General features: G+C 68.3%; 198 protein-coding genes, 17 pseudogenes and 1 CRISPR repeat array. Of the genes and pseudogenes, 103 read left to right on the forward strand and 112 right to left on the reverse strand.

All coding sequences use genetic code 11. From position 1 onward, the window contains the following. Positions 1-246 (reverse strand): hypothetical protein (locus tag N8I84_RS41125; RefSeq protein ID WP_263235082.1); only part of this gene is annotated, 246 nt, incomplete at its 3' end. Between the two features lie 686 nt (positions 247-932). Here N8I84_RS41125 and N8I84_RS41130 point away from each other — a divergent pair. The 4 genes from N8I84_RS41130 (at position 933) to tpg (ending at position 4,063) form a co-directional block, all read left to right on the forward strand. After that, positions 933-1,901: a DEAD/DEAH box helicase family protein gene (locus N8I84_RS41130; protein ID WP_263235083.1), complete on the forward strand. Its 969-nt coding sequence runs from the start codon at positions 933-935 to the stop codon at positions 1,899-1,901. Continuing rightward, the gene (locus tag N8I84_RS41135) at positions 1,793-2,287 is read left to right on the forward strand and encodes a helicase-related protein (RefSeq protein ID WP_263235084.1); all 495 of its coding nucleotides are present in this window, start codon (positions 1,793-1,795) and stop codon (positions 2,285-2,287) included. Before N8I84_RS41130 ends, N8I84_RS41135 begins: the two co-directional genes overlap by 109 nt. 47 nt (positions 2,288-2,334) lie before the next feature. Next, the gene (locus N8I84_RS41140; RefSeq protein ID WP_390899098.1) at positions 2,335-3,357 is read left to right on the forward strand and encodes a helicase associated domain-containing protein; all 1,023 of its coding nucleotides are present in this window, start codon (positions 2,335-2,337) and stop codon (positions 3,355-3,357) included. Positions 3,358-3,505: 148 nt separating this feature from the next. Beyond that, a complete protein-coding gene (gene tpg, locus N8I84_RS41145) occupies positions 3,506-4,063 on the forward strand; it encodes a telomere-protecting terminal protein Tpg (protein WP_263234604.1) in 558 nt (185 codons plus the stop codon). Between the two features lie 32 nt (positions 4,064-4,095). Here tpg and N8I84_RS41150 read toward each other — a convergent pair whose 3' ends face one another. From N8I84_RS41150 to N8I84_RS41170, 4 genes and pseudogenes are all read right to left on the reverse strand, one after another. Next, entirely contained in the window at positions 4,096-4,578 is a 483-nt protein-coding gene (locus N8I84_RS41150; RefSeq protein ID WP_263235085.1) for a hypothetical protein, read from the reverse strand. A gap of 639 nt (positions 4,579-5,217) precedes the next feature. Continuing rightward, positions 5,218-5,961, reverse strand: coding sequence for an ATP-binding protein (locus N8I84_RS41155; protein ID WP_263234602.1), 744 nt, complete (start codon positions 5,959-5,961; stop codon positions 5,218-5,220). Further along, positions 5,958-7,564: pseudogene (locus N8I84_RS41160) on the reverse strand (Mu transposase C-terminal domain-containing protein). Before N8I84_RS41160 ends, N8I84_RS41155 begins: the two are co-directional and overlap by 4 nt. A gap of 164 nt (positions 7,565-7,728) precedes the next feature. After that, positions 7,729-8,949 (reverse strand): ATP-binding protein, encoded by a 1,221-nt coding sequence (locus N8I84_RS41170; protein ID WP_263235087.1) that lies wholly within the window; start codon positions 8,947-8,949, stop codon positions 7,729-7,731. Between the two features lie 518 nt (positions 8,950-9,467). On the opposite strand from N8I84_RS41170, the gene N8I84_RS41175 reads away from it, so the two are divergent. Further along, positions 9,468-10,673 carry an IS256 family transposase gene (locus tag N8I84_RS41175; RefSeq protein ID WP_263235046.1) on the forward strand — a complete coding sequence of 402 codons (1,206 nt, stop codon included), beginning with the start codon at positions 9,468-9,470 and terminating at the stop codon, positions 10,671-10,673. A gap of 227 nt (positions 10,674-10,900) precedes the next feature. Continuing rightward, a complete protein-coding gene (locus N8I84_RS41180) occupies positions 10,901-14,122 on the forward strand; it encodes a Helicase associated domain protein (protein ID WP_263235088.1) in 3,222 nt (1,073 codons plus the stop codon). Between the two features lie 111 nt (positions 14,123-14,233). On the opposite strand, the gene N8I84_RS41185 is transcribed toward N8I84_RS41180, so the two are convergent. Beyond that, positions 14,234-14,971 carry a TIGR02391 family protein gene (locus N8I84_RS41185; protein WP_263235089.1) on the reverse strand — a complete coding sequence of 246 codons (738 nt, stop codon included), beginning with the start codon at positions 14,969-14,971 and terminating at the stop codon, positions 14,234-14,236. A 185-nt stretch (positions 14,972-15,156) separates the two neighbouring features. On the opposite strand from N8I84_RS41185, the gene N8I84_RS41190 reads away from it, so the two are divergent. The 7 genes from N8I84_RS41190 to N8I84_RS41220 all read left to right on the forward strand — a co-directional run bounded on the left by N8I84_RS41190 (position 15,157) and on the right by N8I84_RS41220 (position 22,351). Beyond that, positions 15,157-15,987, forward strand: coding sequence for a TnsA-like heteromeric transposase endonuclease subunit (locus N8I84_RS41190; RefSeq protein ID WP_263235090.1), 831 nt, complete (start codon positions 15,157-15,159; stop codon positions 15,985-15,987). A 5-nt stretch (positions 15,988-15,992) separates the two neighbouring features. Next, positions 15,993-18,149 carry a Mu transposase C-terminal domain-containing protein gene (locus N8I84_RS41195; RefSeq protein WP_263235091.1) on the forward strand — a complete coding sequence of 719 codons (2,157 nt, stop codon included), beginning with the start codon at positions 15,993-15,995 and terminating at the stop codon, positions 18,147-18,149. A 116-nt stretch (positions 18,150-18,265) separates the two neighbouring features. Further along, positions 18,266-19,240: an ATP-binding protein gene (locus N8I84_RS41200; RefSeq protein ID WP_263235465.1), complete on the forward strand. Its 975-nt coding sequence runs from the start codon at positions 18,266-18,268 to the stop codon at positions 19,238-19,240. Then, positions 19,237-19,974 (forward strand): TniQ family protein, encoded by a 738-nt coding sequence (locus N8I84_RS41205; RefSeq protein WP_263235092.1) that lies wholly within the window; start codon positions 19,237-19,239, stop codon positions 19,972-19,974. Before N8I84_RS41200 ends, N8I84_RS41205 begins: the two co-directional genes overlap by 4 nt. 328 nt (positions 19,975-20,302) lie before the next feature. Further along, on the forward strand, positions 20,303-20,497 hold the full coding sequence (locus N8I84_RS41210; protein ID WP_263235093.1) for a hypothetical protein: 195 nt from the start codon (positions 20,303-20,305) through the stop codon (positions 20,495-20,497). A gap of 82 nt (positions 20,498-20,579) precedes the next feature. Continuing rightward, positions 20,580-21,395 carry a hypothetical protein gene (locus N8I84_RS41215; protein WP_263235094.1) on the forward strand — a complete coding sequence of 272 codons (816 nt, stop codon included), beginning with the start codon at positions 20,580-20,582 and terminating at the stop codon, positions 21,393-21,395. 386 nt (positions 21,396-21,781) lie between these two features. Then, a complete protein-coding gene (locus N8I84_RS41220; protein WP_390899088.1) occupies positions 21,782-22,351 on the forward strand; it encodes a helicase associated domain-containing protein in 570 nt (189 codons plus the stop codon). A 47-nt stretch (positions 22,352-22,398) separates the two neighbouring features. On the opposite strand, the gene N8I84_RS41225 is transcribed toward N8I84_RS41220, so the two are convergent. Together N8I84_RS41225 and N8I84_RS41230 are read right to left on the reverse strand one after the other, a co-directional pair. Further along, complete coding sequence (locus N8I84_RS41225) at positions 22,399-23,025, reverse strand: hypothetical protein (RefSeq protein WP_263235095.1); 627 nt, start codon at positions 23,023-23,025, stop codon at positions 22,399-22,401. 150 nt (positions 23,026-23,175) lie between these two features. Then, positions 23,176-23,880: a hypothetical protein gene (locus N8I84_RS41230; RefSeq protein ID WP_263235096.1), complete on the reverse strand. Its 705-nt coding sequence runs from the start codon at positions 23,878-23,880 to the stop codon at positions 23,176-23,178. A 548-nt stretch (positions 23,881-24,428) separates the two neighbouring features. Here N8I84_RS41230 and N8I84_RS41235 point away from each other — a divergent pair. Then, positions 24,429-24,578, forward strand: a pseudogene (locus N8I84_RS41235) (ATP-binding protein); the annotation flags it as partial. Between the two features lie 6 nt (positions 24,579-24,584). Here the strand turns inward: N8I84_RS41235 and N8I84_RS41240 are convergent. From N8I84_RS41240 to N8I84_RS41255, 4 genes are all read right to left on the reverse strand, one after another. Then, on the reverse strand, positions 24,585-25,433 hold the full coding sequence (locus N8I84_RS41240; RefSeq protein WP_263235097.1) for a hypothetical protein: 849 nt from the start codon (positions 25,431-25,433) through the stop codon (positions 24,585-24,587). A 431-nt stretch (positions 25,434-25,864) separates the two neighbouring features. Next, on the reverse strand, positions 25,865-26,470 hold the full coding sequence (locus N8I84_RS41245; protein ID WP_263235098.1) for a hypothetical protein: 606 nt from the start codon (positions 26,468-26,470) through the stop codon (positions 25,865-25,867). Between the two features lie 454 nt (positions 26,471-26,924). Continuing rightward, positions 26,925-27,758 carry a helix-turn-helix domain-containing protein gene (locus N8I84_RS41250; RefSeq protein ID WP_263235099.1) on the reverse strand — a complete coding sequence of 278 codons (834 nt, stop codon included), beginning with the start codon at positions 27,756-27,758 and terminating at the stop codon, positions 26,925-26,927. A gap of 3 nt (positions 27,759-27,761) precedes the next feature. Then, complete coding sequence (locus N8I84_RS41255; protein WP_263235100.1) at positions 27,762-28,061, reverse strand: hypothetical protein; 300 nt, start codon at positions 28,059-28,061, stop codon at positions 27,762-27,764. 882 nt (positions 28,062-28,943) lie between these two features. Here N8I84_RS41255 and N8I84_RS41260 point away from each other — a divergent pair. Together N8I84_RS41260 and N8I84_RS41265 are read left to right on the forward strand one after the other, a co-directional pair. Next, a complete protein-coding gene (locus N8I84_RS41260; protein ID WP_263235101.1) occupies positions 28,944-29,150 on the forward strand; it encodes a hypothetical protein in 207 nt (68 codons plus the stop codon). 422 nt (positions 29,151-29,572) lie between these two features. Then, positions 29,573-30,371, forward strand: a protein-coding gene (locus N8I84_RS41265) for an IS5 family transposase (RefSeq protein ID WP_263235467.1) whose coding sequence is annotated in 2 segments (ribosomal slippage) — positions 29,573-29,913 and positions 29,912-30,371 — 801 coding nt in all. Because the reading frame shifts where the segments join, the coding sequence is not laid out codon by codon here. Here N8I84_RS41265 and N8I84_RS41270 read toward each other — a convergent pair. The 6 genes from N8I84_RS41270 to N8I84_RS41295 all read right to left on the reverse strand — a co-directional run bounded on the left by N8I84_RS41270 (position 30,343) and on the right by N8I84_RS41295 (position 34,996). Beyond that, positions 30,343-30,678, reverse strand: a complete 336-nt coding sequence (locus tag N8I84_RS41270; protein ID WP_263228084.1) for an ankyrin repeat domain-containing protein — start codon at positions 30,676-30,678, stop codon at positions 30,343-30,345. The genes N8I84_RS41265 and N8I84_RS41270 overlap by 29 nt on opposite strands. An 87-nt stretch (positions 30,679-30,765) precedes the next feature. Beyond that, positions 30,766-31,574, reverse strand: a protein-coding gene (locus N8I84_RS41275) for an IS5 family transposase (RefSeq protein WP_263235102.1) whose coding sequence is annotated in 2 segments (ribosomal slippage) — positions 30,766-31,224 and positions 31,227-31,574 — 807 coding nt in all. Because the reading frame shifts where the segments join, the coding sequence is not laid out codon by codon here. Between the two features lie 203 nt (positions 31,575-31,777). Next, positions 31,778-31,978, reverse strand: a complete 201-nt coding sequence (locus N8I84_RS41280) for a hypothetical protein (RefSeq protein ID WP_263235103.1) — start codon at positions 31,976-31,978, stop codon at positions 31,778-31,780. Between the two features lie 372 nt (positions 31,979-32,350). Next, positions 32,351-32,698, reverse strand: a complete 348-nt coding sequence (locus N8I84_RS41285; protein ID WP_263235104.1) for a hypothetical protein — start codon at positions 32,696-32,698, stop codon at positions 32,351-32,353. A 572-nt stretch (positions 32,699-33,270) separates the two neighbouring features. Continuing rightward, entirely contained in the window at positions 33,271-33,900 is a 630-nt protein-coding gene (locus tag N8I84_RS41290) for an RNA polymerase sigma factor (protein ID WP_263235106.1), read from the reverse strand. A gap of 73 nt (positions 33,901-33,973) precedes the next feature. Continuing rightward, positions 33,974-34,996: a site-specific integrase gene (locus N8I84_RS41295; RefSeq protein ID WP_263235108.1), complete on the reverse strand. Its 1,023-nt coding sequence runs from the start codon at positions 34,994-34,996 to the stop codon at positions 33,974-33,976. Positions 34,997-35,408: 412 nt separating this feature from the next. On the opposite strand from N8I84_RS41295, the gene N8I84_RS41300 reads away from it, so the two are divergent. The 3 genes and pseudogenes from N8I84_RS41300 to N8I84_RS43355 form a co-directional block, all read left to right on the forward strand. Then, positions 35,409-36,209, forward strand: coding sequence for a sigma-70 RNA polymerase sigma factor region 4 domain-containing protein (locus N8I84_RS41300; RefSeq protein ID WP_263235110.1), 801 nt, complete (start codon positions 35,409-35,411; stop codon positions 36,207-36,209). Between the two features lie 116 nt (positions 36,210-36,325). Then, complete coding sequence (locus N8I84_RS41305) at positions 36,326-36,550, forward strand: hypothetical protein (protein ID WP_263235111.1); 225 nt, start codon at positions 36,326-36,328, stop codon at positions 36,548-36,550. Between the two features lie 647 nt (positions 36,551-37,197). Continuing rightward, a pseudogene (locus tag N8I84_RS43355) lies at positions 37,198-37,386 on the forward strand (transposase); the annotation flags it as partial. Here the strand turns inward: N8I84_RS43355 and N8I84_RS41310 are convergent. After that, positions 37,351-38,136 carry a class I SAM-dependent methyltransferase gene (locus tag N8I84_RS41310; protein WP_263235113.1) on the reverse strand — a complete coding sequence of 262 codons (786 nt, stop codon included), beginning with the start codon at positions 38,134-38,136 and terminating at the stop codon, positions 37,351-37,353. The pseudogene N8I84_RS43355 and the gene N8I84_RS41310 overlap by 36 nt on opposite strands. 349 nt (positions 38,137-38,485) lie before the next feature. Beyond that, positions 38,486-39,031 (reverse strand): HAD domain-containing protein, encoded by a 546-nt coding sequence (locus N8I84_RS41315; RefSeq protein ID WP_263235115.1) that lies wholly within the window; start codon positions 39,029-39,031, stop codon positions 38,486-38,488. Positions 39,032-39,182: 151 nt separating this feature from the next. Here N8I84_RS41315 and N8I84_RS41320 point away from each other — a divergent pair, with 151 nt between their 5' ends. Continuing rightward, positions 39,183-39,599 (forward strand): DUF4259 domain-containing protein, encoded by a 417-nt coding sequence (locus tag N8I84_RS41320; protein WP_263235117.1) that lies wholly within the window; start codon positions 39,183-39,185, stop codon positions 39,597-39,599. A gap of 183 nt (positions 39,600-39,782) precedes the next feature. Then, on the forward strand, positions 39,783-40,223 hold the full coding sequence (locus N8I84_RS41325) for a lamin tail domain-containing protein (protein ID WP_313884364.1): 441 nt from the start codon (positions 39,783-39,785) through the stop codon (positions 40,221-40,223). Positions 40,224-40,581: 358 nt separating this feature from the next. On the opposite strand, the gene N8I84_RS41330 is transcribed toward N8I84_RS41325, so the two are convergent. Continuing rightward, entirely contained in the window at positions 40,582-41,229 is a 648-nt protein-coding gene (locus N8I84_RS41330; RefSeq protein ID WP_263235120.1) for an HAD-IA family hydrolase, read from the reverse strand. Positions 41,230-41,575: 346 nt separating this feature from the next. Further along, a pseudogene (locus tag N8I84_RS41335) lies at positions 41,576-41,872 on the reverse strand (transposase); the annotation flags it as partial. 296 nt (positions 41,873-42,168) lie between these two features. Between N8I84_RS41335 and N8I84_RS41340 the strand changes: the two are divergent. After that, positions 42,169-43,209, forward strand: coding sequence for a M20/M25/M40 family metallo-hydrolase (locus N8I84_RS41340; protein ID WP_263235122.1), 1,041 nt, complete (start codon positions 42,169-42,171; stop codon positions 43,207-43,209). An 89-nt stretch (positions 43,210-43,298) separates the two neighbouring features. Here the strand turns inward: N8I84_RS41340 and N8I84_RS41345 are convergent, their stop codons facing one another. The 12 genes from N8I84_RS41345 to N8I84_RS41400 form a co-directional block, all read right to left on the reverse strand. Continuing rightward, positions 43,299-43,472 (reverse strand): acyl-CoA carboxylase epsilon subunit, encoded by a 174-nt coding sequence (locus tag N8I84_RS41345; RefSeq protein ID WP_390899089.1) that lies wholly within the window; start codon positions 43,470-43,472, stop codon positions 43,299-43,301. Next, complete coding sequence (locus N8I84_RS41350) at positions 43,457-44,164, reverse strand: 4'-phosphopantetheinyl transferase family protein (protein ID WP_263235125.1); 708 nt, start codon at positions 44,162-44,164, stop codon at positions 43,457-43,459. The genes N8I84_RS41345 and N8I84_RS41350 overlap by 16 nt, the downstream gene beginning before the upstream one ends. A gap of 56 nt (positions 44,165-44,220) precedes the next feature. After that, positions 44,221-45,042 (reverse strand): thioesterase II family protein, encoded by an 822-nt coding sequence (locus N8I84_RS41355; RefSeq protein ID WP_263235127.1) that lies wholly within the window; start codon positions 45,040-45,042, stop codon positions 44,221-44,223. Then, on the reverse strand, positions 45,039-46,319 hold the full coding sequence (locus N8I84_RS41360) for an alpha-hydroxy-acid oxidizing protein (RefSeq protein ID WP_263235129.1): 1,281 nt from the start codon (positions 46,317-46,319) through the stop codon (positions 45,039-45,041). The genes N8I84_RS41355 and N8I84_RS41360 overlap by 4 nt, the downstream gene beginning before the upstream one ends. Further along, complete coding sequence (locus tag N8I84_RS41365; protein ID WP_263235131.1) at positions 46,316-47,131, reverse strand: thioesterase II family protein; 816 nt, start codon at positions 47,129-47,131, stop codon at positions 46,316-46,318. The genes N8I84_RS41360 and N8I84_RS41365 overlap by 4 nt, the downstream gene beginning before the upstream one ends. Next, the gene (locus N8I84_RS43460; protein ID WP_263235132.1) at positions 47,128-53,676 is read right to left on the reverse strand and encodes a type I polyketide synthase; all 6,549 of its coding nucleotides are present in this window, start codon (positions 53,674-53,676) and stop codon (positions 47,128-47,130) included. The genes N8I84_RS41365 and N8I84_RS43460 overlap by 4 nt, the downstream gene beginning before the upstream one ends. A 33-nt stretch (positions 53,677-53,709) precedes the next feature. Continuing rightward, positions 53,710-67,350 (reverse strand): type I polyketide synthase, encoded by a 13,641-nt coding sequence (locus N8I84_RS41375; protein ID WP_390899090.1) that lies wholly within the window; start codon positions 67,348-67,350, stop codon positions 53,710-53,712. Positions 67,351-67,410: 60 nt separating this feature from the next. After that, complete coding sequence (locus N8I84_RS41380; protein ID WP_263235134.1) at positions 67,411-68,529, reverse strand: cytochrome P450; 1,119 nt, start codon at positions 68,527-68,529, stop codon at positions 67,411-67,413. Positions 68,530-68,603: 74 nt separating this feature from the next. Next, entirely contained in the window at positions 68,604-69,767 is a 1,164-nt protein-coding gene (locus N8I84_RS41385; protein ID WP_263235135.1) for a pyridoxal phosphate-dependent aminotransferase, read from the reverse strand. Positions 69,768-69,875: 108 nt separating this feature from the next. After that, a complete protein-coding gene (locus N8I84_RS41390) occupies positions 69,876-70,484 on the reverse strand; it encodes an LOG family protein (RefSeq protein WP_263235137.1) in 609 nt (202 codons plus the stop codon). Positions 70,485-70,965: 481 nt separating this feature from the next. Further along, a complete protein-coding gene (locus N8I84_RS41395) occupies positions 70,966-73,833 on the reverse strand; it encodes an AfsR/SARP family transcriptional regulator (protein ID WP_263235139.1) in 2,868 nt (955 codons plus the stop codon). A 560-nt stretch (positions 73,834-74,393) separates the two neighbouring features. Continuing rightward, positions 74,394-75,920, reverse strand: coding sequence for an amino acid adenylation domain-containing protein (locus N8I84_RS41400; RefSeq protein ID WP_263235141.1), 1,527 nt, complete (start codon positions 75,918-75,920; stop codon positions 74,394-74,396). Between the two features lie 435 nt (positions 75,921-76,355). Between N8I84_RS41400 and N8I84_RS41405 the strand changes: the two genes are divergently transcribed. Beyond that, entirely contained in the window at positions 76,356-76,712 is a 357-nt protein-coding gene (locus N8I84_RS41405; protein ID WP_263235142.1) for a hypothetical protein, read from the forward strand. A gap of 479 nt (positions 76,713-77,191) precedes the next feature. On the opposite strand, the gene N8I84_RS41410 is transcribed toward N8I84_RS41405, so the two are convergent. The 7 genes from N8I84_RS41410 to N8I84_RS41440 all read right to left on the reverse strand — a co-directional run bounded on the left by N8I84_RS41410 (position 77,192) and on the right by N8I84_RS41440 (position 99,608). Continuing rightward, on the reverse strand, positions 77,192-77,794 hold the full coding sequence (locus N8I84_RS41410) for an LOG family protein (protein ID WP_263235143.1): 603 nt from the start codon (positions 77,792-77,794) through the stop codon (positions 77,192-77,194). A gap of 2 nt (positions 77,795-77,796) precedes the next feature. Beyond that, positions 77,797-86,532, reverse strand: coding sequence for a non-ribosomal peptide synthetase (locus tag N8I84_RS41415; protein WP_263235144.1), 8,736 nt, complete (start codon positions 86,530-86,532; stop codon positions 77,797-77,799). Then, the gene (locus tag N8I84_RS41420; protein ID WP_263235146.1) at positions 86,532-97,070 is read right to left on the reverse strand and encodes a non-ribosomal peptide synthetase; all 10,539 of its coding nucleotides are present in this window, start codon (positions 97,068-97,070) and stop codon (positions 86,532-86,534) included. Before N8I84_RS41420 ends, N8I84_RS41415 begins: the two co-directional genes overlap by 1 nt. Positions 97,071-97,137: 67 nt before the next feature. Beyond that, positions 97,138-97,362, reverse strand: a complete 225-nt coding sequence (locus N8I84_RS41425) for an MbtH family protein (RefSeq protein ID WP_263235468.1) — start codon at positions 97,360-97,362, stop codon at positions 97,138-97,140. Between the two features lie 39 nt (positions 97,363-97,401). Further along, complete coding sequence (locus N8I84_RS41430) at positions 97,402-97,743, reverse strand: phosphopantetheine-binding protein (RefSeq protein ID WP_263235148.1); 342 nt, start codon at positions 97,741-97,743, stop codon at positions 97,402-97,404. A gap of 78 nt (positions 97,744-97,821) precedes the next feature. Beyond that, complete coding sequence (locus N8I84_RS41435; RefSeq protein WP_263235149.1) at positions 97,822-99,048, reverse strand: MFS transporter; 1,227 nt, start codon at positions 99,046-99,048, stop codon at positions 97,822-97,824. Next, on the reverse strand, positions 99,045-99,608 hold the full coding sequence (locus N8I84_RS41440; RefSeq protein WP_263235150.1) for a winged helix-turn-helix domain-containing protein: 564 nt from the start codon (positions 99,606-99,608) through the stop codon (positions 99,045-99,047). The genes N8I84_RS41435 and N8I84_RS41440 overlap by 4 nt, the downstream gene beginning before the upstream one ends. Before the next feature lie 810 nt (positions 99,609-100,418). On the opposite strand from N8I84_RS41440, the gene N8I84_RS41445 reads away from it, so the two are divergent. Beyond that, on the forward strand, positions 100,419-101,699 hold the full coding sequence (locus N8I84_RS41445) for an IS701 family transposase (RefSeq protein ID WP_263235152.1): 1,281 nt from the start codon (positions 100,419-100,421) through the stop codon (positions 101,697-101,699). A 237-nt stretch (positions 101,700-101,936) separates the two neighbouring features. On the opposite strand, the gene N8I84_RS41450 is transcribed toward N8I84_RS41445, so the two are convergent. Beyond that, complete coding sequence (locus N8I84_RS41450) at positions 101,937-103,025, reverse strand: helix-turn-helix domain-containing protein (RefSeq protein ID WP_263235154.1); 1,089 nt, start codon at positions 103,023-103,025, stop codon at positions 101,937-101,939. 550 nt (positions 103,026-103,575) lie between these two features. Here N8I84_RS41450 and N8I84_RS41455 point away from each other — a divergent pair. The 9 genes and pseudogenes from N8I84_RS41455 (at position 103,576) to N8I84_RS41495 (ending at position 109,966) form a co-directional block, all read left to right on the forward strand. Then, entirely contained in the window at positions 103,576-104,175 is a 600-nt protein-coding gene (locus N8I84_RS41455) for a hypothetical protein (protein WP_263235156.1), read from the forward strand. Beyond that, on the forward strand, positions 104,172-104,729 hold the full coding sequence (locus N8I84_RS41460) for a toxin (protein ID WP_263235157.1): 558 nt from the start codon (positions 104,172-104,174) through the stop codon (positions 104,727-104,729). Before N8I84_RS41455 ends, N8I84_RS41460 begins: the two co-directional genes overlap by 4 nt. After that, entirely contained in the window at positions 104,729-105,907 is a 1,179-nt protein-coding gene (locus N8I84_RS41465) for an MAB_1171c family putative transporter (RefSeq protein ID WP_263235158.1), read from the forward strand. The genes N8I84_RS41460 and N8I84_RS41465 overlap by 1 nt, the downstream gene beginning before the upstream one ends. A gap of 6 nt (positions 105,908-105,913) precedes the next feature. Further along, complete coding sequence (locus N8I84_RS41470; protein ID WP_263235160.1) at positions 105,914-107,332, forward strand: FAD-dependent oxidoreductase; 1,419 nt, start codon at positions 105,914-105,916, stop codon at positions 107,330-107,332. Positions 107,333-107,456: 124 nt separating this feature from the next. Beyond that, a complete protein-coding gene (locus tag N8I84_RS41475) occupies positions 107,457-108,710 on the forward strand; it encodes a hypothetical protein (RefSeq protein ID WP_263235162.1) in 1,254 nt (417 codons plus the stop codon). A 30-nt stretch (positions 108,711-108,740) separates the two neighbouring features. Then, positions 108,741-109,127, forward strand: a pseudogene (locus N8I84_RS41480) (ATP-binding protein); the annotation flags it as partial. A 1-nt stretch (position 109,128) separates the two neighbouring features. Continuing rightward, positions 109,129-109,398, forward strand: a complete 270-nt coding sequence (locus tag N8I84_RS41485; protein ID WP_263235501.1) for a hypothetical protein — start codon at positions 109,129-109,131, stop codon at positions 109,396-109,398. A 10-nt stretch (positions 109,399-109,408) separates the two neighbouring features. After that, positions 109,409-109,561: a hypothetical protein gene (locus N8I84_RS41490; RefSeq protein ID WP_263235502.1), complete on the forward strand. Its 153-nt coding sequence runs from the start codon at positions 109,409-109,411 to the stop codon at positions 109,559-109,561. Positions 109,562-109,585: 24 nt separating this feature from the next. Beyond that, positions 109,586-109,966 (forward strand): MBL fold metallo-hydrolase, encoded by a 381-nt coding sequence (locus tag N8I84_RS41495; RefSeq protein ID WP_313884365.1) that lies wholly within the window; start codon positions 109,586-109,588, stop codon positions 109,964-109,966. Between the two features lie 121 nt (positions 109,967-110,087). Here the strand turns inward: N8I84_RS41495 and N8I84_RS41500 are convergent, their stop codons facing one another. From N8I84_RS41500 to N8I84_RS41545, 10 genes are all read right to left on the reverse strand, one after another. Then, entirely contained in the window at positions 110,088-110,399 is a 312-nt protein-coding gene (locus N8I84_RS41500; RefSeq protein WP_263235164.1) for a replication initiation protein, RepL2, read from the reverse strand. Then, positions 110,396-110,848, reverse strand: coding sequence for a MarR family transcriptional regulator (locus tag N8I84_RS41505; protein WP_263235165.1), 453 nt, complete (start codon positions 110,846-110,848; stop codon positions 110,396-110,398). The genes N8I84_RS41500 and N8I84_RS41505 overlap by 4 nt, the downstream gene beginning before the upstream one ends. Before the next feature lie 1,282 nt (positions 110,849-112,130). After that, complete coding sequence (locus N8I84_RS41510) at positions 112,131-112,796, reverse strand: hypothetical protein (protein WP_263235166.1); 666 nt, start codon at positions 112,794-112,796, stop codon at positions 112,131-112,133. Then, entirely contained in the window at positions 112,796-113,320 is a 525-nt protein-coding gene (locus N8I84_RS41515; protein WP_263235167.1) for a DUF2199 domain-containing protein, read from the reverse strand. Before N8I84_RS41515 ends, N8I84_RS41510 begins: the two co-directional genes overlap by 1 nt. Before the next feature lie 22 nt (positions 113,321-113,342). Next, the gene (locus N8I84_RS41520; RefSeq protein WP_263235168.1) at positions 113,343-114,476 is read right to left on the reverse strand and encodes an IS630 family transposase; all 1,134 of its coding nucleotides are present in this window, start codon (positions 114,474-114,476) and stop codon (positions 113,343-113,345) included. Positions 114,477-114,524: 48 nt separating this feature from the next. Further along, positions 114,525-114,791 carry a hypothetical protein gene (locus N8I84_RS41525; RefSeq protein ID WP_263235170.1) on the reverse strand — a complete coding sequence of 89 codons (267 nt, stop codon included), beginning with the start codon at positions 114,789-114,791 and terminating at the stop codon, positions 114,525-114,527. A gap of 423 nt (positions 114,792-115,214) precedes the next feature. Further along, a complete protein-coding gene (locus N8I84_RS41530; protein WP_263235172.1) occupies positions 115,215-115,556 on the reverse strand; it encodes a hypothetical protein in 342 nt (113 codons plus the stop codon). 18 nt (positions 115,557-115,574) lie between these two features. Beyond that, on the reverse strand, positions 115,575-115,847 hold the full coding sequence (locus N8I84_RS41535) for a hypothetical protein (RefSeq protein ID WP_263235173.1): 273 nt from the start codon (positions 115,845-115,847) through the stop codon (positions 115,575-115,577). Beyond that, positions 115,847-116,080, reverse strand: a complete 234-nt coding sequence (locus N8I84_RS41540) for a hypothetical protein (RefSeq protein WP_263235175.1) — start codon at positions 116,078-116,080, stop codon at positions 115,847-115,849. The genes N8I84_RS41535 and N8I84_RS41540 overlap by 1 nt, the downstream gene beginning before the upstream one ends. 388 nt (positions 116,081-116,468) lie before the next feature. Next, on the reverse strand, positions 116,469-116,945 hold the full coding sequence (locus N8I84_RS41545; protein ID WP_390899091.1) for an NUDIX hydrolase: 477 nt from the start codon (positions 116,943-116,945) through the stop codon (positions 116,469-116,471). A 403-nt stretch (positions 116,946-117,348) separates the two neighbouring features. Here N8I84_RS41545 and N8I84_RS41550 point away from each other — a divergent pair, with 403 nt between their 5' ends. Together N8I84_RS41550 and N8I84_RS41555 are read left to right on the forward strand one after the other, a co-directional pair. After that, positions 117,349-118,293: a HEAT repeat domain-containing protein gene (locus tag N8I84_RS41550; RefSeq protein ID WP_263235177.1), complete on the forward strand. Its 945-nt coding sequence runs from the start codon at positions 117,349-117,351 to the stop codon at positions 118,291-118,293. Further along, positions 118,293-118,676 (forward strand): hypothetical protein, encoded by a 384-nt coding sequence (locus tag N8I84_RS41555; protein WP_263235178.1) that lies wholly within the window; start codon positions 118,293-118,295, stop codon positions 118,674-118,676. Before N8I84_RS41550 ends, N8I84_RS41555 begins: the two co-directional genes overlap by 1 nt. A 164-nt stretch (positions 118,677-118,840) precedes the next feature. Here N8I84_RS41555 and N8I84_RS41560 read toward each other — a convergent pair whose 3' ends face one another. Further along, positions 118,841-119,350, reverse strand: a complete 510-nt coding sequence (locus N8I84_RS41560; RefSeq protein ID WP_263235180.1) for a PIN domain-containing protein — start codon at positions 119,348-119,350, stop codon at positions 118,841-118,843. Between the two features lie 209 nt (positions 119,351-119,559). On the opposite strand from N8I84_RS41560, the gene N8I84_RS41565 reads away from it, so the two are divergent. Then, positions 119,560-119,859: a hypothetical protein gene (locus N8I84_RS41565; protein ID WP_263235182.1), complete on the forward strand. Its 300-nt coding sequence runs from the start codon at positions 119,560-119,562 to the stop codon at positions 119,857-119,859. 181 nt (positions 119,860-120,040) lie between these two features. Here the strand turns inward: N8I84_RS41565 and N8I84_RS41570 are convergent. Beyond that, a pseudogene (locus N8I84_RS41570) lies at positions 120,041-120,223 on the reverse strand (IS5/IS1182 family transposase); the annotation flags it as partial. 555 nt (positions 120,224-120,778) lie between these two features. Here N8I84_RS41570 and N8I84_RS41575 point away from each other — a divergent pair. Further along, the gene (locus N8I84_RS41575; protein WP_263235183.1) at positions 120,779-121,576 is read left to right on the forward strand and encodes a DUF4145 domain-containing protein; all 798 of its coding nucleotides are present in this window, start codon (positions 120,779-120,781) and stop codon (positions 121,574-121,576) included. 12 nt (positions 121,577-121,588) lie between these two features. On the opposite strand, the gene N8I84_RS41580 is transcribed toward N8I84_RS41575, so the two are convergent. Further along, the gene (locus N8I84_RS41580; RefSeq protein ID WP_263235185.1) at positions 121,589-122,347 is read right to left on the reverse strand and encodes a hypothetical protein; all 759 of its coding nucleotides are present in this window, start codon (positions 122,345-122,347) and stop codon (positions 121,589-121,591) included. Between N8I84_RS41580 and N8I84_RS41585 the strand changes: the two genes are divergently transcribed. Together N8I84_RS41585 and N8I84_RS41590 are read left to right on the forward strand one after the other, a co-directional pair. Further along, positions 122,336-123,061, forward strand: coding sequence for an XRE family transcriptional regulator (locus N8I84_RS41585; RefSeq protein ID WP_263235186.1), 726 nt, complete (start codon positions 122,336-122,338; stop codon positions 123,059-123,061). The genes N8I84_RS41580 and N8I84_RS41585 overlap by 12 nt on opposite strands. A gap of 164 nt (positions 123,062-123,225) precedes the next feature. Next, positions 123,226-123,990 carry a hypothetical protein gene (locus N8I84_RS41590; RefSeq protein ID WP_263235188.1) on the forward strand — a complete coding sequence of 255 codons (765 nt, stop codon included), beginning with the start codon at positions 123,226-123,228 and terminating at the stop codon, positions 123,988-123,990. Between the two features lie 108 nt (positions 123,991-124,098). Here the strand turns inward: N8I84_RS41590 and N8I84_RS41595 are convergent, their stop codons facing one another. Beyond that, the gene (locus tag N8I84_RS41595; RefSeq protein WP_263235190.1) at positions 124,099-124,827 is read right to left on the reverse strand and encodes a prepilin peptidase; all 729 of its coding nucleotides are present in this window, start codon (positions 124,825-124,827) and stop codon (positions 124,099-124,101) included. Positions 124,828-124,982: 155 nt separating this feature from the next. Here N8I84_RS41595 and N8I84_RS41600 point away from each other — a divergent pair, with 155 nt between their 5' ends. Together N8I84_RS41600 and N8I84_RS41605 are read left to right on the forward strand one after the other, a co-directional pair. After that, on the forward strand, positions 124,983-125,789 hold the full coding sequence (locus N8I84_RS41600; protein WP_263235192.1) for a hypothetical protein: 807 nt from the start codon (positions 124,983-124,985) through the stop codon (positions 125,787-125,789). 123 nt (positions 125,790-125,912) lie between these two features. Then, on the forward strand, positions 125,913-126,098 hold the full coding sequence (locus tag N8I84_RS41605) for a hypothetical protein (protein WP_263235193.1): 186 nt from the start codon (positions 125,913-125,915) through the stop codon (positions 126,096-126,098). Between the two features lie 45 nt (positions 126,099-126,143). Here the strand turns inward: N8I84_RS41605 and N8I84_RS41610 are convergent, their stop codons facing one another. The 3 genes from N8I84_RS41610 to N8I84_RS41620 form a co-directional block, all read right to left on the reverse strand. Then, entirely contained in the window at positions 126,144-126,518 is a 375-nt protein-coding gene (locus tag N8I84_RS41610; protein ID WP_263235194.1) for a fic family toxin-antitoxin system, toxin component, read from the reverse strand. A gap of 16 nt (positions 126,519-126,534) precedes the next feature. After that, entirely contained in the window at positions 126,535-126,768 is a 234-nt protein-coding gene (locus N8I84_RS41615) for a hypothetical protein (RefSeq protein ID WP_263235195.1), read from the reverse strand. Positions 126,769-126,964: 196 nt separating this feature from the next. Further along, entirely contained in the window at positions 126,965-127,792 is an 828-nt protein-coding gene (locus N8I84_RS41620) for an SCO6745 family protein (RefSeq protein WP_263235474.1), read from the reverse strand. Positions 127,793-128,449: 657 nt separating this feature from the next. On the opposite strand from N8I84_RS41620, the gene N8I84_RS41625 reads away from it, so the two are divergent. From N8I84_RS41625 to N8I84_RS41640, 4 genes and pseudogenes are all read left to right on the forward strand, one after another. Next, positions 128,450-129,556 carry a hypothetical protein gene (locus N8I84_RS41625; protein WP_263235196.1) on the forward strand — a complete coding sequence of 369 codons (1,107 nt, stop codon included), beginning with the start codon at positions 128,450-128,452 and terminating at the stop codon, positions 129,554-129,556. Between the two features lie 951 nt (positions 129,557-130,507). Beyond that, on the forward strand, positions 130,508-133,204 hold the full coding sequence (locus N8I84_RS41630; RefSeq protein ID WP_263235477.1) for a DUF6185 family protein: 2,697 nt from the start codon (positions 130,508-130,510) through the stop codon (positions 133,202-133,204). Positions 133,205-133,367: 163 nt separating this feature from the next. Beyond that, entirely contained in the window at positions 133,368-133,880 is a 513-nt protein-coding gene (locus N8I84_RS41635) for a hypothetical protein (protein ID WP_263235197.1), read from the forward strand. 6 nt (positions 133,881-133,886) lie between these two features. Beyond that, positions 133,887-134,755, forward strand: a pseudogene (locus tag N8I84_RS41640) (IS5 family transposase). 360 nt (positions 134,756-135,115) lie between these two features. Here the strand turns inward: N8I84_RS41640 and N8I84_RS41645 are convergent. Beyond that, positions 135,116-135,787, reverse strand: a complete 672-nt coding sequence (locus N8I84_RS41645; protein ID WP_263235198.1) for a hypothetical protein — start codon at positions 135,785-135,787, stop codon at positions 135,116-135,118. Positions 135,788-136,412: 625 nt separating this feature from the next. On the opposite strand from N8I84_RS41645, the gene N8I84_RS41650 reads away from it, so the two are divergent. Further along, positions 136,413-136,874 carry a hypothetical protein gene (locus tag N8I84_RS41650; protein ID WP_263235200.1) on the forward strand — a complete coding sequence of 154 codons (462 nt, stop codon included), beginning with the start codon at positions 136,413-136,415 and terminating at the stop codon, positions 136,872-136,874. Positions 136,875-137,065: 191 nt separating this feature from the next. Here N8I84_RS41650 and N8I84_RS41655 read toward each other — a convergent pair whose 3' ends face one another. Continuing rightward, complete coding sequence (locus tag N8I84_RS41655) at positions 137,066-138,262, reverse strand: FG-GAP-like repeat-containing protein (protein ID WP_263235202.1); 1,197 nt, start codon at positions 138,260-138,262, stop codon at positions 137,066-137,068. Between the two features lie 197 nt (positions 138,263-138,459). Between N8I84_RS41655 and N8I84_RS41660 the strand changes: the two genes are divergently transcribed. Continuing rightward, a protein-coding gene (locus N8I84_RS41660; protein ID WP_263234646.1) for an IS5 family transposase occupies positions 138,460-139,259 on the forward strand; the annotation gives its coding sequence in 2 pieces (ribosomal slippage) (positions 138,460-138,799 and positions 138,799-139,259; 801 coding nt in all). Here N8I84_RS41660 and N8I84_RS41665 read toward each other — a convergent pair. From N8I84_RS41665 to N8I84_RS41685, 5 genes and pseudogenes are all read right to left on the reverse strand, one after another. Then, a complete protein-coding gene (locus tag N8I84_RS41665; protein WP_263228084.1) occupies positions 139,231-139,566 on the reverse strand; it encodes an ankyrin repeat domain-containing protein in 336 nt (111 codons plus the stop codon). The genes N8I84_RS41660 and N8I84_RS41665 overlap by 29 nt on opposite strands. Positions 139,567-139,574: 8 nt before the next feature. Beyond that, positions 139,575-140,015: a thiol-disulfide oxidoreductase DCC family protein gene (locus N8I84_RS41670; RefSeq protein ID WP_390899092.1), complete on the reverse strand. Its 441-nt coding sequence runs from the start codon at positions 140,013-140,015 to the stop codon at positions 139,575-139,577. Beyond that, complete coding sequence (locus tag N8I84_RS41675) at positions 140,012-140,419, reverse strand: hypothetical protein (RefSeq protein WP_263227373.1); 408 nt, start codon at positions 140,417-140,419, stop codon at positions 140,012-140,014. Before N8I84_RS41675 ends, N8I84_RS41670 begins: the two co-directional genes overlap by 4 nt. Before the next feature lie 286 nt (positions 140,420-140,705). Further along, positions 140,706-140,813, reverse strand: a pseudogene (locus N8I84_RS41680) (IS5/IS1182 family transposase); the annotation flags it as partial. Positions 140,814-140,892: 79 nt separating this feature from the next. Next, positions 140,893-141,126, reverse strand: a complete 234-nt coding sequence (locus tag N8I84_RS41685; protein WP_263235204.1) for a TIGR02391 family protein — start codon at positions 141,124-141,126, stop codon at positions 140,893-140,895. 376 nt (positions 141,127-141,502) lie between these two features. Between N8I84_RS41685 and N8I84_RS41690 the strand changes: the two genes are divergently transcribed. Both N8I84_RS41690 and N8I84_RS41695 read left to right on the forward strand, forming a co-directional pair. Then, a complete protein-coding gene (locus N8I84_RS41690) occupies positions 141,503-141,724 on the forward strand; it encodes a hypothetical protein (protein ID WP_263235205.1) in 222 nt (73 codons plus the stop codon). 79 nt (positions 141,725-141,803) lie between these two features. Next, a complete protein-coding gene (locus N8I84_RS41695) occupies positions 141,804-142,253 on the forward strand; it encodes a DUF3761 domain-containing protein (protein ID WP_263235206.1) in 450 nt (149 codons plus the stop codon). Positions 142,254-142,565: 312 nt separating this feature from the next. On the opposite strand, the gene N8I84_RS41700 is transcribed toward N8I84_RS41695, so the two are convergent. The 3 genes from N8I84_RS41700 to N8I84_RS41710 all read right to left on the reverse strand — a co-directional run bounded on the left by N8I84_RS41700 (position 142,566) and on the right by N8I84_RS41710 (position 144,995). After that, on the reverse strand, positions 142,566-143,324 hold the full coding sequence (locus N8I84_RS41700) for a hypothetical protein (RefSeq protein ID WP_263235207.1): 759 nt from the start codon (positions 143,322-143,324) through the stop codon (positions 142,566-142,568). Between the two features lie 203 nt (positions 143,325-143,527). Continuing rightward, on the reverse strand, positions 143,528-144,244 hold the full coding sequence (locus N8I84_RS41705; RefSeq protein ID WP_263235208.1) for a DUF4145 domain-containing protein: 717 nt from the start codon (positions 144,242-144,244) through the stop codon (positions 143,528-143,530). A 211-nt stretch (positions 144,245-144,455) separates the two neighbouring features. Next, complete coding sequence (locus tag N8I84_RS41710; RefSeq protein WP_263235209.1) at positions 144,456-144,995, reverse strand: hypothetical protein; 540 nt, start codon at positions 144,993-144,995, stop codon at positions 144,456-144,458. A gap of 254 nt (positions 144,996-145,249) precedes the next feature. Between N8I84_RS41710 and N8I84_RS41715 the strand changes: the two genes are divergently transcribed. Beyond that, positions 145,250-145,963 (forward strand): hypothetical protein, encoded by a 714-nt coding sequence (locus N8I84_RS41715; protein ID WP_263235211.1) that lies wholly within the window; start codon positions 145,250-145,252, stop codon positions 145,961-145,963. Positions 145,964-146,295: 332 nt separating this feature from the next. Here N8I84_RS41715 and N8I84_RS41720 read toward each other — a convergent pair whose 3' ends face one another. Further along, positions 146,296-146,433, reverse strand: coding sequence for a hypothetical protein (locus N8I84_RS41720; protein ID WP_263235504.1), 138 nt, complete (start codon positions 146,431-146,433; stop codon positions 146,296-146,298). On the opposite strand from N8I84_RS41720, the pseudogene N8I84_RS41725 reads away from it, so the two are divergent. The 3 genes and pseudogenes from N8I84_RS41725 to N8I84_RS41735 form a co-directional block, all read left to right on the forward strand. Continuing rightward, a pseudogene (locus tag N8I84_RS41725) lies at positions 146,405-146,659 on the forward strand (DUF6879 family protein); the annotation flags it as partial. The gene N8I84_RS41720 and the pseudogene N8I84_RS41725 sit on opposite strands and share 29 nt — an antisense overlap. A gap of 12 nt (positions 146,660-146,671) precedes the next feature. Then, positions 146,672-147,522, forward strand: a pseudogene (locus N8I84_RS41730) (helix-turn-helix domain-containing protein). A gap of 446 nt (positions 147,523-147,968) precedes the next feature. After that, complete coding sequence (locus tag N8I84_RS41735) at positions 147,969-148,601, forward strand: hypothetical protein (RefSeq protein WP_263235213.1); 633 nt, start codon at positions 147,969-147,971, stop codon at positions 148,599-148,601. Between the two features lie 642 nt (positions 148,602-149,243). On the opposite strand, the gene N8I84_RS41740 is transcribed toward N8I84_RS41735, so the two are convergent. Further along, the gene (locus N8I84_RS41740; RefSeq protein WP_263235214.1) at positions 149,244-149,618 is read right to left on the reverse strand and encodes a PIN domain-containing protein; all 375 of its coding nucleotides are present in this window, start codon (positions 149,616-149,618) and stop codon (positions 149,244-149,246) included. After that, on the reverse strand, positions 149,615-149,869 hold the full coding sequence (locus N8I84_RS41745) for a hypothetical protein (RefSeq protein ID WP_263235215.1): 255 nt from the start codon (positions 149,867-149,869) through the stop codon (positions 149,615-149,617). The genes N8I84_RS41740 and N8I84_RS41745 overlap by 4 nt, the downstream gene beginning before the upstream one ends. Positions 149,870-150,119: 250 nt before the next feature. Between N8I84_RS41745 and N8I84_RS41750 the strand changes: the two genes are divergently transcribed. After that, entirely contained in the window at positions 150,120-150,683 is a 564-nt protein-coding gene (locus N8I84_RS41750; protein WP_263235217.1) for a DinB family protein, read from the forward strand. Positions 150,684-151,686: 1,003 nt separating this feature from the next. On the opposite strand, the gene N8I84_RS43370 is transcribed toward N8I84_RS41750, so the two are convergent. From N8I84_RS43370 to N8I84_RS41780, 7 genes are all read right to left on the reverse strand, one after another. Next, the gene (locus tag N8I84_RS43370) at positions 151,687-152,115 is read right to left on the reverse strand and encodes a DUF6300 family protein (protein WP_390899093.1); all 429 of its coding nucleotides are present in this window, start codon (positions 152,113-152,115) and stop codon (positions 151,687-151,689) included. After that, the gene (dnaE, locus tag N8I84_RS41755; RefSeq protein ID WP_263235219.1) at positions 152,097-155,699 is read right to left on the reverse strand and encodes a DNA polymerase III subunit alpha; all 3,603 of its coding nucleotides are present in this window, start codon (positions 155,697-155,699) and stop codon (positions 152,097-152,099) included. The genes N8I84_RS43370 and dnaE overlap by 19 nt, the downstream gene beginning before the upstream one ends. 2,478 nt (positions 155,700-158,177) lie before the next feature. Further along, the gene (locus N8I84_RS41760) at positions 158,178-158,888 is read right to left on the reverse strand and encodes a type I-E CRISPR-associated protein Cas6/Cse3/CasE (RefSeq protein WP_263235220.1); all 711 of its coding nucleotides are present in this window, start codon (positions 158,886-158,888) and stop codon (positions 158,178-158,180) included. After that, positions 158,885-159,745, reverse strand: a complete 861-nt coding sequence (gene cas5e, locus N8I84_RS41765; protein WP_263235222.1) for a type I-E CRISPR-associated protein Cas5/CasD — start codon at positions 159,743-159,745, stop codon at positions 158,885-158,887. Before cas5e ends, N8I84_RS41760 begins: the two co-directional genes overlap by 4 nt. Beyond that, positions 159,742-161,103 (reverse strand): type I-E CRISPR-associated protein Cas7/Cse4/CasC, encoded by a 1,362-nt coding sequence (locus N8I84_RS41770; protein WP_263235224.1) that lies wholly within the window; start codon positions 161,101-161,103, stop codon positions 159,742-159,744. The genes cas5e and N8I84_RS41770 overlap by 4 nt, the downstream gene beginning before the upstream one ends. Beyond that, positions 161,100-161,702 (reverse strand): type I-E CRISPR-associated protein Cse2/CasB, encoded by a 603-nt coding sequence (gene casB / locus N8I84_RS41775; RefSeq protein WP_263235225.1) that lies wholly within the window; start codon positions 161,700-161,702, stop codon positions 161,100-161,102. The genes N8I84_RS41770 and casB overlap by 4 nt, the downstream gene beginning before the upstream one ends. Further along, a complete protein-coding gene (locus N8I84_RS41780) occupies positions 161,699-163,222 on the reverse strand; it encodes a type I-E CRISPR-associated protein Cse1/CasA (protein ID WP_263235226.1) in 1,524 nt (507 codons plus the stop codon). Before N8I84_RS41780 ends, casB begins: the two co-directional genes overlap by 4 nt. 89 nt (positions 163,223-163,311) lie before the next feature. On the opposite strand from N8I84_RS41780, the gene N8I84_RS41785 reads away from it, so the two are divergent. After that, on the forward strand, positions 163,312-166,257 hold the full coding sequence (locus N8I84_RS41785; RefSeq protein ID WP_263235227.1) for a CRISPR-associated endonuclease Cas3'': 2,946 nt from the start codon (positions 163,312-163,314) through the stop codon (positions 166,255-166,257). Positions 166,258-166,403: 146 nt separating this feature from the next. Then, positions 166,404-166,856: a CRISPR direct-repeat array (repeat unit 29 nt; unit sequence CTGCTCCCCGCATCCGCGGGGATGGTCCC). 80 nt (positions 166,857-166,936) lie between these two features. Here N8I84_RS41785 and N8I84_RS41790 read toward each other — a convergent pair. Beyond that, the gene (locus N8I84_RS41790) at positions 166,937-167,239 is read right to left on the reverse strand and encodes a nuclear transport factor 2 family protein (RefSeq protein ID WP_263235229.1); all 303 of its coding nucleotides are present in this window, start codon (positions 167,237-167,239) and stop codon (positions 166,937-166,939) included. 63 nt (positions 167,240-167,302) lie between these two features. Then, positions 167,303-167,833: a hypothetical protein gene (locus N8I84_RS41795; RefSeq protein ID WP_263235231.1), complete on the reverse strand. Its 531-nt coding sequence runs from the start codon at positions 167,831-167,833 to the stop codon at positions 167,303-167,305. A 424-nt stretch (positions 167,834-168,257) separates the two neighbouring features. On the opposite strand from N8I84_RS41795, the gene N8I84_RS41800 reads away from it, so the two are divergent. Next, on the forward strand, positions 168,258-169,031 hold the full coding sequence (locus N8I84_RS41800) for an 8-oxoguanine DNA glycosylase OGG fold protein (protein ID WP_263235232.1): 774 nt from the start codon (positions 168,258-168,260) through the stop codon (positions 169,029-169,031). Positions 169,032-170,277: 1,246 nt separating this feature from the next. On the opposite strand, the gene N8I84_RS41805 is transcribed toward N8I84_RS41800, so the two are convergent. Then, positions 170,278-172,050 carry a hypothetical protein gene (locus tag N8I84_RS41805; RefSeq protein ID WP_263235234.1) on the reverse strand — a complete coding sequence of 591 codons (1,773 nt, stop codon included), beginning with the start codon at positions 172,048-172,050 and terminating at the stop codon, positions 170,278-170,280. Positions 172,051-173,195: 1,145 nt separating this feature from the next. On the opposite strand from N8I84_RS41805, the gene N8I84_RS41810 reads away from it, so the two are divergent. After that, positions 173,196-173,846 carry an HAD family hydrolase gene (locus N8I84_RS41810; protein WP_263235235.1) on the forward strand — a complete coding sequence of 217 codons (651 nt, stop codon included), beginning with the start codon at positions 173,196-173,198 and terminating at the stop codon, positions 173,844-173,846. A 4-nt stretch (positions 173,847-173,850) separates the two neighbouring features. Further along, positions 173,851-174,690, forward strand: a complete 840-nt coding sequence (locus N8I84_RS41815) for an NAD(P)-dependent oxidoreductase (RefSeq protein ID WP_263235236.1) — start codon at positions 173,851-173,853, stop codon at positions 174,688-174,690. A 7-nt stretch (positions 174,691-174,697) separates the two neighbouring features. Here N8I84_RS41815 and N8I84_RS41820 read toward each other — a convergent pair whose 3' ends face one another. From N8I84_RS41820 to N8I84_RS41835, 4 genes are all read right to left on the reverse strand, one after another. After that, positions 174,698-175,267 (reverse strand): chloramphenicol phosphotransferase CPT family protein, encoded by a 570-nt coding sequence (locus N8I84_RS41820; protein WP_263235237.1) that lies wholly within the window; start codon positions 175,265-175,267, stop codon positions 174,698-174,700. Then, the gene (locus N8I84_RS41825; RefSeq protein WP_263235239.1) at positions 175,264-176,301 is read right to left on the reverse strand and encodes an AAA family ATPase; all 1,038 of its coding nucleotides are present in this window, start codon (positions 176,299-176,301) and stop codon (positions 175,264-175,266) included. The genes N8I84_RS41820 and N8I84_RS41825 overlap by 4 nt, the downstream gene beginning before the upstream one ends. A 180-nt stretch (positions 176,302-176,481) precedes the next feature. Next, positions 176,482-177,192: an AAA family ATPase gene (locus tag N8I84_RS41830; protein WP_263235240.1), complete on the reverse strand. Its 711-nt coding sequence runs from the start codon at positions 177,190-177,192 to the stop codon at positions 176,482-176,484. Next, entirely contained in the window at positions 177,189-177,947 is a 759-nt protein-coding gene (locus tag N8I84_RS41835; RefSeq protein WP_263235241.1) for a GntR family transcriptional regulator, read from the reverse strand. The genes N8I84_RS41830 and N8I84_RS41835 overlap by 4 nt, the downstream gene beginning before the upstream one ends. A 336-nt stretch (positions 177,948-178,283) precedes the next feature. Between N8I84_RS41835 and N8I84_RS41840 the strand changes: the two genes are divergently transcribed. The 13 genes from N8I84_RS41840 to N8I84_RS41900 all read left to right on the forward strand — a co-directional run bounded on the left by N8I84_RS41840 (position 178,284) and on the right by N8I84_RS41900 (position 189,682). Continuing rightward, positions 178,284-179,108 (forward strand): hypothetical protein, encoded by an 825-nt coding sequence (locus N8I84_RS41840; protein ID WP_263235243.1) that lies wholly within the window; start codon positions 178,284-178,286, stop codon positions 179,106-179,108. 176 nt (positions 179,109-179,284) lie between these two features. Continuing rightward, positions 179,285-179,710, forward strand: coding sequence for a hypothetical protein (locus N8I84_RS41845; RefSeq protein ID WP_263235244.1), 426 nt, complete (start codon positions 179,285-179,287; stop codon positions 179,708-179,710). Next, positions 179,710-179,964: a WhiB family transcriptional regulator gene (locus tag N8I84_RS41850; protein ID WP_263235246.1), complete on the forward strand. Its 255-nt coding sequence runs from the start codon at positions 179,710-179,712 to the stop codon at positions 179,962-179,964. Before N8I84_RS41845 ends, N8I84_RS41850 begins: the two co-directional genes overlap by 1 nt. Before the next feature lie 93 nt (positions 179,965-180,057). Next, complete coding sequence (locus tag N8I84_RS41855) at positions 180,058-180,231, forward strand: hypothetical protein (protein WP_263235248.1); 174 nt, start codon at positions 180,058-180,060, stop codon at positions 180,229-180,231. A 190-nt stretch (positions 180,232-180,421) separates the two neighbouring features. Continuing rightward, on the forward strand, positions 180,422-180,679 hold the full coding sequence (locus N8I84_RS41860) for a DUF5999 family protein (protein ID WP_263235480.1): 258 nt from the start codon (positions 180,422-180,424) through the stop codon (positions 180,677-180,679). A 329-nt stretch (positions 180,680-181,008) separates the two neighbouring features. Then, positions 181,009-182,691 carry a DUF2637 domain-containing protein gene (locus N8I84_RS41865; RefSeq protein ID WP_263235250.1) on the forward strand — a complete coding sequence of 561 codons (1,683 nt, stop codon included), beginning with the start codon at positions 181,009-181,011 and terminating at the stop codon, positions 182,689-182,691. 147 nt (positions 182,692-182,838) lie between these two features. After that, complete coding sequence (locus N8I84_RS41870; protein WP_263235252.1) at positions 182,839-183,348, forward strand: hypothetical protein; 510 nt, start codon at positions 182,839-182,841, stop codon at positions 183,346-183,348. After that, on the forward strand, positions 183,348-183,566 hold the full coding sequence (locus N8I84_RS41875) for a hypothetical protein (RefSeq protein WP_263235254.1): 219 nt from the start codon (positions 183,348-183,350) through the stop codon (positions 183,564-183,566). Before N8I84_RS41870 ends, N8I84_RS41875 begins: the two co-directional genes overlap by 1 nt. 1,185 nt (positions 183,567-184,751) lie before the next feature. Then, positions 184,752-185,783, forward strand: coding sequence for a hypothetical protein (locus N8I84_RS41880; protein WP_263235255.1), 1,032 nt, complete (start codon positions 184,752-184,754; stop codon positions 185,781-185,783). 21 nt (positions 185,784-185,804) lie between these two features. Then, on the forward strand, positions 185,805-186,209 hold the full coding sequence (locus N8I84_RS41885) for a hypothetical protein (RefSeq protein WP_263235257.1): 405 nt from the start codon (positions 185,805-185,807) through the stop codon (positions 186,207-186,209). A gap of 116 nt (positions 186,210-186,325) precedes the next feature. Beyond that, complete coding sequence (locus N8I84_RS41890; protein WP_263235482.1) at positions 186,326-188,794, forward strand: DNA translocase FtsK; 2,469 nt, start codon at positions 186,326-186,328, stop codon at positions 188,792-188,794. Positions 188,795-188,901: 107 nt separating this feature from the next. Further along, positions 188,902-189,090, forward strand: coding sequence for a hypothetical protein (locus tag N8I84_RS41895; RefSeq protein ID WP_263235258.1), 189 nt, complete (start codon positions 188,902-188,904; stop codon positions 189,088-189,090). 22 nt (positions 189,091-189,112) lie between these two features. Next, positions 189,113-189,682: a DUF6197 family protein gene (locus tag N8I84_RS41900; protein WP_263235259.1), complete on the forward strand. Its 570-nt coding sequence runs from the start codon at positions 189,113-189,115 to the stop codon at positions 189,680-189,682. Positions 189,683-189,695: 13 nt separating this feature from the next. On the opposite strand, the gene N8I84_RS41905 is transcribed toward N8I84_RS41900, so the two are convergent. The 3 genes and pseudogenes from N8I84_RS41905 to N8I84_RS41915 form a co-directional block, all read right to left on the reverse strand. Then, positions 189,696-189,914 (reverse strand): hypothetical protein, encoded by a 219-nt coding sequence (locus tag N8I84_RS41905; RefSeq protein ID WP_263235261.1) that lies wholly within the window; start codon positions 189,912-189,914, stop codon positions 189,696-189,698. Between the two features lie 188 nt (positions 189,915-190,102). Continuing rightward, a complete protein-coding gene (locus N8I84_RS41910) occupies positions 190,103-190,705 on the reverse strand; it encodes an AAA family ATPase (protein WP_263235262.1) in 603 nt (200 codons plus the stop codon). Positions 190,706-190,827: 122 nt separating this feature from the next. After that, positions 190,828-190,956, reverse strand: a pseudogene (locus N8I84_RS41915) (ATP-binding protein); the annotation flags it as partial. Positions 190,957-190,961: 5 nt separating this feature from the next. On the opposite strand from N8I84_RS41915, the gene N8I84_RS41920 reads away from it, so the two are divergent. From N8I84_RS41920 to N8I84_RS41975, 12 genes and pseudogenes are all read left to right on the forward strand, one after another. Beyond that, positions 190,962-191,411, forward strand: a complete 450-nt coding sequence (locus tag N8I84_RS41920; RefSeq protein ID WP_263235263.1) for a hypothetical protein — start codon at positions 190,962-190,964, stop codon at positions 191,409-191,411. A 498-nt stretch (positions 191,412-191,909) separates the two neighbouring features. Next, positions 191,910-192,290, forward strand: a complete 381-nt coding sequence (locus N8I84_RS41925; RefSeq protein ID WP_263235264.1) for a nuclear transport factor 2 family protein — start codon at positions 191,910-191,912, stop codon at positions 192,288-192,290. Beyond that, positions 192,290-192,703, forward strand: a complete 414-nt coding sequence (locus N8I84_RS41930) for a nuclear transport factor 2 family protein (protein ID WP_263235265.1) — start codon at positions 192,290-192,292, stop codon at positions 192,701-192,703. Before N8I84_RS41925 ends, N8I84_RS41930 begins: the two co-directional genes overlap by 1 nt. 119 nt (positions 192,704-192,822) lie before the next feature. Further along, positions 192,823-193,512, forward strand: a complete 690-nt coding sequence (locus N8I84_RS41935) for a DsbA family oxidoreductase (protein WP_263235266.1) — start codon at positions 192,823-192,825, stop codon at positions 193,510-193,512. Between the two features lie 170 nt (positions 193,513-193,682). After that, a pseudogene (locus N8I84_RS41940) lies at positions 193,683-194,417 on the forward strand (AAA family ATPase); the annotation flags it as partial. Continuing rightward, positions 194,414-194,614: a hypothetical protein gene (locus N8I84_RS41945; protein ID WP_263235268.1), complete on the forward strand. Its 201-nt coding sequence runs from the start codon at positions 194,414-194,416 to the stop codon at positions 194,612-194,614. The pseudogene N8I84_RS41940 and the gene N8I84_RS41945, both read left to right, overlap by 4 nt. A 13-nt stretch (positions 194,615-194,627) precedes the next feature. Further along, complete coding sequence (locus tag N8I84_RS41950) at positions 194,628-194,933, forward strand: hypothetical protein (protein ID WP_263235269.1); 306 nt, start codon at positions 194,628-194,630, stop codon at positions 194,931-194,933. Between the two features lie 95 nt (positions 194,934-195,028). Beyond that, the gene (locus tag N8I84_RS41955; protein WP_390899094.1) at positions 195,029-195,346 is read left to right on the forward strand and encodes a hypothetical protein; all 318 of its coding nucleotides are present in this window, start codon (positions 195,029-195,031) and stop codon (positions 195,344-195,346) included. Between the two features lie 103 nt (positions 195,347-195,449). Then, entirely contained in the window at positions 195,450-195,878 is a 429-nt protein-coding gene (locus N8I84_RS41960) for an ASCH domain-containing protein (RefSeq protein ID WP_263235270.1), read from the forward strand. Beyond that, positions 195,875-196,153, forward strand: a complete 279-nt coding sequence (locus N8I84_RS41965; RefSeq protein ID WP_263235271.1) for a hypothetical protein — start codon at positions 195,875-195,877, stop codon at positions 196,151-196,153. Before N8I84_RS41960 ends, N8I84_RS41965 begins: the two co-directional genes overlap by 4 nt. Positions 196,154-196,174: 21 nt before the next feature. After that, positions 196,175-196,348 (forward strand): hypothetical protein, encoded by a 174-nt coding sequence (locus tag N8I84_RS41970; protein ID WP_263235272.1) that lies wholly within the window; start codon positions 196,175-196,177, stop codon positions 196,346-196,348. An 11-nt stretch (positions 196,349-196,359) separates the two neighbouring features. After that, a complete protein-coding gene (locus N8I84_RS41975; RefSeq protein ID WP_263235273.1) occupies positions 196,360-197,259 on the forward strand; it encodes an Lsr2 family protein in 900 nt (299 codons plus the stop codon). A 20-nt stretch (positions 197,260-197,279) separates the two neighbouring features. Here N8I84_RS41975 and N8I84_RS41980 read toward each other — a convergent pair whose 3' ends face one another. Both N8I84_RS41980 and N8I84_RS41985 read right to left on the reverse strand, forming a co-directional pair. Then, entirely contained in the window at positions 197,280-197,741 is a 462-nt protein-coding gene (locus N8I84_RS41980; protein ID WP_263235274.1) for a GNAT family N-acetyltransferase, read from the reverse strand. A gap of 96 nt (positions 197,742-197,837) precedes the next feature. Further along, positions 197,838-199,031 (reverse strand): IS110 family RNA-guided transposase, encoded by a 1,194-nt coding sequence (locus N8I84_RS41985; protein WP_263235276.1) that lies wholly within the window; start codon positions 199,029-199,031, stop codon positions 197,838-197,840. A 236-nt stretch (positions 199,032-199,267) separates the two neighbouring features. Between N8I84_RS41985 and N8I84_RS41990 the strand changes: the two genes are divergently transcribed. Further along, on the forward strand, positions 199,268-200,011 hold the full coding sequence (locus N8I84_RS41990; RefSeq protein WP_263235277.1) for a hypothetical protein: 744 nt from the start codon (positions 199,268-199,270) through the stop codon (positions 200,009-200,011). 461 nt (positions 200,012-200,472) lie between these two features. Here N8I84_RS41990 and N8I84_RS41995 read toward each other — a convergent pair whose 3' ends face one another. Then, positions 200,473-201,207: an alpha/beta hydrolase gene (locus tag N8I84_RS41995; RefSeq protein WP_263235278.1), complete on the reverse strand. Its 735-nt coding sequence runs from the start codon at positions 201,205-201,207 to the stop codon at positions 200,473-200,475. A 58-nt stretch (positions 201,208-201,265) separates the two neighbouring features. Between N8I84_RS41995 and N8I84_RS42000 the strand changes: the two genes are divergently transcribed. Beyond that, the gene (locus N8I84_RS42000; RefSeq protein ID WP_263235279.1) at positions 201,266-201,874 is read left to right on the forward strand and encodes a hypothetical protein; all 609 of its coding nucleotides are present in this window, start codon (positions 201,266-201,268) and stop codon (positions 201,872-201,874) included. Between the two features lie 424 nt (positions 201,875-202,298). On the opposite strand, the gene N8I84_RS42005 is transcribed toward N8I84_RS42000, so the two are convergent. The 3 genes from N8I84_RS42005 to N8I84_RS42015 all read right to left on the reverse strand — a co-directional run bounded on the left by N8I84_RS42005 (position 202,299) and on the right by N8I84_RS42015 (position 204,860). After that, entirely contained in the window at positions 202,299-202,784 is a 486-nt protein-coding gene (locus N8I84_RS42005) for a YrhB domain-containing protein (RefSeq protein ID WP_313884366.1), read from the reverse strand. Between the two features lie 192 nt (positions 202,785-202,976). Then, positions 202,977-204,233 carry an MFS transporter gene (locus N8I84_RS42010; protein WP_263235280.1) on the reverse strand — a complete coding sequence of 419 codons (1,257 nt, stop codon included), beginning with the start codon at positions 204,231-204,233 and terminating at the stop codon, positions 202,977-202,979. 33 nt (positions 204,234-204,266) lie between these two features. Further along, complete coding sequence (locus tag N8I84_RS42015) at positions 204,267-204,860, reverse strand: ArsR/SmtB family transcription factor (protein WP_263235281.1); 594 nt, start codon at positions 204,858-204,860, stop codon at positions 204,267-204,269. Between the two features lie 633 nt (positions 204,861-205,493). Between N8I84_RS42015 and N8I84_RS42020 the strand changes: the two genes are divergently transcribed. Further along, positions 205,494-205,883 (forward strand): NUDIX hydrolase, encoded by a 390-nt coding sequence (locus N8I84_RS42020; protein WP_263235282.1) that lies wholly within the window; start codon positions 205,494-205,496, stop codon positions 205,881-205,883. A gap of 257 nt (positions 205,884-206,140) precedes the next feature. On the opposite strand, the gene N8I84_RS42025 is transcribed toward N8I84_RS42020, so the two are convergent. After that, positions 206,141-206,488, reverse strand: coding sequence for a VOC family protein (locus N8I84_RS42025; protein ID WP_263235283.1), 348 nt, complete (start codon positions 206,486-206,488; stop codon positions 206,141-206,143). 117 nt (positions 206,489-206,605) lie between these two features. Here N8I84_RS42025 and N8I84_RS42030 point away from each other — a divergent pair. Next, positions 206,606-207,484: pseudogene (locus tag N8I84_RS42030) on the forward strand (IS5 family transposase). A 91-nt stretch (positions 207,485-207,575) separates the two neighbouring features. On the opposite strand, the gene N8I84_RS42035 reads toward N8I84_RS42030, so the two are convergent. The 3 genes from N8I84_RS42035 to N8I84_RS42045 are packed head-to-tail and all read right to left on the reverse strand — an operon-like array spanning position 207,576 to position 209,272. Then, positions 207,576-208,316: a TetR/AcrR family transcriptional regulator gene (locus N8I84_RS42035; protein WP_263235284.1), complete on the reverse strand. Its 741-nt coding sequence runs from the start codon at positions 208,314-208,316 to the stop codon at positions 207,576-207,578. Between the two features lie 33 nt (positions 208,317-208,349). After that, positions 208,350-208,868, reverse strand: coding sequence for a thiol-disulfide oxidoreductase DCC family protein (locus tag N8I84_RS42040; RefSeq protein WP_390899095.1), 519 nt, complete (start codon positions 208,866-208,868; stop codon positions 208,350-208,352). Next, positions 208,865-209,272 (reverse strand): hypothetical protein, encoded by a 408-nt coding sequence (locus tag N8I84_RS42045; RefSeq protein WP_263235285.1) that lies wholly within the window; start codon positions 209,270-209,272, stop codon positions 208,865-208,867. The genes N8I84_RS42040 and N8I84_RS42045 overlap by 4 nt, the downstream gene beginning before the upstream one ends. Before the next feature lie 420 nt (positions 209,273-209,692). Between N8I84_RS42045 and N8I84_RS42050 the strand changes: the two genes are divergently transcribed. The 4 genes from N8I84_RS42050 to N8I84_RS42065 all read left to right on the forward strand — a co-directional run bounded on the left by N8I84_RS42050 (position 209,693) and on the right by N8I84_RS42065 (position 212,231). Beyond that, a complete protein-coding gene (locus tag N8I84_RS42050; protein ID WP_263235286.1) occupies positions 209,693-210,433 on the forward strand; it encodes a DUF6879 family protein in 741 nt (246 codons plus the stop codon). After that, a complete protein-coding gene (locus tag N8I84_RS42055; protein ID WP_263235287.1) occupies positions 210,430-211,278 on the forward strand; it encodes a helix-turn-helix domain-containing protein in 849 nt (282 codons plus the stop codon). Before N8I84_RS42050 ends, N8I84_RS42055 begins: the two co-directional genes overlap by 4 nt. 87 nt (positions 211,279-211,365) lie before the next feature. After that, positions 211,366-211,827: a hypothetical protein gene (locus N8I84_RS42060; protein WP_263235288.1), complete on the forward strand. Its 462-nt coding sequence runs from the start codon at positions 211,366-211,368 to the stop codon at positions 211,825-211,827. Next, positions 211,824-212,231: a hypothetical protein gene (locus N8I84_RS42065; protein WP_263235289.1), complete on the forward strand. Its 408-nt coding sequence runs from the start codon at positions 211,824-211,826 to the stop codon at positions 212,229-212,231. The genes N8I84_RS42060 and N8I84_RS42065 overlap by 4 nt, the downstream gene beginning before the upstream one ends. A 180-nt stretch (positions 212,232-212,411) precedes the next feature. On the opposite strand, the gene N8I84_RS42070 is transcribed toward N8I84_RS42065, so the two are convergent. The 3 genes from N8I84_RS42070 to N8I84_RS42080 all read right to left on the reverse strand — a co-directional run bounded on the left by N8I84_RS42070 (position 212,412) and on the right by N8I84_RS42080 (position 214,735). Next, a complete protein-coding gene (locus N8I84_RS42070) occupies positions 212,412-212,756 on the reverse strand; it encodes a hypothetical protein (RefSeq protein WP_263235291.1) in 345 nt (114 codons plus the stop codon). 354 nt (positions 212,757-213,110) lie between these two features. Continuing rightward, positions 213,111-213,443, reverse strand: a complete 333-nt coding sequence (locus N8I84_RS42075; RefSeq protein WP_263235293.1) for a hypothetical protein — start codon at positions 213,441-213,443, stop codon at positions 213,111-213,113. 329 nt (positions 213,444-213,772) lie between these two features. Next, positions 213,773-214,735 carry a PIN domain-containing protein gene (locus N8I84_RS42080; protein ID WP_263235295.1) on the reverse strand — a complete coding sequence of 321 codons (963 nt, stop codon included), beginning with the start codon at positions 214,733-214,735 and terminating at the stop codon, positions 213,773-213,775. 94 nt (positions 214,736-214,829) lie between these two features. On the opposite strand from N8I84_RS42080, the gene N8I84_RS42085 reads away from it, so the two are divergent. Together N8I84_RS42085 and N8I84_RS42090 are read left to right on the forward strand one after the other, a co-directional pair. Beyond that, complete coding sequence (locus tag N8I84_RS42085; protein ID WP_263235297.1) at positions 214,830-215,171, forward strand: hypothetical protein; 342 nt, start codon at positions 214,830-214,832, stop codon at positions 215,169-215,171. Positions 215,172-215,366: 195 nt separating this feature from the next. Next, complete coding sequence (locus N8I84_RS42090; protein ID WP_263235300.1) at positions 215,367-215,621, forward strand: hypothetical protein; 255 nt, start codon at positions 215,367-215,369, stop codon at positions 215,619-215,621. A 45-nt stretch (positions 215,622-215,666) separates the two neighbouring features. On the opposite strand, the gene N8I84_RS42095 is transcribed toward N8I84_RS42090, so the two are convergent. The 8 genes from N8I84_RS42095 to N8I84_RS42130 form a co-directional block, all read right to left on the reverse strand. Continuing rightward, entirely contained in the window at positions 215,667-215,978 is a 312-nt protein-coding gene (locus tag N8I84_RS42095) for a 5-carboxymethyl-2-hydroxymuconate Delta-isomerase (protein ID WP_263235303.1), read from the reverse strand. Between the two features lie 125 nt (positions 215,979-216,103). Then, positions 216,104-216,346, reverse strand: a complete 243-nt coding sequence (locus N8I84_RS42100; protein WP_263235306.1) for a hypothetical protein — start codon at positions 216,344-216,346, stop codon at positions 216,104-216,106. 112 nt (positions 216,347-216,458) lie between these two features. Next, the gene (locus N8I84_RS42105; protein ID WP_263235309.1) at positions 216,459-216,743 is read right to left on the reverse strand and encodes a hypothetical protein; all 285 of its coding nucleotides are present in this window, start codon (positions 216,741-216,743) and stop codon (positions 216,459-216,461) included. Positions 216,744-216,862: 119 nt separating this feature from the next. Next, on the reverse strand, positions 216,863-217,018 hold the full coding sequence (locus N8I84_RS42110) for a hypothetical protein (RefSeq protein ID WP_263235312.1): 156 nt from the start codon (positions 217,016-217,018) through the stop codon (positions 216,863-216,865). A gap of 148 nt (positions 217,019-217,166) precedes the next feature. Continuing rightward, positions 217,167-217,766, reverse strand: a complete 600-nt coding sequence (locus N8I84_RS42115) for a hypothetical protein (protein ID WP_263235315.1) — start codon at positions 217,764-217,766, stop codon at positions 217,167-217,169. A 92-nt stretch (positions 217,767-217,858) separates the two neighbouring features. After that, positions 217,859-218,665 carry a NucA/NucB deoxyribonuclease domain-containing protein gene (locus N8I84_RS42120; RefSeq protein ID WP_263235317.1) on the reverse strand — a complete coding sequence of 269 codons (807 nt, stop codon included), beginning with the start codon at positions 218,663-218,665 and terminating at the stop codon, positions 217,859-217,861. A gap of 419 nt (positions 218,666-219,084) precedes the next feature. Then, on the reverse strand, positions 219,085-219,411 hold the full coding sequence (locus tag N8I84_RS42125; RefSeq protein ID WP_263235319.1) for a hypothetical protein: 327 nt from the start codon (positions 219,409-219,411) through the stop codon (positions 219,085-219,087). Continuing rightward, entirely contained in the window at positions 219,408-219,587 is a 180-nt protein-coding gene (locus tag N8I84_RS42130) for a hypothetical protein (RefSeq protein WP_263235321.1), read from the reverse strand. Before N8I84_RS42130 ends, N8I84_RS42125 begins: the two co-directional genes overlap by 4 nt. A 680-nt stretch (positions 219,588-220,267) precedes the next feature. On the opposite strand from N8I84_RS42130, the gene N8I84_RS42135 reads away from it, so the two are divergent. Next, positions 220,268-221,086 (forward strand): hypothetical protein, encoded by an 819-nt coding sequence (locus tag N8I84_RS42135; protein ID WP_263235324.1) that lies wholly within the window; start codon positions 220,268-220,270, stop codon positions 221,084-221,086. 326 nt (positions 221,087-221,412) lie between these two features. On the opposite strand, the gene N8I84_RS42140 is transcribed toward N8I84_RS42135, so the two are convergent. Beyond that, positions 221,413-221,877, reverse strand: a complete 465-nt coding sequence (locus tag N8I84_RS42140; RefSeq protein WP_263235326.1) for a DUF6188 family protein — start codon at positions 221,875-221,877, stop codon at positions 221,413-221,415. 46 nt (positions 221,878-221,923) lie between these two features. Here N8I84_RS42140 and N8I84_RS42145 point away from each other — a divergent pair, with 46 nt between their 5' ends. The 7 genes and pseudogenes from N8I84_RS42145 (at position 221,924) to N8I84_RS42175 (ending at position 227,552) form a co-directional block, all read left to right on the forward strand. Then, entirely contained in the window at positions 221,924-222,187 is a 264-nt protein-coding gene (locus tag N8I84_RS42145) for a hypothetical protein (protein WP_263235329.1), read from the forward strand. A 252-nt stretch (positions 222,188-222,439) separates the two neighbouring features. After that, positions 222,440-222,855 (forward strand): annotated as a pseudogene (locus N8I84_RS42150) (DUF5958 family protein). A gap of 94 nt (positions 222,856-222,949) precedes the next feature. Beyond that, positions 222,950-223,130, forward strand: a pseudogene (locus tag N8I84_RS43465) (IS701 family transposase); the annotation flags it as partial. A 354-nt stretch (positions 223,131-223,484) separates the two neighbouring features. Then, complete coding sequence (pyrF, locus tag N8I84_RS42160; RefSeq protein ID WP_263235331.1) at positions 223,485-224,252, forward strand: orotidine-5'-phosphate decarboxylase; 768 nt, start codon at positions 223,485-223,487, stop codon at positions 224,250-224,252. Between the two features lie 745 nt (positions 224,253-224,997). Next, positions 224,998-225,162, forward strand: a pseudogene (locus N8I84_RS42165) (GNAT family N-acetyltransferase); the annotation flags it as partial. Between the two features lie 107 nt (positions 225,163-225,269). Continuing rightward, positions 225,270-226,547, forward strand: coding sequence for an IS701 family transposase (locus N8I84_RS42170; RefSeq protein ID WP_263235333.1), 1,278 nt, complete (start codon positions 225,270-225,272; stop codon positions 226,545-226,547). Positions 226,548-226,907: 360 nt separating this feature from the next. Then, positions 226,908-227,552 (forward strand): dihydrofolate reductase family protein, encoded by a 645-nt coding sequence (locus N8I84_RS42175; RefSeq protein ID WP_263235336.1) that lies wholly within the window; start codon positions 226,908-226,910, stop codon positions 227,550-227,552. A 19-nt stretch (positions 227,553-227,571) separates the two neighbouring features. On the opposite strand, the pseudogene N8I84_RS42180 reads toward N8I84_RS42175, so the two are convergent. Next, positions 227,572-227,841, reverse strand: a pseudogene (locus N8I84_RS42180) (IS630 family transposase); the annotation flags it as partial. Positions 227,842-228,152: 311 nt separating this feature from the next. On the opposite strand from N8I84_RS42180, the gene N8I84_RS42185 reads away from it, so the two are divergent. Continuing rightward, on the forward strand, positions 228,153-229,418 hold the full coding sequence (locus tag N8I84_RS42185; RefSeq protein WP_263235338.1) for a ParA family protein: 1,266 nt from the start codon (positions 228,153-228,155) through the stop codon (positions 229,416-229,418). After that, a complete protein-coding gene (locus tag N8I84_RS42190) occupies positions 229,415-230,566 on the forward strand; it encodes a ParB/RepB/Spo0J family partition protein (protein WP_263235339.1) in 1,152 nt (383 codons plus the stop codon). The genes N8I84_RS42185 and N8I84_RS42190 overlap by 4 nt, the downstream gene beginning before the upstream one ends. Positions 230,567-230,686: the final 120 nt, after the last annotated feature.

Genomic DNA, 230,686 nt, shown 5'->3' on the forward strand with positions numbered 1-230,686 from the left:
ATGCGCGGGCCGACCTGTCGGGGGGACCGCGAGACGCCGCAGGGACAGGCTGGCGATGGCGAGGAGACCGGTAAAGACGGCCAAGAGGAGGACGGACACCCACATCTGCCGGCTCCCGGGCGCCTGCCAGCCGGTCCAGGCCGCAGAGCCCGCCCACAGCAGGACACCCACGGCGTAGAAGGAGCGGACGCGATGCAGCTGCCGCACGGCCCGCAGGAACTGGATACGTTCAACCTTCGGTGCCATGCGGAGCCGTGTACCCCAGGGCGCGCTGTTCAGCAGTCGGGGTTTTTCGCTTCTGCCGTACTGCTCACCCTTGTTTTTGCTGCTGAGTGGGCCTTCGAAGTCGCGGCGTACTGCTGCACCTTGGTTCTTCTGGTCAGCCCCGCACTGTCAGGGAGGTCCAGGACGGCGCCGCAGTGCTTGCAGAGTTTCCCATCTTCTGGCGTATGCGGGCGTGCCGCAGGCCTTGCAGAACCGGTTGCCTTTGTTGTCATCAGTCTTCTGCGCCATGGCTCTCCCCGGCAGGCTGGGCTGTGATTGGACAGTGATGAATGCGGAGTACCCGCGGCTTCCGTGTCGATTCTCCAGGACATCTGCTTCATTTTTTAGTCTGCGATAGACTCTGGAATCAGACGGCTCCAGAGGTTCTGGGAATCTGTGACCCGCTGCACGGGGGTCATCTTGTCCCGCATCGGAGGTGTGGATCCGGTGTCTCGGTGGGCAATTTGGGCGAATATCCGTTGGCGACAGGCCAGTTGCTCGCGCCTTGGTGTGTGAGAGCTGTCGTCCGGCTCGCAGGAGAGAGTAGAGCGAATGGCTATGAAGGTACTTCGTCCTCATCAGCGAGAAGCCGTGGGCGCAGTGCTCCGGGCGCTCGAATTCCCTGCAAGATCCACTGTGCCTGAGCGGGGCTCCGCACTCAGGTGATCATGGCAACCGGAACGGGCAAGACACTCGTGGCCACCCACAGCGCTGAGGAGCTCCGTGCGGGGCGCGTGCTGGTGCTCGTTCCCTCCCTGGATCTGCTTGCCCAGACCGAGGCCGCGTGGCGCGAGGGAGGCCGCACGGGCCCGATGGTCGGGGTGTCCTCGCTGCGGGGTGAGGAGGTGTCCTTCCCCAACACCACGGACGTGGGCGAGCTGGTCGACTGGGTGAGGCCGTTCGACAAGGTCACGGTGTTCGCCACGTACGCCTCGCTGGGGCTGGGCACGCTGGAGCGGGCCCACAAGGCCGGCCTGCCGGGCTGGGACCTGATCGTGGTCGATGAGGCGCACCGGTGTTCGGGCCGGATCGGGAAGCCGTGGGCGGTCGTCCACGACAACACCCGCATCCCGTCCCTGCGCCGCCTGTACATGACGGCCACGCCCCGGCTGTGGCAGTTGGACGGGGACTCCGAGCAGGGCGCGCCGGGCGAGCTGGTGGCGAGCATGGAGGACGACCCGGAGGGGCCGTTCGGCGCCAGGTGTTTCACCCTGACGCTGTCGGAGGCGATCGACCGGGGAATCTGCGCGCCCTATCAGGTGGTGTGCGTGGACATCACCGACACCCAGCTCCAGGCCGCCCAGTTGCTGGGGGCTGCGGGCCGCTCGGATGAGGTGCGTGGGGCGCGGCTCGCGGCGCTGCAGACGGCGCTGGTGAAGGCGTCGGCCGAGGAAGGGTTCCGCAGGACGCTGGTCTTCCACCACGTCGTCAAGGAGGCCGAGGCGTTCGCAGCCGCCTTCCCGATGTGGCCGCGCAGCTGCATGCCGCCGACCCTGAGCTGTACCCGAAGACGATCTGGGCCAACTGGTTGTGCGGCGATCACAAGCCGAACCACCGGCGGCGGGTTCTTGCGGAGTTCGCGGCCGGGATCGCCACGGATGGCACGGTCGTGGAGAAGGGGTTCCTGGGGTCGGTGAAGGTGCTGGGCGAGGGCGTCGACACCAAGAACTGTGACTCCGTCTACTGGGCCGACGTGCGCGGTTCCATGCCTGACCTCGTCCAGGCCGTGGGCCGGGCGCTGCGGATGCAGCCCGGCGAGGGCAAGGTCGCATCCCTCGTGGTGCCGGTCCTGCTCGGGCCCGGCGAGACGGTGGACAACATGCTGACCTCGCGGGCGTTCGGGGGGTTGGCGAAGCTGCTGGAAGCGCTCAGGGCGCATGACGCCCGAGTGGTGGAGGCTCTGGCGCAGCAGCAGGCTCAGAGCCGTGTCAGGGGCGTTCAAAGCCGCAGCGGGGGTCAGGAGGGCCGAGGCGAGGGGGAGAGGAAGGGTCTGGGCCGTCGGCTCCGGCCCGGCATCTGCTGAAGTTCTCCACGCCGCGTGACCCCGCGCAGCTGGCGGCGTTCATCAAACTGCGGGTCCTCAACCCTGAGCATGAGCACTGGCGGCGCGGCATCGAGGCCGCCGTCATCTACAACCGGCTCCACGGCGGCCTGAAGGTCCCGTTCACGTACCGCGTGCCCGGCGGCGACGACCAGGAGGCCAAGGTCGAGGGGTGGCCGGCCGCGCTCGCCGGGTTCCCCCTCGGGCAATGGATCGCCGACGCAAGAAGGTTCTATGCCCGCGGCGATATGGACGAGGACCGCGTCCAGCAGTTGGAGAAGCTGGGCATGGTGTGGTCGCACTTCGACGTCGCATGGGAAGAGGGCCTGGCCGCCGCGCGCGGGTGGGCTGCGGAAAACGGGCATCTCCTGGCACCGCTGGACGCCACCTACCAGGGCTACCGGGTAGGCATCTGGCTGAAGAACGCCAGGGCCGCGGCCCGGAAGGCTGCCGAGATCGAGCAGCGGCGTGCCGAGGGACTGCCGGTGGAGTCGGTAGCCGGCGCGCTGTCGGAGGAGCGGCGCGAGCAGTTGGAGGAGATCGACCCGTCGTGGTGCCCGGCCTGGCCGGTGGAGTGGCAGCGCGCCTTCCATCTGGTCCGGCTGCACCTGGAGGCCGGCGGCGAGCTGCCCATGTCGCCGGGTGGGATCGTGCACCAGGGCGAGGATCTGGGCCGGTGGGTGCGCTCGGTCCGGCTGGGCTGGGACGAGCTCACAGCCGTGCAGCAGTGGATGTGTGAGCACATCCTCGGCATCGAGCCCGCCACCGAGGACGAGAAACCACAGCCGCGCCGTACGCAGGCCGACAAATGGGCGATGAACTACGCGGCCGCCAAGCAGTTCTACGAGCGCGAGGGACACCTTCGGGTGCCGAGGAAGCACGTCGAGACGATCGTCCTCAGCGGTGGCGATGGAGACGGCGGTAGGGGCGAGGACCAGAAGGAACGGCAGCTCCGGCTTGGTGCATGGATCGGGAACCAGCGCAGTAGGGCCGCCACGCTGTCACCGGAACGCGTGGAGCAGTTGTCCGCGATCGGGATGCGCTGGGCGTAATTGACGGCGGTGGGGCGTGCGTAGCCGATGACAGCTGGTGCTGTCATCGGCTACGCCGGAACCGGTAGTCAGGGGCGGACGGTGTGGGAGAACTGACGCCACGGGCTGCAGGGGCTGGCCCTGTCGGCTGGCCGCTGGGGAGGCGGACATGGGGCAGATCGAGCAGGGGCTGGAGCAGGCGTTGCGCACCCGGCCCGTTCCCTCGAGCACCGAGGCCCGTCTGCGGTTTCTGCTGGCGACGCACAAGGGTTCCACCCGGAAGGTGGCCGTCGTGCTGGGGGTGTCGCAGCGCACCGTGCAGCGGTGGGTGACGAAGAGGCCCGGAGCGCGACGTCCGCCGGGTTCGCTGCATGTCCGGGCGATCGAGGAAGCGGTCCTGGCGCGGTGGCAGCCCCGTGTACGGGCCCGTCGGCGTGCACAAGCCGAAGCTAACGGGTTCGTCTTCCACACCAGGGCGCGATTCGGGTTCGCCGCGCCAGCAGGGTCGTCGGACGATCCGCGGGTGCGGTGGATCACCCAGGACCTGTCAGGAGAGGTCGCCCGGGAGCTGTTCGCCGCCCGGGACGCCGGCGCAGGCGAGCAGCAGCAGACGGTGATCCTGGCCCGGGCGCTGGGACACGCCTACTTTCGCGATCGGGGCCGCCGGGCCCACGGTCTGCATGTCTCTTTCAGCGACGTCGAGTTCGCTGACTTCTCGATCGGCTGAGCCTGCCCCGTCGCGTAACCGCGTCAGGGTGTTCAGCGTCGCGAGGGCCTGACGCGCCTGGCTGGCATCGCTTCGTACCTCTCGGCTTCCTGCCGCTCGCGCCAGTCCCATTCCATACGGCCGGCCGGGCCTTTGCGGCGGGCCGCGGGCGGCTGAGGCGGGCGCAGCCTGGCCGTCTCGGCCACGCGCAGCAGGTGTGCGCGGTCTCCTGGCGTGGCGAGCAGTTCCTCGTCCTCGCCGGATAGGAGCCGGGCGAAGCAGGCCGCGGCCCGCGGGAAGATGCCCGCCCACGGCGGTACGGGGTAGGCGGCGCAGCCGTCGGTGTAACGGGCGCGGTCGTGCAGGGCGGGCGTGGCTGCGGCGTCGTCGTAGTCGCGGGGGCGGGCGGTGGCAAGTTGTTGCAGAGAGGCGCCGGTGAACAGAGCAGCGGTGAGGGTCGCGGCCAGGCTGGGATGTGCGGTCGCTGTGTGAAGCCGGTGGGCGACTCGCTGGGCGGTGGGCGCGGTGAGAGGCACGGGTGGTGGGCGGTGCCGCCAGGCGATCGGCGGTGGCGTGCACGGGTCGGCGCAGGGGCGGGGGCTGTCGTAGGAGACGAGGCGTTCCAGTGCCGGCAGGGTGAGCCACCGGCTGGCGGCGCGGCGGGCTCGTCTGGGGGCGGGGTTCGGCGATAGGCGTGCCGTAGTAGTGGCGGCGGGCGGCCGCGAAGTCGGCGGTGACGGAGTAGTCGACCGTCCGCAGGGCCTGATGCAGAGCGGCGGGAAGGTGAGGGCGGTGGCAGACCAGGGTCAGGTGGATACCAGCGAAGGCATGTAGCTGCAGGAGGCGCATCGTGCGGCGGGCAGTGAGGCGGTGAGCGCGCAGGACGGTCAGCCTGGTGACGGGCAGGGCGGTCAGCCAGGCAGTGGCGGCTTCCCAGGCGGGCTGACGACCGCCGGGAAAGCGGCCCGGGAGCAGGGGCGGTTTACCCAGGGCGACGAGAAGGTCGTGGGCGAGGCCGGTTTCGCTGGTGGTGCCCGGGCCGGGGTGCAGGGTGATCCGGCCGGACGGCGGATGGTGGGCGGCCAGAGCGGTGTGCGTGTGCAGCACGTCGTCATGACGGTCGAGAACCACGGTGACGGACGGCAGCGGCGGAGCAGGAGGCATGGACGGTGTGGTCAGGCGAGGCGGCTGAAGGCCCAGCGCAGCAGCTCCTGGTCGACGCGGGCACGTCCCGTACGGGCCAGTGCGGTACGGGTGTGGGCGGTCAGCTGGGCCCGGGCGCGGAAGTTGCCGTGCGCGGCGTGCTGATCGGCGAAGGCGATGTCCTCGGGGTCGGCGTCAGCCCAGACCGGGTGGAACAGCGGGATCACCTCCAGGACCTCGTCGGGTGTGAGGCGCGTGAACTGCTGCCAGATGAAGATGCGGGAGGAGAGCATCGGTTCGCGGCGCAGCACGGTGTGGCAGCCCGCGCCACCGACGAAAATGATGGCGAGCTGGGTTGAGGGTTCGTCCCAGAGGTAGCGGAAGTATTCGAACGCCTCCCCGCCTGGCCACTGGGCCTCGTCGACGAGGAAGGTACGGGAGCGTTCGGCCAGGGCCGTCTTCAGCAGACGGTCGAACTCGCTGGGGTGACGCGGTGGCTCCCCGGCCAGGTCGAGCGCGGTGAACAGTTCGTAGCGCACCGCGCGGGCCGTGGGACGGGCACGGAAGGTGATCTTTCGGACGTCCTCACCGGGTTCGAGTCCGCGCAAGCAGGTATTGACGGCGAGGGTCTTGCCGAAGCCGGCGCCGCCATGGATGCACATCATCGCGCGGGCAGCGACCGTGTCGGTGATGTTCTCCCGGGCAGTGAGCAGGGCGCGGGTGGTGACCACGGAGGCGTCGGGCAGGTCGACGTACTGGTAGGTGGCCGCGGTCACGAGGCGTCTCCGTCTTCAGCGGTGGTGGAGGGTACGGCCCGTCCGGCCGGGCCGTCGGGGACTGCAGGGGCGGAGTCACGGCCTGGCGGGAGCGGGGCGGGGCGGGCCGGCGCGGCCAGAGAGGGCGGGGTGCGCCAGTCGGCCGGGGGTGCGGCGTGCGGGATGACGTCCGGCATCGCGAGCTGCGCGAGGTCGGATTCAGCAGGCTGGGCGAGTTCGGCCTCGACCTGCGCGGTGGTCAGCGCGCCGAGCCGCCGAGGGGGCTCGGCCTGGGTAGCGGCGGCATAGCGCTCGCGCTGCGAGGCCTCCAGGTCCTTCTTCAGGCGGCGCGCACGGGCGGCCCGCGTTTTCCGTACGGCACTGACCTGTTCCTCGGTGGCCTGATCGGCCAGGTCCGCGGGACCGAGGTAGCGGCCAGTGGCGGCGTGGTAGACCTCGATGCGGTGGTCGTGGTGGGGCATGAAGCGGATCCGGACCTGGATACCGGCCTGGCCGGTCATCCACGGCCCCACGTAGTCGCGTCTCCTGAAACGGATGCCGCGGGTGGTCAGCATGCGAGTACCGGCGTCCTCCAGGGTGAACGTCCACAGATCCGCGGCCGGCACGTCCCGCAGCGGGGTGGGATCGTCCTGCCACGCCTGAAGCGGAGTCTTGCCCCGCAACGGCGCCGGGCGGTGCTCGGTGTTCCACCAGAGCGTCCAGGCCAGAAGCTGGGTGGTGAAGTCCTCGAAGCCCAGCAGCACTTCGTCCTTCGGACGGAAGGAGCGTTTGCCGGGGCACGGCTGGCGGGCGTAGCCGGGCAGCGCGGCCAGGAACATGCTCTCCACCGCACGGTTCAGGCCCTCCACGGTGCCCTTGAGGTGGGGGGTGTAGGCGGGCAGGTCCTCCACCGTCACGTCCAGGAGATCGAACGCTGCGGTCACCGTCCGGGACAGGAAGTCCTTGCCACGGTCCACCCGTACCTTCTCGGGCACGCCGCCGAACGGGCCGTAGGGGTCCTCGCGCAGCACGGCGGAGCGCAGCGCAGCGAGTACCGACTCCCGCGACGGATGCCCGGGCGTGACGGCAACGCCGGTGATCGCGTTGGTGGCGCAGTCGGTGAACCAGGTGATCCACGGCCTGCGGGCATGGCCGTCGACGTCGACCAGCACCGCCGCCTGGACGTGGTCGGTCTCCCACACCTGGTTCCGCCAGCCCCGCAGCCGGGCCAGGAACACATCATGCTTGCGCGCCGCCCGCTCCCCACCTGCAAGCCCGGCCCGCTCCCCGGCGTCAGATCACGGCGGATCGCCCGGTGCAGCGTCGTCAGCGACGGTGCCTCCACGGGCGGGGACTGACGGGCAGCACGCACGACCAGCTCGCGGTGGACCGCCCGCACGTTCCCCTTCCACAGCGCCAACAGGCTCCGGACTTCGGGCGTGATCGTGAACCTCGCATCGACTCGGGAGCGTGCGCCGGGGTAGGCGGCTGCGGTCTCATCGCTCTGAGCGGCGGCCAGCCAGCGCCACACCGTGCGCTCCGACACCCCCAGCGCGTCTGCAGCCACTCGTACGTGTCCTGCTGTCAGCTTCTTCCCTGCCCGTAGTGCGAGCAGCCGCCGCACAGCCGGACCACGCAGTGCCGTCCTCGACGCCACAGGCAGTCCGCCGCCTGCGCGGACCGCGTCATCGTCCTCCATGTCAGCTCCCCTCACGCGGGTAGGACGTCGTCTGTTGCCAGGTGCCGGGACCGTACGATCGCCCTCCCGCCCGTGCAGAAGCGCTCCGGTCACAGCGGCGGCGCGACCCGCTTAAACAGTCGCCTCAACAAACCCCGGTCGACGGATGCGTCAGCAGTGGTGAGCAGCGCGTTCTGCAGGTGCGCAGTCAAAGCGGCCCACGTGCGGAACGTGCCGTGCGCGCACGACTGGTCGATCCACGTCAGATCCGGGGACGGGACGGTGCGCCACAGCGGATGGAAGCCAGTCACCACGGGCGCCACTTCCGCTGCGTCCAGGCGCGGAACCTCCTGCCACGCGACCACTCGCGACGCCAGCTGCGGCAGCCGGGACAGCGCCCGCTCGCTGCCCGCCCCGCACAACACCAGCGTGATCCGCGTGCCGGGGTGGTCCCACAGGCTCTGCAGGTACTCCAGGCACGGCGCGGGCAGGCGCTGCGCCTCATCGACCACCAGCACCCGCGCCTCACCCAAAGCTTCCGCGACCGCGGCGTCGGCCAGCGCCGACGTGTGCGGGAAGCGGCCCGGCAGCGCCAGAGCGTCGAACACCGCCCGCCTCATGCCGGCCACCGACGGGCGCACCGGTACCGGTACCCACGTCACCTTCCAGCCCGGGGGCACTTCGCCAAGCGCCATCCGCACAGCGACGGTCTTGCCCCGGCCCGGGTCACCGAACACACACACCGCGCCCTGGGTCGCCATCGCCTGCCCGACCGCCTCGGCCACCGCCCGCACCGACGACGTCCGCACCAACTGCGCGCCCGCCGGCAACGCCACACCCGCCAGCGCGCCGCTCTCCCCCACCGGCAAGCCGCTGGTCGCCTCTGGCCCGAGACGCGGTGGCGCAGACGTCTTCACCGCGCCGCCCCCATGCGGCCCGGCCAGGGCGAGGTCAGCCAGGGCCTGCCGCGTTTGCTGCTCATCCCGCTCCCGCCGCACCACCGCGCGGTCCGGCAACACCCTGCCGGCCTCCAAATCCTGGCGCACCACCCGGTACAACGACGCCAGCGAGGGCACCTGGCCCCCGGCCTCCTTCATATGCCGGTGCAGCGCCGCCACGTTCCCGCCCGCCTGCGCCAGCACCTCCCACGCCTGGTCAGAGACCTCCAGCCGGGCCCGCGGCCTGCGCTCCATGCGGCCCTCGGCCCGCGCCGCCTCCAGCCAGCGCCACACCGTGCGCACATTCACTCCGCCGACCTGGGCGCCCGCACGCACATGCGCCGTCGTCAACGCCCCGGCCGCATCAAGCTCCAGCAGCCGCGCAACCAGCACCGGCCTGGACACCCTCAGCCCCGCCGTGACCTCACCCCACGCGCCCGGCTCCCCCACCGCACACCCTTCCGCCCACGGAAACCGTCACCGACCACCGTGCCGCCGTGCAGTCCTCGGAAGGATCAGAAGTGCCGTTCCCAAGACAGCGGAGCGGAGCGGGGTGTACCGCCCCATGACAGCCGCGACGGCACCACACACCGCCCCACGGCAGCGACCCCGCCCATCCTCAGCACCCCACCAGCGAAAACACCCAGTTCTGACGTCCCGTCACTGACACCCACCCACCGACACCAAACCGGAACATCGCAGCTGGGCGTATGGGCCTCGAACACCCGCGCGAGGCGAGGCAATCTCGCCCAGGAGCAACTGGACGGGGAGTGTAAATCTAACGGCGGATCCGACGATCATGGGAGCGACGTCAAGTGACTGACACCGCCGTGGAGTTGGAGACCGTGGAGCCTGTCGAGAGTGCCCAGTCGGGGCAGCCTGCGTCCGTGTCCGACGAGCAACTGGTCGCGATGCTGGTGGAGCGGGCCCGGTCGGAGGGGCTGCAGCTGACCGGGCAGGGTGGGCTGCTGCAGCAGCTGACCAAGCGGGTCTTGGAATCTGCCCTGGAAGGCGAGATCACCGATCACCTCGGTTATGAGAAGCATGATCCGGCAGGGAAGAACAACGGCAACAGCCGTAACGGCACCCGTGCCAAGACGGTGCTGACCGACGTCGGGCCGGTCGAGGTGAAGGTGCCGCGTGATACCGCCGGCAGCTTCGAGCCGCAGATCGTCAAAAAGCGGCAGCGGCGCCTGACCGGCGTCGATGAGATGGTGCTCTCTTTGTCCGCGAAGGGCCTTACCCACGGGGAGATATCGGCTCACCTCGCCGAGGTGTACGGCGCCGAGGTGTCCAAGCAGACCGTCTCCACCATCACCGACAAAGTGATGGAGGGCATGGCCGAGTGGCAGAACCGGCCGCTCGACCGCGTCTATCCGGTCCTGTTCGTGGACGCCATCAACGTCAAGATCAGGGACGGGAAGGTCGCGAACCGTCCGGTCTACGTCGTGATGGCGGTGACCGTGGACGGCACCCGCGACATCCTCGGCATCTGGGCCGGCGATGGCGGCGAGGGCGCCAAGTACTGGCTGCACGTGTTCACCGAGCTGAAGAACCGCGGCCTGGACGACGTGCTGATGCTGGTCTGCGACGGGCTCAAGGGCCTTCCCGAGGCCGTGGAGACCGTCTGGCCTCGCACGATTGTCCAGACGTGCGTGGTTCACCTGCTGCGGAACTCGTTCCGCTACGCCGCCCGTCAGGACTGGGACAAGGTCGCAGGGGCCCTCAAACCCATCTACACCGCACCCAGCGAGGACGCGGCCACCGAGCGGTTCCTGGAGTTCCAGGAGTCCTGGGGCCGGAAGTATCCGGCGATCGTGAAGCTGTGGTCGGACGCCTGGGCTGAGTTCGTGCCCTTCCTCTCCTTCGACGTCGAGATCCGCAAGGTCATCTGCAGCACGAACGCGATCGAGAGCGTCAACGCCCGCATCCGCAGGTCCGTCCGCGCTCGCGGACACTTCCCCAACGAAGCCGCCGCTCTCAAGTGCATCTACATGGCGCTGATGAGCCTGGACCCGACGGGGAAGGGCCGCAAGCGGTGGACCATGCGCTGGAAAGCACCCCTGAACGCGTTCCAGATCGCTTTCGAGGGCCGCCTGACTCCGAGCAACAACTGACCATCAACAACCAAGATCAGCCGTTAAATTGACACACCCACTGGACGCGCTCCGGGAGCTAGGCATGGAGTGGGCGTAGGAGCCCGGGGTTTGCAGCTTTCCGCCGAGCCGTGGCTGGTGGCCCATAACGAGTGAGGCCGATTGACGGTTATGGGAGTTGCAGATCAACAGACCAGGCGTGGTATGGGCGGGGGAATCGGAAGTTGGCGCCGTTAGGGGCGGGGGCGATGCCCCTGGCAGGTGGGGTGTGGCGGGTGGCACCGCTGCAAGGTGAGATGACGCAGTCGTTTCTGAGCCGGGTGGCTGCACGCTATGGCGTAAGGCTCAGGGATCTGCTGGCGGCAATCGCTGAGGTAGGCGGGCTGTCGAACATCACCGGTCAGACGCGGTTGGACAGTGAGGTGTATCTGAACCGGCAGGCTCGGGATCGGGTGTCCCAGCTGTGCCGAGTTCCGGAGCGTCATCTGCGGTGGGCGCTGCCTGCCTGGGCACAGGAGGAGCCTCGAAAGCGGTTCGCCGCAGGTCCAGCAGCGCAGTTTCATCACACTGCGGAGAAGGTTGTGCCCTGGGGGCCGGCGTGTCCTGAGTGCGCGGCGCGATCAGCCGGGCGCGCCGAGGGCGCGCGCTTGTACCTGGAGCCGCAGCAGCGGGTGTGCGCGTTGCACCGTCGGTGGCTGATGCAGGTGCCGGGCACGGCCGGCCGGGCGGTGAGGTTGCCGGCCGGGGGCGAGCAGTGGGTGCAGGCCCAGCGTCGTCATGCGAGGTTGCTGCGTCATTCCTCGGTGGCTGTGGAGGCGTTCGAGGTGGCTGCAGCGGTGACTGCCTCGTGGTGGTGGCAGGCGTGGCCGTTGGAACATGTGTGGCCCTCTCGGCTACGGAGCCTTGGCAGTGGACGGATCGATCCGGAGGTGTGGTGGGTCCTGGCGCGGGAGCTGGTGACGTACCCGGAGACGGTCGCGCTCGCCACGCTGCTGGCCGATGACGGGTTCCGGCAGCGGCTGATCGCCGACGCCCGGGGACATGCTCCGTACCGGCTGGCTGATCTGCCGGTGCTCCTCTCGGCGGTTGCGCGCTGCGTGGGGCGCCCCTGGTACAGGGAGCAGCTGGCGAGCGAGGTGTCGGGGCCTTTGTTCGCGTGGGCGTATCAGTGCGTGCGGCCGCCGCGTCGCATCGGGCACGGAGAGCAGGCGATGTGGGCGGTCGCTCCGGCGCACCGTTTGCGCCCGCTGGTTGACGAGCTCGCCGCGCGGATGTCCGTCAGGGCCGACGGGCAGAAGGCGGAGGGCAAAAGACGGCGGGGACTTAACCGCCAGTCGGATGAGTCCTTCACGGTCGGCCTGGCGCATGCGGGCCAGTACGTGCGCGAACACGGGAACCTTGCTGTTCAGAAGGACACCATGGTGGGGTCCTTCCGTTTTGGGGAATGGCTGCACAATGTGCAGACCAGGGCCTGGGCTCTGTCGCCGGATCGTGTCCGGGCGCTGATGGCCTTGGACCCTTGGTGGAACGTCCCCCGGTCGGTGCAGTGGCAGCGCTCGTACTACCGGGCACGCGATCACGCCGCCGTGGACGGTCCGCCGGATGCGGCCGCAGGGTTTGCCGGGACCGCCGTGCTGAACGGTGAGTGGCTGTATCTGCAGTGCACCCACTACGACGCTCTCCACCCCGAGCAGCAGCGTCTGCTGGCGGACATCGGCATCACAGCCGAAGCAGCCCGTACCGCCCGGCCGCGGCGGGCCAGCATGCGGGCGCGTTTCGAGACAGGATTGGAGCATGCCCGGGCCTACGCCGCCGAGCATGGCCACCTGGCGGTCTCCGGCAAGGGGGCGGTGCACGAGGGGTATCCGCTGGGGTGCTGGCTGGTGGCCCAGCGCAGTAAGGCGCACCGGGCTGCAAGGCCCACCGAGCGCTCCCGAGCGCTTGCTGCCGTGGACCCGTGGTGGAACCCGCCCTGGCCGCTGTCATGGCAGAGATCCTTCGCGCAGGTCCGTCGGCTGGTGCAGGACGGACACGCACTGGATGCGCAGCGTGGCTTTCCGGGCCTCGAAGCGGAGCTCGCACTGTGGTTGTCGCACCAGTGCGCCGTGTACGGGAGTCTGCAGCGTGATCAGCAGTGCCTGCTGACCGGTATCGGCATCACGGCTGAAGAAGCCGGCAAAGTCCCCATGACGGCAGAGGAGGCCAAGGCCGCCAGCCAGGCCGCAGCACGGCTGGGTGGCTCGGCCGGCCTGGCCAGCGCCCGGTCCTTCGCCGCGGCACGCGGGCACCTGGCGGTGCCCTTCGACTATGTGCATGAGGATTATCCGCTGGGCCGCTGGCTGGTAGCACAGCGCAGCAAGGAACGCCGCCACCTGCGGGCGACGGGAACCGCGTGGCCGCCCGGGCTGCACCTGACGGAGCTGGACCCCTGGTGGAATCCGCCCTGGCCCTTCCCGTGGCAGCGCCACTACCAGCTGGCCCGCACGCTATGGCAGGAGGGCAGGCTGCTCCTGCCCGGCCAGCACGCCCCGCCCGGCGACCGGGACGAGGATGAAGATCCGCTGATGGTGTGGTTGCGCCGGCAGTGCGCCCGGCACAATGTCCTGCACCCCGAACAGCAGAACCTCCTCGCCGGCATTGGGATCACCGCCGCCACCGCCCGCACCGTCACCGCGTCCCTCACCACTCCCACCCCAGGGGAGATCGGGCTGGCCCATGCCCTCAGCTACGCGGCCGAACACGGGAACCTGGCCGTGACCGACCGCACCCGCCACAACGGCCACCCCCTAGGAAGCTGGCTCCTGCGCCAGCGCCAACGCGCCGCCGACGGGCGCATCGAGCCCTCCCGGATCACCGCGCTCAACGCCCTTGACCCCCACTGGAACCCGCCCTGGCCCCTCGCCTGGCAACGCGCCTACCACCGGGCCCGCACCGCCACCGACAGCAGCACCCTGACCAGCACCGAACGCCGCTGGATCAGGACACAAGCACAGCTATGGGACAGCCTCCACCCCGCCCAGCAGCAACTCCTCGCCCACCTCAGCACCACCGGGCCTGCCGCCATACCCACGCAGGCCCGCACAACTGCGCGCCGCTACCCGACGGGTGGGGGCCTGCCCCACGCCCGCGCCTACGCCACCCTGAACGGGCACCTCGCGGTATCCATCCACACCCACCAGGACGGTTTTCCCCTGGGACGCTGGCTCGTGCAGCAGCGCCGCAAAGCCCGCTCAGGCCAGCTGTCCGCCCACACCCTGCAAGAACTGATCATCCTCGACCCATGGTGGAACCCACCCTGGCCCTTCACCTGGCAACGGAACTACCAGCTGGCCCGTGCCGCCCACGCCACAGGCCAGCCTGGCCCGGAGGGCTTGCGGCGCTGGGCGGACCGGCAGATCACCCAGTGGGACCGGCTCCACCCGCATCAGCAGGCGCTGCTGACCACCGCCCGCATCACTACTGCTCCGTGACACTGACAGGGAGAGCACTCGACGCGTGTGAAGGTCCGGGGGCCGGTCGTCGGCGTAGCGGCGCTCGCCTCTGGGCAGGGACCCCGCTCCCGGGGGGCACAGTTTGGCTGTTCAACTGGCCTTCACCACTGCAGCGCTGTCCACCCATCTCGCCAAGATGCTGAAGGCGGCAAGCTGCTCCAGAGCCTCGTTCTCTTCCAGTTCCTCATCCTCTTCGTGGGCGATGGGGTTGCGGATGGCCGCGTAGACGCCCCGCGCAAAGTTTCCGGCACCGTCGTGGCGATTTTTGAACGTATCGCCTCCGTCGTTTTCGCACAGGCGCAGGCGCGGGTGCCCTGGAGTGGGTGGGTTGGTGGAGAAAGCGTCGGAGAGGAGCTTGGCCTCGGAAGCGTCCCGCCGTTCGAGCTTCGCCTGGGCTTGGGCATTAACCGCCCTGGCAGCAGCGCCGACCGCTTCACGGAAGTGGCCGCTGCTCCACAAGCCTTGCACGCTGCCCCAGACCCATGAGTGCAGTGTGGATGCGTCAAGCTGGGGTGCGCCGCTGCCGAGGTTCTCCTGTAGCTCCTGCTCAGCTTCCAGGAGGGCGATCGCGCGGTGCGCTGCCTCGCGATGGCGCCACATCGGTTGCCTCTTGGCCTCTTCCCACTCTGCGGATCGCCAGTCAGGGAGCACACGGTCCAAGATCTGCTCCACGATCTGGGCCGCAGCTTGTACTTCAGCCTTTGAGCGATCGAACTTGTAGCCCCAGAAACCAATGGTGTTTGGGGCGTCTGGCACGTACGTCACCTTGGCGGTAACGAGGAAGGCCCTCAGCTTTTCGATCGCCCATTCTTTGTTCATCTGTGTCATGGCCCGATGCTGCCGCATGCCACCGACATCGCCTCACCTGCACCGAGACTCGGCCTGCGTCAAGGGAGGTGCACCGGTGTCCTGGCGGGATGGACGCGCCGGCATGGCGGAGCGCCGTTCACCCATTCGGGTGACGGATTCGGATCACGGCGTTCAACAGCCTTGCACGCGCTTGGGTGTTGGGGATGGAGGGGCACGGGCACAGCAAGCTGGTGCGGCAGGCTGCCGCAGGGGGCAGCAGTGCGGGAGTCGAGGCCGCCTTCGCCACTGTTGCCGGGCATGTGACGCAGTTGCCGTGGGACCAGGCGGCGGTGTCGGTGCAGTTCGAGGACCTGGCGCCGGTATCCGCGTTTCCGGTCGTGCCGGGCCGCCGGTGGGGGCCGGGCTGGTGGTGGTCGGCGACCACCGGACGGCATGTGGTGCACGGTTCGGCAGCGATGCGCACCCAGTTGATGGTCCTGGACCGGGACCGGGAAGTGACCGGCCTGTCCGCCCGCCCGGTACGGCTGCTGTGGCGTGATCCCGACGGGCGGGTGCGGTCGTGGGTGCCTCAGCTGTTCGCCCGGTACGCCGACGGCACTGGCCTGTTCGCCGACTGTCCCTCCAGCCCGGCCGCCGGCGGGGACAGGGCGCAGCGGGCGCGGATGGTCCTGGAGGCGGCATGCGCGCGCGTGGGCTGGTCGTACCAGCGCCTCGAGCCACCTCCACCGGTGGTGGCGGCGAACCTGCGGTGGCTGGCCGGCTACCGCCAGCCCCGTTATCAGGGCCCGCCCCAGCTGAGGGCCGCGCTGGCTGACGCGTTCGCCGTGCCCCGGCCATTGGCCGACGGGGCGGCATCGGTGGGTGATCCACTGCAGGTACTGCCAGCCCTCTATCACGCGCTGTGGTCCGGGTGCCTTGCGACGCGGCTCGATGAGCCGCTGCATGAGCGGGCGCTGATTTGCGCTGAGGCAGAACGTGGTGAAGGCGTCGAAAGGCGGCTTAGCAGCGTCGGCGGCGATCCGGAGAGAGGTTGAGCCCAGTGGGCGGTACACACGGTAAGAGCCGGCGGCCGGTGGTGGAGGTCGGCGCGCACGTCGTCTACCGGGGGCAGACCTGGCAGGTCGCTGCGTTGCAGGGCCAGCGGGTCTACCTGTTGCAGGAGGACGGCACTGAAGAAGCCTTGCTGTTGGGGCGGTTGTTCGCCGATCCCGGCTTCGAAGTGGTGGGCGCGCAGGCGCCGGCCACGGTGCCGCAGTGGGGGCTGTTTGAGACCGTTCCGCTGGCGGCCCAGCAGCGGGCGCTTGCGTGGCTGCCCCACATCCGGGAGGTTGAGACCGGGTGGCCGCACCCTGAGGGCAGCCGCGAGGGGCAGGCGATGCGGCCGGAGTACGACCCGGAGCGGTGGACCCTGGCGCAGCGGGATGCGGCCAAGGCGAAGGAGCTGACCGCGCTCGGCTTCACCCGGGTGACCCGCACGACGGTCGAGCGGATGCGGCACGCCTACCGCAAGCAGGGCTTGTGGGGGCTGGTCGACAAGCGCACGGTGCCGACACGCGGCCGTCATCCGACGGGGTATGCCGACGAGCGGGTCGTGGCCGCGGTGCTGGAGGCGCTGCGGCGTCAGCGGGGCCGGTCGAAGGGGACGGTGAAGGGACTGCAGGTGCTGGTCGGGCAGATCCTGGAGGACACGCACGGGCGCGGGGTGGTGGAGATGCCGTCGCGGTCGTCGTTCTACCGGCTGGTGAACGCTCTCGCCGACCCGGCCGAGCGTCCGGGACGTCCCGCACGCACCGCCACCGCACCCGCCCGCGCCTCGTCGGCGCCGGTGGTGCTGCGGCCCGGGGAACAGGTGCAGATCGACACCACCCGCCTGGACATCATGGCCGTCCTGGAGGACGGCAGCCTGGGGCGGCCGGAGCTGACCGTCGCCGTCGACGTCGCCACCCGCTCCGTCCTGGCCGCCGTCCTGCGCCCGCACAGCACCAAAGCCGTCGACGCCGCCCTGCTGCTGGCGGAAATGGCCGTCCCCCATCCCGCCCGTCCCACCTGGCCCAAGTCACTGCATCTGTCGCGGGCCGAGGTGCCCTACGAACGGATGCTGTCGCTGGACGAACGGCTGGAGGGCGCGGCCGCCCGCCCGGTGGTCGTGCCCGAGACGATCGTCGTCGACCGCGGCAAGATCTACCTCTCGCAGGGCTTCGTCGCCGCCTGCGAGACGCTCGGGGTGAGCGTGCAGCCCGCCCCTCCGAGGCGACCGCAGGCCAAGGCTGTGGTGGAGCGGACCTTCGGCGCGATCAACGACCTGTTCTGCCAGCACGTCGCCGGCCACACCGGCTCCAACCCCCAGCGCCGCGGCTTGGCGACGGCGGCCGAGGCGCGGTGGACGATCCCGCAGCTGCAGGACTTCCTCGACGAATGGATCACCTGCGGCTGGCAGAACCGGCCCCACGACGGACTTCGCCACCCCGTCCTTCCCAAAACCGCCCTCACACCGAACCAGATGTGGGCCGCTCTGATCACCATCAGCGGCTACGTGCCCGTCCCGCTGACCGGGGCCGACTACCTCGAGCTGCTGCCGGTGCGATGGCAGCCCATCACCGAACGCGGCATCCGCCTCGACTACCGCACCTACAACCACGAAGTCCTCGACCCCCACCGCGGCCAGCGATCCGGTGTCGCCAGCAAAGACAGCAAGTGGGAGGTCCACCACAACCCCCACGACGCCCGCCAGATCTGGGTCCGCCTCACCGACGGAAAGCTCCACGAAATCCCGTGGATCCACCGCGACCACGTCCACCAGCCCTTCAACGACGCCCTCTGGCGCCATATCCAGACCGAGGTCGAACAACGCGGGGACCGCGAGACGCACGAAGCCGACCTCGCCGACGCCCTCGACCAGCTCCTGCGCCGCACCCGCCACCCCGCCGGGACCGAGCACAACACCCGCCGCCGCAGAACCCCCCGCTCCGCAAGTACGGCAGCACAGCTGCCCGATCTGCCGGGCCAGCGGCGCCTCCTCGACACGGAGACCGCACCGGCCCCGGCACCGGACTGGAGCGAGAGCCTGGACGACCTCATCACCGTTGATGCGGCGGCCGACACGGACACGAGCGACCCGCAGGGGGCGGGCGTGCTGGCTGCCGAGGCAGGCGGATACGGGCTGTGGGACGCCGAAGCGGAGGCCGAGCAATGGTGAACACCTCACCGGGCACGGGCAATGCGCCGGCGGGCAGGTCCCCGTCGGCAGTGGACCGGCCTCCCGGTGCCGCGGCAAGCACCGCCGGCGACGCCGCTGATGCGCAGCAGCAGTCGGTGACCACCTGGGACGGTTTCCAAGCCTTCGCCACCACCCCCGTGGCAGCCCCTCCCCCGCCCGGCGCGCCGCCCCGCAGCCTCGCCGAACGCCTCGCCTACCACTCGCGGTTCGTCACCGTGCGCACCCCGGCCATCGACACCCTCGCCAAAAACGTGCGTACCCTGATGATCCTCGGCCGCCACCAGACGGTCACCGCACGGCCGTCCCTGATCGTCACGGGCCCCGCCGGCGCGGGGAAAACCACCGCGCTGCTCCAGGTCGGACGCGCCTGCCACCTCGCCCACACCCGCCGCCACGGCCCCACGGCAGCAGCCGGGCAGGTGCCCGTCGCCTACGTCCTGGTCCCGCCCGCCGCCAGCGCCAAGACACTGGCCACCGAGTTCGCCCGCTACCTCGGCATCCCCATCGCCGCCGGCATGTCCCAGGCTCAGATCACCAACGCCGTCTGCCACACCTACACCACCGCCCGGGTGCAACTGGTGATGATCGACGAGGTCCACCGGCTCAACCCCCGCACCACCACCGGCGCCCAGACCGCGGACCTGCTCAAAGACCTCACCGAACGCATCGGCGCCACCTTCGTCTACGCCGGCATCGACGTCACCGCCACACCCCTGTTCACCGGAGTACGCGGCGCGCAGCTCGCCGGACGCGCCTCCCTCATCGACTGCGCCGCCTTCCCCGCCCGCCTCGGCGACCAAGAGCCCTTCCGCGACCTCGTCAAAGCCATGGAGAGCGCACTCGACCTGCGCCACCACCGGCCCGGAACCCTCCCCCAGCTGGCCCCCTACCTCCATGAGCGAACCGCCGGCCGCATCGGCAGCCTCGCCCGCCTCATCCGCCAGGCCGCCATCACCGCCCTCATCGACGGCACCGAACGCATCACCAAAACCACCCTCGAAGCAGTCCGCCTCGACCACCTCGCCGAACAGCACTACCGACCCCGAAACCGCAGTACCAGCACCCCTTGACCCGGACAGACGTCACGGCCCGGGATACGGCCGCAGCCGTCCCCGCGCAGCGCAGTGTCGTCACCGCACGCACATGGCTGCAGATCCCGTCAGCCGCGCCGGGCGTGCTCCACGTACGGCCGCTGACCGGCGAAGCGACCGCCTCATACGTGCAACGGCTTGCCAGCGCCTATCAGCTGACGCCTCCCCAGCTCCTCGACGGCGTCGGCATCACCCTCCACGGTCACGGCACCCTGCCGGCAGCCGAACTCCACCTCAATCACAACGCGGCCCGGCACCTCGCCGCCCTGGCCCGCACCCCACTCCCCCACCTAACACGCGCCCTACCCCACCTCGCCCTGCTGGGCAACGCCCACGACACCCAGGCGGCCGCGTCCTGGAAGCGGATGGAGGCCGGGCAGCAGCCCGTCCGCGCCTGCACTCTGTGCATCCGCCACCGCAGTCACGGCACCACCGACACCGCCTGGGTTCATCGGCCGCCGCACCGGCTGATGTGCCCACGCCACCAGCAAGCCGCCCCCGACCCGCGGCTCACCTCTCCTGGCCAGACCTGGACTGCGCCCGAACTCGCCGCCCTCCACCACGCCCACCAGCGCCTTCTACGCCACCCCCGCGCCAGCACCGCCTGGGCCGCGGCGCGCGCCATCACCACACGCTGGTATGACCACCAGCAACACCTCACCCACCGCTGGCACCCCGCATCAACCAGCTCTGGGCGACCAACCCCCACCTGACCAGTACAGGCAGCGCCTCCCCCGCACTCCTGACCCGCGACCTGGTGATCTATCCGAAAACCGTTGCCCTCGCCCGCGCACTCGCCACCCTGCCCACCGGCCACATCGCACCACCAACGACGCCTCAGCCTCATCGCCCACCGGCTCGGTCTCACCCGCCTGACGCTCAGCGCAAACGACCCACTCCGCGTCTTCCTCACCCACACGCGCCACTGACCAGCACACGAGCAGGCCAGGGCGGTGCCCCCACCCCGCCCACCATTCCCTTACCGCTGTCCTGTGTTTTGCGATACAATACTGTGGACGACGTCAAGGGAAAGAGGTACGGTTGGGTAAGGAAGAACGAGACCTGGCACGGAGAGCCGAAGAGCAGGGCTTCGAGGTCAGGCGCACAAGCAGGGGCCACTACCTGGTCACGAAGGACGGCCGGCCGGTGACGACCATCTCCGGCACATCGTCTGACCACCGCGCCCTGAAGAACGCGAAGGCTCAGCTCAAGAGGGCCGGGTTCGTCGACAAGTAGCAAGTCAGGGGAAGGTCCGCCGGGAGGCACCCCGGCGGACCGCAACACCCCCCACGGAACTCAGGAAGGAGTTGTCACCAGCATGCCTCAGGCGTGGAGCATCGAAGTCGAGTTGGGCGTAAGCAACGTCAGCGATGACACCGTTGAGGAGCTGCACGAGCACCTGGCCGACCACAGCCCCGCCGTCGGCACCGCGCCCAGCGGAAACCTCTCGGTACGGATCTTCATCGAGGCCAGCACCGCACGGCAGGCCATGGACGCGGCACTCAGGGAAGTCACCGCTGCAGCCAAGCAGACCGGCATCAACCACACCGTCACCGGCATCGAGCTGGTCACCGAGGAGGAACTGGACCGCAGGCTCGAGGAACCCTCCGTGCCCGAACTCGTCGGAGTCTCCGAGATCGCAGCGATGTTCGGTGTCGGCAGGCAGCGCGCTGCACAGGTCGTGCAGCGTGAGGACTTCCCGCCCGCCGTGGCTTACCTCAAAGCCGGACCGGTGTTCGTGAAGTGGCAGGTCGAAGCTTTCGAAAAGCGGTGGGACCGCCGCGGTGGAAGGCCCGCCAAGCCGATCGAGCTCACGGAACTGGATCGTGAGGTACTGACAGCGCTGACCGCCACCCACCGCGAGATCGAAAACTCAGGACGCGCGACTGGGAAACTTGCGCGGAGAGGACACCCCGGCGCAGGCGAAGTCCTTGCAGGCTGGGCATTCGCCGCCCTCAGGCCGGGACGGTTGTGCGCAGCGTTCCCCGCCAGCGACCGGGCTGCCAGGGCCACGCTTGCACGGCTGGCCAAGGCGCGACTGGTGTCCCTGGAGACAGAATCAACCCACGACGACGAAGTCGTGGTCGAACTCGAACTGACAACAAAGGGCGAGCGGGTAGCCGCCACCCAGTAGTACCCATCCCTTGAACGTCGTCAGGAAGGCCCCCGCAACGCGGGGGCCTTCTGTCGTCATGCCTAGATGTCAGCCCCGGACTGGCCTGCAACACAAGCGCCAGACACCCGCCTCACCACCGCATCAACGCGTCCACGACGAAACCTATAGACGCACCACTACACCCACCAAAAAATCAAGATCCTTCCCACACAACTACAGGACCACAGGCCAACCATCCGAACAACCAAACCGAACACACCACCAGGCCACGCCATCACACCCCGAACCCGACCACTCCCCCAGCCCCGACTCCCAACCAAAAGACGGGACACCAGACCAGGACGACCAAATCCCCTGAAGATCACCGCTCCGTCACACAGCGGCATGCCCAGGGCCTGCCCGTTTTGTCGGCGGCCGGGGCGCTGCCGGAGGAGCGGCGCGAGCAACTGGAGGACATCGACCCGTCGTGGTGCCCGGCCTGGCCGGTGGAATGGCAGCGCGCCTTCCACCTCACCCGGCAGCACCCGGACGCCGGCGGCGAGCTGCCCATGTCGCCGGGCGTCGTCGTGCACCAGGGCGAAGACCTCGGCCGGTGGGTACGCTCCGTCCGCCTCGGCTGGGACAAACTCACCACCGTGCAGCAGTGGATGTGCGAACACATCCTCGGCATCCAACCCGCCACCGAGGACGAGAAACCCAAGCCACGCCGTACGCAGGCGGATAAGTGGGCGATGAACTACGCGGCCGCCAAACAGTACTACCAGCGTGAAGGGCACCTCCGCGTACCCCGCAAACACATCGAACGAATCATCGTCGCCAGCGGAGACGACGGCCGCGACGGCGACAACGGCGCGAACCAGGAAGAACGGCAAATCCGGCTCGGGGCATGGATCAGCAACCAACGCAGCAGGGCCGCCACGCTGTCGCCGGAGCGGATCGAGCAGCTCTCCGCCATCGGAATGCGCTGGTCGTAGCCGTGCAGGGTGTCCTGTCCGGCCCCGCTGTCATCCTGGGAAACGAGTTATCGGCCACGGACTTGCCGGACCCATGTGCCGCTGTATATGTCCCAGCAGATCACAACACTCCGCCCTCGCGAATCAGGAGCCGCCAGGGCTTCGAGGTCCGCTGCAGCGAGAGCCTCCAGCGCTTTGTTCGGCAGGCCTGATGGAACGTCGAAACTCAGGCCGGTCTCGTCCTCGTGGATGGTGATCGAGGGAAGGCGCCGGTACTGCCGCCGCCCCATCAGCGAGGCAAGGCGGGTACGGGCCTCCTCAAAGGCCCGGCTGCCGGCAGCTGCGGCGATGGATTGAATGAAAGGGACGAGGGTGGCCGTTGCCACCGCCACCAGGAGCTCGCTCTGGCCCCCTACATCGGCTCCTGGCGGGATGCGACGCATCGCTGCCTCATGATCGACCTGCGCTAAGAGAGGATGCCTCAAGACCTCACTCCAGCGTGTTTGGTAGACCGCTGCGTACAGGCGAACGAGGTCTTCCTGGGCGTTCTGGGCGCTCTTGTCGGCGAGAATCTCATCCAGTCTTCGAGTCAGTGTGGCCTTGTCGATCCAGTAGTCACGGAGATACAACTCGTCGATGAGAGCATCTGTGCCGGTCTGCGTCATAAACCCTCCCGCTTCGTGACGATCAGCCATCAGGATTGTCGTACCTGATTCACCGTCGACGCGGAGGTTCACGAGGAAGCATCACTACGGCGGTCCTGGATCCTGATCAGAAGCAGCAGCATCCCCGGCCGGCCGCGTAGTGCGCGTCCCACTCGTCCACCGCGACTACCGTGCGCATGATCACGCCCCCAGCTCTGCGGCGGTCGCCGCGACATCGCGCGCAGCCCGGCGCACCGCGGCCGGATACCCCAGCTGCTCGGCCGCCTGATCGAACGACAGCCCCGGGTCCGCCTCCATGAGAGCCGCGATACGCTCTCCGCGGAGCTGGGAGAGCACCCGCTGGGCCGTGGCCGCAGCGACCCCGAGCGCGCCGCGTACGTCGGCGATCGTGACCGCCGGCGAGGCGTCCAGGAGCTCCGCTACCCTCGCGCGCAGTTCACCTCGCGGAACCGCGTTCGTCCTCCCCTTCGGCCGACCGGCCGCGCTCTGCTTCCCCGGGCGCGCGTCCCGGAAGGCGCGGACAGCGCTGCGAGGCCAGTGTTCCACCCCGCAGACGTCCACTACATGCCGCGTGAGCCGGGGGTCCGTCTTGTACCCGTCCCAGGTTCGAGGAGTCACGCCCAGCTCCGCCGCGGCCTCCTGCCGGTCCAGAAGCACCTCGGGGCCGTCCATGGCCGGCAGTGCCGGAACGGGCTCACCGGCGAGGTAGGCGGCCGTCTGCCCGCCGTCCCACAACAGCACCCGAGCTCCATCGGAGCTGATCGGCGCGGGAAACCCCTCCGTGGCGTACGGCTTCTTGTTCCGGAACGTCCCCATGGCCATACCCATGTCCTGGGCCAGCAGCTCCCGCGTCCGCACCAAATGCCTACGGCTCGGATGGATCATCGACCTCTTCCCTTCGACGCTGCTTCGGGGAGCCCGGCCGGCGCGGGAAGGCCACGCGCACAGCAGACAGACCCGAGCGAGCCGCTACTCCGCGACGGGGTCCAACGAAAAAGATACTGCACTTACGTCAAGATCGGTGGTGGTACACCTACACATGAGAGCGAACAGCGCGATCAGGAAAAGGGGCGTCCCGCGCATGAACGAGACGCCCCGCCTCCTCACGCAACCCCTCCGCGGCCCGTCGTCCCGCCTACTCAGGCTCCGCCCCCGTGCGGGACATCGCGCCGTGGGTGTGCCCGGTCTTTCTAGGCGACGACCCTGTACCTGCCCGGCTTCACCGGAATCGCGAAGCCCGACTCTTCCCCAACTCGGGGAGCCGCCTCCCCCAGGATCCTGGTCAATTCGCCTACCTGGACTGCGACTGCCTCCTCCAACATGACCTTGTACCAGGCGTCGAGCCACTGCTTGTACTGCGGACTCCTCCCCACGGTGGAGGTGGTCCGCCGAGGGTGGGTGCTATGGATGCCTTTGTCCAAGCAGGAGCGGCGTTCACGGGCTGGTCCAAGACCTTCACCGACCCACGTCTTTGCGCGGCGATCGTGGACCGGCTCACCTTCAACGCCACCCTGATCGAGACCGGCACCGAGTCCTACCGTCTTGCCCGCACCAAGGCGAACAGGACCAGCACGGCCAAATAGCCCGGTTCATGCGGCAGTACGGGCATCTGCTGGTGCGAGGACGGCACACGCCTCCCGGCTCAAAGCGCCAAGTCCGATCACGGCCTCGGCCACCTCGGATCCCATCTCCAGCTGACGCCACAGCTCCTGCAGTGCCCCGGAGATGTCCCCGCTACCCGTGAACCGCCGCTGCGCGATGTCCAGGTCGCGCAGCCAGCCGTCCAGATAGGGGTCGGCAGTCAGCCGGGATACGTACTCATCGATGTGAGCGGCCAGATGCGCGCTCAGCCAGACCCCGCCAGTCTCCAGCAGCCTGCTGCGCACGGTCGTGTTCAAAAACGACCAGTGCGCCGCCACTTCCGCCACCGCCGGCACAGCCGCGCTGCCCGGACGCACCGCAGCACGGAACTCCTCCAAGGCGCGTTCCAGCGTCCCGTCCGTGAGCTGCCGCCGGAGCTCAACGAGAGCGCCGTCGTCCCGGCTGGGCTCCCAGCCCTTGAGCGCTGCCTGCGCAGTCCGCTCCACCGCGAGCAGCCCGGCGGCCGCGTCTTCAAGACGAGCCGCAGGCCCGGGGACCAGCCGGGGCACGGATGCGGCAAAATCACCGGCCACCCGCATGGCCAGACGCCGCCCGGCGCGTGCTTCCACCGCCTCGGCCTGCACCATGGCGACCCGGTTGAGGATCACCAGGGCCAGTGGGACGCCGAACAAGGCGGCCGTCACGGACGAGAAGACATTGGTGAGGAACGCCTTGTCCGCCCAAAATCCCGCGTGATCTCCCCACCAGCCCAGGCCGAGCAGCACCGCGCCAACCACCCACAGCGCCACGCACCCGGCACGCAGCCCGCGCGGCGTCTCTTCCCAGATCCCCCGCACCCGCCCCGCCCCTCCCCGAACGGCTTGATCACCAGCTCCCAGACGCTACACCGCCCAACTCGGCGTCAAGCTAGTGGTCCCAAACCAAGCCGCCCTCCGGAGCCACCTCATAACGCCTGATCTTCACCAATCATCCCAGAACTGGGGCCAGTTGGGGTCGCCTCGGTGGGTCCGCTCAACGCCGCCCTAGCCACTTCGACGCGACTCCGGGCGTCGCACGCCCGTTCGGGGAGGCGATGTACGCGACTTCGGGAGGCACCCGCTCCCGGGAGCGGGGCAGTCGGCAACGGCACGGCCACGGTCAGCTACCTTCGCCCGTAGCCAGCGCCTTTGTCCTCAGCCCGTGCGGAGCCGCACACGCCCGACGGAGCTCGCCACGCACATGGCGCACCGGCCGGTACCCGCGGCCGGGACTGCGGCTTTGATCCGACCTAGTTGAGGTTGTCGCCGGTTAGCGCGTCTCCGGCGACGGGAGCGTGAACGGCGGCGCGCAGCGCGCCGATGGGCGGGTCGCTGATCGAGACGAACAGCCTGTACGGCGGTTGCCCGATGACGGTGTTGTGGGCATCGATCGGTCCGGAGAGCCCCTTCTCGACTTGCCGGGCGTCGATGCCGGGGCACACGGCCGCCAGCGGCAGGGTCAGGTCGGCGGTCACCTCGTCGCCGGAGCGGACGGCCAGCCGATGGTCGGGGCCCGTTGTTGCGCCGTGCAGGCTCACCGGCAGCCCGTGCGCACCGGCGACGAGCCCGTGCGGTCCCTCGATCTCCACAGCCACCCCCTGCGCCCCGATCGGCTGCGCCAGACTGAGCGCTTGCGACGTACCGGGGCCCAGCCCGAACGAGATCGAGAACGTCCACTGGTGTCGGTACGGTCCGGTCTTGCTCGGGAGACCGTCCCCGCCCCCGTAGGACAGCAGGGCCAACTGCGGGCCTGGCACCCGACGGCCGCTCAACGCGGCGGCAGCCGCGGCGTGCGCGCCGGGCGGAACCGGGAAGAAGTGGTAGCCCTTGGCCCCGCAGTGGTCCCCGTCTGACATCCCACCGCCCGGCAACGGCACACTGTGCAGCGAACCGGTGCCCATTGACCCCGGGGGGAGCCCGTCCGGCTCGCCCAAAGCTCCCCGCCGCGCCTGCGCTGGACTCCCCCATGACCACCAGAGCACAAGGAGGACACCGATCGCGGCGCCCACGATCCACGGCACGACTCTGCGCACCTGCCGATTCATCCCGTCCTCCTCCCGCTCACGGCCGCCGCGGAGGCTATCGCACGGGAGTGCGCGTATCGTGCGGGAGGGTACGTCAGGCCATCGGGAAAACCTTTCGCGCTGCTGCCCATCGTCGTGAACATCCGGAGAGCGCTGACGGCCGTAGTGCCTCCCGAACTGCTGTCGAAGTGCTGCTCCTTGCCGCATACGAAGCCACTGGCGCGTTCCCGGAATCGGAGCCCCGCACGGCCGAAGCCGGGCGGGGCCTTTGAGGGCTATCTGGCGATCAGCTGATCTTGGTGGACACTGCCCCCATGGAGATCAGCCTCAGGTGATCCAGGTCCGCGATCTCGTAGTACCGGTTTTTCCTCTTCCCAGGGGTCGATGACCTGAGAGCCCCCTCTTGCCGCAGGGTGGCAAGAGCCTTCTCCACCGTTGCCCGGCCTAGTCCGAGGCAATCAGCGATATCAGTCTGGCTCGGTCCTTCGATCGCCAGCTTCCGTTGGGGGGTGACAACGCGCCTCCCGTCCTCGGCCTTAACGACCACGGGCCTGGGGGTGGCCAGGTAGTCGAGAAGTGCGGCGACGCGTAGAAGGGGAGCATCGGTGCTGGCCCCGTACACGGCCTCCATGACCTGTTGCTGCTCGAAGGTCATTCGGAGCAGGGCCATTCCCAGAGTGGGCTCCCGAGCGAGCACGTCGTGGAGCACCCCCCCAGGAACGGATAGAGCGGTGAACGCGCCGCGGGTCACGAGCTGGGGGTTCTCAAGAACTCCGGTGCCCTCCCGCCACACATGGCTGGTTCCGAAGAAGGCTCGCCCCCTCCACAAGCGAGGCGTCCCCTGGAGGGCTTGCACCACCACGCATCCACGGAGGAGGAAGATGCACCTCATGCTCCTGCGAGACACCGCGCTGGAGAGCACGGTGTCCTTCTCCGAGGAGATGCCTTCGTGGAGTCTGCAGACTTCGGAAAGGGCATCGAGGACCCGGGGGTGCAGGCGGTACGGATCGAAGAAGCGGCCCACGGTGCGCCGGACCCGGCTCCTCCTCGCCCCGAGGAGGTTCTCGTGGTCCGGCGGCTCGTGGTTGGTCATGCCGCTGACGATGTCGGTGGTGGACATGGCCTACTTCCCCGCGCTGGACTCAGTCGATCCGTTGGCCAGGGCCGGCGGTGAGGTCACCGGCAGCGAGGGTGTACCTTCAGGGCCGTTCGGTGATCCCGGGGCGACAGTCGAGGTGTTCGGGGAGACCGGTTGCTCGACGATGGCTCGGACGACGGGGGTGAGAGCTCCCACCAGGGCAGCCAGGGCGCCAATCACAGCAGCGACCCGAACGGGCTTGCTCTTCAGGTGGTAGATGGCGTAGCACGCGGCAGCGAGCACGATCATGAAGATCAGCACTACCGCGATGTTCTCCTCGAACATCGACTTCCCCTAAGGGGTGAAGGCGGTAGGGCTTCGGCTCCTGCCGAAGCCCTCCGCAACTGGAAACGGGTCGTTCGCTGTGCTCCGCCGATAACCTGGAGGGGCTTGGTGAGGGCCCCTCTACCGGCTTAACGGCAAATCCTACCGGTAACGATGTGGACCACTCAAACTTCCCTTGAACCACAGACATTTCACTGTCCATCACAAAGGGAGGGCCGCAACGACCAGCCCCTTGGAGCCCCAAGTGGAAGTAATGACTCCCTAGGTGACGACGTCTGAATTTCCACGCCGCAACGCGCTGTCGAGATGGGCCGTGAGCAGGGCGGATACGCAAGAAGCCCCGTCCTCCCGGACGGGGCCCTCACTGCTCGGTGTCCCTGGGGAACCACCCCCTGGATCATCCCGAGATTGCTGATCTTGACCCGTTTCCAAAGTCGAGCCAGCTCGTGCAGTAGATACTGCCCTTGCGATAGCCCACAGAATCCCTACAGTGATGGATTCTACCTCGCAGTCCCATCCATTTCCCTCCGTGGAGGGATTTCGGTGCCACTAAAGCCGCTTAATCGCAGGGGATTTGATGAATCTACCCTCTCCAGAGGGGTTCTTGGTAAGCGGCCTTTCCCGTCGATGTAGGGGTTCTCCGAGCCTCATCCCAGGAGTGTGACCACTTGGTCACAGTTCCGGCTGGTGACCAACGCTGTCGTGTGGGCTACCCGGGGGCGGCGCCGCGCTTGCGGCGTCCTTGGTGGCCCCGGGCTTCTCTGCGAGCCTTCGGTGCCGTCCGACGAGGGGCACACCCGCGCCCCCCGACCTTGCCCGCCTTTGCTCGGCAGGGCCCGGGCGGAAGAACACGGCGGGCATGCATGCTTCCTCCGGTTCGGTGTGGCGGTCCAGGAGGAAGCCCCGCTCACCAATGTCGAGGTGGCCGAGTTCGGTGTGCTTATCGAGATCGAGAGCGACACGGTCGCAGTGTCCTCCACCGACCGCTACCGCTTCCTGGAGCTGGAGAAGGTCATCGAGTTCATCCGGCGCTGCCTGGTGGAGTGCATCGCGACCCCAAGTTCGCCGACGAGCATGACAAGAAGCTGAACGCCATGAACGTGTACGACGACATGGAGCCCATGGAGTCCGCCTGACCTGCCGCCCTTCGGAAGTTCACGCGCTCGGTGAAGGCCATCGACGCCCTCACCGACAAGGGGCAGGCGGAGAGTCCCGCACTTCCCACCTGGTGCACACAGATCTGGTGGTCACCCCCACCGTGGGCAGATCAAGGCAGCTCGGGTACGTGCGCAGCGGGGTCATCGACGTGTTCCTCGCCTACGCCAGGAGCATGCAGAGCAACCAACGCCCCTACCCAGAGAAACCTGACGGCCGGCCCGACGGTCCAGACGAAGCACGTGCCGCACGTGCCTTTACGACCGGGGCGCGGGGCACGAACGTCCCGTTGTCAGTGGCGAGGCTTAGACGTCATCTCAATTGGTGGCATCGGTAGGCTGTGGGTCGTGGTGAGGATTGTTGAGCGGCTGGTGCCGGACGAATTGTGGGAGTTGTTCCAGCGGGTGGTGCCTGACGCCCCTTCGCGGCCTCAGGGCGGTGGCCGCCGCCGGCATGGCGACCGTGAAGTGCTGGCCGCGATCGTGTTCGTGGCCACGTCGGGCTGCACGTGGCAGCAGTTGCCCGCTGCGTCGTTCGGTCCGTCGGGGGCGACGGCTCACCGCCGTTTTGCCGAGTGGACGCAGGCCAGGGTGTGGGCCAAGCTCCACCGCCTGGTCCTCGACGAGCTCGGCTCCCGCGGCGAGTTGGACTGGTCCCGCTGCGCGATCGACTCGGTGAACATGCGGGCCCTGAAAAGGGGACCTGACAGGCCCGAATCCTGTTGATCGGGGCAAGTACGGATCGAAGATCCATTTGATCACCGAGCGGACGGGTCTGCCCCTGTCCGTCGGAATCTCCGGGGCGAACCTGCACGACAGCCAGGCACTGATTCCCCTGGTGAAGGGCATACCACCGATCCGCTCCCGCCGCGGGCGGCGGCGACGCAGGCCGGACAAGCTCCACGCAGACAAGGGCTACGACTATCCTCACCTGCGGCGATGGTTACGAGAGCGCGGCATCAAGCACCGCATCGCCCGCAAGGGGATCGAGACCTCGCAGCGACTCGGCCGCCACCGCTGGACCATCGAGCGCACCATGTCCTGGCTCGCCGGCTGCCGCCGCCTCCACCGCCGCTATGAGCGTAAGGCCGAGCACTTCCTCGCCTTCACGAGCATCGCCTGCACCCTCATCTGTTATCGGCGGCTTGTCTGCTGATGTGGGCCTGCAGCAGTTTCACGGCCAGGTCGTGGCCGTGGTGATTGGCCATGTCCATGGGGGTGCGGCCGTCTGGGTCTGCGAGCTCCGGATCAGCCCCGAAGGCAAGCAGCACGGCCGTGGTGTGCACAGTCAACGGCTGCCCGCTCTGCAGAGAGCCATCACCCTCGACATCGATCGCGTGCGTCAGCAGCGTCATGTTGCTGAAGACCTCATCGGGATCGGAACCAGCGGCCAGCAACCGGGCCAAGGCCTCAGCATCCTCCTGCTCGACCGCGTGATGCGCGGGTGTCCAGTGGTCGCTCACGACGACATTCAACCGTCCCCACGGCACGCCTGCCAGCAACTATCTACGCCATCAGCCACCAATTGAGATGACGTCTTAGACGTCGTTTCAGTTGGTGAGTCGGCGGTAGCTGATGAGGGCTGCGGCGATGCCGACGAAGGCGAGGAAGTGTTCGGCCTTGCGCTCGTAGCGGCGGTGCAGGCGTCGGCAGCCGGCGAGCCAGGACACCGTCCTTTCGACGACCCAGCGGTGCCGACCCAGCCGCTGTGAGGACTCGATGCCTTTGCGGGCGATGCGGTGGCGGATGCCGCGCTTGCGGAGCCGTCGGCGCAGGTGGTCGTAGTCGTAGCCCTTGTCGGCGTGGAGCTTGGCCGGTCGCCGGCGGCGTGGTCCGCGCCGGGAGCGGATCGGTGGGATTCCCCGGACCAGCGGTTTCAGGCCGAGGCTGTCGTGCATGTTGGCGCCGGAGATGCCCAGCGACAGAGGCAGACCGTTCCGGTCCGTGATCAGGTGGATCTTCGATCCGTTCTTGCCGCGGTCGGTCGGATTCGGTCCGGTCAGTGGCCCCCTTTTGCGGCCCTGAGACTGACGGAGTCGATGGCGCACCGCGACCAGTCCAGATCGCCTCTGGCGCCGAGCTCGTCCAGGAGAACACGGTGCAGCCGGGCCCAGACCCGGTCCTGGCTCCACTGGGCGAAGCGTCGGTAGACCGTCGGCCAGGCCGGCCCGAACACCGGGGGCAACTGCCGCCAGGTGCACCCCGAGGTGGCCACGAAGATGATCGCCGCCAGGCATTCACGGTCACCCGCCCGCCGTCGGCCGCCGCCCTGCGGACGTATGACCTCCGTCGGCGGAACCACCCGCCGGAACAGCGTCCATAACTCATCCGGCACCAACCGCTCAATCAGATCCGTCATGCACGGCTCAACGAACGATCACGCCAAAGGAAACGACGTCTAAGTCCGGCGCCGAACCGACGGTCCGTCATGTCCCGTTTCATCGCGTCGGGTAAGGAGAGGTCATCCGACGCGACCACCCCGTGGGGCCGGTTGTCCGCGACCCGCAGGCCCCGGGGCGCGTCGGCGTGGCCATCCGCCGACGGGCCCCGATGCGGCGGGGCTCACCCCTGCGGCGGGGTGCCGGGCAGCAAGTAGGTCAGCACCCCCATGCCGAGGGCGGCTATGCCGAGGAAGGCGGCGCCGCCGGTGCCCACGGCCGAGCGCACCGTGGCGCCGAGGGCGAAGACGACGATCCCGCTCACCATGGCGCTCACCGTGGCCATCAGCAGCACGACGGTGACGCCCATGATCTTGATGCTCAAGGAGTTCCCTTCCGGATCGGAAGGGGTGGCCGATGTCCGATGCCCTCGCGGCAGCCGAGCCCGACCACCCCTGACGACGTACGAACAGGTGTGATCAACACGAGCGCGGCCGACTCACACTCGAAGGGCGCTGGCTGCCTGCTGTCGTCGCTCCGTACGGACCTGTACGGCTGCCCTCTGACCCACAGGAAAAGCTCCTGGCGCAATCCCCTTGACGTCGGCGGGGAATCCACCATGGAGTATACGTCCCGGAACTGACACCCGGCGGTTTCCCCGAGGTCCCCGGTGGCGACAGGGATCCGCCGCCGGGCACGACCCAGGGGCCGCATGCCGCCCTACGGCATGCGGCCCCTGGTACCTGGTCCGTCGGCGCTATCGGCGCCGGACGGCGGCCGTGCCCCAGGCCGCCCCGGCGACGGTGAACAGCGTGAGCGCGGCGGCGAGGTTGCCCATCACGAGGAACACCAGGGCGATGCCGAAGGCGACAACGCCGGCGAGGGTGATGGTGTAGCCCAGCACGCGCAACGCGGTGCCGGTGATGGTCTCGGTGATCTCACGGCGGCGCTGGTGGCGGCGCCGGCGGGTGATCTGCCGGACGCGGCCGCGGGCGGCCTTCGTCTCGTCCTTCTTCTTCGCGAACTCGCCCTTGGCGGCGTCGAGGATCGCGTCCAGGTCGTCCTCGAAGGTCTCGACCTTGGGGCTGGGCGTGGCGGAGGCCATGGGGAGCTCCTGGTGTTCGGGGGTGCCTGCGCCAGATACGACGAGGGCCGGGACCCGACTGTGAAAGGCCAGGTCCCGGCCCCCATTCCCCCTACGCCATCTCGTTCGCGGGACAGTTAGCTGCTGTGGGTCTATCTCCTCCTGGTGGTCGTCGTGAGGCTGGCCGGGTGGCCGTTACGCCCTCTTGGGGCTGGAGACCTTCAGTATTCGGGGGGCCCGACGGACACCTGCTCCTGCGAGGTCGTCACCGTCGACGGCGGTCACGCTCGGGTCGTCCCAGATCGGCGCGGGCGTCCGTGCGTCCTCTATGCGACGGAGAAGGCCTGCGTATGCGCCTATCAGGATGGCGAAGAGTGCGCGAATGGGATCGAGCAGTTGCTGGGACACTATGTGTTCTCCTCTGCTGGTCACTGGACGTTGGTCATGGGCCTTGTGCCGTGGGATGGTTTGCCGACCACCCAGCGGGGCCTCATGCCAGGGGCATCGCTCGATGTCCCCTCTCGGGTCGACGGTTCGTCCGAGCGGCTCGGACCGGGACGGACCAGCCGTCGACCCTGGGGGGGATACCTGCTCTACCGCTGTTCGTGCAGAAGATCGCGCAGACGTTGCTTCACCTCCTCCTTGTCGAGGGCCTTCTGGGCCGCTGAGAGCTCCTTGCGGGCGAGCGCGTGGCTGATGCCCAGCAGCTCGCCGATCTCCGGGGAATTGAGCTTCGTGACGTGGCGCAGCACGTAGGCCATGTGCTGGCGCTCGGTCAGGACCTCGGCCATGACCTTGCGGACGAGGAGGTAGCGCTCGCTTGCGACCACCGCATCGTCGTCGTGCACGGTCTCGGCGGGGGCGCCGTGCCGGACGAGCGCTTCGGCCTCAGCCTTGGAGCGGCGCAGTTGGTCGATGGCGCAGTTGATGCAGGTGCGCGCGATATAGCCGTCGATGTCCTTGATGGTGCGCGGGTCGTTCTTCTCGATGAACGCCGTTATTCGCACGGAGGCCTGTCCGTAGAGGTCCTCGACGAAGTGTTCCGGCGCCTTCTTCCTGATGACGCCGTACCAGTGGGCACGGCGATCGTGGAGGCGCCGCAGCACCTCGGCCTTGGCCTCGTCCCTGGTCTGCTCGCGCTTGCGGGTGATCGCTTGGCGCAGGCTGGGAATCTTGCTCCGCCTCGCCGGGAACGAGCCCGAACTCTCAACCGACTGGGTCACCGTCTGTTTCTCCTTGTCTCCCTGCGACTGCCGGCGTCACGCCTTTGTGCCCGGGCTGGTGCCCCGCCGACGCCTACGTCGACGTAGCAGCGACGCGAAGTGTGAATCCGCAGGTCACCTGCTGGCGGCACGTCAGGAAGGCGCAGTGCAGCCGGGGCGCTCCTCGTTTCGCCGGCCGCAGGAGTCCGCTCCGCCCGGCGGGCGAGCGGCGATCTCGCAGCTCGGTGGGGGCGGTCAGGTGGGCGCGGGCAGCGGCCCGGGTCACCGCGTCCCCGATGCCCTCGCCGGTGATCCGGCCGGTGGGGTCGCCGATCGGCTGGCCGTTGCGGCGCATCGGGTGGACGATGCGGCCGTGCCGGTCGATGCGCAGGAACAGCGGGGCGGCCGCCTGGCGGCCGTGGTCGAGCAGGCACTGGCGCCAGGCCCGGAGCGCGCGGACGGGGCAGGTGGCCGGGTTGGAGCCGTACGGCACCCCCAGCGGACCGGTGTGGTTGACCTTCGGGCGCCAGACCTCGACGGCCAGGCCCTCCTCGACCTCCTCGAGGTCGGCCCAGTCCAGCAGCCGCAGTTCGGAGCGGTGCGCGGCCAGGGCGAAGCCGAGCAGCAGGGCGGCCACATCCCGGCGGCCGATCGCCGCGGTGGTGTCGGTGGCGGCGACCATCTTGCGGGGCACGGGCGGGGTGGCGGCGGCCGCCCGGCGGGGCCGGCGGCGGGGGTCCTTGCTCTTCTTGCGCTCGGTCTCGTGGCCTTTGAGCACGCGGCGGGCGCCGGTGGTGGAGGGCTTGGGCAGTTCGGCGGCGGCGTGCGCGACGGCGATGGAGGCCAGCGCCCGGTCCATGGTGGCCGGGCTCTTGTCCTGGCCCTTCAGGTGGGTCATGTACTCGGTGAGGGTGTCGCCAGTCGCAGGCAGGGCCTGGCGGCCGGTGCTCGCGCACCAGGCGGTGAACCGGGCCCAGTCGCCAGCGTATCCGCGGCGGGTCTCGGCGGGGATGCCCTCCTCGACCGCGGCGCGGGCCTCCGCCGACAGCCCACCCGTCCGGCTCGCCGGGACGACGGCGGAGACGGCGGTCTCCACGGTGGTGGGCACGGTCTCCACCGGCGGCGGCTCCCGCGCGCGGCGAACGGATCGGGCGGCCGCCGGCCATGGCAGAGGAAGAAGCCTGCTCCCCCCCCCCCTCCCCCGCGCCCCGCGCCCCGCGCCCGCCTGACGCTGCGCCACCTCCCGCGGGGTCCCGCCCTTGTACGAGTAGAAGGTGATGACCGCCCCGGGCCGTCAGCCCTGCTGATCATCGTCGATCAGTCCTGCTCGCACGGGGGCGCATCCGAGCCCCCACGCGCCGTCCGTCGGCCGCCGCGCTCCCGCTCCGCGATGGAATCTCCAACATTGCCGTGACCTGCGCAAACAACATTGCCGCCCGGAATTATCGGCAATCTTGTGGGATGAATTGATGCTCCCGCCATAGAGCAGCGCGATAAAACTTTCAGTGCGAGAGTAGGTATATACCTCAATGCAAGATCAAATTGCGCTGCCCGACGAGACGCAGCAGCCCGGCAGCGCCCCGGCGACCAAGCGCGTCAAGCGCAGGAACGTCGAGCAACTGGCCGCCGATCGCGCCCTGTACGAACGCCTGCGAGAGCAGAAGTTCGTGGGCAACGAGATGGAACTGCTGCGTCAGGACCTGTGGGTCTACGGCTGGAAGGTCCTGCGCGCGTGGATGAGCGACGGCACGCTCGTGGAGAAGTGCGGCGAGCGGAACATCCCCATCCCCGCGCGCTGGGACGAGATCGAGACCCTGAAACGGCATCGCGACTCCCGTGACGAGGTCGCCCACGACGCCGTCCAGAACGCCGTGAAGACCTTCACCGAGGACATCCTCCCGGCCGGCCACTGGGACCCCGACAAGGGCGCCTGCATGCGCACCTACTTCACCGTGGCCTGCATGTTCGCCTTCCGTGACACGTTCAAGAAGTGGGCCAGCAGGCACCGCCGCCACCTCGCCATGACCGCGAACGCGGTCCTCGACGGCGACCGCCTCGGGCGGGACCTCCCGCCAGACGAGTCCGTGATCTACCGGTGGACCGTCCAGCGGATCCTCCAGGACGCCAAATGGGAGGCCCGCGCGATCTGCAGCCTCATCTACCAGCAGAAGTTGACCCAGAAGGAGATCGCCGACGAGCTGGGCATGACGTCCCGGGCCGTCGAGGGACACATGCGCCGGCTGCGTACGCACGCCAAGACTCTGGTCGCCCGCGGAGAGATCGATGCCCTATACGGCCGCATCGCCACGGCGAAGGCGAGCGGTCGATGAACAACAACAGGACCAGCCAAGACTCCGACCCGCATTCCCCGGTGCAGAGGCCGTTCTCGGCACGAGGGAACGGCGCGGGTCGACGCGTCACAGGAGGGGTGGTCGGCGCGGGAACCATGGTTACAGCCCTCAAGATGGCGGACGCCCCCTGGTGGGTGGTGGCCATCGCGTTGGCCCTCGGTATCGCGGTGTCCGCCCTGCTCATGTTGGCCCAGTCCCTCATGCCCGACGAGTCCGAGCACAAGCGCGACGTGCTGCTGGCATGGATGCGCCACCGCGAGCGTCAGGCCCGCGGCCGCGTACCGAATCAACGCCGGCGCACGGCTCGGTCACGCCAGTGACTGCCGGCGCGGCGGAACTCGTCCGTCCTCCCCGCACGCCTTCCCCATGTCTGAGGCGGGCGTGCGGGGAGGACGAGGCCATCCGCCGGGCCGGCAGGCGGCACTGTTACCGGTATACGCGAGGACCCCAGTGCGGCGCTCTGGGGTCCGGAGACGTGAGCGATGGCGACCATGCGCATGCGCAGCGTGCAACAACCGATCCGCAACCGCGTCAAACGCTGACCACCGGCCCGGGCAGACCTGCGACGCGTGCGCCGATTGCTGGTCCGGCTGACACTGTGTCGGCGAGAGCGGCGGCTACCGGCAACTCCACGACACCAGGCTCCGACCGTAGTGAGGCCCGCGCATTGGGACGCAGAGCCGTCGAGGGCGACTCGTGCCGCATCAGACAACGTTCGCCTCGTTGTGACGCGCCGTCCGGGTACAGGACCGGACGACGCGCGTCGGCAATGCTGTCCTGGTGGCTGAACGGGTGCGGGTGCGGGAGATCGACGACGATGAGGGCCGGAGGCTGCTGCGGATCATCCGCCGGGGTACCGGGTCGGTGGTGACCTGGCGGCGCGCCCAGATGGTGCTGCTGTCCGCGCAGGGTATGCCTGTCGACAAGATCGCGACGGTGACGTTCGCCAGCCCGGACGGGGTCCGCGACGAACTCCTCATGGCTGAACCGGATCGAAGCCCAGTTCACCGCCCTGCGCTACTTCACGCTCGACGGCACCAACCACGCCAGCCACAAGGTGCAGGGCAGCATGATCCGCCGCTACATCATCTGGCGGAACAAACACGCCCAGGACGAGCGCCTACGCGCGGTCGTGAACAGGGCGAACGTCGCCTGAGGCGGCCGCACCCCGGCGGAACAAGGCGGTCCATAGGAACGTCACACCGAACAGTGCTGACTCAGGGGGCTCCTCCCGCATCCGGCGCAGTTCCACCTCCACCAGGTCGGAGAAGATCCAGCGCAGCGATTCGGGGGTGTAGGCGAGGCCGCCCTGCAACTCGCGTTTACGGTAAAGGTCCGTATCCGTGAGTTCCGACCCCATTCCCCCCTCGCCGGCGGCGAAGCTGGTGAGGGCGAGGTGGCCGCCAGGAGCGAGGACCCGGTCGAGGAGGGCCAGGTAGCTGATCCGGCGGTGCGGCGGCAGGTGGTGGAAGCACCCTGAGTCGACGACCAGGTCGTACGGGCCGCTCAACTCGGCAGCGGGAAGCGCGAAAGCGTCGCCGCACAGGAAGCGGACGTCGACTCCAGCCTCCTGAGCCCGGTCCTCGCCCCAGGCGACTGCCATCGGGGAGAGGTCGACGGCGTCCACCTGGAAGCCGCGCGCAGCGAGGTAGAGCGCGTTGCGGCCTGGGCCGCATCCCAGGTCCAGGGCCCGGCCGGGAGCGATCAGGCCCTGGTCAAGGTAGGCGGCCAGGTTCTCGTCCGGCTTCGACACGAAGAACGGGACCGGCCTTGACCGGTCGGCATAGAAGCGGTCCCAGAAGTCCTTACCGTCGCCCGTTGCCAAGCGGCCGGCCTCGGATTCAGATGCGAAGAGCCCGTCCAAGAGCGCGAGAACGTCCTCGACGGTGCGTACGGTCCGGTCCATCCGGCCCCCCTTTCGACCGATGTCGATCATAGGGGCGAGGAAGACAAAAGACCAGGTCAGACGGTGTATAGCGATGGCTGGAACGGGCTGCTGCAGGGCTCCGGAAGCCACCGGCGAACAACCCACTCCAGACCCCGACTCCGCGTCCGCCCAGCCTGTCGTCTGAGGCCAGAATGGGGCCATCCTCGGCTACTGCTGGGAAACCATTTCGACGAGGGGCCTCCGAAATTAGGGCTCAGCAGGAACTCAACCTGCTCACGCCGGCGCGCCGATGACAGGCCAAGGCCAGTGCTCAGGTGCATCAGCCTTCGCCATCTCGTCACCACGGCCTTCAGCGAACTCTGGAACGTCACAACGATGAGCCGGTCCCAGGAACGCGGCTCGGTATAACCGCACGGAGCCAACCGGCGAGTGCGCAGAAGTCGGCGTCTACGAGGCCCTTGGCCGGGTCGACGCGATGAAGAAGCGACGGCCCAGGATGTTGGGCAGCGACCCAGAAGCGGTCCATGCCGCTGATCTCGTCGTCGACCCAGATGAACGGTCGGCCATTGGCCCACTCGACGAGGCGGCGGGTCTTCCAGTGCAGGCCGCGCGGACTGCCCTCGGCGCAGGCGTCCGGCCACTCCACGACGGGCAGCTTCGGCAGTCCGATGCGTGGGGCGACGACCTCGTTTGCCTCCTCCATCCAGGTCGAGGCCCACACGAGATGACAGCCCAGGGCCATAAGGCGCGGCCCAAGACCGGCATCAAGCCGCCCAAGCAGCGGGTTCCCCTCATCGAGAGACACCTCCGAGCCGGAAGCAGGACCCTGCAGGCGACTGGATGACGACCCGAACGGAATGAGCGGGCCGTCCACGTCGAGGAAGAGGATGGGGCGCTCCGCTGCGCTTGTCACGCCCGCACAATAACCCGGTATGGCGGAGCACTGACCCCCTCTGCCGTCGGCTTCGCACTGCTCCGCAAGCGGGTCCTCCTCGCCCAACGACCGATGTCAGTGACTCCAGGCAATCTGCCTTCGTCCAAGACAGCCATACCAGGAGCCATGCATGGGAACGTGGGGGACCGGCCCGTTCGACAGCGATGTCGCCGCAGACTTCGTCGACGAACTTGAGGGGCTCACCCACCTGCAGCTCATCAACGTGCTTGAGCGGGCATTCCAGCGAGTCGCCAGCTCGGGAGCACGCGTCGATGGCGGAGACGGCGCCGAAGCCATCGCCGCTGGTGCGGTCGTCGCCAGCACTCTCCAGGACAGTCCCATCGTGATCGACTCCGATGAGGGTCCGAGGGAACCGCTGCTCAAACTGCCGGCATCGTTCCGTGCGTCGGCCGGACTGGCACTGAACCGGGTACTCCAGGACGGGGCAGAAGTGGCGATGCGCTGGGTCGACAGTGCCGACGCCGACCGGTGGCGCCAGGGTGTGCAACAGATCCTCCAGGCACTCAAAGCACCCACTGATCACTAGTCGGGACGGGGTCACGGAAAGGGGAGCCAGAACCACGACTCGTGAAGGAAACCACCCCGCCGAATCGTGAGCCGCATCCCCGGAGCTCCAAGTGCCTGTAGGGGCCGTTGTGCTGTAGTTTGTCGCCTGGCCGCGCGCCAGGGGGGTGCCCGGCTTGTTCATTGGGGGGATCCGATGACTCGTATGCGTACCGTTCTGCCTGTCCTGGTGGCCGCCGGGTGCGCCGCCGTGGTGCTGCCGTCCCAGGCGCAGGCGGCGAGCGCTATCCAGATCTACAAGATCTACTACAACAGCCCCGGCGCCGACCGCGGCGGCAACACCAGCCTCAACGCCGAGTACGTCGAGGTGAAGAACACCGGCCGTTCCGCGATCGAGCTGCGGGGCTACAAGGTCAAGGACGCGTCCAATCACTGGTACACCTTCCCGGCGTACAAGATCGGCGCGGGAAAGACCGTGAAGGTCCACACCGGCAAGGGCACCACGAGCGCCGGCAACCTGTACCAGGGACGCTCCTGGTACGTGTGGAACAACGACAAGGACACCGCCACCCTGTACAAGTCGGGCGGGGCCTTCGCCGACTCGTGCTCATACAACAACAGCCGCGTCGACTACAAGATGTGCTGACCGGCCGCCAGTGATGGAAGCACCCTCGCTGCCTGCCTCTTTCGGGCATCGAGGGCTTGCACACCTGTACGGCCCGCTCAGTGGGCCGTGACCAGAAGCCGCTGCCTTTCCTCCAGCTCCCGCAGCAGGCCGACGGCTCCGCTCTGTGGATGTCTGGCTTTGTCACTGAGGGTGGGAGTTGTTCCGACGTGACTGTGGGAGTCTGCTGTGTCGGCTTGTTTCGACGTCTGCAGGGGTCTTGCTGTGGGAGCGTGGAATCATCCAGACCGGCACCGAGTCCTACCGACTCGCCCACACCCGCGCACAACCCGAACGGGCCAGCTGACCTGGGCTGGGCAAGCCCAGACCGTTGGTAGTTCTAGGCCAGAGAGCCGGTTGACAACAGTCCGGCCGCCTGCAGATAGGCGGCCGTGTCCGTGTGGGTGTCGAAGAACAGATCCGCAGGACGCAGGCCGTGCCGGTCATGCGTCGAGGTGAACCCGGCGACCCGGCACCCCGCTGCCTTCCCTGCAGCCACCCCGGCCGGCGCGTCCTCCACGACCAGACACGCCGACGGATCCAGGCCGAGAGCGGCGGCCGCCTTCAGATAGCACTCGGGCGCAGGCTTGGCCTGCACCACATCGCCCCCATAGACCTGAACCCGCGGCAGGGGAAGGCCAGCCGCCGCGAACCTGGCATGCACGGATCCCCGGTCGCCCGAGGTCACGATGGCCCAAGCATCCACGGGCAGTCCCAACAACAACTCGACGGCGCCGTCGACTGCCGGAAAGGCATCCTGTTGCTGATCCAGGAGCTGGTCGAGTACCAAGCGCTCCTGGGACGGATCCAGTTCCGGCGCTGCCAGCCTCACCGTGTCTTCCGGACGCCGACCAAAGGTCAACGGCCAAACCGCATCGGCGTCCAGGCCCCGCAGCCGCGCCCAGGCCTCCCACACACGCCGATGCGCCTCAGTCGAGTCGAGCAGGACCCCGTCCACGTCAAACAGCACCGCACCGAGCGTCATCATTCCTCCCCCTCGAACACCTCGGCTGAGGATCGTCCAAGGCCGGACGACCCGCGCAGTGACATCCAATCTCATCGACATCGATCACGACGACTGGCCCGGATGACTCCCCAACTCGTATCGGAACGACATCCACGGCCAGTGACACAACCATGCCCCTCCGGGGACCACCTCCGGGTCGCCGCCGCCTACCCCCGCGGCTCCCTCCACGAGCGCTTTGCCGCCAGTCCCGCAGGGAGGAGGCAGCAGGCTCGGTGACGGGCTCTCCCACCACGGTCCGCGTAACAGTCCGATGCGACTGCTACCGTTCCGACCTGCGGAGATTATGAGGATGAGCCCTCAAATGAGGGAGGCCTGCGTCGTCCAACCGGTGCAGGACCGCCTCGTGCAGACGGCCCCAGACCCCGGCTCTGGACCAGATCAGGAACCGTCGGTGGGCGGTGGACTTCGAGACGCCGAAGCAGGGTGGCAGGAACCGCCAGGCACAGCCGCTGACCTGCACGTAGATGGTGGCCGCGAACAGCGTCTCATCAGGCGTGTTCGCTGTTCCGCCGTCCTGCGGCCGTGTTCGTTGCTCCGGGATCAGCGGCTTCGCGATCTCCCATAAGCCGTCCGGCACGATCCAACTCCACGTTCCCCGCCCCATACCGGGTCAACGTCCACCTCACCACGTAGGACACGGTCTAAGAATCGCCTCACGATACGCAGTCGATAGCCGGATCGGGAGACTCGATCCGCGAAACGGAGGACGGTTTCACTTCCCCTCATGATCGCCAACCCTGGCACGGGTGGGCAGAAAGGTCGGACGTCGTGGCAACGCTGAACGTATCCGGCAGACGGCTTTTGGACACCCTGGACCGCCTAGCCACGTTCGGGGGGCGCCCTGATGGCGGCGTGGACCGCGTGGCAGGTTCCGCCGCGGATCTGGAGGCCCGCCGTTGGATGGCGGAGCACCTTGGCTCACGTGGCCTCGAATCGTGGAGCGATGAGGTCGGCAACCTCTTCGGTCACGTTCCCGGGGCGCACGGTCGGCGGCTCCTCGTCGGATCGCACACCGACACGGTCCCCGCTGGCGGCAGGCTCGACGGCGCGTACGGCGTGATGGCCGCGATGGAGGTGCTGACGACCTTGCACGAGCACGGGCACCCTGCCGCTCGGTTCCTGGAGATCGTGAGCTTCTGGGACGAGGAGGGCGCCCAGCCCATGTCCTCGGGCGGCATGGTCGGCTCCACGGCCCTGTGCGGAAGCCCTTACCTCGCCGCGATTGACTCCTACCTCGAGCTGCACATCGAGCAGGGCCCCCGGATGGAGCAGGCTGGCTACGAGCTGAGCGTGGTCAACGGCATCGTCGGCGTGGACCGGCACCTCATACGTGTGGTGGGCGAGCCCAACCATGCCGGGACCACTCCGTTCCCGCTGCGCAGGGATGCTGGCCGGGCACTCGTGCGGACCGCGGCCGTGTTCCAGGACCTGCTGCGCTCCGTCCGCGACACGGTAGTGGGAAACATTGGAGCCCTCTCGCTCGAGCCCGGTGCTCCCAACGTCGTGCCGGGCGCCGCACAGATGGTGCTGGAGATCCGCGCACCACACGAGTGGTCGCTGAGCAGGTGTGCCGATCTGGTCATCGACTGCGCAACGGGCTTCGCCCGGGAGGAAGGGTGCACGGTGGAGCACCGGATGCTGTCACACAAGCCGGTGGTCGATTTCGACGAAGGCATGCGGGCCCTGCTGGAGAAGGTGACCGTGGACGCAGGCCGTCCCGCTGGCTCCCTGTACAGCTACGCGGGCCACGATGCGGGGGTGATGAGTGCACATGTTCCGACCGCCATGCTCTTCGTCCCGAGCAGCCGTGGCGTCAGCCACTCTCCTCGCGAGTCCACCCCCGAGCCTCTGCTGGTGCAGGGTGCCCAGGTCCTTCTCGAGGCTGTCGTCGCGCACGTCGAGAGTCGGTTCGAGGGTGATGCCGCGGGCTCGATGGCGTAAGACACCCGTCGGGTGGCGTCCGGCCACGCGTTGAGGTCGTGCCCCGGTTCTCGGGGAGGAACCTGAACGCATGCGCGGCGGTGCGGTATTCAGCGCTGCCAGCTGTGCGGCGCCATGAAGCGCTGCGCGCGCTCGGGGCGGCGCCAGGCGGCCGGCCGCCGCAGCGATGCCGCCTGCACCGGGGCGGCCGTCCGGGCGAGCAGCACCACCGCGAGCGCGGCCACCTCCTCGGGCAGGACACGGCCCTTCACGATCCGGAGCACGTTCGTGGACCCCTCAGAAGCCATGCGGGCAGCCCTGCGTTCCTCATGTTCCGAGGCGGAGGATCTGACGTGCCCCCGCCGAGCACCCGCCGTGCTGCGGTCGGCACGGAGGTCGCCGTGATGATCAGCCCGTCGCGTACCAGCCAGCCACCCTCCAACGCCGGGTGGCGGGCTCCGCCGGGCGTCGGCGCGGGCACACGCAGCGTCGCGGTGAAGGAGCCGCCCCCGATGTCGATCCGGGCCTCTATGTCGCCGAAGTCGAGGACGCGGCGGGTCAGCGGATACCAGGCCTTGTACACGCTCTCTTTCAGACTGAACAGAACCCGGTCCCAGGCCACGTCAGGGCGGCTAGCGCGTGCCTCGGGCAGCCAGGACCGCTCCGCGGAGACGGTGACGAGCGCGAGCAGCCCGTCCGGGAGCGGTGCGTTGGGTTCCGCGTCCACACCGACGGCCTGCATGTCGTGCGCGCGTGCCACTGCCGCGGCACGGTAGCCCGTGCAGTGGGTCATGCTGCCCACAACGCCGGCGGGCCAGATGGGCGCTCCTTGGGGGCCCGGAAGCAGCGGGGCGGGCGGCATACCGATGTCCGCCAGCGCGCTCCTGGCGCACATCCGTACGGTCGCGAACTCCTTCCGTCGCGCCTCGACGGCACTGCTGACAAGTCGCTCCTCTTCAGGGAAGAGCTGCGTCACGCGGGCGTCTTCGAATGCCTCGCGCACGGATACGGAGGGCGGTAGCAGTTGTCCGATCACAGGTGCGTACCCGAGTTCATACCGCGCCTCCCCGAGACCCCTCCGTGTCCCGCTTCGAAGCTGTACAGGTCCCGCCCTAAGGCGGCGACCACTTCGTTGTGGCCGGGCTGGAGGTAGAAGTGGCCGCCCGGGAAAACGCGCGTAGCGAACACGGACGCCGTGTGGCCGCCCCAGAGGGTGAGGTCGTGGCGGGACACGTGCGGGTCGGCGTCCCCTCCGTAGGCGGTGATCGGGCATCGCAGTAGTGTGCCGGGATCGCACCGGTACGTCTCAACCGCTCGGTAATCCGACCGGACGGGTGGAATCACGACCGCGAGCATCTCCTCGTCCGCAAAGAGCGCAGGGTCCGTTCCGGACAGTTCGGCCATCGCCGCGACGATGCCGGCGTCGTCCCTGCGGTGCACTCCCTGGTCCCGCCGGACCGACGGTGCCGTCCGCCCCGAGGCGATCAGTCCCATGGGATCCGCGCGACCCGGATCGCGCTCCAGGCGGAGGGCAGTCTCGAAGGCCACGACCGAGCCCATGCTGTGGCCGAACAAGGCCAACGGCCGCTCACGCCATGGCAGCAAGGCACCGGCAACGTGGTCCGCGAGCTCCCTGATGTCGTCAACAACCGGCTCGTCCATGCGGTCCTGGCGGCCCGGGTACTGGACGATCAGCACCTCCGCGACGCGGGATAGCTCGGCGGAAAGCCGAAAGAACGAGGCGGCAGAACCGCCAGCGTGCGGAAAGCACACCACGGCCGGGCCGTCGCCGGAGGGGTCGTGGTACCGGCGGATCCAGCCGCTGTGCTCGTGCCTGCCTGCGGGGCGGGTCATATCAGGCTCACCTCGTTCGTCGTTTCCGGATGCAGGGACGGCGCCGCAGCACCGGTCCCACCGAGCGGACCGGAAACGGGGAGGACTCCCGGCAGGGCGAGGACCTCGCGCGTGAGATCGCCAACCGAGGCGCATCCCGTGAGAGCCAGGGTGAGGTCCACTTCGGCGAGCAAGCAGCGCAGGACGTGGGCCACGCCGTCGCGTCCGCCGAGCCCCAGTCCGTAAAGGAAGGGGCGCCCGTAAAGCACTACGTCCGCGCCGAGAGCGAGAGCCTTAACGAGGTCGCTGCCGGTGCGCACGCCGGAGTCGAAGAGCACGGGGACGGACCTCCCCACGGCGGCGCGAACGGCTGGCAGTGCGTCCAAGGCCGCCACAGCGCCGTCCAGTTGGCGTCCGCCGTGGTTCGAGACGACCACCCCGTCCGCACCCAGGTCGAGCGCGCGGCGGGCGTCGTCGGGGTGCAAAATGCCCTTGAGGAGTATGGGCAGCGAGGTCAGCTCGCGCAGCCACGGCAGGTGGTCCCAGTTCAGGACCGGGTTGGCGAAGACCTGCGCCCAGTGCGCAGCCACGGACCGGCTGTCGGCGCCGACAGGCAGACCGGCCCGGAAGGCCGGGTCGCTGGTGAAGTTGGCGATGCCGGCTCCGTTGAGGAAGGGCAGATAGCCGTGGTCGAGATCCGCGGGGCGGTATCCAAATGTAGGCGCGTCGATGGTAAGGACGAGCGCGGTGTAGCCGCTCGCCTCCGCGCGCCGCACGAGTGACTCGGCCACGGCCCGGTCCGCCGGCCAGTACAGCTGGAACCAGCGCGGCATGGGAGCGCCGTCTGCCGGTGCGTCGCTGCCCGGTTCGGCGGCAGCCGCGACGTCCTCCATGCTGTACGACGAGCCGGTCGACAGGACGAACGGGACGCCGACGTCCCGCGCTCCCTGAGCCGAGGCCAGCTCGCCATCTGCGTGGACTACGGTCTGCGCGGCCACCGGAGCCAGCAACACGGGCACCGGAAGGCGCTGCCCGAGCAACGGCACCGACAGGTCGCGACGGGCAGTACCCCGCAGCATGCGGGGCAGCAGCAGCCAGCGTTTGAAGGCTTCCCGGTTGGCCCGGCCGGTCGCGCCGGTGCCGGCATCGCCAGCCGCGTATCCGTAGGCGGCCGGTGTCAGAACGGCACGGGCCGCCTCGCCCAGGGCCGTCAGGTCCGTCGGCAGTGGCGGGGTCTGCCCGCGGGCCCCCGCCAGGTAGATCTCACGCACCAGGTTGCTGCGGGGTGTCTCCGTCATATCTCCCCCATGAGTCTGCCGTTCGGACGGCAGACCGCGTCCGCCGGGGGGCGTGAGTCGGCGGTCAGGGCCCGGTCCTCTCGGATCCGTCGCGCGAGCCGACGGGCGGGGCCGGGCTGTTCGGAGGTCAGGGAGAAGTGGCCGCCAGGCAGTCCCTCGACGTCCAGTCCACCCGTCGTGTGACGCGCCCAGCCCTCCATCTGGCCAGGAGTGTTCTTCGGGTCCTCTGCGGCGAGCAGCACCGTGATGGGGGCCTCCAGGGCTGCGCCGGGTGGGCACCGGTAACGGCGCAGGGCGCGGTGGTCGGCGCGCAGCAGCCGAAGCATCTCGCGGACCGTCTCCGGGTCCTGGAGGAGCGCATCGGGGACGCCGCCCAGACGCCGCAGTTCCCCGACGATCTCGCGGTCCCCGCAGTTGTCCAGGTCGCGTTCCTCCCAGTCCTGGGAGGGCGGCCGGGCAGCTGACGCGAAGAGCCGCGCGACCGCGCCGGGGCGACCCATCCGGCGGGCCGTCTCGAAAGCGGTCAGCGCGCCCATGCTGTGCCCCAGAAGGAACAGGGGCTGATCGCTGTGTGCGGCGAGCGCCCGGACGGCCTCCTCAGCGAGCGCGGCGATGTCCTCGGCGAACGGATCGGCGCGCCGGTCCTGCCGGCCCGGATACTGGAACGCAACCAGCTCAATGTCTTCGGGCAACGCAGCGGACAACGCGGCGAACGCGGATGCGGCGCCGCCGGCGTGAGGGAAGCACACCAAGCGTGCGAGGCTGTGCGGTCGCGGATGGAAGACGCGCGCTGCGCTGCGAGTCGGGTTCATGAAGTTTCACCTTCGGTCGGAGTGCGCAGTGCGGCCAGCAGGTCCTCGAGACGGGCCCGGGCTATGTCGCGCATGCCGGCGTCGAGGTGGTGGGCGGCGACCGCGGACTCGAGGCGGGTGAGGCCCTCGAGGATGGCTTCGATGCCCTGTATTCGTTCCGCGTCCGTCGGTTCTGGTTCGCCGAGCTGGCCGCGCAGATGGTGGACGAGTTCGACTGGCGTCGGATAGTCGTAGATGAAGGTGGCGGGGAGCCGGATGCCGGTGGCCTTGGCCAGGCGGTTGCGCAGTTCCACCGCGGTGAGCGAGTCGAAGCCGATCCGGTCGAAGACTCCGTGCGGATCGACCATGGCGGACGAGGCATGCCCGAGGACCACTGCGATCTCGTGGCACACGGTCTCGACGAGATCGTCGCCGCTTCCGCTGTCGCCGTTCCTCGGGCCGTCCGGCGAGGGGGAGGCGGGCGTGCCGAGCACGGCGGCCGGACCAGAGGAGTTTCGGGGGGTTTCCGTCAGAAGGCTCTTGAGCAGCGAGGACGCCGGAGCGGCGGTGGACAGGGCGTCGAGGCTCCACTGCGCGGCGACGGCCACGGGCGCGTTACGGTACATCGCGGCGTCCAGGAGTTCCAGGCCGCGCTTCGCGGAGAGCGGGGCCACTCCGGTGCGTGCCATACGAGCCATGTCCGCCTCGTTCAGGGCCCTTCCCATGCCCAACGTGCCCTCCCACAGGCCCCAGACGAGGGATACCCCGGGCCGCCCGGTCGCGCGCCGGTGTTCGACGAGCGCGTCGAGGAAGGCGTTGCCGGCTGCGTACGCGGTCTGCCCGGCGGAACCGATGGTCCCGGCCAGGGAGGAGAAGACGACGAACGCCGACAGCCCGAGGGGCTCAGTGAGTTCATGGAGGTGAAGTGTCGCGTCGACCTTCGGCCGCAGGGTGCGGTCGAGCTTTTCGGGGGTCATGGCCTCGAAGACGCCGTCATCGAGCACACCCGCCGCGTGCACGACTCCGCCGAGGCGCACACCGTCACCCGTCAATCCGTCCAGTACGGCGGCCAGCGCTTCCCGGTCAGCCGCGTCACACGCCACGGTGCGAACATCGGCGCCGAGATCACGCAGGTCGGCCACGGCTTGAGCGGCCTCGGTCGTCGGGCCCGGAAGCTGGCGCCCCATCAGGACCAGTTGGCGCACTCCGTGCTCAGTGACCAGGTGCCGAGCGACGAGCGGGCCCAAGCCGCCGAAACCTCCGGTGATCAGCACGGCGCGCGAGGTGTCCCAGGGCCCGTCGCCGCCCGTGAACTCAAGGACAACCTTGCCAATGTGGCGGGCTTCGCTCAAGTGACGGAACGCCTCGGGCGCACGCCGGACGTCCCAGGCCGACACCGGCGGAGGCATGATGGCGCCCCGCTCGAAGAGGGCGAGCAGCGTGCCGAGCATCTGCCGGATCCGGTCGGGGCCCGGGTCCCGTACGTCGAATGCCCGGTACACGACGCCGGGGTGCGTCCGGGCCACCACGGCGGCGTCGCGCCGATCGGTCTTGCCCATCTCCAGGAAGCGGCCGCCGCGCTGCAGCAACCGCAGGGAAGCGTCGGCGTACTCGCCCGCGAGGGAGTTGAGTACCACGTCGACGCCCCGGCCTCCGGTGCTCTCGCGGAAGCGGTGCTCGAACTCCAGCGTGCGCGAGGACGCGATGCGGTCCTCCGCTAGTCCCATGGCACGCAGCACGTTCCATTTGCCGGGTCCCGCGGTGGCGTACGCCTCGGCGCCTAGGTGGCGAGCGAGCTGCAGTGCTGCGGTGCCGACGCCGCCCGTGCCCGCGTGCACGAGGACCGACTCCCCTTGTCGCAGGCCTGCCAGGTCGACGAGCCCGTAGTAGGCGGTCAGGTAGGCGACGGGGACCGCAGCGGCTTGGGGAAAGGTCCAACCCTGCGGGATGCGGCAGATCAGCCGATGATCGGTCACCGAGACCGGACCGACACCCGAGAAGAGGCCCATCACCCGGTCGCCCGGCTTGAAGTCCGTCACGCCGGGGCCGACACCGAGGACGACACCAGAGCCCTCGCCGCCCTGGCCGGGATCTGCGGCGGACGGGTCGACCGACGGGGGGATCACACCGAGGGACAGCAGTACGTCTCGGAAGTTCAGCCCGGCGGCGTGCATCTGTACTCTGACCTGCCCGTGGGTCAGCGGGGCGGCGGCCTCGGGCCAGGGAGCCAGGGCCAGATCCGTCAGCGAACCCCGGGCGACGTAGTCGAGTCGCCAGTGCGTCTGGTCCGTGGGCGGGCGCAGGACGGTGTCCGGTTCCTGTGCGGTGAGCACGGGCCGGTACGCCGTTCCACCGCGCAGGGCGAGTTGGGGCTCGGCGAGGGCCAGTGCGGCCGAGAGGACACGGCGGGACTCGGGAGCGTCGTCGGAATCGATCAGGACGAAGGTTCCCGGATGCTCGGTTTGTGCGGCGCGCAGCAGTCCCCACACGGCACTGCCGACGAGGGCGGCGGGAGCGGCCGCCGGCTGTTCGCCGCCCACCGTCATGGCGCCTCCGGTGAGGACCACGAGCTGGGTACCGGCGGGCCGCCCCCCGGTGGTGACCAGTTGCGCGGTGCTCAGGACGTGACCGAGGACATCGCGGACGGATTCGGCGTCCGACCGGCCGTCCCTGGCCGAAGACGGCGGGGAGGGCATTAGAACGAGCTCGGGAGCGGTTTCAGAGGCGAGGGCGGCGGCAAGGGCTGCATGGTCTCGGAAGACGGGCGGGGCACTGCCTTCGGCGTCCAGCTCTCCGTACGGTCCGGTTCCGTAGGCGTCGAACACGGCCCACCGGGGCCGGGCGCTGGTGCTCGGCGGGAGGGCGACCGGCTCCCACGACGGGACATACAGGCCGTCGCCGACCTCCATAGGGCCGGCCGGGGCGGCGACCGGACGCAGTGCCAGCGACCCCACCGAGGCCACTGGCTGTCCCGCCGCGTCCGCCACGTCGACCGCGACGGCATGCGCTCCGGCGGGGGCGAGCCGCACCCTCAGGCGTGTACCGGCCGGTCCGTGGAATCGCACCCGGGACCAGGTGTAGGGGACGAGGGCCGTGGAGGTGTCCTTGATCAGTCCACCAAGTGCGACGGGGTGCAGTGCCGCGTCGAACAGCGCCGGGTGCACGAGGTAGCGGCCAGGGCGCTGGGCGAACACTTCCGACGACTCGACCTCGGCGAACACCTCCTGCCCGCGGCGCCAAAGCGCACGCACGCCCCGGAAGGCCGGTCCGTAGTCGAGTCCCGAGGCGGCGAGGTCGGCGTACAGGCGGTCGGGTTCCAGGGCTACGGGCTCGGCACCCTGGGGCGGCCAGACGTCGAGTGCGGCCGGGCGCTCGGGCGTTGGGCCGACGAGCGTGCCGTGGGCGTGGCGGAGCCAGCCGCCTGCGACACCCGCCATGCGCGCGTGAACGGTGACAGACCTGCGGCCGGCGTTCTCGGCGGAGACGAAGACATGCAATTCCGTGTCCGAATCATCGGGAACCACGAGCGGCGCCTCCAGAACGAGCTCCTCCAGGGTGTTGCTGCCCGCTTCCCGGGCAGCCATCGCCACCAGCTCCCACAGCGCCGTGCCAGGTAGCACGACGTCTCCCGCGACACGGTGGTGGGGGAGCCACGGCTGCTCCCCGACGGACAGCCGTCCCGTCAGCAAGATCCCCTCAGGGTTGGCGAGTTCGATGCGCGAGGTGAGCACCGGGTGGTCGATGGGCGTGGATCCGGTGGCGCCGGTCCGGACCGGCCCAGGCTCGGCGAGCCAGTAGTGGCCGCGCTGGAAGGGGTACGTCGGCAGTGCGGTGCGCCGGGCACCGCGGCCGACGAATACGGCCGTCCAGTCGACGTCGGTGCCGCACACATCCAGGCGGGAGAGGGAGCTCAGCAGTTCCTCCGGCTCGGGCTGCCGTCCCCTCAGGGTGGGGACCACCGTGGGGATGGGCCCCAGGACTCGCGGCCCGTCGGCGTTCTCGGCGAGACAGTCGGCGGCGTGTGACGTGAGCGCACCCCGCGGACCCAGTTCGAGGAAGCGAGTGCACCCCAGGTCCGCCAGGCTGTGCACGCCCTCCTGGAAGCGGACCGTGTGGCGCGCGTGACGCACCCAGTAGTCGGGGGACTCCAGTTCTCCGGGCCGGGCGGGCTTCCCCGTCAGGTCGGAAACGACGGTGAGGCGAGGTGCGTGGAACTCCGACCGCTGTACGGCGCTGCGGAACTCCGCGAGCGCCGGCTCCATCAGCGGGGAGTGGAACGCGTGGTGAACGCGCAGCCAGCTCGCCCTGCCGCCCCTCTCCTCGAAGGCCGCCACCACGGCCGCAAGGGCTTCTCGGTCGCCCGAGAGCACGGTCGCGGCGGGGCCGTTGACGGCGGCCAGCGCGATCCGGTCCTCGTGGCCGGCCAGCAGCGCGGTCGCTTCTTCCTCCCCGGCGTTCAGGGCGGCCATGGCGCCGCCCGACGGCAGTTGCTGCATGATCCGGCCCCGCGCGGCGACGAGCGCGGCAGCATCGTCGAGCGACAAAACGCCCGCGACGTGCACGGCTGCCAGGGCTCCGACGGAGTGACCGAATACCGCGTCGGGATGGACGCCCCACGAGTCCAAGAGGTGGGCCAGGGCCACCTCCCCTGCAAACAAGGTGGGCTGGGCGTATTCGGTACGTTCCAGCAGACCGGCTTCGGAGGAGCCCTCGGGGGCGAAGGCCACGTTCCGCAGTGGGTGGTTGAGGTGCGGTCCGAGCGCGTCGCACACCTCGTCGAAGGCGATGGCGTAGGTGGGAAAGGCCTCGTACAGCTCCCGGCCGGATCCGGGACGCTGGGAGCCCTGACCCGCGAAGAGAAATGCAGTCCGGCCTGCGGTCGCCGTGCCGCGCACCGCCTGCAGGACGGTGTCACCGGCGGAGAGTCCGCGCAGCCCTTCGAGTACGCCGTCTCGGTCGCGCCCCAGAAGAACGGCCCGGTGCACCAGGCGAGTCCGGGTAGTAGCCAGCGAGAAGCCCAAATCCAGGATGTCGGCGGAGGGGTTTGTGGCCATGTGATGGTGGAGGGCGTCGGCCTGTGCCCGCAGCGCCGGTTCGGTGGCCGCAGACAGAAGTACCGGGACCACCGGGAGCGCAGGCGCCTGCGGACCTGCCGGAACGGCCGGGCGGGCGGACCGTGAGGCCTGTTCCAGGATCAGGTGTGCGTTGGTGCCGCTGATACCGAAGGCCGACACCGCTGCTCTGCGGGGCCGGTCGAGCTCCGGCCAAACGGTCGCCTCCGTCAGCAGGGACACGGCCCCGCTGGACCAGTCGACACGGGAGGTGGGACGGTCGGCGTGGAGGGTCCGGGGCAGCACGCCGTGATGCATCGCCAGGGTCATCTTGATCACGCCGCCGACGCCGGCGGCGGCCTGTGCGTGTCCGATGTTGGACTTGAGCGACCCGAGGTGGAGCGGGCGGTTCGGTGCGTGCGCAGTGCCATACACAGCCAGGAGGGCGCGCGCCTCAATCGGGTCGCCCAGGGCAGTGCCCGTGCCGTGCGCCTCGACTGCGTCGACTTCGGACGGGTGAAGTCCGGCGGCGTCCAGTGCCTCTTTGATCAGCCGTTCCTGGGCCGGGCCGCTGGGCGAGGTGAGGCCGTTGCTCGCACCGTCCTGGTTGACGGCGGATCCCCGGATGACGGCGAGGACGTCGTGGTTGTGGCGCACTGCATCGGAGAGCCGTTCGACCAGCAGAAGTCCGACGCCCTCCGACCACGCCGTGCCGTCCGCCGCGTCGGAGAAGGACTTGCACCGGCCGTCGGCGGCGAGTCCGCGCTGCCGGCTGAACTCGACGAAAGGCATGGGTGTCGCCATCACCGTCGCGCCGCCCGCCAGGGCGAGTGTGCATTCGCCGCGGCGGATCGAGGCGCAGGCGAGGTGCAGCGCCACCAGTGACGACGAGCAGGCCGTGTCCACCGTGACGGCCGGTCCCTCGAAGCCGAAAGTGTAAGAGATCCGGCCGGAGGCGACGCTGCCAGCGCTGCCAGTGCTCAGATAGCCCTCGTAGTCCTGGGGGGCGGATGAGAGGCGGGACGCGTAGTCGTCGTACATCGTCCCGACAAAGACACCGGTCCGGCTGCCGTGCAGGGTTCGTGGGTCCAGACCGGCCTGCTCGAACGCCTCCCAGGCCACTTCCAGGAGCAGCCGCTGCTGGGGGTCGATTGCGTGGGCCTCTCGGGGTGAGATCCCGAAGAACTCCGGGTCGAACCGGGCCGCATCGTGGAGGAAGCCGCCTTCGGTCGCGTACGAGGTTCCTGGTGTGTCAGGGTCCGGGTCGAAGAGGCCCGTCAGATCCCATCCGCGGTCACTGGGAAACGGGCCCACCGCATCGGTCTCCTCGGTGAGCAACCGCCAAAGGTCCTGCGGCGAGTTGACCCCGCCCGGGTACCGGCAGGCCATGCCGACGATCGCGATCGGCTCGTACCAAGCTTCCTCAAGTCGGGTGTTGACGCCCTTGAGCCGCTCGTTCTCCTTCAGAGCTGCCCGCAGCGCCTCGACCAGCTGTTCGTTACTTGTGGACGCCATCATGTCTCTCCGTACTTCGCTGATCGGGACGGACTAGGACGGGCTGTCACCCAGTGCCAGGCGCACCAACTCGTCGGCAGTCATGGCGTCCAGGGCGCGGAATGGGCCGGATTCCGGCTCCGGGGCGCGGCCGGCCGACTGATCCGTCGAGGACCCTGCGGTCTCCTCACCGAACAGCGCGGTCCGAAGCATGTCAGCCAGCGCGCCGGGGGTGGGATGGTCGAAGACCAGCGTGGGCGGCAGTGCGAGTCCCGTGACGGCAGCCAGGTGGTTGCGCAGTTCGAGCGCCATCAGCGAGTCGAACCCGAGGTCCTGGAACGGGCGGTCCGCCGTGACCTGGTCCTGGCCGCGGTGGCCGAGGACGGACGCGGCGGCGTCCGAGACTGCTGTGACGAGCAGGTGCTGGCGCTCGCCGGAAGGTGCGGCGGCCAGTGCGCTCCGCAGGTCGGAGCCGTGGTCGCGCGGGACTCCGGTTGCAGCCAGCCGCGGCTGGACCAGGTCGCGCAGCACCGCGGGCGCGGTGTCCGGGTCCAGGGCGCGGAGGTCGAGTCGTACGGCGGCGGGCGCCGCGGTGCCTGCGGCGACCGCGGCGTCGAAGAGAGCGAGCCCGGCGCGGTCCGGGAGGGGCTGCACTCCGGAGCGGGACAGGCGCTCCAGCTCTGCGGTACCGAGTCCCGCCGCCATTCCGCTGTCTGTTTCCCACAGTCCCCATGCAAGGGATACGGCCGCTCGCCCCGCGGCCCGGCGTGCCTGGGCCAGGCCGTCGAGGAAGGTGTTGGCTGCGGCATAGTTCGCCTGCCCGGCCATGCCCATTAGGCCGGCGACCGATGAGAAGAGCACGAACGCGGTGAGGTTTAGATCCCGGGTCAGTTCGTCCAGGTGGACGGCGGCATTCACCTTAGGCCGGAGGACGCGGTCGAACCGTTCCGGGGTAAGCACCCCCAGAATGCCGTCGTCCACGACGCCGGCTGCGTGCACCACCGCCGACAGCGGGTGGTCACCGGGCACATCGGCAAGGAGCCGGGCCAGGTCGTCGCGGTCCGCGACGTCGCAGGCGGCTACGGCGACGTGCGCACCGGTTGCGTTCAGCTCGGCGACGAACTCCTCGGCGCCGGGCGTGCGCAACCCCCGGCGGCTTATCAGCAGGAACCGCCTGACGCCGTGCTCCCTCGCGAGGTGGCGGACAACGAGGCGGCCCAGGCTACCCAGGCCACCGGTGATCAGGACGTGGCTGCTCGCGTCGAACGGTACGGCGGTGCCTTCGGCCGGACGGGCCCGGCGCAGCCTCGGTACTGACGCCCTGCCAGCCCGGATGGCGAGCTGCGGCTCGTCCGACGCCAGGGCCCGAACGAGGGCGCGCAGGGAGTCGGGCTGCCCGTCCCAGTCGACGAGGGTGAACCGGCCGGGGTGTTCGGCTTGGGCGGAGCGGATCAATCCCCACACAGGGGTCTGTGCAAGGTCAGGGTGTTCTCCTTCCCCGGCCGCCACGCCTCCGGCGGTCAGCAGTACGAGCCGGGAACGGCTAAGCCGCTCGTCGGCAGTCCAAGCCTGCGCGAGTGCGAGTGTCTCGCGTGCGGCACGGGCCGCTGCCGCGGGGACGGCCTCGTCGATGCCAGCGTTCGCTCCTCCCGGTCCCTCCGTGATGACTAGCGACGGCACCGGGGCACCGGCCGCGACGGAGCGCACGAGACTGTCGAGGTCCGGGTGGAGGGCGACGGCCTGGCCACCGGCCCGGACCGCCTCGGCGATGTGCCGGGCCCGGTCCCCCAGTACGGCCCAGGTTCCCGCTGCCAGGTCCTCGCCCGTCGGACGCCACTGCGGCCACTCGAGCGTGAAGAGATCCTCGTGCAGCGCCATGGTGTGCCGGGGGATGTCACGCAGCACCACGGTGTCGACCGCGAGAACCGGTGCGCCCCTCTCGTCGGAGAGAGTCAGCCCGTAGGTGTCGCTTTCCCGGTGGCGCAGGTGGACGCGAAGGCGGTCTGCTGCGGTCTGGTACAGCGTCACGCCGCTCCAGGCGAAGGGTACGACGGTCCTGGAGGCATCGGCGGAACCGACGGCGAGGATCGTGTGGAGAGCGGCGTCTAGAACTGCGGGATGCAGCAGGAAGGCCGGGGCGTTCACCGGCTCGACAGCAGACACCGGTACGACGTCCGCGTACAGGTCAGACCCGTCGCGCCACACGGCCTCCAGACTTTGGAATGCTGGTCCGTAGCCGTAACCCTGCTCGCTGAGCCGGGGGTACAGTCCGTCGATCGCCACTGCGGCGGCGCCGCTGGGCGGCCAGGAGGACAGACCGGTGGACTGTGACGTCCGAGCGGGTGGAGCCGGAGGTACTGGGCCTCCTGCATCCAGCAGGCCCACGGCATGGCGGGCCCACTCCCCCGCCCGGCCGTCTGCGGGGCGAGAGTACAGGGCGAGGGGCGAGCGGCCAGTACCGTCCGGAGGGCTGACGAAGACCTGAACGTCGACGGCGTCGTGGAGGTGGAGAGGATTCTCCAGGGTCAGCTCCGACACACGCTCCGCGCCCGTAAACCGTGCCGCGTACAGCGCGAGTTCCACGAGGACGGCTCCGGGCACCAGCGGGACACCCAGGACGGTGTGTTCGGTGAGCCAGGGGTGCGTCTCGGGTGCGAGGCGGCCGGTGAACACCCGGCCCTGTCCGCCCGCCAGGTCGACCGTGGAATCCAGGACGGGATGCCCGGAGGAGTCAGGGGCTACGGGCGAGGGGGCTTCCAGGAGCCAGTGGCTCGTCCGCTGGAAGGGGTAGGTGGGTAGGGGCACGGCCCGGCCGCCGGGGAAGACCGCGGACCAGTCGACGTGAGCACCGGTGACGTGGGACCGAGCCAGCGCCTGCGCGACCGTGTCCGCTGCCGCGTGACCCCGACGCAGCAGGGGCACGACAGCCTGCGGCCCGTCGTCACGGTCCTCCAGCCCGGACCGGACCATGGCACTGAGCACGCCGTCGGGGCCGAGTTCCAGGAACAACCCGACTCCGTCGCTGACCAGGAAGCGCACTCCGTCCCAGAAGCGGACCGGCTCACGCAGCTGCCGCACCCAGTACTCCGGATCGGTCAGTTCACCGCTGTCGATGAGCTTGCCGGTCAGGTTGGAGACGATCGGGACGGCGGGGGCGGAGAACGCCACGCGGGCGGCCACGGCGCGAAACTCGTCGAGGATGCCGTCCATGTGCGGAGAGTGGAAGGCGTGACTGACGCGCAGCCTCGTGACGCGTCGACCAAGGCCTCGCATGGTCTTCTCAACGGCGGCCACGGCCTGCTCGTCGCCGGAGACGACGATCGACCGCGGCCCGTTGTACGCGGCGACGACCACGCGCCCGTCGTGTGCCGCGAGCACGGGCCGCAGTTCTTCCTCCGGTGCCTGGACGGCGGCCATGGCCCCTCCGCCCCGGGCCGACTGCATGAGCCGGCCGCGGGCGGCGACGAGGGCGCAGGCATCGTCGAGGGAGAGGACGCCTGCGACATGGGCGGCGGTGAGTTCGCCGACGGAGTGGCCCAGCAGGTAGTCGGGGACGAGTCCGTAGTGCTCCAGGAGCCGGAACAGCCCGACTTCCAAGGCGAACAGGGCCGGCTGGGTGTAGCGGGTCCGGTCGATCAGGGACCCAAGAGGTGACTCGTCCGAGGCAAGGAGCAGTTCCTTCAGAGACACGTCCAGGTGGGGGTCCATCCGTCGGCAGACGTCATCGAGGGCGGCGGCGAACGCCGGGGACACGGCGTGGAGCTCACGCCCCATGCCGAGGTACTGGCTGCCCTGGCCCGTGAAGAGATAGGCCGTCCTGCACGGTACGGTCGCCGTCCCCGACACCACGGCGTCCGAGGCAGTTCCGTCAGCCAGTGCCTGCAGGGCGTCGAGCAGATCGCCGCGGTCGGAGGCGAGGACGACGGCCCGGTCCGTGAGGGCAGAGCGGGTCATGGCGAGGGAGTGTGCGATGTCGTGGCTGGTGTACTCGGGGTGTGCTGCGGCGAACGCGCGCAGCCGCTCCGCCTGGTCCCGCAGGGCCGTGGCACCGCGGGCGGAGAGCAGCCAGGGGACGGTTCCGGTGGGGGTGGGTTGTTCCGGCGCGGGGAATGTGGGTGCCTGTTCGAGGATGACATGGGCGTTGGTGCCACTGATCCCGAAGGACGACACCCCCGCACGCCGCGGGCGCTCCCGCTCCGGCCACACCACCGCCTCGGTCAGCAACGACACCTCACCCGCCGACCAGTCCACATGCGACGACGGCTCATCCACGTGCAACGTCCGGGGCAGCACACCATGGCGCATCGCCATCACCATCTTGATGATCCCGCCCACACCCGCAGCAGCCTGCGCATGACCGATGTTCGACTTCAACGACCCCAGAAACAAAGGCCCACCAGAACGCCCCTGCCCATATGTCGCCAACAACGCCTGCGCCTCGATCGGATCACCCAACCGAGTCCCGGTCCCATGCGCCTCCACCACATCCACATCGCCCGCAGACAACCCCGCCACTGCCAGCGCACGACGGATCACCCGCTCCTGCGACGGACCATTCGGCGCCGTCAACCCATTACTCGCACCGTCCTGATTCACCGCGGAACCACGCACTACCGCCAGCACCTCATGCCCACGACGCCGCGCAGCCGACAACCGCTCCAGCACCAGCACACCCACACCCTCGGCCCACGCAGTCCCGTCCGCAGACTCCGCAAACGCCTTGCACCGCCCGTCCACCGACAACGCCCGCTGACGGCTGAACTCCACGAATGTGTCGGGGCTGGCCATGACCGTGACGCCACCGGCGAACGCGATGTCGCACTCCCCCGCGCGCAACGCCTGCACCGCAAGGTGCACCGCCACCAACGACGAAGAACACGCCGTATCCACCGTCATCGAGGGACCCTCAAGACCGAACGTGTACGACACCCGCCCCGAAACCACACTCGGAGCGTTGCCCAGAAAGCGGTACGCCTCGGTGCTCCCCGGGGCGGTGCGCAGCCGGGAGGTGTAGTCGCTGTACATCACGCCGCTGAAGACACCAGTCTGCGTGCCACGCAGTGTGTCGGGGGCAATCCCGGCGCTTTCGGCGGCCTCCCAAGTGGCCTCCAGCATCAGCCGCTGCTGCGGGTCCATGGCCACGGCCTCCCGCGGACTGATCCCGAAAAACTCGGCATCGAATCGGTCCGCGTCATAGAGGAAGCCCCCGTGCCGGGTGTAGGAGGTACCGGGGTGGTCCGGGTCCTCGTCGTACAGCGCCCCGACCTCCCATCCGCGGTTCTCGGGGAAGGGGCCGATGGCGTCCGTGCCAGTGTGGACGAGCTGCCACAGGTCCTGTGGTGTCCGCACGTCTCCCGGGTAGCGGCAGGCCATGCCGACGATGACGATCGGGTCGTCGTCCGGTGTATCGTCGGCCGCCGGCTGCCCGGTTGGGGAGCCGGTCGGGTCCGTCGTGCCCGAGAGTCGGATGGCCTCCCTCATCAGGTGGCTGGCGAGGGCCGATGGTGTGGGGTGATCGAAGACGGTGGTGGCCGCCAGCCGGATGCCGGTCGCGGTCGTCAGTCGGCCGCGCAGCTCGAGGGCGGCCAGCGAATCCATGCCGAGGTCCTTGAACGCCGCGCCGGAGTCCACGGCTTCGGGCCCGTCCAGTGCGAGAACCCCGACAAGGGTCTCCCGCACAAGGTCTTCCACAGCCCTGCGGCGTTCAGGTTCCGTCCGCGCCGCCATCCGTGAGGACCAAGTGCCGGTCTCGTCGGCGGTGGAGACGTGTGCGGGTAAGCGCCGCCGGCTGGGCCGGACGACCGTGCGCAGCAGTGCGGGGACCGTGCTGCCGGGGGCGCGCAACCCGATCCAGTCCAGCTCGGCCAGTACCAGGAGCGTGTCGGGCGTGGAGAGTGCGGCGTCCAACAACTGGAGGCCGCGCTCCACGGACAGAGGGGCGATGCCTTGCCGGGCCCACCGTGCCCGGTCTGCTGCGGTCAGCGGCCCAGCCATCGTGGCGGCCGATCCCCACAGGCCCCACGCGAGCGATGTGGCGGGCAGGCCGTGTGCGGCCCGGTGCAGTGCCAGGGCGTCCATGAAGCCATTGGCCGCCGCGTAGTTGGCCTGCCCCGGATTGCCCAGGAGGCCCGAAACAGAGGAGAAGAGCACGAATGCCGACAGCTCCGCATCCGCGGTGAGTTCGTGCAGGAGCCAGGCCGCGTCGGCCTTCGGCCGCAACACCTCGTCGACGTCGCCGGGCGTAAGGTTCTCAAGCGTCGAGTCGGCCAGGACCCCGGCTGCGTGGAACACAGCGGTGAGCGGGTGCTGTGCGGGCACGGATGCAAGCAGCTCCGTGAGGGCGGCGCGGTCCGCTACGTCACAGGCGGTGAAGGTGACCTCGGCTCCCGCCTCTGTCAGAGCAGCGACGAGTTCCGGGGCCCCGTCGGCCATGAGGCCCCGCCGGCTCGTCAGGAGCAGATGCCGGACTCCGTGCCGGGCGACCAGGTGGTGGGCGACGATTCCGCCAAGGCCACCGGCGGCACCGGTAATGAGGACGGTGCCGCCCTGGTCGAGTCGGCCGGGCAGTGACGCCTCGGACCGACGGGAGACCGGAACCGGGGCGAGGCGGGGGGCGTACGCCTTGCCACCCCGCAGGGCGAGCTCGCGTTCGCCGGCGGCCAGGGCTGCGGCGAGTGTGCTCGCCGAGAACTTGCTCTCCCCTTCGTCACCACCAGGCAGGGTGTCCGGCCTTTCGACGTCCAGAAGGACGAAGCGGCCCGGGTGCTCACTCTCGGCCGCGCGCAGCAGGGCCCGCACGGCTGCACCGGGAAGATCTCGTACGTCCTCGTCGGCCACTGCCGCGGCGCCTCGCGTCAACAGCAGGAACCGAGTGGTCGCCAGGCGCTCGTCGGCGAGAAGCCGCTGGGTCAGGACCAGGGTGGCCTGTACTGCACTGCGCGCCGCCGCGGCCGCGTCGGCGCCCGAGTCGGCCTCAGTGATGGAGGGCAGGACGAGCACGTCGGGGCTCGGCCCGCCTGCGCTGAGGGCGGCTTCCAGCGCGTCGGCATCCGGGTACCGGACCAGGGTCACGCCCGGCGCCGCCAGTGCCGTGTGCCAACCGTCGGCGTCGGCCCCGACGAGGCCCCAGTGCCCTTGGGGGACCGGCAAAACGTCGGCGTCGGCGGCCGGAACGTGCTGCCAATCGAGGCGGTGCAGCCCTTCGTCGTGCGCCGCGCTGTCCTGCCCTGCGATCAGGCCGGCATCGGCCGGGCGCAGCGCCACGCTCACGGCGGAGACGACCGGGTGGCCGTGGGGGTCGGTGGCGGTGAGCTGGACACCGGTGGCGCCAGCAGGCGTCCAGTGGACGCGCAGCGACGTCGCACCGGTGGCGTGCAAGGTGAGGCCATCGAAGGAGAACGGGAGCCGCAGGCTCCCGCCGCCTGTCCCGGTGTCGAGGTCGGCGACGAGCAGGGCGTGCAGGGCTGCGTCGAGAAGGGCCGGGTGGACGCCGAACCGGCTGGCGTCCACGCGGTGATCCCCGGGCAGGGAGACTTCGGCGTACCGATCATCGCCGAGTTCCCACACCCTGACGAGTCCCTGGAACGCCGGACCGTACGCATAGCCCACGTCGGCCAGCCGCTCGTAGGCGCCGTCGAGGTTCACCGGCTGCGCGCCCCGGGGCGGCCATGCGCGGCCGGTCATGAAGGTGTCGGCACCGCCTTCCACAAGCCTGGCGAGCATGCCCGACGCATGCCGAGTCCACGGCTCGCCATGGGCGTTCGCATTATCCGGCTCGGGGCGCGAGTGGACCGTGACGGGCCTTTCCCCGGAGGAGTCGGCAGGGCCCACGCTCACCTGGAGCCGCACGGCCGTCCCTTCGGGTACGGCGAGGGGCGCCTCGAGGACGAGTTCGCGGAGCCTGTCACAGCCGAAGCGGTCGCCGGCGGCCAGGGCGAGTTCCGCCATCACGGTACCGGGCAGCAGTACCGTACCCGCGATGACGTGGTCGGCGAGCCAGGGGTGGGTGCGGCGGGAGATACGACCGGTGAACAGCATGCCGTCGCCTTCGGCCAGTCCGGTCACGGCGCCGAGCAGCGGGTGGCCCGGGTCGTCGAGCCCGAGGCCGGTCGTGTCCCCCATAGTCTCTGGGTTGTCAAGCCAGTAGCGGCGCCCCTGAAAGGCGTACGTGGGCAGGGAGACCCGACGAGCTCCAGGGCAAAGGCGCCCGAGGTCCGGAGTGGGACCGTGCACGGCGGCGTGGGCGAGAGCCGTCGACAGGGTGTGCGCTTCCGGGTACCCGCCGCGCAGGACCGCGACGGGTGCGGCGATTTGGTCGCCCGTCCCTTCGAGGCACGTCCGGGCCATGGCCGACAGGACCGGGTCAGGGCCCAGCTCCAGGTAGGACGTTACGCCGACGCGGCGCAGGGTGCGGATGCCGTCGGCGAACCTGACCGTGTGCCGAAGGTGCTCGGCCCAGTATTCGGCGGACGCCAACTCCTCGGCCGACGCGATCTGCCCGGTGCGGTTGGAGACCAGGGGGATCCGCGGAGCGGAGTACGCCAGGCTGGCCGCCACCTGCCGGAACTCGTCGAGGATGCTGTCCATATGGGACGAATGGAAGGCGTGGCTGACCTGAAGGCGGGTAGTCCTACGGCCTTTCTCCCGCCAGGAGGCGGCCAGCTCGAGCACTAGGTGCTCGTCCCCCGACACCACGACGGAGGCGGGCCCGTTGACGGCCGCCACGGCCAGGCGACCGGCCGCGGCCGCCACGGCCTGCCGCACCTCCGACTCGCCGGCTTCCACGGCGATCATCGCGCCGCCGTCAGGTGCCGACTGCATGAGCCGGCCGCGGGCGGCGACGAGGGCGCAGGCATCGTCGAGGGAGAGGACGCCTGCGACATGGGCGGCGGTGAGTTCGCCGACGGAGTGGCCCAGCAGGTAGTCGGGGACGAGTCCGTAGTGCTCCAGGAGCCGGAACAGCCCGACTTCCAAGGCGAACAGGGCCGCCTGCGTGAACTCGGTCTGGTCCAGGAAGGCGGTGTCCTGCACATCAGTGAAGAGCACCTCCTTCACTGGGTGTGGCAGGAGCGGGTCGAGGCGTCGGCAGACAGCGTCGAACGCGTCCGCGAATACCTGGTACTCCTCGTACAGTTCGCTCCCCATGTTCAGGCGCTGGCTGCCCTGCCCGCTGAATAGAAAGGCGGTCTTGCCAGCTTGGGTCCCGGCGGCAGGGCCGTGGATCACGTGTCCAGATGGGCGGCCGTCGGCCAGTGCCCCGAGAGCATTGAGCATGGTGCCACGGTCCGCTCCGACGACCGCTGCCGAACGGGTATGCACCGTGGGCGCCGTGGCTAGGGAGTGTGCGATGTCCTGGCTGGTGTACTCGGGGTGTGCCGCGGCGAACGCGCGCAGCCGCTCCGCCTGGGCCCGCAACGCACCCTCCGTCCGCGCGCGGATCAGCCAGGGGGCAGCAGGCGCGGATGCGAGCCGCTCCGGCAGAGGTTCGGTGGGGGTGGGTTGTTCCGGCGCGGGGAATGTGGGTGCCTGTTCGAGGATGACATGGGCGTTGGTGCCACTGATCCCGAAGGACGACACCCCCGCACGCCGCGGGCGCTCCCGCTCCGGCCACACCACCGCCTCGGTCAGCAACGACACCTCACCCGCCGACCAGTCCACATGCGACGACGGCTCATCCACGTGCAACGTCCGGGGCAGCACACCATGGCGCATCGCCATCACCATCTTGATGATCCCGCCCACACCCGCAGCAGCCTGCGCATGACCGATGTTCGACTTCAACGACCCCAGAAACAAAGGCCCACCAGAACGCCCCTGCCCATATGTCGCCAACAACGCCTGCGCCTCGATCGGATCACCCAACCGAGTCCCGGTCCCATGCGCCTCCACCACATCCACATCGCCCGCAGACAACCCCGCCACTGCCAGCGCACGACGGATCACCCGCTCCTGCGACGGACCATTCGGCGCCGTCAACCCATTACTCGCACCGTCCTGATTCACCGCGGAACCACGCACTACCGCCAGCACCTCATGCCCACGACGCCGCGCAGCCGACAACCGCTCCAGCACCAGCACACCCACACCCTCGGCCCACGCAGTCCCGTCCGCAGACTCCGCAAACGCCTTGCACCGCCCGTCCACCGACAACGCCCGCTGACGGCTGAACTCCACGAACATGCCCGGGCTGGCCATGACCGTGACGCCACCGGCGAACGCGATGTCGCACTCCCCCGCGCGCAACGCCTGCACCGCAAGGTGCACCGCCACCAACGACGAAGAACACGCCGTATCCACCGTCATCGAGGGACCCTCAAGACCGAACGTGTACGACACCCGCCCCGAAACCACACTCGGAGCGGTACCGGTCAACAGATAGCCTCCAGCCACCTGGTCCGCCTCGTGCAGGCGCTGTCCATAGTCCTGGGCTGTCGCCCCGATGAACACGCCTGCGTTCTTCCCTCGCAGGGTGGCCGGGTCGATTCCCGAGCGCTCGAGCGCTTCCCAGGCGGTCTCAAGGACGACCCGCTGCTGCGGGTCCATGGCCACGGCCTCCCGCGGACTGATCCCGAAAAACTCGGCATCGAACCGGTCCGCATCGTGCAAAAAACCGCCCGCCCTGGCGTAGACCGGTCCGTCCCCTCCGTGTTCCGTACCGCTCGGCGTGTCAAGGCGCCACCCGCGGTTGTCGGGGAACGGCGATATTGCGTCCCGCCCGTCGCGAACCAGGTCCCACAGGTCCTCCGGCGAGCCCACACCACCGGGGAAGCGGCATGCCATAGAGACAATCACGATCGGGTCGTCGTCGGGGGCTTCCGGTGCCACCTCATTCTGCTCGGCGCCGGATGTGGAGACGGTGGCGGAGGCCGAACTGGCGGCGTCCACAGCGAGCAGGACGGCCAGGCGATCGGCCAGACGGTGCGGCGACGGGTAGTCGTAGGGGAGGCTCGCCGGGAGCCTCATGCCCGTGGCCGTGTGCAGGCGATCGCAGAGTTCCACGGTGGTCACGGAGTCGAACCCGAGGTCCTTAAAGGACAGCGCGGTATCCAGGACGCCGTCCGATGAGTGCCCGAGGACCACGGCCGCCTCCCGCAGGACGAGGTCCAACAGCCCGGCCGACCCCGAAGCCGGTTCCGCAGCCTCCGCCGCCACCTGCACCATCTCCTGCTCAGCGACGTGCGGCGGTGGGGCCGGACGTCCCAACGCATCCGACTCGCGCGTCGAGACACCATCTCCCACCCAGTGACGGCTGCGCTGGAACGCGTACGTGGGCAGGTCCACCAGCGGAGCATCGGGAGAGAACACCGGGCGCCAGTCGACCGCGGCACCGCTCGTGTGCAGTTCGGCCAGCGACCGGAGGAAGCTCTCCGGCCCGTCGTCGTCACCGCACGGCGATGCCACCACCACTGCGTCCGAGCCTGACAACTCCGCCAGGGTCTGCCGGATGGCCATGGTCAGCACGGGGCGGAGGCCGATCTCGACGAAGGCATCGTGATCAGCTAGGGCCCGCACGGCCGGAGTAAGGGCCACAGACTCGCTGGGGTCGCGGTACCAGTACTCGACGTCCAGGTCTGCGGGGGCGATCGGCTGGCCCGTCGCAGTTGAGTGGAACGGGACAGTGGCGGGCAGGGGGGCAATCGGAGCCGGCTCGGCGGGCAGCTCCTCACGGCTCGCGGTCCCGCCGGACTGGGTGACGATGCGAGCCGCGTCTTCCAGGGACAGGGCACCGCACACGTGGGCCGCGGCCAGTTCGCCCTGGGCATGCCCGACGACGGCCGACGGTTCGACACCGAAGGACCGCCAGACTTCGGCGAGCGCGACCATGACGGTGAAATGGGTGGGCTGCGCCACGCCGTCCCGGTCCAGCGGTGGTGCCCCAGGAGCGCCTCGCAGCACGTCCTCCACGGACCAGTCGACATACGAGGCGAAGGCCTCGGAGCACGCCTTGACCTTGGCCCGGAACGCGTCGGAGGCGTCGAGCAGCCCAGCTGCCCCGACGGGCAATTCCGTTGCCTGGTCTGGGAACACGAAGACGATACGGTCACGGGGCCGCGTCCTGCCGACCAGCGCCCGTGCGTCTCGGGCGGCGCCGATCCCTCGCAGCCCTTCGCTGAAATCGGCCAGGCTGGTTCCCAAAAGAACGGACCGGTACCGGAAGGCGGTGCGGGACACGGCCAGGGAACGCCCGATGTCCCGCACCGTGCACGGCGCGCCGTCCGTGGCAGCGGCCTGCCGGTCTTCCCACGGCAGGTCCGTGAGGTGTCGCAGCAGCCTGTCCGCCTGGGCATTCAGGGCTGCGGCGGTGTGGCCGGAGACGGGCCACGGCACCAGTCGGCTACGGAAAGCAGGTCGCGCGGCCTCTGCGCTGCGCAGGCGCTCCTGCCCGGGCGGCGGACCGGCGACAATCATGTGGCAGTTAGTGCCTCCGACGCTAAACGACGACACGCCAGCCAGCCGCGCGCCGTCCCCGGCGGGCCAGGCTCCCAGCCGGTCCTGTACCCGGAGGTTCAGCTCCGGGAGCGGGATCAGCGCGTTCGGCACAGAGTAGTTCAGGCTCGGCGGAAGCTGACCGTGGGTAAGAGCCAGGACCACTTTGAGCAGTCCGGTGATGCCAGCAGCCGCCCCGAGGTGCCCCACGTTCGTCTTCGCGGAGCCGACCAGGAGCGGCCGGTCCGCGGAGCGGTCCGAGCCGTACACCGCACCCAGGGCGGCGGCCTCGACCGGGTCCCCGACAGTAGTGCCCGTGCCGTGCAGCTCGACGTACTGCACGTCGTCGGGGACCGTGCCTGCCCGGTTGTGGGCGAGCCGGATCACGTCACGCTGGGCCTGCTCGTGCGGAACGGTCAGTCCTTCCCCGCCGCCGTCGTTGTTGACCGCGCTGCCCATCAGCAAGGCGTGAATTCGGTCACCGTCGGCTAATGCCTTCGACAGGCTCTTCAGCACCACCACGGCGCCGCCCTCGCCCCGTACGTATCCGTTGGCGCGGGCATCGAAGGTGAAGCAGCGTCCGTCGGGTGACAGTCCGCCGAACCTCTCGGTCACGGCAGCGCTTTCTGAGGCGAGGTGGAGTTCAACGCCGCCAGCGAGCGCGACGTCGGCCTCCCCGGTCCGCAGGCTCTGACAGGCCATGTGGACGGCCACCAGCGAGGAAGCCTGACCGGCGTCGACGGTGAGGCTCGGACCTCGCAGACCGAGCACGTACGAGAGGCGCTGGGCGATCAGGCCCCGCGACAGGCCGGTGAACGAGTGATGGGAGGCGGCCGAGACAGGGCCGGCGTGGTGGACGAGGTCGGCGTAGTCCCCTGTCATCGATCCGATGAACACGGCGACGTCGGCACCGCGCAGGGACGCCGGGACTATCCCGGCCCTCTCCATCGCCTCCCAGCCAAGCTCCAGCACTAGCCGCTGCTGAGGATCCATCATGGCGGCCTCACGCGGGGAGATACTGAAGAACCCCGGATCGAAGCGGTCGACTCCGGTGAGGAAGCCGCCCCGAGCCGCGGCGCCGAGCGGTCCGCCTGATGTCAGCGCGGCAAGGCGCTCGGCTGGGGCATCGGTAACGGCATCGCCGCCGCTTGCGAGCAACGCCCAGTAGGCGTCCGGGTCCTCGGAGCCCGGAAGGCGGCAGGACAGACCGACAACGGCCACCGGTTCGCCGCGACGAACTGCTCGGCATGCGGCTTTCTCCACGGACATGCGGTACCTCACTCGCACTTCAGGGTTGTCGTACGGGCACGGGCAGCCGGCGCGACACGGCTACCACTCGACCAGCAGCCGTGACAGGCCGCGAGTAACCAGACCGTCCTTCCAGACCACTGCGTCGCGTCCGGTGGCCAGTTGCAGAGCAGGAAAACGGCCGAGGAGTCGTTCGAGGACGATCTGCACCTGAAGCCTGGCGAGGGGAGCGCCGAGGCACCTGTGAACGCCGTGGCCGAAGGTGAGGTGGACGGCGTCGCGGCCATCGGCCGAAAGACTTTCCGGCTCTGCGAACACCGTTCCGTCACGGTTGCCATGGAGCAGCGAGACCATGACGCCCTCTCCCGGCTGCACGGTGACGTCGCCGAGCGGAACCGGCTCCACCGCCACGCGCGGAAAGCTCAGCGGTGTCGCCGGGTTCAACCGCAGCGTCTCCTCGACCGTCGAGGCGAGCGCCTGCGGGTTGCGCCGCACGTCGGCGAGCGTTCCGGGGGCCGAGAGCAGCGAGAGAACCGTGAGACCGATCTGGCCGACCGTGGTCTCGTAGCCGGCCATCAGCAGAGTGAGGCCCAGCGTGAGCAGTTCCCCCATCGTCAGGGCACCCCGGTCATGGGTCTCGATTAGCGCGGTCAGCAGGTCGTCCTGCGGTTGCTGCCGCTTCCGTTCGATCAGCTCCTCCATGTAGTCCACCAGCTCGAGCCGACGGCGCGACTTCTCGCCGGGAGTGCTCGCAGAGATGTCGAAGAGGACCTCGACCCAACCCCGGAACCGGCTGGCGTCCTCCGGGGGGACGCCCAGCAGCGAGCACAGCACGGCTAGCGGCAAGGGGGCGGCAAGCTGCTCGATCAGGTCGGCCTCCGGCCCGGCTGCTGCCAGCGCATCGAGCTGCTGATCGACCAGCCGCCCGACGGTCGGGGCCATTTCGGACACTCGGCCCGTAGTGAAGGCGCCGGCCACAATGCGGCGGAGCCTGGTGTGCTCGGCCCCGTCCATGCTCATCATGGAGTTGGGGACGGGCTGTGCGTCATTGAGCTTCGGCGCGTGCGCCGTGACGGCATGGGCCCGGCTGAACCTCTTGTCGGAGAGCACACTGCGGCCCAGCGGGTAGGAGCGAACGAGCCACATAGTGTCGCCTGTCGGCGTGATCACCGGCGCGACATCCTGTGTGCCGTGTGCCATGAAGGGGGGGAGGGGGCCGAGCCGTGGCTGCTGGTCCTGGCAGTCCTGGACACTCTCCCCGGTCTCTGCGGGCATCACACTCCCCCCATCCGGCGCTGTGCCTCGCGCAGCGTCTCGATCTTCCGGTTGAATGCGATGCGGACGTATTGCGCGCCCTGCCTGGGGTCGGAGAAGAACGAGCTCCCGGGGACGATGAGGACACCAGAACGGTCCAGCAGTTCACGGACGAACGCCCCGCATTCCTGACGCCCTTCGGTCAGGCGGCTGATGTCCGCGAACAAGAAGCAGCCGCCTTCGACGGGTGAGAACTCCATGCCAACGGCGCTGAAGATCTCCTGCGCCACATCGCGCTTACGGTTCATCTCGCGCGTCACCACGGGCAGACCCGAGGTGAGGGCCGCCCGCCCGGCGGCCACCTGGAGCGGGGCTGCCGTGCCGTTGGTCGTCAGTTCGTGCACGCGCCGCAGCGCGACCGTGCGTTCTCGGTCCGCCCGCAGGAATCCCAGGCGCCATCCGCTGACAGCGTGACTCTTGGACAGCGAGCCGACGACGACGGAGCGGTCGGCAAGTCCGGGCACCTCCGTGACCGAGACATGGCGTCGCCCGTCGAAGGTGAAGTCGCGGTAGACCTCGTCGCAGATGACGACGACGTCCCAGCGTTCACACAGGTCGGCGATCTCTTCCAGCTCCCTGCGGCTCAGCACCCGCCCGGTGGGGTTGCCGGGGGTGTTCAGGACGATGGCGCGGGTCCGGTCGTTGAACGCCGCTGCCAGGTCCTCTGGCTGGAACCGCCAATCGGGGGCGTGGAGGGGCACGAACCGGGGCCTGGCACCCGCCAGGTTGACCGCCGCGGTGATCTGCTCGTAGCCGGGTGACAGCAGGACGACCTCGTCGCCGGGATCCACCGTGGCGAGCAGTGCGACGTGCAGCGCTTCGGTGGCACCCGTGGTGACGGTGATCTCGGTCACGGGATCCGCACCGTCGCCGAGCATGTCGGCGATGCGCTCCCTTAAGAGTGCTTCACCCGCAGGATGTTCGTACTGGTTGTGGCCGGCGAGCATCGCTCCGCTGGCTTCCGCGATCAGGCCCGCGGAGATCTCCGGGTAGCCGGGGGTGCCGACTGCAAGGTCCACAGCGCCGCCGCCACGGGCCATTACCAGCAGTTCGGTCAGGCTGTTACCCGTCAGAGCCGAGGCCCGTGCCGACACGGCAGGAGAGTGTGTCGGGTACATGGTCATGGCCGATCCTCCGCAAGCTGAATGGTGCGACGCGATGAGGGAGTCCGTGCGCGGGAAAGCAGCCAGGGGCCTGGCGGGCGGGCTGTCCCTGGCCCGAACCCGGGGGGGTTACCGCTCGTCGCAGCGCCCCGACATCTTCTCCACGGCGGCGATGGCCGCAGCCGGATCACCGGCGATCTCGAACGGGGCGGGCGCGAAGTCCCGGATGAACCCGCGATGCTGGACCGCCGCCAAGGTGCGCGACAGCGGCGCCCAGAAGTCGTCGACGTCGAGCAGAACGAGGGGCCGCGGACGCTGGCCGAGGTAGTTCAGCGACACCACTTCGATAACCTCGTCCAGCGTTCCATAGCCCCCGGGGAGTGCGAGGAACACATCGGCCCTCTCGAGCATGACCCGCTTGCGTTCGAACATGTCGTTCGTCACGAGCAGCTCCTGCTCAGGGGCCACGTCGTCGCGCTCGAGTTCCCGCAGGAAGCGGGGGATGACTCCGGTGACCAACGCCCCGTGCCGCTGGGCTGCGCGGGCCACCGCACCCATCACACCGACTCCGCCGGCACCGTAGACCAGCCGGTGGCCACGGACGCCGAGGAGCGCGCCCACTTCCTCGGCGCACTCGACGACCCGCGGCGAGTGGCCTGGCCGCGCACCGCAGAAGACCGCCACCGACAGTCCGGCACTATGTGCGGTCGCCGTCCCGAATCCCGTTCCGTCCGCCATAGAGGCCTCTCGTTGCCGAAGAGCAGCCGGACGGCTCTCCGCAGGAGCACCGTCCGGGTGCCGGATGTGGTTGCGGCATCATGCTCACCGGACTGCTATTCCGGGCCTATTGCAGGGCGATCAACTCCCTATCCAGTCGGGGCCGCGACGTGAGCCCGGTGCTGCCGTTCCCGCCGATAGCGGGCCGATGGCATGTAGAAGGCCATGTCCATATGCTCCAGGAACGGCCCACGCCCCACCCCCGGCCAGACTGGTGAAGGAGATGGAAGAAATGATGAAGGATCCGGCAGGAACGTCCGTCCCCGTCGACGCCCGTCCGAAGATCGCGACGTTCGCTACGGATCCGGTATGCGGCACGATGAGCACAGCGACCGACGACACGCCATGGGGGCCGACGCCCCAGACGTGACCGAGCCGATGCGGAACGGCTGCGGACGGGTTGCAGGCCGCTCGGTGACGGCCGAGCGGCCCGCAACCCGGTTCAGGACACCCGTGCGAGCAGGGCGCTAAACCGCGCGGACGTCTCGGTGTCACCGCTGCCCGAGATGACCCGGAGCGCCTGTTCAAGGAGGGCCCTCGCTCGCTGGTGCTGCCCCTGGGCCAGATACACCTCGGCCAGACCTCCCTTGGCCAGGGCAGCGTCCTGGAGGCTCCCGGTGGTGTCTGCGACGGACAGCGCACTCTGGAAGCAACGGGCCGCCTCAGCCAGGTTTCCCAACACGAGGTGGGCCCTGCCCAGGCCTCGCTGGACGTACCCCTCGCCTTCCTGGTCCGCCTGGGTCCGCACGATGGCCAGCGCCTTGCGGAAGTATCCCAGTGACCGTTCCGCGTGGCCCCGGACCAGTTGGAGCTCGCCCAGCCGGAAGAGCACCTGACACGTCACCCGAGGATTGCCCACGTCCTGGCACGTGCGCAGCGCCGCGGTCAGCTGTTGTTCCGCCATGGCCAGATCGCCTCTGGACACGTGGATCTGGGCGGTGTTGCACCAGACGTGCGCCCGCCCGACGGGGTCACCCACTTCGAGGAACAGGTCTGCCGCGTGTTCGTACTCGCGCAACGCCTTGTCCAGGCTTCCCTGGATGTGCCAGGTCAGCGCGATGTTCCGCGCGGACAGGGCCATCCCGCCGACGTCGCACAGCTCCTCGAAGAGGGAGCGGGCCTTCTCGAGGTAGGGCAGGGCCTTTTCCACGTTGCGTTGCGAGAGGTAGAGCGAGCCGAGGGAACACCGCGTCGCGGCCTCCCCCCGGACGTTACCGGTGCGCAGGACGAGATTCAGCGCCGTCTCGTGGGTGTCCTTCCAGTCGTCGTGGTAGCGGCGCACCTCGAACAGGGTCACCAGAGCCACCGCCAGGTCCCAGCAGGCCTCGTCGAACCCGTACTCGCCTGCCACAGCGATCGCGGCGAGCAGCCCGGAGCGCTCCCCGTCCATCCAGCCGAGCGGATCCGTCACTACCTGCCCGACGACGTCGCGGGGCGGCTCCCACCGCGGCGACTGCCCGCGCACCAGCGTGAAGTCGCCCCCGTACAGCTGGCGGTGAGCTTCGTCGACGAGCGCGAGCCACGCTCCGGTTACGTGGCGTACTGCGTCGCGCCGCTCAGCCTGGGTGAGCTGGGAGGCGGTTTCCTTGAGGAAGAGCCGGATTAGGTTGTGGATCCGGTACCGGGGGTGGTCGGTCGGCTCCGCCTCGACGGGGGTGAGGAGCTGGCAGGCAGCCGCCTCGTCCATGAGGTCGTGCGCTTCTTCCGTGCCGAGACCCGTCACCGCTCCGGCCATCCAGCCGGGGATCGTCTCCATGTCGAAGAGGCTCAGCTTGCTAAGCAGCCGGCGCAGTGGGGGGTGCAGTGCGTCATAGGTCGAAGCGATGGTGGTACGGACCGCCTGATTGCCGTGCACCAACTCGTCGAGTCGGCGCCGGTCGTCGTACATGCGGTGCGCAATGAACGACACAGTCCTGTGCGGCGCCGCCGCAAGCCGTGTGCCGACGATGCTCAGGGCCAGCGGCAGACCGTCGGCGATGCGGACGACTTCGGCGACCGCGTCCGGTTCGGCCTGGATCCGTTTGTCCCCAATGAAGCGCCTGAGGAGCTCGACGGCCTGCGGCCCACTGAGGACGTCCAGCCGGACGTCCTGCAACGTCGGGATACCCGGCTGCGACCGTCGGCTCGTGATGAGGACGGCGCAGTTGTGGCCTCCTGGGAGCAGCGGCCTGATCTGCGCCTCGTCGGCGGCGTCGTCAAGGACGACCAACATCTCCCGGTCGGCGACGCAGCTGCGGAACATCGCGGCCCGCTCGTCCACGCCTTCCGGGATGTTCGAGGGAAGCACTCCCAGCGTGCGCAGGAAGTGGTCAAGGACACGTGCCGCGGCCACAGAGGACGGTTCGCTGCCGTGCAGGTCGTAGTAGAGCTGGCCATCGGTGAAGTGCTCCTGCACCACCTGATGGGCGACGTGAACGGCGAGCGACGTCTTGCCGACCCCGCCCTGGCCGTAGACGTTGACCGAGCGGGTGCCCGGATGGCCGGATTCCGGCTTGCCGACCAGCACTGCTCCGAGCTTCTCGACGATGTCGTCCCGTCCAACGAAGTGGCCGGACCGCGGGGGAAGCTGCCGCGGGACTGCTGGGCCTCGCGCCTGCGTGTAGGCGGGAATGAGCTCCGGTGCATCGTTGAGGATCTCTTTCTCAAGTCGCTGCAGTTCGGCCGACGGCTCAAGGCCGAGGTCTTCGAGCATGCGGCCACGGCCCTCCCGGTACACCTGGAGCGCGTCGGTCCGCCGGCCGGCCCGGTGCAACGCCAGCATGAGCTGACCGCGGAGCTTCTCTCGCAGAGGATTCTCCGACACATGGCTCGTCAGCTCCGAAAGCAGGTTGCGCTCGCGCCCACGCAGCAGTTCCACGTCGATGCAGTCCTCCAGCACAGTGAGCCTTTCCTCGTTCAGAGCCACCGCCTTCCTGCGGAGCACGTCGCTGTCCAGACCGCTGAGGGCTGGTCCCCGCCAGAGACTCAAAGCGCTGCGATAGCTTCGCACCGCCCCTTCAAAATGGCCCGCGTCGCACGCCGCCCGTGCCTCCGACACGAGGCGTGAGAAGTCGTCGACGTCCCGCTGCCCTGGTTCCAGGACCAACGAATAGCCGAAGGGGTGGGTCTTGAGCGCGTCCCCCATGCCGACGTCAGCCAGGAGCCGGCGTGCGGCCGACACACAGATCTGCACCTGACTCCGGACCGTAACCGGCGGGTCTTCGCCCCACACGACGTCGATGATGTCTTCAATGCTCACGATCTCGCCAGCTCTGCACACCAGCGCGGCAAGTAAGAGTCTCGGCCTCCGTGGTTTCATCTCCGCGTTCACGGCCCCAGTTGTGATCTCGAATCGTCCGAGAAGGGCGAAGTAGGCACCCCCGCCACCGTTGTGCCTTCGCAAGTTCATGACGCTCCGTCGGTTCCTCTTATCCCTATCGGATGACCTCGTCAAGACACCATCCGGCGCCTGGCCTCCATGGCCGGATTACGAACGCTGAGGCGGGCATCGCTGGCCCTCTAGTGCGAAGTACACGGCCAGAATCCGCCGTTGATCGGCGCTGCGCGAAACCGCTTTGATACGCTTCCACCCTCACCCTTCCCCTTCCATCCTGGAATGGAGTTGCACGCGCCCTCACATGGCAAGCACTTCAGGGAGTAGCAGCATCGCACGAACCGATGGAAGGCCAACCAGAGCACACCCAGTATCTACGCCTGTTGATCACAGTGTCCCCGGCGAAACGTCCCGTAGAGTCGATGGATCACGCCATAATCGATCTCGCGCCTGCGGCGGCAACGCAATCAGCGCCAGTCATTAAGACCTGGCGCTGTGCGGGGAGCGCAACGTCGTCCAGCGGAACGTGCCCCACCCGAAGGGCGGAGTTCTGTGTTTCAGCCGATCAGTGCGGCGAGCCCCTCGCGGTCCAGCTTGCCGTTCCGGTTCACCGGCAACTGGCCGACAAAGGTGTACGAGACGGGGACCATGTAATCGGGCAGCTTCAAGGCAAGTTCCGCCCTGAGGGCGGCCGGAGACAGCCGGGATCCGCCGTCCGCCACCACACAGGCGACCAGTTGCCTCTCACCAGCCTTCTCGACAACGGCCACAGCACCGGCTCGCACCCCTGCGCACAGTCCCAGGGCCGCCTCGATCTCGCCGAGCTCGATCCGGAAGCCCCGGATCTTGACCTGCTGGTCGATCCGCCCAAGGTACTCCAGCGCGCCGTCCGGCCGCCATCGGGCGAGGTCTCCCGTACGGTACATCCGCCCGCCGGCCGGACCGTACGGGTCGGGGAGGAAACGCTCGGCCGTCAGCCCAGCGCGTCCCACGTAGCCCCTGGCCAGCCCGAGGCCCGATAGGAACAGCTCGCCGGACTCTCCCACTGCGACGGGCTGGAGCTCCTGGTTGAGCACGTGCACCCGGGTGTTCCAGATCGGCCGTCCAATGGGCACCGTGGCCGGGTCCTGCTGTTCCGTGCAGTTCCACCAGGTCACGTCGATCGCCGCTTCGGTGGGTCCGTACAGGTTGAACAGCGGGACGCCGAGCACGGACCGGAATCTGGTACGCAGGGTCGGCGTGAGGGCCTCCCCGCTGCACACAACGCGCCGTAGTCCCCGAGCCTCCCTCACGGTGGGTTCCTCGAGGAACACCCTGAGCATCGACGGCACGAAATGCGCCGTCGTCACGCGTTCCTCCCGGATGAGGCGAACCAGATACCGGGGGTCCTTGTGCCCTCCAGGAGCGGCAACCACCATCGTTGCCCCGGCCGACAACGGCCAGAGCAGCTCCCACAGGGACACGTCGAAGCCGATGGGGGTCTTGTGGAGGACGCGGTCCTGGCCAGTGAGGCCGAACGCCGACTGCATCCAGAGTATTCGGTTGACGAGCCCTCCATGGGAGTTCACCACCGCCTTGGGAGCACCCGTCGAGCCGGACGTGAAGATGACCGTCGCCGCCCCCAGTGAGGTGAGCGCACCGCCCCGGTCGATGTCGGTGAGTTCCCCTCCGGGCAACGCGGACACGTCCGCGGCCGTGCCGGGGTCGTCCAGCAGCACCAGCGGCGGCACCCCCTGGGGGAACCTGGCTGCGGCACGGCCCAGGGTCAGCACCATCGTCGGCCGCGCATCCGACAGCATGCGGATCGTGCGAGAGGGCGGGTTCTCGGGGCCGAGCGGTAGGTAGGCCGCGCCTGCCTTCAGCACGGCGAGGACCGCTTCGACCAAGTACAGCGACCGCGGCAGCGCGACCGCCACCGACCTCTCCGGCCCTGCTCCCAGTGCGACGAGGTGACGTGCCAGCCGGTTCGCCCGCCGGTCGAGCTCGGCGTAGGTCAGCGTGACTCCCTCGAAGATAACCGCCGGGGCGGTCGGAGTCCTGGCCACGTGCTCCGCGAAGAGCATCGGAAGGACAAGCTCCGGCAAGGGATGCACCGTGTCGTTCCATTCCTTCGGCACCCGCGCCCCCCGGGGCACCGCCTCGGGCGGCCGGAATACGTCCGTGCCGTCCTCCGTGAGGGAAGGGTGCGCCATTCCCGGGGTGCTCGGCTGCATCATGCCGTCCTACCTTCTGGAGTGCGCCCCGGGAGTTCGCGACTCTGGGTTCGCGCGAGCGGGGCATGGATGGTGTTCATGCTTGCTGCCCTTGGTGGTTCAGGTGGCTGTTCACCAGGCCCCGCCACTTCTTCCGGTCCTCTGCTTTCGCTCTGCGAACCATTGCTTGGTAGGGCGAGGACGGGCGGGAGGAGTTGCGCCAGGCGTCGTTCTAGGAGGGGGGCAATCACCGTGTCCGCCACGGCGAGGTTCGACATCACCAAGGACATCAATCGGATCGCGGTCACCGACGACCGCGGCTAGCAATTGACCAGCCGCCGGGTCGACAACGACCCCGAGGCCGTCGAGGAGGCCATCATCGATCTCGTGGCCGTCCAGGCCGAACTCGCCGTCGGGCCAGAGCTGATAGGCAGCGTCGCCGCCCTGCTGCCCGCGATGCTGCTGGCCGAAGGCTTCCCTGTGGTCCACGTCCCCGGCCCGGCCGTCAACCGTGCCCCACCTGGCATTCCGGGGGCGGTGAGAACAAGTCCGATCCCAGCGACGTCAAGGTCATCGCCAAACAGGTCATGCTCCGCGACGACCTGCGGACGGTGGGAACTGCCGGACGGTGCCGCCGCCGAGCTGCGGCTGCTGGTGTCACCTCGGCACGCGCACAACACGTGAGCCTGCCCGAAGAGCGTTGCACCGCTGCGCCTCATCAGGGAACTCGCCACCGACCTCCTGACCGGCAAGGACCGCCTCCAGACTCTGGAGGCCAAGATCAAGGAACTGGTCGACGCCCACCCTGACACCCGCCTGACGGCGGCCTTCATCGCCCTGGTCAGCGACTAGCGGCACTTTGCTGACGGCGACGCCTTGGCCGGCGCCGGTCTCGCCCAGTCCGGCAGGATCCGCTACTCGCGCAGTGCCCTGGGCGGCAACAGGGCCCTCAAACAGGTCTTGTGCCAGTCCGCCTTCTGCGCGATCCGCCGTGATCTGACCCTCCGCGCCATCCGCGACCGCAAAAAGAGCGAAGGTAGGCGATACCGTAAAGCCCTGATTGCCCCGGCACGACGCCGCGTCAACGTCATCTACGTGATACTCCGCGACCACCGGCCCTAGGAAGCCCGCTCGCAACTTCGTCTCGTGGAGTGACTTCAGCACTAGGCAGCCGCCTTGTCCTCGACCATCTCTACGGCTTCCTGGGCGGTGTAGGCGAGTGCGAACAGTGAAGTGTCGCCCACCGCAAAGCCCCGCTGCCGGATTCCGCTGATGAGGTCCCGGAACTGCTCCCAGAGGCCTCCCGAGTCGAGCAGCACCAAGGGTTTGTCGTGCAGCCCGTGCTGAGCCCGTGCCGCTACCTCGACGATGCCGTCCAGGGTCCCATAGCCGCCGGGCAGGCCGATGAAGGCATCGGCACTCGACATCATCCGCAGCTTTCGGTCGGTCAAGTCCTTCGTGAGCATCAGCGTCTGCGCCGGGGCTCCCGCGGTGTGCTCGCGTTCGTTGAGGAAGGCGGGCAGCACTCCCATGATCGATCCACCGGCGCGCGAGACCCCTCGGGCCACGGCGCCCATCAACCCGCTGCCGCCCGCGCCGTAGACGAGTAAGTGGCCTCGGCCTGCGATATGAGCGCCGAGTTCCCCGGCGAGCCGTTGCGTCGCCGCGTCGGCTCCCGATTCGACGTCGCAGAAGACGCAGATGGCCAGCGGTTTCGAAGCTCGCGCCTGATGCTGATCGGACCAATTCTTTGACATCGAAAGCATCCTCAGATCCGCGCGTACGAATGGGGGGTCCGGTCAGCGTCCTCGCCCTGGGCACCGAGCACGTCACGTACGTGGCGACGTCGTTCGGGAGGGCCTGCCAGAGAGGCGAGCACCCCTTCCACGGTGGCCATCACCGCCGACGCGGCCGACTCGGAGTGTGTACGCCGATCGAACAGGAGCCGCAGACCGATCTGGCGGGCATCCTTCAAACAGAAGGTCAGGGGATAACCTGTGCTCTCCATAATGTCGCCCACGGAGAGTGTGGTGCCTGCGCCGTCGCCCTGTGTCTCCGGGTAGCCCTCGACCACGACGATGCTGTTGAACAATGCTGTCCGGGGCGGCGCGCCGCTCCATCTGTGCACGTCCGTGAGCGAGCTGTGACCGTGCTCCCGCAGGTTGATGTGGCGTTCCTGTACGTCGCTGAGCAGCGCCGCAACAGTCCGCTCGCCGGGGAAGGACAGCCGGAAGGGCAGCGTGGCGATCATCGGCCCGATGATCGTTTCGACCCCGTCGATCTCCGCCGGTCGGACCGCGAATGTCGATCCGACGGTGATGTCCAGCCTGCCCGACAGGTGACTCACGGCGATCCCCCAGGCCGCGAGTGCCACGGTTCCCAAGGTCACGTCGCATTCCGCCGCAAGCAGCCGCAGGGCATCCGTCGCCTCCGGCGTCAGGACGGACTCGACCAGACCGGTGCCGACGTCGCCCGGATCGTCCTGGGCCACCGACGCCGGCGTATGACATGGCATGTTTTCGAAAACACCACGCCAGTAGCGCTCGGTCGGCTCCGGGCGCCGGGCGGCCAGCCACTCCACGTACCGACGGTAGGAGACGGCCGGGGGCAGTTGGGCCTGCGTTCCCGCTAGGCGAGCCCGGTAACAGGCCATCCATTCGCCCAGCATTAGGGCCACGCTCCAGCCGTCCAGCAAGAGATGATGGTAAGTCAGGAAGACGACGAGCTGCTCCGCGGAAACAGGCACGACCGCCAGCCGGACGGGGGCCGTGTCTGACATCGCGAACGGCTCGGCCCTTTCCTGTACGGACAGGGACCGCAGGTCGTGCCGCAGGTCCTCGAAGGGCCGGCCACGCCAGTCGAAGATCCGGGTGGGGATCGCGTGTACAGGGCGTACGACGTGGACCGGTTGGGGCACCCCGCGCCAGACCACTGCGCTGCGGAGCACGGGATGCCGGGCGACGACGTCCTCCCATGCCGCCCGGAAGGCGTCGAGGTCGATGCGCCCGGTAATGAGCAGTTCCTGCTGGTCCCGGTAGTAGGCGTGATCGGGATGCAGCAGGGAGTGGTACAGCATCCCTTGCTGAACCGACGACAGTGGGAACACGTCCTCGAGGTCCGCATGGACTGCGACGAGCGTGTCGAGCTCCCGCTGACTCAGATCAGCGGCCGGGAAGTCCGAGGGAGTCGTGATGGCCCGATTCCCGACGCAGTAGCGGGTGACCTCTTCGACGTATCGGGTGAACCTCTCGGCCAGCTCGGCCACGGTGTCGGGGTGGAAGCGGTCACCGGAGAAGATCCACTCGGCCTCGAACACGCCGTTGTGGATGGCCGCTTCGATCTCGATGGCGTGGCTGCGCCGTTGGTCTGCGCTCCGCTCCGCCCCTAGAACCGCCGGTAGTATGCGCAGCGGCCCCCAGTCCATCCGTGACCGGTCCACCTTGCCCTGGTAGTTGAATAGCACGGGGGGCTCGGGCAGATCGCGCAGCGCTTGACCCCGGGGCCCGGGGGTCAGGTAGCGCAGGATCCCGTAGTCGAATCCCTCCGTCGGTGTGGAACGCAGCCGCTGCCGGACGGCACGGACCGCCGCCGCCGTGCCGCCGCCCTCCCCGGACGGAATCGGCAGGCGTACGGGATGGACGCTGGTGAACCAGCCGACGGTCTCGCCGACGTCGATGCCGGTTACAGGGTGCTCCCGTCCGTGCCGTTCGACGTCGATTGGGACGGCTTCACCCACCCACTCCTGCAGGGTCATCGCCAGCGCGGTGAGCAGCACCTCCTCCACCGTCATCCGTGCGGCGGCGGGAACTACGGAGAGCGCCTCGGTGTCCTCCGGGGACAGCCGTACCGTCACCGATCGCGACCTGCCCACGGTGTGGTGACTGGCCGTGGCCGCGCCGGGCAGTTCCGGAGCGTCGGCGAGGACACCCGTCCAGTACGCCACGTCCACGGCCGGGGCGGCCGACTCGGCGTATCGGCCCAGCGCTTGCGTCCAGCGGCCGAACGTCGTCGTTGGCGTCGGCGCCGACCAGCGAGCGCCGCGTAGCGCCGTTTCGTAGGCGTCCGATAGGTCGACGAGGAACGGGCGCCACGACATGGTGTCCACGGCGAGGTGGTGCACCGCGATCAGCAGCCGCGCCGGACGGTCGTCACCGAGATCGAAGAGCGCCGCCGCTACGAGGGGTCCCGACGTCACGTCGAGGGAGGCCTGGAGCCGGTCCGCCTCGGCTGCCAGCCACCCCTCCGAGTCCTCTGACTCGACGCACGACACCAGCCGTAAGGCGAAACCATCCTCGATGGGCGCGACCGTCTGGTGCCAGCCGTCCGGCAGTCGTGTGTAGCGCAGTCTCAGTGCGTCGTGCCGGTCGATCACCCACCGCAGTGCCGCGTCCAGAGCAACCAGGTCGGGCGCGTCGAGTTCTAGCTGGACGGATTGGTTGTAGTGGTGGAGCTCCGTCAGGTTCTGGTCGAGGAGCCACTGCTGGATGGGGGTGAGGGGGAGAGGCCCGTCGAGGGGGGTGTCGGTGGGCCTCTCCTCGGCTGGCTCCTCGTACACATCGACGTAGGGGGCCAGTTCGGTGATGGAGGGGTGCCGGAAGATGTCCTTTGGGGCGATCTGTAGGCCTGCCCTGCGGGCTTCGGCCGCTAGCTGCATGGTGAGGATGGAATCCCCTCCAAGGGCGAAGAAGTTGTCCTGGACGCCTACCTCTTCGATGCCGAGGACACGGCGCCAAAGGTCCGCGATCCGTTCCTCCAGTGGACCGGTAGGCGCCTGCGCGGATCCGGTGTCGTGGGTCTCGGTGAGCGGCAGGGCCGCGAGCGCCTTGCGGTCGACCTTGCCGTTCGGGTCGAGGGGCAAGGCCTCCAGGAGCACGATTACCGATGGGACCATGTAGGCGGGCAGCCTCTTGCCGAGCCAGCTGCGCAGCTCGTCGGCGTCGGTCTCGCCGCCGGGGCTGACGACCGCGTGCGCGACGAGCCGCCGACGCCCGCTGCCGACACCGGGCGCTGTGACCACTGCCTGGCGAATCCCGGGATGCGCCGTGAGCGCGGTCTCGACCTCGCCCGTCTCGATGCGGTACCCGCGGATCTTGACTTGGTGGTCGCGACGGCCGACGAACTGAAGGTTGCCGTCGGGGTGCCAGTAGCCCAGGTCACCGGTCCGGTACAGCCGGCCGCCCGGTGAGCTTGAGAACGGGTCGGGAACGAACTGCCGGGCCGTCTGGCTGGGGCGGTTGCGGTAGCCGCGGGCACAGCACACGCCGCCGATGTAGATCTCCCCCTCGACCCCTGGCGGAACCGGGTTGAGCCATTCGTCGAGCACGTAGAGCGTGGTGTTCCAGATAGGCTTGCCGATGGGCACGAGGTCTCCGGTTAGCGGCCCGCCGACGACGTATGCGGAGTTGGCAACAGAGGCCTCGGTCGGCCCGTACTCATTGAGCACGCGCGTGCCGGGGTCCAGTCCGCGCCAACTGTCCAGGACGCTCGTGGGGAAGCCGTCCGCACCGACCGCAAGGACCGCAGCTAGAGTGCCCGCCTCGGCCGCATCCAGGCGCTGGGCCAGCAGCTCGAGGTGTCCCGGGGTCAGCTTGACGAATCCAAACGGCGAATGCTCCACGAGGAGGTCGGTCAGCTCCTGGGGGTCGGTGGTCTCCGGGATGAGGTGGACCGGTTGCCCGAGCACCAGGGGCACGTAGAGGTTCGGGACGATCATGTCGAACCCGAAAGAGGAGAACACTGGCGCACCGCGATCGGAGAGGTGCGCGTAGTGGCGCGAGCACCAGTGAACGTAGTTCATCAGGCCCCGGTGGTGGCACATCACCCCCTTGGGCTGGCCGGAGGACCCGGACGTGTACATCACGTAGGCCAGGCTGTCCGGCGTCGCCAACTCGGCGGGGTCGGAGGCTGGGCGGTGTACCAGCTCCTCCTCCATTCGGTCCAGAACGCACAGTTCCGCGGCGTTCAGGTCCAGTTCGCCCAAGAGGCCCTCGTGCGTGACGACGACGCTCAGGGCCGCGTCACGGACGACGTGGGCGAGCCGCTCGGGGGGATTGTCCGACGCCAACGGCACATAGGCACCGCCAGCCTTCATGATGGCCAACATGGCGACGACCATGTCGGGTGTCCTGGTCATCTGGACGCCTACCAGGGTTTCGAGCCCGACACCGCGTGCGCGGAGGGCATGGGCAAGCCGGTTGGCCCGCTGGTTGAGCTGCTCGTAGGTCCACTCGCCGCTGCGGTCGCCGTCGTTGTACCGCAGGGCAACCGCGTGGGGGGTGGCCGCGGCCTGGCGGGCGAAGAGCGCGGGCAAGGTTGCGTCGTCCGGATACGGCGCGTGCGTGTCGTTCCAGCCCAAGACGAGGTCACTCCACTCATCGGGAGCGAGCAGGCATACTTCCGCTAGCCGCCGTGCGGGGTTGTCCGCGTAGGCGGTCATCACGCTGCGAAGGTGGCGGACGAGCGCGCCCACCACCCTGTCGTCGAGGCGGTCACGCTGGTAGCGCAGGCGGATGGTGAGGCCCTCTCCCGCCTCGAGCATGACGACCAGCGGATAGCCGGTGGTTTCGACCGTGGTCACGTGCTCAACGCGCAGCCCGCCCGCCGTTCGGTCCGCATCGGTCCCGTTGAACCCGTCGACGACGACGATGCTGTCGAATAGGGCGGTGCCTCGGGGCACGGCGCTGACGGCTTGGACATCCGCCAGGGCCGCGTAGGAGTAGTTCCGCCCCTCGACTAGTTGCTCCTGGAGGTCCCGGAGCCAGTCGTCGAACAGCGTGTTCGGGACCGGCTGGGTGCGCACCGGCACGGTGTTAATGCAAAGGCCGACGAGCTCGGTGGCTCCGGGCAGGTCGGGCGGGCGCACGGACACCGTCGAGCCGAAGACTACATCGCCCTCCCCGCTGTAGCGCGACAGCAGGAGTGCCCAGGCGCCGTGGAAGAGCGTGCCGAGGGTGAGTCCGCTCGCGCGGGTCACCAGCTCTAGGCGGCGAACCAACGCGCTGGGCAGCTCGACGGCGACCTCTCCGTTCGCGGCGCCGGCCCCCTGATCGGCGCGGCCGAACGCGACCGGCGTGGGGGCGGTGAATCCCGCCAACCGTTCGCTCCAGTAGTCGCGCGCCGCGTCGTGGTCCTGGTTCGCGAGCCATTCCACGTACTGCCTGAAGGACGGAGGGGTCTGTGGGGCCTGTGGTGCTTCGCCGCACACGAGTGCTGTGTAGACCTCTTCCACCTCGTGCACTAGGACGGGCAGGCTCCATCCGTCCAACAAGAGGTGGTGGTAGCTGAAGACGGTCTCCAGCAGTTCGTCCGACCAGCGGATCACGGTGAGCCGGACTGGCGGCTCGACCGCGATGTCGAACCCGATGTCGCGGTCCTCCGCCAGCAGCCGGGCGAGGAACCCTTCCCTGTCGCCAGCCTCAGTGCTGGGACTCAACACCCGAACCGGCAGTTCCGCGCTCTCCAGTACCCGCTGGCGGGGCCCCGGCAGGCCGTCCCACTCGACGACGCTGCGCAGCACGCCGTGCCGCCGTGCCGCTGTCCTCCAGGCCGCGCAGAGCGTCTCGGTCTCCACGGGCCCGTGCACGCGGTGGACGGTCTGCTGGAAATAGTCGGACGCTCCGGCGGAGTACTGGCTGTGAAAGAGCATTCCGGCCTGCATCGACGTCAGCGGGTACGGCTCGGCCGGCTCGAGTGTGTCCGCGGACGGCAGTGTCCCGTCGGCAGGCGGATAACCCTCGACGGCGACGTTCCCGTCCGGTGCGGGCACCGCGACTCGGGCCAGATGCCGCACGGTGAGCTGCAGTACGTCGGCTGGCTGGACGAGCAGGCCGGCCCGCCGGGCCACGGCGGCGACGCGGACGGCGCGCACCGAGTCTCCGCCGAGACCCGGAAACGTATCGTCCAGCCCAATGCTGACCTGACCGAGCACCTCGCCCCACACCTGCGCGACGAGCCGTTCCGCCGGCGTGACTGGCAGTGCCGTGGACCTGCGCACCGCGACGGGCGGCAGGGGGTCAGGCAGTGCGGCTCGATCGATCTTGCCGTTCGCGTTCAGCGGCAGGGCCTCGAGAACGACGATCTCACCGGGAACCATGTAGGCGGGGAGCTGATCGTCCAGGAAAGACCGGATTGAGGCAGCGAGTTCCCGCAGCCGGGCCCCGCGCACCGGATCGTTCACCATGCGGCGCAGCTCATCGGGGCCGGGTGCGCCGATCGCGGTCGCGGCCGGCCTCGTTTCCGCCCGCAGCGGTGCACCGACCGGATGAAAGACGAGGTCGCATGCGTCGGGACGGCCGTCGCCGCGTACCGTCTCGGTCATCCGGAAACCGAGCCGCTCCGCCAGGGACCGCACCCGCTCCCGGTCGGGGGCAGCCCGCACGCGGCGCACCTCCCCTGCTGTCTGTACAAGCTGTCCGAGGCTCACCGTGCCGGCTGCGCAGGCCAGGCCGCTGGCCGCCGCCACTGCGAGGGCGCGGCGTGCGTCCGGCACGTCGCGGACGCCGCAGCCACCGGGTGCCGACCGCAGAAGTGCCTCGAACGAAGCACTCGTCATGCGGCGGTCATCCCAGTCCGTCCACCGCAGTGGTGGAGCAAGCGGGGTTCCCGCATCAGGGCCGGGGCCGCTCCCGTCCGTGGGCTTGCGGACGACCACGCGGTAGCGGAAGGGGCCTGCCCCGGCCGGGCCCGCGAACGACGGATGGATGTCGACCGAGGCTACGCGGGCACGGTCCTGGGCCAGCGCCTCGAAGAAGCGAGGATCCGCGGCAAGCTCGTCCGTCAGCGTCAGCAGCTGGCCCACCTGACCGGCCAGGGCAGCGCAGGTGTCGTACGGAGAGCGCCGGGCCGCCTCCGTCACCAGGGCTTCTCCAGCAAGCAGACGGAGATCGCGCAGGCCGTCGATGATCACCTGCCCACCGGGGGCGCACCGGTCCAGGGCGGTTTCGATGCCGGTCCTAAGCGCATCCGCGCCGGCCGAACCGGCAGGATCAAGGAGGACGGATGGCACACCGTCGCCGCGGCCGGTGGAGTCGTTCGGGCGCACCACCGTGCCCGGTGCAGGGTTGGCTTCGCCGTCGCCGCCCGGCGCGGGAACGACGTAGGCCACGAGCCCCTGGTCGCGCCCTGCTGCGCGGGAGGGGACGACGACCGCCTGCCGCACCCGTGGGTGACCGAGAATCGCAGCCTCGATCTCGCCCGGTTCGACGCGGAACCCCCGGACCTTCAGCTGGTGGTCACTGCGGCCGAGGATCTCGACGGTCCCGTCGTCGCGGCGGCGTCCGATGTCTCCAGTCCGGTAAAGCCGGCGGCCGGGGACTGGCGAGAAGGGATCGGGCGTAAACCTTTCAGCCGTCTGCGCAGGCTGTCCCAGATAGCCCTGTGCGAGGCCAGAGCCGCCTATGTAGACCTCGCCCCGCTCCCCAAGCGGGATGGGCTCTAGACCAAAGCCGAGAACGTGCACGCTCGTCTGTGCGACGGGCCGCCAGTCGACGGTCCGGCCGCCTTCACCGAGCCTTCCGACGGCTGACCAGATAGTCGTCTCCGTCGGCCCGTAAAGATCCCACGCGGCGCATCCGCTGGACACTAGCCAGTCGGCGAGATCGGGGGGCAGTCGGTCGCCGCCGCAGAGCAATTTGAAACCCGCCGGCGGACACCAGTCGTGCTCCCTCAGCAGTTGCCAGGTCGCGGGGGTGGCCTGGAGGACGGTGCCGCCGGCCTCGTCGATCAGATGGGCCAGCCTCGCCGGGTCCATGGCCTGGTTTCGGCTCGCGATGACCGTGCGCCCGCCCACCACCAAGGGCAAGAAGAGCTCGAGCGCGGCGATGTCGAACGACACCGTGGTGACCGCCACCAGGACGTCATTGGCGTCGATGCCCGGAACGCTGCGCATGGACCACATGAAATTGGCCAGTGCCGCGTGGGGAACGACGACCCCCTTGGGCACACCGGTCGAGCCGGAGGTGTAGATCACGTACGCGACAGAGGCCGGATCGAGGAGCGGCAGGGCAGCGGCATCAGCTTCCGGCCCGGCCAGGACGTCGTCCAGAGGCAGGGACGCGGGCCCGTCCGGGGGAAGCCAGTCCGGACGGACGCAGCCCGTCAGCATCAGCCGCACACCGGCCTGTTCCACCGTACGGGCGAGCCGGGCCGCGGGAAGACCGGGATCCAGGGGTACGTATCCCGCACCGCAGCGCAGGACGCCGAGAAGGACCACCGGGAGGTCGACGCCCCTCTCTATGGCCACGCCGACGAGGTCGCCGGGCCCCGCGTTCTCGGCGCGCAAGCGGCTGGCGACCCGACCGGAGCGCTCCCACACCTGCGCGTACGTCAGCTCGCTCGCCCCGCAGGAAACGGCGAGCGCATCGGGCATGGCCAGGACGTTCCGGTGGATCAGCGCAGGCAGGGAGTGCAGGGGCACGTCAGCGGCCGTGTCATTGAGCGAGGCGGTCTCCTGGTCGTCCTCCGCGGGCAGGAGCGTCTCCCGGGTGACAGAGTGATCTTCTATCATCAGATTTCGCTTCCGTCCTTCAGGATGTCAGTGAGGACATCCGCGACGTACTGCACAGAAGGCATCTCGAGGAGCTCGGCGTGGCGGCCCGGGACGGGGTGGACCGTCACGGTCCCGGAGGTCAGCGCCTGCCAGTCCTGCAGCCGCACCTCGTTCGTCAGCCCGGATCCCTGTTCTGTGCTGCGCAGAAGGTGGATGTCGGCCGCGACCGTGCCGTCGTAGCGGTAGGTGGTCGTCGCCTTGCCGTTGGCCGTGTACACCCGAACCATCCGCCGGATCGACTCGCTGTCGGCGAGGTTCGACATCCGTTTCCCGGCACGCTCGTACCGCAGGATCTCCTCTATGAGCTCCTCCTCGGTACTGCTTTCGAGGTGCTGCTTGTAGAGCGCCATGTCGGACACCACACGCAGTAGTTCTTCCTTGAAACCGCCCTCGGCGCGGGCAGTATCTGTCCGTGGCCTGAACACCGGCGTGTCGAGGATGCCGAGCAGGGCCACCGACTCGCCGGCTGCCTCAAGTTGCCGGGCCGCCTCGAAGGCCACCAAGCCGCCGAATGACCAGCCGGCAAGTCGGTAGGGACCGGCGGGGCAGACCTTCCGGATCGCCTCCAGGCCTGCCCTGGCGATCTCCTCCACCGTGGTGAACGGCGCCTCGTCGGAGTCGAACCCGACAGACTGGAGGGCGTACACAGAGGGCTGTGTAACGAGCAGTCCGGCTAGTTCCAGATAGGCAGCGGCCGAGCCGCCTTGCGCTGGGAAGAGGAACAGCGGCGATCCGTCGTTGCCCCGGCGCAGCCGTACCGGAGATCCATCGCGCGGGGCCATGAGGTCCCGCAGGGCGGTGGAGAGTTCGGCCACGGTGGGGTTCTGGAAGAACGCGACGAGCGGGACGGTCACTTCGAACGCGGCACGCACCCGGTCCACTGCAACCATGGCCCGGATCGAATCTCCGCCGACCATGAAGAAGTTGTCGTGCACGCCGACCCGGTCCAGGCCCAGCACGTCGCTCCAGATGTCCGCGAGCGTCTGCTCGGTGGGGGTCTTGGGGGCTTCGTAGTCGGTGGTGGCCAGGGTGGCTCGGAGGGCAACCGGTGCTGGCAGGAGCCTGCGGTCGACCTTGCCACCCTGGCTGAGCGGGAGGGCGTCCAGGACGGTGTAGGCGGCCGGCAGCATGTAGGCGGGCAGCCTCTCCCGGAGGAAGTCGTGCAGTTCCGAGCCGCCCACCGAATTGCCTTCTTCGAGGACGACGTACGCGGCGAGCCGTTTGTCGCCGGGCTGGTCCTCACGTGCCGCCACCACGGCCTCGCGCACCGCCGAGTGCTGGAGCAGCGCGGCCTCGATCTCCCCGAGTTCGATCCGGTAGCCGCGGATCTTGACCTGGTGGTCGATCCGTCCGAGGAACTCCAGTTCACCGTCCGTGCGGAACCGGGCGAGGTCACCCGTTCGGTAGAAGCGCGCGCCGGACACAGCGCCGTGGGGGTCGGGTAGGAACCGCTCCGCGGTAAGTCCGGGCCGGCCGAGATATCCCCGGGCCACCCCCTCTCCGCCGATGTAGAGCTCCCCCGTCACCCCGACTGGTACCGGATCCAGACGGTCGTCGAGCACGTACATCCGGGTGTTGGCGATCGGCTTGCCGATCGGCACCAAGCCGCGGTAGCCGACGTCCTCGGGGACGGTGTACACGGAGCAGCCGACAACGGTCTCGGTCGGACCGTACTCGTTGATGATCCGCGCGCCTGGAGCAATCCGGCGCCAGCTCGCCGCGGTCTCGGGCCGCATCTCGTCCGCACCCACGACGAACGTGCGCACCGATTCGACCGCGCCGGGCGGCAGCTCGCCTCGTAGCACATCGAGATGGGCGGGCGTGATCTTCAGCAGGCTGAAGTCCCCAGGCTTGCCTAGAAGTTTCGCCAGTTCCGCCAGCGCGTCGTCCGGTGGCAGCAGTGTGACGTCTCGGCCGCCTATGAGCGGGAGGAAGAAGTTCGGCACGGACAGGTCGAAGGCGATCGACCCCAGCATGGGAGCGCCCGACGCGCCGTCGAGCCCATACCCCTCGATGCACCAGAACAGGTAGTTGACGAGGCCGCGGTGGCTGATCATTACGCCTTTGGGGCGCCCCGTCGATCCAGACGTGTACATCACATACACCAGGTTGTCGGAGTTACCGATCACCTGCGGGTCCCGTGCCGACCGCTCCTGGATCCGTGGCCAGTCGACATCGATGCGCACCACCGGCACGGCCGCGCCAGAGAAGGATTCGGCCAGCGTCTGCTGCGTCACCACCGCTTCCGCCGCCGAGTCGGTCAGCGCGAACGCCCGACGCTCCGCCGGATGCCTGGGGTCCAGAGGCACGTACGCCCCGCCGGACTTCACAATGCCCCACAGCGCGACCAGCAGCTCCGTGCTGTGCTCGAGGCAGACTCCGACAACGGTCTCGGGTCCGACACCTAGGTCTCGCAGGTGATGGGCGAGACGGTTGGCCCGCTCGTTCAGCTCCCGGTAAGTCACGCGCTCCTCGCCGCACACCACGGCGACCGCATCGGGCGTACGTCGCACCTGCCGCTCGAACAGCTCCTGTAGGCAGGCGTCACTCGGGAATTCAGCATCGGTGGCGTTCCATGCATCGAGCACCAGCCTGCGCTCTGCGGCGGGCATTACCGCCACGTCGGCGACGGGCGTGTCCGGTCCCTTCGCCAGACCCTCCAGGACCTGGACAACATGGGAAAGCACCCGTTGGGCCGTTTCTCCGTCGAATGAATCGAGAGCGTGGAACAGCTGCAGGGAGAGGTCACCGCCAGCGTCCACCTGCAGGACCAGTGGATAGCCCGTGCCCGGGCTACCGGTGGCCTGAGCGGGGGTGAGGGTTAGTCCTCCGGCGCTCGGCCCGTCCGGGCCGTTGGGCGTTTCTACGACCACGATGCTGTCGAAGAGGGAACTCCCGGCCGGCACACCCGCCCACCGCTGGACGTCCACCAATGCACTGTGCTCGTGCTCCCGCACGGCCAGCAATCGCTCATGCACACCCGACAGGAACTCCCCCACCGACTCCCCGTCATCCACCCGCACCCGCAACGGCACCGTATTCATCAACAGCCCCACCATCCGCTCCACACCAGGAACGTCAGCGAACCGCCCTAACGACACCGAACCGAACACAACATCCGACAACCCGCAATAACGATGCAGAACCAAACCCCACGCCGCCTGCACCACCGAACCCAAAGTCACCCGCAACTCCCGGGCAACCCCCTCCAAACGCCCGACCACCCCCTCATCCACCACACACCGCACCACACCCGAACCACCCACACCCGAACCCCGACCCCCAAGAACCAATGGAGTCGGCAACGACACCCCACCCAACACACCCCGCCAGAACTCCTCATCCGCCCCCACATCACGCAACCCCAACCACTCCACAAACCCCCGGTACGACACCGGCTCCGACAGGCGCGGGGCTGCACCGTCCTGGCTCAGACCGCCGTACAAGGCGATCAGGTCGCCGAGTACCAGCGGCACGCTCCAGCCGTCGAAGAGCATGTGGTGCACGGTCCATAGAAGTCGGTGGGTGCGTTTACCAGTGCGGATAAGACGCATCCGGTGCGCGGGGCCGCCGTGGACGTCGAACCCTTCTTTGCAGTCGCGCTCGAGGAGCTCTGCTAGGGCCTCCTCGCGTGCGGAGGCATCGAGGTGCGACCAGTCTTCGTACGCGAGGCCGGGCGCGGCATCGTGCCACACAAGCTGCAGTGGCTGCGGCAGGTCGTGCCAGGCAAATGTCGTCCGCAGCGTGGTGTGCCGGTCGGCGACCTCGGTCCAGGCGCGCTCGAATGTGTAGGGATCCAGGTCGCCTTTGAGGTCATAGAGGAACTGGCGCACGTAATTGCTGGGGTCGGGGTCGTACAGCGAATGGAACAGCATGCCTGCCTGCAGCGGAGACAGCGGATAGGCGTCGGCGAGTAGCATGAGGCCGGTCTGGCGCTGCGCCGCGATCGCCAACTGCCGTATTCCGGTACGGTCTAGGCCAGCCAGCTCGAACGGCTCGCGGTGCACCACGGCTGGGGTGGCAGCAGCCACGTCGCGCGAGGGCCCGGCCGCCACGATGGCCGAGGCGAGTTGCGCGATCGTCGGAGCGGCGAACAACTGGCTCGGCTTTACGGCGACGCCCGCTGCCCTGGATCGGGTCGCGACCTGAATGGCGACGAGAGAATCACCGCCGAGGTCGAAGAAGTTGTCCTGTGCGCCGACCTGCTCGAGGCCCAGGACCTCCTTCCAGATGACGGCGAGCGTCTCCTCAACCGGTCCGCGGGGCTCGACCAGGATCGGACCGGTCCGGCAAGCCCGGGGGCCGGGGTCGGGCAGGGCCCGGCGGTCCAACTTGCCGTTGACGGTCAACGGGAGGGCGTCGAGGACGACGATGGATGCCGGAACCATGTAGGCCGGGAGGTGCCTCGCGAGTGCTGCGCGCAGGGCCTCACTGTCGGGGCCGGCGGCGTCCTCGGGTACGACGTAGGCGACGAGCCGCAGGTCACCGGGCCCGTATTCCCGCACCACCGCCGCCGCGTCCCGGACTCCCGGCTGGGCTGCCAGCACCGACTGGACCTCGCCCAGCTCCACGCGATAACCGCGGATCTTGACCTGGTCGTCGATGCGTCCGATGAAGTCCAGCGTGCCGTCCGGCTCCTCGCGGGCGAGGTCTCCACTGCGGTAGCGGCGGGACCCCGGCGGACCGAACGGGTCCGGCACGAAGCGCTCCGCGGTCAGTGCGGGACGGCGCAGATAGCCACGGGCGACGCCTGCACCGCCGATGTAGACCTCTCCCTCCGCTCCCGCTGGCACTGGAAGTCCGTGCTCGTCGAGGAGGTGGATCCACATCTCCCCGAGCGCGCGGCCGATCGGACTGCCGCTCGCGTCCAGGTCGTCCTGGGTGATGCGGTGGTAGGTTGAATAGACGGCGGTTTCCGTGATGCCGTACATGTTGACCAAAGCTGGCCGCTCGAGTCCGAACCGGGAGATCCACGGGTCGAGCTCGGTCGGGTTGAGCCGCTCCCCCGCGAAGACCACGGCGCGCAGGGAGAGTCGCCTAGCCCTCGAATCGGCAGCGGTCGCCGCTGCGGCCAGCGGCCGGAACGCCGAGGGCGTCTGGCACAGCACCGTCACCCGCTCCCGGACCAGCAGGTCCAGGAGGTCGTCCGGAGAGCGGGCGATGTCGAACGGCACGACGACGAGCTGCCCGCCGTGAGCCAGGGCGCCCCACATCTCCCACACGGAGACGTCGAAGGCGTACGAGTGGAACAGGGCCCACACGTCCTCGGGGCCGAAGCCGAAATGTTCGTCGCCCAGGGCAAGGAGCGACCACAGCTGGGAGTGAGTGAGGCACACGCCCTTGGGCCGGCCGGTCGAACCCGAGGTGTACATCGTGTAGGCAAGGGAGCCGGGGCCTGCTCCCTCTGCCGGGTTCTCCGGTGAGCGGCCCGCGATGACCGCGGCGTCGCGGTCGAGCACCACCAGGCGGCCGCCGTATACCTTCTCAAGTCGGTGTGCCGCGTCCGAGGCGGAGATCACTACGGGGCTGGCGGTCTCGTCGAGGATGTATGTCAACCGGTCGACGGGGTGCGCCGGATCTAGAGGTACGTAGGCACCACCGGACTTGAGGACGCCGAGCAGTGCCGGAATCAGATCCGGGCCGCGTTCGAGGCTTACGCCGACGATGGTCTCGGGTCCGACGCCCAGGTCCCGGAGGTGATGGGCGAGGCGGTTGGCCCGCTCGTTCAGCTCTCCGTACGTGAGACGCTCTTCGCCGCACACCACGGCGATCGCATCGGGTGCGCGTCGCACCTGCCGTTCGAACAGCTGGTGCAGACAGGCGTCCGGCGGGAGTTCTCCGGCCGGGGTGTGTCGGCGTGCGGGCTCGTTCGTGCGGCCCACCTTGGAGAGCAGGATGTCCGGGCCCTCGGATAGATCCCTCAGGACCTGCACCAGGTGGTCGAGCACCCGCTGCGCGGTCTCCCCCTCGAATGAGTCGAGTTCGTGGACCAACTGCAGCGAGAGCCCGCGCTCGGCATCGACTTCGAGGAGCAGGGGACACCCCATGTCGGGGGCGACGACATCGTCGTCGACCGGCGGGAATGCGGAGCCAGCCGGGCCACTGCGCGGGGTGAACCTGTCGAAGGCGACGATGCTGTCGAAGAGGGAACTCCCGGCCGGCACACCCGCCCACCGCTGGACGTCCACCAATGCACTGTGCTCGTGCTCCCGCACGGCCAGCAATCGCTCATGCACACCCGACAGGAACTCCCCCACCGACTCCCCGTCATCCACCCGCACCCGCAACGGCACCGTATTCATCAACAGCCCCACCATCCGCTCCACACCAGGAACGTCAGCGAACCGCCCTAACGACACCGAACCGAACACAACATCCGACAACCCGCAATAACGATGCAGAACCAAACCCCACGCCGCCTGCACCACCGAACCCAAAGTCACCCGCAACTCCCGGGCAACCCCCTCCAAACGCCCGACCACCCCCTCATCCACCACACACCGCACCACACCCGAACCACCCACACCCGAACCCCGACCCCCAAGAACCAATGGAGTCGGCAACGACACCCCACCCAACACACCCCGCCAGAACTCCTCATCCGCCCCCACATCACGCAACCCCAACCACTCCACAAACCCCCGGTACGACACCGGCGCGGCGAGCGCTGTCTCCTCACGGCCCGCCGCGATCTCCGCGTACCGGGTGAAGAGTTCGTCGAGGACAAGCGAGATGCTCCAGCCGTCGAGCAACAAGTGCTGCACGGTCCAGACGAGCCGGTGCCGGCCTTGGGGCAGCATGACGAGGGCGAGCCGATGCGCGGGCGCGGCCGGGCCGAGGACACAGCGGTCCATCTCCGCCAGGAGGGTCTCGCGCAGTCCCGTGGCGGAATCTGTGGTCCCGGTCAGATCCACGATGGTCACGGGGCGGTCGAGCTCGCGGTGGACGATAAGGAGCGGCCTGGGCACGCCGTCGATCACGCAGGTGGTGCGCAGTGCATCGTGTCGGCGCGCCACGTCGGTCCATGCCCGGCCGAGTGCGTCAGGGTCGATGTCCGCCGGGGTCTCGAAGGTGAACTGGCGCAGGTAGCCACGGGACCCGGTTTCGTCCAGCGAGTGGAAGAGCATACCCGACTGAAGGGGAGACAGTGGGTGAATGTCCACTACGCCGTCGGCAGTGACCTGCGGGTGAACGGCTGCTATCCGGCGGAAGAGAGCGCCGAGTTGCTGAGCGTCGAGTCCGGAGCGCGGAAAACGGCCCTTGGCGGTCCGGGGTTCCGGTGCGGGCGCCGGCGAGGCCTCGCGGACCGACCGGCCGGCCGTCACGGCAGCCAATCCCGCCACAGTATGGTGCGCAAAGACGTCGTGCGCAGTCATCCGGTATCCCGCCTCACCCGCCCGTGCGGCGACCCGCATTGCGAGGAGAGAGTCACCGCCCAAGGCGAAGAAGTCGTCTTCGACACCGATTCCTTCGGCCCCGAGGGCGTCGGCGAAGATGCCCGCAAGCTGCCGTTCCGCGGCGGTGCGGGGTGCACGACGGACGGCGGTGTCGCCAGTGGGCTCCGGCGCCGGCAACCTGAGATGGTCGGGCTTGTGGTTCTGGTTGAGCGGGATCTCCTCGAGGAGGCGGAAGCTCGCCGGCACCATGTAGGGGGGGAGCTGGCGCACGAGCCACTGGCGCAGGTCCGCCTCGTCGAGCGGCGTTTCCGGATGGGGCACCAGGTACGCGGCGAGGCGCTTGCCGGCGGTCGGATGGTCCCACGGGACCACCACCGCTTGCCGTACCGCAGGGTGTCCGACGAGCGCTGCCTCGACCTCGCCGGGTTCGACCCGGTAGCCACGGATCTTGACCTGGTTGTCCAACCGTCCCAAGAATGTGAGCTGTCCGTCGGGGCGTCGGCACACCCGGTCGCCTGTCCGGTACATGCGGGCGCCCGGGGCAGCGGCGAACGGGTCGGGGAGAAACCTGCCCGCCGTCAGCGCCGGTTCGCCGAGGTAGCCGCGGGCAAGCCTGTCGCCTCCGACGAACAGCTCGCCGGAGGTGCCCGGGGGCACCAGCTCCAGCCGTTCATCGAGCACGTAGCACGACGTCCCTGCGACGGGGCTGCCGATGGGCAGCGACAACCGGGAGTCGTCCCAGGCCGATGCGTGCGACGCCGTGCTGATCACCGAGTTCTCGGTTGGTCCGTAGACGTTGACCAGGTCGGTGCCGGGGAGTTCCCGTGCCATTCGGCGCGCCGCGCGGACCGGCAGCACGTCACCGCCCACCAGGAGTTTGCGTAGACCGGACAGCGCTTCCAGGTGGTGGTCGACAACCACAGCGAAGAGAGCGGGCGTCAGTCCAGCCACGGTGACGTCCGGTTGTGCGAGCCGATCCGCGAGGTTGTCGAGCGACTGGGCACCAGGCTCGAGGGTCACCACCTTCCCGCCGGTGAGCAGGGCGCTCCAAACCATGTACACACTGGGGTCGAAGGCGATGGTCAGGTGCCATAGCATGCCGTCGTCGGCACCGATCCGGAGGGATCCGGGTCGCAGCACGGTGCCCAGCACCCCACGGTGCGGGACTCCGACGGCCTTCGGGTCGCCGGTCGAGCCCGACGTGAAGATGACGTATGCCAGGTCGGAGTCGAGGTCGGCCGGCTGCGCCATCGGCACATCCCGGCCGTCCTGCCCATTCCGGATCAGGTCGGGCACCGGGTGCACACGGAAGTCCGGCGACCCGCCGCGGACAGCAGGGCCGGCGGTGACCAGGTGCCGCGCTCCGGCCACTGACAGCATGTGCGCGATGCGGTCGTCCGGGAACATGGGGTCCAGGGGAACGTAGTGCCCCCCCGCCACGAGGATTCCGGCCATCGCGGCGACGGCCTCGTAGCCGGCGGTGCCAAGGAGCCCAACCGCGTCACCGGGCCGGACGCCGTCGGCGGCCAGCGCGGCGGCGACGGCCCGGCTGTCAGACCATAGTCGGCCGTAGGTGTACTCCTCGGCCCCCTGCACCACTGCCACCCCATCTGGGCGTGCCTCGGCCACGCTCCGCAGGACAGCGTCGATGCGCCGTCCCACTCCCTGGGACCCGTCGTTCTCGGTGCTCGCGGCCGATTCCGCGTTGAGCTCCCGCACCGCCAGTTCGTACTGGTCCCCGGGGAGCGCGGACAGCGAAGACGCCGGTGCATGGGGGGTGTCGGCCAGCCGCGCAAGGACCGAGACGACGTGCTGCAGCATGCGCTTGATCACGTCAGCTTCGAACAGGGCCGTCCGGTACTGGAGGGACAGGTCGATGCCGTCGTCCTGCTCGGTGATGACGAGGGTGAGTTCGAACTGCGCCAGCTCCTGTGGAAGCCAGAGTCGCTCGGCCCGCAGCCCGCCGAACAGCCCGACTCCGCTGTGAGGTTCCTCCTGCTGGATGGCAACCTGGAAGACCGGGGTGCGGTGCGGTATCCGCTCCGGCCGCAGCGCGTCGACGATCTGGGCGAAGGACACGTCCTGTCTGCTGAGGGCAGCGAGGACGGCGGAGCGGGCACTTGAGAGCATTTCACCGCCCGTGGGGTCGCCCGAGAGGTCGACCGGAAGGGGGACAGTGTCGGCGAGCATCCCAACGGTGTCTTCCAGCTCGGTGGTGAAACGTCCGGCGAGAGTGGTTCCTAGGGCGAACCGCTCCTCCCCGCTGTAGCGTCCGAGCACGAGCGAGAAGGCGACCAGCCCCATCGTGAACAAGGTGACCCGGTGCTCGGCCGCCGTTTTGCGCACGGCCAGAGCCAAATCGGGCGCGACGGTCCGTGACAGGCACCCGGCGGCATGGGTCGATGCCGCGGTGCCGGGTCGCTCAGGAAGCAGGTCAAGGGTCGCGGGCAGACCCCGCAGCGCGGCAATCCACTCCTCGAGCGCACGGCTCCCGGCCCCGGTAGACTCCACGCGCCGGCGCGCGTACTCCTCGAAGGGGACCGCACGGGCGGCCGGGGGCGCCGCCCGTCCGGTGACGAGATGGTCGTACGCCGCCGCGATGTCACGTTCGACCAGATGTGCCGACACTCCGTCGAGCACGAGGTGGTGGCCGTTCAGCACCAAGAGGTGCTCGTGGGGTGAGAGCCGGACCAGCAGGGCTCGGACGAGGGGGCCCGCGGTGGTGTCGAACGGCGCGGTGATCTCCGCACGGGCAGCGTCGTGGGCGTGGTCGCGCCGTACACCGTCCGGGCGGTCACTCAGGTCGAGGACGCGGAAGGCGTCCTCGCGGGGTTCTGCCAGCACGAGGCCCGGTTCTGGCTCGGCTCGCACCACCGCCGACAACACCCGGTGGAGACGCAGTACGTCCGCGAAGGCGGTGCGCAACGCTACGACGTCCAGCTGCCCGTGGAGCCACATCGCACGGTTGACGCTGTAGACCGCGTCGCCCTGGAGCAGCTGCTCGTGCAGCCATACCCCGTGCTGCGTCGGGGTCAGGGGGAGGAACGGACCGTCGCACGCACGTGGGCTGCTCTCATCCCGCCCCCCTGCCGAATCCATGCCAGAAGCACTCATTGCAGCCCCCTCACTCCGTGTTCAATTCCAGACAGAACTCAGTGGAACAGGCTCAAACCTCGGCCGATTCCATTCGGAGCCGCAGGCTCAGCGGCCGCATGTCGGTCCACACCGTCTCGATGTGCGCGAGACACTCCTCCTTACTGCCCGACTTCCCTTCCGGTCGCCAGCCGTCCGGAACTTGGCGGCCCTCGAGCCAGATTGAATACTGCTCCTCATGGTTGAGTACGACGATGTACCGTTCCTCGTCGCGGTTTTCCACGGTTCCCTCCTTCATCCCGTCGACCATCGGAGAAGCGGACCCGCCACTGCTGGTTCACCAGTCACCGTTCCACCGGCTCGCATCGCCGGTCAGGGCCGACGGTGCGACGGCCCCGCAGCCCTCGGCCGTCAGAGTGTCGAGGCGGGCCGCGGCCTCCGCGATGGTCGGATGGTCGTGCACGAACTGCAGAGGGAGTTCCGCGCCCGTGAACTCACCGAGCCGCGAGATGATGCGAATGACGTGGAGCGAATTCCCGCCGAGCACGAAGAAATCGTCCTCCACGCCCAGGTCGTCCGTGCCGAGGACGTCCCGCCAGATGCCGAAAAGCACTTCTTCATGACGCGTGCGCGGCGCTAGCCGGATTGAATCCTCGTCACCTTCGGCCGTCTTCTCCATCGTCTCTCCTCATTGCGGGGTTCCCCCATGGGCCGACGAGAAGTTATGTGTGGTCTCTATCGCCGCGCTTTCGGCGAACTATTCGAAAGAGATCGGGGTGGAGACCGGGGAAGTTGATGAGGAGATTCCCCGGTCGAGCCAGAGGACTACGGCGACGAAGCCCATGGCCACTCCTGTCCCGCCGAAAAGCAGGCGGTAGTCCACCAGACCCACCAAAATGGCGCCGAGCCCGATGGCCAGGGCTTGAGGTCCGCTGATGAGAGTGTCCAGGGCAACGGCGGTGCGGCCGAGCAGGTCCGCCGGAGTACGCCGCTGCAGGAGGGTGTTGGTGCCGACCATGGAGATAGGCAGACCCATGCCGATGAGCACGGAGGCAGGCAGCGCCAGCCACAGAGCGGGGTGCACCAACGCAATGCTGCCGAGGGCGAACAGCGCGATCCCGACAGCGACGCAGCCGATCTCCCCGAACCGCCTCACCACACGCGCCGAGGCGAGCCCCCCGGCGACGCCCCCCACTCCCTGTGCCGAGACGAGGACGCCGAGGAAGGCCGCGTCGCGTCCCAGGCCCTGGTCGACGTAGGCGAAATATAGGCTCTCGCCCAGTCCCAGCCCGATCATACTGAGCGCGGAGCAGCACACGACCTTGCGGAGCGCCGGCTCACCCACGAGGTAACGGATTCCCGCACCGACTTCAGACGTCCAGGTCAGACCTCCCGATGTCTGCGGGACCTGCACCACTGTCTCATGCCTGGCCAGCAGCACTCCCGCAACGGCGGCGAAGAGGAAGCACACGGCGCATCCGGCCGCGAGCCTGGCGCCCCCGAGCACGCTGAAGAGCCCGGCGCCGACCAAGGGACCGATCAGGCGGAACGCCTGCTTCACCGTCTGGAGGGCGCTGTTCGCATCGGGCAGCAGGTCGGCAGACACCAGCTCGGGAACGAGGGCGCTGACCGTCGCGCCGAGGACGATGTACGAGAGTCCGTAGCCGGCTGCCACCGCGTAGACGATCCACAGGTCCGGCGCCTGCCGGACGGCGAGCAGCGGCAGCAGCAAGAGTGCTGTGAGCAGGTTCAGCACCACGAAGATCACACGACGGGATATCCGGTCCACGATCCATCCCGCCAGCGGTGCCACCAGCATGGGAGCACTGAGCGCCAGGAACGTCGCACCGGCCAGCCCGTCCGACCCGGTCAGGTCCTTCACCCAGATGCCGAGGGCCAGGATCAGCACCGATTCGGCCAGCATGCTGACCGTGAGGGCCACGAAGAGCGTGCGAAACTCCCGCAGGGCTAACAAGTCCTTCATTCCCTTGCCTCTTCCTCTGTGTCCTTGCCGGCCAGCGGCGCCTCGGCCGGAATGCCCCACCCCATGAGCCGCACGGGCCGGGATCCCTCCGGACGGGCAGCGGGGTCTTCGATGCGGAGCAGATACGGGGCGAACAGCTCCGTTACAGCAGCCCGCAGTTCGTTCAGTTCGTCGGGGGTGCACCAACCCACCGCCTGGTTGAAGAAGCCGGCGTCACGCCACTCGGGCGTCCCGCGCCTGCGTGTGGCGAGCCATTCCCGCAAGGCCCGGTACTCGAGTTCGATCAGCACCTGCGCCGCGGCGTCTCCAGCGCGCGCCAGCTCGGAGCTTTCCTCGCCGGTCCCCCACCGGTGGGCATCGACGACCATGCGCCAGGGTCGCTGACGGCCTCGCCTGCCTTCGACCTCGGCGATGAAGCCGTACTTGTTCAACTGCCTGAGGTGCCAAGAACAGTTGGCCGGACTCTCATCGACGAGCTGTGCCACCTCGGTCGCGGTCAGTGGTCCCTGCAGGGCCACCGCCTCCAGGATGCGAAGGCGCAGCGGATGCGCGATGGCCATCAGGGCACGTGGATCAGTGATGACGCGTGATGGTTGTGCGGACATGCGCGGAGTCTAACTTTCAAAATGGTTCTTTTGAAAGAGCTCTTTTGATACTGCCGTCTCGTGTACTGACGAGTCGGCCGCTTCCCCGGCTGGGCCTGGCTCCCGAGTTGCGCGGAGATCCTGTCCGTCGCGCCCGTCGCCGCGGCCGCCGACCCGGAACATGCCGAATGGCCCCGGATCAGGGCAATAGCGAGCGAGACCACGGGCCACTGGATCACGGCCAGTACGGCTTGAAACGTGCAGGTGCGGCAGATGGGCACCGTGCGGTGACCGTCTGGCGCGGGGTCACCTGCTTCTTTTCTGGCCGGCGTCCCTGGTGCCCGCACCCTCACGTCGACCGCAGCCTCCGTCGTACACCAGTACCGGAAGGTCGCGCGAGAGCGGGCGCCACCCGGGACGCTGTCACGGGCGAAGCAGCAGACGGCGATCCTCGCCCGTGCACTGAGGCACGCGCGCGCTTCCGGGAAGAAGGTAGAACCGCCCACGGCCTTCGGATCGGCTCCACAGACGTGGATTCGCCGCCTTCTCCATCGACCAAACAGGGCGCAAGCACGACGGCACAACCTGCCGTGCCGGTCGCGTACGAGAAAGTCCCATGGCCGCAGCAAGCCCCGGCCTCAGCACTCCCGCCGTACCCGAGTAAGAGAGCAGGATGTGCAACGCCGTGCTCCTTACAGGGAACCATGCGGTACATCGGCGACACGGGCCCTAATAGGACTCCGTTAGGTCTTCCCGTCGGCCCTGTTCGGGAGCATGTTGGGTGGGGTGGACGCACATGAAGTGAACCGTGTCCGGGCGAAGTTGGCATTGTTCGTGGCTGATGTGTTCGCCTCGGTGCCGCGCAAGGACCAGCGGGCCAAGGGCGACTGCTATCTGCGCGGACTGATGCTGGACGGCCGTCGCAAGTCCATTCAGGCCATGGCCTCGCGATTACCGGACGGCAACGAGCAGAACCTGCAGCAGTTCGTGAACCAGTCCACCTGGGATCCGGTGCCGGTGCAGCGGCGGCTCTGTGAGCGGATGCTGCCGCTGATCGATCCGGTGGCCTGGGTGATCGACGACGTGTCGGTGCCCAAGGACGGCCGGCTGTCGGCTGGGGTGGCTCCGCAGTACTGCGGAGCCTTGGGAAAGAGGGCGAACTGCCAGGTCGCGGTCAGCGTCCACGCCGCGACCGATACCGCGTCCTGCCCGCTGCAATGGCGCCTGTTCCTGCCCAAGGACTGGGCGTCGGACACCGCTCGCCGAGCCCTCGCCCGCATCCCGGCGGACGTCACGCACCGCGAGAAGTGGCGCCTCGCCCTGGACATGCTCGACACGCTCGCAGCCTGGGGCATGACGCCTCCGGTCGTGGTGGCCGACGCCGCATACGGCACCAACGCTCACCTGCGGACCGCGCTGTCCGAGCGCGGACTTGCCTACGTCCTGGCCGTCCGGTCGGACGTAAGCGCCCACCCCTTCGAGACGAAGCCCGTCGCTCCGGCCCGCAAGGGGGCCATCGGCTGCTGGCCCCAGCCCGGCTACCGGCAGAGGGCACCGTCGGTGGCAGCCCTGGCCGCCGGCCTCAAGCCGGAGGCCTTCACCCCGCTCACCTGGCGGCACGGCTCGAGAGGCGCGTTACGCTCCCGCTTCGCCGCCGTGCGCGTGCGCACGGCCGGCAAAGCAGTCGAGCGTCCCGTCAAAGCCGCGGCCTCGGCCGAACAAGGCTGGTGGGACGGTGTCCTGCCCGACTGCTGGCTGCTGATCGAGTGGCCCGCCGATGCCGAAGCACCGACCGATTACTGGCTGTCCAACCTGCCGGCCGACACCCCGATCGCCGACCTGGTCCGTCTGGCCAAGGTCCGCTGGCGCATCGAACACGACTACCGCGAACTCAAGCACGGCCTGGGCCTGGACCACTTCGAGGGCCGTTCCTGGCCCGGCTGGCACCACCACGTCACCCTCGTGACCGCCGCCCACGCCTTCCTCACCGAACAGCGCCTGGCCCCAAAAGTACCCGGACCGGTCTCACCCTCTACCAAGTCCTCGACGCCCTCCAGGGCATCCTGAGGTGCTGGACCGGCGTCTGCACCACCTGCCACCAACCCCTGCCCAGCAGGTCACACTCAAGGCCAAGATCGAGACGGACCTAACGGAGTCCTATTAGGGACCTTTCCGGCCGATGCGTCGCGACATCTGCTCGTTGAGGCATCGCGACCGTGATTCCAGCGCAGACGCACACTACTGAGCGAGTTGGTACGGCACACAGCACTCAGCCGAAGGTGGTCCCGGAGTCGTGCACCGGGATCATTCCGATGAGGTCTGCGCCTCGCAGATCGAGCACAGTTCGTCGGACGCGTGTACTGGCCGGCCGCAGAGTCCGTCCTGGCCCGCACATTCGTGGAACCTGCGAACGACGGGGTCGTCTCCCGCCCGATACATGCGCGAAGTGGAAGGTGTTGATGATCTGTGGGGCGCGGGAGAGGCGTCTGCAACTCTTAGGCGTGCGGCGATCACGGCTCCTACCGACTTATGCACCGGGTGGGGTAGTGGCCGAGTGATGATCTCGCTGAGTGCCTCTCGGGTCCATCCTTTTGCCAGGAGCTGATCGACGACCTGGCCCTGGTCTGCAAGCGCTGGGCCTAGTAGCAGGAACTCGGGGTGAAGCATGCCTATGCGCAACAGAAGCCGCGCGCCTTCGCAGTCGGGGACGTCAAGTCCCCCAAGGTGTTCGGGCGTCTGGTTCGCACCTGGACCAGCCTTGTGCTGGACGGGCGAATCGGATGGAAGGACGGATGTCTCATGGTTCTGTGGTGGTTGACTGACGGTTTGTGGCTCGATCTGAACGGACCCCGGGCTCATGTTGCCTACCTCCACAGGTTCACGTTGAGCCGGGGCCGGGCTCAACATGGCCCCTAGGCCGGGCTCATGTTGAGCCTTCAGCAGGTCAGGGCTAGCCTGATGGCTATTCTGGGCAATTGAATCACATTGAGACTTCACGAGGTCAGGCGCCTGCCGGTCGACTCTCTTTCTCTTCACCGGCACCTCCGCCTCAGGGTCGAAGGTCAGCTGTTCAACAACGTTGTCGTCGTACTCCCTGTTTGGTCGCTTCATCGCGGCAAGGAGTTCCAGGTTCACGCGCGTCAGGTTGGTGATCGGTTCGCCCGTCTTAGGGTCGAGACGCCGTTTAGTGGCGATCAGCTGCTTTTCGATGAGCCGCTTCTTGACGCGTTTGACGGTTGCGATGGAGGTTCCGCAGTCGTCAGCGAGGCGCTGCTGGCCCGGCCAGCAGTAGCCGTGGTCGTCCGTGCGGTTGCAGTAGGCGATGAGGAGCAGCTTCTCCGGTCCGTCAAGGCCTTCGGCCTCAAGCACCATTGCCACATGCTTAATGGTCACGCCCGGATGCCCTTCTCCCGTGGCTTTCCTTCGAGTTGTGCTGCAGCAGCCGGGAGCATGGAGCGGAGGGCGCGTCCTGTCGCTCGGAATCGCGCAGGGTCAGCATTCGGCGCGGTGGTGCTTGAGCGGTCGGTCGGCCGGCGGGGTATGTCCGGAGGCTGATGCTGCTGACGTCCGTGTTCACACGGCACGAGGTCTCGAGGACCTGGCCTGCGGAGCCACGAGCGCTCGGTATGGGTTAACTCGGCCCAGGTGGTGACGCCGGGCGGGCGGTCCATGATGGCTGTTGTGGGATGAGGTACAGGCACGCGGTCATGGGGGGCACGTGGTGGACTCTCTCGTGAGGGAGGTGTGGGGGGGTCCCCGGCTGGCGCGCAGTGCACGCACCGCGTCCGGGCGGACCTCCTCTGTGCCCGGATCTTGCTATGACCTAGTCGGGCTGTCAACGATCGTTGGTGGTTCTGGCCAACGATCGTTGGTGTCCCTTAATGTTGCCTGGACGCGTACTGACAAGTGCGCGTCTGATCCACCGACTCCCGGGAGCACATCGGTGAGCACTCTTCAGGAGACGCTCGCGCGTCTCGACGCACTGATCGCCGAGAGAGGTCTCAGCCGTGAGGAGACTCTCGATCCAGTCGCCCTGGCACGCAGCACAGCTCTATCAGAGGAAACCGTCCGAGCCCTGCTAAACGGTGAGAGCGTGCCCGAGGAGGATATCGATCAGCGCGTGGTGAAGCGGGTGAGAGCTCTCTTCCTGGCGCGCCTGGTCGAAACGGGCAAGAGCCGGACAAGACTGTGCAACGAGGCAGCGGCCCAGATGGAGATTAGCGGCGAGTGGGCGCGTCTCCTGCTGAACGGTGAGAAAGTCCCGAACGTCAAACTCCTTGCTGGCTTGGAAGAATTCTTCGGCGTGGAGCCGGGATCTTTCCAGTGCACGGCAGTTGATGCCCTCAGCCGTGTGCTGAGGCCGATTCTATCCGGCTTGGAGGTCGACTCGGAGACCTCCGCCGACCCAATGACTGACCTGATGGACCGGTTTAACATTGTGTCAATGGCCCGTAGGGGCAAGCCTGCAACCCCCCACCAGGCAGCAATGATGGCGCAGTTCATCGTTGCCGTTCTTGAATCCGGACCGGAGGAAGACCGGTGAGCAGCAAGAGGATGAGGAAGCTCCTCTCGGAACTGACGACAAGCGTGGCGCAGACGTTAGAACGACCTGCGGAACCAGAGGTCCTTATGCGCGCACTGTGCGACGCTATGGGCGAGCGTCAGCGCATACGGGTGCACTTGCACTTCCGTCCGTTTCCCGACGGTCTAGGCACCTCTGGCCTCTACCTTAATTTCGGCGATCAGATAAAGATCATTGTCGAGCAGCGGACCACGCCGGAACATCAGCTGCTCATTCTGGGCCATGAGTTGTGGCACCTGGAACAAGGGGACTGCGGGCACCTTGCACCGGATGCGGCGGCTGCCGCGCGCAGGTTCGCTGAGGATGGCACAGACTGGGCCAAACTACTTACCGTGGCGGCCCGTGCAGTCTCTCACGACGTGGACGAGACAGCCGCCGAAACTTTTGGCCTGTTGTGCCGCGGCCGGTTTGAGTCCTGGATGCATGGACCGCATGCCCGGGGTCCTGTCAGCCAGGCGACCGTCGAGGGGCGGATCGCGACCGCGCTCGACCCGCGGTCGACTGGGCTGGCCTGATGACGCTTAAAGATCTCTACATCCCCTACGTCTTCCCGGCTCTGGCTTTGTCGGTGGCGTTGCTGGCCAAGCTGCCGACCATTATGCGGGCCTGGAAGGACCCGGAACTGAAGGATTTACGGGCCGTCGCCGGCCTGCTGGTGCTGGCCATCGGCGTATTCGTGGTCGCTGCACCACGCAATCTGCACCTGCAAAACGTGATCTTCGGGGTTCCGAACATCGCAGCGCCCATCACCTATACGGTTCTTTCGGCGTTCAGCGCGTCCTGTCTGGCTCTCCTGATCACTTGGAGGGAGCCAGAGTCGCCGAGCAGGACTCGCAAGATCAGGTCGGTGTGGGGGGCGTACGCCGGTGTCATCATCGGTCTGTGGCTGACTTTCAGCCTGGCCGATATGCACGTCGAACGTTTGCGTGACCTGGATACCTACTACGCCAACACGCCGTGGGCCCGTGAGCACATCCTGCTGTACCTGCTCGCACACACTGCTTCCGCGTTCGTCGCATCCTGGCTCATCCTGACCTGGATCGGCAGGGTCGACCGGTGGCTGCGCGCGGGACTGATCTCGATGCTGATCGGCTACATCGTCGGTGTGGGATACGACGTGGCCAAGCTGTCGGCCGTCGGTGCCCGCTGGATCGGAAGAGACGAAGACTGGCTCAGCACCGACGTCGCGCCCCCATTCGCAGCGACCTGCGCGATCTTCGTGGCCCTGGGCTTTCTCCTACCTCAGGTCGGCCCCTACCTGCAGGAACGTCTGAACACTCTGTCCTCCCTCCGCGCCTTGAAGCCCTTGTGGCGCACGATGAGCAGCATCCAGCCCGAGTCGGCCACCGTACCGGTGAGCTGGCGATCTTCGGTTGAACTGCGCCTTATGCGGCGTCAGGCCAACATCAGCGACGGCCTGCTGTACCTAGCGCCCTACTTCGACGACAAACTGCGTCATCGCGTCTACGAGGAGGCCCGGAGCGCAGGCCACGATGAGGCCACGGCGCGAGGTATCGCTGGAGCTGCAGATGTCTTGGCCGCGATCGAAAAGTGCAAGTGCTCCGTACGCAACAACGGCCAGACGGCCGTTCCTCTGTCGGACGACTTCCGCGCCGTTCAGCCCATTTCCCGCGCTCTGCGCAGCCCTGCCGAGGTGGATCAGCTCCTCCACGCGGCTGAAAAGAAGGTGTGACTGACCATGAGGAAACTCCGCGCGATCATCATCGGCGGCAGTCTGACCGGCATGCTTTCAGCGGCCGCCCTCGCCCGCTACGCAGAGGTTCACGTTATCGAGCGCGATGTACTACCCCCCGGGGCCGAGCCCCGCAAGGGCCTGCCACAAGCACGTCACGGCCACCTACTGTGGTCCGGCGGCGTCCGCGCCATCGAGAGCATCCTCCCGGGCTTCGCCGACATCCTGGTCGAGGCTGGCGGTCGCCGTGTACCTATCTTCGCGGACCTAGTCTCCTTGGCCCCGCAGGGCGTCTGGTTCACCCGCCGACAGCGCTCCCAGCACTACATGCTGCTGTCCACCCGCGACCTCCTCGACGCCACGATGCGCGCCGAGGTCCTGGCGTTGCACGCCGTCACCCTCCACCAGCGCACAGAATTCCTCAGCCTCGTCGGAGACGCCAGCCGGGTCACGGGTGCGCGTATCCGCAAGGACGACATCGAATCCACCATCGAGGCCGACTTGGTCATCGATGCGAGCGGGCGGGGGTCACGCGCCCAGACCTGGCTTCAGGAGCTCGGGCTGCCCCAGGTGTCCGAACGCACTGTGGATTCCGGTGTCGGCTACGCAACACGCCTGTTTCGCGCCCCGAGTTGGGGAAAGGCTATGCCGATCGTCAATGTCCAGGCCGACCCGCGCGGCGGCACGGGCACGAGCGGCGTGATTCTACCGGTAGAGGGCAACCGTTGGCTGGTCACGGTCTCCGGCACGCGCGGCGTGCACCCCAGTGGTGACCCTGACGAGTTCGAGACCTATGCCCGCAGCTTGCGGCACCCGGTCATCGGTGAACTCATTACCGGCGCCCGGCCGGAAAGCAAGGTATTCACGACCAAGAGCACCGCGAATCGCCGGCGTTACTACGAAAAGGCGGATAGGTGGCCGGAGGGCTTCGTTGTCTTGGGTGACGCGGTCGCCACCTACAACCCGGTCTACGGGCAGGGCATGTCTGTCGCCGCCAAATCGGTTGCCGCCATGCTGGACGAGATCCAACGGCATGGTCTGGGATCCCCCGGCATCGCCCGCCGCATCCAGCGCGCCGCCGCACGGCACGTGGAAACCGCCTGGAGCCTTGCGGTCACTCAGGACAACTTCTACGACGGAGCCAGCGAGCAGCCGCCCACCGTCGTCGAGCGGCTTCTCGGCGCATACGTCGACCGAATCGTCGTCGCCTCGACCCGTAGCGCTGCCGTCTCTCGAGCCTTGTTGGACGTGATGAGCATGGAGCAACCCCCCATCCGCCTGCTCAGGCCGACGCTGATGCTGGCCGCCGCGTTGAGCCCCAGCCGCAGCGACCGGATCGGAGCACCGCCGCTGCGGTCGGCTGAGCTGAACGCTGCCGGCTACCCGTCCGCGAGCGCGTTCCGCCACAGACGCAACGCTGCATAACCGCGCGCCGAAGGCACGCCCGGTTGTCCGGCCTGATCAGCCCTTTGCCGGGCAGCGCCTTCCTGCCAACTGCGCCAGCGATCAGCGAGTCACTGCTCGATTCCGACGTCTGGAGAGCGTCACCGTGCAGACCACACCTGGACGCCCCCTGCTCCTGGTGGGCGCCGGCCAGCGGGCCTACTACGCGCACAGCTTCCTTCAGATGGCTGCTACGTGGCCCCTGGTGCTCGTCGATCGGACCACACCCGCGTGGGTTCGGCCCTACCTCGCAGGCGAGATCGCAACCGGCCTGTCCGCGGCAGACGACGTCGTCTCAGCAGTTCGCAAGTTCACCGCCACGCGGCCCGCTGCGGGCGTAGTTACCTACCTGACAGGGCATGCCGCACTCACCGCTAACGTCGCGCGCATGCTGGGTTTGCCCGGCAACCGGCCAGATGCTGTCGCGTCCGCGCAGGGTGCGACCTGGATTCCCCGCGCTCCGCACAAGGCTGGTGTTTCCACCGCATCGGCAAGCATGGTCGCCTACGAGGACAGTGTGATGGCTGCCGCACGCACCGTGGACAGCCCGACCGCTGTGACGACGGCCGGCGGCGAGGGGCCGTTGCGGGCGAACGGTGTTAACGGCGCCAGGGCCGTGTCTCAAGGGGTCCGCGAAGGTGCGAGCGCGGCTCCGTTCGCTGCGGCAGTCGCCGTCGAAGAATTCGGGCTGGAGGGAGCGGACGTCGGTGTGGAGGCGGTGCTGGTCTCCTCCGAGGACATCCGGTTCGTCGCCGTCACACGCAACATTGTCGATACTGCTGTGGCCGCTAGTCCCCTCGGCTACAGCGTCTGCGCACACGACTCCCTGCTTCACGACGAAACCCTCCAGAACAGCGTCGCGAAGGCCATCACCGAGCGCGGCCTCGCCACCGGCGTCGTGCATGCAGACGTGCGTCTGGACACACGCGGTCCGCGGGTACTGCGCATAAGCCCGTGCCTCGCCGAGGGCCTTATCCCACTGCTCGTGGTGCGCGCTACCGGAATCAGCCTGGCGCGCGTGGCGGCCTCACTGGCCGCAGGCTTCTTGCCGGACCTGTCTCCCACGCTGAAGCGGGCCGCTGCGGTCCGGTTCCTCTATCCGTCTGCCTCGGGCCAACTGGCGGGCCGTGCCGCACCCGAGGCGTACATGGGAAGGCCCTGGCTGGACCGCTTCTCGTGGACGCATCAGACTGAAGAAGAGGTGCTCGGCCCGCCCTTCAGCGGCTTCGAAGACCGTCTGGCGCACTGGGTGGTCACAGGGTCGGATTCTCTGGAGTGCGCGAGCCGTCTGCACTTGGTGGGTGAGCAGATCAGCGCGCAGATCGTTCCATCGGCAGACCGGTCCGTCGACGTGAGCTGATCGGTCCATGTTGAGATGACGCCCACAACCCGCGGCAAGTCGCTGCGGAAGTTCGGCTTCGAGGCCAACCGCAACATTGACGCAGCCGCGATCCACACTTTCGCCAAATGTGGATGGAGCAAGAAGGCCTTGCCCCTCTGCCTCATCGGTAGCTTCGTCGGCACGGGCAAGTCTCACCTGCTGATCGAACTGGGCGCCCAGGCCGCGATGGCCGGCCAGCGGGTGAAATCCGTCCTGGCGGCCAAGCTGGTCGAGGCCGCGAACGAGAAGCAGCTGACCAAGACGATCGCCCGCTACGGCCGCGTCGTCCTGCTCTGCGGTGCCGAACTTGGCTATGTGAAACTCGACAGCCGCGGCACCAAACTCTGCTTGCAGGTCCTGACCAAACGCGAGGAGAAGAACACTCCACGACTGGCACATGAGCTGGGTCGACAGGCAGTTCGCCGCACAGGAAGCGTTCACCGCGGCCTTCCCCACCCTGAAACCCGCCGAGACACGCCAGTGCTTCGGCCCCGCCCTGCACTGGAAGAAGCCCGGCGAGGGCGAGGGCAAGGTCTGCCTCGACGATCACGGCCGCGCCACGATCAAGTTCGAGCACGTCCCCAAGGGCCGCGGTCAGCCAGGCCGGGACGGAGACGTGGGGCGCTGGCTGGTTCCACGAGGGCTCCGGCGGGTTCGCCGAGGCTGAGCCAGGGCACTTGTACGAGGACGAGCAGACATACGCGGAGTATGCGTTCGACGTCCACGAAGACGGCACCGTCATGTTCGGGATCAGCTACGTAAAGGTCAACAACATCGTGACGATCCTCGACGCCCTCGAGCAGGCACTCGCCGAGCACCGCACCGGCTGACCTTGCAGGAGAAGAGGTGACGTGGTGCCCAGGATCCGTACCGCGTCACCTCACTCGGCCGCCCTGGGCGCGGCTCACCGCCCGCCTGCGCCTGCAACCTATGTGGCCGCCGGTCTGCGGCTGCTTCCCGCTCCCGGCCACACGCCCGGCCAGGTAGCGGTGCGCATCGACAGCCCGGGAAGCTCGGCGCTGATCACAGGCGACCCCCTGCATCACCCCGTGCAGCTCGCTCGGCCCGGCATCGGGTGCACCGCTGACACCGATCCGGCCATGGCAGCCCGCACCCGCGCCGCCCTGCTCGCTTCCGTGGCGGACACCGGCACGCTGCTGCTCGGCAGCCAATTCGCCCACCCGACGGGCGGGCATGTGCGACGCGACGGCACGGCGTTCCGCCTCGACGCATGACCTGATCACGGCGACGAACCGGACGTGCACGGGAAGCTCATGTACGTGAGGTCAATGAGTACCGGCCTTGAGATCGGTACTCATTGACCTGACGTACATGAACTCTGCCTCACGGAACCGTTCAGGTTGCGCGGCGCAGGGGGACGACGACGTCCTCGCCGGTGCTCTTGGCGCTAAGGCGGTAGTAGCTGATGTGTGCCAGCCGCTCGGATTCCTCGAGCCATCCGGCCTCCACGACCTGGCGCCGTGTACGGGAGAACACGGTCGGGGACATGCCGACGAGCTTGGCGAGGTTGGCACCGGTATCAATGACGGCGCCGGCGCGGTCGGTGGGGTGCATCGCGTAGAGCATGACGACCAGGCGCTGGTTGGCGGTCATGCCAGCCGTGCGGTGCAGGACGTCCAGGAGCTTCCGCTTGTCGTCGTTGTTCACTGGGCCTCCCACCGCGAAGGGGTCGTGTTGTCGAAGCCGGGGATGTCCGGCGGGTTGCACGTCTTGATCGCTTCCCTCTGCTCGATCCCGGTGCCGTGAAAGGCAATGTACGGGCTGATCCGGTAGAGCCTGTAGTTGCCGATGCGTCCGCGCTCGATCAGGATGCGCCGCTTGAGTAGTTTCCGGTTGATCTTTCCGACGGCATCGGCGGTCATCCCGACCTTCTTGGCGATGTCCGCACCGGTCGCCCTCAGCGGTGCCATACCTGGGGGAGAGACTCCGATCCACCACAGCACCATGTACTTCTGGCTGGGGGTGAATTCCTTGCTCTCGGTGATCGCCTCGACCCTGGCCTTGTCCACCTGGATGTGTTCGCCGGAGAAGGCGTATGGCGCATATGGGATGGCCTCGCCTGTGTCGGCATCGACCAGTCTGCGTACTGCTCCCAATGGGCCCTCCCCAAGGCTGGGCATTGCCTCAACGTGCATGAGTGGCGACCTCTGGGGCCGACCAGATGAACTTAACGTACATGAGCGCAGAGTTCATGAACTACGCCTCCGTGGCGTGTCGCTCAACCTGACCTCGATCCATCCTCCGGTTAACCGCCTCCGAAGCAGCTCCGACTGATGAACCTGAAGTCAATGTGGTCAGATCCTGCAGGCGTGGTCACGGTTTGCAAAACATGGGTACTACTGCTTCAAGAGCCGCCTGCCCAGCTCACAAAGACTGGGTGCACGATGCTGAGGGCTGGGTGCCAGATCGTCGGATCTTGATGCTGAAAGACGTTTCCGCAGGCCACAGCGCTCTTGACGTCCGCGTCCTCTCTAACAGTGGGACAGGCCGTTACCTGCCGCAGCACCACCCACGCCACGCTGCCCAGATGGCAGTCGCGCGAAGCGTCACCTGGTGCCTTCCATAGGGGCGTTCACATCCGTACCCCCTCCCACTGGTCGACGAAGACTCTCGCCTGCTTCCCCGGTCCCTAGCCACCGAAAGCACGCCACGACGCGGCCGGAGCCGAACAAATACCGGCCATGTATGCCTCCTTCAGCCCGTCCCGACCTCAGCCACGCTGTTTCTCAACACCCTCCACAGGCCGCGGTCGCCCGACCACCTGCGGGCCCCGTCGGTGCACCGGAGGCCCCCGGGGCCGAGGATGTACCGGCCCGTAGGCGAGAAGAGCCGCGTCTTTTCCGGTTCACAGCGGTGCTGGCCTGCTTGCTGCGCCGAGCCGTCCTCCGCCTGCCCGTGCGAATGCTGCGCTGCATGCTGCACTCAAGACACCACGCAAGCCCCCCCGACGCGGACGCAGTAGCAGGACCAGAAGCAGCGCCATACAGCAGCCGCAGGCCTTCGCCGGTGGCTCTCCTCACGCCTGACAGCCTTGCACCGCGACGCGTCTGGACAGATCCGCTGTGAGGCTCGCAATCTCTGCTCCTTCGGGGAGCTCGAGGCGCTGCTTGCGTTGCTGAGGAAGACTGTTCGCCACCAACGGCTGCCGCATCGGTGCCGTCGTCATAGGCCTGGCGACCGTGATCGGAACCGGCACCGCCCTGTGGCCGTTCATGAAGTAGCCCTACGATCGACCGCTCCCCGTCCCCGTCAGCTGGAAGACACCGTTGGCTAATCCTGTCCGCAGTGTTCCCCTCGGCTTCGGGGAGCAGGTGTGACTGGGCATGATGGTTGGCCCATGCGGCCAAGTAGATGCTCGAATCCGGCGGCGTCGGCGAGTCAGCCGCCCTGGAGGCCCCACTTGTCGAGGCCGCTGTAGATGTGAGCTTCAAGGCATTGCGGGGCGTCAAGGCCGACGGCTTCGCCCCGGTAGAGGGCGATAAGTGAATTCTTGCCCCGCCACCAGGAGTCTGTCAGTCCTTGCACTTCGGGTACCGGCTCGTACCCCTCGAGGTTCAGGTAGTCGACGGCCTTGCCGGTGATCTTCGTAATGGTTTTGGCCCAGCGTCCCGCGTGGGCGGCCAGCGCCAGTGATTCCACCCATCCGTCCGTGCTGGCATGCAGTGGTGCCCAGCGGGAGCCATGGATTCCGAACTCTCCGCCGGGGCCGATCATGAATCCATAGGCCATGGAGTACCGGCAGTCCCCGGCCGGGATCCACCAGCCCTCTGAGGCCGAGCCCTCGGGGCGGTCCGCGTCCAGGGTGCGCGGGCCGCCCTCGTAGAACGGGGAGGGCGGCAGTGCGAGGCCACCCCATCGGCCTTGGAATGCCATGGCCCGGTCCACCTCCGCGGCGGGGATCCCGTGCTCGATCCACGCATGCCGATGACGCTGGATGCCTTGCCGAGCCACGCAGATGATGCCGTGCGCCTCGACGAAGCTCTTGGCTCGGCGGGTGAGACCGGTAGGCGCGACAGGGATCGGCGATACGGACTTGCCGGCCATCACCTCTGGTCGCTCTGCTTGCCGTGGATCACGGCTGCCGCGATCTCCCGCACACGGTCTGGAGTGATCCCCCTGCGCTGTTCGACAGCGAGAGGATGGACAGTGGGCTCAAGTTCAACACAGGGGCGCTCACCGACCGGGCGCGTGTGGATGTGAGTCTTGAGATTGAGGGTCGTGGGCGCGTAGACCGGCAGGTCGGTCGTAAGCCAGCCGAAGTACGGCTCCTCGGCTTCGCGACCGGGCGTATCCCACAAGTCCGCCGTGCGGGAGAAGTTCTCGTGGCTGAGCGAGACCCAGACCCCCCAGGAGAACACCTCGTCACGGCCGAGGACCGGTATTTCGATCAGGCCCTTGACGAAGTAGTGCTGCGCGCGGATCACGCACAGGTCCGACGAGAGCAGGCAGTCCTCGGCGTCGGCGAAGGCCTGATCCCACACGGCTGGGGCCTCGGCCGTGTAGTTCATCGGCAGCTCGGGGTGGCGGGCTCCACAACACATGCAGGTGAATCCGAGATCACTGGTCATGGTGTTGGAGCCTAGTGCCGCATCAGGCAACGTTCGCCCTGTTGACTACTGCGCGGAGCCGTTCGTCGGCGGCGTGCTTGTTCCGCCAGATGATGTAGCGGCGGATCATGCTGCCCTGCTCCTTGTGGGTGGCGTGGTCCGTTCCGTCCAGTGCGAAGTAGCGCAGGGCGGTGAACTGGGCCTCGATGCGATTGAGCCAGGAGCCGTTGGTCGGGGTGTAGGCGAATTCGACGTTGTTGGCCTCGGCCCAGTCGCCGACCCGGGTGTCCTTCTTCGTGATCAGGTGCGGGGAGAAGTTGTCGAGCACGATGGCGATCCGGATCTGCGGCGGGTAAAGGCTGCGCAGGTAGCGGCAGAACTCCAGGAACCTCGTGCGGTTCTTCTTCGGCTTGATGTGGCCATAGAGCTTGTCCTTGGCCAGGTCGTAGGCGGCGAACAGGTGCCTGACCCCGTGCGGGCGGGTGTAGGACGCGCGTCGGCGGGGGCGGGGTTCACGGTCGGGGTCCTTGTGCCGTCCGCCGCGCTCGGTCCATTGCCTCCCGGGGTGGGGCTGGAGGTTGAGCGGGCCGAACTCGTCCAGGCATAAGACGATGTCGGGTTCGCCGTCCTCGGGTATGACCTCGCCGTCGGCGATCGCGTAGAGGTGCTCGACGCGGGCTTTCTTGGTCGCGTAGTCGGGGTCGCGGGAGGTCTTCCAGGTCTTTATGCCTTGAAAGGACACGCCCTCCTCGCGGAGCAGGGCCCGTAGGCCCTCGTGGCTGATGTCGTCGACCACCCCCTCGGCGACCAGGAAGTCGGCCAGTTTGGCCAGGCTCCAGGTCGAGAACAGCAGGCCGTGTTCGGCCGGCTTGGACTTGGCGATCTTCTTGATCTCCCGGCGTTCGGGGAGGGTGAAGGTTCTGGGCCGACCGCCTTTGTACTTGGGGTAGAGGGCCGCGAAGCCGTCGGCGTTGAAGTTGTGGATCACGTCTCGGATCCGGTCCGCGCTGGTGAATGTCACCTCGGCGATCTTCGCCACAGGCATGCCCTGCGCGGACAGCAGCACCATCTGGGCTCGCCGCCAGGTCACCACCGACCCCGTGCCCCTGCGGATGATCCGCAGCAGTCTTCGGCCCTCGTCGTCATCGATCTCCCGTACCTGCACCCGTTCGGCCACGCCCACATCCTGGCAGCGACCGGGACTTGGGACGGAGCTGCGGCCGCTTCACATCGCTCGGCGCTTCCTCAGCTCAGCGAGCCATGTGCGCACCTGTTCGTCATCGTGCAGGTAGCCGCCGCCCTCGCCCGCAGGGAGATCGATTCCGTAAAGGCGGTTCAGCGCCCACCAGGACAGGTCGTCCCAGACGATTCCGTCCTCCATCACCCACCTCGCCGCCCAGCGGTCGGCCTCGTCCCTGGGCAACCGACCCTCGACAAGCTCAACGAAGCGATCTTCGATCTCGTCAAGGGTTGGCTGGCCGCTGGCATTCATGCCCTGACCGTACCGGCAGGGCAAACGTTGCCTGATGCGGCACTAGTTACGAGTCCTGGTCCGAACCCGGGCGGGAGTCCCCTCCCGCCCACTGCCTCAACTTGCGTAGCCGTGAGCGGCTGGGAGGCTCCTGATCGCCTCCTCGGAAGCCCAGGAGTGCCCGAACGGCGCAGACGGCCACACAGCGCCGGGAAGGATCACGTGCGCGCGACGGCGACGGTCGTGCGAATGCTGCCCACCCGCACATTGGGCAGTAACTACAGGCGCTGAGCGAGGGTCTCGCAGTATCCAAGAGAGATTGCCGCCACCCCGAGGTCGCCCCTGGCTGCGGCCTACCAGGCCACGGCCATGGTTGTTCTGCAGCGGGCTGTCCTCGCCAGCAGACGCGGCTTATTCGACCCGGGCGACCAGCACGCGGTCGGCCTAGTCCAGGACCTCGGGCCAGACACCGGCGTACGTCTTCGGATCCACCCCGGTCAGGGGCGTCAGCCACAGGTCAGCGTGCGACTGGAGCAGCTGCTCGGCCGACCGGTAGTCCAGGACGGACCCACAGGACAGTCGCAGCCCGTCTGCGTCGGCCGTGATCCCGGGCCACCCGGGCAGGGCCTGGGAGTGGGCGGGGCACAGGAGCATGAGCCAGGCCGGCGGCTCACCCGGAGCCCCAGGGCCCTGCCGGAGCACGGTCGCCGTGGCGGTCCAATCCAGGACCTGGCGGAGCCCGGTCAGTTGTCGGCCAGCGGTGAGCTGCATGATGTCGGACGGCACCTTGGGCTCCTTCGGCGGCTAGACCTCGATGTACGCGACGACCACCACGGTGCGCAGCGCGGTGACGAAGTACAGGACGCGCACCTGCTCGACTTCGTCGGTGTACTGGCGCAGCTGGGGGCCGGAGGTGTCGCCGGGGATCGGCTCGCCGACGTCGGGGTCGACGGAGATGACGACCAGGGCGCGGTCCAGGGCGTGGAGCTCCGCCTCGCTGGTGATGTTCTCCAGCTGCTTGGCGGCGGAGTCGGAGAAGGCGATACGTGCGCGGCGCGGGTTCTGTTGTGGGGCCATCAGGCGACGGCCGGGCGCTGGCCAGCGAGCCGGGCGAGGTGGGCCTCGCGCAGTTCCTCCCACGGCGTGCAGTCCTCCACCGAGGGCAGCCCGTTGGCCGCGATGTCCTCCAGGACGGCGGCGAACTGGTCGGCGCTGGCGCGGGTCTTGGCCGCGTACGCACGCAGCCCGTCGGCGGCCGCAGGCTGCAGCTGCTGCCGGGCGTGGTCGGCGGGTGCTGGCTGTTCGCTCATCGAGGGCTCCAGAAGGCAGAACTGGCGTCTCCCCAACGGTATCGGCCGCCCCGGGTGCTGGGGACCACTCCGGACGAACCCGGCCGTACGAGGGTGCGAGACCCAGGGACCCAGGTGGACCCAGCTCCCGGCGCGCTCCGTGCCCACCAGGGAAAACACCGGTCTCGGGACCCGGGTTCTGGGGCGGCTGCTGGGTCCACCTCGGTCGCCCGTCGGCGCTGATACAGATCAGCTGATCAGTGACACAGACAGGCGTGTCGACCTGGGGAAACAGGGGGTTGATGACACAGGTCGTCCGGACTGTTCATGTCCGGTGACAGCAAACCTTGACCGTTTGCCACTGAACACTGACCACTGCTCGATGGCGCGGCGGCGTCGGGGTGCTGGGCTACCGGGTGAGCGCGGCGAGGTAAGCGTCCAGGGGCTGCACATACCCTGGGAGGCGTTCGAGGAGGTCCCACCAGCGGATGGCCGAGATTTCCTCGGTGGGCTCGAAGGCGCGGGTCTCGGCGCAGGATCCTGCGTAGAGGGCCAGATATTCCTCTCGCTGGTCAGGCGCGAGGACGAACCGCGCGTAGCCGATGAACCGCAACTGTTCGTCAGGCTCCTGCCCGCTCTCCTCCAGTAGCTCCCGTGCTGCTGCCTGGCGGGAGGTTTCGCCCTCTTCGATGCTCCCTCCTGGAAGCTCCCAGGACTGGCGGTACCGATCGAAGACCATGAGGACCCGACCGGCTCGCCACACGGCCACCAGGGCCGCCGGCAGCGGGGCGTCCTGCGGCGGCGCTGCCTCGCCGCCCCGCGCGAACGAGATCAAGGAGTTGCCACGGCCATCGGCTGCAAGCGGTTCGTCTGCGGGGTAGGCCACGGTCGGATGCTTCCCCGAGCGACTCCATGAGAAGCCCTCCGCCCTCGCGCTCCGGCCGGTCAAACTTCAGTGGCAAACGGCCAAGGTTCAGTGGCACCGGGCAGTTCAGGAGCGAACGGTAACCGGACTCCAACCGTGTCACGCTGATCAGGCAAGAGGCCCGGATCGGGGTCCGGGCCCGTGTTTCCGGGCCGAACCGGCCCCGTGACACCCCGCCGTGACAGCCGGATGGGATGCGTGACACCCCACTGGGCGTGACAGCGTGACAGCCACCTTCCGTGATCGTCACGGCTGTCCTTTGACAGGCGATCTTGACCGACTGACAGGTGAGTTTGACCGCTGGGCTCAAGGAGACAGCTCGCCTGCGGGATCGGTGTCAGCGGTCCCTGCGAGCATACGGATCATGAAACGATCCGACGATCTCCTGGCAGGGCTGGACGACATCGACTGGGCAGCCCTGGGGCACGCCTATGGCAGCGCCGAGGACGTGCCCGGCCAGCTCCGGACGGTGTGCGGGCTGGACGAGGAGGCCCGGGAGAGCGCCTTCCGCAGCCTGTTCGGCAACATCTTCCACCAGGGCACCCGGTACTCGGCCTCTCCGTACGCCGTGCCGTTCCTCACCCGAATCGCCGTCGCGGGCCCGGTCGGCGCCCGGGCCGACGCGCTGCTGCTGCTGACCCGTCTGGCCATTGATTGGCACGACGAGTACGACCTCCCGCTCGGCATCGACACCGCCGCGTGGCGCGCCACAGCCATCAGCCCCGAAGAGAATCTGCGCTGGTACGACGAGCAGATCGCCGCCGAGACCGACGAGGAGCGGCTGAAGAACCTGTGTGAGGGACGGGCGTACTGTGCGGCGGGGCACCCCGTCGACGCCCGCGAGGGCGCACTGCGCTCCTATGACGCGGTCCGCGCCCAGCTTCCCGTCCTGCTCGAACTGCTCGACGACCAGGACCCGGAGATCCGCACCAAAACCGCGTACCTACTCGGCTGGTTCCCCGAGGAGGCCGACGCCACCCTGCTCCCATTGCTGGCCTGCCTCGACGGCGAGCGGGACCCAGTCTGCGTCGCCACGGTCCTCGTCTCGGTCGGGCTGATCGCCGACCACGACCCGGACGGCCGACTCCGGCACCACCTCGACCACGAGCACCCCTTGCCGCGCTGGGCCGCCGCCACCGCCCTGACCCGCTTGCTGGTCGCACACCCGGCCACCGCGTCCGGTCTGCCGCCGGCGGAGCGCATCGCCGCCGAGCTGGCGGCCTTCGGCGCCGGGCCGCCCCCGAGACCGCCACCGCCCACCACGCGGGCGACCTGCAGAGCTACACCGTCCGCAGCCTGCTGCACCTGATGGGCGCCGCCGAGGACCCGGACGGGGTCCTCCTGGAGATCGTTCGCGCCCTGCCTCGTATCGAGGAGACCGGAGTCGTGCCCCGCCCGCTGGCGGTCCGCGCCGAGAACCTGCTGGAAGCCCTGTTCGACCCCGCGGACACCGTACCGGTGTTCGCCGAGCTCTCCCCTGGGCGCCGGGAGTTGCTGAGGGTCCTGGCCGAGCTGCTGACCGCCGCGGACTTCCAGCCCGTGCCGTTCGGCTCCGACCTCCACGAGCGGTTCACCCAGTACGGCCTCCCCGGTACCCGCCCCGCCCTACGCGCCTACGTCGGACTGTCCACCAAGGGTGAGGACCCGAGCGCTCCCCTCCCCGACCCCTGGGCACCGTTCCGCAACCACTGATCCCACCGCCCCTCACCGAGCACCGGCCGCTGGCCGAGATCGGGTGACAGGAACCCAGCAGCGGTCAAACTCACCTGGCAAACGGTCAAGATCACCTGTCAGAGGACAGAAAGCCTAGGCGCGAGCTCCGTCTCACACCCTCACAGACTTCACAGGGCTCCCCGTCACCTGGGGATATGGGGTGTGAGGCTCAATGCCTCACACCCTTCCGGATGGTGATCTGTAGGGGTCAGGGTTCGATGAACGGCAGCGCGACGGCGTGCAAGTTTGGTCTGGAGGTTGATGTCACTGGTGGCGACGTACCACGCGGAACCGGGGTGCTGGGACTGCAGGAGCAGGGTCGAGGCGATGAATCGGTCGTCCGGGACATCCAGGTCGAGCCAGTCGGGCAGCGCGTCAAGCTTGGGTTCGATGTACTCGAAGACGGCGTGGACGTCGCCGGCGACCCGGACGCCGAGGGTGACGTCACCGTTGTTGCGCAGCCCCTTCAGACGCCGGTCGGCCTTCTTGGCCGCCTCGCGCAGGACGTCGGTCCGGCCGGCTCGCTTTTTCTCACCGAGCTCGCGCAGCACGACCGGCAGCAGGTGCGCCATGTAGCGCGGACCGATCTGCCCGGTGTAGGCGGCGAGATCGGGATTGTCGATCAACGCGTTGGTGTCGACGGTCAGGCGCACCGGCCACGGGTCCGTCGGCAGCAAATCGGTCAGGCTCCATAGCTGCTGGACGGACGCCTGTAGGAGCTTCACCGCCTCTGGCATGTGCTGCGGGATGGTCCAGTCGTCCCACGTGCCCTCGCGGACCAGCCGACGCTCCAGGTGCTCCAGGCTCTCCTGGATCTAGGCCACGGCCGCGATACGGTGCAACCTCCATGAAGGGGGCCGTGATGGAAGACCAGGTCTGGCAGTTGCGTCGAGGTCATGAAGTCGTCGGCGTCCTGACACTCGAAGCCGTCGATATGTTCTGGACCGATTGCCGGTTCGAACCCTCAGATGGCTGGCTGGGTCTCAAGCCGTTCATTGACGCATCGCGGGCTGCATGGGAGCGGAAGGACCAGGACGCGGCCATCGAGGCTGACGAGGCGATCTACGCGCTTGGCCTCGAATTGGTGCCCGAGAGTGGGGGCGAGATCATCAGAGACTTCCTGCTGCGGATCAACGGCGATACCGCACGCTTCCGGTACTGAGTCGTTGGGCCCGTCCTTGGGTCGTCCGAGGCTCTCGGTGGCGGGCGGACGAGGCTTTGGCGGGGCGTCGTGAGGCGGTCCGAGTGCTCGGCGGTGGGCGGCTCTTGTCAAGACCACATGCGGCGGCTGACACCAGCGGCTGACACCAACAAGCACGAACGGCAGCGGTCGGCGCCGGACCTCAGTGGAACACGTACCCGCACTTGTCGTATCGAGTGGCCACGGCCCGGTGGTTCTTGAGTTTGTTGATAGCCCGTTCAACGGTGTTGCGCTTCTTGTAGCGGTCCTCGTCGAAGCCGGGTGGCCGCCCACCGCGTGCGCCTTTGCGTAGGCGGGCGGCCTGGCTGTCGGTCTTCTCCGCGATCGTGTGGTCGGGCAGGGAAATCCGCTCGGCTGCGTCCCACAGGTGCGGCACGACGTCGTCTCCCTCGGCATCGGCGTGGACGAGGCAGCGCAGCGACCGGGTGGCGATGTCGGCGCGGACTCGCCGGTTGACGTCCAGCTGGCGGGCACTGGTGTCGTGGGACGCTCACCGCCTGGTGCTGCGCTCCCGCAAGGGCACCGACCTCGAACCGTTCTTCCCCGAGATGCACTACGGCGCCGCGCAGCTCCCCGACACGACGGCCCTCGACGGGGAGCTGGTCGTAAGGATGCCGCGGGCCGTCTCGCCTTCGAGCGGTTGCAGGGCCGGTTGCAGCGCCGCGGCGAGGGCGCGACCCGGCTGGCCGAGCAGTGGCCGGCACACTTCGTCGCCTTCGACCTGCTTCGGATCGCGGGCACGGACACGTCGGGTTCTATCCCTTCGAGGGGCTGCACCGCGGCCCGCAGAGCGGAGGAGCGGGCCCGTCGAGACCCGAGCGCGGTCCGGCCGCCGAAAACCCTCATCCCTAGGTCGTTATCGCTGGCAAGATGGCCCCTCATGGCAAACCTCTTGATTAAGGACCTAAGGGAGATCGCGAAGGGTTTCCCCGATAACCCGGACGACTGGCCCCACATCCCCTGCCCTACGTGCACGCGAGGAGCGTTGCTCCCAGTCCGCGACTCGTTCGAGATGGAGGAGTCGGTCACCAGTAAGTCCTTGCGTGACCATGAGGTGTGGGAACCCGAGTGGATTCAGGGCGGCTTCCACTGCATGCTCACATGCAGGAAAAAGACCTGCGACCACGTGCGCGTCATAGGCGAGATGACCGTCCGCTGGACAGGCCAGGGTGACACCACTCCGTACGAAACGCACCTGGCGCCGACCATGTTCTACCCGGCACTGCCCCTGCTCGAAAGCCGAGAGCTCTGCCCGCCAGAGGTCGGGGAGCGAGTGGACGCCGCAGCCAAGATCCTTTGGCTCGACCCCAACGCCGCCGCGAACAGGATTCGGGCGGCGGTGGAGGCCCTGATGGACGACCGGGGAGTCATCCGTATGAAGCCCGGCCGCACGAAGCCGGTGAGGCTTAGCCTCGACAACCGGATCGCGATTTTCGAGACGGCGCTGCCGCAGCAGGCGGACGCCGCTGAACTGCTCCTGGCCGTCAAGTGGATCGGGAACGTAGGCACCCACGAGGATGTCCTCCTCATCCCTGACGTCCTGGAGGGAGTCGAGTTCATGGACGACGCCCTGTCCTTGATCTACGACACCAATCGCGACGACATCAAGAAGAGGGCATCCGAGGTCACGGCACGGCAAGGACGGCCCGACACCTTCTCCATCAACGTCCCGTTCTGAGCCACCCCCGGTTTACGGGGCCTCCGCCGCCTGCTCGGCGGTGCTGGCAGGGTGGTCGGGGTCGGTCATGGCCTGCCAGGGGACGCCGTTGCCGGGGGTGGCGCGCAGGGCGGCGGCGCGGGCGCGGTCCTCGGCGATCCACTGGGTGGCCTGGGGCGGGGCGTCGCCCTCGCGGATCAGCCGTTCGTACAGCGCCACCCGGCGTTCGCAGACGTCGGCCTGGGCCTGCGGGTCGGGCACCAGCTGGTCCCGGATCAGCCGGTGGCTGACCCGGTCGGTGAGCACCAGCATGGAGGTGGTGGTGTGCCGGGGCAGGCCGCCGGTCACCGGGTGCTCGTCGCCATACCAGTGGTCGCCGGGGCCGGTGCGCTGCAGCAGCCACCGCTCCAGCCGCTGGGCCTCGTCCTCGGCGGTGCCGTACTCCGGCCTGGGCACGCCCGGGGCGTAGCGGACGCCGTAGGGGATGCGGTCGTCGTCGGGGGTGCCGTCGGGCAGCAGAGCGGCGGGCCGGTCGAAGGGGGCCCGCCAGGTCTCGACCGCGCCGGCGAACCGCTTGTGCGCGGACTGCTTGGTGATGCCCAGGGCGTCGCCGATCTCCTCCCAGCTGCTGCCGCGTTCCCGCTCGTAGACGGCGGCGCGGCGCATCACCTCCTCGGCGAGGGCCAGCAGGTCGGCGGCCGCCCGGACGAAGTCGCCCGGGCCGGTGAACTCGGAGCCGTCGCTGTCGGGGAACACGGCCGCTATACGCCCGCCCTGGGCTTGCGCCTGCACACCCTGGCGGCCTCCCTCTCCCAGACCGTCGCCTGGCACTCCTTCGACCTGCGGCGTCACACCCACGCCAGCCAGAGCTGGATCGCCGGCCTGCACAACGCCTACGCGGCCGGTGACCACGACATGGGCGCCGGCCTCCTGGGCGACCTCGCCTACCAGGCCGCCTGGCGCCGCGACCACACCACCGCAGCCAACATCCTCAACTGCGCCCTGACCCGCGCCCAGAACCCCGCCGCCCGGTGCCTGCTCCAGCTGCGCCTCGCCCGCACCCTCGCCGCTCGCGGCGGCCGCAGCGAACGCTGCGCCGTACTGCGCGCCCTCACCGCAGCCGAGCAACACCTCAGCGACGCCGGCGCCGACCGGCCCGCCTGGTGCGCCTGGGTGTCCGAAGCCGACCTCGCCGTCGACTCCGGCCAGGCTCTCCTGGACCTCGGCGACATCGGCTGCGCCCACCAGCTCATCAGCGAAGGCGAACGCCTGCTGCCGCCCGCCCGGGACAAGACGAGGGGCGTGTTCCTCGCCTACCGTGCCGCGAGCTACCTCGATCTGAAGGAACCCGAGCCGGCCGCAGCCGCCGCTACCAAGTCCCTGCTCCTGGCCCGCCGCATCGGAGCGCCCCGCTGTGTGCGCCTCGTCGAGGCCCTGCTCCCCCGCTTCCAGCCCTACGCCAAAGCCCAGGGCGTTCCGGAGCTCCTCCAACTCGCTGCCGCCTAGGTTCACAAGCGTGGGCGTGCGGGTTCCGGATTCTTCTGGCGCTTGAGGTCGGCTTGCCCGGGCCGTAGTTGCGGTGTCCATGCGCTGGCCCCGCTCCTCGTCCAGTCTCGGGTGTCTTTTCCGGTCCGGAGTCCGTGGGCTTGGTGGTGGAATACTGACCCGCCATGACGCTGGTGCACGCTGTCGACAATCGGCCTGTCGTGGATGTAGACAATCCCGTCACCTGGCCCCGGCCGTTGGCGGATCTCATCTACAGCATCGCCGACAAAACCGATCTGGAAGAGCCGGAGCTGTACGTCGATCTGGTGCTGGGGGACAGGGAGGTGCAGGTCCTAGACCTGCTCCGTGGCCACCTTCTGCGGGCGCAGCACTGCACCAGGCTGCTCGACCACGAGGCCGATGCGATTCGCGCTCATGGCCTGCGCCCCCTGGACGTCACTCTGGTCGATGATCGCCTGAACCAGGCCCATGAGCGGGGCTATCTGACCGCCGCTGAGCGGGAGGTACTGCGTTCACAGAGCATGGTCGTCCCGGGGAGGCAGAGGTTGGGCAATCGAGAGGATCAGGTCTGCCTGACGCTCTCCGCCGAGGCCACCTCGCACGACATCAACGGGGTGTGGAGGCTGCTGTCCTTCTGGGGTGGCGAGGCGATCTACTGGCGGCACTGCGACGACCATGCCGGCGTTGCTCAGAGGCTGCGTTCCCTGGGACGGCCCACGCTGGTCACCGCCTACGTTGACCTCGCTAGTCCTGGCAGGCACCTCGTCTTCAAGTCGGTGGTGCACACCTTCGTCGGCAAGGCCATCGGCTATGCCCCAGCCAACGCCGACATCCTGTACCGCAACGCGATCCCGCCGCAGCACATCGAGTCCGTCGCCTTCCCCGGCGATCCCGCCTACGACCGGCTTGCGGGACTCCCCACCTCCTGATTGATCGCTCCGACTGCCCCGTTGAGCAGGCACGGTGAGAGTCGAGCTCCCGTGTCCCCTGGGCGAGAGAGGGGACAGCGTCACCAAAGGGTCATCAGAATCTGGGACTTACAAGGAGCCCAGGAGGATCCCGGCGAATGCTCCGGCCATGAGGAACGGGCCGAACGGGATCGCCGTCTTGCGGTCGGCGCGGCGCGCGAGGATGAGGCCGACGCCGTACAGCGCACCGAACAGGTATCCGGCGAAGGTGCCGATCAGCAGGATCCCCCAGCCGTACCAGCCCAGGACGGCGCCGAGCGCCGGGGCGAGTTTCACATCGCCGAAGCCGAAGCCCTTGGGGTTGATCAGGAACAGCAGCAGGTAGCAGACGCCGAGCGTGAGGGAGCCGAGCAGCGCGGTCATCCAGCTGCCGCTGGCACCGGGCAGCAGCGTGGCACCGCCGAGCAGGACGAGAGCGATCACCGCGAACGGCACGGTGACGATGTCCGGCAGCCGGTGCACCGCGAAGTCGACGACGGCGAGCAGCACGCCGACCGGGACAAGCAGCAGCCACACCACCAGCTCGGGGCGCGCACCGACGGCGGCCGCCAGAACGATGCAGGCCACGGCTGACACGGCAGCGAGGACAGGCGAGCTCGGACCGTACGAGTCGCCGTCGGGGCAGCGGGCCCGCCCCAGCCATCCGTCCCCAAGCCCGGCGAGCTGATGCCCTGCAGGACACGCTGTCCGCCAGGCTTCCCCAGGAGGCACGGAGAGCCGGTACGCGGCGCGCGGTATGAGCAGGCCCGCGCCAGCGCCCCACAGGACCGCCGCCGCGATGATCCAGAACGTCTCCACCGGACGGAGCTTAAGCGCCGCTTCGCGTGCGCGTGGGTCTGGCCAGCCTCGCTGAGGGCAGAGCCGGGGAGCCCGAAGCCTAAATCCCGGGCGCGGTGCCGGACTTAGGCACCACAATCGGCGCAGCACACGAACCACCAGGAAGGCGCCGCACGATGGACGAACTGCGTTTCGACGCGCCCGTCGGGACCATGGCCATCGGCCCCCGGGACAACGGCTTGATGCTCGTCAAGGAACTCGGGGCCCACAGCCTGCGCCTGCAACTGGAGGTGAAAACCTCGGCCGCCGCCGAGGCCGGGCGCGTCCTGGTCCTGGACACCACCTTGTATGCGCCGTTCGCCAACGGACCACGGGGCATGCTCGGCACCGCCACGGCCACCGTCGCGTTCCGCCCTAACTCCGTCGAGCGCCCGGAGCTGCGCTACATGCTCACCAGCGCGCAGGTGCGGGCCCTGGACGAACACCGCTTCGGCGACCTGCGCCTGGAGCTCGATGTCCGAGCCACCCTGCCCCAGGCGACCTCCTACCCGGGCAGTTCGGCGACGCTGTACATCGCCGTCGCCGAGAGCCGCTGGCGCCAGCAGATCGAGGGCCTCGGTCCGTCCCTCGCCGTCGAGATGTCCGTGCCCTTCCCCGCGGGCGACGACGAGCGTCAAGAGGCCGTCCGCTACCTGCAAGAGGCACAGCGCCGCCTGCGGGACGACGACGTCGACGGCGCCATGCTCGAAGCGCGCCGCACGCTGGAATACATCAGGCTGAACAGCGGCTGGCTCTGGCCCGGCAACAAACCGTCCCGCGAGCGCACCCAGGACGAACGCTGGGCGTGGATCCGGGCCGCCCTCGAGGACCAGGCAAGCGGCGCGCTGCACAAGGACGCCGTCACCAAGACGTTCAAGTACAGCCGCACCGAGGCAGAAACGACGATCGCCATGGCGGCCGCGCTGCTACGCCTGCTCGACTGACCCCCTCCACGAGCCCTCTGGAGATGATCTCCTAAGGGCTCCTGGTCGTTATGGCCGCGGTCGGCGCCGTCACGGGGGAGGACGAAAGCGGGCATTGTCAGTGCCGACGGCGATGATGACTGCATGACGATCACGATGCAGAACTTCGCGCTCGCCTGGACCGACCCGGACGGCATCCCGCGCTCCTCCGCCGTCGCCTACGACAAGCCGAGCGCCGACAGACGCAAGCGGGACCTCGAAGACGCTGGATGCAGCGACATACAGATCGTCGAGACCAAGCCGGGCCAACTGCCCGAGCCAGCGGTATGACCGCCCGCCCTGGGGCGATGATCTCCTCGCTCGACAGCGCCTGGCTCAGGCCCGCTCAGTCCACTCCTTGAGCGTGTCGGCCAGGGCCCCTATGTCCACGTCCCCGGCCGTCACCTGCTCGGCCAGGTCGGCGGCCTCCTTGGCGGTGAACCGTGCCGGCTGGCCACTGGCGTGCAGATAGCCGGCCGCGACCGTGACACCGAACAAGGCGTTGCTGTGCTCCAGCGCTGGGACACGGCACAGCGAGTGAAACAGGGCGGCAGCGCGGTGGTGGGGCTGGTCGTAGACGAGGTCGTCCATCACGCGGAAGCAGTGCCGGGCCCGGGCGGCCTCCAGCGCTCCCCAGTCCGTCACGTCCGGGTCGCCGAGCTGGGTGCGGGCAAGCTCCAGCAGCCACGCAAGATCAATTGTCAGGTCCACTGTGAGCGGTCCGCCCTCACGCAGCGGTCGCGCTGGGCCCGGGCTGCGGGCCGAACCGGCGGGCGAACTCCTCGCGCATCCCGGGTGTGGCCAGGAACTGGGCGCAGCCCTCCAGGAACCGCGCCTTGTTCAGGCCGGCGGCCAGGACGCGTCCGGCGTACACACCCGGATCCTCGTGCTGCTGGTGCGCCTCACGCTCCAGCTGCTCCCACTGCTCGTCATCGATCTCGATGCGGATTTCCCTGGCCATGCCCCCACGGTAGCCGGACCGGGCCTCCGAGGGGGAGAGATGAGCGGAGGGGCCGCCGCCAGGAGTGTCTGCCAGCGTCGCCGCGGCGGGCTGGACCCTCGAATGCCCACCCTGGACCGATTCGGGAAGGGCAGCCCTCCCCCGCCTCAGCGGGAGGGTGTGCTACAGAGCGCGGGCTGCCGTCGTACGGCGCGTGTCACTGCGAGCCCGTGGCCACCAGGGTCGCGGTGATGGGTTCGAGTTCAGTGATCAGTTCGTCGAGTTCGGCGGGGGACAGGGCTTCGTAGGGCGGGGTGGCGAGTTCGTCGGTAAGGGTTTCGATGCGTTGTTTGGTCGCGCGGCCGGCGTCGGTGAAGTGGCCGTCATTGTCGATGAGTCCGCGTTCGCGCAGGCCGTCCATGACCGCGGCCAGGCGTTTTTTCGGCAGGTGATGGATGCGTCCGAACGACTCTGGGGGGTGGATGCCCTGTTCCAGCGCGGAGAGTACGTGGGCCTCCGTGCCGCCGATGCGCGAGCCTACGAGAGCGGCGATGTGCCCGTCGCCGCGGTGCTCGCGCAGCATGGTCGCGGAATGCCACAGCCGGGCGACGGGGTCGCTGGGCACCGCAAGGGTGCGCATGCCGGCGTACATCACCCGGCCTTCGGTGGGGGCGCCCGTGGCGGCCTTGGTGGTCAGGTCGGCGGCGCGCACCAGGCCCGGGGAGTCGGCCAGTTCGTCGCCGAGGATGCGCCGGAGGGAGGCCGCGCTGCCCCGCTCCCGCGCGGCGACGGAGGCCTCGGGCGGGATCGTCTCCCAGGCGCTGGGGATGTGCCGTGCGGCTTCCCCGTCGGCGAAGTTGTAGAAGGCCGCGTGCACGACCTGGGCCGGCACCCGTCCCAGTGGTGCGGCACGGCTGGCGAAGTAGCCGTCCCAGTAAGTGCGGTGGCCGAGTGCGGCCAGCTCCTCATTGCACTCGTCGGCGAGGAAGGTGACCAAGCAGATCGGCTCCAGGAGCTCGAACATGCGCCGGGCGATGTGAGTCATCGGATGCAAGCGCGTCGTGCCCATCGGACTCTCCATTCGTTTCGGTGTGCCGACTTGGACCGTCCGGTACACCGAAACTCATCGACGACCGAAGGGAAGGATTGCAGATGGGTTGGCGTCTGCGTGGCTGTGTATGCGAGAGCGGTTCTAGTCCAACTGAAACGCCCCAGGTCGGGCGACATCGCAGCTTCCGAGCGAAAAGCTCGATCACTCACCGTGACCGTGCTGCTCGACCTCGTTTAGGTCGCGGCTGCCCCATGGGCGCGGGGTCAGGCCATGATCCCCTGCTGGGGTCGGCCACGGACGTCTCCTGGGTGGCGAAGACACTGGCCAGCTGCGGGGCGCAGTCGCGGACGTGAGGAACGGGGCGCTGGCGGCCACTTCGACGCGGGCGTACTCGTCCGGCTCGGAGGGTTGCGCCTGGGGTCCGGTCTCGTCCACGCGAGCGACGCCAGCGGGCCCGGCCCCGGCCGAACGCCTTTAGGCAAGAAGAAAGGGGCAGCGGCCGTTAGACGGCGGGTGCCCCTTTAAGTCTGTGATCAGAGTAGCACGGACCTGCCCGGCCAGCGGTTGATGATCCCCCGCTCGGCTAGTGTGCTGCGATGGTCACGGCTCCTCCTGCATCGGATCCCTACGCCCGGCACGTGTCTCGCCCGCATGTCGGACTTCTTCACCGACGAAGGCACGCCCTGGGCGCGCCGTCTATGGGACATAGGTTCGGTGCTGGCCCTCGAGGAACTGTGGGAGGCCGGCTACTGGCAGGCTCACGGGGTGCTGTCGCAGGCCGCGTGCGACTGGCAGCGCATCCAGCTCAATGCTCTGATCGGCCCCGACCGGGGGCTCGGAGACCGGGACCTGCGCAGGGAACTCACCGGGTTGCTGAAGAACTCGCTGCCGGATCCAAGCCCTGAGCGCCGTCGGCTCAAGGAGATCATCGGGCACGTGCGGTCCGGGTATCTGGAGCGGTGGGCTGCGGCGGTCAACGTGCCGGTCGACGAGCGGGTCAAGCCAGAGCGGTTCTCCCGCACGGTGGCCTCCCATCTCCTTGATCTTGGCTACAGTGCCAGCCACCTCAAGGCCTGGGCGAAAGATCTCTACGATGCGCGGGCCACCACGGCGGATATAGCGGACAGCGCTGCTGCGCTTGCGCTGACGCCGACCCGGTCGTACGAGGTGCTGGTGGCGCTGGAGAAGGTGCCCCAGCGGCAGCTCGCCGAGCCGCTGGAGCATTGGTACGACAAGGGCAAGGTCATCGCCTGGTTGCGCGAACACGGCCACGACACGGCTGGCGTCCGGCCCGGCGGCGGGTTCGTCTACCGGTTCACGGCACTGGACGCCTTCAGCGCCGCCGAACAGGCCCGGCAGATGCTGGAGCGGATGACCGCTCGCTCCCAGTTCCTGCGCCGGGACCGCGGAGGTGTGGCGCCCCTCCCCCACATCTGGGTCGCCGGACATGCGCGGGCCATCCCGCTCGATCCCCCGGCGCGGGGCGCCGACGTCCTGACCCTGGTCAATGAGGGGCATCTCTACCAGGTCGCCGGCACCCGCAGGCGGATCGACGATGCCCTGGAGCTCGCGGCCGCGGTCAACCGCGGTCCGATGGCCCCGGCCGTCGCCGGTCCTGGGCCCGCCATTCCCGGCGCGCGTAGGCGCGTGCCGCGTCGCGTTGTGCCTCGGTGCAGCCGTCCTGGAGTGCCGAGGGTGTTGTGCTGCCGGTCTGGCTCGTGCAGTGCCGCGGGTCGTGCGACGCCAGATCGCTGGTGACGGTGAATGCGTCGGTGCGCAGTTCAGCCGCCTTCCAGGACGATGGCCGTCTCCAGCATGTCGTTCGCGGTACTCCATCGCCTGCAAGCCACCGCGAGTTGCATCTCGCCCATTCCCGAGGGTTGCCGGCATGCGTGGAGCGGCTCAGCGGGCCGGTGGCCGTTGCGGGGCGCCCTGCTTGTTGTGGGCGTTCTTGGTGACGGAGTCGGCGAGGCCGTTCATCATCGTCGCCCGCTTGCCGATTCCCCAGCGCTCGGCGTGAGCAGGCTCGCGGCACTCGGCTCCGATGTCCGCCGTTTACCCGGCCTGCCGGTTCCCACGCCCCGGGCACAAGTCGAGCGGGTCGCACAGCAAGATCACTTGGTAGGGGTCGTTCTCTGCGCCGGACTCATGGTCGGCATGGGATACGAACCGCCATTGTGAGGCCTTCGTGTGCGGTGTGCGGTCGACCTTTTCAACGTGAATGTGCAGTGTACGGGTGCTGGGATCGTTGGTCTCGACTAGGACTTCATCCGGGGCGAGCGGGAAGTGGTCGTGAAGAAGGCACAGACCGAAGCGGTCAAGGTTTCCGTGTTTCTTCAGCACTGCCACTAGGTCACGGACAAACTCCGCATCCTCAGGACTCAACCCTTTGGCTTCCTCCAAGCGGGGAAGCGGATTCTTGGGGGCGGACCTCTTTGGTCCGGTCATAGCTTCTCCCAGATCTGGCTGACAGTCATTGGACTCATCGTCAGCCATTCACGGATTCCCTGCAGGGGATCTGCAGCCGATTGGGTGAGCTCCAGGTCTCCTGCCGTGTCTGTGCATGACACGGCGGACCCTCTATCTAAGCTCAGCGGGGAGGCAAGAATTTACGGACCATGCTGTGCGGAAGAGGACGCTGTGCACGTGCATCGAGGGAGTGGTTCCGGCGCATTCGCCGACATCCGATGGTGGCGGTTGGCACCTCTAGTGATCCTGGCAATTGCGTGTCGGGGATATTCTTCCGCGGAGGCGCAGAACGGTGCTCCTGATCCATGCATGACGAACCAGCTCAGTGCCCGCGTCGCCAATGCCGAGATTGATTTTAATCAGCACGCCCGGACCCATGTGCAGGTGCAGTCAAAAATGACGATCAAAGTACCTGAAACGGCATGGCCTCTAGCGAAAGACCTAATGCTCGGCAGTGAATCCTCTAAGTATCGGACCGCGATGCGTTGCCTATTGCGCGAGGGTGAAAATATAGACGGGAATCTACAAAAGAATCCACGCAACGCCGAGTGGCGCTTTCGTAACCCGCAGGTAACCGCTAAAGATAACTTGGTTACTGTGCGATATGATGCACTCGCCTGGGTGAAGACTGCAAGCATCGTCCAGATTGGCCCATGGGAAATCAACGCCAAGGAGAGTGATAAGTGGAAAGTTTACCTACGGCCACCGAAAACCCTAGAGAAAGCACGGTGGGAGCACATTGAGGTCAAGCTAGGCGGTCTCAATACGGGAAATATTAAGCGGCCTGCAGTTTCTGCCAGCAAGAACAGTTTGGTATGGGCAGCGCAGCCACCGCAGAACGTCGAGGTCGACGTGGATCCACCCTGGCAGCGCACTTTGGCCCTGCATACGGAGCAGTCCTTCTGGAGCACAGTCGGTGTCGCCTCATGGTGGGTGTGCGCCTCGGCGGTAATCGCACTAGCCGCCCTCCGTCTGAGACGGAAGGCGCTTTCTGACCAATCAGGCCAGAACGAGCGCGACGTTCAGGTATCGACGTTTCAGGTTAGCGGGGCAAATAAAAGGTGCCACGAAAGCTCCGGGAAAGCACTTTTCCATTGGTCAGGGCTTAGTACAGCAGTGGCCCTCGCCGTACTTCTGTTAATTTCGCATCCAGTCATCTCGGTTCCGTCATCGTGGCGCGCCCTGATCAGTATCGCGGCAGCCGTGACCCTGGCCCTCGTCGCTCGTCCTTGGTGTCAGGTCGTAGTGGACCCCGACCCCCACACCGGGGCTGGCACGTCCGCCAACACCAAGGCAGGAGTTGACGAGCCCGCCAGCCCCGGCGCTGGCACTGACACCAACCATAGGGATGTTCGAAGCAGACAGGCTCGCGTCATCATCGCGACTGTTTCAGCGGTGGCCGTGATCGGCTTGCTTGTTGTGCTGGCCCCCCACTTGTTCGGCCTGCAGGCCGAACTCAAGCCGGAAGCGCCGCTGACCGTCTCCCGGGCAGTCGGGCTCACGCTGTTGGGGCTTGCAACGCTGTGGCTTTGGCTGGCCGCGATGGCAGCATGGGGTTGGCGTTTCGCGCTGGAAGGGGGGCTGGTACGCAGTTCCTGGACCAGTAAGTGGAACCATACGCCGGCCCGGTGGGTGGCACTTGTCGGAGTCCTGCTCGCTGTGGTTGCCGGGGCCATGTTTTCTTGCTTCTGGTGGGCCAATGAACATCAGTGGAGACGCGTCACGTGGCTCCTCGACCAAACTAGTTCCAATTCCCGCGATATCAACATTAGCAAATTTCTTGTGATGTTCCCATTTACTGGCCTCACTTGGCTTTACGCCTACACTTGGGTGCTCACAGGGATTGCCCTCATCGCCTTTCTGCGCGTGGAGGCCCAGCGGAGTCGGACCGGTGGAGTGGAATACGCCTTGTGGCCGGATGGGAAAGCCGAGGGTCTGCTGACAGCCGCCGTATTTGCCTTCGTCGTTGGGCTTCGGAATGTCCCGTTCGCGGGATCCATCGCACTCTATGGTGTCTGGCTCCCCCTAAATATTGCCTCGCTGTGCGCGGTTGTTACCCTAGGGCGGCGATGGTCAGTGCTAGGTTTCCGAGTCTCCAATGACGGTATGGGGACTCAGCCTTCTTTCCCTGTGCGCAGACTCGGCTCCAAATGGGGTCGACATGAGCTCCTGAAAAAAGCGCACCAGTACCGCAGTTTGCAGCACCAGTTGTACTTGGTGGATCATGGGCGTATCGAGGGTGTCACACGGGAGCAGTTGGAGACTAAACTACATGAGCTCCATGAGTGGTTGATTGCCGGATGCGGCGAGGGCCATCCACCTGACCAAGACTCTGTGCTGGACGTCGCCCTTGCTTGGGGTCCAGAAGACCACTGGTGGGACAATGCGCGGCACGCAGGGCGCCTGGCATTTTACTTCGGAATTCCAGCGAGTGCTGCTCTCGTCTGGCTCACCCACCTCAAGGATTACCAAAGTTGGATTCTCACGCTTCATGACCCTATCGGGTTTCCGGAAATCCTGGCAAATCTCCTTACCTATCAGGCGGCGTGGGCCGGTGCTGGTTTCGTCATGGGGGCGCTGTGGCGACTCCTTCCCGGGCGTCGCGGTCCTGTGCGGGCATTGGCTATCACCGCTGCCTTTGCCATCCCTGTCTGTTTGGGGGCCTTGCTCAGCCGTATTACTGATACGGACCTGGGCTACGCCTTTCTGACGGTCTTGCTCATGCTCACCATTCTGACGCTCACCAGCATGTGGATGGACTCGGCAACCTTCACAGAAGAGAGGCAACTCTGGCCGACTCGCTTCGGTTTGCTACTTTCGGTCTATCAATTGCGAGGCCTATCCGCGCAGATCGCGTACCTTCTCGGCCAGGTATCGATTGCTGTGGGAATCTGGGTGCAATTGGCCAGCGCCAAGTCCTTGCCTCCCGTTAGGTAGTGGTCCGTCCAGTCACCTGAGAACTCGTAACACGATCTTGCTGAGGTACGCGGTGTGCCCGGGCGCTTCGGTTGGCGCTCGGGCAGTTCAGGTGGCACTTTGGGCGCTGGTCTCGCACGCGATGCCGGGCCACAGGGGATGGTCACTTGAAGGGGCGGATCACGTGAGCGCGAGCGACGGACGGGAGCACTGGGAGTTGCTGCCCGGAGCCGGGCTGGGGCCACTGCGGTTCGGGATGAGCCCGGCCGAGGTCGCCGACGCGCTCCGGGCCTCTGAGCCGCAGAAACAGGTGGGCGGCCCCTACAAGCAGGAAGACTTCGCCGACGGGGTGAAGGTGTTCTACGACGCCGGCAAGTTGGCGTGCATTGCTCTGGACGCGGTCACGGGTCCGCAGGTCTTGCTAGCGGGCTTCGCGCTGGCTGGCCGCGATCCCGAGCAGGCACACCAGTTGCTCCTTGACTACGCCGCCGAGCACGGCAGTTGCTTGTTGTACACACCCGATGACTCCCTCGCCCTGACCGATCTGGGGGTTCTTCTGCGATCGCAGGAGGTCGGTGGCGTGCGGATGTCGCGGCCCGTCTTCGTGAAGGAGGACTGGCTGGAGTCTGAGTACTACCGCGATCGCCTTCCTTTGGAAGGCGTCGCGGCCACCGGTGAATCGCCCTGGCCGTTGTAGATGCGCGTGCCGCTGCCGCAGCGGGACGGGCGTGACCAGTGTGACGATTCGGCCGTTTGGGAGAGTGTGAGTGTTCGACCGTGGATCGTGGACGATGGCCTCTGGGCGTTGATCGAGCCGTTGCTGCCGCCCTGGCCATAGAAAGCACCCGGTCCGAAGCCCGTGGATGACCGGCTGTGCCTGCAGGGCATCCTGTACGTGCTCTACAACGACGTCAGCTGGCAACTGCTGCCGCTGGAGCTGGGGTTCGGCTCCGGACAGACCTGCTGGCGCCGACTGGGCCGGTGGCACGCGGCCGGCGTCTTCGAGAAGCTGCACCACGTGCTGCTCGCCGAGCTGCACGCGGCCGACGCCCTGGACTGGACGCGGGCCTGCGTGGACGCCTCCCACATCCGCGCGAAAAAAGGGGCGAGGCCACCGGCCCGTCACCGGTCGACCGCGGGAAGACCGGCAGTAAACACCACCTGATCTGCGACGGTAACGGCACCCCATTCAAGGTCATCACCACCGCGGCCAACGTCAACGACGTCACCCAGACCCTCGCCCTGGTCGACGGCATCCCACCCGTCGCCGGGAAGCCAGGCCGTCCACGCAGGCGCCCCAAAGCACTTCTGGGCGGCAAGGGCTACGACAGCAACCCCAACCGGCGCGAGCTGCGCAGGCGCCGCATCCTGCCGGTGATCTCCCGCAAGGGCGCCCCGAACATCAAGGACCTCGGCAAGCTCCGCTACGTCGTCGAGCAGACTTTCTCGCTCCTGCATCACTTCAAGCGCCTGGCCGTCCGTTGGGAAAGACGCCTGGACCTGCACGACGCCTTCGTCTCCCTGACCTGCGGCCTCATCTGCTGGAGACGCCTCAAGAAGGTCCGCCCATGATCGTGTTACGAGCTCTGAGTAGTGGTCAGCGGTCTTGTAACCCTTCTTGAGCGTGTGAACCGATTTGTGATTCGTGGGTTGCAGGGCCGTGCTCGGTGACGAATTGGTCTCATGCTGGACCTGCCGTCAGCGGCGACTGATCCCTCTCGAGCACATGCGGAGAGCCGCAGTGACGTGCGCTGAACCGGGACCTGGAGCGCCCGACGAGAAGAGGCAGAGGCATAGCCGCTCCTCACGGTGATAGCCGCTTCGGGTCCTGGCGGGCGCGGCACTCCCGGTGGGCGTACTCCCGGACGGCGTCGCACTCCGCCTCCGTGCAGCCCTCCCGAAGCTGCGTCGGTATGTTGCGGGTCCGGTTGGTCAGTTCAGGCCTAGCTTGGCCAGGGCGGTAGTCCAGTCGCTGGCGATGGCCCGCTGGGCAGCGGCAAGGGTGACCTTGCCGGAGCACACCGCAGTGTGCAGCTTTGTCTCCACCGGGTCCTTCTTGTTGTTGATGCCGCCGCCGGACTTGTGACCGGGGTCGGCCGGCTCCACCCAGAGGTTCCTGGGATCGTTGGGGTCGCCGCCAAGCTGAAGACTCAGAAGATGATCATACTCGGCGTCCCCGAGGTGGCCGGTGTAGCCATACGAGGCGGCGTTCAGCTTCTTCTCCTTGCTGGTGACCGAGACGGGCGGCCGGATTCCCTTCGTGTAGCCGCCCCTCCGACAGATCGTCGACGTCAGAGTTGATTGGGTGACAGCCGGGGAGGTGGCTCCGGGCGTGCACTTCGGATCCGGAAGCGGCTCCCCATTCTCGTGCCGGTAATGGCAGCTGCCTGCGGGCGGCTGCTGCTGGACGGCGTACGTCTTCTGGGGGCCAGCACCAACGGCGATCGCGGACCCGGAGCCCCCGCCCGCCCCTGTGGCTGGCGCCTGCGACGTCGGCGTCGCGCCCAGTGATCCGGCGGCGCCGTTCTCCAGCTTCGGCGAGCAGCCTGCCAGGAACAGCCCGGCGAGCAGCACGGCAGAGGTGGTGCGGACAGCGGGTCTCATGACGTCCCCTCACGGGTGGGCAGTAGCTGCGCAAATGCTGCCCCACTGGCTTTCGGTCCTATCGGGCGGGGTACGGCGCGATGAAGCGCAAACGTCGCACACTAGGAGCTGTCCCCTCTCCCATCGCCACCGGCGTACAGCAGCGGGTGGCGGGGCGCCCGCTGCCGGTGCACGGTTACGTGCACCGGGTAGAGCTGGTGGAGTTGGAGGATGTCGGTCTGCCACTGCGAGCGGGCCGCCTTTGCATCGCCAGGCACCTCGCGGCCCAAGCCGGGCCGCCACCCGCGCATACAGGGACGGCGAGCTCGTGTCAGCCGGGGCCAGGTGCGCCGTCAGGAGGGGCTCGTCAGCCGGATTGTGGGCGTCAACCTGGGCAAGAACTTCCACCTGATCATCCTGGTGAAGGCGGGGCAGAGCGGATCCGAGCTGCTGGCGCAGTCGCGACCAAGAGGTGGTAGAGAGGTCGAAGGACTCCGGGTCAGCCTGGCTGGCGCCGAAGACAAGCTCGCTCAAATGGACCGACGGTCTCCCGGGGGCACGGCGATCAACCTCGGCATGCCACGCATGACCTCAGCTCAACCTATCCGGGAGGAGGAGGGAACAGTTACGCTGAGACAATCAGTGGATGACCAGCGATGAGATCCGGTTCGACTGCCAGCGACGTGGCGACGGCGGCGTGCCCGTGATCCTCCCCCGCATCGACGGAGTACCGCTCACCGAGCTGATCGACAGCTTTGAGATCGCCGCCGGGATGCAGCCGGCAGGCGACACCTACGGTGGTCTGATCCCGCAGTTCTTCCGGTTCGGCCCGATGCGGGACCACTTCCTCGGACGGTCCACGAACGCGATGGGGCCGAAGACACCCGTTCTCGGTTGTGAGTGCGGCGAGTGGGGATGCTGGCCGCTCATGGCCCGCATCAGCGTGACAGCCGACTGCGTGGTTTGGGACTCTTTCGAGCAACCCCATCGCACAACACGCGACTACACGGCGTTCGGCCCGTTCCAATTCGACCGCTACCAATACGATGACGCCTTGCGGGCCCTGAGCGTGGCGCTGGACTCAGACGTCGATGACACACGCGCATGAGAGCTAGCAGGCGCAGCCTGCTGGGCTATTTGACGCCCAACTGCAGTAGGCCGAACGTGGAGCGCCTCACGGCCAGATTTGACCACCCCGGGAAAACGCGGGTGGCGCCCGCCGCTTCGCAACTAGGCGCTGCGGTGGGCGCCGCTCGGCGCCAGCCTCTCCAAGGCTGTTCATCCTTGGAGAGGCCGCTTTCAGAAGCCGCCGTTGAGGTCGTACCAGTCCCGGTACAGCACTTGGTACTTGGCGAAGGAGCCCTTGCCGTTGCCTGCGTAGAGCCGTAGCTCGTTCGCCTCGAACGTGGCGTCGGAGTTGAGGTAACCGTCCTGGGTGGCCGCGACCAGGTCGTTGCGTCCGTCGCCGTCGACGTCCCCGACGCTGACGAAGGCCGACATCTGGCCCCAGCCGCCGCCGAGGAGTTTCCGGGCGCCGAAGGAGCCGTGTCCGTTGCCGGGGTACAGCCACAGGTTGCCCGAGGCGTCGCGAGCCAGCAGGTCACCGTGGCGATCGCCGTTGAGGTCACCCGGTGCGGTCAGGGCGTTCATGGACTTCCAACCGCCGCCCAGGGACTTGCGGGCGCCGAAGGTGCCGTGGCCGGTGCCCACGTACAGCCACAGGGTGCCGGCGGAGTCACGGGCCAGCAGGTCGCCGCGTCCGTCGCCGTTGAGGTCACCGGTGGCGGTGACGGTGGCCATCGACTTCCAGCCGCCACCGAGGTCCTTGCGTGTGCCGAACTTGCCCCAGCCGTTGCCCGGATAGAGCCATAGCTCGCCGGAGGAGTCGCGGGCGACCAGGTCTTCGGTGCCGTCACCGGTGAGGTCGCCGTGCCGGGTGAGGGCGGTCATGGAGTTCCAGCCGCCGCCGAGCAGCGTGCCGTCCCCGGTGCCGGAGACGAACCACAGCCGGCCGCTGCGGTCCCGGGACAGCAGGTCCGCGCGGCCGTCACCGTTCAGGTCGCCGAACCCGGCGGTGCTCGGGCTGGGCTGCGCGTACCACCCGGCGTAGGGCGGATCGACGCACTCCCGCTCGTTGGGAACGAACTTGACGGAGCTGATCGCCTTGTCGAGGCTCGAGTCGTAGCTGGACAACCCGTTGTCCGGTGGGTCGGGGAAGTAGCTGCCGCTGTACTTCGGGTCGCTGTAGAGGCAGGAAACGCTGGACGTGCGGTTCCAGTAGGAGCGGATCCTGTTGTCCCATGTTCCCATCGTGGGCATGTCGGTGCGCGTCTTCATCATGGAGCCGGTCGCGTCCGTACCGCTCCATCCGCACAGGTAGCCGGACGGGCAAGCGCTCGCCGACATGGTGGCGGCCTGCGCCGGTGCGCTGAGCGGCACTGCCGCCAGCGCCATGCTCCCCGCGGCCACCAGCAGCCGTCTGAGAGGTCTGTTCACCTAGATCCCTTCTAGGGTTTTCCTTGGAGATCGAATAGGACGAGCGCACTGTATGCCTGTTCCGGCGACGTGTGACTCGTCATCCCGCCTTGATCAGGGTTCGAACAAAGGGAGACCGTCACCCGCGGCCGGATGTAGTCGCGGCCTAAGACGTCATCTCAATTGGTGGCATCGGTAGGCTGTGGGTCGTGGTGAGGATTGTTGAGCGGCTGGTGCCGGACGAATTGTGGGAGTTGTTCCAGCGGGTGGTGCCTGACGCCCCTTCGCGGCCTCAGGGCGGTGGCCGCCGCCGGCATGGCGACCGTGAAGTGCTGGCCGCGATCGTGTTCGTGGCCACGTCGGGCTGCACGTGGCAGCAGTTGCCCGCTGCGTCGTTCGGTCCGTCGGGGGCGACGGCTCACCGCCGTTTTGCCGAGTGGACGCAGGCCAGGGTGTGGGCCAAGCTCCACCGCCTGGTCCTCGACGAGCTCGGCTCCCGCGGCGAGTTGGACTGGTCCCGCTGCGCGATCGACTCGGTGAACATGCGGGCCCTGAAAAGGGGGACCTGACAGGCCCGAATCCTGTTGATCGGGGCAAGTACGGATCGAAGATCCATTTGATCACCGAGCGGACGGGTCTGCCCCTGTCCGTCGGAATCTCCGGGGCGAACCTGCACGACAGCCAGGCACTGATTCCCCTGGTGAAGGGCATACCACCGATCCGCTCCCGCCGCGGGCGGCGGCGACGCAGGCCGGACAAGCTCCACGCAGACAAGGGCTACGACTATCCTCACCTGCGGCGATGGTTACGAGAGCGCGGCATCAAGCACCGCATCGCCCGCAAGGGGATCGAGACCTCGCAGCGACTCGGCCGCCACCGCTGGACCATCGAGCGCACCATGTCCTGGCTCGCCGGCTGCCGCCGCCTCCACCGCCGCTATGAGCGTAAGGCCGAGCACTTCCTCGCCTTCACGAGCATCGCCTGCACCCTCATCTGTTATCGGCGGCTTGTCTGCTGATGTGGGCCTGCAGCAGTTTCACGGCCAGGTCGTGGCCGTGGTGATTGGCCATGTCCATGGGGGTGCGGCCGTCTGGGTCTGCGAGCTCCGGATCAGCCCCGAAGGCAAGCAGCACGGCCGTGGTGTGCACAGTCAACGGCTGCCCGCTCTGCAGAGAGCCATCACCCTCGACATCGATCGCGTGCGTCAGCAGCGTCATGTTGCTGAAGACCTCATCGGGATCGGAACCAGCGGCCAGCAACCGGGCCAAGGCCTCAGCATCCTCCTGCTCGACCGCGTGATGCGCGGGTGTCCAGTGGTCGCTCACGACGACATTCAACCGTCCCCACGGCACGCCTGCCAGCAACTATCTACGCCATCAGCCACCAATTGAGATGACGTCTTAGCCGCCGCAAGTACAGCGCCCCGGGCCAGCTTCGCGCCGGCCGGAGTGCTCAGCTTGTGGGCGAGCGGGCGGTGTTCCCGCAGTGCCCACAGCACGACGATCCAGGCGCGCGAGCCCTGGTAGATCTGCCCGGAGTCGCCGACCACGGTGACCTCGTCGAGGCTGGCGGAGTGGTCGAGTCCGGGAAACCGTGCCCGGGCCTCGGCCGAGCCCGCCGGTACCAGCTCCAGCGGCACCAGCTGCGACTGCCGCGCCAGCCAGTTCCGCAGATGGGTGCACAGGGTGCACTCGGCGTCGTACAGGACGGTCAAGCCGTGGACCGGAGCCTTCAGGACGCCCCGGTCCGCCGCCCCGGTGGTCACGGCCTTCACGCCCCGACCGTGGGCGGGACCCAGCCCTGAGGGGTGACCGGAGGCCGCTGCTCGCGCTCCATGACGCCGCGCCGCCGGATCTTGTTGAGCACGAACACATTGCCCAGGTGCATCACGCCGAGCACCAGCAGGACCACGCCCAGCTTGGTCGACAGCGCCTCGAAGATGCCCCGGGTGTTCTCGATCGTCTCGCCACCGCTCAGATACAGCGCCACGAAGCCGAGGTTGACCAGGTAGAAGCCGACGACCAGGAGGTGGTTGACGGCGCCCGCGAGCTGCTCGTTGCCGCGCAGCACGTCGGCGAGGAAGATCCGGCCGTTGCGGCTGAGCGTGCGGGCCACCCAGATGGTCAGCGCGATGCTGACGACCAGGTAGATGACGTAGGCGATGACGGTGCGGTCCATGCCCCACCCCTTCTTGAACGCGTTCAAAACGCTGACAGGACTGACTGTAGACGTATTTTTGAACGTGTTCAAGTCAAGGTTGCTCGGCTTCTCCGACCCAGTTCCGGGCGCGTGTGGGCACCTGGCCGACGGCGGCACCGACGCCACGACCGGACCACCGCCCGGACCTGGCTGGTCCTGCACTGGCACCGCTGGCGCATACGCCACCAGGCCCGAGCCTGCGCCGGCCACTACTGCGCCCGAGAAGCCCGATCTCACTCACCGTGAAATCACCGGCTGTAGTACTAGCCCATATGAGGAACCTGCGGTGGGCAGTGGACTTCGAGATGCCAAAGCACGGCGGCAGGGGTCGCCAGGCGCAGCCGCTGAGCAACAGGTAGCTGATGGCCGCGGACACCTGGGCGGGGCTGCGCCGTCCCTCCCGGCCTCTGGGAGGGCCGACGGCTTCGCAGACCCCGCACCGTGTGCGCCCTCTACGCGCTTGCCTCGCCGATGCGGCGTTTGGCCCGCTCGACCTGGCGCAGCAGCAGGTCCGCGAACTGGATGATCTCTGCTGTCTCGATCGGGTCGTCGAAATCGACGGTGCGGTGGCTGGCTGGGTTCTTGTAGGCGCCCATGGCGCCGGGCGAACAGGTTGGTGGTGGCCGCCTGCTCCCCGCCCTCGGCTTCAGCGTCGGCCAGCGCGCCGCCAGCCTTGCCGTTGTCATGAGGGCGGAACGCCTCCCTCATCAGCTTCACTCCGACCAGGGAGTTGTCGAGCTGTCTCCTAGTACCCCAGGTCGAAGGTGGTGCGCACCGTGTCTTCCAGGTCCGGGTGAACGGACCGGAAAGCCGCTCGCGGGCCTCGAGCCGCGTGAAGCCCTGCGGGTCCTTCACCAAGTCCATGCCGTCGCTGGAGATCCGGCGGAACGCCTCGGACTGGTGGGTTCCCGGGACAGCAGCGCCTGCGCCTCCAGCCAGCACCAGGCATCGGACAGCCGGTTCACGAGCGCCGTCCGCATCCGGCTCTTCCTGGAACGCCTGCCGCGCCGAACTCATCGACACGATTTGCGAAGCTCTGCGGCGGGATGAAGAGTGCGCGCCGTGCGCTACTACGTGATGAGCGGCCCGAACCAGGGCGAGACCGGCACGATGACCGAGGGTGTCGGCGAGATCCGTTTGCCGCATCCGACGCTGGCGGGCGTGCACTGCCGGTACAAGGTCAACAGCATGGACGCGATGATCGAGCAGGCCGGGTTCGAGCCGGGCGTCCAACTGCGCTACGCAGGGGATGTCGTCAACCGGCAGCCGACACGTCACGAATAGGTGACCGTTACACGAAATCAGCACACTGGCTTCACAACTGGCGCTACGGTCATCCCTCTAACGCATCCTGGGGGGACGCATGAGCAACCCGTACACCATGCCGCCGCGGCATACTCCGCCAGCACCGCCCGCGCCGAAGTGGGCGCGGAAGCGGTACGTGCTGCCCGCGATCGGCCTCGCTTTCTTCCTCGGCATCGGCGCCGGTGCCAGCGACCAGCAGAGTGGGAACGCCGCAAAGGCCGCATCCGACAAGGTGCAGCCGACCGCCACAATTACCGCGACGGCTACGGCGACGGAGACGGTCGAGGTGAAGGTGACCGTCACCGCGCACGCGGCAGCTGCTGATTCGGGGAGCAGCGGGGGCTCGTCGGGCGGGTCGTCGGGGAGCGGCGGGTCCAGCTCCTCCGGTGGTTCCAGCAGTGCCGGGAACGGTGCGACCGCGCTCTGCAACGACGGTACGTACTCGTATGCCGCCCACCATCAGGGCGCGTGCTCGCATCACGGGGGCGTGGCCGTCTTCTACAGGTAGGCCCGTGGACAGCCAACGGACCGTCCGGCCACTCGCAGTGGCTGGCCGGGCGGCGCTTAGTTCTCAGCGGGCCTTGAAAGGGACTCGATGATCGGCCTTGCCATTTCCCTTGTCCGGATGTCTCTACGGCTCTGCTTCGGCATGGTCGACATGATTTTCTGGATGTGCACCCTCGGGAAGGTGGACCCCAAGACCCGACGTTTCGTCTGACCTGCTTATGGGTGGGCCGGGGTTGTGCCCTCCCGGGCGCACGGGTTCGCGCGGCCCGCCCGGAACGCGGCGGTGTACGGCCGCCCGGGGCGAGTACTCAGATCAGCCTCCCCACACGGTGTAGATGGCGCGGGTTGCCTTGCCCGCGGCGGGGATGCCGGTCCACTGCTCGCGGTAGGTCATCCCGGCGGGAAGGTTGTCCGGGGCGTTGTCGGATGTGCCGGTGTCTCCGCCGACGACCTGGCCGGCCGCGTTGTAGAGAATCACCTGCTGCGTGACCATGCCCTTCAGCTCGTCGTGCGTGCTGTTGGTGACCTTCACGGTCAGGTTGTAGGCATACGGATCGTCCGTGAACAGGTCGTCGCGGCTGCCTTGAGTCAGCTTCAGTTCGCTGGTGACGAGCATGGGCTGTTCGACGGATCCGGCCATACCGAAGGCGTCTTTCGCCTGCGTAACGTCGATCTTTGCGGGGGTTCCGGTGAACTGGGTGAGGCTGCCGCCGAGGGTGCCGAGGAAGTCGAACGTGGTGTGGGCGGATATGTTCGGAAGAGTTTCCTCTGCCGAGCCGACGATGGCGCCGGTCTTGTCCAGGGCTCGCGCGTCGATGGCGACCGACGCCACGGAGCTGCCCGGGTTCGACACCCTGGCGACGTACGTGAGTGCCGTGGTCCCGGCGACGTCCTTGCCGGTGTGGCTCCAGACGAGGCGCACGGTGGCGCGGGCGGGGCTCGACTGGTTGGCAACGGACGCGCTGTCCCCAGCAGTGTGACTGGGCTTGCTGTCGGGTTTGTCGCTGCTGCACGCGGTGAGCGTGGCGGCGAGGACGGCGATGGTGGCGAGCGCGGTTGTTCTGACGTGCATGGTCCCCCCAAGGACGGTGTTGACGCCCGCCATTGTGAGGTCGTTGTGAAGGCACTTACATGCAACGTGCATGAATCGTGTCGGAGATGTGACGAACACGCGCGCCTTCTAACGCGGTTGTCTGGCGGGCGGACCGGGGTTGTATCCCTCCCGGGCCGCATGGGTTCGCGCGGCCCGGCGGACGGAAGGCCGATAGCCCGCCCCTACGCCGGGCCTCCGCCAGGCGCCGGGGGCAGCTGCTGGCCAGGAAGGTTGCCTGCTTTCCGCTCCTCGCCCCTCTGCTGAAGCCGCTGTAGTTTGGCAGGTCGCTGGAAGACCTCATCGAGCAGTTCGTCCATGAACTCGAGGATGGCGGTGGCATCATCCACCGAGATCGGCTCGTCACCGATGTCTCCATGGGCGATGCTGTTGCCGTCCTTCCGGATGCGCTCGCTGGTCGCCGCCGTCAATGGGCTGATGATCTGGGCGTCGCGCAGAGCATTGATCTTGCTCTGGATGCCGATGGAGGCGACGCCCTTGGCCTTGCCCGTCGCTTCCACGACCGCCCGCGCCAGCGCCACTGCGCCTTTGGCCGCACCGATACTGAGGCACGCGTGTGCTTCACTGGCCGTCGCAGCAATCTGCTCCGGAACGTCCGGGAACTCTGGGCGCCTCGCCTTGACCGGTTCCCACTCAAGGCGCTCTCTCGGGAACTGGTGCTTCGGGTGGCCCATCGTTGGCCTGTGCAGGCTTGTCCATCCGACAGACAGACGCTCGCAGTTCTCGTTCGAGCACTTGAAGGCCGCCATGTAGACGGGCCGATCCCTGTCACGCGACCCGGACCGGTCCGTCGGCCATACCGCTGGGGGCAGTTCGTACGGGTCCAAGACCATGGTCATGTGCGTCCGGTCGCCGCACCAGCCGCAGATTGTGCTCGCCATGGTACGGACGATACGCGGCAACACGGCTAGGACGCAGGGGAGTTTGCCACGACGCCGTGTGGACCGTCGACTAATGGGAGGCGGCCCCGGGCTACCGTCTCCCGAGCGGCCGGGGTTCGCGCGGTCCGCCCCGACGCGGGCGCGGTACGGCGCCGGGGCGCCTGCCTCTTGCCAGCGCTCGCGATCAGCCTATGCCGCAGGCTGCCGGAGGTTACCGGTCGCCGCGGCGCCTCCAGAGACGCCGTCGTGGGACCGGGTGGAGCTCGCCGCGCACCGCGTTTCCGAAGTCGGCCGCAGCTGCTTCGAGGTGCTGCGGGTCGCGCGACTCGTGGTAGCTAAAGACGGCCGTCAAGAGTCTGTCGGTGGCTGCGACCACTTCCCTGCTGGGGTGTCGCTGGAGCGGAGCTGCGGCAGCTACGACAGCTTCGAGCTTCGGTGTGATGCCGGCCGAGGCGGTCCTCGACTGGTGTCGCTCGTGGGCCAGGAACCAGCCTGCGCCACCGAGGGCGGCGGCGATCTCCCGGCGGTCGGAGCCCCTGACGAACGAGGCGGGGGCGAGTCCGGTCACCGCCGCCAGGAGGAAGGTGCGCGCCTGCTCCTTCCAGCCGCGCCATAGGACATGGTCAGCCTCGATGGCCGCCCGGAGTCCGGCGACGGCGAGCAGCATTGCGTCGAACTGAGCCCCGAGAGCGTCGCGTTCGGCTTTGGCATCGGCGCGGGCAGCCGCGCTGGAGTTGATACGGGCGGTCAATCCGGCACCGAGTGCGACGGACGCGAGGGTACCGCCTATGCCGATGAGGCTGTTGATGTCGAGTGCACGTCCACACACTTGCGTTCGCGGTGTCGGCCGTCTGGGCCGTTGCAGAGCCGTGACGGCCCAGGGGCTCCGCAGTGACCTTGTGGGTTGGTCGATTTGCCCCTCCAGGGCGCACGGTTTCACGGCTGGTCTCTAATAGTCGCGATAGGGCTTCCCTTGAACGTAGTTGGGGTGGAACATGCGCAGTCATGAGTGAGATGCGCAGGGTGGGGGCTGCGGTCGTTGGGCTGGCCGCGGTGCTGTTGGTTGGGGGCTGCGGGGGCGGCTCAGAGACACAGGACGCAACGGCGAGTGCCTCGCCGTCTGACGAGGTGACGTACGCGGTCGTGCCAACGGACTCCGCGACGGCGGATGAAAGCACGGACGTGGAGTATGCGCCCGGTCCTGAGGGTGAGATCGACCGGAAGGCAGATGAGGAGGGGTGGACGTACGACAGTCTGTACTCGTCCGCGAGCGAGTACGTACAGGACATCTGCGACTCGCTGCCGGTGTCGGCGAAAGATGGCGCGTCACGTCCACAGTGGCTAGCGGAGAGCGGGAACATGGACGGCGACGGGGTCAAAATCCTCGAGTTTGGGGTGCCGAAGCTGTGCCCGAAGTGGACGTCCACGGTGAGGCAGGCGGCGTCCGGGCATTACGAGCGGTGGCTATCGGGGGGCGAGTATGAGGTGACGACCAACCCGAAGCCATACGACCCGTCGTCCGATTCGGACGTACAGGAGATCGCCCCGGGTACATACCGTGCGATCGGGCACTTCTCGGAGTGCTATTGGGAGCGGACGTCGCGGTCTGGGGACATCATCGAGAACAAGTTCGTGACGCAGGCGACGACGCTGACGGTCACGCTGCGGGCTGGGGAGTTGTTCAAGAACGAGTGCGGGACGTTCAAGCCTGTGGGGTGACGTCGATCTTCAATGGGAGAGTCGGGCTGCGCCCTCTCGAGAGCGCGTGGGTGCCCATGCCCCTTGGGAGGACTCCTCAGCTACCGTGAATGGTACTGCGACATGCCCGGCGAGCTGTGGGGCGATGGCGGCCGGGATCCCCAGGCCCGCTCGGTGACCAGTGCACCGAGCACGTCGCCCAGCCTCATCGGGGCGCGCCCGTCCCGCCGGACCGGTGTCCTGGCGTGGGGCTTCGGCTTTGCCGCGCGGCCGCCGTTCTTGCGGGCCGTTTCCTTCGCGGCGCGGAGTGCGGCGGGACAAGTCGACGCCGCTGAGCTGCGTGTTCTGGAGCATCAGGCCACCTTCTTGGCGAGCTCCTGGACCAGGTGGCGGGCGCACACGCTGCGGGTAGGCAGAGCCTCACGGCCGCACGGGACATCGCCGTCGCGGCCCGAGCAGATCGCGGCCACGGGCGAGGACGCGCGGAACATGTGGCGCGAGGATGCCGACCGGCTCCGGCTGCCCGCAGAGGACTTCTGGATCTTCGACAGCTGCTTGGTCGCGGTGCTCCGCTTCGACGACGAGGACGCCTTCCATGACGTCGAGGTCATCACCGAGCCTGCGGAAGTCCTGCGCTACTGCCAGGTGCGTGACGCCGCCGTGCACGCGTCCGTGCCTTACGACCAGTTCGCGGCGCAGCTCGGCGCGAAGGGCTAGTGAACGGTACCAGTGAGCACGGATTTCCAGCAGGCGAGGGAAGCTCTCGGGGCACGGCTGAGGGAGCTGCGCTTCTCAGCCCCTGGGGGCCGGCTCACCGGTACGCAGCTCGCCCAGCGGCTCGGCTGGCCGCACTCCAAGGTCTACAAGCTGGAGAACGGCCAGCAGACCGCCACGCCGGAAGATCTGCGGGCGTGGGCCGAAGGCATCGGCAGCCGGAGGTCTTCGACGAACTCGACGCCCGGCTCAGGGGCTTCGAGTCCCACATCCGCTCATGGCGTCGTCAGCTCGCCGCAGGCCACCGGCCGGTACAGGACAGCTGGAACGCCCAGGTCACGCAGGCCGCCACCATCTACGCATGGGAGGAGGCTGTCGTACCGGGTATGTTGCAGACGGCCGACTACGCCCGTTACATCTTCCTGCGGTACGCCAACCTCCAGAACTCGGTGCCCGACACCGATGCCGCTGTCCGGGCGCGGATGAAGCGCCAGGAGTGGCTGTACCAGGCGGGTCGAAAGCTTCACGCCCTGGTCTGGGAGGCCGCGCTGCACGCGCTCGTCTGCCCGCCATCCGTGCTCGCCAGCCAGCTCGACCGCCTGGCAGGGATCATCGGCATGGACACCGTGGAACTCGGCATCATCCCCCTCGGAGCATCCCTGAAGATCCCCACCGCCAACGGCTTCTGGATCTTCGACGACCGGCTGGTGATCGCCGAAGACTGGCACGCGGAGCTGTGGCTGGACGACTCAGACAGCGTCGCCGCCTACACACGCGTGTGGCACACGCTCCAAGAGTCCGCCGTGTACGGGAACGACGCCCACAACGTGATCAACGCGGCCCGGCGGGCGCTCAGGGAACGCTGACAGCTAGGCCCGTCGCGCCACTCGATCAGCCTCGGCCACCAGCGGGATTGCCAAGTCGGAGGACTGGGATCGGAACGATGGCGCCGAGACGCCCCTGATCGAGTGGCGTGGCCAGCGACGCCGTGAGAAGGCCCGGACGCCATGCCACGTTTAGGCGCCCGGGTCGGCCTTCGTCTTGCGAGCAGGGGCAGACCCGTCACGGGGGGAAACGAGCCTGCCCCTGCACGCTGGCGCCCGCGTGCCTCCCCGGAGGCAGGCGCCTCGACCCAACCGGGTCACTCTCTCCAGCGCCGCATGCGGCCAGAGTGTCACGGGTGGCAGATCACGGTTGTTAGATCAACACCTCTGTGCAGTGCAGTACTTACATGCGTCACAACCACTGGGCTGCGTCACAAATTCTCGACGAGGGACTCGCTGAACCTCCTACTGACAGCTACATTCGCGCCGTGCTCCTCAACCTCAAGGCGCGAGCAATGGCCCGCGCGGAACGCAGACTCGCCCAGTTCATGGAGCCCGGCGAGGCCGTCCTGGCGGTCGACATCTGCCAAACCGGCTCTGACCTGCTCCAAATCTTGAGCGGCCGAGGCCCGCGAGTCCACGTTGCCTTGTCCGACAGGGCGCTGTACCTCGTACAGCGCGGTGGCGTAACAGACCGGCTCCCGCTCAGTGAAATCTCTGATGTGGACTTCAAGGAGCGGCCGGATCCGAATGATCTCGTCGCCATTGCGGTCTATGCGGCTGATCGACGAGCACGGCTCGTCACCATCAGCCTCTGGGACGGTAGGACGTTCGGCTTCCTGCCGGTGGGGCGGAACGCGGTGGCCACGTTTGGACCCGGGCTGAAAGCGCGTGTGCCGGACCGGACCGTGGCAGAGCACCGCGTCGAACTTGGGGACGGACGCGGCGTAAGAGTAGTGCAGCTACGAGGCAGGCCGGGCAGCATCGGCTTCGACTGGGACTTCGTTACAGACGACGGCGTGGACGTCCGCAGGGAACCTCTCCGAACAGTCTTCGACCAGAAGATGCGAGAGCTGATGCGTGCGGCCGGCGATCCAAACGCCGATGTGGCCAGGCCATAGCGGCCCCTCGGCATGCCGTCGCTGGAGGTAACCGAGGACAGATACGCGGCATACGCTGGCGGCGGCCCCCAATGGGCGGACGTACCAGACGGCCGCCCTAGGGATGTTTCCCGTGGACCTCGTAGTTCGGGGAGTCGTTTGCTCCGTCGGTGCAGCCCTCCATCTATGTGGCCCGATCGGCGACGTCGTCGGGCGTCTGCTCGACCGCACTGTTCGTGGACCGAGGCCTGTGAAGGGGTGCCCCATCCAGTGCATTTCATAAGACGGTCGGTGGTATTGGTGATGCCGTCGCTACACCGCGGATCTTCCGGCGGCGACTTGTAGCCGCGGCGATCGCCGCTCCGGTGTCAAAAGCGTTCCAGTAGACCTCTTCACGCGATGCCGAGCAGCCCACCGCTGCGAGCATGCCCACCGACGCCAGCGTGGCGCCAACAAGGAATCGCTTCACAGTCCCCCCTTACGGCAGAGGGACGTAGCGCGCGATATGACGCACAGTGAATACTTGAGCACCGCCGGAGAGCACGGCGTCAGCAACCGTCTACACGTCCCGCAGCAGCCCGTCATGCGTCGCCGTGGCATTCTCCATATCCGCCATCCTGACAACCGTCGGTGGCCGGCGCTGCGGGCTCGCCGGCTCGAAGGTCATGCCGGGTTCAAGGGAGTGATGCCGGTGCCCGCGTACAGCTCGGGTTCCAGCGACAGGACAGTGAGTGATTCCCCCGCCTTCACCGCCTGCCAGGCGATCGCCGCCGCATGCGCCACCGGCCAGTCGACGTTTGTCCACTCCATCGCATCCACCGCGTGCGCCGCGGTGAACGGCACGTTCTCCGCGAACCGCAGGGACGCCGCGTGCTTGCCCGCACCGGCGACCTGCCGTTCGGCGGCCAGCATGGACAGCGACGGGATGATGACCCGGCCCGTACCACGCGAGGCCTCGATATAGAGGCCAGTGAGGAAGGGATCCGCACGGAACAGGGCGGCCAGAGCAGTGTGGTCCAGGACGGCCGTCAGGTTCATGCGGCGGCGCCGCCCTGATGGGCGCGGATCTTCGCCCAGGCGTCCTGGCCGGCCTGCTGGACCTGCTCGGTGTACTCGATACCGAGCTCGCGGGCGGCCTCCCGGGCGCGCTGCTCCCGTTCGGCAGCCGTGAGCTCCCGGGTGGCGAGGTCCTCCAGCAGCTCCGTGATGGTAGTGCCGCGCTCCTCCGCGAGGATGCGCAGCCGATCGCGCACTTCCTCGCTGGTTTTGATGCTCGTCGGCTTGCTCATAGAGCCGATTCTACCGCCGGTAGACATGGTGGGGATCAGGTCTTCGAGCGCATTGAGACTGAGTCCTCGAGCTGGCCCTTGAGCGCGTTTGTTGGCCCGGCTGAGCGTCGAGAGTGGCCCGTAGGGCAGCGGTTGCCTTCCTCACCTGCGGGTTTTCGCGGGAGCTGGTACGAGAAGCTGCTCTGCAGAGCTGTGCTGGGGGTATGGAGTCATCGGCCCGTACACCTGTCGTTTTATGTAGCGTGCGGAAATGACAAGAAGCGAGCGACTCGCGGATCAGCTGGACTGGTACTGGCGCAAGAACCTGCGGCCACGGCTGGAGGGTCTTACCGACGAGGAGTACTTCTGGGAGCCGGTACGCGGCTGCTGGAGCATCCGCCCACGTGGCACGTCGGCCGCACCGATGTCGGCAGGTTCTGGGGATTGGACGATGGACTCCGCGTCCCCTGCCCCGGTGCCGGCGCCGGTGACCACGATTGCCTGGCGGCTGGCGCACATCATCGTCTCGTGCCTGGGCTATCGGGTCGGAAGGTACTTCGGCGGCCAGGACGTCGACTCCGAGACATTCGCCTACGCGGGGACCGCTGACGAGGCGCTAAAACAGCTCGATGAGATGTATGGGAGATGGAACGCGGGGGTCCGCGAGCTCTCGGACGCTGATCTGGAGAATCCGCCCACGGTGGGTCCCGAGCGGTTTCCCATGGAGAACAGGATCCTGCACGTCAACAGGGAGCTGATCCATCACGGCGCCGAGATTTCCCTGCTGCGCGACCTCTACCGCTGGCAGGACGGAGCCGTACCGCGCCGAATATGACTTTCCGGTAACCGGCGATCGAGCTTCGGAAACCTACGTGGACTCCGTGACGCTCCGTGGCTGCGAGCTTCAGTTCTCAGACGGGCCAACAGCGGCGCTCATGGGCCAGCTGACGCGCTCAGTCTCACGCATGTGGTCGGGTAGCCGGCGGCCTACCGCAGGCGGCGCCCGGATGGCGGGGCGACCTCAAGACAGCATGGCTCCCCCACCGGCCTCGGGGCGAACCCCACGGCGCTGGTGCGGACGTGGACGCATCCCCGCGGGTGCGGGGAGCAGTCGGTGATCTCACCGCGGGGAATGATCAGCCGGGGACCATCCCCGCGGGTGCGGGGAGCAGTCCGCTGCCTTCGCCAGGTCCTGGTTCCAGGCGGGACCATCCCCGCGGGTGCGCGGAGCAGGACTTCGTGTCTCAGGACGAGCTGCGGGCCATGGGACCATCCCCGCGGCTGCGGGGAGCAGGGCACCACGACCACGATCACGGGTGACACTGCGGGACCATCCCCGCGGGTGCGGGGAGCAGCGGATGTTGAAGGGCCACGACAGCCAGTGGGTGGGACTCCCCGCGGGTGCGGGGAGCAGACCAGGGCGACGATCTGGGCGCCGGTCAGGTAGGGACCATCCCCGCGGGTGCGGGGAGCAGGTGAGGGTGAACGCGGTGGCTGCTATCCGACGGGGACCATACCCGCGGGTGCGGGGAGCAGATCTCCAACGTCAACACCCCCCTCGGTGGGCAGGGACCATCCCCGCGGGTGCAGGGAGCAGTGGAAGCTCTCCGAGGCGTCCGGAAGCTTCACGGGACCATCCCCGCGGGTGCGGGGAGCAGCCGGTCCGCGCGTACACCGTGTCGATGACCGGGGGACCATCCCCGCGGGTGCGGGGAGCAGACTTGCTGACCTGGGGGTTTATGACCGCTGGTCATGGAAGTTGAGCACTTCCATAGAATCCGGCATCTAGTGCGTACCGAGCCTATCGGGCGTTCGGCTGGTCATTGGCTTCTAAGAGGTCACGGCACCGAGAGCCTGGGCCGGAGGCAGCAGCCGACACGCTCTTCGAATGGCCAGAGGTTGCCGCGTTGCCACTGTCCATGCTCGTTGGCGAGAAGGTCGAGATCGACATATTCCTGGCGTAAGGACTCGACCCACGCTGCTGCCAAACCTGCGAAGGATTCGAAGTCGGTCGCGTCGAGCTTGTCGTAGACCGTAAGGAGCTGTGACAGGGCTTCGGTCTCCCTCTTCCCCCGGTCGCAGACCGAGCACAGTGTGCTCTCGCGCAGGCCTTCGATTCTTTGGCCATTGCCGTTTGTCCATGAGTGTGGGAATCGGACTAGGAGGAGGGTTGGTCCGTCGCATCGTGTGCAAGGCGGAGGGATGTCGACCCGTAGGTGGATCTCCTCGTTGCTGGCGTTTGGAGCGTTCACGCAATGCCTTGCCATGCGTCGGGTCCGAATGATCCTTTGATGTCGGAGGCGATCGTCGTGGCGTTCACGGTGGCCTGCAAGCGGTAGACGATCGTCTTCTGTACTCCGCGAACCGAGAGGTGGACCGGGTTCTCGCCGGGGTGAGCCCCCACGATGCGCCGGAGTTCCTTGACTGCGGGCTGATTGATGCGGTGGTAGGGCAGCGTGAGCGCGACGGGTGCCGCGCTGGTGCGTTCTGCTGAGGTGACGTCGAGTACCTGCAGTTCCTGTCCGAAGATGCTGATCGTGCCGTCTCGGTCGTTGATGCGGCCCTGGACGGACACCACGCTGTCTTCGACCAGGGCGCCTGCGACGAGCTGGTACGTGGCGGGGAAGAAGAGGACTTCGATTGTGCCGTCTCGGTCGGCAAGGTTGACGATCGCCCAGTTGTTGCCCTGCTTGGTCATCTTTAGCTGTACGCCGGTGATCAGGCCCGACAGGCGCACGATGCCCTCGGTGTGGCCGGAGGACAGTAGGTCGACGATCGTGGTGTCGCGGTTGGCGGCGAGGATGTTCTCGGTGCCGTCCAGTGGGTGGGCGGAGACGTACATGCCAAGCATCTCGCGCTCGGTGGACAGGAGCTGCTTGCGCGGCCACTCCTCCTCACCGATCTTCATGTCGAGAGCGAACCCGGAGTCCTTGGCGCCGCCGTCGGCGCCGCCCATGCCGGCGAACAGATCGTCCTGCCCGTACGCGGCGGCCTTCTTCAGCGGGACGACCGCGTCGACTGCCATCTCATGCACGGCTGCCAGGCCCTTGCGAGTGTGTCCGAGGGAGTCGAACGCGCCGGCCTTGATGAGTGAGTCGATGGCCCGCTTGTTCAGCGCGGGCAGGTCGACCTTGTCGAGGAAGTCCTGGAACGAGGTGAACTTCCCCTTGGACTTGCGTGCGGTGATGATCGCCTCGATCACGTTCTCGCCGACATTGCGCACCGAGAGCAGGCCGAAGCGGACGTCGTCACCGACGGCCGCGAACTCGGCCAGGGATTCGTTGACGTCGGGCGCAAGGACGGTGACGCCGAGCTTGCGGGCGTCGGCCAGGTAGACGCCGGCCTTGTCCTTGTCATCGCCGACGGAAGTGAGCAGGGCGGCCATGTACTCGGCCGGGTAGTTTGCCTTCAGGTACGCGGTCCAGTAGGAGACGAGCCCGTATCCGGCGGTGTGGGACTTGTTGAAGGCGTAGCCGGAGAACGGGAGCATGACGTCCCAGATCGCCTTGGTGGCTTCTTCCGAGTAGCCGTTGCCGGTCATACCGGTGTGGAAGTTCTTCCACTCGGCGGCCAGGACCTCGGGCTTCTTCTTGCCCATCGCGCGGCGCAGCATGTCGGCGCCGCCGAGGGTGTACCCGGCGAGGGTCCGGGCGATGGCCATGATCTGCTCTTGGAAGATGAGCAGGTGGTGGGTGCTGCCCAGGATCGGGTCGAGGACTTCCTTCAGTTCCGGGTGGATGGGGTCGGGGTCCTGCTTGCCGTTCTGCCGCAGTGCGTAGTTGGTGTGGGCGTTGGCGGCCATCGGGCCGGGCCGGTACAGCGCCAGGGCTGCCGCGATGTCCTCGAATCGGGTCGGCTCCATCAGCTTGAGGAGGGCGCGCATGCCGCCGCCGTCGAGCTGGAACACGCCGAAGGTGTCGCCTCGGCCCAGCAGTTCGAAGGTCCTCTTGTCATCCAGGGGGATGACGATGGTGTCCTTGTCGCCGTTCAGCGGGTCGACGGTGACGAGCTTGACGCCACGGTTCTCCCGGATGTTTTGGAGGGCGTGGTCGATGACGCCCAGGTTCCGCAGCCCCAGGAAGTCCATCTTGATCAGACCCATGGCTTCGCATGACGGATAGTCGAAGCCGGTGATCTTCACGCCGTCGGAGGCCCGCATGTGCAGCGGGATGCGGTCGGTCAGCTTGGTCTTGGACAGGATCACTGCGGCCGCGTGGACGCCGGTGCCTCGAGTCAGGCCCTCGACACCTTTGGCGGTGTCGATGACCTTCTTCACGTCCGGCTCGTTCTCGTACATCTGCCGGATCTCGCCGGCCTCCCCGTAGCGCGGGTGCTCCGCGTCGAAGATGCCGTCGAGCGGGATCGACTTGCCCATGATGTCCGGCGGCAGTGCCTTCGTGATGCGCTCACCGTGAGAGAAGGGGTAGCCGAGGATCCGGGAGGAATCCTTGATCGCGTTCTTGGCCTTGATCTTGCCGAACGTGTTCACCATGGCGGTGTACTCGTCGCCGTACTTCTCGGTGACGTAACGCACCATCTTGTCGCGCTGGCGGTCGTCGAAGTCGAGGTCGACATCTGGCGGGTTGATGCGTTCGGGGTTGAGGAACCGCTCGAACAGCAGGCCGTGCTCCAAGGGACACAGCTCGGTGATCCGAGTGGCGTACGCGACGATCGAGCCAGTGGCCGAACCACGACCCGGTCCGACCGGGACCCCGTTGTCGCGCGCGTACTTGCAGATGTCGGCCACGACGAGGAAGTAGGAGGAGAACCCCATGGGGCCGATGACCGACATCTCGATCTCGAAACGCTCCAGCACTTCAGCGGGGATCGGGTCGCCGTAGCGCATAGCGAGCCCCTTCAGGACCTCCTTGCGCAGCCACGACTCCTGCGTCTCCCCCTCCGGAACATCAGGGAACTGCGGCATCTCATCGACGTAATCGAAAACCTCATCGTACGAGCTGACCCGCTCGGCGATCAGCAGCGTGTTGTCGCACGCCTCCGGCAGCTCGGAGAACAAAGACCGCATCTCCTGCGCAGTCTTCAGGTAGTAGCCGCTGCCCTGGAACCGGAACCGCTTCTCATCGGCCTTGTTCTTGCCGACACCGATGCACAGCAGATTGTCGTGCGCGTCAGCCTGGCCCTCGTGGATGTAGTGCGCGTCGTTCGTGGCCAGCAGCGGAATGTTCAGCTCCTTGGCCAGACGCAACAGACCATCCCGAACTTCCCGCTCGATGGACAGCCCGTGATCCATCAGCTCCAAGAAGTAGTTCTCACAGCCAAAGATGTCCTGGTAGGCAGCGGCGGCCTCGCGCGCCTCGTCATACTGGTTCAGCCGCAGCCGGGTCTGGATCGCGCCGGACGGGCAACCGGTCGTCGCGATGATCCCCTCGGCATGCTCGCTGATCAGCTCCATGTCCATACGGGGCTTGCCCGCCGGGAACTGGCCCGTATAGCTGGCTTCCGTCGAGAGATAGAAGAGGTTCCGCAGGCCCTGCGCACCCGTCGCCCACATCGTCATGTGAGTGAAGCGGCCACCGCCGGACACGTCCTTCGAGCCCTCACCGTCGTCCGACATGGCGCGCTGCCCGCCCGGCCCCCAAAACTCTTGCTTGCGGTTACGCCGCGACGACGGGGCAACATACGCCTCGATCCCGATGATCGGCTTGACGCCGTCGAAGCCCTTGGCCACCTGCTGGAACTCATACGCACCGAACATGTTGCCGTGGTCACTCATCGCTACGGCCGGCATGCCCTGCTTCGCGACCTCGGCGAACATCGGCTTGAGCTTCTGAGCACCGTCGAGCATGGAGTATTCGGTGTGGTTGTGCAGGTGAACAAAAGACCGGGACACCGGGCGCGCACCTCCGCGATGGGTCAAGAGGAAGGCCTCAGGCTACTCCTCACCCCCACAGTTCCCGGTCCCTCTCATCCGGTGAACATGCCTAATTTGTAAGGGAGTTAGGAGACCGCATACCCGTCATGCCAGGGCGTTTAGCATCTGCTGAGGGCCATCCATTCGGCGTGTCGGAGCGCACCGACCGCGTCGTTATCGCGGCAGGCGAGACGAGGACCGGCCGCCGGTCGCCTTCGCGGCGTTCCTCGCCGGGCGCCCTGGCGGATGGTTCCGCGTCGTGTTCGTCACCGCGCCGCCCCTGACCGCCGGCGTCATCGCCGCCAACAACGATCAACGTCTCCGCGATGCTCCTCACGTCCGGCTGGAGAGACCTGGGACCATCCCCGCGGGTGCGGGGAACAGGTCATGGTTGGCACCGTATGGCTGGAGTCGATGGGACCATCCCCGCGGGTGCGGGGAGCAGAACGCCACCGGCAACCCGGACGCCGTCGCCACGGGACCATCCCCGCGGGTGCGGGGAGCAGATGCCGTTGCCCACCAGGTGGGCCAGCATCACGGGACCATCCCCGCGGATGCGGGGAGCAGTACGCCCGGCGCGCGTTCAAGGCCGGCGTCGTGGGACCATCCCCGCGGGTGCGGGGAGCAGACGACGGCTCCGTACACCGTGGTGCCGAGCCAGGGACCGTCCCCGCGGGTGCGGGGAGCAGATGCGCAGGACGTCGCCGGGCTCCAGCGCCGGGGGACCATCCCCGCGGGTGCGGGGAGCAGCTGGGCGGGGTCACCGTCTCGTGGGACGGGCAGGGACCATCCCCGCGGGTGCGGGGAGCATCTCCGCTCGCTCCCGCAGCATCCGGGGCGTCAGGGACCATCCCCGCGTGCGCGGTGAGCAGCTCGGCGGCGGCTGGAAACGGATCTCCGGTCTGGGTCCATCCCCGCGTGCGCGGGGAGCAGGTCAAGCCACGCTTCTGGGGCATGGTCAACGAGGGACCATCCCCGCGTGCGCGGGGAGCAGGACCGTGCCGCGCACGCGGCAATGCTCGGAGGGGGACCATCCCCGCGTGCGCGGGGAGCAGCTCGCCCGGTATTCCACCGAATCGGGGATGCCGGGACCATCCCCGCGTGCGCGGGGAGCAGTTCCAGCTCCACGAGACCCAGTGCGCCTACCTGGGACCATCCCCGCGAGCGCGGGGAGCAGCTCACCAACGGCGCCACCCACTCCGCGCAGCAGTGACCATCCCCGCGGGCGCGGGGAGCAGCCGCCGAATCCGCCGCTGGCGCCGGCGACGTTGGGACCATCCCCGCGGGTGCGGGGAGCAGCTTTTCACCACGATGCCGGGGATGCCAGACAGGGGACCATCCCTGCGGGCGCGGGGAACAGTTCTCCTCGACCTTCGTGGTGAGCCCCACCTTGGGACCATCCCCGCGGGCGCGGGGAGCAGTGCATACGCTTCAGGACGGGGTTGTCCTTCTGGGGACCATCCCCGCGGGCGCGGGGAGCAGTACGGCTCCGGGTTCTGGCGCCTCAGCCTTCCGGGACCATCCCCGCGGGCGCGGGGAGCAGTCGCCGTGTCCTTTTCCCACACGATGACGTTCGGGACCATCCCCGCGGGCGCGGGGAGCAGCGCAAGCTCCTTCCGCCGTCCTGCCCGGCCAAGAGACCATCCCCGCGGGCGCGGGGAGCAGACCACCGGCTGTGACAAGCGCTGCTGGGTCACGGGGCCATCCCCGCGGGCGCGGGGAGCAGGGCAAGAAGCCCGAGCCGTCGGGCATCGACAAGGGACCATCCCCGCGGGCGCGGGGAGCAGCGCTCCAGGTTCTGCCTGAGCGTCTCCACGTCGGGACCATCCCTGCGGGTGCGGGGAGCAGAACCATGTGGTGTTGGCCAGGCCGATGCCGTCGGGACCATCCCCGCGGGTGCGGGGAGCAGTGCGCGTGCTGGTGCACGTTGCGCCGTACAGCGGGACCATCCCCGCGAGTACGGGGAGCAGCCGGTGACCATCGGCCCGTGGAGGAAAGTCGTGGGACCATTCCCGCGGGTGCGGGCAGCAGACCGTAGCGTCGCTGACACCCGGGAGGTTGATGGGGCCATCCCCGCGGGTGCGGGGAGCGGACGACGCGGTCCTTGAAGGCCCAGCCGGTCTGGGGACCATCCCCGCGGGTGCGGGGAGCAGCCGATCTTCTTCCAAACCTCGACGATCCCCTTGGGACCATCCCCGCGGGCGCCGGGCAGGTAGCTACCGGGTTCGTGCGGCGTAGGGGCGGGACCATCTCCGCGGGTGCGGGGAGCAGGCGGCCAAGACCAGCGCGGCCCTGCAGACCAGGAGACCGTCCCTGTGGGTGCGGAGAGGGATGTGAATTGATGGTGGTCCCTGCCTGCGCGGGGAATCGGTCGATGTCTTCGTGTGCATCTGGCCGATCTCCGCTGGTGCGGAGAATGTGTCCGGCCGGAATCAGGGAGTCCGGCTGGTGGGGATGTTACTTGCGCACGAGGACAAGGCCAACTCCATAAGAGCGGGCTTTGCCGAGTCCCTCGGTGAGGGTGCGGGCGAAGGTGGCAGGGTCGGTGACGGTGAGCTGTCCCCGCACTTCGGCTCGCACGACCTTCAAGCCCTTCTTCACCGTGGAGACGAGGGGCGGCAGCATCGTGGTGGTGAGGCGGGCCGGATCGGCGTCGGCACCGATCCGCTTGATGCTGGACGGCCCGGTGGGGGGCTCGCCTTCAGGCTGGAGCCGCTGCGTGAACCACTCGGCCGCGTGGTGCGGGGACATACTGGCCATTCGCCGTCCGCGTTGTCCTGTCTTGGGGCCGGTGGTGGGCATGACGGCTCGGACGGGGTTGATGAACGCGCGGAAGGTGTAGGTGTCGCCGGCCCTGATGGTCTGGTCGATGCTCATCAGGTGGGGGGCTTCCAGGAGTGCGGCGCGGGGCACAGGTGTCCAGTCGGGGGTGACGCGGGCCTGGGTGATGAGGGTCAGGGTCTGGGTGCGCAGGTTGACAGTCCAGGCGGACAGCAGGCCCATCTGCGCGCGTGCGCTCTCTTCGCCCTCGGGCACCCAGCCCCGGTGGCCACTCATGACGAGGCGGTGCATGTCGTGGACGTCGTTCATGGCGCGGATGACGTCGGGGTGGCGGATGTCGAGGGTGAGGACACTTTGGGTGGCGACGAAGCGCGTGGGGCTACTCACGGGCTGGGCGTCCATTCGATGGTCGGGGTCGGGGTGATGCGGGTGCGGGTTTCCCAGCGGGTGGCATGGGTGCGGTGGTCGGGGTGGAAGGTGACGGGCTGATCGTCGGTGGGCACGGCGCGGGGTGTGCCGGGGGGTGCGTCGATCCAGGCCCAGGGGCGCTCGGTGGTGGCTTCAGGGAGGAGGGGGGCGTGGGTGAGGACATGTTCGAGGGTGCCGGGGTGGACGCCGCCGGAGAGGTCGCCGGTGGGCGGGCAGGACTTGCGGCCGAGCCAGAGGAGCCGGCGGGGGTGCTCGAGGTGATGGGAGATGGTGTTGAGGAGGGTGGTGTCGCGGTGTTCGACGGCGGCGACGAACGCGGCGTCGGCGAGGTACCAGCGTTCGCTGACGGCGGGGTTGCGCAGGACTGCTTTGGCTGCGGTGAGGAGGTGGCCGGTATCGGGGTCGGGCTCGATGTACTTGGGGGCTCCGTACCAGCCGTCGATGAGGTGGTGGCCGAAGTGTGGGCCGGTGGCGTCTTCCAGGGAGGTGGCTTTGGCGGCGCGGCGATGGTCGGTGATGAGGTCGCGGGGGCGCAAGGGGTACGGGCCTCCGCCCACTACGTGGAAGTCGCGGTAGGGGGTGCCGGGGCGGTCGGCGCGGACGCCGTAGCGGAGTTCGGCGAGTGGGCCGAGGGGGTCTTCGCGGTCGTAGCCGAGGGCGGCGGCGATGAGGCCGATGACCGCGGATTTGGTGGGCCGCATGTGGGTGGCGCGGCGCTCGAATGCGCCGGAGGTGCCCCAGGCTTGGAGCGGGGCCGCGAGGCGGATGAGAAGCGTGGCGGCTTCCCTGCCTGCGCGGGGAGTGGTGGTGTTCATGCGGTCAGTTGCTCCAGGGTTGTGGCTTCGGCTGCGGGGAGGGTGCCGTCGGCGGTGAGCTGGTCGATGAGTTCCTGGATGTCGAGGTCGTAGGTGAGGAGACGGCCGGGGGTGGCGTCGGTTCGCTTGGTGGTGATGAGGCGGTGGTGGTCGAGGAGCCTCTTGGCGCCGGCGAGGGCGGCGGGCCCGTCGGAGGTCTCATCGATGTGGCGCTGGAAGGCGCCGGCGTAGAAGTAGGGGCGGGCGCCCTCGTGGGCCAGGACGAGGTTGGGCAGGGTGCCGGTGGATGCGGTGCTGTTGGCCTTGGCGCGGGGGACGGCGTCCACGAATGCCTGGATGAATTCGGCTTCGGCGGCCTGGGCGGCGGTTTCGGCTTCCTCCGCGGTCATGCCGGAGGCCTGAAGGTTGACGCGGAGCTTGTGCCGGTCGAGGGCGGCGTGGCGGTAGAAGGTGCCGGAGATGAGTGACTGATAGCCGGTCATGCCCGCGCCGGCGTTGTCGGCCGCATCGAGGAAGTCGAGTGCGTTCTGCCGGCGTTCGAGCTTGGCGTCGTCGGCGGCGGCGTAGAAATCGTCGATGTGCTCGGCGGGGGCGATGGTGAACGCCCAGGAGTGCTGGGCGGCGCCATCCACGGTGCGGAGTTCTGCGACCTCGGCGAGGAACCGGCCGAAGATGGTGATGTCGATGGCGTCGCGGGGGGCGAATGCGGTGAGGATGCCGGTGCGGAGGTCCTTGGGCAGTGGCGGGATCTTGACCTCCTCTTCCTTGCTGTCTTTGGCGGCGGGCTCGGCCGGGGCGTCGGGATCGGCGGTGGTGGTGGTCTTCTTCCGGGCGTTCTTCTTCGCGTTCTTCTTGGCCTCTTCCCTCGCGGCGGCTTCTGTCTTGGCGGCTGTGTACTCGGTCAGCCACGTGTTGAAGGCGTCGGCGTGGGTGTTGAGATGGTCGGCGATCCGGTCGCCGGAGTCCTCGGGTGCGTAGAAGAGCACCTTGGTCAGGAGGGCGGTGGATTCCTTCTCGCCGAACTTCAGGCCGAGTCCTTCGAGTGCGGCCTTGGCGGCGTAGATGGCCTGGTCGGGGTCCCAGTCGTGGTTCTTCACCAGGGCGTCTCGGGTGAACAGGGCCCATTCGCGGGTGCGCCTGCCGCTGCTGTAGGAGGCGAGGGGGCCTTCGCCCTGGTTGGCGCGGCGGCGGGAGTGGGTGCGTTCGGCGCGTCGGCGGGCCTGGGCGGAGATGGCGGTGCGTTCGGCGCCGCCGTAGACGAACGCTTTCGGCTGGCCGTTCTCGTCGCGGACGGGGAGGGCGGCGGCGAAGGTCTCCAGGGCGTGCAGGGACAGGTACTGGGGCTTGCGGGAGGTCACTTGGCGGCTCCGTTCGTGCGGGCGGTGGTGGTGCGGCGGCGGGTGTAGAAGTCGTCGCCCCATGCTTGAGAGGTGGGGCGTCCGCGGTCGGTCCACTGGGCGAGGTCGGTGATGAGCTGGGCCCATGAAGGCGGCGTGGTCTCGCCGGCGCGGATGCGTTCGATGGCGTGCTGGAGGTGGCGCCAGGGGATCTGGCGGGCCGGGAGGATGCGCATCATGAGGCGTTCAGCGCCCGAGTTGGAGGGGCCTCGGGCTCCGTCGTAGCCGATGGCGCGGATTGCGGTGCCCATGCTGCCGCTGCCGTAGTGGGGTTTGGTTCTGCCTGCGTGGTAGCGAGCGAAGAGGAAGCCGACCTGACGGTAGAGGGCCCGATGTTCTTCCGTGGGGGCGTACGCGCGGGCTTCGAAGTGGGTGGGGCTCTCGGCGGTCGCCGGGCGGCGCAGGTCGGCCAGCTTGCCGTACTGGTGGGTGTGCACGAGGCCGCCTAGCCAGGCGACGTACTGGACGGGTGCGGTCGTCGGTTCGGCGGCGGCCGGGGTGGTCTGCTCGGCGTCGGGTGGGGGGCTTGGGTCGGGGATCTCGAAGAGAGGCAGGGTCATGCGGGCTGCTCCTTCCGCAGGTATGTGGGCGCCTTGCGGGGGTTGTCGAGAATGTCTTCGAGTTTTTCGCGGGCCTCGGTGGAGGCTTTGTGGCCCTGGCTGCTCGGAGGCAGGGAGCGGAGCCGGTCGGTGAGGAAGCGTTCGGCGTTCGCGCGGACCTCTGTGGCGTAACTGGTGAGGGCCTCGGGTACGGGGGTGCCTTCGGCGGTCTCGTCCAAAAGTTCGTGGAAGAGGGGCTCTGTCGCGGCGAAGTGTTCGCCGACGGCTTTGAAGCGGGACAGCTGCTGCTGCTTGTCGGCCGGTTTGGAGTTCGGGTAGGCGATCCGCCAGGCGGCGTAGGCGGCGTCGTCCAGCGCTGTGGCGACGTATTCGGCGATGGCGCAACCTTCCTCGGATGCCTGTCGCAGAGCGGAGTCGCGGCCGGGGATGTACGGGAAGGCGTCGTTGACCCAGGCGATGAGCTTGCCGGGTCTGGCGAGGAGGCCGACGGTCCATAGGGTGACGCGATGACCTTCGGGGAGCATGGCGAGGCGCCCGTAGAGGTCCATGCCCTTTTCCCGGCGTGCGGTGGCCGCGTACAGGGAGTGGGCTTCCCGCCATAGGGCTCGTGCGGCGGACGCTTTGAGGGGGGCGCCCTTTTCGATCACGGCGTCCTGGAGGGCGCTGGCGTGGGTGAGGTCCACGATGTCGCCGGCGCCCATGAGGACACGGTCGACTCCCCAGCTACCGTCGGGCAGTCGCGCAGGCCGGACGAGGATGGACCGGCCCAGAATGCTGTGCAGGTCGGCCGGGCCGTCGGGGACGTGGGCGGTGGGCTTGGCGGTGAAAGAGCGGCGTGGACGGTCGGTCCAGGTGTAGTTGTAGCTGCCGGGGTCGCCGTCATGGGGGTGCAGGTTCAAGCGGAGCGTGTCACCGAGGGTCTTGCCGAGCGCGGTGACGTGGACGCGTTGGCCGGCCCGGCACATGGCCTGGTTGTTGAGGGCGGCGCCGAGGAGGTTGCCGGGGATCATGCCCCGGCCGCCGTTGCCGCACACGTGCTGGGTGATGACGGCCATGAACGCGTCGGCCGCCGTGAGGGGCTCGCCGTGGTGGAGGTGGTGCCGGTCGAAGAACTGCACGTAGTCGCCGACGTGGTGCATGACGATCTGCGAGGTGCCGACGCCGTGTGCGTTCATGAACGGAGCCAGCAGCGCATTCTGGTACAGCGGCCGTTCCGGGTCGAAAAGGTTCCATTGTTCGTCGGGCTGCTGCCTGAGCCAGTCGGCGACGTCGGTGAACGGCCGGCGGCTGGTGACCCAGCCCCGCCATTCGCTGCTGGTCTCCGGGTAGGCGTCGGCCGCGTACGAGACGGCCTTGAGCAGTTCCAGCATGGCGAGGGTCTCGCCGGGATGGCGTCCGGCCACGCCCTGGTGGTCGTCGGCCTTCTCGAACGCCTCGATGAGGCTGAGGCGGCTTGGAAGGCCGGCCGTTGTCAGTGCCGGGAGGCAGGCTTGGGTGCGGGGATCCCAGTACGGAACCACGTCACCTCCTTCAGATGTATCTCATCATGTGCATCGTTGGTTGGGCGTAGCGTGCGGGGCAAAGACGCTAGCAGCGCAAGGAGTTGAGGGTGGGACGTTTCCAACTGTTGCTCCGGGCCGTGGTATTGGCGTGGGGCAAGACCGACCAGAGCGGTGAAAGCGCCCGGCGCGGCGGCCCGGCGTGGACGCCGCTACTCGCCCACCTCCTGGACGTCGCCGCCACGGCGGGCGTCCTGTGGGACCGGCACCTCCCCCCGCACATCCGCCAACGGCTCACCGAGGCGTTCGGCGCCGGAGACGAGGCGATTGCCCGGCAGGTGGTGATGCTGTTGGCAGCCCTCCACGACCTCGGGAAGGCCTCCGACTGCTTCCTCGGACAGTGGCAGCACGGTCCCGGAAAGCCCCAGCTGAAGCCGCAGGCGAAGGCGTGGGAGGAACAGGCGCGCACGGCGGGTCTTCCTCTCGGTGACGACCTGGCCCACGCCTTCTACGCCCGGCACGAGCACATCACCGCCGTCGCGCTGCCCCGGCTGCTGGGCTGCGCCTGCACGGAGTGCGGCGGCACCGGCGAGCGGCATGAGGGACTGCACGATGCCGGGGTGCTGCTCGGCGGCCATCACGGGCACATCCCGCACCCCGAGACCGTCGACCGGGCCCGAGGGGCCGCGCCCGTCGCACAATGGGGCGACGTCCACGCGGCGATCGTGCAGACCGTGGCCGACGCTGTTGGACTCGACCTCGCCACCGTGGCGCAGGTGGTCGATCCGGTGCGTCCGTCGGCGCGGGTCGCGTTCCTTTATCTGGTCTACCTGTCGGACTGGGTCGCCTCCGACACGGAGTTCTTCCACTTCCGCGTCCACGCCACGCCGGTCACCGAGTGGTGGCAGGCCGCCAAGCAAGAGGCCGACCAGGCGGTGCGGGCTCGACGGCTCACCCGCTGGCAGGCGCGGCCCATAACGTGGGAGGAGATGTGGCCCGACACCCCGCTGCCGCGTACATTCCAGGCCGACGGCATGCGGCTCGTATCGGCCGAGGGCCAGGCCATGATCGTCGTGGAGTCGGACACCGGCTCCGGCAAGACGAGGCTGGCGCTGTGGATGGCCCACCACCTGGCACGCACATGCGGGTACAGCGGCCTGTACATGGCGCTGCCCACGAGAGCAGCCGGCAACCAGGTCGCGAAGGAGCTACAGAAGTTCCTGAAGACGGTGCTGGCGCCGGGTGAGGTACGGGACATGGCGCTTGTGCACGGAACCGCCCAGGCCACAGACCTCGTGCACCAGCTGATCGACGCCCACCAAGCGCAGGGGGATCCGCTGACCGACCTGTCCAGCGCGGTGGAGGCGGCCACCTGCACCGACGGCAGCGGCCTTGCAGTGCTGGACCCCTGGTACCTGCGGCGCTGCCTGGCTCTGGTGGCCGGGTTCGGGGTCGGCACAGTCGACCAGATCGCTCTCGCCCCGCAAGGGTCACGGCACTGGGCACTACGGCTGGGTGCGCTGATGTGCAAGATCGTGATCATTGATGAAGCGCACGCCTACGAGCTCTTCCAGCAGGGGCTATTGGGGGCTGCGGTGGAGTGGCTGGCGGAGGGCGGCGCGTCACTGGTGGTGCTGTCGGCCACGCTCCCCCGCAGCATCCGGGACGAGCTGACGGCCGCCTGGCGGCGCGGCCTCGGGATGACCGGCGCCGATGACGGAAGCCGGGGGCCGATCATGGTGATCGACCAAAACGGCCGACTCCGCCGCGGCGGACCCCTCCCCGACGATCCCCAGACGCCGAAGCTGCGGACAGACATCCAACTAACCGAAGACCCGGGCGAAAGAGACCTTGTCGCCGGACTGCTGGACCAGGCCCGCAACGGCGGATGCGTCGTGGTCCGCAGCACGCGGGTCGACCCATGCCGCCTCCGCTACCGGGAAGCAATCCAGCTCGCCCGCGCGAGCGGCTGGCGACCGGACGAGATCCTCATCCTCCACGGAATGCTGCTCCCCCGTCACCGGCTGCTGCTGGAAGCCCGGCTCGCCGACCTCCTCGGACCCGGCCCCAAAGGGCAGCGCAACCCCAACCGGCCCAACCGCCTCCTCGTGTTCGCGACCGGAGTGATCGAACAGTCCCTGGACCTGGACTTCGATCACGGTGTCACCGACCTGTGCCCCATCGACGTCGCCGTACAGTTCCGCGGCCGGATCCACCGGCACGCCGTCAACAACCCGCACCGACCGTCCTGGTGCCGGACAACACGTCTCACCATGCTGTGGCAACAGGACCCGGACGGCCTGCCGATCGTCGAGCCCCCGGACTACCAGGCCGGCCGACCGACCGGCACCTACGACGGCCTGGTCTACGCCCCCTACGTCCTGGCAGCCAGCTGGCACGCCCTCACTCAGCGCCGTGACAGTGACGGGCTAGTGCGGCTTCAGACCCCGCGAGACTCCGCGTGGGCCCTGGAGAGCGTCTACAGCGCCCCCATCCAAGACGCGGGGGCGGTGCAGGGGCTCCTCGACCGCACCCACACCGCCTACCTGGAAGCGCTCGCCGACGAGGCCCGCCAGGCCGAAGCCCGCATGTTCCGCCCGTACACGCGCCGGCGACGAACCCCGGTGGCCACCTACGACCTCGCATCCGGGTACGACCACGGTGACGGCGACAGCGGAGGCGTGACCGGCATCGCGGCCGTATCCCGCCTCGGAGAAGAATCCGTCGACTGCCTGATCCTGTACCAGCAACCGGACGGCACGATCACCTACGACCACGAGGGCCTACTGAAGGCCGACCTCGGCCAGCGCTCCCCTGGCCGGAACGTGACCGCATACCGGCGCCAGCAAAAAGACCTCCTCGCCAACACGCTTGCCATCCCCGCACGCTGGTGGAACGGCCGACGCAGCCTCCAACCGATCACAGACTGGCCCAAGCACCTCCAGCCTGCACTGAGGCGAAGGCCAGCCATCCTCATTGCCCCGGACGGGACGTGCCTCAGCGGGCCTGTCGGCAGGCTCCGCTACGACCACACCACCGGGCTGGAACGCATATGACCACTCACTCCCATCCCCGGCAGAGAGATGCATCTGCACCCTCATCGTCATGCCGGGCAGCGGGTCGGTCTGTTCCGTGCGCCTGCAGGGATGATCCCTACCTGGCCGGCGGGCACGCGCTGGCGATGACAGCGGTCGCCGCAGGCCTGCTCCCCGCACCCGCGGGGATGGTCCCCAGCACCCGCGCACGTGCGAGCAGTGCGTCACTGCTCCCCGCATCCGCGGGGATGGTCCCGCCACTACGCAGCGCGTCGCCGACGACCTCGCCTGCTCCCCGCATCCGCGGGGATGGTCCCACAGGGGCCTCCTATCAGGCACTTTCGCTGGCTGCTCCCCGCACCCGCAGGGATGGTCCCTTATCCGGGTGATCTCCTTCCGAGCCAGGCTCTGCTCCCCGCACCCGCGGGGATGGCCCCTACAACGGCCAGAACAAGCAGGACGCTTGGGCCTGCTCCCCGGACCCGCGGGGATGGTCCCAAGGTCATGGCCGACCCGACGGCCTCACAGCACTGCTCCCCCCACCCGCGGGGATGGACCCTTCGGCATCGGGGGCGTCACCGACAACAACAACTGCTCCCCGCACCCGCGGGGAAGGTCCCTCGCCCAGAGACGGCTCACCAATCACGGTGTGCTGCTCCCCGCGCCTGCGGAGATGGGCGGGCAGGTGCCGACCCTCAGCTCAGGAGGCCCTGGAGTCGGCCGAGGACCTCGCGGGGCGGGTGGCGGGCTGGAAGCGGAAGGAGAGGGCTTCCATCAACGGACGGTGCCGGGTCTTCTGCACGGCGGCGATGCGCCACTGCTCCGTGGCCGCCTCGCGGACCAGTGTGTAGCTCGCCAGCTTGCCCACTCGGGCTGGCCGGGCGCCCTTGTAGGTGTCGCCCCGGGTGAGGACGACGGCGGTCGCGGGCCCGTAGCGGCGGATGGAGACGATCTCCACAGCCAGCTTGGTGCCCCACCCGCCTGGTGCCCGCGCTGCCACCACGCCTTCCTGCTTCACCGCTCTGGGCAGCGCCCGGAGTCAGGTGTTCCGCCTCCCGGGTGGGAGTTAGAGCGCCAGGCGCGTGCGGGCAACCCGCACGAACTCGTCGGTGGCTTCCCACATGTGTTGGGTCTTCTCCTGAGCCTCGGGGTAGTTGCCGTGATCTTCCTGCAGGTGAGGAATCCCCCGGGCGGCTTCCAGAACCCTCGCGGCGGCGACCCGCAATTCGTGGTCGCCCTCAAGTTCCAAAACCAACCCAGCGGCCTGGGTCCGTGTCCCACGCTCGAAGTAGTTTCGCCGCACCTGATCCGGGTCTCTATCGAAGCCTTGTTGATCGAACATGACCAGCGCGTGGTACCGGCGTATGGCATGAACCTGGAGACGGGATGCCTCCACCAACTCGATACACGCGTCCCTCAACACCTCTCGTCTCCACTGCTCGCGCGTGGACTGGGCCTGCCAGCTGGCCTGTTGGAGCATCGCCTGCGCCTGCAGCTTCATGCCGTTGCGTCCGAGCCACGCGGCAGCAATCGCCGCGCCGCCGCCGAAGACGGCGCCGATCAGGGCGCCGAGCAGCGCGGCCCACCCCTGGTCCATGGCTGTCCTTTCCTCTTCGTGCCGTGTGGCTGTCGTCGCCCATAATCAGCGAAAACGTGACAGGGAAGCCTGCCCGCCGATCACTGTTTGCTCACTCAGACAGGCGAACAGGATGGATGTCCCGGCAGTGTTTCGGAAAGCTGCCAGAGACTTCCGATCATGCGCGGGAAGGGGGTCTACTGCTCCTCGCGCCCGCGGGAACGGTCCACTCGTGGACGCGGCTGTCTACCGCAACTACGACTACTCCCAACACCCGCGGGATGGTTCACCCGGAGTGAGGCCCTTCGTAATGGGCGATAGCCGGGCTGGTTCCCGCGACGGATACAACACCGCTATCTGATGTCGGTTTGTCAGTGGTCACTGTCAGCATGGTGGAGAGTTCGGGCTGGGAGGGGGAAGCGTGAGAAGACAGGATCTCGCGGACGTGCTGGACGCCGAGTTGATGAAGCGGATGCTGCCGGCGTCCGCGGTGCAAGCCATGGGTGGGTGGCTGTCTGGAGCCGGTGCTCGGTACGTGTCGGGCGTTGGCGGTCATGCCGTGGAGTATGTTCCCGCGCACTGGGCGGGCATCGAGCCGTGGCCTGGTGGGCTCTCTGAACGGACGCGGCCGAAGGTCTCGGTGGTCAGTCGTGCCCAGGTTGTCGCGGCTTTGCGAGCGGCAGTGGAACGTGGAGAGTGGTCTGAGGCTCTGGTGGCTTCGTATGTGTGGGGTCAGGGCAGAACGGGATATGGTCCCCACCGCCTCAAGGACATCTTGGCGGAGCCGACGATCGTCCCTGCGCTGGCACTGGCAACTGCGGTGCTTCGCGAGGAGGGCGCGGTTGCGGCGTACCGTGTCATGTACGGGGCGGTGAAAGGACTGGGCCCGGCGTTCTTCACCAAGTTCCTCTATTTCCTTAACTTGGCAATGGATGCTCCGAGTGCCTCTCGTGCGCTGATTCTGGATCAGAGGGTCGCGCGGGTCCTGCGAGCTCATGCCACGAGGGTCGGGTTGAGCATGGGACTGGAGTCGGCGGATTCTGTAGCGGCCTGGATCTGGTCGGACGCTGGCTGGACACCACACCGCTATGGCGTCTATTTGCGGTGGATGACGGCCGCAGCTGGACAGCTGGCCTCGTCTGGGATCGGGTGGCCTGACTCGAGCCCGGACCTGCTGGAACTAGCAATGTTCAATGGAATTTGGGACCCAATGGCCTGACTGGACGGCGAAGCGGAACGCGTGCGTCTCTCCTGCGTCAGTCGCGTACGCCTGCTCGCCACCCCCAGGGGGATGGTCGCCCGGCAGGCAAGGCGTTCCTCGATCTGGGCGGCTGCTCCCCGCACCGCGGGGATGGTCCCGAGCCGTACTTCAGCTCGCTGGGCGACCCGGCCTGCTCCCCGCACCCGCGGGGATGGTCCCGCGCCGGCTGGTGGCGTCACGGTGCCCATCGACTGCTCCCCGCGCCTGCGGGGATGGTCCCGGCGAGGATCCGTGGGAACTGCTCTGGTGGGACTGCTCTCCGCACCCGCGGGGATGGTCCCCACCAGTGGTCCGTCTCGGGCGGGATGTCGGGCTGCTCCCCGCACCCCCCGGCGGGGATGGTCCCTCGTCCACCAGCCGGATATCGGTCTGGGCACCCTGCTCCCCGCGCCCGCGGGGATGGTCCCAGCTACGGCGTTCCGGAGACCGAGGACGACGGCTCCTCCCCGTACCTGCGGGATGGTCCCGCCGTGCGGGCCTGCGACGATCACGTACCGCTCTGCTCCCCGCGCCCCGGGGATGGTCCCACGTACCCGGGCCGGGATCTCTCCCAGGTCGGCTGCTACCCGCACCTGCGGGGATGGTCCCCAGGGCACGGGCCCGATCGTGTCCATACCCGCCTGCTCCCCGCACCCGCAGGGATGGGACGTGCATGCTGTCGAGCACTGTCGCCGCGCCCAGTGCTGGGGGTGCCCCTATCTCTTTGGTCAAGCCGTGTGGGCGTCTGAGGGGCCTTCGGTAGAAGCGTCAGTCGTGTCGGCTCCGGCGTGGCCCGGCAGGCTAAGAGGGTTAGCGCAGGGCGGCGAGGGTCCGGCAAGGTCAGAACGGCCGGGTGCTGCAATCGCGGCCCCAGCACCCGCTCCAGCGAGGGGTGGATATGGGTCAGTTCCGTGCACACGGTGAGGTGGCCGGATTCGGCGTCGTACCCGACGGCCGCGACGTGCCCGGCGCGCTCTGGGGCGATGGCTGCCCACTGCTCTCGCGCAGCGTGGCGCCGGCGGCCGTGATCTCCCAGGCCCGCTCGGTGACTAGTGCACCGAGCACGTCGCCCAGGCCCACTGGGTCGCGCCCGTCCCGCCGGACCGGTGTCCCGGCTTGGGGCTTCGGCTTTGCCGCGCGGCCGCCGTTCTCGCGGGCCGCTTCCTTCGCGGCGCGGAGTGCGACGCGGGCCAATCGACGCCACTGAGCTGCGTGTTGTGGGGCATCAGGCCACTTCCTCGGAGAGCTCCTGGACCAGGTGGCGGGCACACACGCTGCGGGTCGGCAGAGCCTCACGGCCGCACGGGACATCGCCGTCGCGGCCCGAGCAGATCGGCCTCACAGCCGCAGCCGCGGATGAGAGCGCGGGCGCGTCGGCAGCGGCTTCCTCGCGGCACAGCTTGCACAGGCCGTCCTCGAGTGCGGGGCCGGTCAGCATGATCCGCGCGCCGCAGTCGCCGCAGGAACCGCGCCGCGGACCCTCCAGCACGCGCGGGGCCGGGACGGGAGCAGGCTGGTGGATCGCGTCGTCCAGCTTGCACGCTGCGCAGCGCCCCGAAGCGCCGGGGCGAGTGCCGTGCTCGGGGCACAGGCCCTCGGTGACGCGATGGGCGCGCTTCCGGGCGGCGGCCTTGTCGTGGCCGATCTCCGTGCAGATCTCGCAGGCCGCACCGGTCCGCCAGATCACGCCGGACTCGCAGTCCTGGTAGCCGCAGCCCCAGCGGGGCAGGGCCACCCCGAGCAGCCAGCGGCCCGGGTCGCGGATGTCGGAGAGCATCACCTTGGCCAGCCGGGTGGTCAGCCGGTGCTGCAGCCGCTCGGGAGCGGTGCCTTCGCGCAGCTGGCGGCCCACCTCACGTGCGATCTTCCTCAGCACGAACGTGTTGTTCACCCGCTCCAGCAGCACGTGGACCGGCTCCAGCACGGCGTAGATCTGCGGGCTCATCGCCAGCTGCGGGCCATCGTACGAAGGCCGGGAAACGGCTCCGTTACGGCTGCTGTTGTTCTTCGGCTTCGAGAAGAAGGGCTGGTTCTGTCCATCCGCGCGAAGCGCGACACCACGGTCACCCCCCAGCAGCGCGGCTTCACCGCCAGCCGGGTTTTCCACAGGCGAAGCGCCCTTACCTACCGGTACCTCGCCTACGGCGGGTGAGACGAGTGCACGCGCGTCATCCGGTGAGTCAGTCCTAGGTGCTTCCCTATACGCGAGGGATCCCTCACCAACCGGCGAACCCGATCCCTCACCAACTTGGGAACTGGTCGCCTTCTCGGAACCACAGTCCACAGGCGTTTCCACCGCCGCGTCGGCCATCGGACCGGCACCCGCCGGGCGGGCCTCCGGGGCAATGTCGTGCGCGACGTACCGGTGACGCCCCCGCTCCCCCGCACGACGCTGCACCGTCACCCAGCGCGCAGCCTCCACCTCGTCCACGACCACCGAGGCCGCCGTCACCGACAGCGGCTGCCCAGCCTTCTTGCCTGAGTGATGCCGCAGCCCGGACGCCAGCTCCGCCTCCGTCAGCGCGATCCCCCGCACCTGCGCATACGCGATCAGCGCGTACGCCCGCAGCTGCCGGGGCGTGAGGTCCTCCGCGGCCGCCACCGGCACCCACACGAACGCCTCCGTAGGCGACATCGTCCGCACTGTCCGCACTGCAGACTGCCCCCGGCCGCCCGGCAGCGTTCGCCGATCCGAGCGCAGCTCCACCACACCATCCGGTCCCGGACGGCGCAGCTGCTTCATCCCGCGTTCCACCGACGCCGGCGACAGCCCCAGGTACGAAGCGATCGTCTCCGTCTTCGCCTGGCACCCCTCCGGGCGCGAAGCCAGCGCCTTCACCTTCACATAGACCGACAACGCCACGTCCTGGTAATGCGGCGACCAGACCAGACGCATCGGCACCCGAACCCGCTGACGCCGAACCGGCACGGTCTTGTCCACGGACTTGTCGATGAACCCTGGCAGCGTCGCGGCCGCCGCTGCTACAGCCGCGCTCATCGGCTCGCTCCAACCGACACACGCTTGGCGATCACCAGGCGAGCTTCACCCGAGCGGCCTGTGGACAGATTCTGAGGAGCAGCGGCAAACCTGTGGGCAGCGGTCGGCCGGACAAGGGGGCGCGGGCGTGCCACCGCGCGAGACACGTAACCGGCCTGCTGCACGATGGGACTTATAGGGCGAATCGGGCTGTGAAATCCGTCAAGACGGGACGTCACGAAAGTGCAAACATGGATGAAACGGTCATGAGTGGGCTGGCGAAAGCCCGAGCGGTCGTGCAGAATGACACCGCTCCTCTCTATGGGAGTGGGCACAACGAAGCCCCGATTCGGGTGCTTCGGGTTCATGGGAGAACCGAGAGGTGAACCGTGCGGCCGGGTGCGAACCGGCCGGGCGATCCCTTCGGAGGGCCTGCGAAACCCTCCGGTGGCAGATGGGGCGTCAGTCGAGGTGACTGCGAATCACCTGGGAGCTGGACGTCCCGGGCGGCTAAGCCGCCCGTCGATCTAACTCACGCCGTCCCCCTCAGACGAGGGGCAGACGGCTGTGCACAGCACAAAGGCCCCGCTGAAGGGCCAGCCTGCGATCTTGCGCTGCTGGCGCCACGGCGGGGTGCTGTGTGTACGGGGCAGGGTGCGGGTACCCTGATGCATGTCGATCACCTTGACTCGCTGAAGGGGTGGTCGGCCGACCATCGGACTCCTTCCACAAAGTCCGTTGGTCCGCCCCCTCGACTTGCTCAAGGTCGTGGGGGCCATTTTCTTTTGATCAAGCTCGGAGACACGATACTCCCGCGGCGTGGTGTTGGGGGCGGCCGGGGCCGACGTGTCGTCAGCTAGCTCGTAGCTCACGCCTTCTGGACTGGCGACGCAGCCGCGCCTACGTACGAGCATCTCCACACCCCCCGTTAACACGGCACAGCAAAGCCACCCGCAAACATCGCCAGCAGCTCGGTAAATCGTATACGCGCAGGTCGAATTGGTAGTAGCCCCAAATTCATCATGCGATGAGGACACCGCAAAACAGATTTGCGTGAATACCGAGCCGCCTCCCACGGGACGGGAAACAATCCATTCACGCTTCCCGTCTGACGGGCCGGGGCGGACAGAGTAGGTAGTGAGCCGTCCCAGGTAAGGTCCGTGTCCGTGGCCCGACTCGTTCTCTTCGACCTGGACAACACCCTTGTCGACCGGCACGCCGCCGTCCCGGCGTGCCTGACCGCGTTCTGTACGGCAGCCGGCTTTGGCTCGGACATCAAGGCGTGGCTCACCGCCGAACTCGCCGAGCGCGCGGTCCCGGACGACTTCGCCCGACTCCGCGCTGCTTTCAGGCTCAGCGAGCCAGCGGACAAGCTGTGGCGTGCCTACGTCGACGCCATGGCGGGCGCCGTGTCCTGCCGTCCCGAGATCCTTACGGCACTGGGCAGCCTGCGTGAAGGTGGCTGGACGATCGGCGTGGTGACGAACGGCGCCTCGGACATCCAACTTGCGAAGCTCCGTGCCACGGGTGTCCACGATCTGGTCGACGGCGTCGCGGTCTCCGGCGACCTGGAGATTCGAAAGCCGGACCCGCGCCTCTTCGAACTCGCTTCCTCTCGCTGCGGCGTGAGCCTCGCCGACGGCGGATGGATGATCGGCGACAATCCCGCCGGGGATATAGGCGGCGGACACCAGGCCGGCCTGCACACCATCTGGCTGCGCGGCCGACCCTGGCCTGACGGCCTCGCCGCGGCACACCACACCGTCGATGACGTCACCCAGGCCATCGCCATCCTGCTCAACAAGACTCTGGAGTAGCACCGTGAACCAGCCCACCGTCGGCATCCTCCACCCTGGCAGCATGGGCGCCGCCATCGCCGCCTGCGCTGCGACGAACGCCGCCACGGTGCTGTGGTGCGCGGACGGACGCAGCCCGGCCTCCACCGCGCGAGCTGAGAAGGCTGGCCTGACATCGGTGGCCACGCTGCCGGAACTTCTGGACCGCAGCGACATCGTCATCAGCCTCTGCCCGCCGGCCGCCGCCGAAGACCTCGCGCGCGACGTTGCCCAGGCCGGGGTCGCGCGCGTGTACGTGGAGGCCAACGCGATCAACCCCGAGCGAGCAGCGCGCATCGCCGGGCTACTCGCGCCAGAGGCCACCGTCGTCGACGCCAGCGTCGTCGGCTCCCCGCCCGTACGCGGTAAGACACCGACTCTGTACCTGTCCGGCCCGCCCGCGGAGACCGCCCAGCTCGAAGAACTCTTCGCAGGCACTGCCGTCCGGACCAAGGTCTTGGGCGGCGAGATTGGGCAGGCGTCTGCGCTCAAGCTCGCGTACGCGGCGTACCAGAAGGCCAGCCGTGTCCTGGTGGCGCTCGCGACCGGGTTGGCCCGCGAGCACGGCGTCGACCAGGAGCTCATCGGCATCGCCTCGCGGCGCACTACCTCATACCTATCTGAGCCCGAGTACATTGCGAAAACCGCCGCCCGCGCGTGGCGTTGGGGACCGGAGCTGCAGGAAGCCGCCGACATGCTCGCAGCCGCGGGCCTTCCACCGGAGATGCTGCGCGCGGCCGCGACTACGCTGGCACGGTGGGACGATGTCAAGGACGCCAGCGAGCTCACGCTCACCGACGCCCTGGATCGCCTCGCCCAGTCGTGACCCGAGCTCATGCCGTAGCCGCCTCCGCCCGTTGCACCAGCAGGTGGTCGATGAGCCGGGCCGACTCCTGCGGGGACGCTGCCGTCGTGTCCACCGTGAGGTGCCATGCCATGTCGGCGTGCATGTCCAGGTCCTCGCGGGTCGCATCCCATGCAGCCAGGCGAGCCGCGGTGTCCGCGTCGCCCCGGCCCTCGGACCTCCGCGCGGTTTCCTTCCGCGAGCACCACAACAGCACCACTGCCCAGTCGGCCGGGTAGCCGCCGACCAGAGCCTGAATGCCATCGACCTGCCCGAGGTGCACCACCGGCACCCCGGCCTCGAACGCGGCGTCCAGGCCCGGCCGGTCGATGACGTACGTGTTGCCGTACCGGGCATTGGCGTAGACGACGTCGCCCCTGGTCTCCAGGGCGTGCAGCTGCTCGGCAGTGGCCATCCGGTAGCCGGAGCTCTTCCCCGAGCCGACCTTGAGACGCGCGAACTGGGCGTATTGCGGGTTCAGTTCGGTCAGCGCTCGGGTGACGGTGTCCTTGCCCGCTGCCGGCGGGCCGTACAACACCACTCCGTGCTTGCCGCTCACGAGTACATCGCCCCCATCGCCTGCCGGGCCTGGTCCGCGAGTGAGACCGCAGCTCCGAGACGGTTGTCGACGACCAGGTGCGGCACCGCAGGCCGCAGGTCCAGGTCGATCGTCGCCATGTACTCATCCCACCGCTGCAGCTTCCAGGCATCCCGTGCCGCACCCCGGAAGCCGATGTACTCGCGCATCGACTCTTCGTCACAGCGGACCCAGACCGGATAGACGGCGACGCCCATGGACGCCGCGCGGTTGGTCAGGCGCTGCATCCACGCCTTGTCCGTCATCTCCGCGATGAACGGCGCCGTGAGCACCGTGCTGATCCCGCACTTGATGTTGGCCATCGCGGACTGCATCAGGCAGTCGTACTCCACAGGCCGGACCTGCGTGCGATACAGGTCGGTGTGTCGGTCGTTCGAGTCACCACCCAGCGCGACCAGCAGCTTCTCCACCAGCGGGCGGGTCAGCGGATCCTTGTCGAGTAGCGGCCAGCCGGTGAGCTGAACAAAGAACCTCGCCAGCTCTGTCTTCCCGCTGCCCGCGTACCCGCCGACCAGGATCAGGACCGGTCGGTGTGGGTCACCACCGGTGTGCCGGCGCTTCCACGCGTCAATGATCCGTTGCTGCAGCCCGAAGTGATCAGCGTCGTCACTGCCCGGCGCGATGCGGTGGACCGCACGCTCAACCGCCAGGACGTGCGCGCCGTTGAGACGGTCGTCCATCGGCGTGAGCTTGAAGGAGGTCTCCTCCCCCGGCAGAGCAGCGCGGAACCCAAGGTCCGGCTCCGTTGCTCTGTAGAGGAGACAGTAGGCGCGACGGTAATGCGGGCCCGGGTAGACCTCCCCCTGCTCGTGCTGCCACAGGGTCTGGGGATTCGCGGCCGGGATGCCCTTGAGCTTGGCCTGCTCGGCAACCTCACGGAGGCGCTCGCCGGCCTTCTCCAAAGTCAGCCCGTGAGCCTCACGCTGCTCACGCAACCGGTCCGGCCGCCACCCTGCCCGGTGCTTCCCCACCCTGTTCCCCTCCGTCGTCGTCATGGCCGCGAGCCTAGAGCGCAGCCCCGAAAACCCATGTGTACGTAGATGTTGAGAACCCGCTGACGCGGATGCGCATGAGTTTCGACAAGACGCTGTGATGTTGCGATCCGGATACCGCGGGTGTGATGGCCCCCACAAGACGGCCAACAAGGGCCTGGTGCGGCGAGTGAGAGGTAGGAGTCAATGTCGACTGCCATCTGTGGAGGGGCGTGCACGGCGGAGCTCCGCCAGCACGTTCTCCGGGTGACCGTCGTACACAATGTGTGGCTCATCGTCGGTCGGCGGGCAGAAACGGCCCGCATGCCGAAGCAGATCCTCCTCGCTGAACTCGATACTGTTCGGGTCGACCAACGACTTGGCGTTGCGCTTCCGGATCCGCTCCCAGCGCACCTCATGCGGCACAGGCAAGTAGATGAGCACGGGCTCGCCGCCGGCCTCTATCGCGGTCGCTGCCCACTGCGCCCGCTCTTCCCGAGTCCAGAAGCCGTGGTCGACCACAGCGTCATGTCCAGCCGCCAGGAGTTCCTGGAGCTCAAGAGCGACGTCCTTGAGCACGGGCGCCTCCCTGATCCTGAACTGACCGCGGGGAAAGTCCCTGCCGTAGTGGCCGTAGCGGCGGAACATTTCCTCGTCAGGGCAGAGGCGCCGGAACCCGGCCCCCTCCAGGGCGCGGGCGAGGGTCGTTTTGCCAGCACCCTGCAGACCGGACATGAGAATTGCGCGAGGCGCGGGGCCCGGTCGGCCGGACAAAGCGGCAGAGATGCGCGTGATCTTGAATCGTCCTTCCAGCGTGAGGGTGTCGGTCCGCCCGGCTCGCAGGAGTTGACCGAGGCGGGCTTCGAGGCAGGAGACAAGCGTGTCGTCCAGGACGACGGCGTTGTACGTCGTCACCGCTGCACATCCGACGTCGTGCGGCGGGTGCGGCCCGGGGCGCCCAGGTCCACGCCGTACTCCAGCAACTCGCCGTCGGCGTCCAGGAAGCGCGCGGTCAGCACAAGGATCGCCGCGATGGTGCCGCCCTCCAGCTCCAGGAGTTCGAGGTCCTGCGACGTGGCGAGGCGAGCCGACTCCTCATCCACGCGCTTCACGACCTGGCGACCCGTGGCGCGAGCGATCAGGTCCAACGAAAGGCCGCCCTTTAGCCGCTCGCTTCGGGCCAGCTCAGGCACGACCTGGGCGAATTCCGCCGGGATCCATGACGTCGAGTGGCAGACGATGCCATGACCGTCTCGGTAAACACGGCTACGGCGAATCACGTCGTCACCAGGCGAAATACCCAACACGTGAGCGACGTCTTCGGGAGCCGCGACAATGCCGGCGGTGTGGCCGGACGACTTCTCTCCGACCCCCCACGACGACTGCGTCTTGCTGCTGCGGTCGTGGCGCTCCGCCCCAGAGGACAACGAGATGGGGCGCGCCATCACCTCGGTGCCGACACCCGGGATGCCTCGCACGAGCTTCTCTTCGCGCAGCAGTCTCATCGCCCGGTCCGCAGTGGCGGTACTGACCTCCCACTGGGTGGCCAGTGTCTTGATGCTGGGCAGCAGGTCGCCCGGCGAGAGCTCCCCGGAGCTGATCAGGTCGCGGTAGTGGCCCGCGATGCGCGCGTACGGCGGCCGGTTATCGGCTCGGGGTGGCCCGGACATCTGCCTTCGCCTCCTTCAATCCCGTCTGGTTGCCTCACTATACCGCTTGACACATGAGGGTACCTGATGCAACCTGATGTATGTCGGATATCGGTGATCCTTCGGGAGCACCGAGTAAGCACCACCGCAAGACCGCAGTAGTCGTCCGCCCTTCGGGGCGGCCGGGGTTGAGAGCTCCATCAAACTCCCCCGGAGCCTGACGGCCGCGACTGACTGTGTGCATGTCGCAGCGCTGTGCGCTGTCTGTCCTTCGGGACGCCAGCTTTGCTGTGCGGCCTGGAGGGCGAAGAGAGCACCGCGACACGTCCCCTGTCACTCCGCCCGTAAGGAGTTCACGTGCCTGCTTCGACCCTTGAGCGCACCGCCCGTCCCCGTAGGAGCCGGACCCGCTCCCGGAACAGCAACCCCCGTCCGGCGCTCGTCATTTCCACCCTTAAGCCTCACCAGTACGACCTGCGCCCTGCGTGCGCGTCGTTGATCTGCCCCGACTGCAAGACGTGGGTGCCGATCACCGGCATCCAGGCCAAGAAGCACAAGTTAGTTCCGCACGACACCGGCCGCGCGGGGAAGGACGCGGCCGTCCGTTGTCAGGGCAGTAACCGCCTGGTCAACGTCGACGTCGCGTTCGAGGTGTGGCAGAAGCGCCTGGAGGAGGGAGGTGCGGAGACCGATGGCCGCCGTTCCGCTCGCCAGCGCTACAAGCCGCTCCCGGCCCAGGCCAAGCCTGTCACCAAGATGACCCCGGCGCCCATGAACGCGGACGACGCGCTCACCGCCTATCGAGAGCACCTCAAGAAGTGCCGGACCAGCAGGGTGGCCAGCCGCTGCGGCGGCACCCACCGCTGCGCCGATGGCGCCCGGCTCGCCGCGCTGTACGAGCAGCTGATGCGCACGCAGAAGTACCGCGACCGCGAGCGCAGGAAAGACAGCCGGGTCGACGCGCTGCTCACCCGTCACCGGTCTGCAAAGGGCAAGAAGAACGCAGCAGCCACGTGGGCGGAGCAGCACCAGACCACGGATGCCCCCAAGAAGGCACTGGCTAAGCGGAGCGGTACGGAGGTGGAAGAGGCCAACAACACCTGCCGGATCCGGAGGGCAGGCACGGTCTCCGACTACCGCGGCCGGCACGTGCCGACGGAGCCGCTCCACATCACCGCCTGAACGAACTGCACCGCCGTAGCCTGCGCTGCCCCGGGCGCCTGCGATCAAGGCAGGCGCCTGAGAGTGCGCAGGACGCACTCCCCGCCCCGTGCGGGGGCTGAACGCGACGAACCCCCAGGGATTGCGCCCCTGGGGGTTCTTGTCGCAGGTCCACCTCGTGGAAGGACTCGACCTACATGACCAGCATGACACTCCGGGCGCGTGCGGAGACTCGCCCGCCGCTGCCGATGCGTCCGACCCCGCACGAGCGGGACGGCCGCCAGGGCGGTGCGGGCATCGGACGCCCGCACCCGCAGCAGCAGATGACGGCTCGCCGTAGCGCCGCCGACCTGGCGCGCGTGGAGAGCGAGATCGGTCCCCGATGGCCGGGCGCCATCTACCAGAACGTGGACGGGGCCTTCGAGGTCCTCGCCCTCATCCGCGACCCGAATCGTGCCCGCAGGCTGCTCGGGCGCGGCAGTGCCCAGTGGGTGCTGATCGTGAAGGATGTTTTGCGCCCGGGCGCGGAGCCGTTCGCGATCGGCTCCGTCTGGACGGCGTCCGACTACCTGGTCCGCGAGGGCAAGGCAGCAGCGACCAGCGCTGTTGGGGGGATGCACTGATGGACTGGCGCCACCAGGCCTCGTGCCGCGAAGAGGACCCCGACCTGTTCTTCCCGATCGGCGACACGGGACCGGTCCTGCTGCAGGTCCAGGAGGCCAAGGCCGTGTGCCGCCGCTGCCCGGTCATCGGGCAGTGCCTGCAGTGGGCCCTGGAGTCCGGCCAGGAGTTCGGCGTCTGGGGCGGCCTGAGTGAGGCGGAGCGGCGGGCGATGAAGCACCGTGCCGCCCGCAATCGCGTTCGGAACGGGGGGTGACGGACATGACGGACGCCGATAAGAAGCGTCTGGAGGACGCGGTCCGCCGGGTCAACCAGCAGTCCAGGAACGACCGGCGTGCCCGGGGCGGTCGTGGCTGACAGTCTGTACGACCGCTACATGGCCGCCGACCGGGCGCACCGTGAGCACGAGGGGCAGTGCACGAGCTGTTCGCCGGAGACGGGGTGCGAGACCGGGCGGCGCCTGTACGAATCGCTTGCGCGGCTCCAGGACGCGTACCTCAACCGGCTCCGCAACGAGGGCTGACCGTCGCGTGGGAGAGGCGCTTAAGCCGCCGCCCCGCTGCTTTGCATCAGGGCCGGTCGCCCGCCACTCGGGAGGCCGGCCATTTGCTTCCTCGGGCCGGGAACGTCCCGAGCCTGCTTTATTCGCGTAGGAGGACCCCATGGCGCGGACCATGGACGACCCTGGCCTGCACCGCCAGCTGCCGGACGCCCTGTGCACGCACACGCCGAGGTGCCCGACCGCCGACAGTGCCGACTGCGAGGCCGCCGCTGTCGTGGCAAGCCACCCGGAGCAGGGCTGGAGTCTTCTGTGCAACGGCGTGCTGGTCTTTGAGGACACCGGCGAGCTGCTGCCTGACGGGCGGATCGTCGCCCCGCACCGGCCCGCCCCCTCTGCTGGCGAGAACGACCTGCTCGTTCAGCTGCAGGAGCGCTACGAGGCCACGCAACGCGGTCTTGCCACCGCCTGACCCGGACTGACGGTGGCCTGATCCGCTCGAACCGACGCGCCGAATCCGGCGGGCCGGTTCGAGTGGTGACGGGGAGTCGGACAGTCCCCACTTCGATCCACCTGGCGGGTGCGGCGGGCAGTTTCGCGCCCACTCCTCAGCATTCCCCCGGACCGGCTGCCCGCCTCACGGGCAGCTGGCCTTTCGGAACGGCCAACTCCGGGAAGGCACCGCCTCCTCGGGCCCCATTTCGGCTCCGCCGACCGCTATTTCGGGAGCAGCCGCCCGCGTTTCGGGAGCGGCCCCCACCGTTTCGCGCACACCTTGAACCGCTCCGTCCGGAGGCCCCGATGACGATCACCGAAGTGCCGCAGAACGCGGCACCCGACACCCTTGTTTCGCGCCCACCGAACCCCGTTTCGGACGCACCCGAGAAGGCTTCGGGAGCGGCCGGAGGCGTTTCGGGGACGCAGAAGCGGAAGACGATCAAGCCCAAGCGCGACCGCCTGATGACCGCCCTGTCGTTCACCGCCGCGATCGGCGGGACGCTGGTCGGCATCATCGGATTCGCCATGTCCTACAGCACCCTGGCAAAGGTGGCCCTGAGCTGGGGATTCAGCGAGCGGCTGGCGCCCTGGTTCCCGGTCGGCGTGGACGCGAGCATCATCGCGTTCCTCGCGCTGGACCTGTACCTGATCCGCAAGGACACCCCGTGGCCGCTGCTCCGGCTTGCCGCGCATGCGATGACCGGCGCCACGATTTGGTTCAACGCCTCCTCGCAGGGCCACATCGCCGCCGACCCGGTCAAGGCTGCCAGCCACGGCGTCATGCCGCTGCTCTTCGTGATCGGCGTGGAGGCCGCGCGGCGGCTGTTCATCAAAAGGGCGCAGTTGGAAGCCGGTACACATACGGACCGGATCCCGCTGCACCGCTGGATTCTCTCCCCCCTTGCCACGGGGCGGATCTACCGCCGGATGCGGCTGTGGGGGGTCAACTCCTACCCGGAGATGATCCGCCGCGACCAGGAGCTCATCGCCTACAAGCAGTGGCTCAAGCGCAAGCACAACGGCGACCTCTCCCAGGCCACGGAAGACGAGCGGCTGCCGATGACGATGGCCCCCTACGGATACACCGTCTCGGAGGCTCTGGCGCTGCCTGAGCAGCAGGAACGCGAGGCGGAGAAGCGGGCGGAGGAGGCCGAGCGCCGACGCCTGGACGCGGAGACGCGCCGAGAGATCGCGCAGAAGAAGGCCGAAGCCGACCGGCTGGAGGCCGACGGCGACCTGGAGGCCGTCCGTGCCCGTGTGGAAGGCCAGAAGGCAGAAGCCCGCGCCCGCGCCAAGGCCCAGGCCAGCGCTGCTGAACGGGCTGCTGAGCTTGAGGAACAGGCGCTGGAGACGGCACTCATGGCCGAAGCCCGCGCCCGCCAGGCCGAAGCGGAGCGCAAGGAGTCCGAAGAGCGCGAGGCGAAGGCCGCCGCGGACGTCCGGGCAGCCGAGCTGGAGCGCCAAGCGGCGCAGAAGCGGAAGGAAGCGGCGGAGGCCGAGCGGGTCGCCGCGGCGGAGGACTGGGCGATCGAGACGGCGGAGATCGCGGAGGCCCGGAAGCGCGCTGCCGAAGCCGATCGGGTCACCGCCGAAACGGAGGAGGCTGCTGCCGAAGCCCGCCGCCGTGCTGCCGAAGCTGACCGGCTCGCGGCGGAGGAAGCCGAGCGGAAGGCGGTCGCCGACGCCAACACGCAGGAGGCCCGCAGGCGGGAGTCCGAAATCGAGTTCGCCGCTGCTGAAAGGCGGCTGGCCGCTGCCGAAATCGAGCGGCGCGCGGTCGAAATGGAGGACGTAGCGAAGCTGAGCCCGCGCGAGCGGGCGGTCCGCAAGGTCGCCCGTATGGTTCTCGTGACCGCCGCCGGCATCGCCCATCAGCTGCCGCTCGCCGACATCCAGCGCGAGCTGGTGGTCTCTCCGGGCACCGCCTCCGAGTACCGGCAGGAGGCCGCCGAGCTGCTCGCAGGCGGCTACCGCCCCGAGCAGTGACCTGCACCAGCGGACTGATTCGACGGTTCCGCCGGCCCCCGAGCTGCTGCTGACAACTCGGGGACACGGCGAAGGCGCCGAAGACGCCACCCGCACTTTTCCACTGATCCGGATCGCACCACCACCCCTCTTGAGGAGAAACTGCTGATGAGCAAGGACATCGCCACCCGCGTCACCACGGGCGTGCAGGCCCTGGCCCTGCCTGGGCAGCGCGAGGGCTGGCAGGCCCAGCACCGTGGCAGCCTGCTGAACGACGCCCAGGCCTACGACGCCATTGCTGACGCTCTCCAGGCTGACCTCAAGGGCCGCCGCGTGGACGGTGACCTGCCCTGGGGTCTGTCTGCGTCGATGCGGGCCCGCAAGCGGGTCAAGCCGCTGCGGGACGCCGCGAAGGCTATGCGCAAGGCCGCCAAGGCCATCAATGCGACCGTGGCGGCCTATGAGGAGACCCAGCCGGAAGTGGTCGTCCAGCGGCGCGAGGACAAGGCGCTGAAGAAGGCCCAGCGTAAGCAGCAGTTGCAGGCCGCCGCGCACAACAGCGCGCAGCAGACCCTGCAGCGGCTCGCCCCGGCCGACGCCGATGACGGCCCGGCGGGCCAGCCGAAGCTGCTGGGTGACTTTTTCGGCCCGAACAGCCAGCAGCGGCGGGGCGCCTGATGGCCGCGCAGCTGTCTCCGAGGAAGGCCGCCTACTGGAACAGCCGATTCGAACAGGCCCGCGCTCAAGGTGAGCGCGGGCCTGAGGAGTTCTTCCGGGTCTGGCTCGACCTGGTGAAGGTCTCAGCGGTCCAGAAGGTCCGCCGCACCGGCGACCACAGCGTCTTCAACACGTTGTCGGCGGAGCTGGAGCGGATCTACCGGGATCACTGCCAGTAATCGTCATCGTCATCATCATCACCGCCGGAATGGGGGTTGACGGGGGTCCCAACTACGCGTACGCGTACGCGTGCGAGGCGGCCCCCTCCCGTGACCGGCAGTCACCAGGAAGGGAGGGCGCGTGTCCGACGACAGCCCGGACAACGTGGTCTCACTGCCCCGGATCGGCTCCCCGCCGCCCCCGCCCGTCCCGCCCCGGCCGGACCTGAACGGCGCCGGCGACGCCCCCGATGCGGGGCCGGGGCATGTTCGAATTTCTGCCTTCGACGCGCCCGAAGTACCCCACGCGCCGCGCACCCCTCAAATGGTGCGGCGCCGCTGCGCAGCGAGGGCCTGCCCGACGGGCCGGCCCCCGATGCGGGACCGCCCCGTACCGGCGCCCTGTCGCTGGCGGCCATCCTCGCCATCGCCCTTGCGGCGTTCGAGGGGCTGCAGACCTGGATCCAGGAGTCGGGGCCCCGTCGCGCCGAGGCGGCCGCGCACCAGCGGGAGCTGGAACTGCTCGCGGCGAAGGCCACTGCGGACGCCACCCGGCACGCCGCGGAAGCGACCGCTGCGCGCGCCCGGGCACGCCGTGTCCCCTCCAGCCACGAATACGGCCGCAGCACCCTTGGGCGAGGCTCTGGCAGCCCGGCTCGGGGCGGTGGCGGCATCGGTCCGAGCAGGTCGGGAATGGGCCGTAGCGGGCTGCTTAGCGGCTTGGCGCAGGGGCGGTCGACCGGGTCGTCCGGACGCTCCGCGTGGGGCCGAGGCGGCAGCGGCGGGACGGGCTCCGGCAGCGCCTGGAGCCGAAACGTCGGATCCCGCGGCCGAACTGACCAAGGCTCTGCCCGAAACGGCGGGCCCTCCACCCGAAACGGCGGGCCCTCCGGCCGAAACGGCAGCGGCTGGGGCCGAAACGGCGGGCCATCAGGCAGCGGTGGCTCCGGGAGCTCTGGCGGCCGCGGAGGGTCGGGTGGCGGCTCGCAGACCTCCGGGCCAGGCGCGCGCCGGTCGCCGCGCCAGGCCCTCGCCGAGTGGTGGAACAAGGGCAAGAAGAACGCCGGCGGCACGGGCGCAACTCCGGGCCTGAAGAACTCGGGCAGCGCGGCGGGTGCTGGCGCGGCGGCCACGAAGGCCGCGGTCCGGCAAGCGGTCAAGAAAGCGCGCTCCGGGCCGACGTTCTGGGAGGCTGCCGGGGAGAGGTTGCAGGACCGGTGGAAGGCCCGCCGGTCCGGTACCGGCACCCCGGGCGCAGCCAAGGGCGGTGGTGGCCCGCGGTCGGCTTCCAGTGGTGGCACCGGGGGCGCGCGGCCCGTCAACAACGGCAACGGATGGACGGCGCCCGGCGACAGGGTCGGCTTCTGGGACGCCGTCTACGAGACCGCGCACGACCGCTGGAAAAAACGCCGCGACCACTGGAAGGCCAACGGCGGCCCCCGCCACCGCCCCAGCACCGGCAAAGGCTCTTCCGGCAAAGGATCCGCCTCCAACCGCGGCACGGGGCGCGGCGCCGGTACGGGCGCCGGTGGCTCAGGGCCCGGCTACGGGCCGAGGACTTCTCCCTTCGACGCCGACTCGTCCGGCCCCACGGTCACGATCACTGTGGAGCAGGTCGACCCGCCCGGCACGCACGCCAAGCGCTGGGAGCCGACCGCGGTCGGCACCGGACAGCGGCAGCTGCCCCGCCAGGGGCCGCCTGCACTGCCACGCGCGCCGCAGCGCCCGGCCGGGCAGCGGCCCGGCACCACTCGCAGAAAGGACCCCATCCCCATGCCCGCTGCTCCCGCAAGGACCGGAGCCGTCTCCGTACCCGTCGCAGCGACTGTGCCGGCGCCGGGCGGCATGGCCGCACGGCACGCCACCGAAATCCGGCTCGATGACGCGCTGAAGGCGCTGACACTCCTGACCACGGCCGGTATGGAGACACACGACGAGTGCGCGGAACTCGCCCGGCAGGCCCGTCGGCTGCTGAGCGAGCTGGAGACGATGGCGCACGACCTGGCGGCGAACCACAACGTCAGCGGTCCTCGGACCCTGCGGGCCGTGGCGGTGCTGATGGAGACCGTCGGCCAGCTGGTGGTGCAGGCTGAACGCATGGCCAAGGCCTCCCTTGACGCCGCCGAGACTGCCGAAGCCGAAGAGACCGCGATGGCGCGCGACTACCGGCCCACCCAGGCCGCCACCATCGACGCCGGTCTCGCCACGCCCAGCGCCCGCATCCACAACGAGAACTGACCAGCAATAAGGAGGCGCCCCGTGGGGCAGATTGCACCCGCCGTCGGCGCGGACGGAGCCGCCAACGGCTACACCGCCCTCGTCGCCAAGTTCACCGCTCTCCAGCACGCCGCAGCCCAGCTGCTTGAAGAAGCCGAGCACGTGGCGCAGCGCATGCGCGACAACGCGAACGCGGCCGTCACCGTCGCCGAGCTGTGCGCGGCCGCGGAAGTCGACCCCCATCATGTCGCCGCCGTCGCCGACGTCGGCGAGGCCTTCGGCCGGGTGGTCGGCGGCTGCAAGCAGCTGCAGTCCGCAGCAGAGTCGATGCACCAGGCCGCCGGCCACCTCAAGGACGAGCACCAAGCGGAGTACGGCGGCATCCACGCCGCCGCCACCTCCTCCAAGGCCCGCCAAGCCAAGCCCGGCTTCTACAGGCCGCTCTGAACACCTCGCACAACGCACCACCTCGTGGGGCCGCACCCGATCCCGGGCGCGGCCCCACCGCATTCCACCCCACCATCCCTACCCCGTCGTGATCAGGAAGGACCGAAGCCGTCGTGATGCGCAGGATGCCCGCACGGGCGAAAGCGGAACTGGCCGCCTACGGGGCATCCGCCGCCGCCCTCACCTACGTGCCCTCCATGGACCTGCTGCCCGCCCACGCCACCGTCGCCGCCGTGAGCGGCGGCTGCGTGTGGTGGCTGTACCGCAAGGTCAAAACCGGCGACTTCCGCAAGGCGATCAGGACCGCGCAGAAGGTCCTGGGCCCGGTCACGGGCGGCGCCGTCTACGCCGTCTCCGCCTACACGCCGGGCCGCCCGTGGTGGGAGCCGGTGCTCGCGCTCGGCTGGGGCGCCGGCATGGCCGCCGCGCTGCCCGTCACCCGCGCCAGCTGGAGCCCGGCCGACGCAACGACGGCGGCCGCGGTCTACCCGCCTGGATTCGCCGGCCTGGTGATGCGGCTGTGGGCCGAAGCCGAGGTCGCCCCCGGCACCTGGCTGGAGAACATCGAGCAGCTCGTCTCCCCCGCCCACCCCGACTTCGCCGCCGACATCGTCGCCCCGGCCAGCAAACCCGTCCCACGTATCGACCTCGTCGACGCCGCTGCGGCGTTCGGGGTGCCCACCGCGTGCGTGGACGTACAGGAAAAGCCGAACACCGGCCCGGGCAGGGTGCAGCTGACGGTGACGCCGACCCGGGTGCGCAGCGGCGGCCTGGAAAGCGTCTGGGCGGAACGAGTCGCCCAAGCGGGCGGCGCGATCCCTGGCAGCAGCATCGTGCGCGTCGAACGGCACGAAGCCCACGGGCAGATCCCGGCCCGCGGGATGATCCTCGCCGAGGTTCCGCCGGGGCAGGTGGCCCGCGTCAACCACGCCCAGCTGTGCACCGCGTTCGGTGTCAAAGCCTCCGAACTGCGGCTGGTCGCCGAATCCGACGGCGGCTCACAGGTCCTGGTTACCCTCTACGAGAGTTCCCCGCTGACCGGCATGCGCCCGGCCACCCGCGAGTTGCTCACCCCCGACGCGGACGGCTACTGGGTGCTGGGCACCGCCCACGACGGCACCGACGTCGAAGCCCGCCTCTTCGACGAGAAGGGCGCCGTGCACGGCTACGTCGTCGGCGTCACCGGCTCCGGCAAGACCGTGGTGATCGTGCTGGGGCTGGCCGCCCAGGCCAACGCCGGCGCCGTCTCCTGGCTCGCCTCCCTGGACCCGGACGCCCAGCTGGCCGCCGCCGGGCAGTACATCGACCGCCAGGGCGCCGGCCGCGCCTACGCCGCGCGCGCCACCCGGGCCGCGGTCGCGCTGATGACGATCCGCGGCGAGATCAACAAGGAAGTCGGGCACGACTTCTCCCCCGCCTCCCCCTACCCGCTGCTCGTGCTGAACCTGGACGAGTTCAACGGGCTGTGCGACGACTCCCCCGCAGGGCAGGAAATCGCCCAGAACGCCGTCTACATCGCCGAACGCGGCCGCAAGTACGGCGTCGGCATCCTGTTCGCTGGTCAGATGCTGGATTTGGCCCGCATCGGCGGTGACCGGTCGCTGCGCGAGCAGACCCGCTCCGGCACCGGCGTGGTGCTGCGCACGGTCTCCGGCATTTCCGACCGGCAGGCCACCGAGGGCATGCTCCCCGACGGCGTCACGCTGCCCACGATCCCCACCGTGGTCGGCGGTGGCCTGTCGCTGGAAGACCGCATGAACGGCGTCACCGTCGCCGCCCGCGGCCAGTCCACGGCCGGCATGGGACACGTCCTGACTGGCGGCTCAGCACCGCGCATGATGCGCGCCCTGTACGTGCATCTGCCCAAGGACGGCAGCGGCCACAACCTCGAGGAGATCTTCCCGGAAGGTGGCACGGTCAACACGCTCACCGACCGCGAGATCGAAGCCCTGGCCGCGATGGGCGACCTGTACGGCGACTGGGACTCCCCCGTCGATGATTACGCCACCGACGGCGAAGGCAGCCGGGGCAACGGCGGCATGCCAGCGATCCCCGCCTTCCTCGCCCCGGCCTCCGCGCCTGCGGCCAAGCCGAAGAAGACCACGGTGAAGGACCAGATCCTGGCCGTGGTCGACTGGGAGATGACGGCCAAGGAGATCCGCGAGCAGGTCGACGCGGCCGCCGGCACCGTCCGCAACGCCCTCAGCGACCTGGTCGCCGAAGGCAAGCTCACCCAGGTCGACCACGGCCTGTACGCACCCGCCGGCAGGGACACCCAGGCCGCTGTCGAGCAGGACATCCAGAAACCGGGCGACGGTCGGCTGCCGGACGGGGTCAACGGCGAGCTCCTCGTCCAGGCCGCCGACCTCATCATCACCACCCAGTTCGGATCTCACTCGATGCTGCAGCGCAAGCTCCGCATCGGCTTCGCCCTCGCCGGGCGCGTGATGGACGCCCTGGAGCAGCTCGGCATCGTCGGCCCCGCCGACGGCGGCAAAGCCCGCGACGTTCTGGTCAAGCCGGACGCCGCAGACGACGTGCTGCGCGAACTGCGTGCCGACTTCGCCCTCGCTGCCGACGACTGAACACCCCCAACCCCGCGCGGGCCCTGGCTATCTGCCAGGGCCCGCGTCTTCGCTGCCCGGGCTCGCCCGCCCGGGCGCCGCCTCCTCACCCCTTGGAAGGACACACCGTGATCGTCTCCGTCTCCGCTGCCCTGCTGCTGTTCATCGTGGTGGTCATGCTGCTGCGGCAGGGCTACGTGCGCATCGGATCCGCCCTCGCCTGCAGCGCGTTCGGCTTCTTCCTCGCCTCCACCGGCATCGCCCCCGCGATCACCACCCTGCTCCACACCGTCGCCCAGCTCGCCTCGCTCCACTAACCCAACCGAACGGAGGCCTGCCATGCCCGCTTCCCTGCACCCGCACCACGCCACACGGCAGGCCCCGCCGACCGACACCTCCCGGCCTGCCAGCGACCGAAGCAACCTGAGTCTGGAGGCACGGCTGGCCGCCGTGGACGCCGCCATGTCCGTACGCCTGGACGAAGCCGCCGTCGCCTACGAGGTGCGCACCGCCCACATCCCCACCGAGCCGGTTGACGTCGCCGACGTCGTCACCGTCCCACTCCCGCTCACGCCGACCCTGACCCCGTCGGCACCGCAGACCTACAGCACGCCGGTCGCAGCGCTCCTGGAGCGGGCCCATCGCCGGATGGAAGCCGACGGATGGTGTGCCGGCGCCCTGGTCGACGACGACGGCGCCGTCTGCCTACTGGGAGCTATCCGCGCGGAAGCGGCAGGCGACCGCGGCCTGGAAGCCGACGCCGCCCGCGTCGTCCTGGAGGCCATCCACCGACGCTTCGGAGACGACATCGAGTCCGTACCCGCCTTCAATGACGCCTTCGGAAGCGGACGCACCCCGCTGCGGATGCTCGACGAGGCCGCGTCACTGGCCGATGCCAAGGGACTGTGACCGCTGTTGCCGATCAGTCGCCCAGTTCTATGACGAGGCGCCCGTAGTCGTCCACCCAGGCCGGATACACGTATCCGCCCACGATGGCCCGGTTGACGAAGACCTCGACGTCGGCGTCGGTGTCGATGACCAGCACGCCGTCCTCGTCGGTGTACGCCTGCCAGGTCACGCCATCGGTGTCGATCACCGCGTCGAAATCCACCACCGGCGGATCACTGCGAAACCAGCCCATCACTCCCCCAACTCCCGTGGCCCCAGCGTGACGCACGCCGACCCCGCGCAACAGCCCACGCGCCGGATCATCTGCCTCACAGCGAAACCCCACCCGCATCCGAGTGGGAGTCGGCTGGCCAACCGCGACTGGACGGACTACATCGCCACCCGCCGCGACGACGTCTGGGCTCGCTGAGAGCACCGAAGCTAAAGATGTGTTCGATGCAACGAGGCACCGCGTCGAGAGCCTGTTGCATCAAGGGCCGTCGTGGCGAAGGCTGCGATGTCCGGCACAGCTGGCTGGTAGCCGTGTGAGGTGTTCACGGTCAGGGTGGGGACGTCCAAGGAGATCGGGACGAAGGAGTCGAGAGAGTGTCCTCCGGCGGCGATGGAGTCGAGCAGGTCTTGGTCGCCGTGGGCGGCCCGGTGGGCGTCTTCCTTGGCGCGCTGGATGATGCGGTCGTGGGCAATGTCGGCGTCGGTGGTGCAGCGGATGACGCGGAGATGTGCGAGGCCGGTGAGCGGCTCGAGGTTCGGCCGCCACAGCCGGTCCTGGAAGGCCGCTTCAGCGACCACCGTGACGCCGACCTTCAGGAGCACCTTCAGTACTCCGAAGAAGGCGTCCAAGGTCGGGTAGTTGAGGGGATCGTCGCCGCCGCTCTGGTAGCCAGGATGGGACATGACCATGCCCTGTTTGATCTCGTCGCGGATGATCGCGGGGCATCCGAGGACACGGGCGAGCTCGTGGGCGAGCGTGGTCTTCCCTGTGCCGGGGCCGCCGCTCACGACGACCAGGGTCGGTGTGCTCATCGCGTCTTGGTCTCGTAAGTCGTCACAGCGGCCAGTATGTCGCCCACGAACCCGCTCCCGGAGCCTGTTTCCCGGGACCGACGCGCGCTCACGCATGATGGGATTGTGTTTGACCGGCCCTGTCAGCCTTGGCGGCGTCTCTTCTGGGTCTGGGCCAGACGGAAGCTGTCGGTGCCGGTCTCGACGATGTGCGCGTTGAAGGTGACCTGGTCCACGATCGCCGAGCAGAGCCGTGGGTCGGTGAAGGTCTGGCCTCATGTGGGCGCTGGCCAGCATCTTCGCCCTGCGCGGCCTCACCCTGCGGCCCATCGTCCACAACCACCCGCCGCAGTACCAGTTCAACCCCGCCCTCCACCTGCACGCCACCCTCCCCGCCCCCACCCCCGGCAGGCGGCGACCTCGGCCCCGACAACGTCCACCCACTCCAGCGCTGACCCGACGCCCTGCCTGGTCCTCGCCGCCCGCCCTGCGGGTCCGGCGAGGACTGGACAGGCCGCCCGGCCGCACGCACCGCCCCCGTCCCGAGCGAGAAGGACGAACCGCTCTGCTGCTCGCAGCCGTCGCCACGGCCGCCACCACCATGCTCAAGGCCGGCGCCTGGCAGCTGACCGCCAACCGTCAGCCCGTGCTCATTCATGACGACGCTCAGCAGACGGGTTCATCTGCCGCTGACAACGTCGTGCCGCTGCGCCGGCCACGAACCTGACGACTCCGGCGGCGCCGGATACGAGAACGGCCTCGGTTAGGCCAGGACACCGGGGCCGCCGTCACCGAGCCGGCCCAACCCGGCAAAGAAGGTGCTGCCACCCCGGTCCCGGTGGAGGCCGCCTGCGACCCGCGATGCGCCTCAAGCGAGGCTTCCAGCCGCATCCGCGTGGTCGCCGAACGCTGCTTCGGCCTCCGCGACGGTGTCACAGACCTGCAAGACTGATCAGCCCCTGGATCGAGTCTTTCGCGGTTTGCGTGGGTCGAGTCTGCGGGTTATGTTGAATGTGCGACAAGAAATCACCGCTGAATAGCGGCAGATCCTGGCGTACGTCCCGCCTGCGGGACGGCAAGAGAAAGTAGTACCAGCGTCGGCGTGCCGCCCAGGCCGCCCTTTTGATGACGCGAGGGCACCAGTTGAGAAATCCTGGTTCCCGGTACTACGACCTCCTTCAGAGTCTTCGTTCCCGGGAACCACCCACCCCGAACGGAATGACTCATGTCGCAGCTCGAGCGCAACAAGCAGATCGTCGTCGACTACTACCAGACCGCCTTCGGCGGCAACCCCGAGAAGGCCATCGCGGACCACTTCGGCGACCGCTACATACAGCACAACCCGGATGCTGCCGACGGCCCGGAAGCCTTCACCGGATTCGTGAAGTGGCTGCGCGGCGAGTACCCGCAGCTGCAGTTGGACATCAAGCGGGTCCTGGCCGAGGGTGACATGGTCGTCACGCACTCCCACCTCATCCTGGAGCCCGGCAAGCCGGGCCGTGCCCTGGCGGACTTCTTCCGGTTGGAGAACGGCAAGGTCGTCGAGCACTGGGACGTGATCCAGGACGTGCCGGAGACCGCGGCCAACCCCAACGGCATGTTCTGATGCCCGCACACGATCTGGCCTCCACTGCGCCTGCGGACGTGGTGCGCCGCCAGTACCTGGCCTCAGCCACTGGTGATCTTCAGATGTGGCGCACGGCGGTCGCGGACGACGTGGAGTGGATCGAGGCGGCGGGTTTCCCGCTGGCCGGCACCTACCGCACCCCGGACGGTGTGATCAAGGGCGTCTTCGAGCAGCTGGCCGCGGCCTGGGACGGCTGGGTCACCCACGACGACACCTACGTCGTCGACGGTGAGCGGGTCGTCGTCCTGGGACGCTACAGCGCCACGAACAGGGCCACGGGCAAGTCGATGAGCGTGCGGGTTGCCCACTGCTTCATCGTGCGCGGCGGGCGTATCGTGCGCTTCGAGCAGATCGTCGACTCCGCCGGCGTCCACGCGGCCATGACTCCCTGACGCTCGCCCTCACCGCCGGGTGTCGCCTCGCCGGCCGAGGCGACACCCGGCTACAGACGCCCTCGGGCCGACAGTCGCTGTCCTGACCCACTCCTGATCAACTCCAAGGACGTTGCCGCATGCGCGTAGAGATATGGGCGGACATCATCTGTCCCTGGTGCTACATCGGTAAGGCACGCTTCGCTCGTGCCCTGGCCGCATTTGCCCACCGTAGCCAAGTCGAGGTGCTCTACCGCTCCTTTGAGCTGGAGCCGGGACGCGACAAGGCGCGTGTCGAGCCCGTTGGGCAGATGCTGCTCGGCAAATTCGGGTCCCGCGGACCCGGCATGGACCGGCAGGTTGCCGAGCTGGCCCGCGCCGAAGGGCTCGATTACCGCACCGACCGGCACGTCGGCAGCACCTTCGACCTCCACCGCCTGATCCATCTGGCCCGCGAGTACGGTCTCCAGCACCAGCTGGTCGCCGCCGCCTTCCGCGCCAACTTCGCCGAGGCCCGCAATCTGTTCACCCCCAGCCCCCTGATCGAACTTGCCATCGAGACGGGGCTGGAGGCCCCAGACGTCCAGCGGGTGCTCGATGACCCGTCCGCCTACGCCGCCGCGGTCCGCACCAACGAACAACGTGCCGCCGAACTCGATGTGCCGGGTGTCCCCTTCTTCCTCATCGACGGACACACCGTCATCTCCGGCGGCCAGTCTGTCGATGCCTTCACGCGGGCGCTGGAGCGGGCCTGGACCGACAGCCCTAACAGCGTCGACGGTGCGGCGATGTGCAGTCCGACCGACTCCTGCGAACTACCCCCGAGCTAGGCACGATCGAGACAACAACCTGTCGGAGAGCTGCTGCAGCTTCCCGACACCGTTTACCCGCTCCCTGAGCCACGGTCGGGGGCACGAGAAACGACTCGTGCCCCCGACCGTCGTCTTACGCAACGTCAAACGCTGCGGCCTCAGCGATCGAACACGTCGACTTGCCAGGGAACGCCACGAACGTGTCCCGCGAATCCAGGCAGCCGCTGGTCGCCGCGGCCAAACGGCACAACATGCCTGCCATCGCGGTCATCGTGGCCACTCCGGCCGACGTCTGCGTCGCAGGGCAGGGACCGCGCCCGGCCAACCGCACCGTCCCGGAGGACACCGTCCGCGCGCAGCACAAGGCGATGGTCCACTCCCACCAGTCGCTGCGGGCGGAGGGCTTCAACGAGGTCCTGTTCGCCGACTCCCTGTACCGCCTGGAGCCGCCCCTGAAGCGGCTCTCGCACGTCCGAGAGAACGAACTCGGGCGCGACGGCAGCGAGGGCCTGGGCGATCTGCTGCTGGTCCGCCGCTTCTTCGGCCCGGAGATCCTGCCGCTGTGGCAGTGGCGGCCGGGCTCGGGCCTGGTGACCGGCCGGGACCGCGTCGCGGAGATCCGCCTCGGGCAGCAGTACCTCACCCTGGCGTTCCGCGACGACGTCGACGGCGAGGGCGACTTCGGCTTCGATGTCCTGCTGCCCTGCCCCTTCGACCCGGAGTGCGCCGGGCAAGCGTGGGCGCCGGCCTACTCGATCACCGACCTGCACAAGGCGCTGACCGGAGCCATGGACAGCGACCCGGACATCGTCTGCACCGTCCACGGCGGCTTCGACGACGTCGACCAGGAGGCCGACGACCAGGACGACGACCCCGAGGGCCGCGCGGACCTGGAAGCACAGTTCGCGGACGCGGTCGCATGAGCCGCGCCGCCGACGGCCCCCACCCGCACCCGCTCACCCCGGCCGAACTGTCGGCCGGGGATGAGTGGTGGCACGGCTGCCCCGAGTGCCACCTGCCGATCCAGGGTGGCGCCGCGGGCCTCGCCGCGCACCGCCGCACCATCCACACCCACGCCGGTGATCCCCGGCGGCCCATCACGATCCGGCTTGACTACTGACCGGGAGGCCCCCGTGACCACCCAGACCAAGGCCGACATCTTCGCCGCGCTCCGCGACTGCTTCGCCGCCGACCTCGCCGCTCTCATCGGCGGCCAGTCGCAGCGCGGCACCACCCCGAACGCCTTCATCGACCTGGTCGAAGAAGTCCGCGACGTCCTCGGCGCGTCCAGCCTCGGCACCTGGCAGGACGCCAGCGAGGACCTCGACTCCGCCCTCACCTACCTCACCGACGCGCTGACCAGCCCCGCCGGTGACCAGCCCTCGATCCTGGCCTGGGCACGCACCCACCTGCGCAACGCCATCGCCACGGTCGGCTGAATCGCCAGTTGAGCGCACTCTGTGCCGCCCCGGCCCCGCACCTCGAGGCCGGGGCGGTCGCAGTGTCCCCTCAACCCCGGACAGCCAGGAAGGAGATGGACGTCATGCACCTGCGGATCTACGAGGTCGACGTCCCCATACACGACACCAACCACCCCGACCGGCACGGTGTGCACGTCTTCACCGGCCAGGCCGACAGCCGCAGCGCCGCCGTACGGATTGCACACGAGGTCTACGACGCGGCACGCGCCGCACGCGAGGCCGGACTCGAGATCCCCCACGACCGGCCGGACGGCTGGGGAGCCTGCGGCTACCGGCCCGGCTGGGAGCTCAACTGGAAGGCCGCGACCGCCGGCCAATGGAACAACCCGTACAGCTGGACCCGCGCCGACGACGGCGACTTCGACCTGTAGCTACGCCCCGGGACGGACGACAAGGCGTCCAAACCAACCGCCCGTCCCGGGCCCATCCCATCCCGCACAAGACGAGAGGGAGATCCTCAGTATGGACTCCGTCATGCCCGAAGGTGACTGGATCCGGGGCATCACGATCCGCCAGCCCTGGGCGACCTGCATCCTCGCCGGGAAGAACCCGGAGAACCAGCCCGTGCACTGGCCGTGGGAAGGCTGGCTCCTGATCCACGCCGGAAAGAAGAAGCCGGAGCCCGCCGTGCTGCGCGACCCGCTGGTCGCCACCGCGATCCGCGGCCGCGAACTGCACCTGGGCGCGGTCATCGGCGTCGCCCGCCTCACCGGCTGCCACCCGGACCAAGGGCCGGAGCGGTGCACCAGCCCCTGGGCTGAGCGCGGCGCGCACCACCTGGTCCTCGCCGACATCCAGGAGCTCGCCCTGCCCGTGCCCGCCACGGGCGCGCTTCCGGCCTGGAAGCCGACGCCGGACCTGCTGGCGCAGGTGTTCCAACAGCTGCCCGACTTCCGGCCGTGACCCGCCCGCGAGGCAAGCGGCCGCTGTTTGAGCCGGGCCTGGTCCCGGCTCCCGGCGCTCTCCTCGAATGGCGCGACAGCCAGCACTTCGACCGCTGGCAGGACCGCTCCTGCGCGCTGTGCGACAAGCCCACGCCGATGCGCTCCCACTACGGGGAGCCCGTGCACAAGGCGTGCGCTGAGGACTGGATCGCTGCGAACCCCGTTGAGGCCCGCCTCAGCCGGTTCGCCTCCGACATCCAGTCCAAACGCCGGCGCGACGACGACCACGCCTGACCCCTCCACCTGGAGGCCCCCTTGAGCAGCACCAACCGCGACGTCGACCATGCCCTCGCCTACCCCGAGCCGCCCGCCCATCCGCTGTGGCACCGCCACGGCGCGAAGGCCCGGCCGCTCACCCCCGCCCAGCAGAAGCGCAACCTCGAGCTGCTGGACATCGCCCTGCGCAAACCCCGCACCAGGGCCGCGTAGGAGGGCCGGTCATGTTCACCGACATGAAAAAGGGCCTCGCAGCCGAGGACCTCGAACTCACCCCGCTCGGCAGCGACCAGAACGCCGCCGCCTCCCTGGTCGTCGCCCGCCACGCCCGCGACAAGGACGACCTCACCGACCTGCTGGGCGCGCTCGGTCTGCCCTGCGGTGAGGACGACCTCGTACGACTGCTTCCGCACCTCACGACCCCCGACGACTCCCCGACCGGAGAGACGATGCCCACCGAAACCGTCAACGCCTTCACCGCCACCGCCGTCTCCATGCTGAACAACGGCGACAGCCCCGAGCACATCCGCGACACTCTCGGCCTGTCGGAGGACGAACTCGCCGACGCCCTCCAACACGCCAAAATCGCCGAAGCCGTCCAGAACACCGGACTGCCCGCCACCGACGCGGACACGGACGACAGCACCGGCACCCCGGAGACGGCCGCCGCAGCGTCCGACAGCACGATGGACGCCGACGGAATCGAGGCCCTGCTCGCCTGGGCGGAGAGCCACCCTGCTGCCAACATCCGCAACCGGGCCGCCCGCGTCCGCAGCGATCTCACCGAGCTGACCGAGCGCCGCGCCACTGACGCAGCCCAGCGCCAGGCAGAGGAGCGCGTCGCGAAGGCCAAGGTTGAACTCGAGGCCGCGCAGGCGCAGCTGCGTGCGGTGAAGGCCGGCGGTCACGCCGCCACGGCGGTACAGGACGCCACGCCCCTGGCTCCCGCCCCGGCCCCGGCGGCTCCGACCGGCAAGCGCAGCAAGGAAGAGCTGGCCGCGATCCGCACGTGGGCGCGCGCCAACGGCCACCAGGTCGCCGACCGGGGCAACCCGTCCAAGGCCGTCCTGGATGCCTACGACGCCGCCCACCGCACCACCAACCTGGCGGAGGCTTCCCAATGATGTTGTCAAGCGGCGCTGATTCAGCGCTGGATGGTGACCACCATTTGCGGCAGCACTCTGCCGACGATGGAGCCCGAGGGGACGCTTCCTATGCGGACTGCGCCCATCGCGCGGTAGAACGGCTCGGCATTCGGGTCTGCGTCGATCGTGAGCTGGGTGAACCCCAGGTCTCGTCCGGCAGCGATGGTGCTTTCGAACAGCAGGCGGCCGATACCCTGGCCAATGGCCTGCGGCTCGACGAACATCATGCCCAGAACGCCTGTGGGTGGCTCTCCCTCAAGAGTCGTGAAGCCCAGGATGCGGCCATCTCTGTCAGCCACCGTGGCTCGTCGGCGTGCGACATCGTTCGCGGCGACGGTGAGCTCGTCTCGACACGCTTCCAGGAACTCGGCGTCATAGCCCCAATGCGCCTTGGACCGCAGTGCCAAGTCGGTGAGTACGTCGGCTTCCGTTGCCCGTGCAGGCCTGATCAGCACGTTCATCTACGTCCCCCGCTCAGGTGTAGGTCTTTCGATCTTCGCACCGTGCAGTCGTGCGGGAACAGTACGCGATGGCCTCCGGCTGGACAGGACGAGCGTTCAGCAGGCCGTTGCTGGAGGTTCGACTTGGTAGCACCGTCGGTCGCGGATGAGTGCCCACAGGACGTTGACGCGTCGCCGGGCCAGCGCCAGGACGGCCTGGATGTGACTCTTTCCTTCGCCTCTCTTGCGGTTATAAAACCGCTTGGAGTTCGGATCGCTCCAGGAACTGACCAGCGCGGATGTGTAGAAGACGTGCTGCAGGCGCCGGTGGTAGCGCTGTGGGCGGCGCAGATTTCCGCTGGTCTTGCCGGAATCGTGCGGGGCGGGAGCGACACCGCCGAAGGCCGCGAGTTGGTCGGCGGTGGGGAAGCTGTCCAGGCTGCCGCCGACCGCGACCAGGAACTCGGCACCGAGCTTCGGGCCCATGCCCGGCATGCTGAGCACTATCTCGGCGAGCTCGTGTTCGCGAAACCGGCCCTCGATGAGCTTTTCGGTCTCAGCGATCTTCTCGTTGAGGGCCATCACCTCCTTTGCCAGGGTGTGGACCATCTGGGCGATGACCTTCTCGCCAGCGACGGCTGTGTGCTGACGCTCGGCGGCCTCCACAGCTGCCTTGGCCAGGTTCTCGGCTCCACGGACCTTGCGATTGCGCAGCCAGGTCGTCAGCCGGCTGATGCCGATCCGGCGCAGAGCGGCCGGAGTCCGGTAGCCGGTGAGCAGGACCAGCGGTCCGGCGTTGGTGAGTTCAACAGCTCGCTCCAAAGCGGGGAACATGCTGGTCAGCACCGAGCGGAGCCGGTTGATGGTACGAGTCCGCTCGGCGACCAGGTCGACGCGGCGGCTGGTCAGCAGTCCCAACTCGATGTTGGCCTCGTCGCCGGGGCGGATGGGCCGAAGGTCCCGGCGCATGCGTGCCTGGTCAGCGATGATCCTGGCGTCGCGAGCATCGGTCTTGCCCTCGCCGCGGTAGGCGTCGGAGGCGCGGTTCACCATGCGGCCAGGGATGTACAGCAGCTCCTGCATGTGGTTGATCAGGACCGCGATCAGCAGACCGGGTTCGCCGCCCGCCATGTCCAACGCCCACGTCACCTCGCGGCCGTCCGCGGTGTCGAGGACGTCGCCGATCAGCTGGAGAAGCTCTGGCTCGTCGTTGGCCACGCGGCGCGACAACAGGGTCTTGCCGTCAGCGTCCATGGCGACGCAGTGATGGTGCGTCTTGCCGCAGTCGATCCCGGCCCATATCCGGCTCATCGTGCTCCCGAAGTCGTTCCTGCCTTGCGTACCACGGACGACCTCGCCGGCATTGCCCTACACAGCGACCTGTTCGCACTTCCCAATCGGCGGCCGAGTCGTCGTGGGGAGCGGGGCGGCCAAGCCTCCGAAGCCATGGACGGCAGCGCAGCTGAGAGCCACACCCCACCCCCCTGGGTGCCACAACCCTACGAATGGCTGGGGGCAACCCATGATCAGAAAGGTAGGGCGAGCTGATGGACGCCATCCCGCTCGCACTGGACGGCTACCTGGCCGCCGACCCCGAACCCGGCGACCGGGACGGCACCGCCTCCTGGCGGCTGAACTGCTCCGCCGGCACCGACCACCTGGGGGAAGAAGCGGTCATTCCCTGCACCACCATGGAGCCGGAAATCGCGCACGCCATGCTCACCGAGCGGCAGCCCGGCGACCTGCTACGCGTCATCGGCCACCTCACGCTCCCAGACACCGCCGACGGGATCATCCGGCTGCACGCCGACACCCTCGAAGTGCTCTGGGAAGCGCCGATGCTGGACGCGGACGGGGACGACACAGACACCGCGACCGCAACAGACGCGGACCGCAACAGTGCCATCGCGGCTCTCGCCGAAGCCCTCACCGGCTTCGGACAAGCCGCCCCCGGACCCGGGCACAGCATCCGCATCCACATCAGCCCGACAGGCACCCTCGGCTCGGGCCTGGAGCACTGCCACAGCTTCGACGTCACCCCGGCCATGGCCCACCGGCTCGCCGACTACATCGACGCCATGAGCTGCTACCTGGACAGCGAACGCCCCAACGGCGTCGCCCTGGACCCGCAGACCATCGCGGACCTGACCGAGCTGTTCGAGGACATCGACCTGATCGACCTCACCAACACGGTCCTCAACGCGACCCGGCCCGAAAACCGGCCCGCCGTCCCGCAGGCGATGGACGACATGTTCGGCGACGTCCCCGCACCCGAGGACACCGACCCGTGACCGCCAGCCACATCCGAACGGAGGCGACCTTGAAGCCCACCCCGCCCCAGCGCACCGTCCTGGAACGGTTCCCCGCCGGAGGCCCCCGCGGCTCCTGGCCGGCGGAAGAGTACGCCGCTGCCCAGACCTGCACAGCGACCAGTTCCTCGTGGTCACCGACACCACCACCCAGTAGCACCGCCCCGGAGCGCCGCGTCCCGCCCTTCCCGGCCCGGCGCGGCGCTCCGCGCGTTCCCGCCCTTGGCTTTGTCCACGAGAGCCGACAGCACCTGGACACGAGATTAGGCAGCACCCGAAGCACTGCAGAAATCGAACAGTTCATGGCTTCGGGCAGCGCGGGCCCCTGCCGAGTTGGCAGGGGCCCGCAGCATAAACAGCAGAGGAGCGCCGGGATCTGCCCTCGACGAGCAGCATCCTGGCCGACATGGCTTACCGTCTGCTGATGGCATGGCGGCCCGGCCTCACTTCAGGTGCCGGGTGAAGAACTGGGCCGCGGCGTCACCCGCGTACTGCGGGACGCCGGTGTGTCCGCCCATATTGGCGTTCAGCGTCTTCTCCTTGGATCCGAAGGCGTCGAACAGGCCCAGGGCCGCCTGCCGGTCGTTCCCTTCGTCGTCCCACTGCAGCAGGACGTGCAGAGGAATGGTGACCTGGCGAGCCTCCTCGAACATGGCGCGAGGCACGAAACTCCCGGCGAAGAAACCGGCGGCCACGATGCGCGGCTCGACCACCGCAAGGCGAACGCCGATGGAGATCACTCCCCCCGAGTACCCGACCGGGCCGCCGATCTCGGGCAGCGACAGGAGGGCGTCAAGGGCGGCCTGCCATTCCGGGACCGCCTTATCGACGAGCGGGAGGATGAGGGCGTCGATGATCTCGTCGCTGACCGGCTCGCCTGCTTCCATAGCCCTGCGCAGGTCGGCGCGGGCCTGCTCGGCGGCGGCCCAACGGGGCCGGTCACCGCTCCCGGGGAGCTCAATGGTGGCCGCGGCGAAGCCATCCGCCGCGGCATGCCGGGCCCGCGCCACCAGTCGGGGGTACATCTTGTGCAGTCCGAGCGGGGGGTGGCCGAGCAGGATCAGCGGCGCCGGTGCGGATGCGGGCGTCCACAGGATGCCGGGGATCTCACCGAGAGTGAATTCGCGTTCGAGGACGTCGTCGTCGAGGCGCTGTTCGGAAGTGAAGTGAAGGGCCATGGTCGTGCCTTTCGGGAGTGCGCTTGAACGGCGCTCCCGGACGACCTATCGCCCGACCGTGACCCCGGAGGAGAGCACCCATATCGATACGTTCACGGGTACCACCTCCTCGTTCTCTCGCACGGCCTCCGCGAAAGTAGCAGCGGCCACCGTGGTCCGCCAATCGGTTTTCGCGCGGGCTCCGTGGCCGGATGCCACTCTGGCAAAGGTCACCACCCAGACCGCGTGGGAAGCCGCCCACTTCGGTGAGAAGCCTCGATTCCTTCTTCGCATAGGTCTTCTGGACTGGCTTGGACGCACAGCTGCGGACGCCAACGAAGAAGTGCCTGGCGGCCTCCAGGCTGACATCGAGGCTTTCCGCGCTCTGCGCCCCGCCCTTCACGACGTCATACGGCCCTTCCTAACTGACGACGAACGACAGATCCGTGAGGCTGCCCTGGCAGCCCTACTGCCGCTGCTTACCGCGCCGGAACTGGCTCACCACAGAGCAGATCTGCGTGACGCAGTCCGGGCTCTTGCTGCCGCCGAGGCCACGCCCTACCGGCACCACGCGGTTGGCGCACTCGCCTCCTGGGACGAGGACACCACATCCTTCCCGCAGGAACCGAACAGCGCCACTGACGCTGGCACCGGCGCTGAGGGATTCGCCGAAGATCCGCCTTTCTGACGCCACCTTCAAGTGAGCGAAAGCCACTGGTACGGAAACCCCCGCGCAACGGGTCCACTTCGCTGGATGCGACGGGTCTGCTGACGCTTGCTGCGTAGGAAGGTCGGTCGAGTCCTTCGATCTCGCCCCGCCACCCTTCCTCGACCGCCCGCTTACGGCGGTTGATCAGGTCTTCCTCTAGTTCATCGAGCCGTGGCAGCATCTGCGGGTTGATGCTGAGCATCGGGCAGCGTATGCAGGCATGCTCGTGTGCACAGGGGGTTCCGTAGAGTCGGCCGCAGGAGCCGAGTTCGACACGGCGTTTGTCAACTTCCCACTCCTCCCGACTCGGCGTCCGGTACTCCTCCGTCGGCCGTCTTCGGCACGGCGGCGGGCGAGGAACGGGACCGGATGCGCGATCGGCATGCCGACTGGCTTTTTCCAGTCATCCGTCGGGTCTTTGACCGGCTCGGATAACCGCTCCACTCAGAACGGTCTTCACAGCAAGTACCTGGTTGAGAGGCTCCACGAGTTCTCTGGTGGCGGCGGCCACCAGGCGGGAGGGTGCGTCACCGTGCAGCAACGTGCTCACGCACTCGATGGCCTCCGCAGGCGAGAGCACGGGCAGCCTCTGACGCAGTGTCCACACAGCATGCATGCGGCCGCGCGTAGCGGCGACTTCGCGGAGCACTTCGTGTAGATCGTCCACCGCGGTGCGCACCGGCAGCCCACGTATCCGGGCTCGGTAGTCGTCCTCCCATGCTCCGGTCACCGCGGAGACCACGCCAACCTGATGCAGTCCTCCGTCGACACGGTCGGCCAGGTACGGCCCGTTGCCTGCGAGCATGAACTCCGGATTCCGAGTGCGCGCGAACTCCGCGGACGTGCAGTAGACGATCCACACCAGTTCGTGCTCCTTGACGTCCACCACAGGCCATGCGCAGTGCGTCCGCACTCGCAGTACGCCACTTTTGATAGTCGCGCTCCAGTTGTTCCTCAGCGGCCCTGTCGTGAGCGATTGTTCGGCGTTGCCGCGACCACTGCCCACCGTTGGGGTCAGCTAGCAGGTGAAAGCTGGGCCGGCTACCGCGCAGCCCGCCAGGACGAATAGCGCGGTACCCGTTCAACTGCGCCGGGGCAGTTCGGCGCGCCGTACTGCGTTGGAGGCCAAGGCGATGGCCACACCCAGGCTGGCGAAGATGCCGCAGGCGACGAACACCGGGGCGGCACCCCAGGCTCCGATGGCAGCGCCGACCAGCGGATAGCTGAGGGGGGCGAGACCGACCATGGTGAGCATGACGACGGAGGTGACCCGGCCGAGATAGGCCGGGTCCGCCGCCGTCTGCATGAGGGCGTTGTCCAGGCTGCCGAAGATGCCCGCGCACAGCCCGATGACCGCGGCCAGCACCACGGCGAGCCAGAGGGTAGGTACCAACGCGATGGCGGCGGCGCCCGCGCAGCCCACGAGCAGTGTGCCGGCCATCATCAAGCCCGCACGCGGCAGCCAACCGGCGATCGCGAGCAGCGCGGCGCTGGCCGCTGCTCCTGCACCGAAGCTGCTGACGATCCAGCCGTAACCGGAAGGGCCCCAGCCGCGCTCGGCGTTGAGGAGCACCATGCCGACGTTGAGGGTGCCGATGAGCCCGAGCTCGCAGACAGCGCCGGCGGCGACGAGGGGGCCGATGAGTTGGTGTCGGCGGATGTAGTGCAGCCCGTCGAGCAGGTCCCGCCTCGCGGTGCCGGGCCCCGGCCGCTCCGCGTCGTGCGACCTGAGGGACCGTATTCGTACCGTCAGCAGGAGCGGCAGGGACAGGGCGAAGAGCGCGCCGGCGACGGCGAAGGCCGCCGCAGGTCCGCCCAGTCCCATGGTCAGGCCGCCGATCGGCGGGCCCGCGATCTGGCCGAGGCGCATCGACAGTGAGCGCAAGCCGGTGACCCGCGCCAGCTGGTCAGGGCTAGTGATGCGCGGCGGGAGGGCACCGACAGCGGGTACGAACAGCGCGTCCACGGCGCCGAAGACGAGCGCCACGGCGACCAGGACCCACATGGCTGGCGCAGTCAGTGCGATACCGGTGGCCGCCGCCAGGATGAGGAGACAGCGCAGCGTGTCACTGCCGAGAATCACTCGACGGGGGTCGAACCGGTCGGCCACCACGCCCCCGCCGAGCATGAGTAACGCACGGGGTAGCGCCCCGGCGGCCATGACGAGGCCGACTTCGGTAGGTCCGGCGGCCTTCTGGGCGGACCAGCCCAGGGCGACGAAGTACACGCTGTCGCCGACGAGGGAAGCGGTATACGCGGTGAGCCAGCGCAATACGTTTCCGTCGCGGTGGGCCAGTGTGGTGGCGTATTCGGGCAGGGCTGTCTCTGTGGTGGCCATGGCGGGCTCCAGTAGGTCGGGGAAACGGCCGGGTCAGGGCCGGAAAGGAAAGCCGTAGAGGTGCACGGACACGTGGTCGCGGTCCTCGGTGTCACCGGCCGCCTTGGCGGCCTTTCCGCGCTCCCGCCAGCGCCGGGCCAGCTCCTCAAGTTCGTCGCTCATCTCGGAGAGTTCGGCGGGGGTGAGGTCGAGTAGCCACTCGGAGCTGAAGGCCGCATCGGTCCACGCTTCGCCCCAAGCGGTCTTCTGGTCGAGATACGTGCGGTACTGGGCCACGCGAGTGTCGAAGATGCCGCGGGTCACCGCGCCGACTGCGGCGGCGCCCTCGGGTGTGTCCGCGAAATCCGAGTCGCGAAAGCCCCAGCCCTCCTCAGACGCCACCTTCCACCACCGCTCGCGGCCGTCGGTGCCCTGGCCGCTCGCCTGGGTTACGAAGCCGTGCTCGGCCAGTTTGCGCAGGTGGTAACTGACCAGCGACGGCGTCTCGTCGACATGTTCGGCGAGCTGAGAGGCGGTCGCGGTGCCTGCGGCGTACAGCATTCGGTAGAGCTGCATCCGCAGCGGGTTCATGAACGCCCTCAACCGGGACAGGTCAGTGATCTGTTCAGGCTCGTGCTTCGGTCGCATGCGCCAACCATAGATGTGAAGCAGAAACTTCACAATAATGGCTTCAGAGTTTCACGGCGGCAGAGCCTGGGTCTGTGCCGACGCGGTCAGCGCCGACTGTCGTGACGTAGCAGGCCCGTAGTGACCCCACCACGTCTGCCGCCTCAATGAGCTCCGTCACGGTGGGGCGACGGCCAACTGCGACGGTTCAGCACAGCATTGCGAACGCTCCGAATACCGCCTCTGCACGAGTCGGCGACGTCAGCGACCCCACCACGTCAAGGTCCTCGCCGAGCCCGCGGGCGCCGAGCGCAGCCAGGAGCACTGCGCTGCCCTCGCGGCCCGCTGACCCACACCACTGCGCCCGGCCGGCTTCGGACGGCTGCCTCATGCCCGCGGGCGACCGTCGATCCCACGTCTGGCCGCCCCGGCACTGCACCGAACCCGACACCGTAAAGAGGATGGTCGCAGGTCCCTTGGAGGAAGGGCTGCTGTCACCCAGCCAAGCGATCCGTCGCAAGCATGGTGTCGACGCGTGTGCGCAATGTGCGTGATCGCCAGCGGCAACGCATGGGGCGGTCCAGGATCACCATCCCTTGATCACCGAGTTGCCTTCTCGCATTGCTCGAGCCACTCGGTGGGTACACCGATCTGGTGAACAAGCACACGGCGTTGGCGGTGGCCGTAGTCGTCGATCACGGTCACCTGCTGCTGATCCGCCGCAGCGCCCCCGAGGGAGACCTCGTCTGGGCGCTCCCCGGAGGCAGGATCGAACCCGGCGAGACCGCGAAGCAGGCAGCCGTGCGCGAGGCTCTGGAAGAGACCGGCCTGACCGTTGAGGCCGCCGAGGAGATCGGGGAGCGCGTGCACCCCGACACCGGCCGGCGCATCGCCTACGTGGCATGCAGGGTCCTCGCAGGCACTGCACATGCCGCGTCACCCCGCGAAGTCTCCGCAGTCGCGTGGGCGGCAGTCGATGAGATCGCACAGTACGTGCCGCGCGGCCTGTACCCGCCCGTACAAGCCTACCTATACAGCCTGTAGGCGGAGGCCCCTTATCGGTCCTCGCGACCGCGGAGGGGGCGTTTTTTCGTGCGGGGCGCTACTAGGGCGTGCGCCGAAAGTAGATCTTAGGCGTGAGATGATCTTGGTTCGCGGCACGGGGAGACATGACGGACGCCCAGTGGCCCGACTGGAGCCGCTGTTGCCCGACAAGCTCGCGGTCCGCTACGAGGTGCCTGTTCTCGTCGCGGCCATCAACGAGTGGCTGCGACCATCATCGCCCCGTGGCACTGGAAGCATCAGCGGTGGCTTAGAACGTTGACCACGCGGCCGTTGGGGTCACGAACGAAGAACCGCCGTACTCCCCACTCCTCGTCCTGCAGGGGGTGAACGATCTCCGCGCCGATGTCCCGCATGACCGCGTAAGCCGCCTCCACGTCGTCGACTTCGACGCTCATATCGGGGGTGACTGGGGCTGTTTTGTCGCTGGTCATAAGGCTGACCTGCGCCGTCGGACTAGACGGCGAGGCAAGCGTCGTGATCCAGCCGAGGTTCATGACTTCCTCAAAGCCCAACAGGCCATAGAACTCCCGGCTCTCTTGCGCAGCCTCTGACTGGATGATGGGCATGACACGGCGAACGGCCATCGACGACTCCGGATGAGAACAGACACGGATCCAGGACTCTCCAGGGGTACTACGGCCCGCCCATCGACGCACACACTTTCGCAACAGGACCTAGGGTCTGTCTTCAAAGATTGCTAGATGGTGGATCATGGCGGGGTGGTACGTCGTCATGAACTCACCGACCAGAAGTGGGAGTTACTCGCTCCGCTCATACCGCGGGCCAAGACGGGACGACCGCGGGTGGAGGACCGCCGGGTGATCAACGGCATGGTCTACAAACCGGACCGGGATCTCCTGGCGTGACCTGCCCGAACGCTACGGGCCGTGGAAGACGGTCCACACCCGCTTCCGGCGCTACGCCCTCGACGGCGTCTTCACCCGGGCCCTGCAGCAGATGCAGGCCCGGGCGGATGCGGCCGGAGACATCGACTGGCTGGTCCAGATCGACTCCACCATCGTCCGCGCCCATCAGCACGCCGCGGCCACGGGCCGAAAAAGGGGACCCTCCGGCAGGACGAACCGGATGATCACGCCCTCGGCCGATCCCGAGGCGGACTGACAACCAAGATCCACCTCGCCTGCGACGGCCGGGGACGGCCGCTGGCCGTCATGCTCACGGCCGGCCGGCGTCACGACGGCGTCAGCGCACGCCCGCTTCTGGAGCGGATCCGAGTGCCCCGCATCGGTCGGGGCCGACCGCGCTGCCGACCGGACCACGTGGTCGCGGACAAGGCCTACGCCTCCCGCGGCTTCCGCGCCTACCTTCGCAAGCGCGGCATCAGCCACACCATTCCAGAAAAGCGGGACCAGCAACGCCACCGCCGTAACCGGGGCCGTGACGGCGGTCGCCCGCCGCGGTTCGACCAGGACATCTACCGCCAGCGCAACAGCGTCGAACACTGCTTCAACCGGCTCAAGAACTTCCGCGGCATCGCTACCCGATATGACAAGACCGCCACCTCCTACGAAGCAGCGGTCTCTCTCGCCTCATTCCTGCTCTGGGCAAGATCCGTTTGAAGACGGACCCTAGGGCATTCGTCCGGCACGCCGATCGCACGCACCGAACGCCGCTCCTTGTCCCGCGGGGAAACTCGATACAGGCCCTAGTTCACTCGGCCCGCTTGCGCCCCGGATCCGGCAGCACCTTCGTCATCCCCGGCAGGAAGTCCGTGAACAGCTCGTGGACCTCCAGGACCAGAGGGCGCAGCACGCGGAAGCGGGCCAGGGACACGCCCCGCGCGGTCAGCCGCGCCCCGCGCCGGGCCAGCCGGTAGCTGCGCTCGCGGCCCTCCGTGCGGTCGAAGATCCAGTACAGGACCAGGCCCATTTGGGAGAGCCACATCAACTCCGGCAGGACATCCCGGAGTTCCGGTGTCACCCTGGCCTTGGAGCCGCCCAGCACCTCGCGGTGCACGGTGATCGCTCGCTCGCGGGCGTGCTCGCTCTCCGGGGAGAAGGGGCTGAGCGGGCTGTCGGGGTCGGCGGCGTTCTTGAAGAACTGCACGGCGAACTCGTGGTACGGCCGCGCGATGTCCAGCCATGCGGTCAGCACGCCCGCGAGCCGCGCCTCGAAGTCTTTCTCCCGGTCCAGGACCTCCCGGACCGCCTGCTGGTGCTCGGCGGCGATCCGGTCGTAGAAGCCCTGGATCAGGTGTTCCTTGCCCTCGAAGTAGTAGTAGGCGTTGCCCACGGAGACCCCGGCCTCCTTGGCGATGGCCCGCATGGTGGTCTTGTCGTACCCGCGCTCCTGGAACAACCGCATCGCGGTCTCCAGGATCAGCGCGCGGGTCTGCTCGGACTTCTTGCTGGGGGAGTCGGCCGCTTCGGGGCCGTCGTTCTTCGCGGGCACGGTAGAAGAGCCTAACGAGTACGGCAGCAGGGGCTAACCGGTGGCGCAGGCTCCGCCGGAGCAGGGGGGCGGCTCGTAGGCCCAGCCCCTCTGCGGGTGGTAAGTCCAGCCGTCCGCCTGGCGGTAGACGGCTCCGCCCCGGTTCCAGTGGCCGGCCCCGCGCTGCGCGCCCCGCCACTTAGCCGCCGCAAGTACAGCGCCCCGGGCCAGCTTCGCGCCGGCCGGAGTGCTCAGCTTGTGGGCGAGCGGGCGGTGTTCCCGCAGTGCCCACAGCACGACGATCCAGGCGCGCGAGCCCTGGTAGATCTGCCCGGAGTCGCCGACCACGGTGACCTCGTCGAGGCTGGCGGAGTGGTCGAGTCCGGGAAACCGTGCCCGGGCCTCGGCCGAGCCCGCCGGTACCAGCTCCAGCGGCACCAGCTGCGACTGCCGCGCCAGCCAGTTCCGCAGATGGGTGCACAGGGTGCACTCGGCGTCGTACAGGACGGTCAAGCCGTGGACCGGAGCCTTCAGGACGCCCCGGTCCGCCGCCCCGGTGGTCACGGCCTTCACGCCCCGACCGTGGGCGGGACCCAGCCCTGAGGGGTGACCGGAGGCCGCTGCTCGCGCTCCATGACGCCGCGCCGCCGGATCTTGTTGAGCACGAACACATTGCCCAGGTGCATCACGCCGAGCACCAGCAGGACCACGCCCAGCTTGGTCGACAGCGCCTCGAAGATGCCCCGGGTGTTCTCGATCGTCTCGCCACCGCTCAGATACAGCGCCACGAAGCCGAGGTTGACCAGGTAGAAGCCGACGACCAGGAGGTGGTTGACGGCGCCCGCGAGCTGCTCGTTGCCGCGCAGCACGTCGGCGAGGAAGATCCGGCCGTCGCGGCTGAGCGTGCGGGCCACCCAGATGGTCAGCGCGATGCTGACGACCAGGTAGATGACGTAGGCGATGACGGTGCGGTCCATGCCCCACCCCTTCTTGAACGCGTTCAAAACGCTGACAGGACTGACTGTAGACGTATTTTTGAACGTGTTCAAGTCAAGGTTGCTCGGCTTCTCCGGCCCAGTTCCGGGCGCGTGTGGACACCTGGCCGACGGCGGCACCGACGCCACGACCGGACCACCGCCCGGACCTGGCTGGCCCTGCACTGGCACCGCTGGCGCATACGCCACCAGGCCCGAGCCTGCGCCGGCCACTACTGCGCCCGAGAAGCCCGATCTCACTCACCGTGAAATCACCGGCTGTAGTACTAGAGGGCCCCGACGCGGGAATTGCGGGCAACAGACAGCCCGCCTTCCGACGCGCGCAATCTCACGCAATCCTCCAGTGCCCTCGCAACATCCGCAGCAATCTGGACATCCGACCAGCCAGAACGGAGAGCACCCATGACGCTCAGGTTCATCGGCACCACCAGCGACGACGGCGACTGCCCCACCCTGTACGAGATCGACGGAACGGACGAGATCCTCGTGCAGGGCGACCGGGAGACCGACCCTGAGCACCTCGCCCAGCTGCGGGACGTCAAGCCGTCCGAGACGTTTGTCCGTGTCCCCCGCAGCCTTTTGACCCGCTACGCCCCCAGGAGCCAAGCGCCCGAGCTGCAGCCGTTCTCCTCGATCTCCCACCTCTTCCGCGAGTTCCGGCACACCGCCTGGCGGCTGGAAACCCGCCGCAGCTACGCCTCCGACCGCAGCAGCCCCAAGTGGCAGCGCTGGCTGAACGGGGAGGACGTCGCCCGCGACCCGGACAACGCCTGGCGGGAGAACGTCCGCACCCAGACCGCCCAGGGCAAGCGGTTCGAGCGCGTCCGCCTGGTCGACGAACCCGCCACCCAGGGGCAGGAGTTCCTCCTCGCCAGCGCGCCCGGCAACTTGGCCGCAGGCGAGGACATTCGCAACCTCACCCGGGCCGAGGCCGAGCGGCTCGGGCTGCCGGACTTAGACTTCTGGCTGTTCGACTCCAAGGTCCTCGCCCGGTTCGCGTTTGACGAGGACGACACCACCCTCGGCGTGTACGTCACCGAGGACCCCGCCGAGGTCCTCGCCGCCTGCCAGGCCCGGGACGCTGCCTGGCATCACGCCGTCCGCACCGAAGAGTTCGCCGCGCGGGTACGTTCCACGGTGTGAGCACCGACTACCAGACCGCCAGACAGGCCCTCGGCGCGCGGCTGCGTGAACTGCGCGTCGAGGCCGGTCTGGAAGGCAAGGACGTCGCCGCCAAGCTCGGCTGGCAGCCCTCGAAGGTCTCCCGGCTGCAGAACGGCAAGCAGACCGCGACCCGCGAGGACCTCACCGGCTGGGCGCAGGCGATCGGCCGCCCGGACGTCGAGGCCGAACTGCACGGGCTGCTCGCCGGCCTAGAGATGAAGCAGCGGCACCGGTCCTGGCGCCGTCAGCTTGCTGGTGGACACCGCGGCCGTCAGGAGATCGCAGTACGCCAGACCGAAGCCACCAAGAACATCCGGGGCCTCGAGGTGTCCCGCATCCCCGGACTGTTCCAGACCCCGGAGTACGCCCGGGTCATCTTCGACATCAACGCGGAGTTCCGCGGGATCCCGCCGACCACCGAGGCCGCCGTCGAGGCCCGCATGCGACGCCAAGAGGCCCTGTACGACCCGGAGAAGACGTTCCGGTTCCTCGTGTGCGAGGCGGCCCTGTACCACCGCTCATGCCCTGCGGACGTGATGGCCGAGCAACTCGACCGCCTGTACAACCTCGTCGGGCAGCGCCGCATCGAGCTAGGCATCCTGCCCTTCGGCGCACAGCTGCGGCGCACCGCCCCACACGCCTTCTGGATCTACGACCGCCGGTTGGTCATCGTCGAGACGATCAGCGAAGAACTCTGGCTGACCGGCGACGAGGACATCCGGCTGTATGAGCGGGCGTGGGACTGGCTCGCCGAGTCCGCCGAGTACGGGACGCCAGCACGGCGTCTGATCGGCCGCGCGAGGGCATCTCTGGACCTCGCCTGAGCAACCCGGCGCAAACCGGCCAGCCGCCCGCGCAATCGCGCGCAATCGGCACACCGGCGCGCAATCGTCCTCCCTACCGTCCTGGTCATGGCCACAAAGCCCGCCCTCACCATGCGGCAGGCCGGCCAGGACTGGCTCCTGACCTGCACGCCACGGCCCACCGACGCACAGCGTGCGTGGGACGCCGAGGAACTTGCCCTCTTTACCACCGGCGCGCACTGGCTGGCCGCTGAGGTGCCGCTCCTGCGATCCGTCGAGATCATGCCCCGGATCAAAGCCCGCCAGCTCGGCCCCGTCCTGGCCGACGTCGCCACAGAGCGGGCGTGGTGGCTGCTGCCGACCGATGCCGGTGACCTGCTCGACGACCTGCGCCACGTCACCGTGCAGCCGCCCAGCTGGGTCCTGAAGTGCCCGCCCGTCCTTTACCCGCTGAACGAGCGGGTCTGGCTGGAGCGGCCGGACGGCTCAGGCCAGCTCACCGATCCCATCCTGCTCGGCGCCGCACTCGGCCCCGGCGGGTACCGACGCCCCGCGGAGGCATCCACATGACAACGACCGCCCAGACCAGCCGCGCAGCCTCCGACGAGGACAACACCCCACCGCTCGGCGAGCTGCTCCTCCGGTCGGCCCGGAACCCTCGCGAGCGGGCCGCGGTGCAGGCCCTCGTCGACGAGGAGCAGCTCCTCGACCGCCCCAACGTGCGTTCGGCCCTGGTAACCAAGGAGAACGGCACGATGACGTGCCAGTGGACGCACTTCGCGGGGCGCCTGTACACGCTGTCCCTCACCGATGGCGAGCGCGCGTTCCTCAGCTTCGTCGCGGGCATGGTCGGTGGCCGTGAGACGTCGCTCACCTGGGTCGAGGAACTCGACGAACGGCGGTTGGCGATTGTCCTGCGGTCGCTGGCCCGGCTGGCGGGCTGCGACACGATCGCCGTGGGCACACGGCTCTGAAGCCCGGGGTGCATCTGCCTGGGACCCAGGCTCGCCGGAAGGGGGCTGTGACGGCGGGCAACACCGCGGCCACCCCGCACGCCCCCCATCGCTGCCCCAGCTGGGGAACTCCGACCGGCTGGGACCGCTTCATGCCACACACGTGAATGAAGTCGCCTACAAGGGGGCGCGCTTGGGCGATCAGGTGCAGGCGCACGTTGTCCCAGACGGGCAGCATGGCTTTCGCCGCGGCGAGGGCTTCCGCGCTGATGTCGTCGCGGTGGCCGTCGGCTTCGGCGAGGCCGACGCGGCCCGGAACGTGTCGACCATGGCCGCCACGGCGTCGCGGTCGATGAGTGGCCGCCAGGGGTCGGCGACGAGCCGGGTGTGTTCCCGCTGCTTGTCCTCGCGGCGTCCGAATAGGAGCGCCCACATGCCTTCGAGCTTCCCGAGGTCGATGGTGACTTCGAGGATGCGCGGGTCGTCGGCGTGCTCGATCGCGGTCTGGACGGCCACCAGGCTGGCGGCTTTGACCCGCTCGGTCATTGGGCCGCCGGATAGTGCCCATCCGGCGGCGAACGCCTCTCTCGCCGGGGCGGTGATCGGGTGCTCCAGCGGACTGTCAGTGCGGTCGGTGCCGTGTACGGCGGACAGGGCTGCGAACTCGAGGGGTCGTGCGTCGATGCGTTCCAGCGGGGAAGGCTCGTCCGGGTCGAGGTAGCTGAGGCAGCCGCAAATTGGAACATTCTTCGCGACCTGGTTTTACAAGGCGGAGTGCCCGGCCATCATGCTAACCATGTGATGCATGTACGGCTGAGAACATGCCCGGGCTGGGAGTCGGTTTCGTGACTGGGCCGCCGGCCTGTATTAGCTTGCGGCCCGAGTGCGCGCCTGCTGGCTCTATTGCTGGGTGCCCCAGCTCGTTGCTCTGGGCGCGTCAGCTTTTTGCGGGATCTGCTGCTGTTGCGGGACAGCGTGTCCGCGGGGCCTGCGGAAGATCAGGAAGGCGGAGGCGTGGTTCTTCTGGTCGTGGCTGAAGTTGGCTTGGTCGAGCTGCCAGCCGAGTTCCTCGACGGCTTCGATCTGTTCGGCTACGCCGGACAGCGGCCCAGACCAGTTACTTTGCAGCGCTCCCTGGTTGACCCGACACACGAAGACTGTGCGGCCTTCGCTGATGGCCCGCTGGGCGTGGCCTTTCATGCTCTCGACCTTGGCATCCTTGATGAAGCCCACCGTGTTTCCCTCCCCTTGCTGCCGCCGCTGTGGCTGGCGAGGTAGGAGGGTAGTGGCCAGCCGCTCGTGGGGGCAGGGGTGCTGCGTAACTCGGCTGCCCGCGGTAGTGCGGTGGGAGCGCGAGCGGCCGCCCCAGAGTGGGGCAGGCGCTCGGATGGTGGTGATCGCGCCTTACGGCCATCCCCGCTGGACGCCACGATGCAGGCGCGCCAGGAGCCGTCTTCAGGGCCGCGGTGGGACCAGCCGCAGTTTAAGCGGCTCGGGTGGAGTGATCAGCTCGGGCTAGGCAACTTGCGGTTCCGCCGGTGGCCGGCACCGCGAGGTGTGGCTCATGCCAGCGACGCGTCATCCGACTGGGCCTCGCGGGCGGCCTGCCGCTCGCGCCGCTTTGCGCGGGTGCCGTTGCCGGGCTTGTCCTGTGTCTCCCAGTCCGGTTCAGGCCCGGGATCCTTCGCGGGAACCTTCGTCACTTCCAGGCCGGCTGCTCGGCCTCGAGTGTGTTGTCCGGTGTCGCACGTCAACAGCCGCACCTTACGGGCGGCGAGCGACTGGATGGCAACCGCCCGATCGATGATCTCGTCATCAGCGATGGGCAGGCGCACGTGGCCGTGCGGGTCCAGGACGATCTCCAGGTTCACCTCGCCACGGACCGCGCCTTCCTGTGAGATGAGCTCCTGCCGGTGGAGGATCCCGAAGGTGGAGCCGCCGAGGGCTTTGTCCAGGAGGCCGAGCGTGTGGGACGCGCGCCAGCGGGCCCGGTGTTTGCTGGCCTCCTTGAGGTTGTCCAGTTCGTCGATGACGGCCATCGGGAAGAGCAGACGGATGTGTTCGCCCAACGGCAGCCTGAGGACCTCGTGCAGGTTGGTGTCGGCGAGTGGGGCTGGGTTGTGGATGTAGAAGCTGGAGTCGGCAACCACGAACCACTCCAGACCGTTCCAGCGACCTATCTGCGCCTCAAGAGCCGCTTCGGCTTCCTCGAAGGCCTGGACGCGCTCTGAGATCTCCAGGTCCACCAGGCCGTTGACGAAGTCTCGTTGATGCGTCCCGGCGAGCGTTCCGCAGCTGGCAAGGAGTGCCTGGTAGCGGCGGGTGAATACCAGGTGGTCGATGTCCTTGTCGCTGATCTGTGGGCGCAGAACGCCTGCGGCTTCGGTGGCCCATTCCAGATATGCCAGAAGGTACTCGATGGCGCTTCCGAACGGCCTGCGGAGGTTCTCGGCTTCGCGGTGAACCTCCTGGAGGGCGTGGCGGATGTTTCTGCGATCGGCTCCCGGGCGAGGTGTGATGAGCATGCGCTGATCCTGCCAGGAGCGGCAAGTTGCCCAGGCAGGCTATGGCAGAAGCGACGGGACGATCGACCGGACGTGTGGGAGCACCGACCAAGGCGTGACCGCCCATGCCCCCGGCCGTTGTGCGCTCGTGAAGACGATGAAGGAAGCATTTGAGGATGCACGCCTGGAGGAAGGCGTGTACTGCCTCTGTCTCACTGGCGATGAGGCGCGTGCGACGTTGCGGGCCCTTGCCGATGTGCCAGCGGATGACCTTGATGCCGCTGCCGCCCATGCCCGGCTTCACCGGCTGGTTGAACCGCAGCCGCGGCTTCCGCGCCGGACCGACGAGGAAGAGCGCGAAGCGAAGCAGCGGTTGGCCCCACCCTACGATCTCCCGGATGCTGAGGCGTTGCAGGGTTTCGCTGCTCCTACCAGACGCAGGCGGCGTCAGGGGTAGATGCAGGCGGCACTGCGAGGGTCCGGCGATCGCGCGGTGCTCTCGCGGGACGCCCCCGGATTGCGGTTCGTTCGTCTCTCCAGCCCCGCCCGTCATGCACGGGCGGGGCATTCTCGTTTGCGCCCTTGTCGCCGGGCAGCGCTCCGCTGACCGTGGTCTGTCAGTGGGGTGTCGAATCGGCGAGAGGGGGACGACGTGACGCGTAGGCGGGATGACGTGATCGGCCGACTGCTGCTGCGGTTGGCGGCGGTGCTGCACCGGACAGTGGCCAGCGACAAGGCGAACAGCCGGTGGCTGGCCCGTCGGGATCGGGCGATCCGGGCGGCGCGCCATAGGGGTGTGCCCTTGGAGGAGTTGGCGGCGCGGCTGGGCTTGACGCCCAGCTGGATCCGCCAGGTGCTCGCCGGGAAGAAGCCGGCCGAGCCGCCGTCCGTGGAGGAGGCCGCGTAGCCGGATATGCGTAAGCCCCTGCCGGCACGACCGGCAGGGGCTTCGTCATGCCGCCGCCTCTGCTCTGCGAACGATTTCCGCCACTTCCGGCTCCCGTCCGGATTCGACGAGCACGGATTCGCAAGGCGCCCAGATGTCGGTCATCTCTGGTCCGATACCTTCGACGGATGGTGCTCCGACCGTGAGCTGGGTGCGCCAGCGTTTCCACATCTGGGCTCTCACCCGGATCCAGCAGTCGCCGCTGGGGCGAACTTCCACAGCGACGAGTGCGCCTTGGATTTCGCCGCCGAGACCGGGGAGGCGCACTCTAGCTTCGATGGGGTCGTCGAACTCGACGACCAGAGGTTCGCTTGTCATGACGCAGGGATACCGGCTGTGCGCGGGCGCAAGGGACGTAGCCGCCGCGTGTTCGATGTTGTGCGCCCAATCGCGTGACGCCGAAGCCGCCGCCGTTGGCTGAATGGCGGGCGGAGTGCCGGCGTTCACCCGAGGTACGTCACCTGCAGCACGGTGATCGTCTTGAGCGTGTCCCCGATGAGGAGGACGGCGAACGCGTGCTCGGTGATCAGCATCCGCACGACACCGTCGTCTTCCCCGTAGGGCTCGGTCACGGCGATCGGGTCGTGGCAGGCGTCGGCGAGTGCGAGGGTGAGGAATTCGCTGGCGGCCGACGGCATCGCTTCATGGACGGCTTCGGCGGCGGGGTCGTACTTGAGGCGGTACATCCGCGGGCTCCAGTGGGCAGGCGTGACAAGCTGGCGGATCCCCGAACTTTGGTAGGCGACGCACTGCGCAGCGTAGCGAATCGCTGACGGTGCGTATGAAGAGTCGATGGAATCAGGCAGCGCCCCGGGCCCGGATCCGGGCAGCGTCGGCCAGCACGCGATCTGTGGCGTCGTTCCACTCGCCGGCCGGCTCCTCGCCGCGCGCCTCTGTCGCGGCGATCTCCCGCCCGCGCTGGACGGCGGCGAGAGTGTCCTTCGCGATGCGCTCCCAGCGGGCGAACACCTGGAGCAGCTCGTGGGCTGGCGCCCGGTTGATCTCCGACAGAAAGCGCTGGGCGAGGACGGGGTTGCCGAGGGCGTCACGGATCCGTTCGATGGTCCACGGCTGGTCGCTCATCCCGGCCTCCCAAACTTTAGCGAGTTAAATTTCAGGCTAGCCGATCCGGCTTCCCAGCCGGGGAATCCCATCCGAGAATCCCAGCGCGGATGTTCAGTCCGGGAATGCCGCGCTGGTGCTCACCACATCCGACAGGCCCGCCACAGCCGCTCGGCCGCGCCGGAATGCCGGTGTCCGGCGAGCCAGCCGCCCACCGCGTTGATCCACCATTCGAGCCGCAGCCGGGCGCAGGTGCGGAACGGCAGGTGCCGCGACAGGATCCGTAGGTCACGCATGGGCTGCTCCACGGCAATCGCTTCTGGTGCAGGCGCATGGGCGAGGCCTTCGCAGTTCGCGCAGGAGCGCGCAGTCTCGGTCGCTTGGGTCGCTGCCGTGTGGCGTGGGGCTGCTGCTGGCGGTAGGTGTTCGGGCTGTGCGCCCCAGTCAGGCGGGTGGGTTGTCTGCGGTGTAGCTGACGGGGTAGGTCGTGGTGTACTCCTCCACTGGAACGCCCATCTGTGCGGCGTACTCGGCCCGGGCCTGCCGGTCGGCGTCAGTGAGCTCCGGGTGCACGCCGGGCGCCTGGGGGGCGCGCCAGAGTTGGACCAGGTGGCGCTCCCCACGGTCACCGATGCCTGGTTCGGAATTGTCAGCGTGGCAGTACAGGCGCATACGCACCCACTCCTCGCCATTGGCGGAGGGCGGGATCTCAAGGGGCGGTTCCTGGTCGGGCCAGGCGTCCCAGAAGTCGCTCTGCCGGATGACGGCGAGACATAGGACGGGGAAGCCGGCACGCAGGCTGATCTCTTCCGCCGACTCCCAGTCTCCACCGACCTCCGGCGCTGGCGGTACGTCGTGGACCTGAATGGTCATCTCCATGGAGCCTGTGTCGGTGGTGGGCAGCACCACGGCGTTGGTGTCGGTGGCTGGACCGCATCGCCAGCCGAAGGGCATCTCCTTCGGCCAGTCGTAGTCGTCGTCGAATCCGATGAGGTAGCCATTCTCTCCGAGGTTGACGGTGAACGTCGCTTCACGGACCAGCATGGGGCAAGCCTCCTTCAGCGGAGAAAGGGTGTCCCCTGCCCCTATCAAGCGGGACAGGGGACACCCCTGACTGGCGGCGAGTGTATCGGCGCTCAGACGGTCACGTAGAACGGGTCGCCGTCCATGACGTGCATCTTGTTGCGCCAGGCGGTGATGGTGCCGCCCTGGCTGCGATTCTCCTGGACGTTGACCCAGGTGATCTCCCGCTGGTTCGCGGGCAGGTGGGTGCCGCCTTCATAGGTTGAGGCGAACGGGTATTCGTCGCAGGAGGTACGGCCGGCGCTCTGCATGTCCGGCGGGACAGGCACGGAGCAGACGGCCTTGCGGTTCTTGTCCTCCTGCGTCGGGTTGATCATCCAGTGCAGGGGTTGGCCGCCGTTGGGATCCCCGTAGTGGCCGCCGTTGGCGCGCAACTTGCGGATCCCGTCGTTGATGTAGGGGATGCCGACCATGCTCACTGCGGTGGGAGCTTCTGGAATGGCGCATCCGGACCGGCTGGCGCGGGTGCTGCCGTAGTAGTTGTCGCACCGGTAGACGGCTGAGTCGTACGAGACACTGCCGGAGATGATGCCCGGTTTGGTGAAGGTGTACGTGTAGTGCGTCTTCGCCTTGGGGTTGACGGTCCCCTTGGGAATAGCGGCGGTCGTGTAGTCAATGCTGCCGTTGGCAGGGCCGCTGTCGAGGATGTGACCCTGCGAGAAGTGGACGGTGGCCTTGGTGCCGCCGCCGGAGGTGGCGGCGATGTTGACGTGGACGTCGTTGCCTTCGCGGGTGACTCGTGCCTTGGAGACGGTGAACGTCTCCGACCAGTTCGCGGAGTTCGCCAGCAGGGTCATTTGGTGCTTGACGTCGTAGTCGATGGTGCCCGCGATGGTGGGTGTGCCGTTGACTTCCCTCATGACGTCGACGTGGACGGCAACCCATTCACACTCGCTGTACCGGTTGACCATGATCTGGTTGATGGTGCAGGTGGCATCGGACGCTGAATCAGTGAGTCCGTGCACTTGGGGCTGGGCCGAGTTGATGGTGACGCGCAGGTGTTCGGTACCGGGCCGATCGGCCAGAGCAGTCGGCGTAGCCGCTCCGAGGAGTCCGAGTGCTACAGCCCCCGTTGTGAGCAGCGCTTTCAATCGCAACTTGTACCCCCTGTGTTGAAACGCGGTCGGAGGGTGGCGGTCAACTCCACGTTGCCTCTGTCGCGTTGGGGGCATACAAGCACGCCTTTCACGCAGGATGCATCTCGACTTGATCAGTTTCGGTCAAGGGTGAGCTGTAGTGTGAAAGTCGCGTAGGGCCGTGACCAGCAGGCAGCCTCGCATCACGGAGGGCGCCCGGCGACATACCGGCCGCCGTCGTCGGCCTGGACCCACCGGGCGGCGCGCCAGTCTTGACGGCGTGGGAGTCGGTCACTTTTTCCTCCGTGCTGCGCGTGCGGCCGCGCGGCGGGTGGCCCGGTTCGCGCGGGGCGCGCGGCTGGCTCGTTCTGGTCGACCGGGGATGTGGTGGGGAGTTCGCGGGGCAGGAAAGTGGGCGTGTCGCCGCTGGTGTCGACGAGGATCTCGCCGTACAGGATCAGCTGCGTCTCCCAGTTGGCGCCGGGCCGGGGCGAGTGCTCGCCCCGGGGCGTGGACGACGGGCCGGTCACCGCGCCGGCTCCTCGATGGCGGCCTCGGTGCGGCCGGTGATGCGCCAGCCGGTCACACCCGTCCGGCCGTCGAGGCTTTCCCCGATCCACAGGCGGGCGGTGGGAACAAGATCGCGTGGGTCCTGGTGGCCGTCGAAGGTGATCTCGACTTGCAAGGTGGCGCGTTGCTGGCTCATGTGCTGCTCCTTGGGTCGTCGGGCAGGTCGAGGTCGAGTCCCGCGACGGGCTGGTCGAAGCAGCGGCGTTCGTCGGCGAGGAGCACGGCGTCGTCCTGGGCTGCACGATCGACCCACTGAGCTGGCTCCTAGCGCGCAAGGATCAGATTGCGGAAGTCGCGCCAGGTGGTAGTCACTCAGCGGTGGCCGGGGTGAGCCCAGGACTTTGCGGAGCGTCTCAGGTTTGGTCACGTGGGCAGACCAGTCACTGTCACTCATAGAACGGCCTCGCTGTCGTAGGAGGCAGCACCTGGTGCAGGTGCTGGTCCACTCGGCCCGCGAACCATCGCCGAGCTTCGTAGGGATCCACGCCGCTGGAGCGATGGGCGTTGAGATGGCTGGCCTTGAGAGTGCGGTTAGGGGTACCTCGCATCCGAAGGAAAACTCGATCTGGGCCTCGAACCAGTCGCAGCCGGCTTCTGTCGAAGCGGGAGGAGCATGGTCCGGAAAGCGGGGCAACACCACTCGCAACTTCACACCGGCGCCGTGGGGACTCAGGTGCACCGATCTGAGAACCAGGTGCCGGACAACTGAGCACCTCGTCAGCAACAGCAGCACGACGAGGCCGAACTTGCGTGGCAGCGGCGGGGGCTGCTCGATTCACAGAATGTGAATCGCCCCAGTCGGGCAAACTCGACGTCATGAGGCGTCCCACCCGGAAGTCGGCCGCACCGACAAAGCCGCTGCTCAAGCCGCCCCTCCGAATCGGCAAGCTCGACACCGCAGCCCTGATCGGTGACTTGCGCCACCTCCACGAAAAGGCCGAGGACGTAGACATCGACCGGATGCCAGCCGACGAGGAGCTGTTCGGGGCCCTGCTCTATCTCGAGGCCCACGCAGGCGCCTTGAAGAGCAAGGAGGCCCAGCGCACATCCGCGATCACGCGTGTGAAGCTGTGGGAGTACCTGCGTGAACGGGTCGACGTCCACCAGGCAAAGGCCATCGCGCACGCCCGGGCTGCGAACGTAGAGTGGGCCGACCTAGCTCCAGCCCTGGCCGTGAACACCGCCAGCGCCGCTTACAACAAGGCAACGCGGCTGCGTGCCGCCGCTCTCACCAACCCCGACGACGGAGACCGCCCCGTACGCCGCACACCCGAAGCCGTCCTCGAAGCCGAGCGGAAGGCGGCAGCCCGAGTCGCTGCGGAGCGCCGTGCACAAGAAGAAGCCGCGCGCCGACATCAACTTCTCGTACCGGTCCTGCAACGCCTGATCGACCATCGCAACGGTCTGGATGACAACGAGGACGTCGCCTTCTGGCTAGACCAGATCGCAGAGACGCTTCCCGACTGCCACACCCCTACACAAATCGTCAGCCTCGGTATCTATGCCGAGGCTGTGATCCGCGAACTCAGGAAGATCGAGCGGACGACGGCACGGCCAGTGGCGACGACCGACGGCGCGAGGTCCGCGTACGCGGCCGCGGCGCAAATGGTCTCCGGGCGAGGCCGCGACACGTAGCGTCCTGGTGCCCTTGCGGTGCCTCTCCCCTATCAACGCCTTGTACGACTCTCATCAGCACCCACCACATGCGGCAGACAGGCCGTCCTGGCAACCCACCCCGTCTTGCATGAATCTGGTGGATACGCTGAAGCAGTCTGAGACGGACAGAGGTTCGGCTGCTCGGTCCCGACCGCCCCACAACGCTCATCGCATGGATGTCCTGTCTCATCGAAGTTAGTCGTCCGCGTGCTGCTGACCTGCATGGACTGGATTGGGTGAGACGCGTGGACTCAGTTCGTTGAGACAGACCGCAAGTCTTGTGCCTGCCGCATCGCGTGCCGCGGCTAGAACTCGCTCGTTCCTGAGCCGGACCAGACGGCGAGGTCGCCTCCAGGCAGTGATGCGAAGCGCCATCCTCTTGGACCCGTGACCTGCCACGCTTCGAAGGACGGATCGGACGAGCAGGTCAGGTGGTGGCCGCTGTCGAAAACCAGACGCAGGGTGCCGGACTTTTCCGCGACCGCCGACAGGACCTTCGCCCCGAAGAGTGCGAGGGCCGCTTCGACGTCCTGCGATTCCGGGTTCAGGAGCACGGACGGGTTGGCATGGGTTGTCCCGTGCGAGAGGTTGACGGGTGCTTCCAATGCGACTTCCCAGGCAGAGTCGAGGGCCAGCACGAGCCGGAAGTCCACGCTGATCCTGGTGACGCTCATGCCGCGAAGGTTCAGGACCCACCGGTTCTCGTGTTCAACGGGACTCTCTTCAGTGCTCACTCCTGCACCTTGGCTGATTCGACAGTCGAGAGCCATGGGATTTCCAGTGCCAGGGCGACGCGGCTAGAACTATGTTCTGGCTGTGGACAACGCGCAGATCACTATCAAGCTCACCCGGGATGAGGCCCTGGTCCTGTCGGACTGGCTGGAGCGGGTGCAGATGACGGACCTCAGCCGTCTCGTGGACGATGAAGCGGTGTGGGCTCCAATCCACAAGCTCGCAGGAACGTTGGACAAGGCCCTCCCCGCGATCTTCGCCGCGGACTATTCCGAGCGCCTGGAGGCGGCGCGCCGTCGCCTCCGACCCTCCGCGGATGACGCCAGTGAGCGGGACAACTCCGAGTGACCCTGTGAGCGACTCCGCCCAAGCTCACCGCGAACGGACAATGGAGCTGTCGGCCCCCAATCGGGGGGCTGCCAGCCGGTGGCGGTGATTACGTCGTAATCACTGGAGTTGGCGCAGGGTGCAGATGCCCGTCTCACCAAGGGCGGTGACGTTTTTGTCGCGCGTCCACCCCTAGTACTCCAGTGCGACTTCATGATTGGTTCGATGACCTTGCAGGGTAGGCGGCCAGGCTTGTTGTGGAGGTGGGGCGGGATGGACCGACGCACGGTCATCCTGAACGAGTTGGCGCAAGGCATCCGTCCGCTCACCCAAGGCGTCGGCTGGTTTGAGGGCCTTGCCGACACTGAGCAATTCGAAGTCCTGCGCGATCTGGCAGGTTCTGTATCCAGGCCCGCGCAACCAGCGAGGACGGGCCGGAGAGTATCCGCAGAGCTGGCATCCGGCCCACCCACACCCCGGCCGTGCTGGTCACGCGCGGACGCCTCACCGAGCAACTGACAAAGATCATCAACCTTCAGCAGGACGAGCGGGTCAAGACATTCCGGCTGCTGGTCGCACTTCTTGGCGTCGCTGATGATCGGCGGCGGCTCCGCTTCTGTGCTGACGGGTGCGGGCATGCCTGGCACCACCTAAGGACCGGAGCGGGCACCGAAACGGCCACTGCGTGATCATCGGGGGTTGTGTGGACTCCTGAAGATCGTGCGGTGGCCGCGGGCCACAGCATAGACGCCGCCCGTTGGCGGGGCGATGTTCGACCAGGCCATGGCCCGGATCGCGGGCCAGTTCAGGCGGGTTGAGCCGCGCGCCACGGCCCGCGCGTTCGTGCTCGGGTTACTGTCCGGCGTCGAGCGGAAGAACTGCTGGCGGCATGGCCGAGCAGGCCGGCCGTGCCCGCCCCGGGCCGATGCAGCGGCTGCTGCGAACCGCCCGCTGGGACGCCGACGGCGGAGGAACTTCTCGCCGACCGCACCGCGCAACGCAGATCCACAGGAAGTGACCGCGGTCGTTGAACGACTATGACAGCGGTGGCATCGCGCGTCCCCGACCGCTGCGGCATAGTGTCGTCGGTTTGCAGCCATTCCTCGAAGGGCCGCTGGGGTGTCTGGAAGCCGAGGGCAGCATATCGGCGCCGAATGTCGATGTGGTTCGCCAGCACGTCACCGACGCCTGCAGCGCCCGGGTTTGTGCCGTCGTGGGGCTCACCTAGTGCTGTGACCGGGAAGGTTCACCGGGTTGGTCGGTCGGGCTGAGGCAACCCGACCGTGGGCCGACCGGCGTGGTGGATGACAATGGCGCCGTGGAATCAACCAGCCGGATCATCGTTGCTTTGGATTTCGACAGCCGTCGAGCGGCTGAGGAGGTCGTCGACCGTCTGGGTGATGAGTGCCGTTTCTACAAGGTCGGGCTGGAGCTGCTCGCGGCGGCGGGGCCCGATCTCATCAAGCGCCTCGTCGCCGAGGGCAATGAGGTGTTCCTGGACCTGAAGCTCTTCGAGATACCGAACTCCGTTGCCGGCGCCGTCCGTGTAGCAGGGACGCTGGGCGCGTCGATGGTGACGGTGCATGGCATGGGCGGCACCGACATTATGGCTGCCGCCGTCGCCGCGGCCCGTGACTTTCCTCGCCTGCGTGTCCTGGCCCTGACCGTCGTCACCAGCATGACCGGCTCCGACCTCGCTGACCTCGGGATCAACGCCACGACCGAGGAGCAGGTCCTGTACCTGGCCCGGCTGGCGAACCGCGCTGGATGCCATGGCGTGATCGCATCGCCGCAGGAAGCCGCACAGCTGCGGGAGGTACTGGGGTCCAGCCCCCTGATCGTCACGCCGGGAGTGACACTGCCCGGTGAATCCCCATCCGAACACGCCCGACCCGGAACACCGCGTGCTGCCATGGCCGCCGGTGCGTCACACATCGTCGTGGGCCGGACAGTCACCCGAGCCGAAGAACCCAGTAGCCGCGGTCCGGCTCGTGCGCGCAGACTTGGGGCTGTGACCGGAAACACCCGCCGGGTTCGGTGGTCAGGCCGCTGCCGGCGGGAGCACTCCGTCGGCTGGCTTCGTTGACAACCGAGAGTGTCCTGGCAGCCCTCCCCCAGATGTCTCAAGACCCAAGTGATTACGCCGTAATCACTTGAGGGCGGACAGCCTGTCGGGCCCGGATGATTACGCCGTAATCACTTCGGCGCCACGGAGCCCTCTGTGCCCGCGAAGCCGGTCCCGGATGTCCTGTCTCACTCAAGCGAGTCGCTCTGTCAGCGCACCGAGCCGCGCCGGTCTCGCAACCAGTCACCGATGACCGAAAAGTCCTTATCGGTAAGGTCAATTGCGGAATCCGCACGGTGCCAGAGCATGCCCTCGCGGCACCAAAGCCTGGCGCAGAACAGGGAACAGGTACACAAGCACACCCTGATCCTGAAGGCTCCAGGCCGGTCGGGTTGGATAGCCGCGTGGCCGAGGTGCAGGCCGACCAGGGGGATGGGCATGTTGACGTTCGGGATCCTTGCTCTGGTGCTTGTCGCCATGGCCATCATCTGGGCCGTCATCGGGGCGCATGCCCTGCTTCTGGGCCGTATGCCCGGCTGTCGGCTTCAGCAACGAGTACGGCAACCCAGACTCTGGGGACTTGGAGCCCTGCTCATGCTGGCGAGCTGGGACCTTCGCTCTCCCTCGCTACTCGTCGTCAGCATCGGACTCGTTGCTCTTGGGTATGTCAAAAAGCCCTGAATCGTCGAGACCGGCACCGACTCCTATCGACTCGCCCACCCCAACGACCGGTAGGGCAGAGGCTGACCGCACGCACGAGAACCCGGATTATCGGCCCGGGACCGCGCCGACGCGGACCAGTACCCAGACCGCCAACGAGCGCTCGATGGGCCTCGCGGCGAAGCTGGGGGTCACGGAGGTGGAGCGGTTCGAGAAGTACGGCGCCGATCAGTGGTTCGGCGTGTGGTCCTCCGTCACGCCGACGGCTTGAGCCTTCTGAACCGCGCAGACCAAATGAAGATGCCCGCGACGTGCAATGCGGCTAGTAGGACTCCGTTAGGTCTGTCTGCCCGCAGTGTTCAGGGGCATGAGGACTGTGTGGATGCACATGAAGTCAATCGTGGTCGGGCGAGGTTGGCGTTATTCGTGGCGGACGTGTTCGCCTCGGTGCCACGCAAGGACCAGCGGGCCAAGAGCGACTGCTATCTGCGGGGACTGATGATGGACGGCCGCCGCAAGTCCATCCAGGCCATGGCCTCGCGGCTGCCGGACGGCAACGAGCAGAACCTGCAGCAGTTCGTGAACCAGTCCACGTGGGATCCGGTGCCGGTTCGGCGGCGGATCGCCCAGCGGCTGGTGCCGCAGATCGGCCCGGACGCCTGGGCGGTCGACGATGTGTCGTTCCCCAAGGACGGAAGGATGTCGGTGGCGGTCGCTCCCCAGTACTGCGGTGCGCTGGGCAAGCAGGCCAACTGCCAGGTCGCGGTCAGCGTGCACGCGGTCTCCGACACGGCCTCCTGCCCGCTGAACTGGCGGCTGTTCCTGCCCCGGGAGTGGGCGGATGACACGGTCCGGCGCCGGCGGACCGGCATCCCTGAGGATGTCGGGCACCGGGAGAAGTGGCGGCTGGCGCTGGACGCCCTGGATGAACTGGCCGGGTGGGGACTGGTGCCGCCGGTCGTGGTGGCGGATGCCGGCTACGGCCAGAACGCCGACTTCCGTGCCGGCCTGGCCGAGCGGGAGATCCGTTACGTGGTCGGCATCCGCGGCGATATCACCGTCCAGCCGCACGACGCAGTTCCCGCCGCCCGCGACTGGTCCGGCACCGGCCGCCGGCCGGTTCCCCGCTACCGACAGCCATCAGTGACGGTGGCGGAACTGGCGGCGGCCGCCGGACGGGACGCCTTCAGCGAAGTGACCTGGCGGGAAGGCTCCCGCGGCCTCATGACCTCGCGCTTCCTCGCGATGCTTGTCCGGCCGGCCGGGGTGCGCTCGCGTCGGCTGGCCAAGGCAGCCGCGGTGGCCGAGCACGGCCGGTGGGACGGCGTCCTGCCCCAAGTGCGACTGCTGGCCGAGTGGCCCGACGGCGAGGACGAACCAACCCGGTTCTGGCTGTCCGACCTGCCCGACGACACCCCGATCGCCGACCTGGTCCGCCTGGCGAAGATCCGCTGGCGCATCGAGCACGACTACCGCGAACTCAAGCACGGCCTTGGCCTGGACCACTTCGAAGGCCGCTCCTGGAACGGCTGGCACCATCACGCCACCCTGGTCACCGCCGCCCACGCCTTCCTCACCGAGCAGCGGCTGGCCCCAAAAGCCGGCAAACCGGACTCACCCTCTACCAGATCCTCGACGCCCTCCAGGACCTGCTGAACTGCTGGACCGGCATCTGCACCACCTGCCACCAACCCCTGCCCAGCAGAAACACACCAAGATCCAAACAGACCTAACGGAGTCCTACTAGTGCTCTGACTGGGAAGGTTTCGCCGGGTTGGCGGTCGTGGCGATTGGGTGTGCGCTGGCGTCCGTTGCGACGCAGGTGAGCGGTTGCGGCGGCCACCCCGCCGCCTCGTGCCGTCCACGTCCGCCACGGCCACACCGCCAACGGGGCTGCTTCCTCCTGCGTACTGGAAAAAGTTGTGGGTCGCTGTCGATCCGGCCAAGTCCTGTTCGACGTCATGGTGTGCGGCGCCTCGCCACACGATGACGCGGTAGGACCTGACGAGGAAACAAGTGGATCAACTGCTGAGAGTGATGAACTTCAACGTCTCGAGTGACGGGGTCGGTGCCGGTGAGCAGCAGAGTCTCGAGAGGCCGTTCGGCCTCGACCATCCCGAGAGGCTGTTCGCCTGGGCCGGAGCCACGGCGAGTTGGCCCATGCGCACGGCTCCCGGGGGGAGCCGGGGCCTGGACGACTACTTCACGCGAGATTTCGCACGCAACATCGGTGCCGAGATCATGGGCCGCAACAAATTCGGGCCCCAGCGCGGGCCCTGGCAGGACCATGAGTGGCGCGGCTGGTGGGGCCAGGAGCCCCCGTTCCGCACGCCGGTGTTCGTCATGACTCATCACGAGCGTCCGTCGTTCACGCTCTCCGACACCACGTTCCACTTCGTCGGCGACGACCCGGCCACGGTCCTCGAACGGGCGCGGGAAGCGGCGCAGGGCAAGGACGTCCGACTCGGCGGCGGTGTCACCACTATCCGGCAGTTCCTTGATGCCGACCTCGTCGACACCATGCATGTGGCGGTCTCGCCGGTAAAGCTCGGGTCCGGACTACGCCTTTGGAAGTCCCCTGAGGAGCTGCTCGACCGGTTCCACCTGGAGGTCGTGCCCAGCGCGAGCGGCGTGACGCACCACCTGTTCTGGCGAAAGTGATGCGAGGACCCCCTTGAGTTCAGGCTGCGACTGCGAGGGGCCGCCCGCCCCAGCGGATGCCCTTTTCACTTCGGATATGGGCGCGTTCCTTGCGCTGGACGGCGAGTATGTCGGGGTGGCGGGCGTTGGCGTTGCGCCAGCGCAGGTAGCCGTGCAGGGCCCGGGTCTGCGCGGGGTGACTGCGTTGGTGGGAGTTGGCCAGGGTGAGCTGACGCAGCGGGCCGAAGTGGGCCTCGATCGGATTGGCCCAGGAGGCGTAGGGCGGGGTGAAGCACAGCTCGGCCTTGTTTCAGATCTGGTCGCCGGCTGAGGGATGACGGGCCCGGATGCCCCGGCGGCGCACGTGCGCGTGGATCACAGAGTGCCCAGGAGTAGATGAGACGGAAGTCCGGCTTGTCCAACCGATGACGGGCACACAGGTCGCCAGGTCTGGCTCCTCGCGATCGACAGGGAGACGACACCTGCGGCTGCCATGCCTGCGAGGTGATTACGCCGTAATCGCCTCTTCGCGTGCGAAGTAGGGGGCCACCGCACCAAGAAGTATCCCTAACTAACGTGTCGATGCCACCAAGGATCATGAACGTTAGTATGGTGTCCTTCATGAGTTCGCCAGCCACCTCCAGCGACCGCGAGAAGGTCGTCTCCAAGCTGCCGGGATGGCTCCGGCAGAACCTCAAAATCAGAGCCGCCCAGCACGGCATCGAAATCCAGGCCGCCGTCGAACAGGGCATCAGAGACTGGTGCAGCCTGGCCTCCGCCACAGCAACCATCGACACCGCCGGCGCCGACTCCTTCTCCACCTTCCTGCCGCCCGGCCAGTGGGAGGAGTTCCGGCAGATCACCGCCGACCGACGCGTCTCCCTCATCCAGGGCCTTGCCCAGTCCATCCAGCTGTGGCTCGACGCCAACCCTGCCCCAGACGTTCAACACCCCGAGATCACCCGACGCATCATCGTCTGCAACCAGAAGGGCGGCGTCGGCAAAACCGCCATCACCGCCGGCCTCGGCGAAGCACTCGCCGAAGACTCCAACAACCTGCACCCCGTACGCGTTGCCAAAGCCCTCGCCAAGGCGCTACGGGACAGCGAGACCCACGCCGACGAAGCAGAGCCGGAAGACAACCCACTCGATATCGAGAACCTGCCCGGCCCAGGTCTGCACGTGCTGCTCGTCGACTTCGACCCGCAGTGCCACCTCACCAACCAACTCGGCGCCACTCCCCTGCCGATGAACGGCGACAGCCTCACCAACCACATGGCGGGCGACCCCAAAGGCGACCTCCGCGACCTCATCGTCTCCATCGACGACGACACCTTCGAAGGCCGCCTCCACCTCCTGCCCGCCTGCAACGACGCCTTCCTGCTCGACGTACGCCTCTCCGCAGTACGAGCCCGAGAAGCCGCACTTGAGAGAGCACTCGCGCCACTCGAAGCTGATTACGACGTAATCATCGTCGACTGCCCGCCCAGCCTCGGACTCAGCATGGACGCCGCCGCCTACTACGGCCGACGCCGCGACGGTGAAAAGCCCGGACAGTCCGGCGCCCTGATCGTCGTCCAGGCCGAAGACAGCTCCGCAGACGCCTACGAACTGCTCACCACGCAGATCGACGACCTGCGCGGCGACCTCCAGGTCGACATCGACTACCTCGGCATCGTCGTCAACCTCTACGACTCCCGCCGCGGCTACATCGCAACCTCCTCCCTCCAGGGATGGGTCGACATAAAGGACCCACGGGTCGTCGGGCTCATCGGAGACCTCAAGGAACAGAAGGAAGCCGTCCGCGTGAAGAAGCCCCTGCTGTCCTACGCGCCCAAATCACAGCAGGCGATCGGCATGCGCGCACTCGCCCGGGAGGTGCTGTGAGCAAGGCCGACCAGCTAGGCGCCGGCCGCTTCGGCGGGGGAGTGCGCACCGTCAGCGCCCGCCGCCAGGCCGTCGCCGCCGCCACCGGCGTCCCCACCGAAGGCGTCGCCCCACCGACAGAGCTACCGACCGACCGCATCAGCCTCAACCCGGACAACCCCCGCTCCAGCCTCGGCGACCTGACCGACCTCGCGGGCAGCCTCAAGACCCACGGCCAAAAGCAGGCGATCACGGTCATGAACCGCGACGCCTACATCAAGGCCAACCCCGAACGCGAAGTCGACCTCGAGCCGGACACCACCCACGTCGTTATCGACGGCAGCAGCCGACTCGCCGCGGCACGCGAAGCAGGACTCATCACCGTCAAGGTGATGGTCAGCGACGACCAGGGATCCACCTCCGAGGAACTACTCGAATCCGCTCTTGTAGCCAACATCCACCGCCAGGACCTCGAAGAGCTAGACGAAGCCCGAGCGCTCCAACGCCTCCTGGCCATCTACGGCAGCCAAAGGGCGCTGGCCAAGCGGCTCCACCGCTCCCAAGGCTGGGTGTCGCAACGACTCGCCCTGCTCAACCTCACACCCGAACTCCAGGCCCGCATCGGTGAGGAGCCCATCGACCTCCTGCGCGCGGTCGGCAACAGGCCACATGAAGAGCAAGAAGCCGCCCTGGAAGAGCTGAAGACAGAGCGAGCCCGCAAAGAAGCGGAGAAGCAGGCAGACAAGGTTCAACAACCGACCCAGAAGGCCGCTCCCCTCACGACCACGGCTCCGCCCTCCCAGGACACCGACAGCAACAGCAGTGATTACGCCGTAATCGCAGGCGCTTCAGCTAAGGGTCTGGCCGTCACCGGCGCTCCAGCAGGTGAGCCGGACGGCCACGGCACGGCTGCCCAAACGGTGCCGGAACCGCGAGACAGCGACGACGGAGCAGACGAAGGCGAGCCGAACGAAGAGCAGAGGCAGGCGCCGAAGCTGCCGTACGACAATCCGACATTTATTGCGATGCATCTCGCGCGGAAGATGGAGGATGCAGCCTTCTTCGAACTGCTTGAGTTGCTCGCCAAGCTGGCCCTGGAGCGTGACCCTGCGGCCCTCGAGGAAGTCATCCGCCAGGTTTCTGATCAGGCCGCCAGTAGGGCAAGTTGACGCCTTTCTCACCAGCGCGACCCCATCCGCGGCCTACCTGCCCGGGGGTGGGGTCGAGCCATGCAGGGAGGTCTGGGCTAGGCGGTTTCGTTTCGGATCAAGGCGGGGGAGTGATGGCGG

This window comes from Streptomyces cynarae, assembly GCF_025642135.1.
Lineage (GTDB): Bacteria > Actinomycetota > Actinomycetes > Streptomycetales > Streptomycetaceae > Streptomyces > Streptomyces cynarae.

Bases quoted from the DNA above. Each gene is read 5' to 3' on its own strand.
- N8I84_RS41180 (WP_263235088.1), top strand. From the start codon at position 10,901: ATGCCCCTGGCAGGTGGGGTGTGGCGGGTGGCACCGCTGCAAGGTGAG.
- N8I84_RS41470 (WP_263235160.1), top strand. From the start codon at position 105,914: ATGAGGAAACTCCGCGCGATCATCATCGGCGGCAGTCTGACCGGCATG.
- N8I84_RS42010 (WP_263235280.1), bottom strand. From the start codon at position 204,233: ATGGCCACCACAGAGACAGCCCTGCCCGAATACGCCACCACACTGGCC.
- N8I84_RS41415 (WP_263235144.1), bottom strand. From the start codon at position 86,532: ATGATAGAAGATCACTCTGTCACCCGGGAGACGCTCCTGCCCGCGGAG.
- N8I84_RS41325 (WP_313884364.1), top strand. From the start codon at position 39,783: ATGCGTACCGTTCTGCCTGTCCTGGTGGCCGCCGGGTGCGCCGCCGTG.
- N8I84_RS41825 (WP_263235239.1), bottom strand. From the start codon at position 176,301: ATGACGACGACGGAGGGGAACAGGGTGGGGAAGCACCGGGCAGGGTGG.
- N8I84_RS41985 (WP_263235276.1), bottom strand. From the start codon at position 199,031: ATGAGCCGGATATGGGCCGGGATCGACTGCGGCAAGACGCACCATCAC.
- N8I84_RS41900 (WP_263235259.1), top strand. From the start codon at position 189,113: ATGCCCGCTTCCCTGCACCCGCACCACGCCACACGGCAGGCCCCGCCG.
- N8I84_RS43460 (WP_263235132.1), bottom strand. From the start codon at position 53,676: ATGGCGTCCACAAGTAACGAACAGCTGGTCGAGGCGCTGCGGGCAGCT.
- N8I84_RS41590 (WP_263235188.1), top strand. From the start codon at position 123,226: ATGACGCTGGTGCACGCTGTCGACAATCGGCCTGTCGTGGATGTAGAC.
- N8I84_RS41715 (WP_263235211.1), top strand. From the start codon at position 145,250: ATGAGTGAGATGCGCAGGGTGGGGGCTGCGGTCGTTGGGCTGGCCGCG.
- N8I84_RS41990 (WP_263235277.1), top strand. From the start codon at position 199,268: ATGGACGCCATCCCGCTCGCACTGGACGGCTACCTGGCCGCCGACCCC.
- tpg (WP_263234604.1), top strand. From the start codon at position 3,506: ATGGGGCAGATCGAGCAGGGGCTGGAGCAGGCGTTGCGCACCCGGCCC.
- N8I84_RS41920 (WP_263235263.1), top strand. From the start codon at position 190,962: ATGTGGGCGCTGGCCAGCATCTTCGCCCTGCGCGGCCTCACCCTGCGG.
- N8I84_RS41835 (WP_263235241.1), bottom strand. From the start codon at position 177,947: ATGTCCGGGCCACCCCGAGCCGATAACCGGCCGCCGTACGCGCGCATC.
- N8I84_RS41975 (WP_263235273.1), top strand. From the start codon at position 196,360: ATGTTCACCGACATGAAAAAGGGCCTCGCAGCCGAGGACCTCGAACTC.
- N8I84_RS41740 (WP_263235214.1), bottom strand. From the start codon at position 149,618: ATGAACCTGACGGCCGTCCTGGACCACACTGCTCTGGCCGCCCTGTTC.
- N8I84_RS41245 (WP_263235098.1), bottom strand. From the start codon at position 26,470: ATGTCAGACGGGGACCACTGCGGGGCCAAGGGCTACCACTTCTTCCCG.
- N8I84_RS41905 (WP_263235261.1), bottom strand. From the start codon at position 189,914: ATGGGCTGGTTTCGCAGTGATCCGCCGGTGGTGGATTTCGACGCGGTG.
- N8I84_RS42095 (WP_263235303.1), bottom strand. From the start codon at position 215,978: ATGACAAGCGAACCTCTGGTCGTCGAGTTCGACGACCCCATCGAAGCT.
- N8I84_RS41485 (WP_263235501.1), top strand. From the start codon at position 109,129: ATGAGCTGGGTCGACAGGCAGTTCGCCGCACAGGAAGCGTTCACCGCG.
- N8I84_RS41845 (WP_263235244.1), top strand. From the start codon at position 179,285: ATGACCAGCATGACACTCCGGGCGCGTGCGGAGACTCGCCCGCCGCTG.
- N8I84_RS41925 (WP_263235264.1), top strand. From the start codon at position 191,910: ATGTCGCAGCTCGAGCGCAACAAGCAGATCGTCGTCGACTACTACCAG.
- N8I84_RS41190 (WP_263235090.1), top strand. From the start codon at position 15,157: ATGGAGGGGCACGGGCACAGCAAGCTGGTGCGGCAGGCTGCCGCAGGG.
- N8I84_RS41700 (WP_263235207.1), bottom strand. From the start codon at position 143,324: ATGCACGTCAGAACAACCGCGCTCGCCACCATCGCCGTCCTCGCCGCC.
- N8I84_RS42135 (WP_263235324.1), top strand. From the start codon at position 220,268: ATGAGGCGTCCCACCCGGAAGTCGGCCGCACCGACAAAGCCGCTGCTC.
- N8I84_RS41605 (WP_263235193.1), top strand. From the start codon at position 125,913: ATGACGATCACGATGCAGAACTTCGCGCTCGCCTGGACCGACCCGGAC.
- N8I84_RS41255 (WP_263235100.1), bottom strand. From the start codon at position 28,061: ATGTTCGAGGAGAACATCGCGGTAGTGCTGATCTTCATGATCGTGCTC.
- N8I84_RS42130 (WP_263235321.1), bottom strand. From the start codon at position 219,587: ATGAGCCAGCAACGCGCCACCTTGCAAGTCGAGATCACCTTCGACGGC.
- N8I84_RS41130 (WP_263235083.1), top strand. From the start codon at position 933: ATGGCAACCGGAACGGGCAAGACACTCGTGGCCACCCACAGCGCTGAG.
- N8I84_RS41365 (WP_263235131.1), bottom strand. From the start codon at position 47,131: ATGAACCCGACTCGCAGCGCAGCGCGCGTCTTCCATCCGCGACCGCAC.
- N8I84_RS41320 (WP_263235117.1), top strand. From the start codon at position 39,183: ATGGGAACGTGGGGGACCGGCCCGTTCGACAGCGATGTCGCCGCAGAC.
- N8I84_RS41230 (WP_263235096.1), bottom strand. From the start codon at position 23,880: ATGATCCATCCGAGCCGTAGGCATTTGGTGCGGACGCGGGAGCTGCTG.
- N8I84_RS41600 (WP_263235192.1), top strand. From the start codon at position 124,983: ATGGACGAACTGCGTTTCGACGCGCCCGTCGGGACCATGGCCATCGGC.
- N8I84_RS41675 (WP_263227373.1), bottom strand. From the start codon at position 140,419: ATGGACCGCACCGTCATCGCCTACGTCATCTACCTGGTCGTCAGCATC.
- N8I84_RS41625 (WP_263235196.1), top strand. From the start codon at position 128,450: ATGTCGGACTTCTTCACCGACGAAGGCACGCCCTGGGCGCGCCGTCTA.
- N8I84_RS41615 (WP_263235195.1), bottom strand. From the start codon at position 126,768: ATGGCCAGGGAAATCCGCATCGAGATCGATGACGAGCAGTGGGAGCAG.
- N8I84_RS41420 (WP_263235146.1), bottom strand. From the start codon at position 97,070: ATGGATTCGGCAGGGGGGCGGGATGAGAGCAGCCCACGTGCGTGCGAC.
- N8I84_RS41465 (WP_263235158.1), top strand. From the start codon at position 104,729: ATGACGCTTAAAGATCTCTACATCCCCTACGTCTTCCCGGCTCTGGCT.
- N8I84_RS41720 (WP_263235504.1), bottom strand. From the start codon at position 146,433: ATGTTCCGCGCGTCCTCGCCCGTGGCCGCGATCTGCTCGGGCCGCGAC.
- N8I84_RS42065 (WP_263235289.1), top strand. From the start codon at position 211,824: ATGACAACGACCGCCCAGACCAGCCGCGCAGCCTCCGACGAGGACAAC.
- N8I84_RS41525 (WP_263235170.1), bottom strand. From the start codon at position 114,791: ATGAATGCCAGCGGCCAGCCAACCCTTGACGAGATCGAAGATCGCTTC.
- N8I84_RS41285 (WP_263235104.1), bottom strand. From the start codon at position 32,698: ATGGCCTCCGCCACGCCCAGCCCCAAGGTCGAGACCTTCGAGGACGAC.
- N8I84_RS42025 (WP_263235283.1), bottom strand. From the start codon at position 206,488: ATGGCCGTTCGCCGTGTCATGCCCATCATCCAGTCAGAGGCTGCGCAA.
- N8I84_RS41385 (WP_263235135.1), bottom strand. From the start codon at position 69,767: ATGACCATGTACCCGACACACTCTCCTGCCGTGTCGGCACGGGCCTCG.
- N8I84_RS41550 (WP_263235177.1), top strand. From the start codon at position 117,349: ATGAAACGATCCGACGATCTCCTGGCAGGGCTGGACGACATCGACTGG.
- N8I84_RS42045 (WP_263235285.1), bottom strand. From the start codon at position 209,272: ATGGACCGCACCGTCATCGCCTACGTCATCTACCTGGTCGTCAGCATC.
- N8I84_RS41425 (WP_263235468.1), bottom strand. From the start codon at position 97,362: ATGAAGGAGGGAACCGTGGAAAACCGCGACGAGGAACGGTACATCGTC.
- N8I84_RS42185 (WP_263235338.1), top strand. From the start codon at position 228,153: ATGAGTTCGCCAGCCACCTCCAGCGACCGCGAGAAGGTCGTCTCCAAG.
- N8I84_RS41300 (WP_263235110.1), top strand. From the start codon at position 35,409: ATGCAAGATCAAATTGCGCTGCCCGACGAGACGCAGCAGCCCGGCAGC.
- N8I84_RS41535 (WP_263235173.1), bottom strand. From the start codon at position 115,847: ATGGCCCCACAACAGAACCCGCGCCGCGCACGTATCGCCTTCTCCGAC.
- N8I84_RS41340 (WP_263235122.1), top strand. From the start codon at position 42,169: ATGGCGGAGCACCTTGGCTCACGTGGCCTCGAATCGTGGAGCGATGAG.
- N8I84_RS41750 (WP_263235217.1), top strand. From the start codon at position 150,120: ATGACAAGAAGCGAGCGACTCGCGGATCAGCTGGACTGGTACTGGCGC.
- N8I84_RS41995 (WP_263235278.1), bottom strand. From the start codon at position 201,207: ATGGCCCTTCACTTCACTTCCGAACAGCGCCTCGACGACGACGTCCTC.
- N8I84_RS41795 (WP_263235231.1), bottom strand. From the start codon at position 167,833: ATGGACCAGGGGTGGGCCGCGCTGCTCGGCGCCCTGATCGGCGCCGTC.
- N8I84_RS41440 (WP_263235150.1), bottom strand. From the start codon at position 99,608: ATGGCCATCGCGCATCCGCTGCGCCTTCGCATCCTGGAGGCGGTGGCC.
- N8I84_RS42120 (WP_263235317.1), bottom strand. From the start codon at position 218,665: ATGAGGGAAGTCAACGGCACACCCACCATCGCGGGCACCATCGACTAC.
- N8I84_RS41185 (WP_263235089.1), bottom strand. From the start codon at position 14,971: ATGACACAGATGAACAAAGAATGGGCGATCGAAAAGCTGAGGGCCTTC.
- N8I84_RS42105 (WP_263235309.1), bottom strand. From the start codon at position 216,743: ATGAGCGACCAGCCGTGGACCATCGAACGGATCCGTGACGCCCTCGGC.
- N8I84_RS41850 (WP_263235246.1), top strand. From the start codon at position 179,710: ATGGACTGGCGCCACCAGGCCTCGTGCCGCGAAGAGGACCCCGACCTG.
- N8I84_RS41430 (WP_263235148.1), bottom strand. From the start codon at position 97,743: ATGGAGAAGACGGCCGAAGGTGACGAGGATTCAATCCGGCTAGCGCCG.
- N8I84_RS41685 (WP_263235204.1), bottom strand. From the start codon at position 141,126: ATGACAACGGCAAGGCTGGCGGCGCGCTGGCCGACGCTGAAGCCGAGG.
- N8I84_RS41890 (WP_263235482.1), top strand. From the start codon at position 186,326: ATGCGCAGGATGCCCGCACGGGCGAAAGCGGAACTGGCCGCCTACGGG.
- N8I84_RS43370 (WP_390899093.1), bottom strand. From the start codon at position 152,115: ATGGCAAGGCATTGCGTGAACGCTCCAAACGCCAGCAACGAGGAGATC.
- N8I84_RS42100 (WP_263235306.1), bottom strand. From the start codon at position 216,346: ATGTACCGCCTCAAGTACGACCCCGCCGCCGAAGCCGTCCATGAAGCG.
- N8I84_RS41980 (WP_263235274.1), bottom strand. From the start codon at position 197,741: ATGAACGTGCTGATCAGGCCTGCACGGGCAACGGAAGCCGACGTACTC.
- N8I84_RS41355 (WP_263235127.1), bottom strand. From the start codon at position 45,042: ATGACCCGCCCCGCAGGCAGGCACGAGCACAGCGGCTGGATCCGCCGG.
- N8I84_RS41330 (WP_263235120.1), bottom strand. From the start codon at position 41,229: ATGATGACGCTCGGTGCGGTGCTGTTTGACGTGGACGGGGTCCTGCTC.
- N8I84_RS41435 (WP_263235149.1), bottom strand. From the start codon at position 99,048: ATGAAGGACTTGTTAGCCCTGCGGGAGTTTCGCACGCTCTTCGTGGCC.
- N8I84_RS41410 (WP_263235143.1), bottom strand. From the start codon at position 77,794: ATGCTTTCGATGTCAAAGAATTGGTCCGATCAGCATCAGGCGCGAGCT.
- N8I84_RS41960 (WP_263235270.1), top strand. From the start codon at position 195,450: ATGCCCGAAGGTGACTGGATCCGGGGCATCACGATCCGCCAGCCCTGG.
- N8I84_RS42115 (WP_263235315.1), bottom strand. From the start codon at position 217,766: ATGCTGGTCCGTGAAGCGACGTTCACCGTCAACCTCGGAGAGAATGGC.
- N8I84_RS41745 (WP_263235215.1), bottom strand. From the start codon at position 149,869: ATGAGCAAGCCGACGAGCATCAAAACCAGCGAGGAAGTGCGCGATCGG.
- N8I84_RS41215 (WP_263235094.1), top strand. From the start codon at position 20,580: ATGCCTCAGGCGTGGAGCATCGAAGTCGAGTTGGGCGTAAGCAACGTC.
- N8I84_RS41380 (WP_263235134.1), bottom strand. From the start codon at position 68,529: ATGGCACACGGCACACAGGATGTCGCGCCGGTGATCACGCCGACAGGC.
- N8I84_RS41930 (WP_263235265.1), top strand. From the start codon at position 192,290: ATGCCCGCACACGATCTGGCCTCCACTGCGCCTGCGGACGTGGTGCGC.
- N8I84_RS41705 (WP_263235208.1), bottom strand. From the start codon at position 144,244: ATGGCGAGCACAATCTGCGGCTGGTGCGGCGACCGGACGCACATGACC.
- N8I84_RS41575 (WP_263235183.1), top strand. From the start codon at position 120,779: ATGGCAAACCTCTTGATTAAGGACCTAAGGGAGATCGCGAAGGGTTTC.
- N8I84_RS42070 (WP_263235291.1), bottom strand. From the start codon at position 212,756: ATGACCGAGCGGGTCAAAGCCGCCAGCCTGGTGGCCGTCCAGACCGCG.
- N8I84_RS41360 (WP_263235129.1), bottom strand. From the start codon at position 46,319: ATGACGGAGACACCCCGCAGCAACCTGGTGCGTGAGATCTACCTGGCG.
- N8I84_RS41945 (WP_263235268.1), top strand. From the start codon at position 194,414: ATGAGCCGCGCCGCCGACGGCCCCCACCCGCACCCGCTCACCCCGGCC.
- N8I84_RS41555 (WP_263235178.1), top strand. From the start codon at position 118,293: ATGGGCGCCGCCGAGGACCCGGACGGGGTCCTCCTGGAGATCGTTCGC.
- N8I84_RS42110 (WP_263235312.1), bottom strand. From the start codon at position 217,018: ATGCGTGACCTACGGATCCTGTCGCGGCACCTGCCGTTCCGCACCTGC.
- N8I84_RS41650 (WP_263235200.1), top strand. From the start codon at position 136,413: ATGACCAGCGATGAGATCCGGTTCGACTGCCAGCGACGTGGCGACGGC.
- N8I84_RS41515 (WP_263235167.1), bottom strand. From the start codon at position 113,320: ATGACCAGTGATCTCGGATTCACCTGCATGTGTTGTGGAGCCCGCCAC.
- N8I84_RS41620 (WP_263235474.1), bottom strand. From the start codon at position 127,792: ATGACTCACATCGCCCGGCGCATGTTCGAGCTCCTGGAGCCGATCTGC.
- N8I84_RS41250 (WP_263235099.1), bottom strand. From the start codon at position 27,758: ATGTCCACCACCGACATCGTCAGCGGCATGACCAACCACGAGCCGCCG.
- N8I84_RS42050 (WP_263235286.1), top strand. From the start codon at position 209,693: ATGACGCTCAGGTTCATCGGCACCACCAGCGACGACGGCGACTGCCCC.
- N8I84_RS41540 (WP_263235175.1), bottom strand. From the start codon at position 116,080: ATGAGCGAACAGCCAGCACCCGCCGACCACGCCCGGCAGCAGCTGCAG.
- N8I84_RS42140 (WP_263235326.1), bottom strand. From the start codon at position 221,877: ATGGCTCTCGACTGTCGAATCAGCCAAGGTGCAGGAGTGAGCACTGAA.
- N8I84_RS41565 (WP_263235182.1), top strand. From the start codon at position 119,560: ATGGAAGACCAGGTCTGGCAGTTGCGTCGAGGTCATGAAGTCGTCGGC.
- N8I84_RS41645 (WP_263235198.1), bottom strand. From the start codon at position 135,787: ATGAGACCCGCTGTCCGCACCACCTCTGCCGTGCTGCTCGCCGGGCTG.
- N8I84_RS42060 (WP_263235288.1), top strand. From the start codon at position 211,366: ATGGCCACAAAGCCCGCCCTCACCATGCGGCAGGCCGGCCAGGACTGG.
- N8I84_RS42015 (WP_263235281.1), bottom strand. From the start codon at position 204,860: ATGCGACCGAAGCACGAGCCTGAACAGATCACTGACCTGTCCCGGTTG.
- N8I84_RS41805 (WP_263235234.1), bottom strand. From the start codon at position 172,050: ATGAGCGCGGCTGTAGCAGCGGCGGCCGCGACGCTGCCAGGGTTCATC.
- cas5e (WP_263235222.1), bottom strand. From the start codon at position 159,745: ATGAACACCACCACTCCCCGCGCAGGCAGGGAAGCCGCCACGCTTCTC.
- N8I84_RS41910 (WP_263235262.1), bottom strand. From the start codon at position 190,705: ATGAGCACACCGACCCTGGTCGTCGTGAGCGGCGGCCCCGGCACAGGG.
- N8I84_RS41875 (WP_263235254.1), top strand. From the start codon at position 183,348: ATGGCCGCGCAGCTGTCTCCGAGGAAGGCCGCCTACTGGAACAGCCGA.
- N8I84_RS41310 (WP_263235113.1), bottom strand. From the start codon at position 38,136: ATGGACCGGACCGTACGCACCGTCGAGGACGTTCTCGCGCTCTTGGAC.
- N8I84_RS41935 (WP_263235266.1), top strand. From the start codon at position 192,823: ATGCGCGTAGAGATATGGGCGGACATCATCTGTCCCTGGTGCTACATC.
- N8I84_RS42080 (WP_263235295.1), bottom strand. From the start codon at position 214,735: ATGCTCATCACACCTCGCCCGGGAGCCGATCGCAGAAACATCCGCCAC.
- N8I84_RS41695 (WP_263235206.1), top strand. From the start codon at position 141,804: ATGAGCAACCCGTACACCATGCCGCCGCGGCATACTCCGCCAGCACCG.
- N8I84_RS41175 (WP_263235046.1), top strand. From the start codon at position 9,468: ATGCTGGTGGAGCGGGCCCGGTCGGAGGGGCTGCAGCTGACCGGGCAG.
- N8I84_RS41390 (WP_263235137.1), bottom strand. From the start codon at position 70,484: ATGGCGGACGGAACGGGATTCGGGACGGCGACCGCACATAGTGCCGGA.
- N8I84_RS41375 (WP_390899090.1), bottom strand. From the start codon at position 67,350: ATGTCCGTGGAGAAAGCCGCATGCCGAGCAGTTCGTCGCGGCGAACCG.
- N8I84_RS41870 (WP_263235252.1), top strand. From the start codon at position 182,839: ATGAGCAAGGACATCGCCACCCGCGTCACCACGGGCGTGCAGGCCCTG.
- N8I84_RS41510 (WP_263235166.1), bottom strand. From the start codon at position 112,796: ATGGCCGGCAAGTCCGTATCGCCGATCCCTGTCGCGCCTACCGGTCTC.
- casB (WP_263235225.1), bottom strand. From the start codon at position 161,702: ATGACCCTGCCTCTCTTCGAGATCCCCGACCCAAGCCCCCCACCCGAC.
- N8I84_RS41305 (WP_263235111.1), top strand. From the start codon at position 36,326: ATGGTTACAGCCCTCAAGATGGCGGACGCCCCCTGGTGGGTGGTGGCC.
- N8I84_RS41225 (WP_263235095.1), bottom strand. From the start codon at position 23,025: ATGGCTGATCGTCACGAAGCGGGAGGGTTTATGACGCAGACCGGCACA.
- N8I84_RS41955 (WP_390899094.1), top strand. From the start codon at position 195,029: ATGGACGTCATGCACCTGCGGATCTACGAGGTCGACGTCCCCATACAC.
- N8I84_RS41865 (WP_263235250.1), top strand. From the start codon at position 181,009: ATGACGATCACCGAAGTGCCGCAGAACGCGGCACCCGACACCCTTGTT.